We start from the raw sequence: 230,686 nt of genomic DNA, 5'->3' as shown, positions 1-230,686 counted from the left end.
TGTATCTTAAAGTAAGCATCATCAAGGTTTTTAGCTTGCGTTGCTATTTCAGATATTTTAAACAGAATTTGTTGGCGTTGAAGTGCGCGTTTGCGTTGTTCTATTTCAAGGTTTAACGCGTCGTTACTTTGAGTGAGTGCTCGGGTACGAATTTTAACTTCTGACTCAAGGAGCTCTCTTTTTTTTACACGCTCTATTGCAGTTGCTAAATAAAGCGACATAAACTCAAGTAATTGTATTTGTTGTGAGCTATAGCCCTGTTTTGTATCGTAACTTTGCGCTGCTAAAACACCGATAATATTGTGTTCTTGGTAAACTGGAACACCTACCCAATGCTCTGCTGGAGTGCCTAATGCTTTAAATAAGCCTTCTGCTGCGGCATTTTGCATTTGCTGCTTGGTAAAACATGTGGTTTTACCCTGTTTAAATACATAACCAGTGGCGCCTTCATCAAAGCTATTTGATTGGTTAAGGGCGACGGCAATACCATCTTTTTCATCTGAAAAGTAAGAAAGTTCTAGCGATTGACTGTATTGATTTGATAGCACCACATAAAAACTTTTACTCGGCACATATTTTTGTAAAATGTCGTGGATAGCGGGATAAAGTAGGGTTAGCTCGGCAACAGTACTTGCTTGCTCTGATAATTGTATCAGCGCATTTTGTAAGTGATGTGATTGTTTGTATTTATTGAGTAATGTTTTTAGACGTTTATTTTGATACGCCAATTTACTCGATACTGAGAGTTTATCTTCCAATGATCTAACCGGCTATTTTTATTGTATAGTTATTAGCCTTATACTTTCACTTTTAGCGCTTATCGTCAAGTTGATATTCGTACTATCATACTGGCTAGAAACACTATTTTAGGTATTAAAAAAGGCTTACCGAAGTAAACCTTTTTTGTGTATTTCAGCTGTATTTACTTAGATGTCATGAAGTCGATAGCAGCGCTTATCTCATCATCAGAACAATCCATACAGGTGCCTTTTGGAGGCATCGCATTAAAGCCATTTAGTGCATGCTCAAGTAAAGTGTCTTTACCTTTAGCTATACGTGGAGCCCAATCGTCAGGCGATTTAGGCGCGCCTAGTGCACCAGTACCGTGACATGCAAAACATGCACCTTGATAGACTTGCTCACCAGAACGAGGGCCTGTAGGCGCCGCTGCTACAGCAGCTTTATCGCCTTCAAGGTATACAGCACCAACCGGCGCGAGACGTGCTTTAATTGCATCTTCAGTCATAGAGTTATCATATGGCTGTGCGTATGCAGTGGTTGCTAGCATTAATAATGCTGCAGCTGTTAATTTTTTCATTTTGCCTTGCTCACTTCGATTTGAACGTGATCAATCACGATTAAAGATGACGGAAATTAAACCGATTATAACTCTCTGAGCCAATTTATAAAATGCTAAGAGGCGTTTTTATTAATAAAACTGACTACTTTTTGCGTTAACGCAATAAAATTTAATTATTTACTGTTTTTTGTTAAGCAATTTAATAAGCGCAAACAGTCATACAATTAACTTTTAGATCCTAATATCAATTTATTGATAATACGCTACTAACTAGTTTTTCGATCCCTGCATCGGCTTCAATAATCGATTGCGCAAGCATATAAGCTGGGGTTGTAACTAGCTTATTTGGCTGATCAATAACAACATCATCTACTGCACAATTTATATGTTTAGCGCCTAATGTGCTTAGCGCTTGTGCTGTCTCTGCATCGTTACCAATCGTAAGTACAGCGTTATCGTAAATAAATGGGATCAAAGCGGGTGCAATACACATATAACCAGCAGGCTTATTTTCTTTTGCAAATGATTTACAAGCATTAAGTACGTCTTCATTAATATTTGCTTTTGCGCCTTTAATTGCAAAGTCACATAAGTTTTTTGCAGCGCCAAAACCGCCAGGTACAATTAATGCGTCAAACTGAGTTACGTCTAATTCAAGCAGCGATTTAATGTCACCCCGTGCAATACGAGCCGCTTCTGTTAATACATTACGTTTATCAGGCATTACTTCGCCCGTTAAATGGTTAATGGTATGAAGTTGTTCAATATCCGGTGCAAAACACTGATACGTTGCGCCATTTTTGGCTATATGTAATAAAGTTAAAATTGCTTCATTAATTTCACTACCATCGTACACACCAGACCCTGCTAATATTACCGCTACGTTTTTCATGCTTTTGTGCCCCTAAAGTCTTTTTTATAAGTCGATCGGATGAAGTCTAACATGCTCAAAATTTCTCGCGAAAATAAATTTTTAGTACAAAAATCATTCTCTATGCAAGTTGTATTGCGGTTTATGCCATTTGCGATCACTTTGCCTTTAAAAAAATTATAAAGGATCGCTATGATCTTCGATCCATTGTGCTAGAATACTCCTCCGGTTATTTAAATGGACGCGAATAATCAAAGTGAATAACAACACAAGCAGTCGTTAGAAAACCTTTTTCCACATTGGTTTAAAATAATAAAAAAAGAACCTCGTATTATCTTTTTTAAATTAAAACATACAGTTAAAGTATTTTCTAAGCATTTTATAATGCTTTGGAAGAATAGCTCGTGGCTGTTATCTACACACTTATCCACAGCTTGCTATAGTTTTAATAACACGATAAGCAGTAATTCACTGTCGTTTTATTTACTACCTTATGGCATGCTTATAATTACCTTAATTTTTTGCATTTAGGATCCAAATTCACCATGGCTCAGATCCCCGAAAACCCACTTATTTTAGTTGATGGCTCGTCATATTTATTTCGTGCTTATCATTCTCCGCCGCATTTAACTAATTCTAAAGGTGAAGCTACGGGCGCTATTTATGGCGTGATCAATATGCTTAAAAGCTTGATCAGACAATACGATCCATCACATATGGTGGTTATATTTGATGCTAAAGGTAAAACGTTCCGTAACGATATGTATAGCGAGTATAAGGCAAATCGTCCGCCTATGCCGGATGACTTACGCACTCAAATAGCACCGATACACAGTATTATTAAAGCGATGGGCTTTCCGCTAATTAGTATTGAAGGCGTTGAAGCTGATGATGTTATTGGTACATTTGCACGTATAGCATCAGAGCAAAAACGACATGTACTCGTCTCTACTGGCGATAAAGACATGGCACAGCTTGTTAATGAACACGTTACGCTAATAAACACGATGACTGACAGTATTTCAGATCCCGTTACCGTGGTTGAAAAGTTTGGTGTAGGCCCTGAACTTATTATTGATTACTTAGCATTAATGGGTGATAAGGTCGATAATATTCCGGGTGTTGAAGGCTGTGGTCCTAAAACGGCAGTTAAATGGTTAGAAAAATATGGTTCTCTTCAAGGTGTAATGGATCACGCCAGTGAGATTAAAGGTAAAATAGGCGAAAAGTTAGCAATTGCTCTTGATCATCTGCCTTTAAGCTACGAACTTGCGACAATTAAGTGTGATGTTGAAGTTGAATCTGATCTTGATACATTCAAACTTCAAGAGCCTAACAAAGACGAATTAATTGCATTATATGGTGAGTGCGAATTCCGTCGTTGGTTAGCTGAATTACTTGATAATCCTAAAGATGCTGAAACACATTTAGCTGTACCTACCGAAGCTACTGAATTACCAAAAGTAGAAGATGCTCATTACGAAACTATTTTAACGCAAGTGCAATTTGATACGCTAATAGAGCAATTAAATAGTGCTGAGTTATTTGCATTTGATACTGAAACAACCAGCCTTGATTACATGAAAGCGCAATTGGTGGGTATGAGCTTTGCCGTAAAAGCGGGTGAAGCTGTGTATTTACCGGTAGCGCATGACTACCCAGGTGCGCCTGAGCAATTAAGCCTTGAATTTGTAATGCAAAAGCTAGGTCCAATTTTGGCAGATGAAAACAAAGCTAAAGTAGGGCAAAACCTTAAATATGACAAAAGTGTATTAGCGAATGCAGGTTTTGCGCTAAATGGTATTAAGTTTGACACCATGCTTGAGTCGTATGTATTTAATAGTGTAGGCACGCGTCACGATATGGACTCGCTAGCACTTAAATACCTAGGTCATAAAAATATTAGCTTTGAAGATATTGCTGGCAAAGGTAAAAAGCAACTTACCTTTAACCAAATTGAACTTGAAAAAGCAGCGCCTTACGCCGCAGAAGATGCCGATATTACTTTGCGTTTACACGAAGTGCTTTGGCCAAAAATAGCAGCTGATGAAAAGCTAAAATCGGTATTTGAAGATATAGAAATGCCACTTATTAGTGTGATTTCTGATATTGAACGCACCGGTGTTGCGATAGATAGCAATATGCTTGGAGCGCATAGTCAACGTTTAGGTGAGCGTTTAATTGAGCTTGAAAAAGAAGCGTTTGAAATAGCAGGCGAACCATTTAACTTAAGTTCTCCAAAACAGCTACAAGTACTGTTGTTTGAAAAGCTTGGGCTGCCTATTATTAAAAAAACGCCTAAAGGTGCACCTTCTACCGCAGAAGAAGTACTGCAAGAACTTGCTCATGATTATCCGCTACCTAAAGTAATTATAGAGCATCGTGGTTTATCAAAGCTTAAATCAACGTATACCGATAAATTACCATTAATGGTGAATGAGAAAACCCAGCGTGTACATACGTCTTATCATCAGGCAATTACAGCTACGGGGCGCTTGAGTTCAACTGATCCTAATTTACAAAATATTCCTATTCGTTCAGAAGAAGGACGTCGTATTCGTGAAGCGTTTATAGCCGCAGATGGTTATAAAATTGTTGCTGCCGATTATAGTCAAATTGAGCTACGTATTATGGCGCATCTTTCACAAGACAAAGGTCTATTAAATGCATTTGCTAACGGCTTAGATGTACATAGTGCAACTGCCGCTGAAGTATTTGGTGTAGAGCTTGATGATGTAACTACCGATATGCGCCGTAAGGCGAAAGCAGTAAACTTTGGCTTAATTTACGGTATGTCGGCATTTGGTTTAGCACGTCAACTAGATGTGCCACGCCACGAAGCGCAGCATTACATAGATAAATACTTTGAGCGTTTTCCAGGTGTATTAGAGTACATGGAAACAACACGCGAAAAAGCAGCTGAAAATGGCTACGTTGAAACAATATTTGGTCGTCGCCTACATTTACCAGAAATAAACGCACGTAATGGGGCGCGTAGAAAAGGAGCCGAACGTGCTGCTATAAACGCACCAATGCAAGGTACTGCCGCCGATATTATTAAAAAGGCAATGCTGAGCGTTAACCGCTGGGTACACGAACAAGCGCCAAATACAATTAAGCTGCTTATGCAAGTGCACGATGAATTAGTATTTGAAATCAAAACAGACTGCGCACCACAGTACACAAAACACATCTGTGAACTGATGTCGCAAGCTGCTGCGCTAGATGTACCACTTATAGTTGAAGCTGATGAAGGTGACAACTGGGAACAAGCTCATTAATGCAATTTGAGCATTTTAATTAAAGCGCCTTTTGGCGCTTTTTTTATGTTTAATAAAAATGGCGAATAACAGCGATTCAATCAGGTATATGCAAGCTTTAGTTAAAATAAGGTTAATTTAAGCAACTATTTGTATTAAATAGTTATATGTTCGTCAATTCGAGCTGTTTTACAGGAATATGATTGTATTTTAATGCGTGCTTTTGTTAAAGTCCCGCCTGTCCTATCCTGTAGGACATCCTGTTGATGATGCATCTGAAAGGGTGCAACAAATTGATAGCTTCTCCCCAGTTTGCTATACCGGCCTACCAACTTGTTTGGTGGGCCGTTTTTTGTTTTACGCCTGAAAATCCTATCTAATTAATTCTTTATTGCGCTATACCAATTGTATTATTCATTCGTCATTTCGAGGTGGTTTGGGTACATCGCAGGTGATACCATCGAAGTGATATTATTTTTATTCTTTTCATTTTATTACTAAGGAGTGCGTTATGTTTAAAGCATTAGCTATTGCAGGTTTTTCTTTATCAAGTTTAGTTATTTCTAATGTTGCTCAGGCCAATTGGCAGCTAGTGAATGATAAAAGCCAACTAAGCTTTGTTTCAATTAAAAAAGATTCGATTGCTGAAGCTCACCATTTTACTAACCTTGAAGGTATGCTTTCTGATAAAGGCGAGTTTAGCGTTAATGTTGATTTAACATCAGCTGAAACTCTAATTCCTATTCGTAATGAGCGTTTAACGACATTTTTATTCGAAGCGGCTAAATTTCCAAATGCTGTTTTAACTGCAAATTTAACTAAAGAACTGAGCAATATTAAAAAGCCTGGTCAATATGTATTAAAGGGTATTAAAGCTGAGCTTGATTTTCACGGTAATAAAAAGCCATTGGCAATTGATGTACTCGTTAACAGCACGCAAAGTGGTGATTTAACGGTATCATCATTAACACCTATTATTATTAATAGTGATGATTTTGGTGTAACCGAAGGCGTTAAAAAGCTGCAAGAGCTAGCGGGCTTACCTTCAATTGCAACAGCAGTGCCTGTTACATTCGCAATTACACTTAAAAAACAGTGATTTCTTTAAGTGAGCTTAGCAAGCAATTAAGCGAGCCAAGCAAACCTTTTGATAGTTGGCAGCCTAATCATTGTGGTGAACTGCCAATTGTCATTAATCATAAGGGGAAATGGTTTTACGATGGCAGCGAAATAACACGCCCAGCCATGGTGAAGCTGTTTGCTTCTGTTCTATGTAAAGAAGGTGAGCAATTTTATTTAAAAACACCTGTCGAAAAAATAACAATAACGGTTGATGATGCGCCGTTTATTATTGTTGATTGGCGTTTTGAAAATACAGTGCAAGGGCAGGTGTTGTGTTGTATTGATAATTTAGCTAGGCACTGGTTGGTGAGCGCTCAGCAGCCTTTAGTTATAAAAGACTATAAAGGGTCAAAAGTACCTTATCTAAAGCTACCTTATGGCTGTAGTGCGCGTGTTGCGCGAAGCGTATATTATCAGTGGGCTGAAAAAGCCGAGTCTGATAAACTCGGCTATTTTATTAAATCTGCAGGAAAGCAGTTTTATTTATCGTAATGCCAGCGTTTAAGCCTCTGGGTTAGTTTCGTCTGTGATTGTTTCATCGGTAGGTGGTACAGCAATAACAGGACCTAAAAACCATTCATCTAGTTTTTTAGCTACTTCTGGTAAACCCGTGCCTTTTAATGATGAAAATGCATGAACTGTAATATCCCCATCAAGCGTGCTTAATTCACGACGAACTTGCAGTACTTGTGATTTACGAGGGCCTTGCTTTAATTTATCGGCTTTAGTTAATAGTGCCAATACTGGAATTTCACTACCAATAGCCCAATTAATTAAATCGCGGTCTAAATCTTTTAATGGATGACGAATATCCATTAAAATAACAATACCTTTTAGGCTTTGACGCTTTTGTAGGTATTCGCCTAGCGATTTTTGCCATTTCTTTTTCATTTCGATTGGTACTTTAGCAAAACCATAGCCTGGTAAATCGATAAGGCGCATATCGTCAACATCAGCTAAATCGAATGTATTGATTAGCTGAGTACGTCCAGGTGTTTTACTTGTACGTGCTAGCTTCTGATCGGTTAATGCATTTAATGCACTCGACTTACCTGCGTTGGAGCGACCGGCAAACGCAACTTCAATTCCCGTATCAGCAGGTAATTTAGTAATGTCGGGAGCGCTTGTTACGAAAGACGCAGTATTATATTTGATACGAGATTTGAGCACAGGCTCTCCTAAAACTTAAATAAATAACGTTGAGTAAACCAAATTCACTCAGGGCGCGTATTTTATACTATAAAGGATGTATTAAAAAGCGTATTTAACCACCTAAAAACAGCACCTATGGTACATTTAAAACATGTTAAAGCTTAATCTAAGTCAAAACCCTGTAAATTATAAGCTTAATATGTGTAGAAAACGTGCCAGAGAATTTATTATCGTGTAGAATATATGTATTACAACATCACGATTGTAGATGATACAGGGTCGGAAACAGAGAATTCACCATGAAAAAAATAGCACTATCTTTAACAATATTGCTTGGTGCGTTGTCAGCAAGCAACGCAACAGCATTTGATGGCGATGTAAACGCAGGTAAAGAAAAATCAGCAACGTGTGCGGCTTGTCACGGCCCAGACGGTAATGCGCCGGTTAATATTTACCCTAAAATTGCAGGTCAACATCCAGATTATATCCTTAAGCAACTTCAGGATTTAAAATTAGGTATGACGTCAGGCGGCAAAGAAGGGCGTATGGATCCAGTAATGAGCGCTATGGCTATGCCACTTAGCGAGCAAGACATGAAAGATCTAGCTGCTTATTTTTCTTCAATGAACATGACTGAAGGTGCTACACCTAAAGATGTTGTTGAAGTTGGCGAGATGCTTTTTAAAGCAGGCGATGCAGAACGTGGAATTCCATCATGTGCAGCATGTCATGGCCCACGTGGTAATGGCTCGTCACTTGCTAAGTTTCCAAAAATTTCTTTTCAGCATCCAGGATATATCAAGGCTCAACTTGAAAAATTCCGTGATGGTACTCGTCATAATGACTTGAATGGCATGATGGGCGATATTGCAAAAAAATTAACAGATAAAGATATCGAAGTACTTTCTCAGTATTTAGGTGGCTTACACTAAAGTCGTATTTATTTAGCAGTTAATAATAAATAAACTACAATGTGTTAAAAAAAGCAGCCTAGGCTGCTTTTTTTGTGTCAAAAATTAACGATATCGTCCGTTTTAATGTAAGACATTGACCATGTCTGGTTGTAAGAAAAGTCTTCTTTTTATTTTTGATTATTGATTAACTTATTGTAATTTATGTTTATTTTTATATCTCAATGTAATAAAGATAATAAAAGTTATATAAACCAGTTGTAACAAAATCATTAACGAGTAAATTAACCACTGTCGCAAAACAACAATAACAAAACGGAAATAACTATCAAGGAAAGTAACGCGGCATGACTACATAGCATAAGATTAGTGCTACTAAAGGAAATAATAAAAAAGTGTCAGGATGACCGAAAATAATAAAAAACTCATGGAAGTTTAATAATAAAAACAAAATGGAATGTAACAAGGAACGTAAAAATAATAACAATACGGACTGATAATAATAAAAATAATAAAGACTAAAAAAAGTCGAAGGGAGAAGTGTCCAGATAATGGCGCTCAGATTAGCAGGCGGTAGAGATGTTTTCTCTACCGCCTTTTTATTTGTCCTGTTACAATACCCACCGTTTAAAATTAGCGATTAATTAGCTAAGGCGCTTTTAAATGAGAGACCCAACCTCTAAGCGCAAACTGAATTCTTCTGGCTAGGCCAGCACTGCGATGCCCATTAATTTGCGCTTCGCTCAAAACCTCTTAAGTGAGATGATCAAGATATGAGTAGAACTAAAAAGTCACGCAAAAGCCCAGCAAACGGACCTGTTCGTTTAAGCCAAGATAAGCTTAAAGAAATGCGCGCATTAAAAGAGCAGCGAGTTAAAAAAACCAAAGGTGCTAAGCCAGGTTCTCGTAACGCGCCAGATTTACTAGATAGCGAAAGCCATAATGCTGGTCACGCGCCGAAAGATAAGCGTGTAGGCAGTAAAAAGCCGGTACCATTAATTGCAACTGCGCCTGAGCCTAAAGTTGAAATGAAACGCAACTTAAAGCCAACTATTGAGCTGAAAAAGGTAATCGAGCCTGAATTTACACCTGAACAAGAGCTAGAAGCACTTGAGAATGACGAGCGTTTACTTAAACTAGTAGAGCGTCATGAAGAAGGTGAAATGCTAACTGGTAAAGATGCTAAGTACTTTAATAGCCGTATTGCTCGCCATCAGGCGTTATGTGAAATTCTTGGTATTGAAGACGAGGATGAAGACGAATTTGAAGATGACCTTGAAGATGATATTGAAAGCAAAGGCAATTCTGATTTCGATCAATACTTATCTGACGATTTAGCCAACGAATGGTTAGATGAAGACGACAAATAGTAAGGATAAATAATGAGTACCGCGGTAATTTTAGCCTTACTTTTAGGCGCTGCTATAATAGTTGGTCTGGCATTTTATGCGGGTCAGTTGCTGTATAAGTTAAATGCGCAAAAAAAGTTAATTGCTAAAACGCAGGCTGAACAAAAGCAAAAGCTTGAGAAGTCGCGTTTAAAGCGAAATGCCAAACTAGCCGATAGTATTCATTTAATTGCGCGTGCAATGAATGAAGAGCAGTGTGAGTTTTCTGAAGGCTGTTTACGTATTTGGGTACTTATGTCTCAATATGGCTTTGAGAGCGAGCGTGATTTAACGACACAATATCCTGGCATTTATAAAATGTACCGGGTAGTTAAAGAAATGCCGACACACGATGCACGTAAAAAATATGCTAAAAAAGAAATTTTTAAGCTAGATAAAGCTCGCTGGCAAGCTGAAGAAACACTTAAAGATGAAGTTAAAGCCGATTGCGCTAAAATTATCATCGAGTTTAAAGCCGCTCCTGGCAGCGATAAAGTGGTTTTTAACTAGCTTTAGTTTTTCGAGTACTCAAAAAAAGCAGACCTTGGTCTGCTTTTTTTATGCGTAAAAATTTTCATACTAATTGCATTAAATTAGTGATCTGCTAAATCACTCGCGAAAAACGCGTCGCATTTATTTGTTTTTGTAAATGAGCGTCAAAGCACATGCAAATAATACGAATGAATAAGTTGCCGCGTGGCGTTACGCTAATTTTATTATCATTTATAGTGACTAGTTCATCTTTTATAAGTGGCGTAAGCGCAATTAACGCATCCTCAAAGTAGTCATTAAATATAAGCGCATGCTTTTCGCTAAAGTCTTGTATATCTAATTCAAACTGGCAAATGAGCTGCTTAATTGCATCAGCACGAATTACATCATCATGCGTTAAGTGCATACCTTTATTAAGAGCACAGCCGATTTGTGTTTCGATGCTGTGGTAATAATGTTTTAATTCTTTTTGATTTTGTAAAATGGCACTGTCAATTTGCGAAATTGATGACACGCCTAAGCCTAATAAATCACAATTTCCATGGGTTGTATAACCTTGAAAATTACGATGTAACTTGCCTTCATTTTGCGCAATAGCTAGTTCGTTATCGGTTTTTGCAAAGTGGTCCATACCAATAAATTGATAGCCTGCTTGCGTCATCTGCTCCAGCGTGTTTTTAAACATAGTGAGTTTATTATGTGCACTGGGTAAATCTGCATCTTTAATCTTACGCTGTGCGGCAAAGCGCTCTGGTAAATGCGCGTAGTTAAACACCGATACTCGGTCAGGGCTTAACTCAATAAGTTGCTCTATAGTTTGCTTAAAGCTCTCTGGCGTTTGCAGAGGAAGCCCGTAAATCATATCTGCATTAATAGATTGAAATCCCAGCTCGCGAGCTTGTGTAATTAATTGCTTGACCGTATCTGCATTTTGCGGGCGATTAACAGCAAGTTGCACGTCGTCGTTAAAGTCTTGAATCCCAAATGAGACACGGTTAAAGCCAAGCATCCTTAAATCAACGAGCATATTATCGGCAAGTGAGCGTGGGTCTATTTCAATGCCGCGCTCTGTTGTGCTTGTAAAATTAAAGTGCTGCTCTAAAAGCTTAATTAGACGAGTCATTTGTTTTGCGGTTAAAAAGGTGGGAGTACCGCCACCTAAATGTAATTGCTCAACCGTGTAGCTTTTAAATAAAGGCGCTTGGGCAGTAATTTCTTTTGCTAAAAAGTCGAGATACGTATCTGCCTTAGATTGATGGCGGGTAATTATTTTATTACAGCCACAGTAGTAGCAAAGCTGACTACAAAACGGGATATGAATATATAGAGAAAGTGAACGGCTCGTTGATGATTCTACAGCGCTAAGTAGGTCTTGTTGTTGATATCCATCACGCAGTGATAGAGCTGTGGGATACGAGGTATAACGCGGGCCAGACACATTATATTTGTTTATTAGGGTTTGATCCCATTGTGGAAGTTTAATCATCACGCGCACCTAAGTATTTATTTAGGGGGTGATTATAAAAAAGTACGCAGTGAGGCGGTTTGATCTATAACAAAAAAGGTGCCGAAGCACCTTTTTTAATAAAATATCAATTAATGCGGTCTAATTAATACGTAACAGTATGGGCATCTTTGAGATATTGAAATAACTCTTTATAACCTTTACCCGGCTTTTCAGCTTTCGCTTCTTTTGCCGCATTACGAACCAATTGACGCATTTGCTGACGATCAAGAGACGGAAACTGTTCAATAGTCTCATTGATAAGGTCATCACCTTGTTCAATTAGGTCTGAACGTAATTGCTCAATTTTTTTGACCAATACTTCAGCTTGGTTATTTTTATTAAGCATTACATCGATAATCGCTCTAATAGCGTCAATGTTTTCTACAGTACGCAACGTTTTAGCGATGTAGTTTAAGTGACGGCGGTACGCGTCACTTTTATTACTTATTTTATCAGCAACAACCATTGCCGCTTTTAAATCGTCATTTAATGGCAGGCGTTCGCGCTGTTTTTTACCCATTTTGGCAATTTCAGTACCTAACTGATGAAACTCTTGCGCTTCGCGCTTAAGCTCCGTTCTTGATACATATTCAATTTCTTCTTCAATTTCAGCAGGCTTGCCTTTTTTCTTTGCCATGGGGTGCTCTTAAATAAAAATAACTTTTGCCATTATACATGAATATGATACTTAGGAATATTAGCTGATGTGATGCATTGAGTGTGTTAGCATTTAAATATAAGAAATGCGTGCATTATGCCTCTAAGGCTCAGGACTTAATTTATGAAAAGCCAACAAAACGATCCAATTTATTCTCAAATATCGCAAGTTAAAGATGCGGTAGCAGAAGTACTCGAACATGCCAAAAAATTAGGCGCAACAGCTGCAGAAGCGGCTATGTCTAGCACGTCTGGTTTATCGGTTAGTACACGAATGGGTGAAGTAGAAACCATTGAGTTTAACCAAGACGGCGGCTTAGGCATTAGTGTATATGTTGGTAATAATAAAGGCTCAGCATCGACAGCTGATTTAAATCCAAAAACATTGCGCATGGTAGTCGAAAAAGCGATTGATATAGCCAAATTTACATCGGATGACCCATTTAACGGCGTTGCTGATAAAGAATTGCTTGAATTTAATCCTAAAGATTTAGATTTATACCATCCTTGGGATGTAAGCCCTGAAGAAGGTATTGAGCTTTGTCATGCTGCTGAGCAAGCTGCATTAAACGCAGATGAGCGCATTGTTAACTCTGATGGTGCGAGTTTTTCATCTCACCAAGGATTACGTGTTTATGGTAACAGCCATGGTTTGATAACTGGCTTTCCACGCACTCGTCATAGCATTAGTACTATGGTAATTGGTCAAGATGGCGAGCAGATGCAACGCGACTCTGCTTATACTGTTGCCCGCGACCAAGCGGGTTTAAATGACGCAGCGGCAGTTGGGCTTGAAGCAGCAGCTGAAACATTGGCTAAATTAAATAGCCAAAAGTTAGGCACAATGAAAGTGCCTGTTATTTTTAGAGCCGATATTGCAAATTCATTATTTGGTCACTTAGTGTCGGCAATTGGTGGTGGTGCGCTTTATCGTAAATCAAGTTTTTTACTTGATAGCTTAGGCACACAAGTATTTAGTAATTGTGTGAATATTGCCGAGCGCCCACATATTTTAAAAGGGTTGGCGTCGTCACCGTTTGATAGCGAAGGCGTTAAAACATTCGATAGGGAAATTATTCAAGGCGGCGAGCTACAAACTTATTTATTAGCAAGTTATGCCGCGCGTAAAATGAATATGACCCCAACAGGGCATGCTGGCGGTATACATAACTGGCTTGTTGAGCAAACTCATAACGATTTAACTGCACTATTAAAAACGATGGGCACCGGCTTATTAGTTACAGAGCTAATGGGGCAGGGCGTAAATACCGTAACGGGTGATTACTCTCGTGGTGCTGCTGGTTTTTGGGTTGAAAATGGTGAAATCCAATATCCTGTAAGCGAAATTACCATTGCTGGTAATTTAAAAGATATGTTTAAAGGCATATCTGCTATTGGTGGTGACATCGAACGCCGTGGTGGTATTCAAACTGGCTCAGTATTAATAGAGCAAATGCAAATAGCCGGCGCGTAGTATTAATACGCAGTGTATACTTAGACCTAGAGTATTATCTCTGGGTCTAAGTGAGCTTTTACGAGGTGTAAAATGGCTAAAGATAGATATGCACCAAAACCGCTAACCGATATTATGGCGGGGTTAAATAATCGTTTATCAGCTTATGCAGGCAAAAGCCAAGCACTTGATACACAGCAAACCCTATTAAAAGATTTTTTGGGTCCTAAGTTGGGTGATAAATGCCGAGTCAGTAATTACCGAGACGGCACGCTAATGATAGAGGCTGTATCTGCACCTATCGCGCTTAGACTTAATTATTTGAAAATGGATATGCTTTCACATTTTAGAGCTGCCGGAATGGCAGAGCTCGGGCAAATAAAAATAACTGCAAATCCTCAAGCAACTCAGAGATTAAGTACAGCGAATAAGTCGGGCAGTCCTGCAGTTACCAACTCACGTAAAATGAGTGAGCAAACAGCGGATTACTTAAACGCGATAGCATCTTCTGCACCCCCTTCTTTAAAAGAAAAACTAGAGCGTTTAGCGCTTCACGGAAAAAATAAAAGTAAGTCTTAACTACCCACCATCTTGTTATTGGTGGGGCTAATTTGGCAGCTCACCGCATTCAAAATACTTTGTTACATATTCCATTTTATTGTTGGCTTAATGAGGTTTATGATGCTGCGTGGGCTTTATATTGATCGAAAGCTCTTTGATACCCATTCCATTAAGTAAAAGCGTGTAGGCAGTGCTATTTTTACTCCTGCTATATTCAAGAATTTAATGGAGTTGGTATGTGATACCAACCTGCATAAGTCTTTGATCAATTTAACGAATTAAATTGCACTATAACGTCGTTAAAAATTTTTTATTTAGAGCAACTAGATACAAAAACTTTTGCCTGGTTCTAGCGTAATTTTCTTAACGTTAAATAGACCCCATATATAAGCAGATTGGTATGATTCAATTCTAACTAACAAACGGAATAATTATGAATAAAGTAACAATGGCTGCTGCAAGTATCGCACTTGCGCTTGGCTTGGTAGGTTGTGGTGAAAAACAACAAGAAACTAAAGTAACCGACACTCCAGTAGTAACAGCACCCGCTGAAAAACCACTAGAGCTTGGTATTGAACTAGCTAATATGGATAGTTCAGTACGCGCACAAGACGATTTTTATTACCATGTAAATGGTCAGTGGTTAGCTAAAACTGAAATACCAGGTGATAAGTCTAACTACGGTTCTTTTTCGCAGTTATATGATGAGTCGCAAAAAGCGATGAAAATAGCCCTTGAAAGTGCAGCTGCAAACAAAGCCGCTAAAAAAGGCAGTGATGAGTATAAAATTGGTGCATTTTATAAAAGCTATATGAATAAAGATGCGCGTAATGAGCTAGGTATTACGCCATTACAACCGTCATTAGATACAATTGATAGCGTTAAATCTAAAGCTGATTTAGTGGGTTTAATGGCTAAAATTCAAAAACAAGGCGGTACTTTACCGTTTGGTTGGTTTGTAAATAACGATGCTAAAAACTCAAGTGAGTATGCATTGTATTTATCTCAGTCGGGTCTTGGTTTACCAGATCGTGACTATTACTTAAAAGATGACGAAAAATTCACTAAAATTCGCGCTTCTTACGAGCAATACATCACTGATGTTTTAGCTAAGTCAGGCGTTAAAAATGCAGCAGAAGCTGCTAAGAGCGTACTTGCATTTGAAAAAACACTAGCTGATGCTCAGTGGAGCCGTGTGCAAAGCCGTGATGCAACTAAATCTTATAACAAGATGACAGTAGCAGATGCAAGCAAGTTGATGGGTGACCTTGATTTAGCTGCATTCTTTAAAGATGCAGGCGTGAGTGCAAGTGACATTATTGTACGTCAACCAAGCTACTTAGAAGCACTTGCTACTATTTACAAAGACACTGATTTAGCGACGTGGAAAAACTACTTAAAATTTCATTTTGTAAGTGGTTATGCAGAGCTACTTAGTGAAGATTTAGTTAACCTTAACTTTGACTTTTACAGCACAACACTTCGTGGCGTAGAAGAACAAGCACCTCTTTGGAAGCAAGCGGTTGATGCATCTAACAGTGTACTTGGTGAAATATTAGGTAAGGTATACGTTAAAGATAACTTCCCGCCAGAAGCAAAAGCACGCATGGAAGAATTAGTTGATAACGTAATTAAAGGTTACGGTGTTGCTATTGAAAATCTTGAGTGGATGAGCCCTGAAACAAAGCTTGCAGCGAAAGAAAAACTAGACAAATTTACACCTAAAATTGGTTACCCAGACACGTGGAAAGATTACTCAGAGCTGGATATTAACTCAGATGAGCTAGTAGGTAACTACATTCGTTATAGCGAATGGGCATACGCAGACATGATTGCTAAATTGGGTAAACCAGTTGATCGCTCTGAGTGGCACATGACTCCGCAAACAGTAAATGCGTATTACAATCCAGTAAACAACGAAATTGTATTTCCAGCAGCTATTTTACAACCGCCATTCTTTAATTTAGAAGCGGATGATGCTGTAAACTACGGCGCAATTGGTGCAGTAATTGGGCATGAGCTTGGTCATGGTTTTGACGACCAAGGTGCTAAATACGACGGTGATGGCAACTTACGTAACTGGTGGAGTGAGACTGACCTTAAGCAATTTGAAGAGCGTACAGCGGCTTTAGTTGCACAGTATAACGAATATAAACCGTTTGAAGATGCAAGTGTTAATGGCGAGCTAACGCTTGGCGAAAACATTGGTGACTTAGGTGGCTTAACGGTTGCGCATAAAGCGTATATGCTGTCTTTAGGTGATAAAAAATCACCAGTGATTGATGGTTACACAGGCGATCAACGCTTCTTTATGGGTTGGTCACAAATTTGGCGTCGTAACTATCGCGATGAAGAGTTACGTAATCGTTTATTAACAGACCCTCATTCACCAAGTCACTACCGTGTAATCGGTATCTTGTCGAATATGCCTGAGTTTTACGAAGCGTTTGACGTAAAAGAAGGTGATAAAATGTATATCAAACCAGAAGATCGCGTAAAAATCTGGTAATTGCATATAAATAACAAAAAACCAGTAAGTTTTTAGCTTACTGGTTTTTTTGTATCTTGAATTTGTAAATAACCTGAACTATGGATAATAAATCTATCTCAAGCAGCTGTTTTCAGCGCTAACTGCGTTGAATTTACTTGCAATAGGCCAGCTATTGACGCGCAAATTCGCCTTGTTTTCACTAAAAATCTCTGGCTAGAGAAAATAAATTTAAATATCACCATGATTCAATACATTAATAAATCTCTTAACCAGAGTTCAGGTTAAATAAGCTTTAGCTCATTAAGCATTGGTGCATCCATTTTTCGTTACTGAGTATGTTTTTATAAAGCGCGAGTTGGTTTTGTGCTCGCTCTAAATTATGCTCTGCATGAGCCACTTTAAAGTACACATCGTTATTTAAGTAATCAGTTAAAAAGCGCACACTTAACATGAGCGGCATTATTTTAGCGCCTAACAGTAGGCTTTCTTGTTCTTTTGTACTCATGCTGCTTTTTAATGGCGTTACATAGCCTTTAACAATGGCTGAAAATATATCTTTTCGAATAATAACGTTGTGTAAGTTTGTTGAATCCTCGGCTTCGGGGGAGCAGAAAGTGCGTACCATGTCGCCAAAATCATAAAGCCTAAATCCCGCCATGCAGGTATCTAAATCAATCACTGCTTTTGCTTTGTGAGTTGTACTACAAAACAGCATATTATTTATTTTTGTATCGTTATGACACACTCTAAGTGGTATCTGCTTAGCTATACTACTAAGCTCGGTAATTAAATACTGCTGCGATAAGCAATATTCTATTTCGTCAGCGCAGTGCTTTACTCTATTTACAGAGTGATTTGTGATTGCGGTATTTAATTGCTCAAAGCGCATCGCTAAGTTGTGAAAATCAGGAATTACAGTATGTAGTTGTTGTGTATCAAAATCTTGTAATGCATGAGCAAATACGCCAAAGGCGTAAGCCGCTTGCTCGCTCTGTTGCGCATTTTTAACAACGTCTTCGCTGTAACTGTCACTAATATAGCTAAGGACGCGATAATGCGCGCTATCAATTTCTATTAAGTGTTCGTTGTTTTGTATGGCTATATGCTTAACTGTTTCAAGGGGGTAGTTGCTTTGTAGTTGTTTGGTATTTAAATGCTGCTCAATTAGTTTTGCATTACTTACTAACTGAGCAGGGTATTTAAATACCTCAGTATTAAGTTTTTGCACAATAAACTGTTTATCAATACACGTAAGTAGCCATGTACTATTTATATGGCCGCTACCAATCACACTAACTTGAGTTAACTCAGGATTTAATGCTAATTGTTCGCTTAGCTTATTTTGTATTGAGATGTTCATTGTGCTCACTTGTACCTAGTTTGTTATGCGTATCGGGCTACTATTTTCTCGATAATTTCAGCATTAGCTTCAGGAAAATCATAATTTTCTAATTCACTAATTGCTACCCATTCACTAGGTTGTCCTTCAGCGCCATGTGCTTCACCGCTAAAGTTACTCACTACGTGCACATCTAATTTAACGCACTTATCGCCGTAGTCATGTTCAATCACCATAAGTTGGCTAGAGCTGTGAATTGTTAATCCAACTTCTTCAATAAGCTCGCGTTTAAGTGCAACAAAAACACTTTCACCTGCTTCTACTTTGCCACCAGGAAATTCCCATAAACCGCCTTGATGTTTTTCATCTGCGCGTTTACAAATGAATATAGCGTTATTTTTCTTAATAACACCAACAGCTACATGTACAATTTCTATAGTCATTACTTTAAAACTCCATAAAAAAAAGCGACGCTAGCGCCGCTTTTTAATAAGCTAATAACAATACTGGGCTATTTTAATTTACCGCAACATTGTTTGAATTTTTGACCTGATTTACAAGGACAAGGGTCATTACGACCTACTTTTGGTTCTGTACGAGCCATTACAGTAGCTGTTTCTGGTGCTGGCGCTTCGCCACCTACTTGCTCAGCTTCTTCATGTTGGTATTCGCGAGGAGCATTTTCACTTTTACGGTGTTGCTCTTCTACTTTTTCAACATCTTCTTCTGCGCGTACTTGTACTTTACTTAGGATGCTTACAACATCTACTTTCAAGTTTTCAAGCATTTCAGAAAACAGCTCAAACGATTCACGCTTATACTCTTGCTTAGGATTCTTTTGCGCGTAACCACGTAAATGAATACCTTGACGTAAGTGATCCATAGCAGCAAGGTGATCTTTCCAATGCTGATCAAGACTTTGTAGCATAATCGCTTTTTCGAATTGACGTAAAACAGAATCGCCAACTTGCTCTTCTTTTTGCTTGTATGACTGCTCAACCGCCTGCTCAATACGCTCACGAAGTTTTTCTTCGTATAGTTTATTGTCATCTGCTAACCACTGAGTGATTGGCAACTCAAGTAAGAAGTCTTGTTTTAAACGCTCTTCAAGGCCAGGAATATCCCACATTTCAGCAAGGCTTTGTGGTGCAATGTATTGATCAATTACACTAGCAAGAACATCACCACGAATTGCTGTGATAGTCTCTGAAATATCGCCTTCTTCAAGTAGCTCATTACGTTGAGAGTAAACAACGCGACGTTGATCGTTTGCTACATCATCGTACTCAAGCAATTGCTTACGAACATCAAAGTTACGTGCTTCTACTTTACGCTGTGCATTTTCAATCGCACGGTTTACCCATGGATGTTCAATTGCTTCACCGCGTTGCATACCTAGTTTACGCATCATATTAGTCATGCGTTCACCAGCGAAGATACGCATTAGTGCATCGTCCATCGATAGGTAGAAACGACTAGAACCGGCGTCACCTTGACGACCAGAACGACCACGTAATTGGTTATCTATACGACGAGATTCGTGACGTTCAGTACCAATGATATGTAAACCGCCAGCATCAATTACCGCATCATGGCGAATTTTCCAAGCAGCTTTAATTTCAGCAATTTGCTCAGCAGTTGGGTTTTCAAGTTTTTCAACTTCACTGTTCCAGTTACCACCTAACACGATATCGGTACCACGACCGGCCATGTTGGTTGCAATTGTTACTGTACCTGGTAGGCCAGCATCTGAAACGATATCTGCTTCTTGCGCATGAAATTTGGCATTAAGTACGTTGTGCTTAATTTTTTCTTTGCGTAAAAACTGTGATAAATACTCAGAACTTTCAATTGAAATAGTACCTACAAGTACCGGTTGTCCGCGGTCTTGGCAGTCTTTAATGTCAATTAAAATTGCTTCGTATTTTTCTTCTTGCGTTAGGTAAACTAAGTCGGCGCGATCATCACGAACCATTGGCTTATTAGTTGGCATAACAACAGTATCTAGGCCGTAGATAGATTGAAACTCAAAAGCTTCAGTATCGGCAGTACCTGTCATACCTGCTAGTGTTTCGTATAAACGGAAGTAGTTTTGGAACGTAATAGATGCAAGTGTTTGGTTTTCGTTCTGAATATTTACACCTTCTTTAGCTTCAACAGCTTGGTGTAAACCTTCTGACCAACGACGACCTTCCATTGAACGACCAGTATGCTCATCGATAATGATTACTTCATTTTCTTTTACTACGTAATCAACATCTTTTTGGTATAGCTTGTGAGCACGAAGGGCCGCATAAACGTGACTTAGTAGCGTAATGCTTGCTGCTGAGTAAAGCGAATCGCCTTCTTCAATTAAGCCGCGTTCAGTAAGTAGCTCTTCTACTTTAATTTGACCACGTTCTGTTAAATGAACTTGCTTAGACTTTTCATCGATAGTGTAATCGCCGTCGCCTTCAACACCTTCTTCGTCTTCTTTTTCTTGAAGTTCAAGTAAAGGAACGATGGTATTTATTTCAGTGTATAGCTCAGAGCTGTCCTCAGCTGGGCCTGAAATAATAAGCGGAGTACGCGCTTCATCAATTAAGATTGAATCCACTTCATCGACTACGGCATAAAATAATGGACGCTGAACACGTTCATCAATGCTAAAAGCCATATTATCGCGAAGGTAGTCAAAACCAAATTCGTTATTTGTACCGTACGTAATGTCAGCAGTATAAGCTAGCTTCTTCTGCAGTGGCATCATACCCGGTACGTTACAGCCTACAGTAAGGCCTAAAAATTCAAATAACGCACGGTTGGTTTCAGCATCACGTTTAGCAAGGTAGTCATTCACAGTAATTACGTGAACACCTTTGCCTGTTAAGCCGTTTAAATAAGCGGGTAGGGTAGCTGTTAGTGTTTTACCTTCACCGGTACGCATTTCTGCAATGCGACCTTGATGTAAAACCATACCACCTAATAACTGCACGTCGAAATGACGCATGCCATTTACACGCTTTGACGCTTCACGTACCACAGCAAAAGCTTCAGGTAGGATATCGTCAAGGCCTTGTCCGTTATCGTAACGTTCTCTAAACTCAGCTGTTTTAGCTCTTAAATCTTCATCAGAAAGCGCTTCAAGTTGCGTTTCTAGCGCATTGATTAGCGCGACCGTCTTTCTTAAGTTTTTAATAGTGCGGTCATTGCGACTACCAAAAAGCTTGGTAAATAAATTAGATATCATGATAAAACCGTTACAATGTATTCTTTGTCAGCCGAGTATCGGCTAACCCATTTTTAACAATTGGTAATTAATATGTGCTTTTAAATAACACTTAGAACATATTAATTAGCAATATTGTATTAAACCGCTCAAAAAGCACTGTTTATTACGTGCGCTACTATACCAGACTCTGCCAAACAACAAACTATCTCAATAAAAAGATCTGTGTATAAAATCGAAAAATTTGATCTGGTTCGTAAAAATAACTTTGTATTACTCAATTACAGTAAAAATAGTAGCGAACTGTAAAGATATGGTGCTAAATAAATTAAAAACAAGGGTTATAGCTGCGCTTAAGTTTGACGCTTAAACACAGCTATTAAATGAGTGTTTTATAATTTAAATTGGTTAACCGTTTTGTTAAGTGCCGCAGCTAGATCACTTAAGTCACGAGCTTCGTCAGCGAGGGTATGTGCATGATCAGCGGTACTGTTCACTAAGTTATTAATTGCCGAAAGGCTCGTATTAATATCTTCAGCAACGACTGTTTGCTCCTCAGTTGACGTTGCTATTTGATGACTTTGGTCTTGTACTTTAGTGACCGACTGCGCAATATTGTGAAGTGAACTAAGTACTTCTTTAGTTTGCAGTACTGAGCCCTCGGTTTGATCTTGTCCTTGTTGCATCATCACTGAGGCCTGTTGAGCTATTTGCTGCAAGCGCGAAATCATATTACGAATATCGTCAGTTGATTCTTGTGTGCGACTTGCTAGTGAGCGTACTTCATCAGCAACAACGGCAAAGCCTCGACCGTGTTCACCGGCACGAGCTGCCTCTATAGCTGCATTAAGTGCAAGTAAGTTGGTTTGATCGGCTATTGAATTAATTACGTCGACTAGCGCACCAATATTATTACTTTCTTGCTCAAGGCCTGCTACCACTTTAGATGCTTCGCCAATATGTAGCGCAAGTTCAGTCATTACTTTTTGCGCCTGTGTAGAACGGCTTGCACCTTCAGCTGTAATTGCCTGAACTTCTTCAGCTGCATTATTTGTATGTTGTGCATTACGTGATATTTCAAGCACAGTAGTCGCCATTTCAGTTACCGCGGCGCTGACGCTATCAACTTGCTGCTTCTCTTGCTGAATTTCAGAATTAGTTTGCTCAGAAACATGTCTTAGCTGAGCTGCTGCATTACTTAGCTGTTCTGCTTGCGCTGCGGTTTCTAGCATCATGGCGCGTAATTTATCAATAAAAGTGTTCATATGATTGGCCAGCTGTCCCACTTCATCTTGGCTATTAATATCAATTTTTTGAGTAAGGTCGCCTTCACCCGATGCTATATCACGCATAATGTGCGTAAGTGTTGTGATGGGTTTTGAAATCATATGGGTAGCCCATAAAATCATGGCTAATATAATAATTAAGATAATAACTACTGCAGTTGTTGTTGCGGTTACTGCGGCATTTACGGGCTCTTCAATCATGCTAGTAGGAATAAGTAGACCTACATACCAATCTATATAAGGCTGATCTAGCTGTAAGCGATGGTAAACCACATAAAACTGCTCACCTTTAAAAGTAACCATTTGGCTGCCTTTAAGGTTATTTCGCATTTGTGTATTTAATTCTTTAAAGCCTGCTGTATCTGTAAATTGTTGCTCAAGCGCATCGAGTCCTTCTTTACCGTTTGCACCTTCATCTGTAATTGAAAGTTTGTGTCCAGTGGCTTTTGAAAAGTGAACTACTTTTTGATTTCCATCGAGTAAAAATCCATAACCTTGGCCGTTAAAGCGAATATTTTCGACCATGTCGTTAATTTTGTTTAGTTGTAAATCAACACCGCCCATACCAATGAGTTTACGCTGTGCGTTATAAACAGGTTGTTGTACTACTGCAGATGCTACGCCTGTGGTTAAATCAACAGAGATTGGACCTACATAAAGTTTGTTAACTTGCATGGCTTCTTGCCACCAACCACGCTTGTAGGCGTAATAAGGCTGGCCGTTGTAGTGACTTGTACGTTCATTTTCTTTAAAGTATTCACCGGTGGTTGCTGAGGCAAAAAAGGCCGATAAAATGTTTTCGTCGTTTGAGCTTAAACGCACAAAGTCTTGGTTTACTTCGTTGTAACCTGGCGCGCTTTCGAGTGCTTGATCGCGAGTATCCCAATTTTCAAAAAAGTTGATTAAATGTGGGTTATTAACAAAGGTTGATACCATTTTACCGTACATTGCAAAGTAACTTTGCATTGAAAGTTGCTCGGTCTGTAGATAACTTTGTGCTTCGTTTTCTATGTTTTCTCTAGAGAGGTTGGCAATGTGTTTAACAAAGAATGTTGAGGCGATAATTAGTAAAACGGTAATTGTTCCACCAATCAATAATAATATTTTCTTCCGTAATGATAAATTATTTAGCATGAGTGCGCATATTTTTATTATTTATGAAATTATATCTAATCATATCTTACTTAAAATCTCTATAAAGTTAGATAGAAAGAACTAATTATGCGTTTAAAATAAAGGCTTATACAAAAATGACAAATAAAAGTAATAAATTAGTAGTATTAGGTGCAGGTTGGTTAGGACATGCTTTATGCGTAAGTGCGCAAAAAGCTGATTGGCAAGTACAAGGAACGCATAGAACAGATATACACGAGTTTGATTTTGAGCGTCAGTTTACACTTGAAGATGGGCAATTAAGACATCAAGTTGATTTACAAAATGCTTATTGGGTATGTGCTATTCCACCACGTAGCAGGGACAGTGAAAGTAATTATCCTGAAACACTCACCGCAGCGCTTAAGCTCTCAAAGGAGTTAAACGCAAAGGGCTTTTTATTATGCTCATCAACCGGGGTATACGATCAAGAGCCTGGTGTATATAGCGAAAGTTGCGATATTTCATGCACAAACGAGCGCCAAATAAAGCTCTATGAGGCAGAAGAGCAAGTACTTGAGCAAGACGGGAAAGTGCTGCGTTTAGCTGGATTACTAGGGCCTAATAGAGAACCGGGTCGTTTTGTGGCAGGCAAAGAGCTTAATACATCAAGTGAGCAAGTAGTAAATATGGTGCATCAACAAGATGTAATTAATGCTGTTTTTGCGGTGATAGAGCACTGGCAAGTAGGGCAAAATATTTATAATGTTGTTAATCCTGCGCACCCAACAAAAGCTGAATACTACGCAGTGAAGTGTGCAGAACATGGTGGCGAGTTACCACGCTTTACCAGTGATGATAAAGCTGAGCGCAAAGTTATTGGCTCAGCTATTGAAGCGCTAGGCTTTACTTACCAATATGGTATTTAATATGCTGAAGGCAGGGGGCTGCTCTCTATGAAGTCGCATAGCTTACCTTCACTTAGTAATGTATTAGCAGCTTCGATATCGGGAGCAAAGTAGCGGTCTTTATCATAATAACTCACATGCTCGCGTAATAACGCTTTAGCGCTTTGCACTTTATGTGATGGTTCAAGCGGCTTTCTAAATTCTAGCCCTTGAACCGATGCTAACCATTCTATTGCCAAAACGCCTTGGGTATTATTGGCCATTTCATCTAAGCGCCTTGCTGCAAAGGTTGCCATAGATACATGATCTTCTTGATTTGCAGATGTAGGCAAGCTATCGACCGAAGCCGGATGTGCTAATGATTTGTTTTCTGACGCAAGCGCTGCAGCGGTAACTTGAGCAATCATAAAACCTGAATTTACCCCGCCGTTTTCAACTAAAAATGGCGGTAATTTGGATAGGTTTGAATCGATAAGTAATGCAATTCGCCTTTCTGCTAATGCACCAATTTCGGCAATTGCGATAGCTAAGTTATCGGCGGCCATTGCAACTGGCTCTGCATGAAAGTTACCTCCCGATATTATGTCGCCTACATCGGCAAAAACTAGCGGATTATCGGTTACACCGTTTGACTCACATAACAATACTTCTGCGGCTTGGCGTATCTGAGTTAGGCAAGCTCCTAGCACTTGAGGTTGGCAGCGAAGGCAGTATGGATCTTGTACTTTTTCACAATTTACGTGGGAATCACTAATTTGAGAGTGCGTATCGAGTAGCTCTCTAAATACTTGAGCGGTGTCTATTTGTCCGCGCTGACCACGAATATCATGAATACGTGCATCAAATGGCGCGCGACTACCCATTGCTGCTTCTATGCTTATCGAGCCGATAACGCAGCTTTGTGCATATAAGTTCTCGCTTCTAAATAGGCCTTGTAGTGCAAACGCAGTCGACGCTTGTGTGCCATTTAATAATGCTAAGCCTTCTTTAGCTGCAAGGGTAAGAGGTTCAAGCCCCGCTATTTTTAACCCTTGTGCTGCACTAATTATTTTTCCTTTATGTCGCATTTGACCTTCAGCTAATAAAGGTAGGCACATATGCGCAAGAGGGGCTAAATCCCCCGATGCCCCCACAGAGCCCTTTTTAGGCACGCACGGATATACTTCGCTACTAAGCAGCTGCATAAAAAATTGGATTATTTGCAGGCGAATACCCGAGTAGCCGCGCGAAAGCGAGTTTACTTTTAAGGTGATCATTAACCTTACTGTGCTGTCATCCATGTATTCGCCAATGCCCGCAGCGTGTGAAAGCACAATGGAGCGCTGTAATAATTCAAGTTCGTCGTCGGCTATTTTGGTATTAGCTAATAACCCAAACCCGGTATTAATCCCGTATACAGTGCGGTGCTCATTAATAACGTTTTGAACGGTTTGCGCGCTTGCTGCTATTTGCGATTCAGCATGCTTTGCAAGGCTTAACTTTACCGGTGAATTATTAATTTTTCTCAGTGTGTTTAAATTAAGTGAGCCTGGTGTGAGAGTAAGTTCGAACATGATCATTCCTCGTTTAGCATAGGTAGGTCTAAATTTTGTTCTTTGGCGCAGTTCTTTGCTATGTCGTACCCAGCATCAGCATGGCGCATTACACCTGTTGCAGGGTCGTTCCAAAGTACGCGAGCAATACGCTCTTTAGCTTCATTTGTACCATCGGCAACAATAACCACACCAGAGTGCTGACTAAACCCCATACCTACACCGCCACCATGATGAAGAGACACCCAAGTAGCGCCACTTGCCGTATTAAGCAGTGCATTGAGTAATGGCCAGTCCGATACCGCATCTGAGCCATCTTTCATACTTTCTGTTTCGCGGTTAGGGCTGGCAACTGAGCCCGAGTCGAGGTGGTCACGACCAATAACGATAGGGGCTTTAAGTTCGCCATTTTTAACCATTTCGTTAAAGGCCAATGCAAGGCGTGCTCTATCTTTTAAACCTACCCAACAAATACGTGCAGGTAGCCCTTGAAATTGAATGCGCTCACGCGCCATATCAAGCCAATTATGCAAATGTGCATCATCAGGAATAAGCTCTTTTACTTTTGCATCGGTTTTATAAATATCTTCTGGATCGCCCGATAAAGCAACCCATCTAAATGGGCCAATACCTTCACAAAATAAAGGGCGAATATAGGCGGGTACAAACCCAGGAAAATCAAACGCGTTGGTAACGCCTTCGTCAAACGCCATTTGGCGAATATTATTGCCATAGTCTGTTGTTGCTGCCCCCGCTTTTTGCAGCGCCAACATTGCTTTAACTTGAACTGCCATTGATTGTTTAGCCGCTTTTACTACAGCTGTTGGATCTTGCTCACGCATTTCTGCTGCGTGATCCATAGTCCAACCTTGTGGCAAGTATCCATTGAGAGGATCGTGAGCTGATGTTTGATCTGTAACTACATCTGGGGTAATACCTGTTTTAACGAGTGTGCTAAATACATCGGCAGCGTTACCAAGTAAACCCACTGAGAGGGCCTCACCTTTTATGCATGCATTGGTTATTAATTGCAATGCATGTTCAAGATCTGTTGCTTTTACATCAACGTAGCCTGTTTTTATACGAAAATCGATACGGCTTTCATCACATTCAACAACAAGTGCACTAAACCCTGCCATTGTAGCGGCAAGCGGTTGTGCGCCGCCCATACCACCAAGGCCACCTGTTAATACCCATTTGCCTTTAGCACTGCCCGAAAAGTGCTGTTTTGCCATAGCTATAAAGGTCTCGTAAGTGCCTTGTACTATGCCTTGCGAGCCAATATAAATCCAAGAGCCTGCCGTCATTTGGCCGTACATCATCAAGCCTTTTTTATCTAGCTCGTTAAAATGTTCCCAATTTGCCCAGTGTGGAACTAGGTTTGAGTTGGCAATAAGTACACGCGGTGCATTACTGTGAGTTTTAAATACACCTACTGGCTTTCCTGATTGTACAAGTAGGGTTTCGTCATTTTCGAGTCTGTCGAGGGTTTCTATAATTTTGTCATAACTTGGCCAATCGCGGGCTGCTCGGCCAATACCACCATATACAACAAGAGCATGAGGATGCTCTGCAACTTCAGGATCTAAATTATTCATTAGCATGCGCTTAGCGGCTTCAGTTTGCCAGCTTTTAGCGCTTATTTTATCGCCATGAGGTGCACGTATTACGCGACTTGTATCGAGTCGGTTGTTCATGTTTTGCTCCTGTTGTATATACAAGGTGATTTGTTATAAAAAAAGCGCAGTAAGCGCTATTGTTTGTTATTTTTTAAATGTTAAGTGACCACCTAAGCGATATTTACTGCCTGGTGATACTAGGCGGGCAAAGCTTACAATGCCATTAACAGACCATGTGCGTCGAATAACTTGCAAGCATGGCTCTTCGTTATATAAGTTTAGCCATTGGCACATTTCGCTGTTTGGCATTATGGCCTCTACGGTATGCCTTGCTTGAGTAAGTGGTGCAACACTAGATAAATACTCATGAGGTGTAAGCGTGCTAAAATCTTGTTGTAAGTAACCAGCGGCAAGCGCAGGGTTTACAAAACGCTCCTCTAACTGCAAGGGGCTGTCGTTTTCGTTATGAACGAGTACACTTCGATATACAACACTGTCAATCTCAACACCAAGCGCAATGGCAATAGGTGCGACTGCATTTATTGATTCAAGTATGAGTACACTACAGGTGTAGTTGCCGTTACGTTCTTTTACTTCATCAGCAATATTTTTTATTTCGAGTAACGATGACTGCGACTTAAATGTAGCTACAAATGTACCTAGCCCTTGGCTGCGGGTTAAAATACCTGCCTCAGTTAATTCACTGAGCGCACGACGGGCTGTCATCCTACTTACACTAAATTGGCTACTTAGCTCGTTTTCAGAGGGAACACGTTGGTTTTCTTGCCATGTACCACTGCGAATCTTATCAACAATGAATTGTTTTATTTGCGCAAATTTGGGTGTTGTCATTAAATTAACGGCTAAATATAAAAATAAACGATATAAATAAGATGACATAATTACCTTGTATATACAAGGTGTGTTGTTAGACTATATTTCAATCACTACACGGCGCAAAAGGGCTGCACATGCAAAGTAATATACAAAGTTATGAGTTAGAAGAAATCGATTTACTTTTAACCGACGCCAATATTGCCACTATGGATAGCAATATAAATGCCCCTTATGGTGCGATCGAAAATGCGGCTATAGCAATCAAAAATGGCAAAATTGCGTGGATTGGAGAGCAATCAACATTGCCAAGCTTTGATGTGTTTGCAACGCCGACATTAAGTGTAAAAGGACAATGGTTAACACCAGGTCTAATAGATTGTCATACGCACTTAGTATTTGCAGGCTCAAGATCTCAAGAGTTTGAGCAGCGCTTGCAGGGTGTAAGCTATGAGGAAATAGCAGCACAAGGCGGTGGCATAGCCAGTACCGTTAAAGCGACTAGAGCAGCCGACCGTGAACAATTGTTTGTTGATGCAAAAGACCGTTTAAATACTTTATTAAAAGAAGGTGTAACCACAGTAGAAATAAAGTCGGGCTATGGATTAGATACTGAAAACGAAGTGAAAATATTAGAAGTTGCTCGTTTATTAGGTGAACACCATCCTATTGATATCAAAACTACTTTTTTAGGGGCTCATGCATTGCCGGCTGAATACAAAGACCGTGCTGATGAATATATTGATTTAGTGTGTACTGACATGCTTGATCAAGTTGTGGCTAATAACCTAGCTGATGCAGTCGATGTATTTTGTGAAAATGTAGGGTTTAGTTATTCGCAAACCAAACGTGTTTTTGAAGCCGCTGCAAAACATAACCTCCCAGTAAAATGCCATGCTGAGCAGTTATCTAATCAACATGGTGCTGAGCTGGTGGCGCAGTTTAATGGCCTTTCGGCAGATCATATTGAGTATCTTGATGAGGACGGTGTAAAAGCGATGGCACAAGCAGGTACTGTTGCAGTGTTATTACCCGGTGCGTTTTACTTTTTACGAGAAACAAAGTTCCCACCTATTGAGTTACTTAAACAATATAAAGTATCTATAGCTATCGCGAGTGACTTTAATCCTGGTACTTCACCGCTGTGCTCAGTGCACTTGATGATGAACATGGCGTGCACATTATTTAGATTAACGCCTGAACAAGCATTAGCAGGTGTTACTGTTAATGCAGCTAAAGCTCTTGGGCTAGAAGATCGTGGTGTTTTAAAGCTCGGTGCAAGAGCCGATATTGCACATTGGCAAATAAGCCATCCATCACAATTAAGTTACCAATTTGGCGTAAATAAACTGTTAAATTTATGGATTTTGGGTAGAATTAATTAGTTTGTATTATTTTCACCCAAATATAACCTATTTTTAACTTTTTTAGCGAATACGGATGCCGTTAATTTGAACATACTAACCGACAGTAACTTCCCAATATTTTTTAGTGGTGCACTATTAATGGCAATGATTGCCACTTTATTTGCCGTTAAAAATGCCAGTATTAAATTTAGTTATTTATGCACCGCAGCTATTGGTTTAGCTATTTTAAGTAGCGGTGCAGCTTGGCTGGCCATTTTACTTGCCTTTGGCTTTTGTTTTCATTTATGGCAAGCATTTGAGCGAAATAATTGGAGTATGATAATTACTAGCTCCACGGCGGGGCTTTTATTTGTTGTGTTATTTTCAGCTCATTTATTATTAGAAGTTCCGTTATTTTGGGTTGTGTTGGCAATATTATTATTGGCTATTGTTGGCTTTTTAAATGACGAAAGCGCCGATGCACAAGTTGTTATAGAGGCAGAACCTGTAGATGACGCATTTATCGAAGAATCTCCGCTTTCGGTTTTTGCAGATAGAAAACAGTTACGCCAAGGTTACTACGCATGGTGCAATAACAAACAAGTAAGCGCCGCATTAGTCGTTATTCGTCTTGAAGGATTTGAGCAAGTTAACCAGCATATTGGACGCGACTTTGGCGATATACTTTTAGCGCAATCGGCTAACAGAATAAAAGAGCTGCTTTCAAGTGACGAAATAGTAACTTTAGTAGGGCAAGAAAAGCTAGCCCACTTAGAGGGTCTCAACTTTGCATTTATTTGTAGCTTTGCAAATCAAAAACACTTACATGAACTGGTTATAGAACAAATACTTGGCGCGACACTTAAGCCGTTTAATGTTGCTAATTGTACTGTAGAGGTTAAGGCTAGGGCGAGTTATGTTGATTGTAATGAGCAAGATAATAACTTTGATAATTTAATATCGTACGCATACTTAGCACTCGATAGCCATCCAGATCGTAGAGTTGTGCCTTACCATCAACAGATGATGATTGAACTGCGAGAGCAACAAGCGCGGTTAAAAGAGCTTGCTAACATTGATTTCTCGAGCGAATTAGAGCTTTATTTTCAACCTATTATCTGTAATGAAAACGGTCAAATTGAGTTTTTAGAATTACTGCTGCGTTGGCAACATCCTAAACAAGGGATTTTATCGGCTAATCGTTTTATTGATGATATTAGAATTGCAGGGCTTGGTTATCCGCTTGCTAAGTTTGTAATAGAGCGAGCTGCTGAGCTTGCAATGGCGCTTAGAGTAGAAGGTATTTCTATACCGCTTAGCATTAACGTATTTGGCCCTGAAATGCTAAATGAAGAGTTTGTAGAATTTGTCGATGTTGTTATAAGCGAGCACCATTTAGAAGCAGGCGACTTAATTGTTGAATGTCCTTTGCATATTTTTGCTGGTTTAGATGACAAAGGCAGAGGCATGATCGCAAGGCTTAATAATATTGGCTTGAAAGTGTGTGTTGATGGACTGGGCGATAATCCTGTATTGCTCTCTAAACTGCCTAGTTTAGCGGTTGAATATATTAAGGTTTCACCTTCACTTACGGCTGATTTTAGTAATCAAAATAATATACGTAGTTTAGTTGGTGGAATGGTCGAAATGCATAGCCAACAAAAAACAAAAGTGATTTTTGAAGGGGTAGAAACGCTTGAGCAACTTAAGTTTGTAAAAAGCTTAAAAGGTTATGCAGCCCAGGGTTATTATTTTGGTCACCCGCTAAGTAGCATTGGTTTGATGAGCTGGCTAAAAGAGTGGCGACAAGCGCAGCAGCGTTAGGTGTTTTCTTTGGCTTGTAGGTAACTATTTACAAGCGCACTGATTACTTGCCCTACATGCGTAATACCCGTTTCTACTCCATTAGGATGCTGGCTGGGAGCGGCTTCACACAAGTGTAAATACTTAGCGTGGCGGTTACTTGCAGCTAAATGTACAAAGTGCTCGGTATCGCTTACACTAAATCCACAGCATGTGTACGCACTAACAGGCATGTAAGTAATGCTGTCTAAATCAACTTCAATACCCAGTGGTAAATCGTTAAAATTATTCAGTGCGTTTTCAATTGCCTGCGTAAGCGTTACTTTTCGCTTAACGTGTATTGATTGATAGCTATCAAACTTAAAGTCAGCTTCACTCATTGCATCTATAATTGCTTGATTGTTTTTTAATTCATGCAAGCCAATAACATGGTAATTACTTAGATGTTGCTCGTTATATGCGTAGCGAAACCCATTACCACTATGACGACCTTCACATTCTCTAAAGTCTGCATGAGGGTCAAAGTTAATGGCATTTATAGGCGTGTTTTTTGACTTACTTAGCGCACGAATAATTCCCAAGCAATTATTATGACCCCCGCCAATAACTATTGGCTCAAGCCCAGCTTTAAAAATAAGGCTTAATACTGACTCTACGCGTTCATCAAGTTGTTGGCATAAATCTCGTAGTTGAGTTAACTGTTGGGCTTGTTGATTATCGAGTTGGCTACTTTGCGCCATTAAATCATCAGTATTTACTTCACCCAATAAAAGTACTTTTTGAGTGGCAATAAATTGATTATGAGGTTGGTTTAAAAAACGTTTTAAAAAAGCAGACCATGCTTCGTTTGCACCGCCATTTCCTAAATTTGCTTTTGGGCCAATATCTTCGCAAATACCAAGAAGTACGTAGCGAATGCCAAATTGAGCTGCGTCAATAAGTGCTTGTTGCAGGTTTACTTGAGTGTCTAGCAAGGCCATTGATTGCCATGCTTTTTTTTCATTTACGCGGCTAGAGCAAAGTGCTCTAACCGCGCTTTCATCATATACTTTTAAATAGGAGGTCACGTTATACTTCTACAACTTCCAATTCTAATTCTTCTGCAGATAAAACAATGCCAGTACTATCAGCATAAATAAAGTCATCATCAAAAAATGATACACCGGCAAAGTTAACGCCAATAGCATCCTCGCCAGCACCTTCACTGTCAGCTGCAACAGGAATGGAAGCAATTGCTTGAATGCCTAAATCAAGTTCTTCAAGCTCATCAACGTGGCGTACTGCGCCGTAAACAACAATACCATTCCAGTTGTTTTCAAGTGCAAGTTCGGCCAATTCAATATCAATAAGTGCACGGCGAGTTGAGCCACCACCGTCAATAAGAAGCACTAAGTCTGTACCGTCTTGAGAAAGTAATTCGCGGATCAGTTCATTATTTTCAAAACATTTAACCGTTTTAATGCGGCCACCAAAGCTGTGTCGACCACCAAAGTTGATGAACATTGGCTCTAGCACGTCAACCACATCAGCAAAGTGGTCACATAAATCAGAAGTGCTGTAATCCATTATTTTATCCTCAAAAGGTACATTAATTTATACCTCAGTATACCCTCCTTATAAGCAATAACAACGACTTAATCGCAGTAAATTTAGACAAAACAAGCGCTAAATCATTAATCGCAATAATAGTGTCTTAAAAGCGTCACTCAATTGTTATTTACAACACATAAGCTAAATCGGTGTTCATATATTATGCAATGAGGGGAAGTGATGTATAACAATAATATGTTTAAAAAGGCAGCTCTGCTAGATGAGCAATTATTTTTAACTCTGTTTAATTGCAACTCACCGAAGTGGTTTAAAACAATGGCGTTTGGATTATCAAAAAGCGGTGATGGTGGACTTTACATACTTGTGTGTTTAGCGGTGTGGTGGCTTAGTAATAATGAGCAGCAACAATTATTACCTGTAACGATATTAGTTGGTTTTGCTTTAGAAAGGCCCATTTACTTACTGGCCAAAAATAGATTTGCCCGCATCCGTCCATGCGACTGCTTAGTAACAAATGCTTACATAGTACCCAATGATAAATTTAGTTTGCCCTCGGGCCACAGCGCTGCAGCGTTCTTAGTTGCGATTATACTAAGTCACTTTTTCCCTGAATATATATGGCTACTACTTAGTTGGGCTGCTGGTGTGGCTATTTCTCGTGTTGTATTAGGCGTACATTTTCCTGCAGATATTATTTTAGGTGCAACTATTGGTAGTTGTTGTGGCCTATTTGCGTTAGCGCTCGTGGTGCCTGCATGAAAATACTGTACGGAGTACAAGGCACTGGTAATGGACATATAACGCGCGCTCGCGTTATGGCAAGTTGCTTTACTAAACTCGGTATTGAGGTTGATTATGTTTTTTCAGGGCGTGCAAATAAAGATTACTTTGATATGCACGAATTTTCAGATTATAAAGCGTTTCGTGGTTTATCGTTTAGTACTGAATGTGGGCAAGTCAAAAATTTAAAAATACTTAAAAATGTACGAGTTTGTAAGCTGGTGAGTGATATAAAATCGCTTGATGTAAAACAGTACGACTTTGTACTTAATGACTTTGAGCCCATTACTGCATGGGCTGCAAAAAGAGCCGACGTACCCGTTATTGGCATTAGTCATCAAGCTGCATTTTTGTCAGATAATGTACCTATGTTTGGTCGTGGTATATTCAGAAAATCGCTCATTAAACATTACGCACCAGCATCTACTTACTTAGGTGTACACTGGCAACCATTTGCAAATAACATAATACCGCCTTTTATTGCTCATCATAATCATGAAAACCCTGTTGCAGTAATGAATAAGGTATTGGTGTATTTACCTTTTGAAAACTTAGATAGCGTTGTTGATTATTTAAAAGACTTTCCCGAAAAAGAGTTTTATTGTTATCACCCACATGCCAGTAATAAATCTTTTGGGCATATACATTTGCGAACCCCCTCACGTTCTGACTTTTTAAATGACTTAGCAAATACCAGTGGTGTTATTGGTAATGCAGGATTTGAGCTTGCCAGTGAAGCGCTTAAGTTAGGTAAAAAGTTACTATTAAAGCCCTTGTATGGGCAGTTTGAGCAAGCAGCAAATGCACAAACTTTGTTTGCCATGGGTATGGCACATGTTATGAACTATTTGAACCCGCAAGCTCTTGATGACTGGAATAGTGCTCCGCAAAATAAGCAAATAAATTACCCAAGCGATCCTGCACCATTAATTAATTGGTTGGTTAAAAAGCAGTGGAGTAATACAGAGTTGTTACATAAAGGTTTGTGGGGGAGTGTAAATTTATAATGGCAAAGTAATGGTAATAAAAAGCACAGGTAATTAAAAAGGTTGAAAATAGTAAAAAAAAATTAAGTTTATAATTTAGCCATACTCAATAAGCTATAATGTAAATGCGTATTTAATAAAGGTATTTACGATGGATTTTTTACAAAACTTGACTATTAAACGACGTTTACAATTAAACGCCGTAGTTGTTGGTTTAGCGATGGTGGTTCTTTTATGTGTGATTATTTATGAGTCACGTACAACTCTTAGTTTAAATAAGACAATTCAATTAGCAGAAGAGCTTAATGTCCATGCACTAGCGCTGCGTAAGCACGAAAAAAACTTTTTGTTTTATAAACAAAAAGACGCATTAACCGAATTTGAAACAGATTTTGTACAACTAAGTAGTAAAGTTACTAAGCTAAAAAAATTAATGGTTCAACAAGGTATTTCTGCCGAACAGGTTCAACATTTTGAACAACTAATTAATAGTTATAACAATGACTTCAATTCTGTTGTTAAGCTGCAAAAAAAGATTGGATTACATCCTAAAGATGGCCTATACGGTAAGCTCAGAAGTGCAGTGCATGAAGTAGAAGAGTTATTAAAAGAGCAAGAAAGCTACAAACTTTTATCATCTATGTTGCAGCTTAGACGATCAGAAAAAGACTTCATGCTAAGATTTGATCGTAAGTATTTAGAGCGCTTCAATGAAGGTATAGATACGTTTAAGCAGCAGATTACTTCCGCTGAATTATTAAGTAGTTATAAAGCACAAATACTTCCTTTGATTAATACTTACCAAAATGAATTTAAAGCATTGATACAAGCGCAAACAGAATTAGGTTTAGACCTCAACTCTGGAGCGTTAGGTGTAATGAGGCAAAACGTAGATCAAAGCGATGCAATAGTTACTCAAATAGTTAAAGAAACAAAGCTACAAGTTGAAAAAAGTGTAGAGGAAGCACAATTTTTAGCCATTCTTATTTTTGTGATTGCTGGCATTATTGTTTTAATGTTGGTTTATTTCACGAGCCATTCGATTATTGTGCCTATAGAGCGGGTATATCATACCATTAACGATATTCGTCGTAATAATGATTTAAGCGTAATGATAGAGCAAACGGGTAAAGACGAAATCACTACGATGACGGTCGACTTTAATAGCTTAATAGGCGATTTTAAAAACTTAATTAACGAAGTTAACAGTGCTTTAAATACACTTAATGTAGCAACCGAACACTTATCAGAAAGTACCGCAGCAACAAGCTCTGGTATGCAAGAGCAATTACACGAGGCCGACATGGTTGCAACTGCAGCCACCGAAATGCAGGCGACGATTCAGGATATTTCACATAATACTGAAGCGGCTGCTAAAAAAGCTGAATCAACAAACTTAAGTGCTCAACAAGGGCGTAGCGAAGTAGACTCTACCGTTAAGCATATTAGGGCTTTGTCTGATTCGTTAGGGAATGCATCAAATGTAGTATCGCAACTTGAAAAAGATGGCGAAACAATTGGTTCAGTGCTTGATGTAATTCGGGGGATTGCAGATCAAACAAATTTACTTGCGCTCAATGCGGCAATAGAAGCTGCACGTGCTGGTGAGTATGGTCGTGGTTTTGCCGTAGTGGCAGATGAAGTACGTTCCCTTGCACAACGTACTCAAGAGTCTACTAGCGAGATTGAAGGTATTATAAGTACTTTGCAGCAGCGTACTCAAGAAGTGGTGAGTATTATGCACAAATGTCGTTCTCAAGGCGATGAAAGTGCCTCGCAAGCAATTAAAGCAGGTGAGTTATTAGGCGCAATTACTGAAGATGTACAAACAATAATGGAAATGAGCTCTCAAATAGCGGTTGCTATTGACGAGCAAAGCCAAGTGGCATCAGAGGTTAATAAAAATGTAGTAAGAATTCGCGACATTGCGCAAGATGCAACTGAACATGCTGCTAAAAACGCCCAAACTAGCGAAGAAGTATCTGAGCAAGCTAGAGTGTTATTTAGCGCTATTGATAAGTTTAAAGTGTAACTAACCTGAACTCTGGATAGTAAATATTTTAACCAGGGTTTAGGTTAACTAATCTAAAAATACCCACCTAAAGTTACCAATAAGGTTTAAGGAATAAACTTTATTGGTACACTGTTTTTGTTTTGTTCGTGCTCGGCTACGCGTGCCGAATATTCATCGCTCAACGTTTGTTGCTGCGCTTGTAGTTTTTCAAAGTAACTCCAACTGAACAGTCCGCTATTGTGACCATCATCGAAATCTAAACGCAGTGCATAATGCCCAACAGGTACTATGTTTTTTATACCTACAGATTGTTTATTTAAAACCAATTTCATAGGGCCAGAGCCATGGCCTTGCACTTCAGCAGAGGGAGAGTGAACGCGTAAAAATTCACAGCTAAAGACTGCTTGGCTATCGTCGTCAAAATAAACATCTAAATTTTTACTCACGCTGTGGTAATGCACTTTTGTAACGTGTTTCATTTTATATACCCCATTAAAAAGCCCCCAATCTGGAGGCTTTTAGTATAACGTTTATATTCGTTTTATAGAATGAAGCGGCTTAAGTCTTCATCTTCAACAAGTGCACCTAGATGTTTTTCAACGTAAGCGGCGTCAATAACAAGTGATGAACCTGCTTTTTCAGAAGCATCGTATGAAATTTCTTCCATCAATCTTTCCATCACAGTATGCAAGCGACGAGCACCGATGTTTTCGGTTTTTTCGTTAACTTGCCACGCAGCCTTAGCAATACGCTCAATAGCATCATCACTAAACTCAATCGTTACTTGCTCAGTTTTAAGGAGCTCTCGTTGTTGCTCAGTAAGCGATGCATGCGGCTCTGTCAGGATACGTTTAAAGTCATTTGCAGTTAGTGGCTCAAGTTCTACTCGAATCGGTAAGCGACCTTGTAGCTCAGGTATCATGTCTGATGGTTTAGACATTTGGAACGCACCTGAGGCAATAAACAACATATGGTCAGTTTTAACCATACCGTGTTTAGTGTTTACTGTTGAGCCTTCAATTAGCGGTAGTAAGTCGCGCTGAACACCTTCTCGGCTCACATCAGGGCCTGAAGAATCACCACGTTTACAAATTTTGTCTATTTCATCAATAAACACAATACCGTTTTGCTCTACTGCAAAAATAGCTTGTTCTTTTAGCTCTTCAGGGTTTACTAATTTAGCGGCTTCTTCTTCTGTTAATAGTTTGAAGGCTTCTTTAATTTTTAACTTACGTTTAGTGCGTTTATCGCCGCCCATGTTTTGAAACATGCTTTGTAACTGGTTGGTCATATCTTCCATACCAGGAGGCGCCATAATTTCTACGTTTGATTGAGCTTGCGCTAGTTCAATCTCGATTTCTTTATCATCTAATTGACCTTCACGTAATTTTTTACGAAATGTTTGGCGAGTAGATGAAGTATCGTCGCGTTGGCTTTCGCCATATTGATCTTTAGCAGGTGGTAAAAGGGCATCTAAAATACGCTCTTCTGCTGCTTCTTCGGCGCGATGTTTAAACTTTTTAGTTTGCTGTTCGCGAGTCATTTTAATTGAAACATCAACGAGGTCACGTATGATCGTATCTACTTCTTTACCAACATAACCAACTTCAGTGAATTTAGTCGCTTCTACTTTAATGAATGGTGCGTTAGCAAGTTTTGCTAAACGGCGGGCAATTTCTGTTTTACCTACGCCTGTTGGACCAATCATTAATATATTTTTTGGTGTTACTTCACTGCGTAAATCTTCATTTAATTGCATGCGGCGCCAGCGATTACGAAGCGCAATAGCGACTGCTTTTTTAGCTTTAGCCTGACCTATAATGTGCTGATCTAGCTCGTGAACAATTTCTCTTGGGGTCATATCAGACATAATAGTTCCTATTATAATTCTTCGATTGTTTGGAAGTTATTAGTAAATACGCAGATGTTGCCTGCAATAGTTAAGCTTTTCTCTACTATTTCACGAGCGCTTAAATCTGTATTTTCTAAAAGGGCGGTTGCAGCTGATTGCGCAAAGTTACCACCACTACCAATTGCAATTAAATCGTTTTCTGGCTGAACTACATCGCCATTACCGGTAATAATTAAAGAGGCTGTTTCGTCTGCTACAGCGAGCAGCGCTTCGAGTTTTCGAAGTGCACGGTCACTTCGCCAATCTTTAGCCATTTCTACTGCGGCTTTAGTTAGGTTACCTTGGTGCATTTCTAATTTGCTTTCAAAACGTTCGAAAAGAGTGAAGGCATCAGCAGTACCGCCGGCAAAACCAGCGATTACTTTGCCATTATAAAGACGTCGAACTTTGCGGGCGTTGCCCTTCATTACGGTGTTACCAAGTGAAACTTGGCCATCGCCGCCAATTACAACTTTGTCGCCGCGGCGAACACTTACGATAGTAGTCATGTTATTCCTCATCATCGAGCTGCAGAGGCAACTCGTAAAAAACGATTATGATGAGGTTATATGGGTGAATGGTTTATTTTCAAGTCCAGCCCCAAATTCCGCAGCCGACTATTTTTACACGTTTAAGTTTGTTTTTATCGCTTTCGGCTTGGCGTTTGGTTTTATAAGGGCCTAAACGTACTTTATACCAAGTGCCATTGCTGCCTTCAGCCTGTTTGATCTCAGAAATGAGCCCTGCAAATGCGATTTTAGCTTTTAATGATTCAGCTTGTGCATGAGTTCTGAACGAACCGCATTGCATAACATAAGGACCTTTTTGCTCAAGTTCTTTTACTTCAACTTGAATCTCGTGGTTTCTAATTTCTTTAATAAATTCCGGTGTACGTGGAATAACAACTTCTACTTTTGCGGGTGCAGTTGGGTTAGCTTGTTTTTCGACAAGCTTTGGATCGGCATTACTTTTTATAAACCATAGTGTGTAGGCAAAACCACCTACAAGTAAGATGGCTATAACGGCTAAAAGAATAGGAAATGGTTTTTTAGCGGGTGCGTTTTTTTTACTGTTTCTGCCTGCAGGCTTTTTATTAATATAATCGTGCTGTGCCATGGTGTTATTTTGGCCTTAACCTAAATCATGTCTATAGGGTCTACGTCTAAGCTCCAGCGTACTTTTTGTGCAAGTTTACTGGTACTTAAATAATCAACCATTTGCGCAAGGTACTGATGTAATATGCGACGATCTTGCGCTTGAATATGCAATTGAAAACGATACATACCTGCGACTCTTTCAAGTGGGGCAGGGATCGGACCGAGCAATTGTATACCAGATACCCCATTCACAGGAACCAAATCCGTCAAAAAATCGACGACTAGTTTAATACTATGTCCTTGTGCACGCACAATGGCCATATTTGTAATGGGCGGTAAGTCAGCATCATCGCGCTCACTAAGAGCAAAGCGGGCAAAGTCTTGGTAACCATTATTAACTAAGTCTTGCAAAAGAGGGTGTTCTGGAAAGTGTGTTTGTAATAACACTTGACCAGGCTCACCTGAACGTCCAGCACGCCCCGCTACTTGGGTGACTAATTGCGCTAAATGCTCTGTCGCTCTAAAGTCGCATGAGTATAAGCCGCTATCTACATCTAAAATTATAACAAGGCTTACATCTGCAAAGTGATGGCCTTTGGCAAGCATTTGTGTGCCCACTAAAATGCGTGCGCCGCCTAGGTTTATTTCATCAAGTGCTTTTTCAAGGCTACCTTTACGGCGAGTTGAATCGCGGTCTATACGAGTAACAGGTGTATCAGGGAATTCGGTCGATAAAAACTCTTCAATTTGCTCTGTGCCTTTACCGTTAGGAAATATTTGCGTACTTCCACAGTCAGGGCATTGGTGAGGGACAGGGTACTGGTCGCCACAGTGATGACAGATCATTTGCCCAATCGCTTTATGAAATGTAGCGCTGGTACTGCATCGTTTACACTCGCTCAACCAACCGCACTCATGGCAAATAAGGGTGGGTGAGAAACCTCGGCGATTTAAAAATACCATAACCTGTTTACCGCGATTTAAGTGCTGACGCATAGTAGCAAGACTTGCATGTGCAATACCTGCTTGGTCGGGCTGACCTTTCATATCGAGTAACTTAAACTGATTGTCAGTCGCTGTTTGCGCACGCTCCGTTAAACTTAATAGCTGGTATTTGTTATTAATTGCTTTGTGAAGTGTTTCAAGCGCGGGTGTGGCGCTGCCTAATATAAGCGGGATTTTATGCTGAAAAGCTCTGTAAGCGGCTAAATCACGAGCATGGTAACGAAGGGTATCTTGTTGTTTAAATGACGAGTCGTGTTCTTCATCAACAACAATCATACCGAGTTTTAAAAATGGCAGAAAAATACTCGAACGTGTGCCAATAACTATCGCACAACTGCCTTTTTCGCAAAAACGCCATGTTTGTAAACGTTCGTTGTCGGTAAGGGCTGAGTGCCAAAGCATAATGGGTGTATCAGGAAAGCGGCGGCGAAAACGGTTTACGGTTTGTGGTGTTAGGCCGATTTCGGGCACGAGTACGAGGGCTTGCTCGCCACGTTTGAGTACTTCTTCTAGGCACTGTAAATACACTTCGGTTTTACCGCTGCCCGTTACGCCTTCTAATAAGAAGCTGCTAAAGCCAGTACTTTGATTTATAGCTGTGCAAGCAACCGCTTGTTCTTTATTAAGTACTGGTTTACTACCGACGGTTGGAGCAACACTTTGCCATTGGTTATCGTGCTCAATAGTTTGTGTTATGAGTTCTTTATCTATTAAGCTATCTATTGTTTTTTTACTAAAGCCCAGTGCTTTTAACTCAGTTAATGATGACTTACCTGATTGCGATAACTGCTTTAATAGGTTGAGCTGTGTTTTAGCTTTTAATGACGGTACTTTTGCACCTTTTTCTGTCAGGGCAACCATATTAATACTGGTTTTATCAGGCGATTCACCTTGGCGAAGTGCACCAGGTAGCGCTATATGAATAGTTTCGCCTAATGGATAGCAATAATAGCGGGCAGTAAAGCTAAGGAGTTCTAAATGCTGGGCACTTAAAATAGGGGCGTCGTCTATTACCTCTATAATATTTTTAATTTTATTTAAAGGGACGTCGGTACTGCTTTTAATACCCAAAACAACCGCTACTTTTTTTTGATTACCAAAAGGTACCAAAACTCGCATGCCAGGTAGTAAGGGAATTGATAAGCCACTGAGCTGTTCTTCTATTTTATAATCAAAGGTGCGTGGAAGCGGGACTTTAATAGCAACTTCAACAAAACTCATAACAACTCAACCCGTAAAATTAATGCTGTAATGTACTAAAAATAACGCTAAAAACCTACTAGCAATAGTGCTTGAGAAAGAGATTGTTCACTTTTTTGGCAAAAATATAAATAAATACTTGTGTGGGGGGAGGTTGTTGGATAAAATCCGCCACCAACAAATTTGTTTTAACGACGTATGGTGCCAAACTCCGGGTTTGGAGAGCGATGCGGCCTTAACTAGAGGTTCCTATGAAAGAAGGTATTCACCCTAAGTACGAAGTAATTTCTGCAACATGTTCATGTGGAAATAAATTCGAAACTAGCTCAACTCTTTGTAAAGACATTCACTTAGACGTATGTTCTGCGTGTCACCCGTTTTACACTGGTAAGCAAAAAGTTTTAGACACTGGCGGACGTGTTGATCGCTTCAACAAGCGCTTTGGTGCACTTGCCAGCAAGAAGTAATTATTGCTGTTTAGTTAAAAAAAGCACCTTAGGGTGCTTTTTTTGTGCCTAAAATTTGTTATTTATTATCTTAAACTAACCTACATAAATCTTTGAGCAATTTAACGAATTAAATTGCACTATAACGTCGTTAAAAAATTTTTATTTAGAACAACTAGATACAAAAATTTTTGCCTAGTTCTAGCGTAATTTTCTTAACGTTAAATAGACCCCATATATAAGCAGATTGGTATTATTTCGTTGATTTTAACTATCCCCTCCTTTTGCATAACTATTTCCTATTCTTATTCTGAGTATGCATAATCCTTTACAGACAAATCGATAGATATTCTCTATATTTTAAATAGTACAATTTTTAACTAGGTTGATAAAAGTATCTAACGTGGGCTTATCTGTTTTTAAAGTAGGGTAGTAGGCTGTTATTCTAAGTTTATGCTGATACTTTAAGTATACATTTTATAAGATTTTGATAGGCATAAAAGCACCTTAAAACTTACTTTTTAGGTGAATTTTTATTTATTAAATGTTGATATAATCCTGCAAAGTTACTGAAAAACCTCTTAAAATTATAGGATATAGCATATAACAGGATAGACCTGATATTGCTTGGAATTTAAAAATAATAAGGGTATCGTACCCCAAGACTCCATCTCTCACTTTAACTTAAATTGCAGGATACCATCGCGTTATGTCTGACTTTCGTGAACAAGCACTACATTACCACTCACATCCCGTACCAGGTAAAATTAGCATTGAGCTTACAAAACCAGCTGAAACGGCTCATGATCTTGCACTTGCGTATAGCCCAGGTGTTGCCGAACCTGTACGTGAAATAGCTGCAGATCCTGCAAATGCTTATAAATATACTGGTAAAGGTAACATGGTTGCGGTTATTACTAATGGTACTGCAATTCTAGGCCTTGGTAATTTAGGTCCTTTAGCGTCTAAGCCTGTAATGGAAGGTAAAGCGTTATTGTTTAAACGTTTTGCAGGGCTTGATTCTATCGATATTGAAGTTAAGCACAAAACAACAGAAGACTTTATTAATACGGTTGCCAACATTGCCGACACATTCGGTGGTATTAACCTTGAAGATATTAAAGCACCAGAGTGTTTTGAAATAGAAAAAGCATTAATAGAGCGTTGTAGCATTCCTGTTTTTCATGATGATCAACACGGTACTGCCATTGTAACGGCTGCTGGTATGTTAAATGCGCTAGAAGTACAAGGTAAGTCAATTGAAGATGCAATTATTGTATGTTTAGGTGCAGGCGCTGCCGCTGTTGCGTGTATGGAGCTGTTAATTAAGTGTGGTGCACTGCGTGAACACATTTATATGCTTGACCGCAAAGGTGTTATTCATACCCGCCGCGATGACTTAAATGAATATAAACAGCTTTTTGCTAACAATACCGATAAGCGTACATTGCAAGATGTAATTGCAGATGCGGATGTATTTGTGGGTGTTTCTGGCCCTAACTTATTAGCGGCTGAAGATTTAAAGCTAATGGCTGCAAAACCAGTTGTGTTTGCATGTTCAAATCCAGATCCTGAGATTGATCCTGCACTTGCGCACGGCGCACGCAACGATTTAATCATGGCAACAGGGCGCTCTGATTACCCTAACCAAGTTAATAATGTTTTATGTTTCCCGTTTATTTTCCGTGGTGCGCTTGATGTACGTGCAAGCGCTATTAACGATGAAATGAAAATTGCTGCAGTAGATGCTATTCGAAGTATTGCCAAAGAGCCAGTACCTGCAGAAGTTTTAAAAGCCGCTGGTGTAGATAAACTAGAATTTGGTGCGCAGTATATTATTCCAAAACCAATGGATCCACGTTTACTGCCGCGTATAGCAAGAGCTGTTGCACTTGCTGCTATTGAGTCGGGTGTAGCACAAATTGATTTACCAGAAAATTATATGCGGTAATACCAATCCGCAATAATACTTAATCAATTTGAGGGATTAAATCTGACGTTAACTACGTTAAAAATTTCTGATATAGAACAACTAAATAACGAAATTTTTGCCTTGTTATCGACACGATTTTCTTCCCTCAAAATAGATCACTTCATTAAGCGAATTGGTATAAATCTATACAGTAGATCTATGCAATAAAATTTAGACATAAAAAAACCTCAGTAATTACTGAGGTTTTTTTTATCTTTGTAATATTTATTCTTCGTTTAAAACGGGTACTTCTAGACCCATTTCTTGCATTATTTTTTTAACTTCTTCTGGCACTTTTTCGGCGTTATCTTTACGTAAGTCATCGTCATTTGGTAAAGGTTGGCCAGTAAAAGCATGCAAAAATGCCTCACATAGCAATTCACTATTTGTAGCATGGCGAAGGTTATTGATTTGACGACGTGTACGTTCGTCAGTTAATACCTTTAATACATTTAGCGGGATCGAAACGGTGATCTTTTTAACTTGCTCTGATTTTTTACCGTGTTCTGCGTATGGGTGAATATACTCACCATTCCATTTAGCCATAAGATGTATCGTTGCCTCAGATTATTAATTTCTCACACGGTATAAAAAGCGTGTAAATATGCGTGAAATTCTATCGATTTAAAAAAGATAGTCAAATAATAGATACCGATCTATCTTAATAAGCCTATTGTAGGTGTAAAGATAAGCACACTTTTGTGAGCTAAAATGTGTTATTCGCAGAGGCCCCTTCTACTTTTAGCCATCTAGAGCTTTAAAATACTTTGACTTATCAAAACGGATAACTTACTCTTTTAGACGTCTAAACATCCAAATTAATCAGGTGACGAATATGAGCGAAAAAAACAAAGCAACCATTGCTGTACGTAACGGCGTTGATGCTGATAAACATCATGGTGCGGTGGTACCGCCAATTTATTTATCGACTACTTATTCGTTTGCCGACTTTGATACTAAGCGTGAGTATGATTATGGTCGTAGCGGTAATCCTAATCGTGATATTTTAGCTGAGACGCTTGCTAAGCTTGAAGGTGGCGCTCGTGGCATAATTACAGCTACAGGCATGGCTGCCGTGCATTTAGCTACTCAGCTACTTAATAGTGACGATACGTTAGTAATTCCACATGATTGTTATGGTGGCAGCTATCGTTTATTTACATCTTTACAAAAACGCGGACTACTAAAGCTCGAAATATTAGATTTAACAAAAGAAGAAAGCCTTCAACAAATTTTAGTAATTAAACCTAAGCTTATTTGGATAGAAACCCCAAGTAACCCAGTACTTCGTTTAACAGATATTAAAGCGGTTACCGATGTTGCAAAGCAATGCGGTGCATTGGTGGCTGCAGATAACACGTTTTTGTCGCCTGCTTTACAAAACCCTATTAAATTTGGTGTAGATATTGTGGTGCATTCAACCACTAAATACATTAACGGACACTCAGATGTAGTAGGCGGCTCAGTTATTACCGCAACACAAGAGCTTGGTGATGAGCTTGCTTGGTGGGCTAATAACATTGGTATTACGGGTGCGCCTTTTGATAGCTATTTAACGCTTCGTGGTTTACGTACTTTAAATGTGCGCCTAAGGCAGCATCAAGAAAATGCCCTGGCAATAGCTAAGTATCTTGAAAGCTCTGAATATGTAAGCCAAGTTTACTACCCAGGTCTTGAGTCACATCCTCAACATGAGCTGGCTAAAGCACAGCAACTTGGTTTTGGTGGCATGGTGAGTTTTGATATTAAAGGCGATATAAACGACGCTGCGGCATTTTTAACTAGCCTTAAAACGTTTAGTTTAGCTGAGTCACTAGGTGGCGTAGAGAGCTTAATTTGTCACCCTGCAACTATGACGCACGCAGGTATGGAGGCAACAGCACGTTTAGAAGCGGGCGTGGGCGATACGCTTATTCGTATTTCGGTAGGTATTGAAGATATACGCGATTTAGTCGCTGATTTTGAGCGAGTGTTTGAACTTGTAAAACCAGGGCAAAATAAAAATGTTGGCCGTGTAGGCAAAGGAGCAGGCACTTCTGGCGGTAACGTTAAATTAAGTGCAGCCCGTCCGGCGCTTTGGTAAGTAATACCAATCCGCAATAATACCTAATCAATTTGAGGGATTAAACCGCACGCTAACTTCGTTAAAAATTTCTCATATAGAACAACTAAACAACGAAATTTTTGCCTTGTTATCGACACGGTTTTCTTATCCTCAAAATAGACAACTTAATTAAGCGAATTGGTATAAATATGGTCAATTGTGTACATAAATTTGGTGGCTCGAGTTTAAGCTCAAGTGAGCGATATCAAAGCGTAGCTAAAATAATTATTGGGCGTACTCAGACGGGCGACTGTGTTGTGGTGTCTGCTGCAGGTAAAACTACAGATACACTTGTGTCGTTGTGGCAAAGCTATCAAAAACAAGATACTCAAGCAGTCGCTGATATTTTACTGCAGTTAAATAACCATCAAAGTGATTTAATAGAGCAGCTATTAGAAGCTGATTTAAAACGAAGTGCACTTAAAACACTAAGTATAGAACTTAGCTATATTGCAGAACTTGCTCAAGCTGAGCAGCTAAAAGAGGCTGCATTACTTGCACATGGCGAACTGTGGTCAGCACGTTTACTCGCTACTTATTTACAGCAGCTAAATATTGAGGCATGCGCTCAAGATGCACGTACTCTTTTTATCTTAAATGATGGCGAATTAATGCATGCGCAAAATGCGCAGCAATGTGGGCAGTTAATTTTGCCTAATAAAATAAATGTTGTTACTGGGTTTATTGCCGCAGATATCAAAGGCGAGACTGTAACACTTAGCCGAAATGGCAGTGACTACAGTGCAACACTACTTGCAAATTATTGCAATGCTAAGCAAGTATGTATTTGGACTGATACACAGGGAGTGTATAGCACTGATCCTCGAAAGGTACAAAAAGCGATTAAATACGGCAAAATTTGCCGTGGGCAGGCTAATTTATTAGCTCGTTTGGGTAACCCTGTATTACATGCAAAAACACTATCGCCACTTAAAAACACAGATATTAAGCTAGCTGTTCGCAGTAGTTTTGACGTACAAGCAAGTCCAACAGATATAGTCAAAGAAGGTTCAGCGAAGAAAAAGCGCTTTATAACCACGTTGCAAAATGTTGACCTATTAATGGTTGAAGGATTAAGTGAAGGTGAGGTTGCAAGTGTTAGTCAGCTTATTCAGCATAGCCTTCATCACTTTAACCATAATGGTGAAGTGTATTTAGTAGTACCTGCAGCACAAACTTATCTGGTTATTAATTATTTTGCGGGTAGGGCAAATATTAGCGAGTCAAATTTAAACGGTTGTGCAATTGTAGCGCCTGAGCAAGACGTTAATACATTAAGCTTACAAGCATTAGATTTATTAAAACTCCACAGCATAAAACCTCGTTTTGTCCATCAAGATACTGGCTATGCTTTATTGCTTACCGATCAATTTATAGATAGTGATATACAAAGTGACTTACACGATAAGCTAATTAATAAAGGCCAAGAAATCGCAATTATAGTTGCGGGGCTTGGTAACGTTGGCGACGTTTTCATTAAACAGTTATCGGTACAATTTGAGCGTTTATCGGATGACTTTAGTATTAAATTAGTCGGTCTAATTCGCTCTAAAAAAATGCTGTTTAATGCAAGTGGTATTAATACACAGCAATGGAAAACTCAATGGCAGCATGAGGCAAATAGCTATCAATCTGCAGATTTACTGAATGCTATAAATGAGCTCGATTACGAGCATAAAATTGTAATTGATATTACCGCAAGTGAACAATTTAGCTTGTTATATCCAGACTTTGTAGATAGAAACTGTCATTTAATTAGTGCTAATAAATACGCTGGAACAGCACCTACTACTTGGTATAAAGCACTTCGTAGTAATATTAAAGAACGTAATTTACATTGGCGATATAACACCAGTGTAGGCGCTGGCTTACCTATTAACTTTGCTTTGGCTGATTTGCAAAATAGTGGCGATAAAATAACACGTATAGAAGGTGTTTTCTCAGGCACACTTTCGTGGTTATGCAGTAAATATGATGGAACAAGGCCATTTTCTGAGTTGCTACTGGAAGCTCAGAAAATGGGATTCACAGAGCCAGACCCTCGCGAAGATTTATCTGGGCGAGATATGCAGCGTAAGCTACTTATTTTAGCTCGAGAGCTAGGTGTTGAGCTTGAACTTGACGATATTAGCTTATCGGCATTGATGCCAGATGAACTTGCGCTGGGAAGTTGGGATGACTTTTTAAATAAAAAAGCACAGCTAGACGCGTTCATCGAAGAGCATGCAGTGACAGCAAAGTCTAAAAATTTAGTACTTAGATATACGGGCTTGTTAGAAATCACACAAGGTGAAGTAATTGCTAAAGTGGGAATAGCGTATGTGCCTAATGGTGATGCATTAGCAAACCTTACACCTGGCGATAATATTTTTGTAATTAATAGCAAATGGTATAGCGATAACGCATTAGTGATTCAGGGGCCAGGAGCGGGTAGAGAAGTGACCGCCGCGGGTGTGCACTCTGATTTATATTGGCTTGTTCAAAACTTAAAATAAACCTTTGGTTTAAACAAAAACGGCAGCTTAAATAAGCTGCCGTTTTTGTATTACATACATATTATTAAAATAGCTCTTCTTCTGTTTTAGTGTCTTCTTCAAATATATCGTTAGGCTGAGATAGCACATACTTTGTAGGTGCAGTACCTTTTTCAAAATATTCAAATCGACTCGTGTAATCATTTTTATGGCTAAGTAAGCCGGTAGCTAAATCAATACGAATAGAAACAAGTCCCTCAGGCGGCTCAATTGGGGCTTCAGGCTTGCCTTCAAGTGCCGCTTTCATAAATTCAACCCATGCTGGCTGCGCGGTTTTAGCGCCAGATTCCGCACCTGATATTTGGCTGCTATCTAGGTTGTTGTTATATGTAGAGCGACCAAGAGCGTTGCCCGGATTATCAAAGCCAACCCAAACTGAGGTCATCACATTACTATTAAAACCGCTAAACCAGGTATCTACTGAGTCATTAGTTGTGCCTGTTTTACCTGAAATATCGCGACGATCTAGCGCTTGTGCTCGCCAACCGGTTCCACTCCAACCTGTTTTATGAGCCCAGCTACCACCCCCCCAAATTGCACTATTCATAGCATCAGCAATTAAAAATGCATTTTGCTTAGAAATAATTCTCGGCGCACATTTTTTAGTTTGCTCCATTTCATCATCACTATTATGCATCGAGAGAGCATTGTGTGTTGGCAAAGGCTCTTCGTCACAGGCAAGAGCAGGGTTTGCTTTAAACAATATATTGCCGTAAGCGTCTTGAATTTCTGAGATAAAGTAAGGTTCAATTAAATGACCGCCATTGGCAAATGTGCTCATGCCTCTTGCAAGTTCAAGCGGGGTAATAGAAGCACTACCAAGTGCTAATGATTCACTACGATTAATGTCAGCGTCTTTAAAACCAAATTTTAGTAAGTGATCAGCTGTACGTTGCAATCCAACACCACGTAGTAAGCGCACCGAAATAACGTTTTTAGACTGTGCTAAAGCACGGCGAATTCGAATAGGACCGTTGTAAACAGCAGGGCTGTTTTTAGGGCGCCATGCTACGCCTTGGCTCTTATCCCATTGGTTTATAGGTGCATCATTTAATATAGACGCAAGCGTGTAACCTTTTTCAAGTGCTGCTGAATATATAAAAGGTTTTATATTAGAACCCACTTGACGCTTAGCTTGTATCGCTCGGTTGTATTGACTTTGCTCAAAGCTGTAACCCCCTACAATAGCTTTTATTCTACCGTCTTGTGGATCGAGGGATACAATAGCGCTTGATGCTTCTGGTATTTGGCTTAATAAGTAGCTGTTATCTTCGTTTTGACGTACCCATATTTGCATACCTGGCGTTAAAATATCAGTAGCTGCTTTTGGAGCAAAGCTTTGGCGGTAGCGAGTAATATACTTACGCGCCCATTTTAAACTATCCCAACTGAGAGTTGTTTGCTCACCGTTTTTAAGTAGTACTGTAGCTGTTTTATTATTAACACTGAGTACTGCTGCAACTTTTAAAGTGCCTAACTCATTTACGCTCTGTAATTTATTGAGTATTTGTTGCTCAGTTAAAGCTGGTTGTGTTTCAGGATTCCATAAAACATCAGTTGGACCTCTAAAACCATGACGCATATCGTAACTGTGTAAGTTATTTACAAGTGCGTTTTGCGCTGCTTTTTGAACCTTTGACTCTACTGAGGTAAAAATTTTAAAACCAGAGTTGTAAGCTTTATCTACCCCATAGCGCGAAACCATTTCAGCGCGCACCATTTCAGAGATATACGGTGCGTATAAGTTTATTTCTGCACCGTGAAAATAAGCTGTAATAGGTTGGCTAGTTGCTTCGTTATATTGCTCTTGTGTTATATAGTCTTCGGTCAGTAAACGGCCTAAAACTACATTTCGGCGCGCTTTTGCACGCGTTGGGTTACGAATTGGGTTTAAAGCTGAAGGTGCTTTAGGTAAACCTGCAATCATCGCCATTTGCGCAAGTGTTAAATCTTTTAGCTCTTTACCGTAATAAACTTGCGCTGCTGCACCAATACCGAAAGCACGATTACCTAATTCTATTTTATTAAGGTAAAGCTCTAAAATTTCGTCTTTTGTTAACACTCCTTCAATATGAAGCGCTATAAATATTTCTTTAACTTTACGGATATACGCTTTTTCGCGTGTTAAAAAGAAATTACGAGCAAGCTGCATAGTAATAGTACTTGCACCTTGTTTTTTCTCGCCAGTAGATATAAGAACAACAGCCGAACGTACTATACCAATAGGGTCTATGCCTATATGATCGTAAAATCGATTATCTTCTGTCGCTAAAAATGCATTAATGAGTGTTTGAGGAATTTCATCAATAGTCACTGGAATACGACGTTTTTCACCAAATTGATTGATTAAAAGCCCATCTTTAGTGAATACTTGCATAGGAGTTTGTAATTGCACGTCTTTTAAAACTTGCACACTGGGGATATCAGGTTTAACGTAGTAATAAAGACTGATCAAAGTAATCAGACCAATTAACACACAAATGATAAAAAATTGTAAAGTTCGTTTTAATAAAATCACTTATATTTCCCTAAATGGACTCCCAATTGCGAGTTTTGACTGCTAGTATATATTGATTAAAAAATGAATAATATTTTTTCATATAAAAATTATAACTTGTTTATTATTAAAACAAAGGCCAAGTTGAAACATGCTAAGTCAACTATTTCAAAAACCGTCCCAAATGATGGTAGGAATTGATATTGGATCACACTCTATTAAGGCTGTGCTTTTACGTGAAATTGAAACTGGATTTCGACTCGAAGCACTTGCAATTGAGCCGATGCCAAAAGGCGCAATGAGTGAGCGCACAATTCAAGATATTGAAGCGATTGGTAACGTAATTACAAAATTAAGAAAAAAATTACCAAAGTCGTTAAAATCTGCAGCAGTGGCTGTTTCTGGCCAAACAGTCATTACAAAAGTGATCTTCATGGATGTATCGTTAACTGATGCTGAACTTGAGTCGCAAATTGAAATTGAAGCCGATAGTTTAATTCCATATCCTCTTGATGAAGTGAGCCTCGACTTTGAGAAGCTTTCGACGAATGAGGCCGATCCTAGTAAAATGAATGTTTTGCTTTCAGCTGCTCGTACTGAGAGTGTAGAAGCGCGTGTTGGCGCTTTAGAAGCTGCAAATTTAGAAGCTAAAATAGTTGATGTAGAAAGCTATGCATTAAGTCGTGCAATGGATGTGTATTACCAGCAATTACCTAGCGACGCATTTAATAAATGTGTGGCTGTGGTTGATATTGGTGCGGTTTTAATGCTCGTGAGCGTTGTTCAAGCTGGGGAAACAATTTATACACGAGACCAAGTTTTTGGTGGCGACCAATATACAAATAGTATTGTTGCTTATTATAATAAAGGATTTGATGAAGCTGAAATTGGTAAAACATCAGGTGATTTACCGCCAAACTACACCTTTGAAGTATTAGCCCCTTTTCAAACTTCGTTACTCCAACAAGTGCGACGCGCGGTGCAAATGTTTTTAACAACCAGTGGCAAAGAGCAAATCGACTATATTGTATTAACGGGTGGTACATCGATGATTAAAGGTATTGACCGATTACTCATTGAAGAACTAGGTATTCACTCTGTCGTTGCTGAGCCTTTTGAAAATATGGAAATTTCTCCAAAAGTAGATCGTAATGTAATGCAGCGTCACAAAACGCAGTTTGCAATTGCGACAGGGTTGGCATTAAGGAGCTTTTCAACATGCCACATATAAATCTACTTCCTTGGCGTGAATCGCAGCGCGAAGAATCGAAAAAGAAATTTGTAACTATACTTATTGGTGTCGTTATACTTTGTTTTGCGAGTATGTACTTATTAAGCTCTTTTTATAGTGCATTAAAAGACGGTCAAAACTTAAAGAATAACTATTTAAGCTCAGAAATTAGCATGCTAGATAAAAAAATAAGTGAAATTAGAAGTTTAGATAAAAGAAAAGAAAACTTACAACAGCGTATGAGGCTCATTGAAGAATTACAAAGCAGCCGTAATTTGGGTACGCAAATAATGGATGAAGTTGCCAAAATAGTGCCGGGTGGGGTTTACTTAACAAAACTCGAGCGCAGAGGCAGCCAAATACATGTATTGGGACGTAGTGAATCTAATAACCGTTTATCAACAATGCTGCGCCAAGTACAAAGCTCATATTTACTAGAGAATCCTTCAATGCAAGGCATTGTTGCAGGCGATCAATCTTCGCGTTTACTTAGTGATTTTAATATGGAATTTTATGTAAAACCATTTGATAAAATTGGTGAGGTTAGCGATGAGCCTTGATTTTAAAGCACTGAGTGAAATTGATTGGAATGAAATAGAGCTTGATAACATTGGCGATTGGCCTATTGCAGTTAAAGCAATTTGCTGTACGTTTGTTGCCGGACTTGTATTGTTTTTTAGTTATAGCCTATTAGTTTCTGATGAAATTGATAGTTACCACAGTGCAGTTGCGAAAGAGGTCGAGTTACGCACAACTTATCGCACTAAATACGCAGTCGCGAGTAAGCTTGAGATCTACCGTCAACAAATGATTGAAATGGAAGATAAGTTTTCACAATTATTAAAACGTTTACCTACCTCTAACGAAACCCCTGGTTTACTTGATGATTTGTCGTATGTTGGCACAACAAGTGGTCTGACTTTTTTAAAAATAGGTTGGTTACCAGAAGTCGAGAAAGAATTTTATACTGAATTACCGATTAAAATAGAAGTGATAGGGACCTACCATGAATTTGGTGAGTTTGTGGGTAAAGTAGCTCAGTTACCACGAATTGTAAGCTTACATGACTTTTCTATTTTATCATCGGGCGATAAACAGTTAACATTTAGTGTTGTTGCAAAAACATATCGCTATGAAGAAGGGGTTAAAAAATGAAGCTCCTTCGCGTAGTACCTGTAGTAATGGTGTTTGTTTTGAGTGGTTGTAATGATGATACGTCTGAGCAAAAAGAATTTATTGATCAAGTAAAAGCAAGCACAACACCAAAGGTTGAATCAATTCCTGAGCTGACAAAGTTTGAAATATTTGAGTACAGTGCTGGTCAGCTACGTAGCCCGTTTGTAGCGCCTCAGCCTGAGATAATCCAAAATAAATTAACGCAAGTAAAAAACTGTTTGCACCCAGATCAAGAGCGTCGCCGCGAACCGTTAGAAAAATACCCGCTAGATAACTTAGCAATGAAAGGCACAATTGGTTCTAGTGGACAAATATGGGCATTAATAACAGCAGCTGACGCTACTTTGCATCGTGTAACGGTAGGGAATTACCTTGGTAGTTATGATGGCAAAGTAAAAACAGTAAGTAACGACTATATAGAGTTAGTGGAATTAATCCCTGATGGGTCTGGCTGTTGGAAAGAGCGCTTGACTAAATTAGAAATGTTAGAGGCGGCAACAGATGGCGCAAATTAATAATAAAAAAGGTAAAAATAGCATGCATAAGGATGTACTTTGGCTTCATCGTATTTCACAAACATTACTGGCTGCTGTTGCTTTAGTCACTGTAAATTCAGCCGTTGCAGGGCCGTTACTTTATGATGTTCGTTATAATCCATTACTTAAAGGCGAAACTGAGTTACAGCTTGTTTTTGATGAAGAGTTAACGCTTGAGCCAAAAGTTCAGGTGTTTAATAGCCCAGCCCGAATCGAAATGTTTTTTGATACCGCAGAGTTAGAGGTTGGTTTAAATGATGTTGAAGTTAATCAAGCTGGAATTAGCAGTGTTACTAATGTTTTAACTAACAGTGGTTTAAAGGTAACGGTAAACTTAGATAGATTAAAAATTTATGAAACTGAAGTTCATAACAACTTAGTATCAATACGCGTGTCTGATAATCCTCTTACAGAATCTGAAAATGAAAATGAAGATGTAGCGATGGACTCAGGTGATGTAAGTGGAAATTACATCAACCGTATCCAATCAATTGATTTTAGACGTGGTGAAAAGGGCGAAGCGAAAGTACTCGTATTTTTACAAGACACTCAAGCTGCAATTGAAGTCCATGAAAGTGGCGGTAAAATTTACGCTGACTTTCATCACACCGATATTTTAGATGACCTACTTTATGAATTAGATGTATTAGATTTTGGTACTGTTGTAAGTAATATCGAGACTTTTAAAGAAGACGGATTAAGTCGTGTCGTTATTGAGCCAAACGCTCAGTTTACATTTACGTACCAGCAAATAGATAATATTTTAACGCTGACGGTAGAAAAAGATGAAACGCAAAACGCCTATTTAGATGGTGGCGTTGAGTATCAAGGTCGCCCTATGACCTTAAATTTTCAAGATATCTCTGTGCGAGCAGCACTACAAATTATTGCGGGTTATAACGATTTTAACTTAGTAACCAGTGATTCAGTGACAGGTAATATAACACTGCGCTTAGATGGCGTACCGTGGGATCAAGCGCTTGACGTAGTATTGCGTATTAAAGGGCTAGATAAGCGCATGGATGGCTCTATTTTAATGGTAGCACCTGCAGAAGAACTAGCTGCACGTGAAGCTAAAGATTTAAAAGCTAAACAGCAAGTTGAAGACTTAGAGCCTCTATACAGTGAATACATTCGATTAAACTATGCTAAAGCCGAAAATTTTGCTGATTTATTAAAAACAGATAGAAACAGCATTATAACAGCCCGTGGTAGTGTATCGGTTGATCAGCGTACAAATACCTTATTAGTAAAAGATACGGTAAAGAGTATAGAAAATATCCGCCGCATGATTGAAACACTCGATATTCCAGTACAGCAGGTTGTAATAGAATCTCGTATGGTAACTGTGCGTGATAACGTTACTGAGGACTTAGGCGTACGCTGGGGCTTTAGTGACCAAGGTAGTAGTGTTGGTATTTCAGGTTCACTTGAAGGCGCAGAAGGCATTTATAACGCGACATCAACTTCAAATGCGCCAAGTATTTCAGATCGATTAAATGTAAATTTACCTACATCAAACCCAGCAGCAAGTATTGGCTTACACATAGCAAAACTGGCTAATGGTACGTTAATTGATTTAGAGCTAAGTGCGCTTGAAAAAGAGAACAAAGGTGAGATTATTGCAAGCCCGCGCATTATTGCAGCAAACCAGCAAAAAGCGCGAATAGAGCAAGGTACTGAAATTCCTTACACTGAGTCAGCTTCAAGTGGTGCTACTACCGTAAGCTTTAAAAAAGCGGTACTGAGTTTAGAAGTAACGCCTCATATAACCCCGGATAATAAAGTAATACTAGACTTAGTGATTACTCAAGATACACGTGGTGATACCGTACAAACGGGTACAGGTGAAGCTGTGTCTATTGATACCCAAGAGATCCAAACACAAGTATTAGTTGAGAATGGACAAACCGTCGTACTCGGTGGTATTTTCCAGCAGCAAATCATTAATACTACAAGTAAAGTACCAATTTTAGGTGATATTCCTTATGTAGGAAGACTATTTAAAAGCACAAGTGAGTTTAATGAAAAGCGTGAATTGCTTATTTTCGTGACACCAAAAATACAAATTGATTAAAATACAGTGGTTTTATGTTAACCAACGGGTGATTATTTAGATTAATTGCTCGTTATATGGCTTTTTATCCTAATTGACTTGAAATACCCCTGCAATTACTGAGATAATCCCCTCCTTAATTTTGGGGCCAGGTCGTTAGGCGGGGTTTTATTTCAAATTTTAGAGTTTGTTTGTACTAAAAGATATGGCTGAGAAACGTAATATATTTCTAGTTGGCCCCATGGGGGCTGGCAAAAGCACGATTGGTCGTCACATCGCTGACCAATTACACCTTGAATTTGTTGATTCTGATCAAGAAATCGAACGCCGCACAGGTGCAGATATTGCATGGGTATTCGATCTTGAAGGTGAAGAAGGCTTTAGACTTCGAGAAGAGTCTGTTATTGGCGATTTAACCGAGATGCAAGGTATTGTACTTGCTACCGGTGGTGGTTCAGTAATGAGCAAAGAAGTTCGAAACAAGCTTTCGGCTCGAGGTATCGTTGTATACCTAGAGACACCTATAGAGAAGCAAGTTGCACGCACGCAACGCGACAAGCGTCGTCCATTACTGCAAACTGAAGAAGCACCTCGTAACGTACTAGAGCGCTTAGCAGAAGAACGCGAGCCACTATACAAAGAAGTTGCTGATTTTGTTGTACGTACCGATGAGCAAAGCGCTAAAGTTGTTGCTAACCAAATCATCGAGAAATTAGATTTTTAAAAACCAATAATAAAGGAATAGCCAAGCATGCTTAAATTAACTGTTAATTTGGACGAGCGAAGTTATCCTATTTATATTGGGCAATCTGCACTTCAAGATAATGGCCGCCTGGTTCACCACATTGGTGATTGTCGGCCTATCATCATTACTAATGACACAATAGCGCCTTTATATTTGCAAAGGTTACTTGATTCATTAGCTGATCTAAATCCGCTATCTTTTATTATTCCTGACGGTGAGCAATATAAATCACTTGAATGGTTTGAAAAAATATCAGCATTTTTACTACAAAATAACTGTGGCCGAGATACGTGTTTAATTGCGTTAGGTGGCGGTGTTGTAGGTGACCTAACTGGTTTTGTAGCGGCTTGTTATCAGCGCGGCGTACCGTTTATTCAAATACCAACGACAGTGCTTTCACAGGTTGATTCATCGGTAGGTGGAAAAACGGCAGTAAATCATCCGTTAGGTAAAAATATGATAGGGGCATTTTATCAGCCTCAAGCGGTTTTTATTGATACGCAAACATTACACACTCTACCTGCACGAGAGTTTGCAGCAGGTATGGCTGAGGTAATTAAGTATGGTCTGATTTACGATACCGAATTATTTGCCTATTTAGAGCGAAATGTGACTAATTTACAGCAATTAGATGAAGCATGCTTACAGCATATCATTTTTAGATGTTGTGAAATAAAAGCGCTTATAGTTGCTCAAGATGAAAAAGAACACGGCTTACGGGCTTTGTTAAACTTAGGCCATACATTTGCCCATGCAATTGAGGCACAGATGGGTTATGGCGTTTGGTTACACGGCGAAGCTGTTGCAACAGGAATGGTATTAGCAGCTAAACTTGCCAAGACACGCCAAGATTTAAGCGCAGATGAAGTTGATCGAATTATTAAGCTGCTTGAGCTATATAATTTACCAACAGAAATTCCAAAGCAAATGACTAGCGAGCAGTTTTTAACGCATATGCGTAAAGACAAAAAGAATAAAAAAGGCACTATCCGCTTTATTCTACCTACCCAATTTGGCCAGTGTGCATTAGTTGATAATGTATCTGATGATCAAGTTAGAGACTTAATCGAGCAGTAAATGCAGTCACAAATTTTACCAAGCCGTGCGGCTTTGGTGGATAGAATCGCACTGCAATTTGAGTACGGGCAAAATTTAATTGTTTTACTTGGCACTTCTGGGCTAGGTAAAAGTTACATGCTCGAAACCTTCATTACAGATAAATACAACGACTTTAATAAAGCCTTCGTGCAAGTAAGTGCGCAAATGACTGATGCTCAGCTAATGAGTGAGTTATTAGAGCAAAGCTTTAACTCTCCCCTGATTGATCATAACTTAAGTTTACCTGAAAACTATTACCAATTACTGCAGCAGCAACCATGCGGGCCATGTTTATGGGTACTTGATGGCGGTAGGCAATTATCTGATGAGATGTTAATTGAGCTTGAGTTACTTTCTAAAAACAGCCCAAATACGCTATATATTATAATAGCTTCACAGTCCAAACTGGCTTTAAATAACGCTGTTGAAATTTATCTGGAGCCGCTAACGCTTCGAGAAAGCAAGATGTTATTGCAGTGGTACTTTACAGACTTACCCTATGATGAAGACCCTGTATTTAGTACTTTTTTAGCTGAGGCTCATGGTAATCCAAGCTTATTGCTTGCTTGGCAACCTAGTGAGCACATAGCCGATATTATTGTTAAAGACAAAGTGTCTTGGCGATTACACTTATTGATTTTGATGTTGCTGATTATGCTTTTAATTATTGGTCTGCTTTATAAGTCGGATATGACGCAGTGGTGGCAACAGTATTATCAGCAAGAAGAAACACAAGTAGTAAATACAGCAATATCTATAGAGCAAGTAAGTGAGCCGGCTATAAAGAAAAATGACTCAATAATTAACTTAAATGAACTTGAAGTAGTTGAGCCAGATATTAAGCCAGAGCGTGTACACATTAATGATGTGCCTGCCATAATGCAAAGCCTTACCGAACCTGGCAACACTGTTAATGTATTAGACAATGATGTTGATGACAGTGCTAAAAACAAAAGCAGTATAGTAAGTGACGTTAAATCTGAAGCTCTAAAAGTAAATACAGCAGAGCAAACTCAGATCAGCCAAGATAATATATGGTACATGCAGCAAATAGATACAAATAGTGTTATTCAATTATTAGCCGTAACTCAGCAGGAAGTTAGCGATAATTTTATTGCTCAATTCAATCTACAGCAGCAAACTCATACTTACCAAACAAAGCGAAATAATAAAATATGGTGGGTTGTTACATTTGGCAGTTTTGAAAGTATAAACGAAGCAAAATCAGCAATGGATACTTTATCTGCTGAGGTTAGAAAAAATAAACCTTTCTATAAAAAAATTAGTAAAATAAAGCAAGAAATAGCACTCGTTGATCAGTAAAACACACTGCTTTAGTGTAAAATCGCGCAACACCAGATTGAAGTAAAGAGCCAATGCAGCAAAAGAGTAGAGCCTTCCTTAAATGGGCCGGCGGAAAATACAGCCTAGTTGAAAATATTAATGCGCGATTAAACCAAGCTAGCAAGCATGCTGATACGTTGGTTGAACCTTTTGTTGGTGCAGGCTCTGTGTTTTTAAATAGTGACTTTAAACACTATATTCTCAATGATATAAATGCAGACTTAATTAACTTATACAAAGAGCTAAAAAGCTCTCCAGATGAGCTGATTAGTGACGCTAAAAAGTTATTTGTAGATTTGAATAATCACGCAGATGCTTATTACGAATATCGTGTACAGTTTAATCAAAGTCGTGATGTATATGAACGTTCAATATTGTTTTTATACATGAACCGCCATGGTTACAACGGACTCTGTAGGTATAATTTAAAAGGTATTTTTAATGTGCCTTTTGGTAAATATAAAAAGCCTTACTTTCCTGAAAAAGAAATGTATTTTTTTGCTGAAAAAGCACAAAAAGCAACTTTCACCTGTTTAGACTACGATGACGTTTTTAAGTTAGTACCTAACAATGCTGTTATTTATTGCGACCCACCTTATGTACCATTAAGTAAAACGGCTTCGTTTACCTCTTACGCTAAGGGCGGGTTTAATTTAGATGATCAGGCTAATCTGGCTAATCTGGCTGAGAAGGCGGCGTTTGAAAACAACACGCCAGTGCTTATATCTAATCACGATACTGTATGGACTCGAAAAATTTATAGCCAAGCATCACTTGATCAAATACAAGTAAAGCGCACTATCAGCCCCAAAGGTGGCTCTAGAAATAAAGTAGACGAGTTAATGGCTATGTATTTAGCACCCAAGCAACCACTGCATAAATTGCGATAACAAAAGCAATAAATAGTGTAATCGCAATTAAAATAATAGACGTAGGAGAGTGTTGTTTAAAATCAGCTTGGCGTTTATTTTCAGATTGAACACCAAAAAATGCTGCTAGCACACTTTGCAACGCGCTAATAAATTGCAGCATTATTTAAAATAAGGGTTTTAAAGAAGGAGTATTTTTAGAATCATCAGAACTAGTAAGTAGTTCTAGCAAATCGAGGTAATGAAACTGAGCGCTACGGCTATCGCCAGTTAACCACGAAAACCACGATGACTCTTCTTCAGCTTTAATACACGTGATTGTAGTTAATGTGTTTTGAGCACTTACCACTTGTGTATTATGACAATTACCCACTGAGCTTAATTCTTGCTCAGAGCTTGAATCAAAGCTAAACGCCCCGATAAGCAGTAATGCCGACGCAATTAATATCCCAGTTTTAAAAGCACGCATGATGAAATCCAATAATTTGTTACTTTTTTAATCATAGCAAATATTGATTAAATATCAAACTTAAAGTTACCTGAAATAGGGGCTATTACGCCATATTACTTGGGTAACATCTTCAATTAAGTTACATTAACGCAATACACTATTTATTGATGGAGTTAATCATGTTTAACCCAGAGCAAAAATATTTAATTGCCCCTTCTATTTTGTCTGCTGACTTTGCAAAGTTAGGTGAAGATGTTGACAAAGTACTCGCTGCGGGTGCAGATGTGGTTCATTTTGATGTAATGGATAATCACTATGTACCTAATCTAACAATTGGCCCAATGGTGTGTAAAGCACTTAGAGATTACGGCGTAACAGCGCCTATCGACGTGCATTTAATGGTTAAGCCTGTTGATAGCCTTATTCCACTGTTTGCAGAGGCAGGTGCATCAATTATTACTTTTCATCCAGAAGCTAGCGAGCACGTTGATCGTACAATACAGCTGATTAAAGATCACGGCTGTAAAGCAGGCTTAGTGTTTAACCCTGCAACAAGTCTAAGTTATTTAGATCATGTTATTGATAAGCTCGATACCATTTTACTTATGTCGGTAAACCCAGGTTTTGGCGGGCAAAGTTTTATCCCTCATACGCTTGAAAAATTACGCCAAGCAAAACAGCGTATTATTGAATCAGGTCGAGATATTCGCTTAGAGGTTGATGGTGGTATTAAAGTCGATAACATTGCAGCAGCAGCTCAAGCGGGTGCAGATATGTTTGTTGCAGGTTCTGCTATTTTTAACCAACCAGATTACAAAGTTGTGATTGATCAAATGCGTGAGCAGCTTGGAAGTGTAAAATAATGAAGTACGATATCGCCTTATTTGATTTAGATGGTACCTTGGTTGATAGCGTTTACGATTTATATATAGCCATAAATCTCACATTAACTGACTTAGCATTTCCGATAGTAAGTCAGCGTTTGGTTGAAAGCTGGGTAGGTAATGGTGTTGAAGTGCTAGTTAAACGCGCCTTGAGTGGCGATATGCAAGTGAGTGAACATTTAGATGAATCACTCAGCAGCAAAGCTATTACGCAGTTTTATAAACATTATGAGCAACATGTGGGTGAATATAGTGTGTTGTACCAACATGTAGAAACTGGGCTTGCAGCACTTCGCGGTATGCCCAAAGCATTAGTCACTAATAAGTCTCGTGTGTTTACAGAGAAGTTGCTTGATAAACTAGCACTAGCGAGCCATTTTGATGTGATTGTATGTGGTGACGATATGGCAAAAAAACCATCTCCAGAGCCATTGCTATTTGCCTGTAAAAAGCTAAATGTTGAACCGAATAAAGCAATAATGATAGGTGATTCTAAAAGCGATATACTTGCAGCTAAAGCCGCTAACATAGACGTAATTGCACTTAATTACGGCTATAACCAAGGTGAAAACCTTGCAGATTATAATCCGCAGTACCTATGCGATAACTTCTTAGATATAATACCTGTTCTAACGCAGCGTTAAATATTATTAATTAAGCTAAATAAAGGAAAATCATGAGTAAACCAGTAGTATTAAGTGGCATGCAGCCAACCGGTGGTATGACAATAGGCAACTATGTTGGCGCTATTAACCAGTGGGTTAAGCTACAGGAAGAATGTGATAGCTACTTTATGCTTGCAGATTTGCATGCGATTACGGTACGCCAAGACCCTGAATTACTTCGCGCTCGCGTACTGGATGGAGTTGCGTTATATACAGCATGTGGTATCAATCCGGAAAAATCTGCATTATTTGTACAATCTCAAGTGCCTGAGCATGCTCAACTTGGTTGGGTTTTAAACTGTTATGCGCAAATGGGTGAGCTTAATCGTATGACGCAGTTTAAAGATAAGTCAGCAACGCACGCTAATAATATTAACGTGGGTTTATTTGCTTATCCAGCTCTGCAAGCGGCGGATATTTTATTGTATCAAGCAGATAAAGTACCTGTAGGAGATGATCAAAAGCAGCATTTAGAGCTGACTCGCGATATTGCTACGCGCTTTAATAATGTATATGGCGATATTTTTACGCTACCAGAACCGTATATTCCTGAATTTGGTGCTCGCGTAATGAGCCTACAAGATCCACTTAAAAAGATGTCAAAGTCAGATGAAAACCCAAATGGTTTTATCATGATGCTAGACGAGCCTAAAAAGATTGAGAAAAAACTTAAAAAAGCAGTAACAGACTCAGACGAACAAGCGCGTATCTACTTTGATCGCAAAGAAAAGCCGGGTGTATCAAACTTGCTTACTTTATTAAGCGTTGCAACTAAGCGCTCAATTGAAGACTTAGTGCCAGAATACGAAGATAAAATGTATGGCCATTTGAAGAAAGATACCGCTGATGCTGTTGTAAGCATGATTGAACCTATTCAAGCTCGCTTTAAAGAGATTAGAGAAGATCAATCGCTTCTTAATAACATCATGAAAAAGGGCGCTGAAAAAGCGAGTGCTCGAGCTGAGGTTACATTAAAAGCCGTTTATGATGCAGTTGGATTTATTCCACGCCCATAAGGATAGCTTTACCACTTATGTAAAAATGCCGCTTACTTCAAATAAGCGGCATTTTTTATATAATACTAATTAACATTAAAAAACCAAATATAAATAATAACGACATTGCTTGTTTGTCTGTCTTGTCCATTATTCAGCGTCTTTAGTTGTTATTTTAACGCTCTCTTCAACATCAACTAAAGAAACGCTATAGCCTTTGTTTTCAAGTAATGTGAGTAAACTATCTTGTCCTGCAAGGTGGGCAACTCCAACAAGTACAAACTCATTTTTGTCGTTGTTAAACATGGCTTCTACTTTTGGTAACCAATCATTATTTCTATCTGTAATGATTTGTTTATAGCTATTCGGATCATTTTGCTGCATATCTTCAAGTGCCACTTTATTCAGTGTGTCTGTATCACCTTTGCGCCAGGCAGCTAAAAGTCCTTTAAACATATCGCCATAGTTGTGAAGCTCGGCTAAGTTACGTTTAATGAAATCGTTTTCGTTGCCTTGACCCATTGTTTTAAAAAACTCTAACTGAAATTCGATTGTTTCTAAGTAATTTTTTGTTTTGTTATCTTCAGTCGCTTTTTTAGTAAAGTAAGCATCAACCCCTTCACCCATTAAATTTTGCTTTTGAAGCTCCATCGACATTAAGACAATACTAACCATAGCAGGGCGAAAACCATCTAACTTAGCTAGGTTAGCGCCAAACTCGCTAAGCTTATTTTCAAGTAAAGCCTTAATCTCGGGTTCTAGCTTTTGACTCAACGTTTCGTTATTTGTATACGATAGCGCACCTAACATTTGCATTTGTGCATTGGTGTCGGCTGGGTCAGGTAACGGTGCTTCTAAAATAATTGTATCTGCTTGTTCATAAGCATGGTTAAACTCAGCGGGTAGAGGCATTTCAGCTTTAGGTAGTATGTGAACTGTACCGCCAATAAATAGTGAGTCATTGCCATTACTTACTTGCCATACAGAGCTTTGAGCCTGTGCTGTATTTGCTAAAAGGCTACAACTAAGTAATACGCTAGCAGACACTAATTTTTTTGTGAATTTTTTCATGATCATTCCTTAATATAGCTTTTAATTTGATTTTTTTAGTTCGATAACACATTGCTGAAATATGCAGTTATTGACGATGTTACCTTTGAAAGATTTTTATCAATTTGCGAGTTTATTTTGCTCATTGAAGAGTCAAGCTCAGCTGATATTTTTTCATCTATTGAAGAAAGTAATGTCTGCTTATCAACATTACTTTTTAAAGACTCAGAAGCGTCTATTTTGTTTGTTTTTTGTAGTTTTTGATTAACAGGGTTAATTGCCTCTATGCTTTCACCAATCATACATTTCTCAAAAATATTTTGAATGGTGTCTTGTTTAGCGTCAGCTGCAATAACTGAAGTAGTATTAAAAGCCGTTGCTAGTAGTAAAGCTGGCAGTACTTTTTTCATTGTGTTGTTCATAATTAAACCTTTTATATTTTTGATTGCAGCCAATTTAGAATCACAAATGATTTTTACTAAGCTACTTGTTGATGACGGTTTAAAGAATATCGCTGAATTTATTAAGAGTCGCTTATCTAGTTATGAGCAATTAATAGATAAGGTTTTAAATATAAAAAATTGTTAAAATTTAGTGTGTTAGCTTTAAATCTTATAATGCTAATATAAGGTTTAGAATGCTTTTTCTATAAAATAAAGTGTAGATGTGATACGGTTTATAAAAATAAAAATAAAAATACGTAAAGACTATGAATTATCAAATCGGACCTTGGCAATTTATTAGTAATCGCTGTGTGATTACTTCAAACCATTTAGAAAGGGAATTAGATCCACTTTTAGTAAAGTTATTACTCCACTTTATAGATAAGCCTCAACAAATCGTTTCCCGCCAAGAGCTTATTGAGAGTGTGTGGCAACAGAGCTTTGTTGATGATAATGCGATTAACCGTGCAATCTCAGAGTTAAGAAAGCAGCTTGCCCACCCAATTGAAAAAGCGCCGCTTTTAAAAACGCATTACCGTAAAGGATATAGCCTAACAGTAATACCTGAGCGTTTAACGCAAGCAAACGTTTCGAAAGAGCCTGCAAATATTTTTCCTGACTCACCGGGTATTTCTGCCAAAAATGAAGAAATAGCTAGTGCAACTATTTCGAAACCAGTTCAAAAAAAGAATAGTAAAAAGTTTTTGATTTATTCTTTACTCGTCATTATTTTCCTGTGTTTTTTAGTATGGTTCGGGTTGTTTTTTATTAATGCACCTTCTAGTGAAAAGATTAAACAGATCACGGTTAATAAGGTAGCAAGCACGTGGAATATAGGCAGTGAGGTTCATCCTGAGATGTCCTCAGATAAACAATATTTAGCTTATACAAATGTTGAACCTGAAAATGACGTAATGCATGCATTTGTAAAGCGACTATCTGATCAAAGGGAAGTTGAAATTACCTATCCAGGCTTTCAAGTATCTATTTTATCGTGGCAGTTAAATCAGCGCTCTGTGTTGTTACAAGCTACCAACTTGAAGCAGCAAAAGTGTGAAATGGTACTCGTTGATTTAAGCCAGTTTCCTGTTATAGGAGAGGCTACTTTAATTAAAAAATGCGACCTTAGATACACAGGTTATGCGCAAGTAGACGAAAGTGGTGAGCATATTTATTACACTGAATATAAAAATGAGCATGAGGGTTCAGGTTTATATAAATATGATTTAGAACTTAAAAAAGAATTCATAGTGATCCCACCACCAGGGGTAATGTATGGCGTAATCATGCCGCGTTTATCTCATTCTGGTAGTAAAATAGCATATGTACTTAGTCAAAAAGGTAAGCCTTTTTCTGTATTTAGCTACAACTTTGAGACCCATGAAACCAAGCGGTTATTTAAAGCAAAGAAAAGCATAATTAGCTTCGCGTTTGATTGGCTTGCAGACGATAAAGGCGTGATTGTTTTTGAAGATTCAGACCTTTCAACCATTGTGCTTGATGAAAATAATATTATTAAACGCACACTAACGGTTACCCCAGCAATTTCACCTTATTATATTGCAGTTCAATCGGCTAATAGCCTTTTTTACTCAGCAAATAAAACACAAGCATTTTCGTTAATTAAAGCGACTAATCTTTTTAGTGATGCTCCTGAGTATGAAGCACTCTACAAAAGTGATGAAGACGACTACAACATTGTAGAAGTCATTAATGAGAAAGGGCCAGCGCATATTTTTGTATCCGAGCGCTCTGGCAGCAGTCAGTTGTGGTTATCTCAAAACGGGCTTACAAAGCAACTTAGTAACTTTACTTATGAAGGGAAATCTAACTTTGCTATTGGCGGACTAAGAGTATCGAGTAAGCAAGATCGTGTTTTATTAAGAATTAATAGTGATATTGCATTTTTTGACGTTATGTCGAACAAGCTCTATACCATAGCTGAGTTTAAAGGGCGAAAAATACTAAACTATGTATGGTCTAAAGATAATGAAAGTATAATTTATTTAGAGCGAAGTGGTTCAGAAAATCTATTTGCTCAATTTAATTTATTAACGCGAGACACAACTATATTAGAGGGTGTTAAAGCTAACAAATTAATTTCAGACGTTGACGGTACTAATTATGCAATTACTAATAATCAGTTAATTAAACTATCAGATAAACAGAATTGGGAATTGCCTAAAGACGCGCGACAAGCGCAACTTTTTGCCATTAATGGTAATTACCTTTACTACTCCGATGCTATTTCAAGAGTTGCTCGGCTTAATTTAGAAGATAAAACAGTACAAGATGTACATGTAGATTTTAAACCCATCGCATTTTTTATTAGTGATAACAATCAGATTTTCTTTACAGAATCAAAATATAAAGATATGCAAATAATACAGATAAGTTGGAACGACTAGGGCGTGTCTATCTTTCTAGATTAAGTTTGTAGCAGTGTGTTGTTTTTCTTTAATAACATTTTCGATTGTTATACCAATTCGCTTAATTAAGTGATCTATTTTGAGGATGGAAAAACGTGTTGATAGCTAGGCAAAAAATTCGCTATTTAGTTGTTCTCGGCAATTGCTCCTGCATTGCTCTACCTTCTGCATCCATGCAGTCGTAAATGAGAATTTTTTAACACAGGTAGCGACACGTTTAGCCCCGCAAAATGATTAAGTATTATTGCGGATTGGTATTATGTTGATAAAAGAAAAATTAGAGCAAAAAAATAGCGAGAAGTGAATCTTCTCACTATTTTTAATTAAGTGCAATCTAGACAGTTAAATAACCTTAATGCAGATTGATTTGTAACAACCAAACCTCTATTTACTTAATAGAGGTTTTAGGTAATGCCCAGTATGTGAACGCTCACATTCGGCTACTTCTTCTGGCGTGCCTGCAATGAGTATTTCACCACCGCCAGCACCGCCTTCAGGTCCTAAATCGATAACCCAATCTGCAGTTTTAATTACATCGAGGTTGTGCTCAATAACAACAATTGTATTGCCGTGATCGCGCAGACGATGAAGTACAACAAGCAGCTGTTCAATGTCAGCAAAGTGTAAGCCTGTTGTTGGCTCATCTAATATGTAGAGCGTTTTACCTGTATCACGCTTTGACAGCTCACGCGCTAGTTTTACACGTTGCGCCTCACCACCAGAGAGAGTAGTAGCGGCTTGACCTAAACGAACATACGACAAACCAACGTCCATCAGCGTTTTAAGCTTACGCGCAATAGCCGGTATTTTATCAAAGTAATCATGAGCGTCCTCAACAGTCATCTCAAGCACTTGGTGTATGTTTTTACCTTTGTATTGTACTTCGAGTGTTTCGCGGTTATAGCGTTTACTCTTACATACATCACACGGTACATACACATCAGGTAAAAAGTGCATTTCAACTTTAATTAAGCCGTCACCTTGGCAAGCTTCACAGCGTCCGCCTTTAACGTTAAAGCTAAAGCGACCTACTTTGTAGCCACGTGAGCGCGCTTCTTGTGTACCTGCAAATAACTCACGAATGCCGGTAAATATACCTGTGTACGTTGCCGGGTTTGAGCGCGGAGTACGACCAATTGGGCTTTGATCAATATCGATCACTTTATCAAAATGATCTAAACCACTAATTGATTTATACGGTGCCGCTTCGGCTGTTGTTGCGCCATTTAGCTCTGTATGAGCAAGTTTAAACAAAGTGTCGTTTATTAGCGTTGATTTACCTGAGCCCGATACACCTGTCACACAGGTCATTAAACCAAATGGGATTTTTAAATCCACATTTTTAAGATTATTACCTGTTGCGCCAAATAGCTCTAGCCATTTGTCGTTCGTTGGGTGACGTTCTTTTGGTATTTCTATTCTACGTACGCCTGATAAAAACTGGCCCGTAACAGACTCTTTGCTTGCTAAAATATCGTCGCGTGTTCCTTGAGCAATAATATGCCCACCATGAACACCCGCGCCTGGGCCAATATCAATAATATGGTCAGCGGCACGAATAGCATCTTCATCGTGCTCTACCACAATAACGGTGTTACCTAAGTCGCGTAAATGTACCAATGTTTGTAATAAACGGTCGTTATCGCGTTGATGCAGCCCAATAGATGGCTCATCTAGGACGTACATTACACCTACAAGGCCTGCACCAATTTGGCTCGCTAAGCGAATACGCTGAGCTTCACCACCTGATAGTGTGTCGGCGCTGCGCTCAAGTGATAAGTAATTTAGGCCAACGTTAATTAAAAACGATAAACGGTCGCGAATTTCTTTTAGTATTTTTTCAGCTATTTGGCCTTTTTGTCCGGTTAGCGTTAACCCTTCAAAAAACTCCATAGCTTCACCAATACTCATGCACGTGATTGCAGGTAAGTTGGTTTTTCCAATAAATACATTTCGAGATTCTTCGCGTAAACGCGAGCCATTACAGCTAGGACATGCTTGGCTTGTTTGGTATTTAGCAAGCTCTTCGCGTACTGAGTTTGACTCGGTCTCGCGGTAGCGGCGATTCATGTTATTTAAAACGCCTTCAAACTCATGATTACGCGTAATTAAATCGCCACGGTCGTTACGATAATTAAACGCAATTTTAGTGCTACCAGAGCCATCTAAAATAATTTTTTTCGAGTCGCTGTCTAAATCTTGATAAGGCACATCTAAATCAAAACTATAATGCTCAGCAACGGCTTGTAGCATTTGATAGTAATAAAAGCTGCGTTTATCCCAGCCTTTAATTGCACCGCCAGCAAGGCTTAACTCTGGGTTATGCACTACGCGATTAGGATCAAAATATTGACGTATACCTAAACCATCACAGGTTTGGCACGCACCAGCAGGGTTATTAAACGAAAACAAACGCGGTTCTAGCTCAGTCATTGCATAGCCACAAGTAGGGCAGGCAAAGTTTGCTGAGAAGAGAATTTCTTCAGCGCTGCTATCATCCATGTATGCTACATGTGCAACGCCATTAGACATTTCAAGTGCAGTTTCGAACGATTCCGCTAAGCGTTGCTGTAAGCCATCTTTTACTTTAAATCTGTCTACAACAACTTCTATTGTATGTTTTTTATGGAGCTCAAGTGTTGGTGGATCAGACAAGTCACATACTTCACCGTCTATACGGGCGCGAATATAACCTTGGCTTGATAGCTGCTCTAATAACTTAACATGCTCACCTTTACGCTCTTTTACTATAGGCGCAAGCAGCATTAATTTACTGCCTTCAGGCAGAGCCAAAACAGTATCTACCATTTGACTAACGGTTTGCGCAGCAAGTGGTAAATCATGTGTAGGGCATCGTGGTTCGCCAACGCGGGCAAACATAAGTCGTAAATAATCGTAAATTTCGGTAATAGTACCCACAGTTGATCGTGGATTATGAGACGTTGATTTTTGCTCAATAGAAATTGCAGGAGAGAGGCCTTCGATGTGATCTACATCAGGCTTTTCCATAAGCGATAAAAATTGTCTTGCATACGCAGAAAGTGATTCAACATACCGGCGTTGTCCTTCTGCATAAAGTGTATCAAATGCAAGTGATGACTTCCCCGAACCAGATAGACCAGTAATAACTATTAATTTATCACGTGGGATGGTTAGGCTGATGTCTTTTAAATTATGCGTACGGGCGCCTCGGACTTCAATGTTTTCCATGCTATCTCGTTTATTACCAAAATTATTTACTCAGTATCGCATAATACGAAGCAATATTAATCCTTGATCAATGAAAAATCCTTACTTATAGGCGATTAATTATTGCCAAGCTTATGGTAGAATCCCAACCTCAATTTTTCATAGAGTAAGATCACGCAGATAATGACCGCATCTTCACTTAATTCACGAGAAAAACGCGCCGCAGTATCGCTGGCGAGTGTGTTTGCATTTAGAATGCTCGGCTTGTTTATGCTGATGCCTGTATTGGCTATTTATGGACAATCGCTTGAAGGTTTTTCGCCTATTTGGATTGGTTTTGCCATTGGTGCGTATGGTTTAACGCAAGCCGTATTGCAAATACCTATGGGTCGATTATCCGATAAAATTGGTCGTAAAAAGGTTATTGTTGGTGGCTTAGTCGTATTTGCTATTGGCTCTGTAGTTGCTGCATTAGCTGACTCTATTCAAATGGTTACCGTAGGCCGCGCTCTACAAGGTATGGGCGCAATAGCCAGTGCACTACTCGCGTTTGCTTCAGATTTAAGCCGCGATGAGCAACGACCAAAGGTAATGGCCGTTATTGGTATGAGCATAGGAATGAGCTTTGCCTTTGCTATGCTACTTGGGCCAATTGTTGCAGCTTCGTGGGGTATTGCGGGTGTATTTTGGTTGACTGCTATTTTAGCTGTTTTTGGTATATTTATAGTGACTATGCTAGTGCCAAATGCGGTAAATAAAGCGCCCAAAGGCGATACATTAGCAAGCTTTAGCGACATTAAAAAACTAATTAAGCACCCTCAGTTAGCACGATTAAATGCAGGTGTATTGCTATTACACTTAACGCTAACCACAATATTTGTCGTACTGCCGAGTCAATTAATTAAAGATGGCTTAGTTGCCGACCATCACTGGTATTTATATATTCCAGTGCTATTTTTAGCATTTTTATTAATGGTACCAATAATGATTGTGGCCATTAAAAAAGAGAAAGAAAAACAAGCATTTATTGGCTCGGTAGCCTTGTTAACTATTAGTATGCTAGCAATGTCGGTATGGGTTAATAGTGTAGTAGGCATTGCTGTGTGTATGCTGCTTTATTTTGTGGCGTTTAACTTTTTAGAAGCCACTATGCCTGCGCTTGTATCGCGAATAGCACCTGCAAGCCAAAAAGGTTCAGCAATGGGTGGCTACTCATCTAGCCAGTTTTTAGGCGCCTTTTTAGGCGGTATGTTAGGTGGCTATGTAGCACAAACAACAACGACACAAGCTGTGTTTGCGGCAGCAGCACTTGTTGGGTTAATATGGCTTATTATTGCGTGGAAAATGCAAGTCCCACCCAAAAGTAAAGTTATTAGTTTAATGACCAAATTAGATTCTGAAGAGCATGCTCAAACACTTGCTTCTCAGTTAGTTGCTTTACCAGGCGTAATAGAAGCAACTGTGGTTCGCGATGAAAGTCGCAGCTATTTAAAGATTAATGATAAAGAATTTGACCTAGACCAAGCACGTAAAGTAGCTGGTTTAATCTAACATTTATAGGAGATGGTTCCATGGCACGCGGTGTGAACAAAGTAATTTTGGTTGGTAATTTAGGGCAAGATCCTGAAGTTCGTTATATGCCTAACGGCAATGGTGTAGCAAATATTACCTTAGCAACTTCGGATAGCTATAAAGATAAAAACACTGGCCAAATGGTTGATAAAACTGAGTGGCATCGTGTTGTGTTCTTTGGCAAATTAGCTGAAATTGTTGGTGAATATTGTCGTAAAGGTTCACAAATTTATGTTGAAGGTAAACTTCAAACACGTAAGTGGACCGATCAACAAGGCCAAGAAAAATACACTACAGAAATAGTTGTAGATGGCTTTACTGGTCAAATGCAAATGTTAGGCGCACGTGGTGGCGATCAGCAAAGTGGTGGTTACCAAGGTAATCAGCCGCAAGGTGGACAACAAGGTGGTGGTTACCAAGGTAATCAGCCGCAAGGTGGTCAACAAAGCGGTGGTTACGGTCAAAATAACCAAGGCCAAGCTGCACAGCAAAGTGGCTATAATCCGCAGCAACAAGCCGCACCAGCAGCACAACCAAAACCGGCTCCAGCACCACAGCAGCAAAGTAATCAATATCAGCCGCAAGGTGGTTATGCACCACAGCAAAAAAGTGCACCACAACAGCAAGGTGGTTTCGCTCCTAAACCACAAAGTGCTCCGCAAGGTGGCGCATCAAACCCAATGGAACCAACCATTGATTTTGACGACGATATCCCGTTCTAGTGTCCCAACCTTTACAGTGTAAAGATGTATTATAGAAAAGCCCCGTTCATACGGGGCTTTTTGTTTTTATGAGGCTTGTATTAGTTGATATATAAATGATTGCAATCTATCCTCTACAGACTTTTTTTGAACGAATCTATGAGAAATATGAAAACCTATTTAGCGACTGTATTTCTTTTTTTTCAGCTACTGAGCCTTAATGTACAAGCGCTTATATCGCAAACAAATATTTCAGATACAATTGCTTCAAAAAAAATAATTCAAAAAAAAATCTCTTCAAAAAATACAACCCAAGTTTTACTTATAAACTCTCTAAACCAAGATTCTCCATGGCAGCAAAGTGTCGAGAGGGGATTACGTTCTGAATTATTAGAGCGCAATGCCGGTTTTGATCTTTTTATTGAAAATATGGACGTTGGTCGATTCAATGAAATGCGACAAAAGCGATTGATGAAGGCTTATTTACAACAGAAATATTACGATAAAAGAATAGATATAATTATTAGTCGAGGCGTTCCTGCTGCCTCATTATTATCTGAATTTGACACCTTATTTACAGGGATTCCAATAATATACCTAACACCGGGTGGTAAGTTTAAAGTACCAAAAAATGAAAATGGAATTATTATTCGACCCAAACTAAATTATAAGCAAGGGGTGATAAACGCTGTTAACTTAACAAACCCTAAAAAGTTAATTGTTATCCTGGATAGAAAAAGTGGTATAGGGTCTAATTTTTACCAACATCTTATGCCGATTATTAATAGAGACTTTTCGCATTTAACGCTAGAAAAATGGTTTGATTTACCTGCCGATGAGTTAATAAATAAAGTAAATAATGCGCCTGCTGATTCAATAATACTATTTACGCCGATTTTTAGACGTTATAACGATACGGTACTTAGCCCATTTCAATTTGTGGAGCGACTAACAAGTAACAGCTCTGTTCCTATTTTTAGTTATTGGCATTCACTGTTAGGTTCGGGGATTGTTGGAGGATATTTGCTATCTGGTGAAAAAATAGGCGCTCGAGTTGCCGAATCAATAGTTTTTTTTGATAATAATAAATATTTAGAACCGGTAGATAGCGATCAGTTAAGTACTTACTATTATGATTTTAAAAAATTAAAAAAGTTTGAGATAGCCTCCCAAAATCTTCCTGAACATTCCATTATTATTAATAATCAACCTTCATATTTCGAACAAAATAAAATGCTTATTTATAGCGCAATTGCAGTAATCACAATATTGAGTGGTTTTTTAGCTTTTGTACTACTTTTAAATAGTAAGCGGGTTCAATTATTAAAGGAACTTGATAGCGAAAAACTTAAATTAGAATATAGAGTTGAGCAGCGAACGGAAGAGTTGTTAATTGCAAAAAATGAAGCTGAACATTCAGCGTCAATAAAATCAGACTTTTTAGCTAATATGAGCCATGAAATTAGAACTCCAATGAATGGTGTTATTGGACTTACTAATATTTTATTAGACAGCAATTTACCACCAGAACAAAAACAGTATTTAGATAAAATAAAATATTCTTCTGACCAGCTGCTCATTGTAATTAACGATATTTTAGACTTTTCAAAAATTGAGTCTGGAAATATTAACCTTGAGGAATTTCCTTTTTCTGTAAATTCGGTTGTTGACTACATAAAAGCAACTTTTGATGAGCTAGCTCAAAGCAAAGGGATTACATTTGATATTGTCATTGGTAAAGAGGTTAAACTTGATTTAATAGGTGATGTAGTTCGAATAAACCAAGTACTGCTAAATTTATGCTCTAACGCAATTAAATTTACTACACACGGCTTTGTATCTGTATTAATAGAATCAAAAAGATCGTTAGCTGATCCTAAGAGCGTTTGTTTGTATTTCATTGTTAAGGATTCCGGTATTGGGATTGCTGAGCAAAGCCTTACCGATTTATTTGAATCTTTTACTCAAGCTGACAGCTCTACAACCAGGAAGTTTGGCGGCACAGGTTTAGGTTTAACTATAAGTAAGCGTTTATGCCAATCGATGGGTGGGGATATAACGGTAAAAAGTACTCAAGGTGTAGGTAGTGAATTTATAGCTTCGATTAAGGTGAAATTGAATAACCAAGCGTTGATTGATAACACTCCCGACCTAACTTTTACTGATCCGTTTGAGGTATTAATTGTAGATGATAATGAAGATGATCTTAAGGTAATTGAAAATCAGCTAACGGCTATGGGGCTGGTATGTACGGCCTGTCAATCTGCTAAACAAGCTATTGATATTATTGAGCAGAATAAAGAAAAATTTAAAGCCATTATTGTTGACAGGGCAATGCCAGCGATGAGTTGCGAAACCTTTTTAATACGTATTCATAGTATTAGCCCCCAGCTTTATAGCAAGATTATCGTACTTACAATGAGTGATGAAAGTTTAATTAATGATGCAGGCAAGAAAGTCAGTATACAAACTATTTTGCATAAACCTGTATATACGAGTGTTTTGTATGAGGCGATTGAACGTAAAGTGGTGGGCTCTATAAATAAAGCACCTGTAGCCAATATCGTCAGTGAAAAGTCACTGGCGGGTATCAAAATATTAGTTGTGGAAGATAACTCGATCAACAGAATAATCGTTACAAATATACTTGAAAATGCTGGTGCCCAAATTCATTTGGTCGACAATGGATTGGAATGTATTCAAATAGTAAAATCGGAAGCGTTTGATATTATTTTGATGGATATTCATATGCCTATAATGGATGGTGTTGAGGCGAGTCAAATTATTCGTAGTGATAATGACGAAACTATCGCAAACATCCCAATAATCGCCTTAACAGCTAACGTTATGAAAGATGATATTACACGATACTTATCCATTGGCATGAATGCCCATGTTGCAAAACCAATTAAAGCGCAAAAATTACGTGAAACTATAATCCTCTGCTTGAGTAAATAGTTGAGCCATTAAAATTAACTATATCAAATATCTACCATAATACCTCCCATTGTCTTGAGCTAATTTTAAATAACTTAAAAGTAAATTTTATAAAATAGAGTTTGACTCATAGGTCTTTATGTGTGAAATTTCATATATACGTTTTTTCATATACTTGTTTTTACCAAAGGTTGAGTTATCAATGTCAGAAGTTAATGGGTTACCAAATACAAATAAAGCACACAGTGTTGTTCCACTCACATCAAATTTTAACGTTAGTTTTTCTGAGCATAAACCTAAAATTTTATTGTTATATGGCTCATTAAGAGCGCGTTCTTATAGCAAGTTAGTTATAGAGGAGAGCGCTCGTTTATTAACGCATTTTGGTGCTGAGGTTAAAGTTTTTAACCCTGAAGGTTTACCTCAAACCGATAGTGAAGATGAATCACACCCTAAAGTACAAGAGTTGCGAGATTTAATGCTTTGGTCAGAAGGGCAGGTATGGTGCTCACCAGAACGTCATGGCTCGATGACGAGTATATTCAAAAATCAAATTGATTGGATCCCTCTTAACCTAGGAGGTGTAAGGCCAACGCAAGGTAAAACATTAGCTGTGTTGCAAGTTAGTGGCGGTTCGCAATCATTCAATGTGGTGAACCAACTACGAGTATTAGGGCGTTGGATGCGCATGGTAACAATACCTAATCAGTCGTCAGTGCCACAAGCGCACTTAGAGTTTGAAGAAAATGGACGGATGAAACCCTCTGCGCTCTACAATCGGATTGTTGATGTTATGGAAGAGCTGATTAAATTCACTTTATTATTGCGAGATCAAAAAGATTACTTTGTAGATCGCTATTCTGAACGAGTGGAATCTGCAGAAGATCTTAGCCAACGCGTTAATCAACGCTCTATTTAGGGGAGATAAATGGGATTATTTGAGCGGTATCTTTCTGTTTGGGTAGCCTTAGCAATCGCTGTTGGTATTTTTACAGGCTCAATAATACCAGAGCTATTTATACTCATAGCAGGCTTTGAATATGCGTATGTAAATATAGTAATAGCGGTACTTATTTGGCTAATGATTTACCCAATGATGGTTCAAATTGATTTTTCATCTATTAAAGACGTAGGTAAAAAACCAAAAGGACTATTACTAACCGTTGTACTTAATTGGCTTATTAAACCATTTACAATGGCGTTTTTAGGTTGGCTATTTTTTAAGGGTATATTTGCAGACTGGGTCGACCCAAAAACTGCAACTGAATATATTGCAGGCATGATTTTACTGGGTGTTGCGCCATGTACGGCTATGGTTTTTATTTGGAGCCAACTGACTAAAGGCGACGCTAACTATACGCTAGTGCAGGTATCTATTAACGATATTATTATGATATTTGCATTTGCACCCATAGCAGGTTTATTGCTGGGTGTAACCGATATAACAGTACCATGGGATACGTTATTTTTATCTGTGGTGTTATATGTACTTATACCGTTAATTTTAGGGGCGGTTACGCGTAAAAAGCTAGATAAAGCCGGGGATCATTCTCGACTCAATCAGTTTTTGAGCATTATGAAGCCCTATTCTATTGTGGGTTTATTAGCGACAGTCGCTTTATTATTTGGTTTTCAGTCACAAACTATTTTAGCCAACCCCGAAGCGATTGTACTTATAGCTATTCCGCTACTGATTCAAACCTATGGTATTTTTGCTATTGCTTATTTTGCCGCAAAAAAAATGAAGCTAGAGCACAATATAGCTGCGCCAGCGTGCATGATCGCAACATCTAATTTTTTTGAGTTAGCAGTTGCAGTGGCTATTTCATTGTTTGGTTTACACTCTGGTGCTGCACTTGCAACCGTAGTAGGTGTGTTAGTTGAAGTCCCTGTAATGCTAAGCTTAGTGTATTTTGCTAACAAAACACGTCATTGGTTTAACTAGGGCTAGAGCATGATTGCTATGCTGGATGGTTTCAATTGCGAAACATCTAATATTAACTTAAGCCTGAGGAGTTAAATTTAATCTATTTATAAAAGAAAGGGCATAGTTGTTTGTTTTTGTAAGTTCTCGTTTATTTTGGGCTTTTTTGTTTAGTGCTATTAATAAACGTTTAAACTTAGTTTATAGCCTTGTACTTCTATAGATATTGAACAACACTTTAGTTAATAATTTAACGGGTGGCAGGCTATGCAAAAGAGTAAAATCTGGCTTTTCAAGTACTTCAAAGGTATCTCTTTTGTCTTATTTTTAATGATGCTTATTAGTTTTAATTTCGTTTTAAATGATGCATTACATCAAAAAGTTCATGCTTCTGGGCAGCAGTTCGTTAAACACGTTTACGAGCTGAATTTATCCCCTTCTATAAACAATGAAGTGTTGGCTGCATTAGCTAAAAGTGAAGGTTTTGTGTTGGAGGTGCCAAAGCCTGCAGAGCATGTTAGGCATTTAGTGAATATAGAGCGCGAAGTTTTTTCTTACAAAACATTAAGTTTGAGCCTCTATCACTATCCTGCTTGGGTAACACAAAGTTACTTATTTATATTGCTAAACTTGATCATATTAGGCGCCGCTGGCTGGTCTTATCGCTGGTGGGGGTTATTGAATGTAAGCCGTAAAATTACGCCCAAAAATACAATGATACAACCTACTAAAATTATTGAACAAAAACAAAATAAAATACGATTAATTAAACAAGTAAAAAAATGCGAATTAAGTTCTTTGTATGGGGTTAATAGAGCATCACATAGCTTATTTTTACTCATTGAATGTGACTTTGATAAGAAAACCGATAAAGAAGCTATTTTTAAAGTGTTAATCACTAGAAAATTGACTGAATTTAAAGATGTGTCGGTAAAAATACTAAATTCCAGTTACTTAGCCGTCACCTTGCCACATATACCTACTCCCGAGTTAGACAGCTACGTTGAAAAGCTTCATCAGTGCGTGTTTTTACTATGCCAAAATTATCAAAAAAGTATAACTCATAAAAACATTAAAATAGGTGCGTGCGACTATCGATTAGGCGCAGATAAAATTGCGGTTTATCAGTTAGCAAAATCAGCACTTATGCTATCGCAAAACAGCTCAGTACAGCACTTTCACCGCTTAGCGTTAAATTACTGTCAAGAAAAACCACTTTCTAGTAAGCAAGTTATCGAAAATATTAAAAAGAATAAATTTATATTATTCTTCCAGCCTTTATTTGAGCTCTCTAGCGGGGAAATTTTAGAACATGAAGCTCTTATCAGGGTTAGGCATAGCCAACTTGGTTTACTAGCTGCTCGTTATTTTATTAATCAGGTTTATAGTAATCAAGACGCTTTAATATTAGATAAAGCAGTAATAACACAAGTTAAAAAGCTAATGCTGAGTGAACCTTCGGCCTTAACAGTTAGTGTAAATCTACACCCTAAAAATTGGTTTAATACTGTATTTTGGGAGTGGTTAGCCAATCAAATGGCAGAGCTTAAGTTAAATACTAAATTACAATTTGAAATAAGTGAGGCAGAATTTTTTACTCATAGAGAATCGATAACTAATGCACTTAATGTAATTAAAAAAAGCCGTTCACAAGTTGTGATTGATAATGTAAAAAGTAGTGAGAAAGTAGCTGTATTAGCTAATTATAATCAAGTATGCGGACTTAAATTATCATACGAACTAATTCATTTATTAAATGAAAAAACTCAAAATCAAAGGCGAATAAAAAAGATAGTTGAAGCCGCAAACCTTTTAAATTTACCTGTGTATGCAGTTGGCGTAGAGACTCAAAAAGAGTTGTTTACGCTTGCCAAATTGGGAGTGGTGGGAGCTCAAGGGTTTTACTTTTCAGAGCCACTTCAAGAGTTTACGCAAGCGGTATTTAATTAAATTAATCCTCTATATTTAAGTCCATTTAGCCCCTGAAGCCCGCCAGTATGAACCGCAATAATTTTACTCCCAGATGGGAAATAATCTTGCTCAATAAGCTGCCATAATGCATACATCATTTTCCCGCTATAAATAGGCTCAAGTGGTAGATTATGTGTGCGGCTCATATCTTGGCAAAACTGCCATAACTCAGGTAAAAACTTACCATAGCCGCCACCATGAAACTCTGTGAGTAACTGCCAGTTGTTTTGATTATTAGCTTTAGCGCTCAGCTTTTTTATTTCTTCTTTTAAATAATTAGCTTGTTTTAATACTGCTACACCAATCACTTGTGTTGTTGAAGCACTGCCTTCTATTAATCCAGCAAGCGTGCCACCACTACCGGTAGGGCACACTAAGTAGTTATGCTCAGGTAAGCTTTGTACTAACTCTTTACACCCTAATAAGGCGTGCTCGTTTGTACCACCTTCAGGAATAATATAAGCATTTGGAAAGTGCTCTTGCAGAGCATTAAGGTAATCGGTGTCGTGGCGTTTTCGATACTCTATACGATTAACTACATGTAGGTTCATACCACAATGTTTTGCAAATTGGATTGTTGGATTGTTGTTATCCAGTTCAGGTCCGCGAATAATCGCGCGAGTTTTTATATTAAATTCTTTTCCGGCAGCTGCACAGGCGTGAATATGGTTTGAAAACGCACCACCAAAAGTCAGAAGTTCTGTTTTATTTATCTTTTGCATGTACGCTAAATTATATTTCAATTTACGCCATTTATTGCCACTTATTAGCGGATGGAGCAAATCATCACGTTTTATACCTAAATAAAGATTTCTCTTTTTTAGAAACGAGCTATCTATTTGTTGAATATAGTTATTTTCATCTATTTTGAATATTTCATGCATTTTGTTGGTTTTCAATTTGGCAAAGTAGTTAAAATGTACGACACTTATTTCATACACAATTAACAATAGTAGCTATATGAAAGAAAAGCTGTTTTCATGGTTAAATCGTAGTTTAGATCCAAATACAGCTATTGGTGTTGCAACTTACGCAGATACTGTTAACGCAGTATGTTTAAAAAAACAACGCGACCAATGGATGGTTCACAGTTCTCACAGTGTAAATGTGTCTGAGCAAACCGATTATACCGCTGCAATTGTTGCTTGTACAAATGAGGTTTCTACTGATATTTGTGCAGTTAATTTAGTCATACCGCACTACTTTTATCAAATAGTGCAAATGGATAAACCAAACCTTAGTGATGAAGAAATTATTCAGTCACTCCCTTGGACTACAAAAGATTTAGTTGATATAGCTTCTGAAAATATTGTGGCTGATTTTATCGATTATCCAATAACGTTACCGATGCAAAGCAGTAAAATGAATGTGTTTATTACGAATAAGCTGCAACTACTTCCGTTTATAGACAGTTTTGAACAAACTAAACCTGTTTTGCGTGCAATGACCTCTGAAGAAATGGTTTTAGTTACCTTGTTTGGCTCATACAAAGAGGCGCATATGCTGATTGTGCAACATGCTAATCATGAACCTCGAATCTTAATTATTCGTGATGGGCAATTAGTATTAGCTAGGCGATTAAATGGTTTTTTGGGTATTTCAGATAAGGATCAAAATCAAGAATTGGTAGAAGCGTTAGGATTAGAAATTCAGCGTTCTATGGACTTTTTTGAAAGCCAGCTCAAGCAACCACCAATTCGCAGCATTCAGTTACAGTGCGATGATTTATCCTCATTAACTCTTAGAGCCGGGCTTGCAGAGTTTTTACAAGTAAAAGTTGTAGATTTTGAGTCTAACTTAGAATTAGCGCAGCAATTAGAGCCAAATTTTTATTATGCGCTTGGGGCAGCCTATCAATTAACAGATCCTGAGTCTGTGCTATGAAAACCCGGATTAACTTTTATCAAAAAACCTTACGCGTACGGCGAGACCCCGTCCCTTTGTCTGGAATGATTACGTTGTGGTTAGGTGCGCTATTAATTATTGCAATCACGTGGGCTTTTTACAGTTATAAAACATATTCTAGTGAGCTTGATTTAGAACAAAATAGGCAATACCTCAAACAAGGAAAAGCTCAGTTAGAAGTTGTAAAACAGCAGTTAGCAGAGAAACAAAATAAAACACTCTTTATTAATGAGCTAAAAACACTTCAGCAAGAGGTTTTGCACAAGCAGCAAATATTTAGCTATTTAGAGGAAAGTTCAGATCAGTCTGCAACCGATTACGCTCAGGTAATGCACGATTTAGCGAAGTATCATGAACCTAATATTTGGCTGACCCACATTAAGTTTGTAGGGCAAAGTGTGACGCTTCAGGGTCAAACATCGCAATCAAAATTCTTACCAATTTGGTTTGATAATTTAAAACAGTCGCCATTTTTTATTGATAAAGAGTTTTCAGTTTTAGAGTTATCTACGCAAGCAGGTGTGAGTGAATTTAATGTAGCGACAGACCTTAGTGATGAGGGCGATAAACCATGAGCCAAACAATAAGTAGCCAGAATAATAAAAATAAAGGTTGGCCATTATGGGTCAAATACCAAGCTCAGTTTGCATCGCTGCAAAAACGTGAGAAGTATTCCACCTTATTTGTTGGTTTGTTTATAGTGATTTACCTCGGTCTCTGGTTCGTTATTTTTCCACAGCAAGATGAAGTTGCCAACATACGTTCAAAGCACAATACAACGCTGCAAGAGTTACAGCAGATAAATGCGCAACTCTCCATGTTAAACCAAGCACTAAACTACGACTACACTAAGGTTTTACGCGGTCAAATTGCACAAACCAGAGATGAATTAGCCGAAATAAATAATCAACTTAATAGTTTTAGCCAAGGCTTTGTAGCTGCTAAAAATGTACCTGCCGTTTTAAAAGATTTGCTCGTAGATAGTAGCGACGTAAAAGTGAGTAGCTTTAATGTAAAACCAGCACGGGCTATCGATGTAGAAAAACTAGGTGAACATGATACGCAAACATTATTTTTTGAGCATCAGATGGTAGTTACTTTGCAAGGTAGCTACTTTAGCTTACAAAAATATTTAGCCGCATTAAAAAATAATCAAGATAAGTTATTAATACAAGAGTTTAGTTATCAGGTACTAGAGTACCCTCAGGCTGAATTAACTTTACAAATTGCTACAGTGAGCGCTAATGAAAAATTTATCGCGTTATAGTATTTGTACTTTGGCTTTTTACATTATTGCGCCGAGTGCGCTTGCGCAACTTCGCGATCCGACTCAGCCAAATATGTTCGTGAGTAACAATAGTCCAGTTAAGCAAAGTACAGAACTTAAATTGCAATCTATTATTAAAAACAGTACAGCATTTAAGGCCATTATTTCAGGCCATATTTATCGAGTTGGTGATGCTGTAGATGATTTTCGGGTGCTAAGCATTAACTCAAAACAGGTTGTGTTAGCAAATGATGATAAACAAATAAAATTAGAATTATATGACTATGAAATTAAAAAATAATTTATCTCACCCGTGGCTTGTTCTTCTATTGTTACCTACATTTTTAACTGCGTGCCATAGCTTTAAACCAGGTAAAGAGGTTAAAAATCATATAGAGCAAGAGTTATCTGAAAGACCTACAGAGGCTAAAGTAATTGCGCCTTTACAAATGCCAAGCGAACTTACACAAAGCTTATTGTCATCTATAAATAATGAGCAAACTATAAGTGATGATTTATCTATAAAGCGTTTTGATGTCGCAGCAAATGATGTCGAAATAGGCGCTTTTTTTGCAGGCTTAACAGACGATACCCCTTTTAGTGTTGCTGTGCATCCTGAGGTAAATGGCACAATTAATTTAAATCTTAAAAGCGTTACGTTTAATGAAGTCATTAATGTTATTAAGCGTATGTATCCTTTAGATATTGTTAATGAAGGACGAATTGTACAAGTACTACCAGCCAAAATGCGCACAGAAACAATACCTGTAAATTATTTAATGATGCAACGCCATGGTCAGTCTACAGTGAGTGTTGTTGCTGGTGGGGTGAGTCAATTTGCACAAAGTGGCAGTGGTTCGAGTGGTTCAAGTTCAGGTAATAGTAACCAGCAAAATAGTGAATTTGGCGGCGATAATCAAAGCTTAGATTTGAATGGTTCTCGAATCCAAACAATTAATAAAAACGATTTTTGGAAGGAATTAGAAGTTGCCCTTAAGTCTTTAATTGGCGCAAGCGATGGGCGCTATGTTGTTGCAAGCCCACAAGCTAGTTTGGTAACCGTAAATGCATTACCAAGCGAAATTAGTCAGCTAAAAGAGTTTTTACGTCAAAGCCAAGAAAACCTACAACGCCAAGTTATTCTAGAAGCAAAAATAATAGAAGTAACCTTAAAAGATGAGTACCAACAAGGGGTCAACTGGGAGCGCATAGCCAGTGGTTTAGAAGGCGGTATTTCGTTTGCTACAACAGCGGGTTCTACAATTAGCAATAGTATTTCGGCTGCCATTGGCGGAGCGTCATCGCTGACAATTCAAAAGGGTGACTTTAATGGGGTTATTAATTTGCTAGAAACCCAAGGTGATGTGCAAATGTTATCTAACCCTCGCGTTACGGCTACAAACAACCAAAAAGCAGTTATAAAAGTAGGGCAAGACGAATACTTTGTTACTAATGTATCAAGTACGACGGTAACTGGTACTGCTACAACTACCTCGCCTGAGATTGATTTAACACCGTTCTTTTCTGGTATTGCGCTTGATGTAACGCCGCAAATTGACAAGTACGGCTCAGTCATCTTGCATGTTCACCCTTCAGTAACTGAAACAGAAGAGCAGCTAAAGGTAATTACTTTAGACGATCAACGTTTTGAATTACCTCTAGCGCAGAGCAACATTCGAGAATCAGATACCGTTATTCGCGCTCAAAGTGGCGAAATAGTGGTTATTGGTGGTTTGATGCAAACGTCAACACAGGATGAAGAATCAAAAACACCCGTGCTGGGTGATATCCCCATATTTGGCAACTTATTCAAAAGTATTCGTAAACGCCAAGAGAAAAAAGAACTAATTATTTTAATCAAACCAACCGTTGTTATGCCCGATACTTGGAAAAAACAACAAGGTGAAAGCCGTCAGCTTTTAAAAACATGGTATGAAAACTAACTATGTATTTAAGCTTTTTTAATTTAAGTGAAATGCCTTTCACGCTAACCCCTAACACACAATTTTTTTGTGCACTTGAACCGCACCACGAAGCGATGCAAGTGCTAACAACAGCCATTGAAATGGGTGAAGGGTTTATTAAAGTCACCGGTGAAGTTGGGACAGGTAAAACGTTGCTTTGTAGAAAGCTATTAAACCAACTTGAGCCAGATTACATTGTGGCTTATTTACCTAACTCTTATTTAAGTCCTGAAGAGCTTAGATGGGCGATTGCAATTGAACTGGGTATGGATGTAGATAAAGCATTGGACCAACAAGCACTAGGGCAGCTTATAAATCATCACTTACTCGACTTACAAGAAGATAATGAACGCGTAGTGCTTTTGATTGATGAGGCGCAATGCTTGAGTTGGGAGACTCTAGAGGCGTTGAGATTATTTACAAACTTAGAAACAGAAAGCGAAAAGTTGATTCAAGTTGTGTTATTTGGGCAACCTGAACTTGATGAAAAACTGGCAAACAATAAAGTAAGGCAGCTGCGCCAACGTATCAGTTTTTCGTATAAATTACGGGCGATGACTGGCGCTGAGGTTGTTTATTATATTAATCATCGCTTACAAGTTGCAGGGTTTAATAGGCCTCCTTTATTTAATAATAGTATGGGGCTTAAGATTGCCAGAGCAAGTCGTGGAATTCCTAGGTTAGTTAATATTTTATGCCACAAAGCACTATTACAAGCTTATGGGGAAGGGTTAAATACAATAACAAATCGCCATATTCAGCTTGCCATAAAAGATACCGAAGACTGCTCAAAATATCGAACCGGTCAATATTGGAGCTACAGCGCGTTAATGTTTAGTGTTTTAGCTATTGCTGCCATATGGGTATGGAGGCAGTGGTTATGAGCGTTATAAATAATATGCTTAAAAATATTGAGCAACGTGAAGCTAAACAAGTGAATATTCAAGAAGGTATAAGCGTAAAGCCAATATATGATGTAAAAAACATTGTATTTAAAGCCGCAATTTTACTTATTATGCTAAGTGTCATTTTTTTAGCATACCTGTATTTACCGACCGCCGACAAAAAAGAAACTCAACGTGAGTCTGTTTTACCACAGCAAAAAATGGTTGCGGTTTTGAGCTCTAATTTATCTGATTCTCAAGATGAAAAAAGCACTGTAGAGCCTTTAGTTGAGCAAGAAGTTGTGAAGAAGGCTGTGCAAGTTAAGCAAATAAAACCAGAAGTGAATGATTTAGCTGAATCCAAGTTGAGTGAAGCAACATCACTGGTTTCTCAACCAACGGCTGAGCCGGTTGTAATTGCCGAGGTTAAACAAAGCCCTGCACTAGCTAAAGATAATATGTTAGTGGCTAGCAAAGTTATTGTCAGCAAGCCAAAAACTACTTCAGTGACTAAAACTGAGCCACAAAATACTATGATCAAAAGCGCAGCAGAAACTAAGTCACTACAGGCTTTATTGGTCGAGCAATTAGCAGCAGCTAAACAGGCAATACAGTTTGGCTTATACAACGAAGCTATTAGTGATTTAAACATTATTTTAGCGCAATCGCCTTTACATGTTGAGGCTCGAAATTTACTGGCTGCAACTTACTTTAAACAACAAGATATAAATTCTGCACAGCAGGTTTTGCAATCAGGTATTCGCCAAAACCCTAACGTACTTGAATGGCGTGTAATGCTAAGCAAAATACTCATTATGCAACAACAGTATGAAGGAGTATTACTGCTTTTAAGTGATGAATTTGAATCCCAGGCGAATCTTGATTTTTGGGTGCTGCAAGGTACTGCTGCGCAAAGTGCGAGTAAGCACCACAAAGCACTTGAAAGCTTTAAACATCTTACACAGCTCCAGCCTAGTCAAGCCAAGTGGTGGCTTGCACTTGCAACCTCAAAAGATGCACTAGGAGAGTACCTCGATGCTAAACAGCTTTATAAAGTAGCTCTAGATTTAGGTGGGTTAAATACCGCTATGACCCAGCATGCATTACAGCGTTTAGTTGCACTAAAGGAGGCCGTATGAGACCTAGTTTAAAAATGCGCTTAGGCGATTTACTTGTCCACGAACACATGATCACCGAAGCGCAACTAAGTGAAGCATTAAATGTTCAAGCTGCAACGGGCCGTAAATTAGGTTCGACACTTATTACACTTGAGTTTATTAGTGAGCCACAATTATTACGCTTTTTAGCGCAGCAATTACAGGTACCTTTTTTAGATATATCACAGCGAAAAATATCACACGATGTATCTAAGCTTTTATCTGAGGTATATGCGCGTCGTTACAGAGCACTAGTAATCGAAGACAATGGTGACTCTGTTTTGGTCGGGATGAGCGATCCTGCTGATTTAAGGGGCCTTGATCAACTTGCGACTATGCTTGCTCCTAAACGAATAGATTTAGCTGTTGTACAAGAAAGCCAAATCATGGCTGCGTTTGACAACGTATATCGCCGCACAGATGAAATTACCAACTTTGCAGCACAACTCCATGAAGAATATCAAGACGTAGAAGAATTTGATTTAAACTCTTTAGGTGATGAGACATCCGATGCAACCGTTGTAAAGTTACTGCAATCAATATTTGAGGACGCTGTGCAAGTTCGCGCATCTGATATTCACATTGAGCCAGATGAAGGTTTGCTTCGCATTCGTCAACGTGTAGATGGAATATTACAAGAGCACACTCTTAACCAAGTAAAAATAGCATCGGCACTAGTGCTACGTTTAAAGCTTATGTCGGGATTAGATATATCTGAAAAACGCCTCCCTCAAGATGGCCGGTTTAATATAAAAGTGCGCAGCCATAGTATTGATGTGCGCCTATCTACCATGCCGGTTCAGCATGGTGAATCAGTTGTAATGCGTTTGCTTGATCAATCTGCAGGATTATTATCGTTAGATGAAACAGGCATGCCGGCACACATATTAAAACGTGTGCGCAGTATTATAAAACGCCCACATGGCATGGTTTTAGTTACTGGGCCAACAGGCTCGGGTAAAACAACCACACTTTATGGTGCATTAAGTGAGTTAAACCAACAAGAAAGTAAAATTATTACCGTAGAGGATCCCGTTGAGTATCGTATTGGACGTATTAACCAGGTACAAATAAATAATAAAATAGGGCTAAGTTTTGCCAGTATTTTACGGACCGCTCTAAGGCAAGATCCTGACATCATAATGGTTGGCGAAATGCGTGACCAAGAAACCGTAGATATTGGATTAAGGGCCGCTTTAACAGGCCACCTAGTACTATCAACGTTACATACCAATGATGCAATTACCAGCGCTATGCGCTTAATCGACATGGGTGCACCGGCTTACTTAGTCGCAAGTTCACTGCGAGCGATTATTGCTCAGCGATTAGTAAGGCGAGTATGTAATGACTGTAGAGTACCGTACTTGCCAGATCGCCAAGAAATAAGTTGGTTAAAATATTTAGGCGAAGAGATTACAGATGCTCAATTTTCTAAAGGGCAAGGTTGCACAGCATGTAATCACACTGGTTATAAAGGACGTGTAGGTATTTTTGAGTTGCTCGAAATGGATGATGCAATGATGGATGCATTGCGCGCTAACGATACACAAGGCTTTGCAAAGGCTGCTAAAAATAGTGCTAACTTTTCACCACTCTCGGCTATGGCATTAAATTACGCTAAGAAAGGTATTACCTCTTTAGATGAAGTATTTAAAGTGGCTGAATATATCCCAGAAATAGTAGGGGATATTGATGCAACTATATAGCTATAAAGCGAAAGACAGCAAAGGTGTATTGGTAAAAGGCCAATTAGAAGCGAGTAACCAAGCTGGCGTAGCTGATAGTTTAATGAAGCGTCAATTTATACCCATATCAATTTCTTTAGTTGAAACAAAAAATAATATTAAAATTTTTGATAATTTATTTGTCGAAAAAATAACGCTAGACGACATGATTATGTTTTCTAGACAAATGTATTCGCTACTAAAAGCGGGTATTCCAATTATACGAGCAATGATTGGATTGGCAGATACAACACAAAATAAAGAATTTAAAAATGTATTGATGGAAGTTACCAGGCAACTTGAGCAAGGCCGCGACTTATCCAGTGCAATGGCAATTCATAACGAGGTATTTAGCCGCTTAACCGTGTCAATGGTAATGGTTGGTGAAGGTTCTGGCCGATTAGAAGATGCATTTTATCAACTCGCTATTTACTTTGAAAAAGAACAGGAAACTCGCAAACGAATAAAAGCAGCTATGCGCTACCCTACTTTTGTTATTTTGGCTCTTGTAGCAGCTATGGTTATTTTAAATATTTTTGTAATTCCTACCTTTGCTAGCATGTTTGCCAAATTCGATGCCGAATTGCCGTTAATGACTCAAATATTAATTGGTACTAGCAGCTTTTTTGTTAATTACTGGTGGTTATTGTTGGTAATGGGTATTGGAGCGGTATTTGCGTGGAAGCGTTATTTAAATACAGATGCCGGGCGCTTCAAGTGGGATCAATATAAATTAAAAATTCCATTTATTGGAGATATTTTAAAACGCACATTGCTTGCGCGCTACAGCCAAAGTCTAGCTATGGTATTGCGCTCTGGCGTACCTATGACCACGGGGTTATCGCTAACAGCGCATGCCGTAGATAATAGCTATATGGAAAAAGCGATTATAACTATGCGCCAAGATATAGAAAAAGGCGATAGCTTACTTAGAGCCTCAAAAAGTTCTGAGCTGTTTTCTCAGCTTGTATTACAGATGGTCGCCGTAGGTGAAGAAACAGGCCGGGTTGATGAGTTACTTCAAGAAGCAGCTGATTATTATGAGCGTGAAGTTGATTACGACCTACGTAGTTTAACCGCCAAAATAGAACCTATTTTAACTGTGTTTGTTGCCATTATGGTGCTGATTTTAGCATTGGGTATTTTTATGCCGATGTGGAACATGATGTCGGCAATTAAAGGGAATTAAGGTGAACACAACCACAGCTTACTCAAAAGGTTTCTCATTATTTGAGTTAGTTATTGTTGTTATTTTACTGGCAGTAATTTTGAGCTTTGCTATACCTCAATATATAGGTATTAAAAATCAAGCGCATAATGCAAGCGTAGATGCTATTGCGGGTAGTTTTTCATCGGCTGTTGGGATGGTTAGAGGTCAATGGGAGTTAGAAGGGAGGCCAAATAGTAAGTCAAATAAAACATTTGTTAATTATGGAGGAGTAATAGTTGGTGTTGATGGATCGTTAGGTACACCAACGAGTGACGAAACAGAAAAAAAAGATACTCGTGCAGAGTCTATAAATGCTCATAAATGCCGCCAAGTATTAAATGTAATTTTACAAGATGCACCAAGTAGTACCTCAAGTAGTGAAATATCGATAATAAAAAGTGTAAGTTTTTTAGTTAGGTACAATGCAGAAAGTACGCAATGCGTCTATTATTTAACTCATACCATTGATATTAAAAGTATACCTACCAATACGGGTGAAATATCAGGTTTAACAGGTTTTTCATACTTTGCTAAAACAGGCAAAGTAAAAATATTTAAAAACTAAGTAATTAAAAAGAGGCTTATTTATGAAAACGCAATCGTTAAAAAGTTTACCAATGAATAAACAAGCAGGTTTTACACTTGTTGAATTGATCATCGTAATTGTTATTTTGGGCATTTTAGCTGTTACTGCAGCACCTCGTTTTTTAAACTTGCAAGGTGATGCAAATGCTTCAACACTCGAAGGCTTACAAGGGTCGATTCGCAGTGGTATGAATATTGTAAATGGTAAGTCTATTATTGCTAGTGATCACAAAAAGGCAACGGCTACAGTTACTGTAGATACTGGTGTACCAGTACCTACTGTTTATGGTTACCCAGCAGCAACACTTGCTGCATTTGAAGCATTTTTAGATGTTAGCTTTGCTCCATCTACAGCACCAGACACAGATGACTTTAATATTGATGCGACAACAACAGGAACAGTTATTATATACCCTAATAGTTACATTGCTGATGATGAGTGCAGAATTGAATACATACAAGCAACTGCAACTACAGGGCCTGTTGTAGTAACGGCTCCTACAATTAATATTTTTACTGATGAATGTTAATTAATATTAAATGATAAGCAGTAGTAAGCAACGATTGCGTGGCTTCACACTCATTGAGTTAATTATTACTCTAGTGATATTGGGAATACTGTCGGTAACGGCAGTTCCCAAATTTCTGGGCAGCTCAACAGAAGATGCATACTCATATCGAGACCGTACTTTAAATGCACTGAGAACAGTGCAGTTACGTGCAATGCAAAATACAGCGACAACAAGTTGCCATACGCTTTATATAACCTCCACACTTATTGCTCCCCCCACACCTGATACATGTATCGGTGGCGCAGATACCAACAACACCGTTCATTTAGTGGTACAAATAAACACGCAAAGAAGTGACATAACATTTAGCGCTTTAGATAGTAACGCGAATATTTTTACCCAAATTAGTTTTGATCCTTTAGGTAAATCAAATCAAACTTGTACTACGCAGTGTCGAATAGACGTTGGATTAGCTGGCGTATGCATAAGTGGTGAAGGGCTTATATATGCGTGCCCTTAAAGTAAAAGGTTTCACTTTAATTGAGCTTATTATTGGCATAGTCATGTTTGCTATTGCATTAAGCATTATTACCGCGCTCATTGCCCCGCAAGCAAAAAAAAGTGCAGAGCCAATTATTGCTTTAAGAGCCTCTGAATTTGGTCAATCACTAATGAACGAAATTCAAAGTAAATCGTTTGATGAGCACAGCGATAGAAGCGCTCCTTTTAGGCGTTGCGGCGAAACAACTTTGGGTGCAGAGCCCTGTACAGCAGCAGGCGATTTAGGCACCGACTCAGAATCTCGAACTAGTTATAACGATGTAGATGACTATATTGTACTTTCTAACCAACCTATTACTAATAGCTTAGGTGAGGTGTTAAGCGAATACAGTGACTTTAACTTAGTTATTACAGTCCAGTACGATAGCGACTTTAACGAATTGACCATCAACGATGGCACAACCTTTAAGCGTATTACTATTGAAGTAACATCACCCTTAGGCGAAGTTTACGGATTTAGTGCATATAAAGGGAATTACTAATGCAAAGAGCTAAATACCAAAATGCATTTACCCTTATAGAGCTATTACTTGTCATGGTTATTATTGGTGTTTTAGCCGTAAGTGCATTTTCGTTTATTGGTGCTGGGGTCAGCATTTACTCACAAGGTATTGAACGCCAAGAAGCAGTAGCTCAGGCCCGCTTTTTAATAACGCGACTTAGTAAAGAGCTTCGCCACGCTACGCCAAACTCATTAAGGCTCTCTTGCGATAACAGCACTAGCGGAGCATGTAGTGCTCAGCAGTGCTTAGAATTTACGCCGTTTTTATCAGCGACTCACTATACAAATTACCTACCTACCGTAGCGCCTTTTAATGTTAGCGCTGTTGATTTTGAACTTAATAATTTAACGCAGCCGCAAGCTGGAGATTGGGCAACTATTTACCCATTAAGCAGTGCTGATATATATGATGAAAATAATAGTAAGCGCTTGCAAGTATCAGCATTTAATAGTTCAGCGAGCGAAATTGATGAGTGGCAATTTAGTAAAGCATTTGCCCAAGAGTCGCCGAGTAAACGCCTTTATTTACTTTCAGAACCGGTAAGTTTTTGCGTTGAAGGGCAGTATTTATATAGATATACCAATTACGGTTTTACTATTAATCAATTAGATGCCGTGAGCTTACAAATAAGCAGTGGTGTTAAACGTGATTTATTAGGTATTTACATTGCCAATAATTTAGCGAGCGATTTATTTTTTACTCTTGATGCGCTCTCCTTACAAAGAAACGCTGTGCTTAATGTGAATGCGCAAATGCAATTTAACGATACTGAAGTAATGAACTTTAATCATGAGGTACATATTCCTAATGTACCTTAAAAAAAATCCTCACGGAAAAGCCTTAGCCAGTAAACAAAAAGGGAACTTAATAATTGTTTCTTTGGTAATTATTGTTGCTTTATTAGCACTAGGATTAGCATTAGTTAAAGTGCTTTCTGGTGCATCTCAACAAAATACAATTGAGTACTATGGGGCTCGCGCTTTTATGGCAGCACAAAGCGGCCTAGAAAGTGGTTTAACGCAACTATTTCCAATAAATAGCTCAGTTCAAAGCTGTACATCAGTTACTACTGATTTAACCTTCCAAGCTGCATATTTAGCTAACTGTAAGGTCGAAGTGAATTGTAGCGAATATATAGGCTTACCCGATAGCAGTACGGCGAATGGACTTGTGAATATATATTATCTACAAAGCAGTGCAACGTGCGCCGCAATTGATTGCCCTGCAGGGAGTAGCTGCAGAAAAGATTATTGGCAAACACAAAGAACGCTCAGTGTGGAGGCTAAAACTTTACCATGATGAAAAATGCATTAGTCATTATATTTTTTAGCTGCGTGTTGCTTTGTAATTACGCAAACGCGGTACCGCCTAAAATTGAAGGGCGCTATATTGAGCTGCAAGACACATACACATCACCTATTTGGACAAAAATAAATTTTCAACAGCAATACATAACACCTCCTGCTGTTTTTATGCTCTCAACAAACCAAGGCGGAAACCCCGCAATAATAAGAATACGTAATATAACCACAACCAGCTTTGAGGCACTACCTCTTGAGCCTTCGGGTGAGGATGGTGAGCACGTTACGATGGGAGCTCATTATTTGGCTGTTGAATATGGCGTACATGAGTTTCCTGATGGAACAATCATGGAAGTAGGAAGTACCGATTTATTATTAGAGCTACAGTATGGTCCTAAGTCAGGCTTCTCCCCATTTACGCCAAAAGGTTATAAACAGTTAATCTTTGCTGAGCCATTTTCACAAAGGCCGAACTTTTTCCATTCATTACAAACGCTCAACAGCATAGATAGTAATCCACCTACTCAAGCATTAGTGCCTTTTTTGACCGTTGCAGTAGAAAGTAATTCTTTATCTGCTAGCGGCGTTAATATTGCTTTAGAAGCATCTGAAACAGCACTTGGGCTTATAAAAACCGAAACTGTTGCCTATATGGCCGTAGAGCCTGGAAGTAACCGCACATTTTCTGATGATAATGGCGTTGAGGTATCGTGGGAAACTTTTTTCACAGGCTTTGAAGTTGACGGCTGGAGCAATGGCTGTAATTACTTTAGTTTTATTAATAACTTTAGTGTGGCTCCGTTAGTTGTAGCAAGTAAAAACTCACGCCAAGAAGACGATGGCGGGTGGCTACGCAGCTGTAACCTAAGGACCGACAGGTTAGGGCTAGTTGTTGACGAAGATCGTGATGGCGATAACGAGCGCCGCCACGTAAACGAGGAAGCATCAATACTCGCCATGACCAGTACCTTTGTATTTAATGGTGATATTTTAGATTGTGATACGTTATTCCCAGGCGCTATTTCTACTTATAACAATGGTGAAGTGCAGCTGGTGCAGGGAGTAGAAATAACCGATGGTAATGCGCAGTTTGTCACCACCACAAGTTTAATTTCTACAGCGCTGACAAGCCCTCCTTTGTGTAATGGTCAGGCGTGTGTTGCTGGTGGTTATAACTCTTTAGAACCGAATCAAGCGGCGCAGGTGCCAACGGTTACAAATGATGGTAGCTCAACAGGGCCCGTACCTACTTCTTTAGCTGGCGACTATTATTACGATGAGTTGCAGTTAAGTATGCTGGAAACAGAGTACAGAGTAACAGCGCCTACACGTATTTTTTTAAAAGACACAACCTCACTTCTATCAACTTCATTTTTGAATATAGGTAAAACAAATATAGTAGTAGAAACTGGCGCGTACTTGGCTATTTATGTGGATGGTGCGGTTGCTATTGCAGCCGATGCAAATATTGCGGGCTATATTGTTGCAACTGGTGAGGTAAGAATCGCTCAAAATGTAACGTATCAGGGATCAATTACATCGGCTACTCAAATTATTACCGAAGGGAGCTCAACGTTTGACGCCCTACCAGTACCCGAAAGTATCCCTGGTTTTTGTGGTATTTATACACCAGAAACACTGGATCATTATCGTTTAACAATAAGCGATAACAAAGGTCTGACGTGTGAAGCTAAAGAAATGACACTAACAGCCTGCGCTAATGATGCCTGCGACTTATTATTTGCGGAACCCTCTAGTTTAAACCTTTCTCCAGATAATAGTGGTCAGCAAAGTTGGGTTACAGGGGAGAATATTAATTTTACAGGCTCAACAACTGTTGAGTTTGCTAAACGTACAACTGGTAGCGTTACATTTGGATATAACACCGCTGATCCTTCTGCACCTCTTCGTTGTTATATCGGTGGTAATAATGTTGGTTTGAGTGGCTGTAAAGTTACGTTTTCTGATGCTGGATTTATTTTTAATAATGATACAGATGGAAATACTACAATTCCTACTCAGTTATCAGCAAAGCCTTCAAATACTGGATTTAATGCAAAAGCGCTATCTATTCAAGCGGTAAAAACAAATACCACTACGGGCGTATGCGAAGCTGCATTTCCCGCTGGTGGCGATGTAAGCTTAGATTTATCGTATACATGCAGTGCTGGTGCAAGTTGCTCTGATACGGTTTCACTTAGTAACAACAATAATACCTTTGCGGTCGAGCAAGCAGCTAAATCGTTCACGCTAAACTTTGATAGTGAGTCTAAAGCCCCGATTGTTATAAATTATCCCGATGCAGGAAAGTTGAGTTTAAATGTAAAAACCAACTTAATTTTAGACCCACTAACTAACTTATCAGTAAATTTAACGGGTAGTTCAAATGAATATGTCGTAAAACCATTTGGATTAGCCATGGAGGTAGCAAGTGATGGTTATGCAGCAGATGCCAATGGGAGCTTATTTAGATTAACGGGCGAAGCATTTGATTTAAAAATGAATGCGGTGCAGTGGCAAACAGGGCAAGACACTAACAACGATGGTTTCCCAGACAACTACAGCAATATTACAAATAACACCATTGCCAAGCATTTTATTACAGAGCAACTAATTGTAGAGGCATTACTTAAAGCGCCTACGCCAGGCATTCAAGGTACGCTTGAAGCGATGAGTACTGTTGCCTTTAATGACACAGGTAGTTTGAGTGAATCTATATCGCAATATAATTACGACCAAGTTGGCATAATTGATTTAACAGCAGGCCTTCAAGATGCCGATTATTTTGGTGCGGGAGATGTAAAAGGTGAGCTATATAACGTTGGTCGTTTTGCACCTTCGCAGTTTCAGGTAGTGGGGGTTCAAGCCGCCGCGCAATGCACGCAATACGGCAGTAATTTAACTTATCTTGATCAACCTTTTGAACTTGGCTTTACAGTACAAGCACAAAATCAAAATGGTGAGCTAATGGCTAATTATAAAGAGGGCTTTGATAAATCGAGTGTAGACGTTAATGCCGAAAATAATGAAGTAGGTAACTATGTACCTGCAACTAATTTTACTAGCCGCTTAGTAAACCTAGGAAATAACAACTGGGGAGATATAAGCGACGGCCAATGGCAAATGAGCCAACTCAACACGACACTTAAAAGATTAGGTGTAGGGCAAGCAGACGGACCGTTCGCTATGGTGAGCTTAATGGCAACGCTTTCTGACATAGAAGGAGCAACACTTATTGATGCAAATGATAAACCTAATACACAAACAGCATGCTCGGGTGGTTGTAATAGCGTACGACTAAATGCATTGCCAATAGAGTTTAGGTTTGGACGTTTAGTCCTTGGCAATAACGCAGGCTCCGATCTCGACCCTTTACTTATTCCTATGCAGGCTCAGTATTACAACGGCAGTGGATTTGTAAATAACGCTGAAGATAACTGTAGTGTATTTGATCATACCCAAATTACTCAAATATCACCTAGCAGCCCACAATTAACCTATAAATATGGGACTGGTGTATCTGGCCAGCTAGAAGCGGGAGTATATCCGCCAGATAACGGTATTTATGCACAGCCAAATGGTTTGGGTGAATTTACCTTAGAATATAATACTTATGATTGGTTAAAGTGGGATTGGCAGGGCGATGGAACACAGCTTGATCCTCGTACTATTTTACAATTTGGACGCTTTAGAGGAAATGATCGGGTTATTTACTGGCGTGAAACACGCGAATAGTTGTAAACTAATATAATAATTGAACAAAGCTTGTGTTTTGTGCTGCAAGTACATAGCATAAGGCTTTAATTATAAAAAATAATAACGACCAAATAATTGCCGCTTTTTGGGACTGGAATATATGCGAATTACTCCTTTATCTCTGTTAATTTCAGCTAGTTTGTTAGCTAGTAGTGCATTTGCACAAGACACAGCTACAGTGACTGGAATTGACTCAGAGATTAGTGTTAAACAGACAGAATACGATAACTCGACAAGAATACTTGAAAAACATCTTAAAGAAGAAAGTCAGTTACAAAATCAATTAGAGCTACTTCGTTCTCGTTCTACAGAGCTAGATAAAGAAAAAAACCAAGCGCTCGATGCGATGAACGAAATGTACCGTCGTTTAATTGACGATCCCACTATTAATATTAGTGCGGCTCAATCACGCTATCAAAAAGCGGTGATTGATCATAAGCAAAATAAAGATGACATTTCTATGCAGTTGGCGGCAATTGCATCCCACCGTAAAGATATAGAACAAATTCGTGTTGCTAAGCATACGCTTTTAAATACATTAGAAAGTTTAAAAGAGCAGTTAACTACAGCCCGCGTAGAGCGTTTACGTAACGAGTTTACACGTGAAGGTACGCTTGAGGTTAACCACACTATTAACTGTAAGCGAACAGAAACGCTAGCAGCATGTGAGCAACGCGGTCAGCAAATGGGTCTACAAAAAGCAACTAAACGCTTTGTTGATCAAATTTTTGCAAATCTAACAGAAGAGCGCATTGTTGAGCCAAAACGTAATTTGGCGGGCGCTCAAGTACAAATATTAAGTAGCCATGTAGTTAACAGTGCATTTAGCGGCCAAGGTAATTACAACGTTAACTTAAGCGTAACTATGCGCGGCGAAGTTAATAGCAGCCGTTTATGTAGCTTATTAAGCATAGATAACCGCTATTGTTCTGAGTACGGCACGCCACTTACGGCTGCTTATCAACCAGCGTATAACAATACATTTACCGATAGTCAGTTAACATTCAGTAATAGCGCGGATAATAGCAACACGGTGTCGGTTTCTCGTTTAAATGAGCAGCCAGTACGTGATTATTCAGTTAAACCTGCATCGGTGAAAAAAGATTACCCTTCTATCCTTAATAAGAAGAAGGATCAATCAGTAGAGCTAACATTACGATCAAACGTATACGACGATGAAGTGTTTATCGATGGTGTAAGCTTTGGCTCAACACGCTTGATTACACGTTTACCGCCGGGCATTCATAACATTGAAATACGTAAACTTGGTTATAAACCTTATCAAGCACGTGTTGATTTGAATAAAGCGCAAACAATTAATGCAAATTTAGTAAAAAAGCCTAAGTCGATTGCTGCACCGACCTATACTCGAGAGCAACCAGAAGTAACAACACGCCAGGTTAGTGAAAACGTTAATGTATTAAATGCAAACGTTGAAACGCCGGTTGTCGTTATTCCTGCAGGCAAATTTAAAATGGGCGATATTAACGGCAATGGTTTAGCTAATGAACGTCCAGTAATTGAAAAAGTAATAGCAAATTCTTTCGCTATGCAAAGTAAAGAAGTAACTGTGGGTGCCTACGAAAAGTTTGTAGCAAATACAGGTTATAAAACTCAAGCGGAAAAAAATAAAGGGTGTGCGTATTATTTAAATGGCGAACCAGTATGGGAAGCAAATTTAAATTGGCGTAATCCTGGTTTTGAGCAAGGCAGTGACTTTCCTGCTGTATGTTTAACTTATAACGATGCAAAAGCTTATGCTGAGTGGTTATCTGGTCAAACAGGACAGCAATTTCGTTTACCTAACGAAGTTGAGTGGGAATACGCAGCACGCGCAGGAACTGAAACAGAATACCCTTGGGGTAACGAAATTGGTAAAAACCTAGCTAACTGTGGTTGGTGTGGTAGTGAATGGTCAAACAGACGTGCATCACCAGTAGGTTCTTTTTCTCCAAATGCATTTGGATTATACGATACCGTAGGCAATGTATGGGAATGGACCGATAAAGAATCAGGTGAGTCTGATGTAGCAGTAAGAGGCGGAGCGTGGAACTTTGCACCAAGCCTTGCTCGTGCATCTACGCGTTTAATTTTAGCGCCTGATTTTAGATCTAACTACATTGGTTTTCGCTTAGTTCGCGAACGATAAAACTCAATTAAGGAAGCTTTGCTTCCTTTTTTCACAAATTCACAAAGGCGCTGCGCTTTATATTGCTCATATAGTTGAGCATGTTAAAGTGAGGCAGCTAATATAAGAACGTATTTCAAAGGTCATCCAGCCTCATGTTTAAAAAACTCCGTGGTATTTTTTCTAACGATCTATCGATCGACTTGGGTACAGCCAATACCCTAATTTATGTAAAAGACGAAGGCATTGTATTAAATGAACCTTCTGTTGTTGCTATCCGCCAAGAGCGTGCTGGTGGACCTAAAAGTGTTGCATCTGTAGGTACAGAAGCAAAGCTTATGTTAGGTCGTACACCGGGTAATATAAAAGCGATTCGTCCAATGAAAGACGGTGTTATTGCTGACTTTTTTGTAACAGAAAAAATGTTACAACACTTCATTAAACAAGTGCATAACAATAACTTTATGCGTCCAAGTCCGCGTGTACTAATTTGTGTACCGTGTGGTGCTACTCAAGTAGAAAAACGTGCAATACGTGAATCTGCAATGGGTGCAGGTGCTCGTGAAGTTTACTTAATTGAAGAACCAATGGCAGCAGCTATTGGCGCAGGCTTACCAGTATCAGAAGCAACAGGTTCTATGGTTGTTGATATTGGTGGTGGTACAACTGAAGTTGCTATTATTTCACTTAACGGCGTTGTTTACTCATCATCTGTTCGTATTGGTGGTGATAAGTTTGACGAAGCTATCATTAATTATGTACGCCGTAACTTTGGTAGCTTAATTGGTGAAGCGACAGCTGAAAATATTAAGCATCAAATTGGCTCTGCGTTTAAAACTGATGAGCCAATCGAAATTGAAGTGCGCGGTCGTAACCTTGCTGAAGGTGTTCCGCGTTCATTCACACTTAACTCGCACGAAATCCTAGAAGCTCTACAAGAGCCATTAATGGGTATTGTGAGTGCAGTAATGGTTGCGCTTGAGCAATCACCACCAGAGCTGGCATCAGATATTTCTGCACACGGTATGGTACTTACTGGCGGTGGTGCATTGTTAAAAGATTTAGACCGTTTATTAATGGAAGAAACGGGTATTCCGGTTGTTGTTGCTGATGATCCACTTACATGTGTTGCACGTGGTGGTGGTAAAGCATTGGAAATGATTGATGTTCATGGTGGTGACGTTTTTAGTTACGACTAATGAAATTAATGTTTGGACGCACAGTCTCTTTGCAACTGCGACTTTTTGTCGCAGTGCTTTTGAGTATCGCACTCATTGTTGGAGACAGATATACGCAAGGTGGTACCGTTGTTCGTACCAGCCTCAATACCTTAGTTAGCCCACTAATTTATGTTGCTAATTTACCCTACGAATTATTTAGCTTAAGTGCTAAAAGCCTGCATACGCGAGAGCAACTTCTTACTGAAAACGAAGCGCTGAAAAAAAAGCAAATGCTACAAAGCGAGCAACTTCAGCAGTATCAATTTCTAGCCAGAGAAAATCAAAAACTACGCGCCTTATTAGGCTCATCTGCAAAACAATCAAATCGTAAAATTATTGCTCAAGTACTTTCTGTGCATTCAAATCCGTATAGCCATCAAGTTGTTATAAATCGTGGTACCACCGATGGACTTAGTGAAAGCCAAGCCGTAATTGATGAGATGGGTGTAGTAGGGCAATTAACTAAAGTAGGGTCAACTACGTCACGCGTATTACTCATGACCGACACTACGCATGCCACACCTGTGCGTATACTGCGTAACGATGTACGAACGGTTGTTGAGGGCATAGGTAAAATTAACGTCGTTAAGCTCTCTCACGTTCCGCACAGCTTAGATGTGCGAATTGGCGATGTACTTGTTACATCAGGATTAGGTGGCACATTCCCTGAGGGGTATCCGGTAGCTGTAGTAACCGAAATAAACCGTGATGAAGGCCGTCCGTTTGCACAAGTTTTTGCAGAGCCTATTGCGCAATTAGATCGCATTCGTTTGCTTGTTATTTTATGGCGTAATCAACAGGAGCAAATCAGCGATGATTAATCGTTATTCATTGTTAATTGCGCTAAGCATCTTTTTTGCGTTAATAATGGCATTAATGCCACTCCCATTTTCGTTTGAACCATTTAGGCCTGACTGGGTTTTACTTGTACTTATGTATTGGTCACTTGCAGTACCTCATCGTTTAAATATTGGTACAGCTTGGGTTGTTGGCTTATTAATAGATTTAGCATCTGGCTCACCGCTAGGTGTGAATTCGCTTACATTTTCAATATGTATATTTGTAACTGCGAGTAATTTTCAAAAAATTCGTAACTTTTCGCTTTGGCAGCAAAGCTTATTAATTGGTTTATTTTTAACGCTTTATCATTTAATGCAGTTTTGGCTAAATCACTTTTTGTTAGGTGTTTACTTTAATCCACAGTACTTATGGCCAGTAGCAACCGGAATGGTTAGCTGGTTTTGGGTCTTTTTATTACTTCGTAAATATCGCAGACATTTTAGGATCAGGTAATGACTACCGCAGTATATTTGGCATCAGCCTCTCCCCGTCGTAAAGAGTTATTAAGTCAATTAGGTGTCGAATTTACACAGTTTAGTGTTGATGCAGATGAAAGTGTACTTCCAAACGAACAACCTAGAGCACTTGTTGAGCGTTTAGCGCGCTTAAAAGCTCAAAGTGGTGTAGAGCTTGGATATACTGATCGCCCTGTACTTGGTAGTGATACAGTGGTTGTTATCGATAACGAATCACTGGGTAAACCACGCGATAAAAACGATTTTACAAATACATTAAAACGCCTGTCAGGTAACACACATCAAGTACTTACCGCTGTAGCATTTGCGACGCAAAATGATGTAATTAGCTGCGTTGTAAGTACTGACGTTACTTTTAAAACCTTAACAGATGAAGAAATTAATGCCTACTGGGAGACAGGTGAGCCACAAGATAAAGCCGGCGGATATGGTATCCAAGGTTTAGGTGGTCGCTTTGTAACTCATATTGCGGGTAGCTATTTCTCCGTTGTAGGCTTACCTTTATATGAAACCGAACAATTATTAAAAACATTCTTAAGAAGGTAACATGAGTACAGAATTACTGATCAATGTCACACCGAGCGAAAGCCGTGTTGCCCTAATAGAAAACGGTGTACTGCAAGAAATACAGCTAGAGCGAATTGGTAATCTAGGTATTGTAGGCAATATTTACCTAGGAAAAATAAGTCGTGTACTTCCGGGTATGCAGGCTGCTTTTGTTGATATCGGCCTTGAAAAAGCCGCATTTTTGCATGCATCCGATATTGTAAATAGTGCCTCTATTGTTGAAGGCGTAGACGACGTACCAATAAAAAAAGTACAAGACATTAGAGAGTTAGTTCGTCAAGGCCAATACATTATGGTGCAAGTGGTAAAAGATCCGCTAGGCACTAAAGGCGCAAGACTCACCACAGATATAACGATACCTTCTCGCTATTTAGTGTTTATGCCAGATGCGACCCATGTAGGGGTTAGTCAGCGTATTGAAACTGAAGAAGAGCGCTCACGCCTTAAAAAAATAGTCGCAGAATATGGCGATGAAAATGGCAGCTTTATTGTACGTACAGCAGCCGAAGGCGCTAGCGAAGCAGAATTACGACACGATGCCGGTTTTTTAAGAAAACTGTGGGAAAAAATTACAGCTCGTCGCAAAAAAACCAGTAAGGCCAGCATCCTTCACGAAGATTTAACGCTTGCCTTTAGAACCCTACGTGACTATGTAGGCGAAGATATGGAACGCATTCGCGTTGACTCTAAACTTACTCATGAAGAGCTAAAGTTATTTACTGAAGAGTTTGTTCCACAACTGTCTCAAGTACTCGAATACTATCCAGGTGAGCGACCTATATTTGATTTGTTTGACGTTGAAAACGAAATTCAAAAAGCACTACATCGTAAAGTCACGCTAAAATCTGGTGGTTATATAATTATTGACCAAACAGAAGCAATGACGACTGTTGATGTTAATACTGGTGCATTTGTAGGACATCGTAATTTAGAAGAAACAATTTTTAATACCAACGTAGAAGCAACCTCTGCAATTGCTCGCCAGCTTAGGCTGCGTAATTTAGGCGGTATTATCATTATCGACTTTATAGATATGGTAAGTGAGGATCATAAGCGCCGAGTATTACATTCACTTGAATCAGCACTCGCAAAAGATCGCACTAAAACAAATATCAATGGGCTTTCAGCACTTGGGCTTGTTGAAATGACGCGTAAACGTACACGCGAAAGCTTAGAACATATTTTATGTGATGTATGCCCGGCGTGTTCTGGTCGTGGATCGCAAAAAACAGTTGAAACAGTGTGCTACGAAATACTGCGTGAAATAGTACGCGTTAATCGAGCATACGCTGCCGATAAGTTTATGGTATATGCAGCGCCAGCTGTAAGTGAAGCCTTACTAAACGACGAGTATCATAACCTTGCCGAGCTTGAACTATTTATTGGTAAGCAAGTCAATATTCAAACAGAGAGCTTATACAGCCAAGAACAGTTTGATGTGGTAATGATGTAATGAAAGCAAAAGCGGTCTGTTTTTTTTGTTTTAGAAAATTATGGCAGACCTGCGCCATAATTTTGGTATTACTGGCCGTTATTGTTTCAATTTTAAAATATACCCTTCCGTATGCAAACGAATACAAAGGGAATATAGAAAGCTATTTACACGAAAAGTTTGAAATAAGCTTATCTATAGGTGAAATATCAGCTAGTTGGCAGGGCAGTGGTCCTGCATTAGTATTAGAGAATTTATCGTTTAAAGATAACGAAACTGCACCAATATCACTCACCATTGCTAAAACCAGCTTAGAGCTAAACTTATGGGAAAGCTTAAAAGCGCTGCAACTTAGATCTAATTATTTTGTTATTAATGGTTTTCATACCAGTGTAAATATTACCAACTTATTTAAAACCGGTGACAACGACGAAGTCTCTTTTGAGCAAAAAGAGCTAATTGAAGAACTGTTTTTGGGTAAAACGGGTCATTTTGCAATAGAAAATTCCAGTATTAACTTTGTTCTAGAAGACGGTAAAGAGCGTAAGTTACTCCTCAAAAATATTGTTTGGCAAAATGAAGATGAGCAGCATCTTGGTAGTGGGAGCTTAGCATTGCCGGGTATTTCGGTCGGTGATTTTGATGCGCGCATAGCACTTACTGGCGATACCCTAGAGCAAGTTGCGGGCGACATTTATGTGCAGGCTAACAAAGTCGATGTATCTAACTGGTTAGCGCAATATATAAATACGCAAAAGCAACAACTGCATAGCGATATTAATTTACAAGCGTGGCTAAAACTAGATAAAGGTTTTGTAAGCGATATAAAAATGCAGTGGCTACCAAGCTTTGTGCGTTGGCAGCGAGAAGAGCAAAGCCAACAAGTTAGTTTGAGTGAAGGTGGCTTTCACTTATACCCAGATCAAAATAGCTGGCACTTAAAAAGCACAGGTTTAACATTTAATAGTAATGATAAAGCATGGCCAAGTTTAGAGTTTGAAGCTCAACTAGGGGCGAAAAATGAAGTGTGGCTCCATCAAGTTGATTTTGAATTACTGAGTAACCTAGCAGGGCTAAGTAATTTTAATGCACTTGAACCATTTTTAGAGCGCCAACCTAGTGGGCAAATAGATCAAGCTTATTTAAATTTCTCTAATGCACAGCAATGGCAATTATGGTTTGAGGCTGACAATATTGGCTGGCAAGAATTAAGGTCGGTACCTGCAGCACAAGGACTTAGAGTAAATGGTTTACTTAATCAAAGTAGTGGTCGAATAAATTTATTTGGCGAAAATGGCACATTAGTTACAGGCGAAAGCTTTAGCAACGACATAAATTATAATCAGCTAAATGTAGAGCTAGATTTAGCTAAGCGAGATGATGGCTGGCATATAAGTAGTGACAATATATGGTTTGATAATAATGAAGTTACTGTTGCTGCAGAATTACAAATTAGTCTAACAGATGATCCTCGATTAGATCTTTACGCTGAAGCCTTCGCCCCAGATGCCAAAATTGCAGGTCATTACTTCCCATTAAAAGCTATGAGCCCTGAGCTCGTTAGCTATTTAAATGGTGCAATTAAAGGCGGAGAAGTATCTAAAGCACAAGTCTTATTTGCAGGACCTTTATCTGGTTTTCCATTCACCGATGGTAGTGGCCAGTTTGGTGTATTAGCGCAAATAGATAACGCAACCTATGAGTTTGATCCTGATTGGCCTTTGGTCACCAATGCCGACGTACAGCTACATTTTGATAATGAGCGTATGGACATATATAGCCAGCAAGGTAAGTTGGTTAATTTAGATATTGGTAATAGTGTACAGGTAAGCATTGCAGATTTAATGCATGCTGATGAACTTATTGTGCAAATTGATAAAAAAGCACAAATGGAAAAGTTACATGACTTTTTTGCAGCGACACCTATTGCCAAACCTCTTGCTGAAATTTTTAAAGTTGTGCAGGGCAAAGGCGAAGCCGATGCCAGTATTGAGCTTTTAGTAGGCTCAAAGTTTAAAGGCGGGGCCAGTGTTAGCGGCAAGGTTAATTTAAATGACTTGCCAGTATTTATAGCAACGCCAGGGATTGAGCTTAAAAACTTAACTGGCGAGCTTAATTTTAAAAACGACAATATCACACTTAAAAATGCGACTGCGAAATGGTTGGGCATGCCGCTAACTATTAATTACAGCAGTAAAAGTGATGAAAAAAATTACCAAGCAAACATAGATATAAACGCCAAAATTGACGCCGATACACTAATAGATAGTGGGAAAGGTATATTAAAAAATTATTTAAGCGGGCAAAGTGATGTTGATATTGGCTTAGTACTTAATTTTACCGAGCAAGGCTTTAATTACCGTGCACAGGTAAACTCAGAACTACTTGGCTTAACGAGTAACTTACCCGCACCTTATAATAAAAATAGCGAACAAATGTGGGCGCTTGATGCGGTAGTACAAGGTGATGATATTTCTAATCTCATTACAGCAAACGCTAATCAACTGTTTTACTTTAATGCTATTTTAGAAAATGGAAAATCACAGTTTAGTAATGTCCATTTTGTGCTCGGAAAACAAGATTTAGGATTAAACCAAAAAGACTTAAGCGTAAATATAAATCTTGAACAGAGTGAACTAGTGCCTTGGTTTGATCTGATTGATCAAATAATTAATGCTGGTAAAGCAAACCCAGATCAAGAATCAAAAGGGATTATGCCACCGCTTAATGAGGTTGTCGCAAATATAGGTTTACTTGATGCGAGTAACATCATTTTTAATGATTTTGAAATGCGTTTAGCACCATCAAAAGACGATTTATACCTAAAGCTAAATGCTAAAGAACTTAGAGCTGGGGTTTTTATCCCTACATCACAGCCTAGCCAGCCCATACGAATTAATGCCGATTACTTAAGGCTTAATTTTGCACCGCACAATGAGCAAGCACTTGAAATAACAGATGTACTTCCTGAGAAAGACTTGAGCTGGCTTACTAAAATACCTGCTATTGAGTTTGAATGTAGTGATTGCAAAATTGACCGCTACCAACTTGATAAAGTGAGTGCGTCATTATTAGGTGATGGAGAGCGTTTATCAATATCAGAACTTGTAGTCGATAAAGGCGATCATGTGCTGCGCACTAAAGGGCAGTGGCAAAATGGATTAACAACGCTAAGTGGCGAGCTTAAAAGTGATGACATAGGCGCATTGTTTGGTGAGTTTGATATAACCTCCGCGATTAAAGACTCAAAAGCCGATCTAAATTATGATCTTACTTGGCAAGCAGCCCCTTATAATTTTGATGTGAAAAGTTTAAGTGGCGAGATAGCTTGGGATTTAGGAGAAGGTCACTTAACTGAAGTTAGCGATGGCGGGGCACGCGTATTTTCGTTACTGAGCCTTGATTCATTAGTACGCAAGCTGAAACTTGATTTTAGAGATGTATTTTCAAAGGGCTTTTTTTATAACAGCATGCAAGGCACTATGCAGTTAGAAAATGGTATCGCTTACACTAAAGATACCAAAATGGACGGCGTACCTGCCGATTTAACCATTAAAGGTTATGCAAATTTAAACACGCTTGATATAGATTATGACCTTGCTGTTGCGCCGCAGGTAACCTCGAGTATTCCGGTTATAGTTGCATGGATGGTAAACCCAGTAACAGGGCTTGCTGCCTTAGCAATTGATAAAGTTATTCATTCTGCGCGCGTCATCTCAGAGATCAACTTTAAAGTAACGGGTAAAATGAACGATCCTATTGTTCAAGAACTCGACAGAAAAAGTCGTGAAGTTACGCTTCCTCAAGCTGCGCAAAATCAGCCACAAGCATCAGTCGATTTAAAACTTAAAGATGCACAAGTAACAGTAACGCAATGAACAAAACTGAAATACTAAGCACTCCCACAATAGTTGCCCTGCAAATGTGTTCAGGGCTAAACCCTGATGACAACATAGCAAGCTTAAAGCGTGCACTTAAAACACTCCCCGCAACAAGACCATTACTTGTTTGTTTGCCTGAGGCTTTTTTAGTGTTTAGTAAAAGTGGTAACGATACGTTACGTGTTGCTAAGCAAGTTGAGCGATACAAACTACAACTTAGTGAATTGTGCCAACACCATAATATTTGGTTAAATGCAGGGACAATGCCTGAGCCATTTAACGAACATAAATATTATGCAGCATCGCACTTATATAATAATCAAGGCGAGCTGGTTGCAACGTATAACAAAATACATTTATTTGATGTAAACGTAGATGACAAAACCGGTAGCTACCGAGAGTCAGATTTTACCCAAGCAGGTAGCGATGTGGTTGTTGTTGATTCTCCCTTTGGTAAAATAGGCTTAACAGTATGTTATGATCTGCGCTTTAGTGGCTTATTCAACGAACTAGTACGCCAAGGCGCCGATATTATTTTAGTACCAAGTGCATTTACAGTCGTCACAGGACAAGCGCATTGGCAGCCATTATTAGCAGCTCGCGCAATAGAAACACAATGTTATGTAGTTGCAGCAGCTCAGTACGGTACACATGAAAATGGCCGACAAACATATGGCCACAGTATTATTATTTCGCCTTGGGGAAGTATCCTGAGTGAATTGCCAACAGGCACCGGTTTTATAAGCTGCAACGCAGATTTAGACCAGTTACAAAAAATTAGACGAGATATGCCCGTGCAGTCTCATCAACGATTTAGAGAGCATTTATTATGAATTCGGTTGAACAGCATTTACTACACGACAGCCAGCTAAATAGAGAAGAGCTCGAAAAAACGCTCGCTTACATACATCAGCATAAAGTGGATTACGCCGATTTATATTTTCAATCAAGCCACCACGAATCATGGGTGCTTGAAGACGGCTTAGTTAAAGAAGGCTCTTATAACGTTGAACGTGGCGTTGGTGTACGTGCTGTAAGCGGCGAAAAAACAGGATTTTCTTACTCTGATGCAATAAATCTTGAAGCGCTAAATAAAGCGGCTACAGCGGCTCGTAGCATTGCAGATGCTGGCGAAGATAGAGCGATTAAAGTATTTAGTGATGTTAAAGCTAAAGAGCAGTTTGCACCACATCAACCAATTTCGAGTATGAGCGATACCGACAAGGTGAGTTTATTACGCGAACTTGAAAACTATATTCGTGAACTAGCACCCGATGCAGAGCAAGTAATTAGTTCAATGTCGGCTGTATACGAAGAAGTATTAATCGCAGCAAGTGATGGTACGTTTGCCACCGATATTCGCCCGCTTATTCGTTTAAACTGCTCAGTACTGCTTGAAAAAAATGGTCGCCGTGAACGCGGTGGCGCAGGTGGTGGTGCACGTTTAGATTATGGTTACTTTAAAGAACTTGTTGACGGTAAACCGCGTTGGATGGAATTTGCAGAGGAAGCAGTACGCCAAGCTAAAGTGAATCTTGAGGCTATTGATGCCCCTGCAGGTACTATGGAAGTAGTACTTGGTAACGGTTGGCCAGGTGTACTTTTACACGAAGCGGTAGGGCATGGGCTTGAAGGCGACTTTAACCGCAAAGGCGCGTCTGCGTTTAGCGGTAAGGTTGGCCAAAAAGTAGCGTCTGAGCTATGTACTGTTGTTGATGATGGCACAATGGCCGATCGCCGTGGTTCACTAAATGTGGATGATGAAGGTACGCCAGCCGCTTACAACGTACTCATCGAAAACGGTATTTTAAAAGGCTATATGCAAGATAAGCTAAACGCGCGTTTAATGGGGGTAAGTCCTACTGGTAACGCACGTCGTGAGTCTTATGCACACTTACCAATGCCTCGCATGACTAACACCTACATGTTAGGCGGAGAGCACAGCCAAGCCGATATTATCAGTAGTGTTAAAAAAGGGGTATTCGCGCCTAACTTTGGCGGCGGACAAGTTGATATTACCTCAGGTAAGTTTGTATTTAGTGCATCAGAAGCGTACTTAATTGAAAATGGTAAAATTACTCAACCAATTAAAGGCGCAACGCTTATTGGTAACGGCCCAGAAGTAATGCAGCAAATATCTATGGTTGGAAACGACCTTGCCCTTGATAAAGGTGTGGGTGTTTGTGGTAAAGATGGTCAAAGCGTACCAGTAGGCGTAGGCCAACCAAGCCTTAAAATTGATCAGTTAACGGTCGGTGGTACAGCTTAAATATTACTCAAGCGCGAAGTGAATTCGCACCTACGTGCTTGATGTTTATTGTAGGTGAGGTTTTACACCTCGCTTTTTACTTTTAAGCAGGGCTCTATGCGCGAAGTAAATTCGCACCTACGATTTGCATTCTTACTTTGGGTAGGTGAGGTTTTACACCTCGCTTTTTAAATACAGACTTAGAAATAGAGCGCGAAATAAATTCGCACCTACGATTTGTATTTTTACTTTGTGTAGGCAAGGTTTAGGCTTCTCCTTCGTCCTCTTTATTTTTTTCAGCCTCTTTATACCATAACGCAAAAAAGCACTCTGTTAATTTGTGCTCTATCTCAAGCGCTTTTTCTGTTGGGCAAAACAAGGTAAAGCTTGCTTTAAATTCACCTAAATCGGTTGTACCAAAGTGAATTACTGGTTCTGGGCCAGATATTTTTGCATCAAGTTTACGCTCAATCATCGAATTATAACGGCTTGCTACTTCTTGAAACTCTTCGCAATACAGCTTAGCTTGCTCAGTTAATGTGTCGTGAATAGGGTACGGGTTAAAGCTCTCTCTTCGGACAATAATAAAATGATGTGTAACAAAGCGTTTTACAAAGTTTAAGTTTTTAATAGAGCTGGTAATCAGCTTATTATTTGGTATGTATATGGTTTTTCTAGAAAATTGATAAGTATGTATATCAATTTCATGCATGGTTGTTTTTATCCAATCCGTTTCAGCTACTTCACCAAAGTAATCACCTACTTGTATCCAATCACCCACTCTAAACGGGCGAGTTGTTACGAGGTAAAAAAAGCCTATTACACACTGAATAAACTCACGCGTTGCAAGTACAATCGCCACGGCAAAAGCAGCAATAGAAAGTGCAAAGTTTTGAATTTCAGTAGACCATACAAATAGCAGCGATATCATCATTACAAAATTAATAAAGTGCTTAATATTGTGTGCGATGTAACGAATATCTTTTTCTTTTTTTTCTGCGCGATTTTTAGCCAGCTTATCAACAAGTACTTTTAGTACAAATGCAATTGTGATCATTACAATTGAAAGAAGAAACGGATGCAGCAATATATCTTTAGTCATAATATCCAATTAAACGCGAGTTGATAAAAACAGGCTCAGTATATTGATTTATTAAACCAATTAGCAAATTTAGTGCAAAAAAAGTAACCAATAAAAATGGAGAAACGCTATTGAGTTACTTCATCAGTGCAATGTTTGTGATTTTTAGCCATTCTTTTTCGGCATATGAGTACAAGCTCAATGGCTGAAATAAAAATCAAAGTATAGCCAAGCGTTTCTATACCTTCTTCAACAATGTTTTTTACCGCACGTACATAGTCATCACCCATTACTGAATGCCAAAATGCGCCTTTGCCCATCATTCGCGAAAATGCGAGTAAAGTAACCATGCCTGATAAGCAAATTCCATAACTAGGAGTGAAGCTATAGGCTTTTAAAGCGTTAAAAATACTTCCTTTGTTTGTTATTAAATAAACAAACACGCCAGCTAAAATTGAATAGACGATACTTTGCCAAGCGCCATCAAAAAAGTATAAGTCGAGGTAGGTATCAAACTCTCTCACAAACATCATTGCCGATAACGCAGCTAGTAATACAGCTGGTATTTTGAGTTGAAAGTTAATTCGCGAAGCATAAAAAAATAAAATACAACTTAAAAAAGTTAAAACATCTTGCATATGTTCGGTAAGAGTTTCTTCACTGTAAAGTGCATACTGTTTTAATTCAAACCCTTCAAGTTGAATTAAATGAGCAACACCCGCTAGGCATAATAAATAAATAAAAGATCGCAGTAAAAACATAAATAACCAAGAGAAACTATAAATGCGCGAGATTCTAATTGTAAAAATGCCTTAAAGCCAAAACAAAATTTAAACTTTTAATATTTTTATCGGTCTAAAATTTTTGCTGTTAAAATAATGGCTTAGATATTTATTTAATGTTGAATGGATGTTTTTAATGTGACGTTTTAAGTGGTTTGTTGTGCAAAATATAACAAGCATTAAAAAGCCCTTACTAATTACTTAGTAAGGGCTTTTTATAATTGAGCGCTTAGAGCTTAGAGCTTAGAGCTTAGAGCTTAGAGCTTAGAGCTTAGAGCTTAGCGCATCGTTACAAATTCTTCCGAGCCTGTCGGATGAATCGCAACAACGGCATCAAAATCAGCTTTAGTAGCGCCCATTTTCATGGCAACGGCAAAACCTTGAATCATTTCATCAACCGCAAAACCAATACCATGTAGGCCAACTACTTTTTCGTCAGGGCCGGCACATACAAGTTTCATTTTACAAGGCTGGCGATGTTTAGTTACCGCTGTGTACATAGCCGTAAAACCAGATTGATAAATTTTAACGTTTTCTTCGCCGTACTGAGAAATAGCTTCTTGCTCAGTTAAACCAATAGTACCAATAGGTGGATGACTAAATACAACAGTAGGAACTAAGCTGTAATCCATTTTTAAATCATCAGGTAGTTCTTTATTAAATAAACGCTCAGATAAAGTACGCCCTGCTTTTACTGCTACCGGTGTAAGTTCAATACCATTTTCGATGATATCGCCAACCGCGTATACATTTTTAGCTGTGGTATTTTGATACTCATCAACTTTTACAAAACCATCGCTGTTAACTTCTACGCCGGCAGCAGCGACATTAATTGCGTCTGTTGTTGGCTGGCGGCCAATGGCCCAAATTACTTGGTCAACATTATGAGTTTTGCCGTTATCTAAATGCAGTGTTACAGAGCCATCATCTTCTTTAACCAATTTATTTGGTACAGAGTGAGTATGTAAAGTAGGGCCTTCGGCAGCCATTACTTCAACAAGCGTATCTACAATATATGGGTCAAAACTACGAAGTGGGGCATGCTTACGTACAAATAAATGTGTTTCAGTACCTAAACCATGTAATACACCAGCAAGCTCAACGGCTATGTAGCCTGCGCCAATAACGGCAACGCGCTTAGGTTGCTCTTTAAGCTCAAAAAAGCCATTTGAATCAATGCCGTGCTCAGCACCTTCAATATGCGGAATGCTTGGGCGGCCGCCTACTGCAATTAATATATGGTCGGCTGTGTAGTGCTCGCCGTTTACTTCAACTGTTTTATTATCTACAAATTTAGCAAAGCCTTTAATTACAGTAACGCCATTGCTAGCAAGGCCACTGTCGTAACCTTTATGAATTCGGCCTATGTAGGCTTCACGGCTTTCTACTAGTTTGCTCCAATCAAAGCCTTTTACTTCAACATTAAAGCCGTAATCTGGGGCATATAAATTAATTGCTTCAGCAACCTGAGCACCGTGCCACATTACTTTTTTAGGTACGCAGCCTACGTTTACACACGTGCCGCCCATGTGTTTTGCTTCTATAAGTGCTACTTTAGCGCCACGCATTGCCGCTCTATTTGCAGAGGCAATACCACCACTGCCACCACCGATTGCAATATAATCAAAGTGTTGTGTCATTTTATGTCCTTAGGCGTTGAGTTTTATGCGCATTAGCATAACATTAAGTTTTAAAAATAAAGAGTGTTTAGGTGACCTATGTTTAGTAAAAAAACATTCGAATTTCTTGCTCAGCTTGATAAAAACAATAATAGAGACTGGTTTAACGACCATAAATCACAGTATGAGGAATACGTAAGAGAGCCCGCTTTAGATTTCATTAGGCAAATGCAAGCACCACTTGCTGAGGTTTCTAGCCATTTTGTCGCATCAGATAAAAAAGTGGGCGGTAGTTTAATGAGAATCTATAAAGACGCGCGTTTTAGTAAAGATAAAACCCCGTATAAAATTAATGTAGGGATTCAATTTCGCCATTTTATGGGAAAAGACGTACACGCCCCGGGTTTTTACTTTCACTTAGCAAATGACGAATGTTTTGTAGGTGCTGGTATTTGGCGACCAGAATCAAAGGCGCTTAACGCAATTAGAACCTGCATAGATGAAAACCCAAATAGCTATAAAAAAGCAATTTATGATGAGCAATTTAAATCTATATTTGAAATGTCAGGAGAATCGCTAAAACGCCCGCCAAGAGGTTTTGAAAAAGAGCACCCCTTAATAGATGAGCTCAAACGAAAAGACTTTATAGCCATTAGCCCACTTACTCAAAAGCAAATATGCAGTAATAACCTAGTTGATACGGTGTTAGAACGTTATAAAGTGGCCGACTCATTAATGGGTTATTTGTGTTTTGCTCTGGAGCAACCTTATTAAAATTAAACAACTTAAAAGCGGCTGAGTTGTTTTTTTACTTTTAGACCCAATTTAAAACGTAATGCATTAACGCAAAGAGAGTATTTATGAGCAACCCATTAATTGGCCTTGAAGGCTTACCACCATTTTCAAAAATAAAGCCTGAGTACGTAGTACCAGCACTAAAAGACGGTATCGAGCTTTGTCGTAAAGCCATTGATGACGTGTTAGCTAAAGGCTCGTATACGTGGGATGACTTAGTATTACCCCTTGAAGAAGCTGACGATAAATTATCGCGCATGTTCTCCCCTGTATCGCATTTAAATTCAGTAATGAATAACGACGAATTACGTGAAGCTTACGAGCAGTGCTTACCGTTAATATCTGAATATTCAACATTTGTAGGTCAGCATCAAGGTTTATACAACGCGTATAATACGCTTTATAACAGTGACGAATTTAAAACGCTGACGATAGCACAACAAAAAACAATTACTAATGCGCTACGTGATTTTAAATTATCGGGTATTGCTCTGGTGGCAGAACAGCAAACACGTTACGGCGAAATTAGCGCGCGTTTATCAGAACTTGCCTCAAAATTTGGTAACAACGTAATGGATGCCACACTAGCTTGGCACAAGCATATTACTGATGAGAGTGACTTAGCAGGCTTGCCAGAATCTGCTTTAGCACTTGCAGCTGACACAGCAAAAAGTAAAGAATTAGAGGGTTGGTTATTTACACTCGATTTTCCATCATACTTACCAATAATGGCTTACGCAGATAACCGCGAATTACGCAGAGAAACCTATACTGCGTTTTCTACGCGCGCATCAGATCAAGGCCCTAACGCCGGTGAGTTTGATAACTCAGCAATTATGAGTGAGGAGCTTGCGCTTCGCCATGAACTTGCACAGTTACTTGGGTTTAACAGCTACGCTGAAAAGTCACTAGCGACTAAAATGGCCGAAACACCAGAACAAGTATTCTCATTTTTAGAAGACCTAGCAGCTAAATCAAAACCACAAGCTGAGCAAGAAGTCGCAGAGCTAAAAGCCTATGCTGAGCAAAAGCACGGTATTTCTGAATTAGAAGCATGGGATTTTGGTTACTACAGCGAAAAGCTTAAGCAAGAAAAGTACGCTATTTCAGATGAAGTATTACGTCCTTACTTCCCAGCAAATAAAGTACTAAGCGGCTTATTCGAAACCGTTAATCGCTTATTTGGTATTAGCGTAAAAGAAGTTACCGATTTTGATACTTATCACAAAGATGTACGCTTTTTTGAAATTGTAGATAGCAGTGGCACGTTACGTGGTCGCTTTTATCTTGATTTATATGCACGCGACCACAAACGCGGTGGTGCGTGGATGGACGACTGTATGGGGCGTAAAGTCCGTGCTAACGGCGAGCTACAAACCCCAGTGGCTTATTTAGTATGTAACTTTAATAAAGCAGTTGGCGACAAACCTGCGCTGTTTACTCATGATGAAGTAACTACGTTATTTCATGAGTTTGGTCATGGTATTCACCACATGCTTACCCAAGTTGATGCCGCGCCAGTGGCAGGCATTAATGGTGTAGCGTGGGATGCGGTAGAGCTTCCTAGTCAGTTTTTAGAAAACTGGTGTTATGACGAAGAAGCCCTGAGCTTTATTTCGGGTCACTATGAAACGGGTGAGCCATTACCTAAAGAGTTACTTGATAAGTTACTTGCCGCTAAAAATTACAATTCAGGCGTACAAATGCTGCGTCAAATTGAGTTTTCGCTATTTGATTTTAAAATCCATAACGATTACAAAGTGGGTGAGCAATGCCAAATTCAAGCAGTACTAAACGATGTACGTAGCCGCACATCAATCGTTAAACCGCCTGAGTTTAACCGTTTTCAAAATGGTTTTAGCCATATTTTTGCCGGTGGTTATAGTGCAGGTTACTACTCGTATAAATGGGCTGAAGTACTTTCTGCTGATGCATTTTCTAAATTTGAAGAAGAAGGTATTTTTAACGCTGAAACAGGGCAAGCCTTCATGCAAAATATTTTAGAAAAAGGCGGTAGCGAAGAGCCAATGGAATTATTTAAAAAGTTCCGTGGTCGTGAGCCAAATGTCGACGCGTTACTACGCCATAGCGGTATTGCTGTTTAAAAATTAATATTTAGCACAAACCAAATTAAAGCGCCTATATGGCGCTTTTTTATTATTTTAAAATTATTATCTAATAATTTTTAGTAATTTCATCCTACCGTACTATGCTTTTAGCACACCTAATAAAATGGACTAAGGCATGGCAAAGTTGGTATTGGCAATTGATGACGACAAGTATGTTCATCATATAATTGAAGAGTCTTTAGCAGGGTTTTGTAAAATAATTCATGCAAAAGATGGCGATGAAGGATTAAGGCTAACCAATAAATACAACCCAGATATTATTTTACTCGATATTGAAATGCCAGGTATGTCAGGTTATGACGTATGTAAAACAATAAAGCAAAGTCAAAATACTCAGGATATTCCCGTTATGTTTCTCTCATCTAAAATAGAGCTAAGCGATCGGGTAAAAGGTTATAGCGTCGGCGCATCTGATTACATTACAAAACCTTTTAATGCAGAAGAGTTAATAGCGCGAATAAAGGTACTTTACGAATATAGGCAAAAATGCGCAAAACTAAAATTGGATATAGTAAAAGCGAATAAAACAGCTGAAATAGCAATGACAGAGTCAGGCGATATGGGGCGTATAATGCGCTACGTTGGACAAAGTTATCACGCTAATAACTTTCAATCGTTAAGTGAATATTTTTTAGCATTTTTTGCTCCATTAAATTTAGATGTTGTGGTTGTGTTTTGGTATCAAAGCAAAGGTATGTTTTATAGTCAGCAAAGTGGTGTTTGCCCATTAGAACAAGAGTTGCTTGAGCAACATAGACATGCCAAACGATTTGTTGATATTGGTAGTAGTACTATTATTAATTATCCCAAAGTGTCCCTTTTGATAAAAAATATGCCCGTTGATAACGATGTTTTATATGGGCGCTACAAAGATCTGTTTCCGCATATATTAGAAGCGACCAACGAAAAGGTTGTGACTATGGAAAGAAGCGAGAGCAGTTATGAGCAAGCAGCTCAAATAAGTACAGCCCTTCAAGATATTGTTAAGCAGTTAACTACTCAAAATGTAGAGCAAAACAAAAGTACTAAAGTGTTTATAGAGCAGCTACATGAACTTGACTGCGCTATTAAGCTACAACAAACACAAGCAAACCCTGCGGATCTCACTTTATATATATCTCAATTGGATCAAACAATGCAGTTATTTGTATCGGCTAATAGTGATTTAGCCTTTATCAAATATCAGCTTAAACAAGTTGCCGAAAGCCGCAATGAACTTATATCCAATTTACGTACTAAAGCGGAAGCCGCAAAGGTCAATGCGAATCATCATAGTGATATAGAGCTATTTTAGTGCTTTAAAGTAAAGCGGTTGATATACTACAGGCGTATTTTATCGTCGGAGTTTATTGTGGTTATTCAGTGTGCTTTTAAAGAGTTACGCCCTTATTTAAATGAATTAGAAACACGCTTTGGTTTAGCCCAATGGGCGCAAAATTGCAGTGGCTTTAGCTTACATTACGATGATAAAGGGTTAAGTCTATTTAAAACCGACGAGCCTAAACTAGGTGCAATTAACGTTGATTTTGTAACCGGTGCTGCCGCCCATAGGCGTAAGTTTGGCGGTGGTAAAGGGCAAGCAATTGCCAAAGCGGTGGGTTTAAATAAAGGCGCAACGCCTGTTGTACTTGATGCTACCGCTGGTTTAGGGCGAGATGGTTTTGTACTTGCCTCGCTAGGGTGCAAAGTTATATTACATGAACGTCACCCGGTTGTAGCTGCACTTTTATACGATGGTTTAAAGCGAGCCTATAGCGATATTGAAATTGGTTTGTGGATGAAAGAAAACATGAGCCTAATATTTGGCTCAAGCCATACTTTGCTCTCTCAATGCGAAAGCATGCCTGATGTTGTTTATTTAGATCCTATGTTCCCGCATCGCGAAAAATCAGCATTAGTCAAAAAAGAAATGCGCGTGTTTCAAGAGCTTGTTGGTGCAGACAACGACGCTGACGACCTACTTAATTTTGCCTATCCACTTGCCAGTAAGCGTGTCGTTGTAAAGCGCCCCGATTACGCTCCATTCTTAAACGAAAAAACCCCAAGTATGCAGATCAAAACCAAAAAGAACCGTTTTGATGTCTATGTAAAGGCGGCAATGGTTTAAGCATCAAAACAAATCGGCGTTATATCCCTAGAATTTACCCATGTAAGAATTGTTATATTGGGTTTGATCATAGGATCTAGCCTTTTGAATCTAGGATCTTATTACATTTTCATGTTAGAATTTGCGCAATTTTTTGGCATAGCAAAGTAGCACAGTAATGATCTTAGATGATATTCGCATTGTTTTAGTTAACACGTCACATTCGGGCAATATTGGTTCGGCGGCTCGCGCCATGAAAACCATGGGTTTATCAAAACTTTATTTAGTTGATCCTGCTTGCGAAATAGACAGCCAAGCAAGTGCATTAGCTGCAGGCGCAACTGATGTTTTAGGCAATGCAGTTATTGTAGGTACCGTTGAAGAAGCTATCGCTGACTGTACTTTAACGATTGGCACAAGTGCGCGTTCTCGTACGCTTTCGTGGCCAATGGTTGAACCACGTGAATGTGGTGAAAAGCTCGTTGCTGAAGCCGTAAATGGTCCTGTAGCGCTAGTATTTGGTCGTGAAAACAGTGGTTTAACTAATGAAGAATTACAGCTTTGTAATTACCATGTATGTATTCCTGCTAATCCAGAGTACAGCTCGCTTAATTTAGCTATGGCCGTACAAACACTTAGCTACGAAACTCGCATGGCATTTTTAAATCAACAACCTAAAAAGGTTGAAGAAGACGATGCAGTTTACCCGAGCTCAAAGCAAACTGAGCTGTTTTATGATCACCTTGAAGACACGTTGTTTAAAACAGGCTTTATCATCAAGCAACACCCTGGTTTAGTTATGACTAAATTGCGCCGTTTGTTCAACCGAGCTCACCCTGAAGATGCTGAAATGAATATTTTACGCGGTATTCTCACCTCAATTAATAAGGCTATCCCTAAGTAACTTAGGTATAGCTATTAGTTATAAAAGACCTAGACTAATTAACGCGCTAATACTTGACTAAATTACTCAGGTAATTACAATGGCTGTAATACTTGACCAAAGAGGTCAAGTATTGAAAATTTGTTAACTCTACAATTTAAAAGTAAGAGTTTCTAAATCAAATTTTTATCAAGTGATAATACTTGACTAATTTACTCTGGTAATTAAAATTTGCACTCTTTTGTGCAGGGGGCGTTATGAAGTTAACATCAAAAGGCAGATATGCCGTTACAGCTATGCTGGATGTTGCACTACACACAGGTGTAGGTCCTGTAGCCCTTGCTGATATTTCACAAAGACAAGAAATTTCTTTGTCTTACCTTGAACAATTATTTGCTCGTTTACGTAAAAATGGCCTAGTAAGTTCTGTTCGTGGACCTGGTGGTGGTTATTTACTAGGGCGTGAAGCGAGCGTTATCTCTGTTGGCGATATTATTAGCGCCGTAGACGAATCGGTCGATGCAACACGTTGCCAAGGTGCCGATACCGGCTGTCAGAGTGGTATGCGTTGTTTAACACATAATTTGTGGTCAGACTTAAGCGCACGCATAGAAGAATTTTTGAATAATATTACCCTTGCTGAATTGGTGGAAAAATCAGATGTGAAAGAAATAGCATCGCGCCAAGATAACAGTATTAATAATGCAATTAAGCAGTTGGAAAACATTCAAGTAAGCTGTCAACTTTAAGGTTGACCTGCAGCGGAGAAAGAAATGAAGTTACCGATTTATTTAGATTACGCAGCGACCACGCCTGTTGACGAACGTGTTGCTAAAGAAATGATGCAATGCCTGACAATGGACGGTAAGTTTGGTAATCCTGCGTCACGCTCACACCGTTTTGGTTGGCAAGCAGAAGAAGCTGTTGACAAAGCACGTACAGATATTGCTGATTTAATTAATGCAGACCCACGTGAAATTGTTTTCACATCGGGTGCAACAGAATCAAATAACCTTGCTATCAAAGGTGCAGCACAGTTTTACAAGAAAAAAGGTAAGCACGTTATTACCGCTAAAACTGAGCACAAAGCTGTAATCGACACATGTCGTGAACTTGAGCGCCAAGGTTTTGAAGTAACTTACATGGACGTTGAAGAAAACGGCCTACTTGATTTACAAAAACTTGCCGACACAATGCGTGACGACACAGTACTTGTAAGCATTATGCACGTTAATAACGAGCTAGGTGTAATTCAAGATATCGCGACTATTGGCGAAATGTGTCGCGAACGTAAAATTATGTTCCACGTAGATGCAGCGCAAAGCGCGGGTAAAGTACTAATCGACGTGCAACAGCTTAAAGTTGATTTTATGTCGTTCTCTGCACATAAAGTGTATGGCCCTAAAGGTGTTGGTGCACTTTACGTTCGTCGTAAACCACGTGCTCGCCTTGAAGCGCAAATGCACGGTGGCGGACATGAACGCGGTATGCGCTCTGGTACGCTAGCTACTCACCAATTAGTGGGTATGGGTACAGCGTTTAAAATTGCTAAGCAAGATTTCGAAAAAGATCACGCACACATCAGCGCCTTACGTAATCGTTTAATCGACGGCATTATGGCTGATATGGACGAAGTATACTTTAACGGCACGCAAGACCAATCAGTACCTGGCATTGTAAACATCAGCTTTAACTTTGTTGAAGGTGAGTCGTTACTTATGGCAGTAAAAGACATTGCAGTATCGTCAGGTTCAGCCTGTACATCTGCAAGCTTAGAGCCTTCTTATGTATTACGTGCACTTGGCCGTAACGACGAATTAGCACATAGCTCAATTCGTTTTAGTATTGGTCGCTTTACTACCGAAGAAGAGATTGATTACACCGTCGAATTAATGAAAAACTCTATCGGTCGCCTACGTGAGATGTCTCCACTTTGGGAGATGCATCAAGAAGGTATTGATTTAGATTCAGTTGAATGGGCTCACCACTAATAGTGTGAGCACATACCCTAGCAGGTAATGAGGATAGAATAATGGCTTATAGTGATAAAGTAATCGACCACGTAGAAAACCCACGTAACGTAGGTACTCTAGATAAGAATGATCCGTCAGTGGCAACGGGTATGGTAGGCGCACCAGCATGTGGTGACGTAATGAAATTGCAAATTAAAGTATCTGCCGAAGGCGTTATTGAAGATGCAAAATTCAAAACCTACGGTTGTGGTAGCGCAATTGCTTCATCTTCACTTGTAACAGAGTGGGTTAAAGGCAAAACGCTAGACGAAGCAGCGACAATTAAAAACACTGATATCAGTGCAGAGCTTGAATTACCACCAGTGAAAATTCACTGTTCAATTTTAGCCGAAGACGCAATTCAAGCAGCAATTGCAGACTACAAAAGCAAACAAGCGAAGTAAGAAGAGAAACTCATGGCAGTGACATTGACAGATGCGGCAGCAAACCGCGTACAATCATTTTTAGCAAACCGCGGTAAAGGTTTAGGCCTGCGCGTTGGCATTAAAACGACGGGCTGTTCAGGTCTTGCTTATGTACTTGAGTTTGTTGACGATTTAAACGAAGACGATGAAACTTTTGCGGCTAAAGGTGTAACATTAATTGTTGACGCTAAAAGCTTAGTTTACATCGATGGCACAGAGCTCGACTACACTAAAGAAGGCTTAAATGAAGGGTTTAAATTTAGAAACCCTAATCAAGCTGATGAGTGTGGTTGTGGCGAAAGCTTTACCGTTTAAGCTTAAAATATCTTTGTAGTATAAATAAGCCCTGCCAGTTAATGTAGGGCTTTGTTATTTCTGAATATTATTGGTTTAAGTTATGCGTTACTTTGAATTATTTGCAGTTCCCGTTGATTACAATATTGATTTAGCAACGGTTAACAAGCACTACTTGGAATTACAGCGTACTGTACATCCAGATCGCCACGCGAATGCGAGCAGCCGCGATAAGTTAATGGCTGTGCAAAGCGCCGCCGAAATTAACGATGCGCTACAAACATTAAAGCACCCAGTAAAGCGTGCTGAATATATGTTAAGTGAGCTAGGCGTTGATATTCGTGCCGAGCAGCAAACCTTGCAAGATCCAATGTTCTTAATGCAACAAATGGAACTTCGCGAAGAGCTTGAAGAGTTAACATCGTCGAGCGATCCTGATGCTGCGATTGCAAATTTTGAAAAACAAATTAAGCAACTAAACGCGCAGTACAGTGAACAACTTGCAGAACAACTAGCAAGTAACGATGAGCAGCAATATCAACTTGCCGCAGACAATATTCGTAAACTGAAATTTGTTTATAAGTTACGTGACGAACTAGAGCGCATTGAAGACAGTTTATTTGACGATTAATTACTTGCTGCAAAGCGAGCAACACGAGTTTAAAGAGCATTATGGCATTATTGCAAATTGCTGAGCCGGGGCAGAGCGCGGCACCACACGAACATAAACTAGCTATTGGTATTGACCTTGGTACAACTAATTCATTGGTTGCAACAGTACAAAGCGGCGAAGCTCGCACGTTAACTGATGATCTCGGCGCGGCTATGTTACCGTCGGTTGTTCGTTATCAAGCAGGCGGTATTACTGTTGGCGCAGAGGCTGCACAAGCTGCAACGCAAGACCCTGCTAATACACTTATTTCGGTTAAGCGTTTTTTAGGTAAAACTCAGGCTGAAATAGAGCAAAGTTATGGCCAACTACCTTATGACTTCTGTGAGCACAATGGTGCGCTAGCAATAGAAACTGCGGCAGGTAAAATCAGTCCAATTAAAGCATCAAGCCATATTTTAGCTGCATTAAAAGCACGAGCTGAGCAAAGTTTTGGCAATCAAGAAATTTTAGGGGCTGTAATCACAGTACCAGCGTACTTTGATGACGCACAGCGCCAAAGTACTAAAGATGCCGCAGAACTTGCTGGTATTAACGTACTACGTTTATTAAATGAGCCAACAGCAGCAGCCGTTGCTTATGGTTTAGATTCTGGGCAAGAAGGTATTATTGCTGTTTACGATTTAGGCGGTGGTACATTTGATATCTCAGTACTTAGATTACACCAAGGTGTGTTTGAAGTTATGGCAACGGGTGGCGACTCAAGCCTAGGTGGCGATGACTTTGACTCACTACTTGTTGATTACTTTAAGCAGCAAACAGGTGTGTCAGCATTATCACCTTCAGTTTTACGTTTATTCATCAATAAAGCAAAAGCGTGTAAAGAAGCATTAAGCCAATACGCTAAAGTAAACGTGGGTCTTGAGTTTGACGATCAAAAATACACCGTAGAAGTAACACGCGAAACGTTTGACGAAATGGCTATGCCCCTCGTTAAAAAAACGCTGCGCTCGTGTCGTCGTGCTGTAAAAGATGCTGGCATAGAAAACGACGAAGTACTGCAAGTTATTATGGTTGGCGGTTCAACCCGTATGCCACTGGTACGCAGCCAAGTACAAAGCTTTTTTGATAAAGAACCACTAACTTCAATCGACCCCGATCGTGTTGTAGCTCTAGGTGCCGCGCTTCAAGCTGACGTGTTAATTGGCAATAAGCCAGATTCTGACATGTTATTACTAGATGTATTACCGTTATCGCTAGGCCTTGAAACTATGGGTGGTTTGGTTGAAAAAATCATTCCGCGCAATACAACGATTCCGGTAGCACGCGCACAAGAATTTACGACGTTTAAAGACGGCCAAACAGCCATGTCATTACATGTGCTGCAAGGCGAGCGTGAGCTTGTTGATGATTGTCGGTCGCTTGCTAAGTTTAGCTTAAAAGGTATTCCACCAATGGCGGCAGGCGCTGCGCATATTCGTGTAACCTTTAAAGTTGATGCTGATGGCCTATTAAGTGTTTCAGCTATGGAAAAATCAACAGGCGTACAAGCTGAGATTCAAGTGAAGCCTTCGTTTGGTTTATCTGATGACCAAGTAGCTAACATGCTAAAAGAGTCAATGAGCAACGCGAAAGGCGATATGCAAGCACGTATGCTTAAAGAGCAACAAGTAGAAGCACTTCGAGTTATAGAGGCGCTGAACGCTTCACTTGCAACCGATGCTGCATTACTTGATGAAATGCAGTTAGCTAATTTAAGAGCAGAAATTGCAGAGCTTGTAAAAGTACGCGAAAATGCTCAAGAGCCAAACGAAATAAAAGCAGCTATCGAAAAAGTCGATAATGCGAGTAGCGACTTTGCATCGCGCAGAATGGATGCATCAATAAAAAAGGCCCTTACAGGGCAGTCAGTAGACAACATTTAAGAGAGATTAGAATGCCACAAATTGTTTTTCTTCCACATCCTGAATTATGTCCTGACGGCGCTGCAATTGAAGCACCAACAGGCCAAACGGTACTCGACGCTGCGCTTAAAAATGGTATTAGCATTGCGCATGCCTGCGAAAAGTCGTGTGCGTGTACTACGTGTCACTTAGTGATTCGTGAAGGATTTGATTCACTACAAGAGAGTGATGAGCTAGAAGATGACATGCTAGATAAAGCATGGGGTTTAGAGCCAGAGTCACGCCTTGGTTGCCAAGCAATTATAAGAGATGAAGACTTGGTGGTTGAAATACCTAAGTACAATCTCAATATCGTTAATGAAGAGCACTAGTTTTTAACGATGTATATATTAAAAGCCGCTGTTTGATACAGCGGCTTTTTTGTTTCAAAAAACCATTCATAAACACGTAGCAGCGACTTTATGTCGCGTTTTAAATCTCAAACGTTTTAAGTTAAATTTTTCTAATCTCAAACTTGAACATCAAAATGATCTCGTATTTTTCAGATTATATAAACGCGGGGTAAACCCGCTGCTACGAGTTCAACCCAATCCCTAAAATCTATTTCGGAGGTTTATTTTGAGTAATCTTATTTTCTCAGACTCATTTATTAACGGCGAATTTTATAAGACTGATACGCACTTTAGCGTTAACGATCCCGCGACCGAAAAAAGTATTGTTGATGTAAGCGATATTGACGAGCAGGGTGTAAATAGCGCAATAGCTGCAGCTCAAGGGGCTTTTGTTAAATTAAAAGCGACGAATGCCACCGAGCGAAGCGAAACGTTGATGCGCTGGTATGAGCTAGTTATAAAACACAAACAAACACTTGCAGAGCTTATGACCAAAGAGCAAGGTAAGCCACTTAAAGAATCCCTTGGTGAAATTGATTACGGTGCAGGTTTTATCAAATGGTTTGCTGAGGAAGCCAAGCGTAGTTACGGTGACGTGATTCCGCCAACTGATGACTCACATCGTTTAACTAGCTTTAAGCAGCCTATCGGTGTTGTAGCTGGTATAACGCCTTGGAACTTCCCTGTTGCTATGGTTACTCGTAAAGTAGCTCCAGCTTACGCTGCGGGCTGTAGCTTTATACTTAAACCTTCTGAACATACGCCACTATGTGCTATCGCACTTGCTTATTTGGCCGATCAAGCTGGTTTTGTTAAAGGTGCATTTAATGTACTGGTTTCACAAGATGCCAAAACAGTAGGTAAAATGCTGACTGATTCAGAAGTCGTGCGTAAGTTTACATTTACCGGCTCTACCGGTGTAGGTAAGCAGTTGCTATCTCAATGTGCAGACACAATTAAACGCACCTCGATGGAGCTTGGCGGCAATGCGCCTTTTATCATTTTTGATAATGCAGATTTAGATGAAGCTGTAGAAGGGCTAATGGCGGCTAAATTTAGAAATAGTGGGCAGGCATGTGTTGCTGCAAACCGTATCTTTATACAGCGTAATATTCTCGACAAAGTACTGTCAAAAATCACGCCTAAGGTTGCAGCGTTAAAAGTGGCAAATGGTTTTGAAGACGATGTTGATATTGGCCCACTCATTTACCCTAAAGCCAAAGAGAAAGTACAACAGTTAGTACAAGACGCACTCGATAAAGGTGCTACGTTGATTGGCGATAATAGTGACTTAGGTGGCAGCTTTCAAAACCCATTAATAGTAAACAACGTAACTACTGACATGGATATTTACCACGAAGAAGTATTTGGTCCAGTATTAACGGTTATTCCTTTTGATGAAGAAAGTGAAGTGCTTGCACTTGCTAACGATGTACCATTTGGTCTAGCAGCCTATTTTTATAGCCAAAATATTAAGCAAATTTACCGAATTAGTGAAGGGCTTGAATTTGGTATGGTAGGTGTAAATGAAGGTGTTATATCAAACCCAGTAGCGCCTTTCGGTGGCGTTAAACAATCTGGTTTGGGCCGAGAAGGTGGGCATCAAGGGCTGGATGAGTACCTAGAAGAAAAATACGTGTGTATTAAAATATAACGGCAGTTAAGTATACGAGCGCGAATTTACTTCGCGCTTTTTTATGACGTTAATATGGCAGATATATGAACTTTACCTTTTACTGTTGCTACCCAAAGCGCTAAATGCTACCTTTGGGAACATATTTTTTGTTAATAAAACAACATAAAAAAACAAATAAAAAGTAAAAGGATTTCTATAAGTAGAAATAACCCCGTGTGTAAATGCCACCGTAAGGTGGCATTTTTTTGTTTGGATAGGTATAGGCTGTAATAAGCGTATTTTGAATAAAGGCATGGCTTTATAGGTGCTAACTTATAGGTGTGTAACCGGGTAAGTTATCAAAATCTACCTCATCTAGCTGCTCTGGGTTAGCATATTCATTGATATAATTTTTATAGACTTGCGACTCAATAAAAATAGCAAAAATGTCAGCATCAAGATGGTTTTTAGCAACCATTGACCCTAAAATAAATAAACACTCACTGACCGGTTTTGCTTTTTTGTAGGGCCTGTCTACTGCAGATAGCGCTTCAAAAATATCCGTAATAGCCATTAACCTTGCAGGCACCGACATTTGCTCTTTGGTTAAACCTCTTGGGTAACCAGTACCGTCAAGTTTTTCATGATGACCTAAAGCATATTCAGTCACATTGCTTAAGTGTTTAGGGAACGGCAGGGCATCTAAAATATTTTTAGTTACATCCATATGACGTTTCATTACTTCACGTTCGGCTTCGGTTAACGTGCCTCTTCGTATTGTTAAGTTTTCAACTTCATCAGCTGAGAGCAATGGTGTATTAATATCATTTATAACGAGTTGGTATTTGTTTGCAATGCGTTCAATGTGCTCAAGTTCTGCATCACCTAAAAACTCGCCCCCTACATTCACACGCTGTAATAATGCACGGTCTAATGCCAACTGTTTAAGCTCGGTATCAAGTAGGCGTTCAAATTGTTGAACCTCGATAGGTTTTTGCAGCTTCATCGCACAGATGATTTTTTGCTGATACGCTATTTTTAAATCTCGGCTAATTATTTCAAATTTAGCATCTACATATTTTATTCGATCAAAAATAGTTTCTAGTTTTGTCGACTTTTCCATAATGTGATCGGGAGTCGCGATTTTCCCACAGTCATGTAACCAGCCTGCTATATCAAGTTCATGCCGGTCGGCCTCACTCATCGAAAATGAAGCCAAAGGGCCTTTATTTATATCATGTACGGCATCAGCTAGCATTAACGTGAGTGCTGGCACTCGTTTACAATGGCCACCGGTATGAGGAGACTTTTCATCTATTGCCATCGCAATTGTTTCAGCAAAGGTTGAAAAAAGATCTTCCATTCCCTTAATTAGTGTTGAGTTAGTTAGTGAAATAGCGCCTAAAGAGGCAAAAGATCGAATTAGAGTGACAAGCTCTTCACTAAAAGGAATGTTTTTATTTTGCGCATCTTTTACATTTATAAGCTGGATTACACCAATAATGTCATCTTCATGATCTTTTAAAGGAATTGTTAGCATGGACTCAGAGCGATAACCCGTGCGTGCGTCTATTTTGCGAGCTGCGCTCATATCAAAGGGCAGGGCATCATACACGTCAGGAATGTTAATCACTTCGCCAGAATTTGCAGAGTGGGCAACAATAGCTGTTTCGTTTGGTTTGCCATCAATAAAAAGATCTATATTAGGAAAATCTACAGGGCTCCCTAAAGTGCCACCTAAATAAAGATTTAATGACTTATTTATTACCGTTTCAAACTTGAGTTGTTTATTTGGGGTAATAGAGTAAATGCTGCCAGCATCAGAATTTGCTATCGACATCACAACTTGCAGTATTTCATCAAGTAACTTAGACGAGTTTTTTTCTGTTGTTAGCCTAATACTAATATCGATAAAATGCTGAAGGTTTGTTTTGTCTTTAATGTGCTGTCGCATATGTTTACTACTTTTTAGTATGTTTGAAGGCACCATTCCAATCCTTAGCTAGTGTTTGCAAATCAGTGCCCTTAATACGTTCGATAAAAATGGTATAAACGTCAGAGCTAAATACGGTCGTGCTGTGTAGTTCTTTAAATAAGCTAAGCGCTTGTGGCCAGTTTTTATTATAAAAAAGCGTCATGGCCTGCTGTGATTTTTTAACTTCATTTAACTGTTCTTCATCGAGCTTATCTGTAAAATTTATAGGCTCAAACAACTGTATAGCCGTTGTTTTTCCGACAACTTGTACTTTATCTATTAAACGAAATGAAATATGAGGGCATTCGTTCATCGTTTCTTCTGTAACAAGAATAGCTACGCCATAAAATTTGGTCAAGCTTTCTACTCTAGCACCTAAATTAACAGTATCACCAAGAACTGTATAGGCTTTACGGTAAACCGAACCCATATCACCTACATTCATATCGCCAGTACTTAAACCGATACCAATTTTTATTGCAGGCTGATTGTTTTCTGCAAATAACTGATTTACTTGCGTTAACCCGTTAATCATACCCATAGCGGCTTCAACACCATGGCGAGCGTGGTTTTCATCTATTAGTGGAGCATTCCAAAATGCCATCACCATATCGCCTACGTACTTATCAATAGTTCCGTTATGATCAAATATGATTTTGGTAATAGCCGTAAGATATTCGTTTAAGTATTCACTTAACTGATGGGGCGACATACTTTCTGATACTGAAGTGAAACTACGAATGTCGGCAAACAACACCGTCATATTTTTTCGCTCACTTTTTTGAGATAAACTTTTACCCTGTAATATCATCTGATTTATACGCTCAGGAGGCATATATTGGTCAAACATAGATTTTATTTTTCGGCTATGTTTCATTTCAGCGATAGAACCAACAATGATGTAATAACCCGCTAATATAATGATGAGTAAAAGAGGCATTAATAAAGGTAAACTAATTTTTTGCACTGACCATAAATAAACGTTTAAAAATATAACGACACTTGTGACTGTAAGAGACAAAACAATAATAAAACGTGCGCTCTTACCGTGGCTAAAAAACGACAGTACGCTACCCGTTAATGTAATGATGAGTAAGCTTGCTCCCAGTGACCAATTAGGTTTAGATGGCAGTAGCTCTGGGTGCATTAATCCTTCAAATATATTGGCATGAACCTCCACACCAGGGTATTGCAAACCAACAGGTGTTGATCTTAAATCAGCGAGTCCAATTGCCGATGTGCCAATAAAGGCTACTGTGCCTTCTAATTCCTCTAAACCAATTTTTTTGGTCAAAATATCGGTAGCCGAATAATAAGGGAAGCTATGCGCACGCCCTTTGTAAGGAATTAATATTTGCCCATACTCATCAGTTTGAATCCACTTATCTTGAAATTTTATACCTTCGAATAAGGTTATACCATCTAACCTATTGGAACGGGTTTCTATGTTTTCAGCAAGGGTATAAAGTCGAGCAACTTCAAGTGCTAAAGAAGGATAAAGCTTATTGCCAACTCGATTTATAAGAGCTGCTTTACGTATAAAACCATCTTCATCGCTATGTGCATTGATAAAACCGGTACCCGTTGTAGCATTTTGTAACTGTGGAATATTTACAATAGCACCAGGAAACTGGTTTATTTGTGAATTAGTATGATCCGCATTTGCCCATATAACACTGCTTTTAGCTGGCAAGTTTTGATTAGTGAGTTGTTCATCAATTAATAAAAAACCAAGAACAGTATCATTTTTAGATAATGCGCTTGCTAGTTTTGTGTCTGCATCGACTTGTTTAGTAATTTCAGCAAAGGGGATGGTGTACTTTTTTGATAAATCAGGAATTTCAGACATAATTTTTGTAACAGGGTTTTCTTCCTGTTCAGAAAAAAATATATCGAATGCAATAACAATAACACCTGCATCAGTAAGCTTTGTAACAAGGTCGGCTACTTTTGATCGACTCCAAGGAAAGCGTCCTTGTTCTTGCATGCTCTTTTCATCGATATCAATTATTACAACGGTTTCATCAATACGCCTAGGCGTCTCTGAAAGCGTTAGTAATAAACGAGAGTCGTATATTATACCTTCTACGCGGTTCACTAACTTTGCAAGCGACCCAGTTGAAAATAGCTCTATTGATGCAATTAATAATGTAATAACAGCGCCAATGAAAAAGTGCTTTGAAGTAATTGGTTTTAAGGAGCTAATGAGTAACGCTCCTTGATAGACTAAAAATCAAAAACTCGTCCTTCTCGGCCGCATTCTATTTTTACCTGTTGAGCGTACTGCGTGTGTAAATATTTTTCTATAGCCAATAACTGTTCATCGGTTCTTGATGGATCGTGGCTAATAATAACCACATTTTTAATACTCGCTTTTATAGCAAGCTCAGCCACCTGATCTATGGTGCTATGCCCCCAACCATGTTTAAGAGGCAAGTCTGCATCTATAAATTGAGCATCATGAATTAGTAAATCAGCGCCTTCAATAAAGTTGACCCATTCGCTAATATTTGTGTTTGCTTTTTCTGGCGGATTTAGCTCATTGTCGGTAACGTAAGCCACCTTTTTTTCATCTGCTTTAATACAATAAGCAGTACCACCACCAGGGTGATTTAGTGGAGCAGTCGAAACCAAAAAATCATTAAGTGTAAATTGCTTTTGAGACGATAAATCAGTATTAAGCGTAATGCTGGCAGGTAAATCTTGATAACACACCGGAAAGTACGAACCACTCATTTGCTTTAATATGGCATCTTGGCTTTTTTTATCATCAACGTTACCCACAGTAATAGTTATATCGCGGTTGGGTTGGTAAATAGGTTTAAAAAAAGGAAACCCTTGAATATGGTCCCAATGGTTATGCGTTAGCAAAATATTGATAGGACTTTGTGTTTCTAGTAAACGTGTACCGAGCTCTACAATACCGGTACCAGAGTCTAAAATGAGATCTTTGCCATTATTTTGTTCGATGTACACACATGAGGTATTTCCTCCAAAAATGTGTGTATTACTTCCTGCTGAAGCCATTGAGCCTCTAACACCAAAAAATTCAACTTTCATAATTTAAGGCTAAGCTCCATCTTCTACAAAATTGAATTTAGAAATACTAACATTGTTAGAGTTAGTGTCATTACAGGTGCTGCTTACAACAACTTGGGTGTCATTTTGTAAGATGATTGAAGTAAATACATGTGTACTGGTACATTGGCTTGCTTCATAAAATCCGGCACCACTGGCTCCAAACGTATTATCTAAAGTACCGTCAGTTAAAATACGCGCTAACATTCCTTTATTGTTAGCCATGCCGGCTAAAATAAGTTGATTGCTACTATCGAGCGCTGCACCACTTAGCTCAGTGTTACCGCTTGACGCCAAAGTATATTCACCGACACCATTTACGGCAAAGCTAGTATCAAGCGCACCCGTAACGAGCAACCTAATAACATTGGCTTTATTTGACGAATCAATAAGGTTTGCTATTAAATATAACTTACCCGTTGTGTCAGTTAAAATCTGCGCTATTTTATTGTTGGTATCTGTGGTTTCTTCACCTACATATTTAAAGACTTCAGTACCATTTGAGCTTAACTTCAATGCGATTAGCTTTGAAGTGCCACTTAATACTGCCTTACCGCCAATGAAAATATCCGCATTGTCGGTATGTACACGGTTATAGTACTCAAAAGCTGAGCCTATGATACTTCCGCCAGTGCCAAAGTTAGGCTCAAGGGTGCCTTCTGGAGTCAACATTATAACGATTGGGCTAGGAGTACCACTTGTTACGATTGACCCGACAGTAATAATGTTACCGCTGTTATCAAGTGCAATATCTGTCAGATTTACCAATTCTGCGCCACTGACAGAGGTTGTGTATACACCGTCTGTTGCAAATGAAGTGTCTAAATTACCAGACTGATCAACTTTAGCTACAAAACCCGCTTCACCATTCTCACCATTTTTAGAGCCTGTAATAACTAAATTGCCGTCGCTTTGCTCGGTTAGAGCAACACGCGATTTACTCAAATCTATGGTAATTTCTTTATGGCCACTTTCGCTAAAGCTAGTATCGATATCACCCGTACTCGTAAAGCGTGTTAGTACTAACTTAGTAATTGAGTCTGATTTAGCCGTTGATGCAAGAATATACTTACCGGCATGAGGGTCATTGCTAAGTTGTAAAACGTGCATTGATTCGTCGTTTGTCGCATCTACTAAATTATTAAGGGTAAAGTAACCATTCGTTTCAAAGTTACTAAATAATGTGGCTTGACTGTCTATTGCTGCAATAAACGGTTTTGTATTTGAATCATCATTAACACCAGCTACCCAAAGAGTGTCATTAGAGTCGATAGCTAAAGTGTTGGCAAATTGCTTACCACTTATACCATCAATTATATTAATGCCGGAGGTGCCATAGGCACTATCTAAAGTACCTTCATTATTAATCCGTGCTGAAAATAATTTTTCTGAGGCTGATACGCCAGTCGTCCCCGACAAACTAATGCCATTGTTACTAGGCTCGTGTTTAATACCTGTAATTTTAGCGCCGCCATTACCATTTCCACCATTACCATCAATATCATAAATTGCTATACCAGCATTACCAAAGGTGGTGATTAGTTCCCCATTTTTATTAATAGCTAATATTACAGTTTCTTTTTCACCGCTGTTTCTTGTTACATATCCACCTGCAAAGGCAGTAAATTCAGAATCAACAACTCCGCCTACAGCAAAAAGTTCGTCGTCTTTATCATTATCAGATATATCAATTGTTAGTGCTGCGCCACCATTAAAGTTATTGTCATTATCGCCATCAGATTTTAAATAACGAAGTAGAGAGTCTTTTGTTCCCTCTGCATTGGTAACACTCCCAACCACTAAGTAATCTGAATCATCAAAGTTCTTAACTGCAAAGCCTTCATCATCTCGATTAGCGCCGCTAACATCGACAATAGCTGGAGTAGAGTTCTCAAAATCTAGATCTGATTTTTTATAATGTATCCATAGACTATCGTTTTGAGTGCCATCAAAGCGTTTACCTACAGCCAGTATTTTATCATCATCAATTTCAAGGTCATTAATAACAAGAGTACTCGCTTGTGAAGTACAGCGAACTCCTGAATCATTCTCACCAGAGTCAGTACTTACAACGCCAGCAGTATTCATTTCCAATAAGCAGGCTTCAGTATTTGTGCCGTCAAAACTAGAATAAGCAATAAAGAGATCTGTACCGTCAGAAATAATAGCTGTGGCTTCTTCATCATCATCTAAATCTAATATTTTTATTCCATTACTATTAAAAGCATTATTTGTTATGCCAGCGTTGGTGTAAGACACAACAATAATATCTTTATCGTCGCCATCAACAAAACCAACAAAATAAAGGTTGCCATTAAGCTCAATACTGTCTTTAAACTCACCTCCAGAAAAAATGTTTGAAAGATCAAACTCACCTGTAATCGGGCGGCCAAATGTCACATCTTCAGTTGGAATAAGAAGCTCAATTTCATCAGTAATATTAACGGTTATATTAACGTTTGAACTTTCATTAGGTGTGCCATCGTCAGTTATAGTGACATTTAGGATATATTGATTAGTTGTTTCATAATCAAATGGGCTTTCACCTGCGGTTGATAAAACACCAGAGCTACTATTAATTTCAAATAAAGCAGTGTCACCGCCAGTTAAACTATAAGTTAAGGTCTGGTTCTCAATATCTGACGCGCTAACAGTCCCTATGATGTCGCCATCTGTAGCATTTTCACTAATACTAAAACTTTGAACCGATGCTACAGGTGCATCGTTAACAGCAGTTACGGTAATGACCACGGTGGCTGTATTGGTTCCGCCATTATTATCACTAATCGTATAAGTTATCGTGGCAAGTCCATTGGTATTGGCTTCAGGCGTATATTGAATTTGATTGCCAACCACTGAGACCGAGCCAATATCAGCTGAGGCTGAAGAGATCACCAAGCTGTCTCCATCAGAGTCAGTATCATTTGCTAATACGTTTATCAGTATTGGTGCTGCATCTTCAGCCATGGTCGCGGTATCGTTATTGGCAACAGGTGCATCATTCACGGCAGTTATCGTAATAGCGAGCGTGGCAGTATTCGTTCCACCATTATTATCACTAACAGTATAGGTAACTGTTGCTAAGCCGTTGCTATCGGCTGCTGGTGTGTATTGAATTTGATTGCCAACTACTGAGACTGAGCCAATATCAGCTGATGCTGCACTGATCGCCAGGCTGTCGCCATCTACATCTGAGTCATTTTCTAATACGTTTATCAGTATTGGCGCTGCATTTTCAGCCATAGTAGCGGTATCGTTATTGGCAACAGGTACATCATTCACGGCAGTTATCGTAATAGCGACCGTGGCAGTATTTGTTCCACCATTATTATCACTAACGGTATAAGTAACTGTTGCTAAGCCATTGCTATCAGCTGCCGGTGTGTATTGAATTTGATTACCAACTACTGAGGCTGAGCCAATATCAGCTGAGACTGCACTGATCACCAGGCTGTCGCCGTCTTCATCTGAGTCATTGGCTAATACGTTTATCAGTATTGGCGCTGCATCTTCAGCCATAGTAGCAGTATCGTTATTGGCAACAGGTGTATCGTTCACTGCAGTTATAGTAATAGTGACCGTGGTATTACCTGTTCCGCCATTATTATCACTAACGGTATAAGTAACTATTGCTAAGCCATTGCTGTCGGCCTCCGGTGTATATTGAATTTGATTGCCAACTACTGAGACCGAGCCAATATCAGCTGAGGTTGCACTAATTGTGAGGCTGTCGCCATCTATATCTGAGTCATTGGCTAATACGTTTATTAGTATTGGCGCTGCATCTTCAGCCATGGTAGCTGAATCGGCGTTTGCTATTGGAGCATCGTTTACGGAGGTAATAGTGATAGTTAACGTTGTTGTACTGGCACCACCGCTGCTATCGCTTACAGTATAAGTAACTGTTGCTACGCCGTTGTCGTTGGCTGCCGGTGTATATTGAATTTGATTGCCAACCACTGCGACTGAACCAGTATTTGCCGAGGCAGCACTGATAGTGAGGCTATCACCATCCACGTCAGAGTCATTTGCCAATACGTTTATTAGTATTGGCGCTGCATCTTCATCTACTGTCGCTGAGTCTGCGTTTGCAATTGGAGTATCGTTTACAGGAGTAATAATTATTGATAAGTTTGTAGTTGCAGTACCACCATTACCATCACTTATTGTGTAGCTAATAATTGCTGTTCCATTTGTATTAGCAGCAGGCGTGTATTGGATTTTATTATCAACAACAGATGCAGAACCTATATCTGCAGTAGCAGCTGTTATTGTAAGAGTATCGCCATCAATGTCGGAGTCGTTAGCTAGTACGTTAACTAATAACGCAGGAGCATCTTCGTTCATCGTTGCTGAATCAGCATTTGCAGTAGGGGCATCATTAACGGGTGTCACGGTAATCGTCACACTTGCTGTTCTGTCGTTTATGCCTTCATTACCAGTGCTATAACCATCCGTAATGGTGTAAGTTAGTACTATCTCACCTGAAAAGTTTGCTGGTGGAGTAAACTGTATTTTTCCGGCGACAATAGTCGCTTCTCCAGCAATATTTTCTATGTTCGAAATACTAATCGTATCGCCATCTGCATCAGTGTCGTTAGCTAGCACGTCTAATAAAGATGCAGAGCTGTCTTCGTCTAACGTAAATTGATCGTTATTGGCTTCTGGAAAAGTATTAACGCCGCTTTCACTTAATGTTACTTGAGCTGTTGCAGTTAAGCCTTGCTCATTTGAAATTGAATAAGTAAAGCTATCTACACCAATAAAACCTAAGTCTGGCTGGTAGGTAAATGAGCCATCAACTTTTAATGTAAGCTCGCCATTTTGAGTTGCATTGATTGCCGTGGTGTTAACTGATAAATCGCCAGCCTCAATATTAAAATCGTTAATTAATAAGCCATTTTGTACTGTTACTTCAAATAGTTTATTTTTACTAAATTGATAGGCATCATTTTGTGCGACAGGGCTATCGGGTTCGCTGTTTATTACTAAAGTTACTGTGGCTGTAGAGGTTGCACCTAATGAGTCTATAGCTTGATATCGAAATTGATCAACACCATTAAAATTAGCATCCGGCACATAACTAAAGCTGCCATCAATTGCTAATAATAGTTGGCCATGTGTTGGTGCCACAATAAATGTTTCATCAACTGAAAAACTGTCATTATTTGGGTCAGTATCGTTACTAAGCACACCATTGGCTGCTGTAACCACAAGTGTTTCATCTTCGCTTAAACTATAGCTATCATTTTTTGTTACAGGGGCTACGTTAGTGTTTGAGCTTACAATAGTTACATTTGCAATAGCCTGAGCACCTTGTGCATCAACAACTCTATACTGAAAGCTGTCTTGGCCTTGCATGTTCTGCTCGCCTTGGTATTCAAAGCTACCATTATCAAAAAGGGTTAATTGTCCTCTTGTCGGTTCGCTAACAGGCGTTGTATCAACAGTTAAGTTATCTAAATCAATATCGCTATCGTTAATAAGTAAGCCAGGCGATAGGACAACTAAGGTTCCATTGTTTGTAATGTTATAAGTATTATCAAGCGCAATAGGGGCGTCGTTAACAGCTAAAATGGTTATCTCTACAACTGCGGTATCTGTCATACCTAGCTCGTTAGCAACTTGATAGCTAAAGGCATCTTCACCATTAAAGTTTGCAATAGGGATATAAGTAAAATCCCCATTTTCATTTATATCAATGGTGCCATGCTGCGGTAGAATTAATGCATCTGCATTTACACGTAAATCGCCACTGTATTGATTCGTATCATTTGTTAGAACGTTGCCTTGCAGAGTTTGATCTTCATTTATCTGAAACTGATCGGCATTAGCTTCTGGTGCAAATGCAAGCTCTCCACCCACTGGTGCTATGTTTATTATATTAGCAAAGCCACTTTCACCACTGCCATCAATACCGGTAATAAGTACTTGATAACTTTTATCTGTAAGTGACTCGGTAATGCTTAATGCAGTATCTTGAATACTTAAAAATTGTTGCCCGTTTTCTAATTCATTAATATTAGTAGATGAAACTCCAGCTTGAGTTGCAATATAAACGTTATAACGATTAAGTTCGGGGTTTGCTTGCCACGAAAGATTAATATTATCTTCGTCTCGCTGAGCTGTAACACCTTCAATTTGATATGGTTGCCAGTTAAAAGTAATTGCATCAGCAAGGACTTGATTATTTAAAGAGTCAGTTATCCATATTTCTAGGCGTATCTCTCCTGGAGTTACGCCATAAAGTGCAGGGCTGAGGCCTATAATTGATTTTTCGTAGTCAAAACCACAATCAGAAGAACACAGTGATATGCTTTTATTAACACTAGGGAGCACTAAATTAACTTCAGCAATGCCATCAGTATCCGAAGCTTCAAGTAAAAAAGAAACGTTGCCTTGCACAGTTTCGTTTGTTTGTGAAAAAACAATATTAGCGCGTGTATTAGCTATGCTTGATCCAACTACTCCTCTACTTGAAGTGACAGCACCTAAAACTTTTGTATTCTTGGTTTGATTGCTCGCTATAACACCAGCCAAATTTATATAGCTAGTCACCGTTGGCGGTACTACTTCAGCCGTAGGTGATTGTATTGTCTCTTGAGCAGGGCTTTCTTCTGAGCCTCCACAGGCACTTAACAAAAACACCATAGAACCAAGCAAAAATATATTTTTTGCTGTCATTTTAAATACTCCATAATAAAAGCTTTGTATCCAATGTGTTTATGGTTCTAATTTAAAAGAACCGCTAGCATTTACATCAGGATTATTTATTTCGTTAAGATTAAAGTTGCCAGTAATGTTGTCTAAGTCATTCAAAAATATTGCATCAACATCGCCCTCGGCTTTGTTGTTGCCGTGGGATGCAAATGTAACGGCTAAGTCAAGTTCGCTTAAATTTATTAAACCGCTGTAAGCCGCATACCAATTTCCGCCCGCGTCATTAAAACTAATTTCGCCATCAGGTACCGTGCCATTATCAAAATCAACAGCCATAGTCATAGCAAAGTCAGTAACAGCACCCACACTCGAATTTACATTAAAGCTTGATGCTTCATAGTTAAATACACCTTGGCGCTGAGCTATTTGATCGACTAAAGATGCGCTGCTAACTGTTTGAAATTGTTGTTCAGAATATATATCCATAGTATCTGTATCTGCTTCAAAAGCATTTACTTCAACTTCAGTTACAGATGCTTGTTCAGTCTCTTCTTCGTTGTCATCTTTAGGGTCGATCGTTACTATATTTTGATCAAACACACGTGCCGCACGCGTCGTTTTTAATACTTCACCAGAGGCTGTAATTTGTGCAAACGAAAATGCCTCGTTATCACCCAAAGAAACCACACTATTATTTTCGAGTGTTAGATCTATTGCGCCATCCCATACAGCTAAAAACACATTGCCTTCAACGAGCTGAACTTCAAAATGTGTTCCACGTATACCAATAGAGCCAACGGGGGTTTTTACACTATAAGAGCCGCCATTTTTTTTAATCACACCCGAAATAGAGCGTAAGCCACCTTTAAGTAACTCAATAGAAGCAGAACCTTGTTGGGTATTATCATCAAATTCGTAGTTAGCAATATTTAATTCTGAATTTTCTTTTAAAGCGATTAAACCACCATCCGACATTGAAAATTGCGCTTTGCTTTTCTCTCCAGTCGTAATGCGATCTACACCAAAAACGGTATCTCTGCGCTGCAACTGCCGTTGTTGTTCAGAGCTTCCATCAACCGCTAGTACAGAGCCTCGCGCTAAAATAGTTTTACCAGCAGGATCATTTGCTTGTGTATAAAAACTTACACAAAGTAAAGTGGTAATTACAGGGAGTAAATGTTTCATAAATACCTTAAATTAAAATGAGTAAGAAGCGCTTAAATTGATATCTAAACGGTCATATTCGAATAAAGAAATATTACTGGATTTATCTTGATAGTTGGCAGCCAACTGTATTGCTAAATCACGATTAACTAAGTAGCGAACAGAAGTTGAGAACATAAAGAGGTTATCGGCACGTTCTTGTAAAAATAAAGGGTGATCATCTTTATAATTAATCCATTGGTATCCAGCAAGAGATAACAACTGCCAATGTTGAGCTAGTTGAGTGTTCACTTGGTAGTAAAAACTCGTAATATTACGGCTATTAAATTCACCTTCAGTAATATCGGCTTCTTCATTTTTAGCGTTAATGCTTAAGCTTTGAAACCAATTTCGAGTTGCGTAGCTAGCACCCGCATTTATCGCATAAAATGAGTTATCGAGCTTTTCATCAAATCTATTGTTTAAAACACCCGCAGTCGCAGAGCTAAATAAATTAACTTGTTTATTCAGCTTATAACTAGCTCCGGCCGTTAAAGCTGATTCAGTACGATAAAGATCGCCATCAAGCATTAATGGAGTCGTCGATACTTGTGCAAACCAACTTATGTCATTTTGTTTATATTGATAGGCAGCATTAATATGCGCATTTATACGATCGTATTGGCTGAGTTCTGCAAACTTGTACCACCCGGTATTAACACTCAAAGTTATTAAACTTTTTTGATCTATAGGGTGAGAGTACTTTCCTCTGTAATTTAGTCGCGCATAGTTGTCTTGCGTACTTTTACTTTCTGGCGATAACAAAAACTCACCAATATTAGGAATTATAATCGTATTTTCTGCCGTACCCGCATTTACGTTGCCATCAACGCCAAGGGCAAGCTCAATATTTTGCTTATAAGAACGCCCCGCTTCTTGTTTTTTAAGTGTGGTTGCATCAAGTAACGACTGTGCTGAAGACTTTATGTTATTAGGTGTATTAGGTGAGTTAATCAGTATTAAAGCTTGAGTATCGGCAGCAGGTAAATTATTAACGGTTAAATAAGCACGAACTAAGTACAAGCGAGCTTCATACCATCTAGGGTTGTTTTCAACCACGCGTTCAAAGGCAAATACAGCTGGCGCCGCATTTCCTGTTTTAAGCGCAGAGACCCCTAGTAAAAAATCGTATACGGGTTCACCCAGGTACTGGTATTCACTATTACTTTTTTGATAAGCCTGAGTATATTTTTTTTCAGAAACTAATTTTTGAAGTTCAATCAGTAGCTTATTATATTCATCATTGCTTTGAGCCAATGAGTTAAAGCTCATTACAGCTAAACAACTACACAGTAAATTTCTTAAAACCTGTTTAATCATGCTTAATTTTATATCCCAGTAGAAGTTTGATGTTTTGTATAAAAAGAGATGTATGTACTAGAAATTTAGCACTTTTTGTACTTAAGTACAGCCAATGTAATCACATTGGTTAAATAAATGTTATTTAATTTAGGTTAAACAATTGTTTAATAAATCTTCAAATTAAACTTATTAAAACAGAAGAGGTTGCTGATAAACTGCTTTAGCTTAAAATAGTAATTAATTTGGATAACAAAGGTTAAATATGCTGTATAGGATATAAAAAGATAATTTAGGGAGATTATTGAAATATAAATAAAGGGTATTACTAGGAGAAAAAGTGGGGCGATTGACGGGGCTTGAACCCGCGACAACCGGAATCACAATCCGGGGCTCTACCAACTGAGCTACAACCGCCACTACACACACCTTGTTTGGTGTGGCGCGCATAATACATAAAATAATAAATGTTGTGAAGCCTAAAAGTGAAATAAATTAAAATAATTTATTTCAGGCAAATATAATTAGTATTTGGTCGTTAATAACTTTCCAAAGTAGGCTTCATTTTATCGCATAATTGCCTCTAAAAAATCGAATGTACTTACATTTAATAGTATTAATTCATTATTTCATGAGAATAAATTGTAAATTAATGTATAATAATGCTCGGAAAACGCTTAATAAAAAACATTTGGAGTAAATATGGATTCAGTACTTAATTGGCTTAACGATAACTCAGGCCTAATCTTACACTACGGTATACAAGCTGTTGTTGCGCTTGTTATCTTTTTACTTGGTAGTCGTATCGCTAAGTTTTGTTCTAACTTAACTGAAAAAGGTTTTGCTAAAAAGAAAGTAGATAAAGCTGTCGGGTCGTTTGTTTCAAGCATTGTGTACACACTTGTATTTGCTGTTACTATTTTAATGGCACTTTCGCAAATTGGTATTGAAACAACTTCGTTCATTGCTATTTTAGGTGCTGCAGGCTTAGCTGTTGGCTTAGCATTACAAGGTTCACTATCTAATTTTGCATCAGGCGTGCTAATTATTTTACTTCGTCCGTTTAAATCTGGTGACTTTGTTGAAGCAGGTAATAAAATGGGTACTGTTAAGAAAATCGAAATATTTTCAACTGAACTTCGTACACCAGATAATAAAGTAATCATCGTACCAAACTCTCAAATAATGTCAGGCGCTATTACTAACTTCTCGCGTGAGTCTACTCGCCGTATCGATTTAGTTATTGGTGTTAGTTACGATGCTGATTTACGTCAAGCAAAAGAAGTATTAAAATCTGTGTTAGATGCAGAAACACGCATACTTAAAGACCCAGCTTATACAGTAGCTGTATCTGAGCTAGGTGATTCTAGCGTAAACTTTGTTGTTCGCCCTTGGGTTAACGCTGCTGATTACTGGCCTACTTACTGGTCATTAATGGAAAATATTAAAATTGCATTAGATGATGCAAATATTGCAATCCCATTTCCACAAATGGATGTTCATTTACACAAGCAAGACTAATTTTAAATAGTTATTTAATTAAAGTTATCTTTAATTGTTGTAGTGATAAAGCGGCTATTAGAAATAAAATTTCATGCAGTATTTGCTGCATGAAATTTTTTACATTATTACTTAGCTGTTTTGCTTGCTCTAACAAGTAACGCTTTAATAAAATAGATATACATTTATACAAAGGTTATTTTTTAATGAAATTAAAGCTTTTATCAGTTTTAGTTGCAGCATCTGCTGCAACAAATGCATTCGCTGCAGACGCAGATCAAAAAACGTGGGAAGTTACCAGTGAACTTGGTGCTATTATCACAAGTGGTAATACAGAAACGACCACACTCAAAGGTGGTATTAAAGTACAGCACAACCTTGAAAACTGGAACAACGAATACAAACTAGACGGCATCTATAAAGAAGATGAAGTTGAAGATGCTAATGGCGACAAAAATAAGCAGCGCACTAATGAAAAGTACTCGATTTCAGCGCAAGGTAATTACAAATTAAATGAAGATCATTCTCATCTATTCATTTATGGTTCACACGTTTCAGATTATTTTGGAGCATATAGAAGTGAGTCAGTAATTTCTGCAGGTTACGGTTTACGTTTATTAAACGAAAAAACAATGTGGTTAAGTGCCGAAGTTGGTCCTGGTTATAAATATTTTGAATACCCAGATGACAGCTCTGAAATTGATGATAACGGTAACTCTCTTGCTGGCGAGTTTGAAGGCGAAGTAATTGCCTTAGGTAAATTAGATTACAACTGGCAAATTTCTGAGAGTGCACGTTTTACTCAATTAGTTGCTGTAGAGTATGGTGATACAAACACTAAAACTCGTTCAGAAACTGCATTGCTTGCAAAAATAAACGGCTCATTACAAATGAAAGTCGCTTTTAATGTCACTAACAACTCAGATGTTGCTGACGACAAAGAAAGCACTGACACAGAAACATCATTCACACTGGTTTACAGTTTTTAACCAATGTAACTAAGTTAATGACACTAAAGTGACAAAAGGGACGAAAGTCCCTTTTTTATTTGCTCAAAATTAATGTATTATAGCCACCAATTTTGGTTGTAGACCTAGGGATATACCTACTCGTGAAAGTTTTTACACAATTTATTAGTGCTTTTATTCTACTTTGTAGTTTTAGTGCTTTGGCTTTTACGCCAACAGCATCTCAAATTGAGCAATTTAAAAAGCTGCCAAAAGCTCAGCAAGAAGCCCTAGCAAAACAGTATGGTGTTGATGTTTCAACGATCACCGGTACAAACCAATCTAATAATCAAAATAATACTGAGCAACAAAACAGTATTGGTGAGCGCGCAGAGCCAGAAAAAGAAAAGCTAACAGATGAAGAACGCTTCAAACCAAAAGCAGACGAATTAAAACCATATGGTTATGAGTTGTTTGCAGGTGAACCCACTACATTTATGCCAAGCGAAAATGCCGCAGTATCAGATACGTACATTGTAGGCCCTGGCGATCAGTTAAAAATTAACTTTTACGGAAAAGAAAGCGAAAGTTTTGAAGTCATAGTTGACCGTGAAGGACGTATTAGTATTCCTGATCTGAGCCCTGTAGAAGTGGCTGGTTTAACCTTCGCTGAAATTAAAGAACTAATAAAAGTAAAAGTAGAGCAGGAAGTTATTGGTGTAAAAGCCTTTATATCGCTTGGCCAACTTCGTAGCATGCGTATTTTAGTGCTAGGAGAAGCGTATAAGCCGGGTAGCTACAGTGTTTCTTCATTAACAACCGTTTCGCACGCATTATTCGTAAGCGGTGGCGTGTCTGACATTGCCTCTCTTCGTAATATTCAAGTTAAACGCGCAGGCAACGTAGTTGCAAATTTTGACCTTTACGACTTACTTATTAATGGTGATAGCAGTAACGATATCGTATTAAAGCCGGGCGATGCTGTATTTATTCCATCAGTTGGCGCTCAAGTAAGAGTTGAAGGTGCGGTTAAACGCCCAGCTATCTTTGAACTTAAAAAAGGTGAATCTGCTAAGCAGTTATTAGCAATGGCTGGAGGCCTTAAGCCAAATGCATATGCCAAAAGCGCAATTGTAGAGCGCTTTAACTTCGATCGTAAAGAAGTGCTATCGGTAGATTTTTCAAAATCGCAAATTAACTATATTCCACAAGATGGCGACCGTATTCGCTTTAATTCAGTTAGCTCGCAATATCAAAACTCAGTTAGCTTAATTGGTGCTGTAGCGCGCCCAGGCAATTATCAGTGGCATCAAGGCAAGCGCATTTCAGATGTACTTAAATCAGTACGTGGTGATTTATTACCGCAAGCCGATTTAAGCTATGGACTCGTAATCCGCGAAATAAATATAAACGGCGATATAGAAGCACACCAATTCGACGTTGCTCAAGCGATTATTAAAAACCCTGAAAATAACTTACAACTTCAAGCTAATGACAAGATAGTTGTATTTAGTCGCTTTGAAGAAAAAGAATTAGAGCAATCAACTCTAGCAAATATGGCTCTTAGTCAAGAGCAACAAGAGCAGCAACAAAAAGCAGAGCAATGGCATAAGTTTGAACAAAAAGAGTTCGAAAAATACATTGGCGTTAATCAAGAAGACGAAGAACTTGTTCTTGAAGACAATAAAATACTCACTATTGCTGAAATTTCTAAGCGCAAAGCAAAAAAAGAAGAAGACCAAGAACTCAAACCTGAAGATTACGCGTTATTTAGCCGCCATAATTTATTAGCGCCAATTATTGCTAAATTTAAGCAGCAAGCATCAGTGCAGCAAGCTATGCAATTAGTTGAGATTAGCGGAAACGTTACTTATCCTGGTATTTATCCACTAATGATTGGTGGTGAGGTAAGTGATTTAATAACAGCAGCCGGTGGTTTGCTGGAGTCTGCCTACGTAAAACAAGCTGAAATTACGCGAATAGTAGCGAGTGATGGTTCTAAAATAGAACACTTACGATTTGACCTTGAAAGCGCCATGAAGGGCGATCTTCAAAGTAACATTACGCTACAAAGTAAAGACAGCATAAACGTTTTTGCAATTCCAAATTGGCAAGAAAATGTAAAAGTAGAATTAAAAGGCGAGCTTAAATTTCCGGGCACTTACACCATACGCCGAGGAGAAACGCTTACTGAATTGCTAGAACGTGCGGGTGGCTTTTCAAAATTTGCAGAGCAAAAAGCAGCTGTATTTACCCGTACGTCGATTAAAGAGCAAGAGGAAAAGCAGTTAGCACGTTTATCTACAGAGCTTCGCCGTGATATAGCTTCTAAGAGCTTCCAAAACTCTGTAAGCAGTAGCACACTTTCATATGAAGAAATGAACAAGCTGTTAAACGACCTCGCGAGTGTTGAAGCCGTAGGACGTTTAGTAATTGATTTACCTTTAATTGTAAATAACCAACAAAACTTAGTATTACAAGATGGTGATACACTTTATGTACCAAGCAAGCGTGATTCAATTAGCATAATTGGTGAAGTTAACTACTCTACATCACATCTATATAAAACAGGGGTTAGTGTTGATGATTATATTGCGCTAAGTGGTGGCCTTAAAGAGCGTGCAGCTGAAGACAGGATTTACATTATTAAAGCCAATGGTTCAGTGAAAATACCAAACACAGGTGGCTGGTTTGCAGCAAATAATGCTGATCAGTTAGAGCCAGGTGATACAATAGTGATACCAATGGATGCAGGACATATGGATAAGCTAACGCTTTGGAGTACTGCAACGCAGATTCTTTATCAGCTTGGTGTAGCAGTTGCAGCGATTGGTAGTCTTTAGTGGAATTCAGGCTTCCATTTATTAGATAAACTTTAAGAATAAATAGTTTGAGCTGTTTTTAGAATTATGATCAGCGAATAGCTAATTTTATGAGATTGATATGGAAAATGACTTAAATAATTATATGCAGAAAAATGAGCGAGGACACGCTTATCAAAATGCTGATGAACAGATTGATTTACGAGAGCTATTCAGTGCGATCTGGCAAGGGAAGTGGATTATTATTATTATCACTTTCCTATTTACTGTCGTATCGGTATTTTATGCAATCAATCAACCAAATATTTATAAATCTGAAGCTCTACTGGCTCCTGCAGAGCAAGAGAAAAATGGCGGTTTAGGTGGGCTGGCTGGTCAATTTGGTGGATTAGCTAGCTTAGCTGGAGTTAATTTAGGTGGCATATCAAGTAATAAAAGTGAACTGGCTATCGAAATATTAAAATCTCGTCAGTTTACTAGTGAATTTATTAAAAAACATAATTTATTGCCTTATTTACTCGCTGTAGATTCATGGGAGTTAGAAAGTAATACGTTAAATTTTAATACTGAAATTTATAACCCTGATACGAATACATGGGTACGTGATGTAAAAGCACCAAAAAAACCAGAGCCCTCAATGCAAGAAGCTTATAAAGAGTTTAGGGAAATCATCACATTAAATACAGATAAAGAGACAGGTATGCTAAGACTCTCAATACAGCATAAGTCACCGGTCATTGCTCAGCAATGGGTAAATTGGTTAATAAATGATATTAATTCGGAGATGAAAAAGCGTGATGTTGCTGAGGCAAATAAAAGCACTGAATTTTTAACGAAACAATTAGAAAAAACAAAAATAGTCGATATACGTGCAATGTTATTTAAACTAATTGAAGAGCAAACGAAAACTATTATGTTTGCAAATGTTCGTGACGAATATGTATTTAAAACTATAGATCCAGCATTAGTGCCAGAAGAAAAGTCAGGGCCTAAACGAGCCTTAATTTGTATCTTAGGCATGTTTTTGGGTGGCATACTGTCTATAGTATTTACACTATTAATGTACTTTTCTAGAAGAAAGTTAACATAGTGCCTCTGAATTTATACATGTAATTAATTGCATGTCTGAAAAGTAAATTTTAAATAACATACATGTTATTGATTAGATTAATTGGAATTTATGTTGTTAACGAAAAGTTTTAAATCAAAAAAAGAAGCGTTGAAACAAAATATAATCTATGTATTTTGTCCAGATGAATGTGTTAGTAATATTACTGAAATAATTAATGAGCATTCATTTGATTTAGTAATTAATGACTACTCTATAATTGATTTTACTGAAAAAGTAATTTGTCATTATAGAGGAGCACATTTGACAAAAGAGCAACGTGAATATTTAGTAAATGCGACAGAGTGTGGTGCCTGGGTAGAACCATTAGTGAGCTATTTGGATGATAGACTAAAGTATACTGAAGTACGATTATTACATAGTAGTTACTTCTTGCACCAAAAGGCATTTTCCATTTTATCGAATAAACGTACACAAATAACAAAGCGTACTATCGATATAATGAGTGCTATATTGCTACTAATAATAACGTTACCACTTTCTGTTGTAGCAGCCTTATTTATAAAGTTAGAAAGTCCTGGAGATATTTTATATAGGCAAAAGCGAACAGGTCAATACAACAAAGAATTTAAAGTTTATAAATTTAGATCAATGCGTAATGATGCTGAAAAAAATGGCGCTCAGTGGGCTAGTGAAAATGATGCACGCGTGACAAAGGTTGGAAAGTTCATTCGCAAAACAAGAATAGATGAAATACCACAACTTATAAATGTGCTGCAAGGGACTATGTCTATAGTTGGGCCAAGACCAGAGCGTGAAGTATTTATAAAAGATTTAGAGAAAGCAATACCTTACTACCGTTTTCGCCATGCAGTTAAGCCCGGTGTTACAGGGCTTGCACAAGTAAGTTATCCGTATGGTGCATCGGTTGAAGATGCAATTTGGAAACACAAGTACGACATACATTATATTAAGCATCATTCCAGTATGTTAGATATAAAAATCTTATTGTTGACAATTAAGACCGTGATGTTTGGGATGGGTCGTTAAGTTTTAACGGAAAAAAGTAGGTAGTATGAAAATTTTAGTAACAGGCGGAGCTGGCTTTATTGGCTCAGCGGTAATTCGCCACATTATAAACAATACGCAAGATGAAGTTATTAACATCGATAAATTGACTTACGCAGGCAACTTAGAGTCACTTGAGTCCGTAAAAGATAGCAAGCGTAATATTTTTGAACAAGTTGATATATGTGACCGTGTAGAGCTAGATCGAATTTTTAAAATGTATAAGCCAAATGTTGTGATGCATTTAGCGGCCGAAAGCCATGTGGATCGCTCTATAACTGGTCCAGCTGAGTTCGTCCAAACAAATATCGTAGGTACTTATAATTTATTAGAAGCCGCGCGTAATTACTGGAATAATTTAGAAATTGATGCGAAAGAAGTATTTAGATTCCACCATATTTCAACGGATGAAGTTTATGGAGATTTGCCTCATCCAGATGAGCAGGAAGGAGAGCTGCCATTATTTACCGAGCAAACGGCTTATTCACCAAGTAGCCCGTATTCAGCGAGTAAAGCATCTAGCGACCACTTAGTGCGTGCTTGGCTTCGCACCTATGGCTTTCCTACTATAATTACAAATTGCTCAAATAACTACGGCCCCTTTCATTTTCCTGAGAAGCTAATACCTTTAGTTATTTTAAATGCTCTTGAAGGTAAAAAATTGCCTATATATGGTAAAGGTGATCAAATTCGTGATTGGTTATATGTAGAAGATCATGCACGGGCTCTTTATAAAGTAGTAACCGAAGGTAAAATAGGCGAAACCTATAACATTGGCGGGCATAATGAAAAACAAAATATTGAGGTAGTACAAACTATTTGTAGTATTTTAGATAATCTAGTACCTAAGAAAACAAAATACGCAGAACAAATTACTTTTGTAGGTGACCGCCCTGGCCACGATAGGCGTTATGCAATCGACTCATCAAAAATGCAAAATGAATTAGCTTGGACGCCAGAAGAAACCTTTGAAACTGGTTTACGTAAAACGGTCCAATGGTATTTAGATAATAGTTCGTGGTGTGAAAATGTGCAAGATGGTTCATACCAGCGCCAACGCCTTGGTACAATAGAATAATTAGGAGACACACATGAAAGGAATTATCTTAGCTGGGGGTTCTGGTACACGCCTTTATCCATTAACGCGTGGCGTTTCAAAACAGCTATTACCAGTCTATGACAAGCCTATGGTTTACTACCCAATATCAACATTAATGTTAGCAGGCATTCGCGATATATTAATAATTACCACGCCGGAAGATAATGAAAGCTTCAAGCGCTTATTAGGTGACGGTAGTGATTATGGTATAAATCTAAGTTACGCAGTACAGGCGTCACCAGACGGATTAGCTCAAGCATTTTTAATTGGTAAAGAGTTTATCGGTGACGATAGCGTATGTTTAGTACTTGGCGATAATATTTTCTATGGTCAATCTTTTAGTAAAACGCTTAAAAACGCTGCAAGTCGAGATACAGGGGCAACTGTATTTGGCTACCAAGTAAAAGACCCTGAACGCTTTGGTGTAGTTGAATTTGACGAAAATATGAAAGCTATTTCTATAGAAGAAAAGCCTGAAAAGCCAAAGTCTAACTATGCCGTTACAGGCCTATACTTTTACGATAATCGTGTAGTTGAATTAGCAAAGCAAGTGAAACCTTCTCACCGTGGTGAGCTTGAAATAACAACACTAAACGAAATGTATTTAAATGATGGGACGCTCAATGTTGAATTATTAGGGCGTGGTTTTGCGTGGCTAGATACTGGCACACATGAGAGCCTTCATGAAGCCTCTTCATTCGTACAAACTATCGAAAATGTACAAGGCTTAAAAGTTGCATGCCTTGAAGAAATTGCATGGCGCAATAACTGGTTAAGTACAGAGCAGTTACTTAAAATAGCTAAACCAATGTTGAAAAATGAGTATGGGCAATACCTAAATCGTTTGGCCAAAGAGAAAAAGTAATGAAAGTACTTATTACTGGTAAAAATGGCCAGGTGGGGAGTAGTTTGATTGCACAACTAACCGCTATGCCTGCAATGGACTTTTTAGCATTAGGCCGTAAAGAGTTAGATATAACTAATTCTGAAGAGGTTAATCGGATTGTAACTGAGTTTAGACCAAATGTTATTATTAATGCTGCGGCCTATACAGCAGTAGATAAAGCTGAGTCTGAGCAAAGTATAGCTCATGCGATCAACTGCCAAGGGCCTAAAAACCTAGCTGTAATTGCTAAAGAGATTAATGCTGTAATTATTCATATTTCAACTGATTACGTTTTTTCCGGTGATAAAGAAGGTTTATATACTGAGAGTGATACAGTAAAACCGCAATGCGTTTATGGGCAAACTAAACTTGCAGGAGAGCAAGCAGTAGCAGAAGCCTGCGATGAGCACATTATATTACGTACTGCATGGGTTTTTAGTGAGTACGGCAGTAACTTTGTGAAAACAATGCTTCGTTTAACTCAAACGCGTTTAACATTAGGTGTAGTTGGTGACCAGTTTGGCGGGCCAACTTATGCAGGTGATATAGCTGCTGCAATTATTAATATCGCCGAGCAACTACAAAAGGGTAGTCATCATTACGGGGTATATAATTACACAGGGTATCCATATGTTAGCTGGCAAGAGTTTGCAGTGCAGATATTCGAGAGTGCTTTAGCTAATAAGATGATTAATTCTCCTATCGCAGTAAACGCGATTACAACTGCAGAGTACCCAACACCAGCCAAACGTCCTGCCAACTCAAAACTTGATTGTTCTAAAATAGCCTCTGACTTTAGTATTATTCAAAGCGATTGGCATGCAGCATTGAAAGCACTCAAAAAATATCAATAGATAGGTTTTTTATGAAAGTAATAGATACAGAAATAGCGGATGTAAAAATTATTGAACCAACGAAGTTTGGAGATGATCGCGGTTTTTTTATGGAAACTTGGAATCAAAAGCAATTTGAAAGTCTAGTGACAAAAAAACCGACACAATTTGTGCAAGATAATCACTCTAAATCAAAACAAGGCATACTTAGAGGTCTACATTTTCAAAGAAAGAACACACAAGGTAAATTAGTACGTGTGATCTCAGGGGAAGTTTTTGATGTTGCAGTAGATATACGTAAAGACTCTGCGACATTCGGGAAATGGGTTGGTATTTATTTAAGCGCTGAAAATAATCGCCAGCTTTGGGTTCCAGAAGGGTTTGCTCATGGTTTTTATGTTACGAGTGAAGAAGCTGAATTTGTATACAAGTGCACAAATTATTATCACCCGGAGTCAGAGGTATCAATTGCTTGGAATGATAAAGTTCTAGATATTAAGTGGCCAATATCGGGGACTCCATTACTATCAGAAAAAGATAGTAATGGGATAGAAATAAATTCTCTGTAATTAAATAATTGTTTTTATTAGTAAGTATAAGTAAAGAACAGACTTATATGATTAGGATATAAAGGACCCAAATGAAAATTCTTGACTGTACATTAAGAGATGGTGGATATTACAATAATTGGGATTTTGAGCCAGAGTTAGTTCAAAGCTACTTAGAGGCAGTCGCATTAAGCGGAATCTCATATGTCGAACTTGGCTTGCGTAACTTCCCAAAAAATGAATTTTTAGGTCCATTTGCATATAGCTCTGAAAATTACTTAAAGACTTTAGAATTACCTGATGGGGTAACTTATGGAGTAATGGTTGACGCAAAAACTATTTTATCTAGTCAATTGAGTATAGAAGCTGCTGTAAATGAACTATTTTGCGAAGAGAAAAATAGCTGCGTTAGTCTTGTGCGAATAGCTGCTCACTTTCATGAAGTCGAAGAATCTAAAGAAATAGCAAACCAACTAAAAAGTAAAGGCTATATCGTTGGTTACAACCTTATGCAAGCGGGTGGAAAGCCTGATTTAGAAATAGAAGAAAAAGCTAAAGAAATTAGCCAATGGGGAAGTGTGGATGCTCTTTATTTTGCTGATTCACTAGGGAATATGGATGCCAACGAAGTTCAACGAATCGTTAGGCTAATCCAAAAGCATTGGCTTGGTGAAATGGGAATACATACTCATGATAACATGGGGCGTGGTCTTGCAAATAGCTTAACCGCACTTGAAGCTGGAGTTGAATGGCTTGACTCTACTGTTACAGGTATGGGACGAGGTGCAGGTAATACTCAAACAGAAAATTTAATGGCCGTATTAGCTGAAAAATATGTAGAACTGAAGCCAAATAAGATCTATGAGTTAGTCATTCGTTATTTTGAGTCAATGCAAAAACAATATGGCTGGGGAACTAACTTATTATATTTTTTAGGTGCACAGCAGAGTGTTCACCCCACCTATATACAAAACCTGTTATCAAACACACATATAGGGAAAGATGAAGTTGTTGGTGCTTTACAATACTTACTCCAACTAAACGGCACTAGTAAGTATGACGGTTCTGTATTAGAAGCTGCGTTGAGTCTTAACAAGAATACTTCAGAAGTTACAGGAGATGATGTCAGTGGCTTACTTGATGGTAGAGAAGTTCTATTAATCACTAATGCGAATTCTGTAGCTAAGCATAAAAAAGCTCTTGAGTTGTACATTAAAAATAATAAACCAATTGTGATCTCATTGAACATAAACAAAGTGCTAGATGATAGTTTTGTAGATTATATTGCAATCACACATAACCTTAAATTTTTAACTGAAAAAGAGAATTACTCTAATTTAAGTAAGCCAATTATTTATCCTGCTCATCGTTTTCCAGCCCAAGATGTTGAGCTTTTAGCCGATAATGGAAACATCAATTACGGTGTTGATATCGCTGATAATACCTTTAAAGTTGAAAAAACATCTTGCCTAATCCCGTCTGAACTAACAATAGCTTATGGCTTAGCATTTTCGATAGCCGCAGGTGCTAATAAAGTTACCTTTGCTGGAGTTGATGGTTATAATTCAAATGATTCAAGACACTTAGAGATGATTGAGTTCTTCGATACTATTGAAAATGATCTACAAGATCACCTTGGGTTTATATCAATAACTCCAACAACTTACCCTATTAAAAAGGGAAGCGTATATGCTTATATTTGAGCCATACGATCTAATTATATTTGACTGTGATGGTGTTCTTCTTGATTCTAATAATATGAAAGTGGCTGCTATGAGAGCGGCCTTGTCTCTTTCAAATTACTTTTCAGACACACAAGTGGAAGCATTAACGTCACAATTCAAAGAGAACTTTGGCATGAGTCGTTACCATCATGTTGCTAGTTTTACAGAAACATTAGATATTGATGGCGCCGAAAAACAAAAGTTAGAAGAGATGCTTTTATTAGCGTATGCAGAGCAAGTTGATAAATTCTATTTAGAAGTACCTGAAGCTTTAGGAATAAAAAGTACACTTTCCTCGCTAAAAGGTAAGCTTATGTACGTGGCTTCAGGGTCGGAACAGGAGCAGCTAAGAACAGTGTTAGAAAAAAGGAATTTTTCTAATTATTTTATTGAAGTTCTAGGCAGTCCAGTATCAAAGTCTCAGAATATTAAAAATATTTTAAATAGTGTGAGCCATATTAGTGCTGTGATGGTCGGTGATGCTCTTGCTGACTATGAAGCGGCTAAGAAAAACAATATAGATTTTATCTTCTATGCACCATTATCAAATGTTAAACAAAGTATGCTTGAATTAAGTCAAAAACATGACTTTAAAGTTATACATAGTTTTAAGGGTTAACATGTCACTTAGTTACGCAATCGTTATTCCAGCTCGCTACGAGTCTAGCCGCTTCCCGGGTAAACCATTAACTATTATTGATGGCAAACCGATGATACAACATGTATGGGAGCGCTGTTGTCGTGCTGTTGACAAAGAATTAGTGTACATAGCTACTGATAATATTAAAATTGCCAATGCAGTAACAGAGTTTGGAGGCAAGTTTATCATGACTTCCTCACAGTGTTTAACGGGCACAGATCGACTTGCAGAGGCTAATGAAGTACTAAATTGTGATTTCATAATTAATGTACAAGGAGACGAGCCTTTAATCGATCCTAAAGACATAGTAACAGTAATAAATGAATACACCAGACTGCCAAATAGAGTCATTAATGCTATGTCATTAATTGAGGATGAGGATGAATTTAGATCACCTAACATCCCTAAAGTAGTTGTGAGTAGCTCAAATAGATTAATGTATATGAGTCGCTCACCAGTACCTATAACAAAGACAGGTGGGTTTGCTTTTGGCTATAAACAGGTGTGTATTTATGCTTTTTCTAAAGAGCACTTAAGGTTTTTTATGGCTCATGCTGAAAAGTCTAAAGTAGAGGAAGTAGAGGATATTGAAATACTAAGGTTTATAGAGAGTGATATAAGCGTACAAATGGTTGAAGTAGCCAGTTCAAGTATTGCTGTAGATATCCCAGAAGATGTAAATAAAGTCATTTCCAAAATTAAAGCCAATAAAAAACTAGGCTAATTTACAGAGATGAAAAATACAAAATATCTTATGCTACAAGATGCTTTAAAAAAAGTATTAACTATTGTCTTGTTTATTTTCTTAGTGAGAAACTTTTCAGAAGAGGAGTTCGGTACTTACCAACAAGTATTATTGGTTGTTAGTTTAGCTTCTATTTTATTTAGTGCAGGTGTACCAGTATCATTAACTTACTTTTATGGGCAATATGCTAAGTACTCGCAGCGACAGCAAATATTTAAACGTTTTTTTATTTTCCAACTCCTTTTGCTCTGCTTGGGCGCTATTTTATTAGCTTTATTTGCAAAACCTTTAGCTGAACTTATTAATAATCCTTTGATTGAAAAATTCATCGTCATTATATTAGTACTTTTTGTGACTACAGCGACATTTGAATATTTTAAAAATTTGAGTGTAATAACAGGAGGTTTAAAAGGGTATTTATATTTAACAACATCAATACAGCTAATTACCGTACTTATAAATATATTTATTGTTATATTCTTAGATAATTTAGCTTATGTACTATTTTTTTCGGCTTTTAGTAATCTACTTTTATTTTTATTTTTACTATATGTAAATAAAAATAGTTTTTTATTGAGGGTTAACAGGGGGTTCGTTTCTTCTGTTGAGATTAAATATATAATAGCGATGGGATCCGTCTCTCTAGTTGCTGTTTTAAATGGTTATATTGACCAACTAATGGTGTCTTTTTTGATGGACGCGAGTAGCTTTGCTACTTTAAAAGTAGGAGCTTTTCAAATCCCATTTATTAGTATTATTACAGGCTCATTATTGACTGCGATGATACCTGTTATTTCTAAATTAATACGCTCAAATGACACTAACGGCGTTATTGCTGTGTGGAAGGAGTCGATAGAAAAAGCGACAGTATTGCTGGTGCCCATCGTTATATTTTGTTTAATTTACAGTAATGAAATAATTTTAACTTTATTTGGCGAAAAGTACGAAAACTCAGTTATTGTTTTTCAGGTCTATATGTTTCAATGGTTGAGGGCTGTTGTTATTTTTGGTGGTGTAATGGGAGCTATAGGGTTAGAAAAAGCACTGTTTAAAAATACGCTAGTAACAACTACATTAAATGTGGTATTGAATTATTTTTTAATTTCAAAATATGGCGTTATTGGGGCCGCTTTCGCGACAACATTTCTAAACTTTTTTGGTGCTTACTTACTTATAAAACCAATAAATAAAAGGCTTAAGGTTAAATTTTCCTCTTATTTCCCAACCAAAATATATATAACTTCAACTTTATTGTCTGTTGGATTGGCATTCTTATTAAAATCTTATAATTTACTTTTTGAAGTTAATATATTTTCTCTAGGTATTATCGCGATTGTTTTTTATATATTAATGATTATTATCCAAATGAAAGTTTTTTATAAAAAAGTGTCATTACTTCAGTTAAAGGAAATGATTTGAAGAAGCTATTTGATAAGTATAAAACAGTGAAAAAACAATTGGCCTATGACCATAAAGGTTATCCAATTGAGAATATAGTATCACTTGAATTGATTTCTTTGATTTATAAAAGAGAAAAGTTCAATATTCGTCGAAGTTTGGTTTATTTTTTTGCGGTTCGTAAAATTAAAATACCGACGGAGAAAGAAACACTTTTTTCAATAGGTGATTATAATCGCAAAGATTATTATGAGCTTTTAAGGCATGTTATGACAAGCTACCAAAATGAAAGTGAGCTTGTTGATTTATCGAATTCTAAACGAAGTCTTACATTCTCGCTGTCTAATATATTTACAGCATTTAGGATTGTCTTTTTCAGAAAGCTTGAGTTAAATTTTTTATCGAAAATAACCTTGGCAGCTTCAATAACGCATAACCTTAATAATATTGATTTTTTAGAAAAACAAACACCGACTAACATTAAGCTTTTTTGTGCATTTTGCAGTAACCTTAATGAAGAAGCTGTACTCAATTACTTTTTCCAAAAAAACAATATACCTACCTATTCTTTACAGCATGGGTTGTGGTTTATTTACGATATCCCGCCGATAGACGCTATTGCTTATGAGAATGTTGTTGCTGATAAGTTACTTTGTTGGGGAGAGTATACCCGTGATGAATTCATAAAATATGGTATGGACGAGCGCAGGCTTGTAGTTGCAGGTTACCCTAAAAAAACAACTCCATTGATTTTACCTAAAAAAAGCCAAAAAAAATTAAGAGTGCTCGTGTTGCTGGCTAGGAGTCAATTTGATGAAAATAATCTCAACTTAATCTCCTTGCTTTCTCAGTCGACCTTGAATATAGAGTTTGAATTTAAGCTTCATCCAGCATTGATAGTAGAGAAGTATTCAGATCAACTTAAGTCTGAAAGCTTTAATTTTGCGCCTACAGGTACAGTACAAGAGTTATTAAATTTAAACCGCTATGACTGTTCTATTTCTTATAATTCTACAGCTTACTATGATAGTTACATAAATAACTGTATCTGCTTAAGGTATCGAGATGCTGATGCAGATAATGCTATTAGCGTGCTTGATGATAGCTTTACTTCAGTCTCTGAATTTGAAAGTAAAATTAACTTAGTGCTTACTGCACAAAGTGACGAAAAGGTTTGGACGGAAATTGAAAAAAACCTTACATATATATTAGGCTATAGGATCAACAATTATGAAAGTTTTTCTTAAATTTAAAAAGTTGTTATTGTTGCCTGTGTCTCTTAAAAAGAGTTATATAGCGCATTTGTGGCTATTGGCCAAAGGTGCGTTAATTTATCGCTTTATATTTAGTCATTATGGTAAAGGAAGTATTGTATACAAACCTTTGTTTATAAGCTATGAGGCAGTAAAACTTGGTGAAAACGTATCAATAGGAGAGCATGCCCGAATAGAAGCAATAGATAGCTGGCTCGAAAGAAAATATACTCCTTCTATTTTAATTGAAAGCGGTGTACGCATTGAGCAGCGCTGTCATATTACCGCTGCAGGCCAGCTAGTTATTGGCAAAAACTCGTTAATATCATTCGATGTTATGATTCAAGATACCGATCATGAGTATCAAAATATTGAACTCCCGGTTAGTCAGCAGACTCTGATAGTGAACAAAACTATAATTGGTGAGAGTTGTTTTATTGGCAGTGGTGCGAAAATAAGTGCAGGGACTACACTTGGAAAACATTGTGTTGTGGGTGCTAATGCGGTGGTTCGTGGTGATTTCCCTGACTATTGCGTTATTGTTGGAATACCTGCAAAGATTGTAAAAAGATATAATTTAGCTACGCAAGCGTGGCAAAAAACAAACTCTTTAGGGGACTTTGTTTAGGTCCTCGGTTGAAACAAAATACTTAAAGGTAAATGGTGGTGTGGTGTTAAATTATACAGTTATTGGTGGGCGTGGCTTTATTGGTAATGAAGTCTCAAAAAAGTTACTTGAAAATAACCATTCTATATATATTCCAGAAAGAAACGATATTGATTTGTTTTCTAAGCCATTAGGCACTGTAATTTTTTGTGCAGGGGCTGGTGATTGTAAAAATGCACCCTTGCAGGTTTTTAAGTCAAATTCATTATTGTTAGCTGAAATATTAGAGAAAGCGTCATTCGATAAACTGATTTATATTTCATCTACTCGCCTTTATATGGGGCAGGATAATACCCAAGAAAATGCAAATTTAGTTGTTTCTCATGGAGATGAAAGGCGTTTATTTAATTTATCTAAGTTAATTTCTGAAGAGCTCTGTTTGTTAAGCTCTAAAAAGGTTGTTATTATTCGTCCCTCAAATGTTTATGGCTTGGCATTAAATAGCCCTCTTTTCTTACCTGCAATTACTCGTAACGCAATAAATAATAAACATGTTGATATGTACGTTACACCAGAATATGCAAAAGATTATATTTCTATCACTGATCTTGTTGATGCTATTTATCAACTTGCTGAAAAAGATAATCTAAGTGAAACAGTTTATAATATTGCGTCGGGTATAAATACAAAAGCTAAAGATATAGCTAACGTTCTGGAAAGTGAAACTGGTTGCAATATCAATTGGATAAATGGCTGTGTAGATGAGTATTTTCCAGTTAATGATATCTCTCGCCTAAAAAAAGAAATAACATTTAATCCTCGAAATGTATTAGATGATATGAAAATTATGATTGATGATTTTAAAGATAAATTAATTTAGGTATTTCGAAGGTATTAAAATGGATTTTCAAGGTCGCAAAATATTATTTATAGGTATTGGCTTTTATGATTATGACAAATTAATTGTTGAAAAATTAAAGAACAAAGGAGCGGTAGTTAATTATATCTGCCAATCTCATCGTAATAGAGTAATGAACCAATTTGCTAAGTTTAAATCTGCGAGCCATATAGAAAAAAAACACTCAGAAAAGCATCTATTTCTTCAGCTAGATAATCAAACAAACTATGATTATATCTTCGTAATTAAAGGGGATAGGCTTTGCTCCCAACATATTGATATGTTGAAAAAAAACAACCCAAGTGCTACTTTTATCTTATATCATTGGGATAGTATCAGAAGGGTTGAAGGGGGGGCAAAAATTGCGAGCTTATTTGATAGAGTATGTAGCTTTGATCGTTTGGACTGCAATAAATATTCATTTGATTTTATACCCCTTTTCTATAGAAATAGAATTGAACGGAAAGCTACTTATAAATATGACATTTCTTTTGTGGGCTGGTTGCACTTTAACCGTTTAGACTTGCTAAAAGATATTGCATTAAAAATGGATGTTGTAAACAAGAGCTATAAGTTTTACTTGTTTACGAATCCAATAAACTGGTTTAGGTTAAATATTCTAAAAAGAATAACATTTATCCACAGGAAAACATTAGCTTATAGTGAATATTCGGAAATTGTGAGTAATTCTAATGCGATTTTAGATTTCCATCATCCAAAGCAAGATGGACTTACAATGCGAACAATTGAAGCATTAGGTGCAAATAGAAAAATTATTACGACGAATTCAGATATCAGGCATTACGATTTTTATGAATTTAAAAATGTATTTATTTTAGATGATGATGTAGAAATACAGAGCCTTATTAACTTTATTAATGAGGATTTCTCGCCTGTTCCTGAGTCTATTTTATATCAATACTCGATGGATGCATGGCTTGATAAAATATTTTCCTTTTAGCACGTCGCTGTTGGATCTAATGTTGTAGGGTGGGCTCTGTCGCTGAGAGCCATGCCATACAAAAGGTGGGTTTTAAAAAATTCATCTTTTTTCTATTAAAATAATTTATAAGTAGCTACCAGTGATAAATTCTTTCCTTTTTGTAATCATCACCTTTGTCGTCACTAGAAATCTACCTTTTTCTACCCTTGCACCTATCGCTAACTTTTGCGTCTTGTGCCTTGTCATAATTGGCTTTCTTCATTGGTTCAAAAAAAGAGACAAATATATCGGTTTAGCTTTTTTACTGATTACATTTCTCGCTTCATATAGCTTATTTTTTTTAGAAAATGATCCGTTACTTATTATGCGGTTTTATATAATTTTACTGTCTTTACTATGTGTACATTTCATTCCATTTAATAGCTTAAAATCATTAAATATCGTGATTGGACTGCATATTCTTCAAGGTATTGTTATTATGGCTATATCTTTGTACCTTTATTCGACTTGGGAAGTATCAAGTTATTTACCAATTAGGCATTGGTTTTTAAATAACGGTTTTGGTGATGTGTATACATATGGAAACGGCTTCTTCCGAGTTCAAATTAAAGGGAATGCTCTTATTCCTTTTTTTGCCATGGTATCTAATTTTTTATATTTGAAAACACAACAAAAAAAGTATCGATTTAGTGAAGCCTTCCTATTGCTTGCAACACTCTTTGCTGGCAACTTTATGTACCTAATTGGTTGCGGCTTTTATTACATTTGTACTTTCTTGATGCAAACTAACTATTTAAGTAAGGTTAGGGGGTTGAAGAATATAACGTTATTGTTTGCATCTATTTTAATTATACCGATAGCGGTTACCTCTGCTGTGAATGTGATTGAAAAAAAGTCCACAGGACAAGTCTCATCTATAGGCACTCGTATAGATCAGGCTGAAGTATTGCTTTCTGATATGAGCGATGATGTATTTACTGTACTAGCTGGTAAGGGGCTGGGCAACACGCTCGATGTTACGACAAGTGCGAGAGATTATACTGGTAATATTTATTTTGAACTACAAGGCGTCTATTTTTTAAATCAATTAGGCTTTATCTTTTTAGCATTATATATATTAGCTTTGTTTTATCTCTATAGTAAATTTATATATTTTAACCATTTAGGTTTAATTTATTTATCCTATGTTGGTTATGCTATATCAAATCCGTACATTTTGGATACTAATCATATAATTGTAATTATAACACTCTGTTTATTAAGTAGGTTAATCAGAGCCAATATGTTAGTGACTGGAAAATTCAGTAGGAATGTATATTAAGTAGTTTTAGTGTTTATAAATAGAAAAAATTAAAGTGGGAAATTAACTGGTTTTTTCTTAGATGTTTACTAAGGCAAGTGTTTATTTATATAAATGTGATTGAGTTATAATTATGAATGAAAAAGTTTTTTCTGTATTAGTCTTATATAATGCAACCCAAACTGAAGCTGAAGTCGCTGTTAATAGATTGGTTGAGTTGGGTACACAAGTGGTTGTCTGTAATAATTCAAAATATGATGTTGAAATAAATATAAGCGATTGTGTAAAAGTATTTAATTTTAGGGAAAATTTAGGAATTGCAAAAGCTCAGTCATTAGGAATGGATTGGGCTTTTAATAATGGTGCTGACTTTGTATTGCAGATGGATCAAGACAGTGAGCCTGATAGAAATCTACCTAGTAAATTACTAGAGTGCTATCATGAATTAACACAAAATAATTATTCTGTAGGTTTAGTCGGTTGTCAGGATTATGATAAAGATACGTTAGAAGTTAATGAGGCCAAGGTTTCTAAAGGGCAAAGTGTTTATTGTTCAGAGTATATCTCCGTGTCTAGTGTTTTAAGCTCAGGTAGCCTAATACCAAAAGAAGTATATTTGCAGGTTGGAGGGATGGATGACGATTTATTTATCGATGCAGTTGATTTTGAATACTGCTGGAGAATCAAAGCTGCCGGCTATTTAGTTATAAAAAATAACAAAGCAAAGCTTGCTCATAAATTAGGCGATGGAAATAAGAAAATACTGCTTTTTATTAATGTAGGTGTTTGTAGTCCTATTCGACATTATTACCAATTTAGAAATACTCTACTTTTGATGAAACGTGGTTACGTACCTATCTATTGGAAAATATCTAGTTTAGCAAAGCTACTTTTTAAACTATTTATTTATCCATTTACATTACCAAACGGGTATGTACGTTTTAAATACATGTTAAAGGGGATTAAAGATAGTTTGATGGGGCGAGTAGGTATAGTTACATGAATTTTTCTGTACTAATGTCAGTATATTGCAAAGAAAGTGCACTATTCTTGGATGAAGCGCTAAGAAGTATTTACAATCAAACTATAAAACCTACTGAGGTTGTACTCGTTCAAGACGGACCTCTCTCCAGAGAGCTATATGCTGTTATTGAGAGCTGGAAATCTAAATTAAACATAGTCGATGTTTTAATGAAAGATAATGTTGGTTTGGGGGCGGCTCTAAATGAAGGTTTGAAATATTGTCGTTACGATTTTGTAGCCAGAATGGATACGGACGATATTGCCCTTGAAGAACGCTTTGAGCAGCAGCTTTCTATTTTGACATCTTTAAACGTTGATGTTTGTGGCTCGTGGATCAGCGAATTTGACGATGATCCAAGTATCATCTTATCAATAAGAGAGGTTCCCGAAAAACATTGCGATATAGTTAAATTCTCTAAGTCAAAAAATCCAATCAATCATCCATCAGTTATGTTCAAAAAAAGGGTGGTAGAGCAAAGTGGTGGCTATCAGAATGTGTTGTATTTTGAAGATTATTTCTTATGGTTGAATTTAATTAAAGCGGGGTTTGTTTTTTACAATATACCTGCAGCGTTAGTGCATATGAGAGCTGGTTTTAATCAATTATCTAGGCGAAGTGGTTATTTATACTTCAAGCGAGAGCTGTATTTTTATAAGTGTTGCTATAAAAATAAATTATTACCTGCAGGTCATATACTAAAAAGCTTAGCATTAAGAATGCCTATAAGGCTTCTACCTAAGGTTATTATCGCGAAAATTTATACATTGATTAGAAATAGAAAAACCTAGGAGTAATCCCTTTTTTAAGTAAGCTTTGTAGCATATTGAGTTTTGTCGAGGCTTCTATGTTAGTTTAATTACTGTGTTACAGGAAAAGTAAGTAATTAAAAATAGAATAAACTTCAGCTTATTACTCACGCTCGTTGAGCTCATCAGCTTAGGTAGAAGAATTGAATTGCCCTTAATTAAAGAATCTAAGGGCATTAAATGCTTTGTATTTGTCCGTTTGTTACATCATTGTTAGAAATCGTTTAGCCTCGAAGTTGAATGTTCTGTTGTATCCTAACTTGGGAAAATAAATATATTCTAGTTTGTATTCTATAGACTAAGCTGTGATAAATACGGCATTAACTTTTTTATTTATAAGTATTATTTCCGATTTCTATAAATGTTTTTTCGTCTAAAACCTTCTTGTACCTTACTGCTAACGCACCTTTTGCATCATCATCCCCATGTACAATTTTTATCAGGCTTGGCTTTTTATGCATACCTGTAACAAACTTAATTAATCCGTTTTGATCGGCATGGGCGCTGTACCCGCTAATTGTATGTACTTTTGCGTTTATAGTAATGCGAGCATCATTTATAAAAACATACCCATTACGTGGTCCATATGTTTGAATTTCACGGCCTAAAGTTTTATTACCTTGGTAACCTACAAATAATATATCGGTGGTTTTATCATTTAAAAATCGCTCAAGATAATTAACTATTCGGCCACCAGTACACATACCGCTTGCCGCTAATATTATGGCTGGTGTTTGCCGCGAACTTAAATAGTTAATAATAGCCATGTGCTCTTTGTGTGAATCAACCGTAGTTAGATTTTTAAAATCGAGCGGGTGTCTGCCATTTGCAACTTTACGTTTGGCTTCGCTATCCCATAGGTGTTTAAACTTTTTGTATTGCTCAGTAAAATTGGCTGCCATGGGGGAGTCGAGTATTACGTTAATGTCTCGCCACTTAGACTTTTTAGATGAGCTATGTATGAGTTGCTCTAGCTCGTATAGCAGCTCTTGTGTGCGGCCAATACTAAAAGCAGGTACTAAAACAACGCCATTGTCGGCTACGGCGCGTTCAATAATGTTTTTTAGCGTTTTAGTACGCTCTTTACGGCCTTGGTGATTTTTATCACCGTAGGTTGATTCAATAACTAGGGTGTCGGCTTTATAGGGCGGCTTAGGCGAAGGGAGTAGCGGGGTGTATGGCGCACCCAAATCTCCTGAAAATACAACACGGTGTTTGTTGTTATCACCATTTGTAATATCAATTTCAACGTAGGCAGAACCCAATATATGCCCAGCACGCTGAAATCTCGCTTTAGCTTTATTGAGCCCTTTGCAAGGTAGTTCAAACCACGTTTTATAATCAACAGCTACTATGCGCTTATTTAATAAGCTTAAGCAGGCAGCTATAATTTTAGGGTCGCGGGTTACACCTACTTTTAAAGCATCTTCAATTACCAAAGGTAATAAACTGGCCGATGCAATACTTGTAAAAATAGGGCCCTTAAAACCGGCTGCTAATAAGTAAGGAATTCGGCCAACATGGTCAATATGGCAATGGGTAACAATAAGGGCAGTAACATGGGTAATATTAAACTCAATTGAAAGATCGACTTTAGAGTCTTCGCCTTGAAATAACCCGCAATCAATAAGCACACTTGTTTGCTCATTAACTACCAGCTCGTGGCACGAACCAGTAACGCCGTTAACCGCTCCGTGGTGAAGTATTTGCATTGTGCTTCCTTGTCATCAATTTGTTACATTGAATTTTAAGGTAGAAGTAAAGCCATAATTATTCAAGGTTCTAACGCTTGAGCTAAATTAATAACCTCACCTTCAATATATTATCTGTAGGTGCAAATTCACTTCGCGCTTATGTTTTAACTCCTAAAAAAGCGAGGTATAAAACCTCACCTACAAATATGTACCAACCTGTAGGTGCGAATTTATTTCGCGCTCATGTTTTAACACCTAAAAAGCGAGGTATAAAACCTCACCTACAAAATGTACCAACCGGTAGGTGCGAATTTACTTCGCGCTCATACTTTAACTCCTAAAAAGCGAGGTATAAAACCTCACCTACAAATATATACCAACCGATAGGTGTGAATTTATTTCGCGCTCATGTTTTAACACCTAAAAAGCGAGGTATAAAACCTCACCTACAAACATGTACCAACCGGTAGGTGCGAATTTACTTCGCGCTCATGTTTTAAATCCTAAAAAAGCGAGGTATAAAACCTCACCTACAAACATGCACCAACCTGTAGGTGCGAATTTACTTCGCGATCATGTTTTAAATCCTAAAAAAGCGAGGTATAAAACCTCACCTACAAATATGTACCAACCTGTAGGTGCGAATTTACTTCGCGCTCTTACTTTAACTCCTAACAGCAAGCGAGTTATAAAACCTCACCTAAGAACATGTACCAACCTGTATGTGCGAATTTACTTCGCGCTCATGTTTTAACACCTAAAAAGCGAGGTATAAAACCTCACCTACAAACATGTACCAACCGGTAGGTGCGAATTTTCTTCGCGCTCGTGTATTAACACCTAAAAAAGCGAGGTATAAAACCTCACCTACAAACATGCACCAACTTGTGCGAATTTACTTCGCGCTCTTACTTGTATATTTATTAAAAAAATATTCATTAAATTTTTTAATAAATTTTCGCAGCTAAACTTTTGTTTAGCCCAATCTAAACATAGCTTTATAGGTACTAAACTAGCGTTAAAGCCTTTACTCCCTTTAAACTCAATAACAATATTTATTAAAGTGAGTGGCTATTAACCACTAAGGCGTATTTACATAGGCACTCTATGTTGGCTATAATGTCGCCGCTGTTTAGTTTGGAATTGTATTTTTTGCAATTTAGTTATGTATTAAGGGCTACTATGGAATGTTGGTATTTAGTCGTATGCAAACCAAAGCAAGAAGAACGAGCCAAAACTAACTTGCAAAATCAAGGGATTGAAGCGTTTTACCCCAAATTAACTACCGAAAGGTTGGTTAAAGGTCGGCGTACCGTCAAACACACTGCTTTATTCCCTAATTATTTATTTGTATGCCTTGAATCAAAAAATGGTAATTTTTCTGCTGTAAAAAACACCCGTGGAATAGGCGGTTTTGTTTCTTATGGAGCAAATTATCAGTTGGTTTCTAAGCACATAATTGACCAGCTAAAAAATGAACGTTCACACAGTACTGAATCACAAATACCAAAAACAGGTGATGTGGTAAGTGTGAATAACGATTCATTCAGTAATATACAAGCAATATACAAAGAGCCCGATGGCGACTTGCGCAGTATTTTACTAATTAACTTACTTAATCAAAAAATTGAAGTAAGTGTAGATAATAAAGATATTAAGCAACAATAACTAAAAACGTAGCAGCGGCTTTATGCCGCGTAAAATAGCTTTATATCAGTAAGTAGGAACTGTAACCTAAGGGCGGAAGCGTGCCTAAAGCACTTAAAGCTACATGGTTAAGTTCACTTGTAGACGCGCAGCTTGCTGGCGTGACGAGCAAAGCTCGTAATAAGGGTTATTCACAAAAGGGTTAAGGGCACACTGCGCTTTAGAGAAGTAAACAGCCTAAAGCACTTGTTTAAATGGCTTCTCATTTACTCCTCATTTGCTTCTCTTTGTGCAATTATATTTTAAGTGATTTATTCATAAAGAAGTTAAGAGCGCGCTGCACTTTTAAGTGAAAGCCCAGCGGCAAAGTTTAACACCGTGGTTAAGTTCACTTGTAGGCGCACAGCTTGCTGGCGTGACGAGCAAAGCTCGTAATAGGGTTTATTCACAAAAGGGTTAAGAGCACACTGCGCTTTAGAGAAGTAAACAGCCATAAAGTACTTGTTTAAATGGCTTCTCATTTACTCCTCATTTGCTTCTCTTTGTGCAATAAAGCTTTAAGTGGTTAATCTACGAAGAGATTAAGAGCACACTGAGCTTTAGAGAAGTAAACAGCCTAAAGTACTTGTTTAAATGGCTTCTCATTCGCTCCTCTTTGTGCGATGAAGCTTTAAGTGGTTAATCTGAAGAGGTCGAGCACACTGAGCTTTAGAGAAGTAAGCAGCCATAAAGTACTTGTTTAAATGGCTTCTCATTTACTCATCATTCGCTTCTCTTTGTGCAATTGGTGATTAATGCGTTAAGTGTTTTACTGAAAACGGCTATCAATTAAATTTATTCATAAAGACCTTATGAAAATACTGATATAATTTCAGTGCTAATTAAAAACTTAGTTACAAAGCTTTTACAAAGCAAAGACTATTGCTTCACAATAGTGCACATGCTTTAATTAGTCGGCTAAAATACAAGTGCTCACCAAGGTTGGTGAGTAAGTGCAATATTAAAATAATTTTGGGATTCTACAATGGCGTTAAGCTGTAAATCACTCGCATCAATACTCGCAATACTAAGCATGACCGGCTGTACAATAGTACCAGGCAGCCACTTTGAAGGTATAGACTCAGGCGAGCAAACACAAAACCTCGAACAAGATCTCGAAAAAGTAAACATTCAAATAATCGACTCGCTACTAATAAATAAACAAAATCAAGCGCGTATAGCAGCTAAACCAATTTCAAGCACCGATGGTTTAAACGTAAGTAACTACGAATACAAACTAGGTGTTGGCGACGTACTAACAATAGGCGTATGGGATCACCCAGAGCTAACAATACCTGCAGCAGTACAACGTACCGCAGAATTTGACGGCTTTAGAGTACAACGAGACGGCACCATTACTTACGCCTACGCACCAAATATACCCGCTGCAGGTAAAACAATAAGCCAAGTACGCAATGAGCTTGTTAAACGCCTAAGCCGAGTAATAGAAGACCCTCAAGTAGACGTAAAAGTAGTTGGCTTTAGAAGCCAAAAAACCTACGTTACCGGCGAAGTAAACAAGCCTGGTGTATACCCAGTAACCGAAATTCCATTGACCCTAATTGATGCTTTAAACCAAGCAGGCGGCTTAACTGATGCAGCCGATTGGCGCACAGTAACATTTACCCGTGGCGATAAAACAGAAGTTATTAAACTTGATGACTTTTATGCCCATGGTGACATTTCGCAAAACCGTTTATTACAACATGGCGACATAGTGCATGTAAATCGTAACGATGCACAAAAAATATTTGTATTAGGTGATGTTAAAAAAGCAGGTTCAGTAACGCTTAACCGTTATGGTTTAAACTTAGCCGAAGCGCTAAGCGACTCGGGCGGCTTAAACGAAGCAACAGCAGACGCTAACGGCGTATTTGTACTGCGTAAAAGTGACCTGGAGCAAACCGGCGTTATTGCAAACGTATACCAGTTACACGCTAAAAATATAGCAGCAATGGTATTAGCTGAGCAGTTTGAGCTACAACCGCGCGACATTGTATATGTAACATCGGCACCACTTGCCCGTTGGAACCGTGTAATTAGCTTATTATTACCGTCGGTAGCATCGGTTGATAGCCTAGACGATATTTCATCAAACTAAGGGTTTTTAAAAATGTTTGATTCAGTTTTAGTGGTGTGTGCAGGTAATATTTGCCGCAGCCCAACAGGTGAGTATGTTTTAAAGCAAAAGCTTGAAGGCAAAAATATTAAAGTATCGTCTGCTGGGTTAACAGCACTTGAAGGCAAACCAGCAGATGCGAAAGCAAAACAAATAGCGCTCGCACATGGCGTTAATATGGATTCTCACCAAGGCCAGCAGCTTACATCAAGCTTAGTTGCGCAAAATAGCGTAATACTCGTAATGGAAGAACGACATTTAAGCGACGTACATGCACGCTACCCAGAGGCGCGCGGTAAAACGTTTTTACTCGGTAAGTGGATTAATAACGCTGAAATTCCAGACCCATATCGCCAAAGCCAAGAGGCTTTTGAACATGTTTATACATTAATCGACAGCGCGTGTAGCGCTTGGCAAAAGTATTTATAAGGAATGGCTAATTTAATGAATACCCAGCCGAATAACAGCTCAAGTAGCGCTAATAATAAAAGCACTAACAACACACAACCAACGCAAGAAATTGATTTAATGGCGCTACTAGGCGCATTGCTAGATCGCAAATATTTCATAGTAGCCGTAACCGCACTGTTTATGTTTGTCGGTGTTACTTATGCTGTATTAAGTACCCCAGTTTACGAAGCAACAGCGATGATACAAGTTGAAGACGGCAGCGCATCAGTCCCTGGTTTTGACGATATGGCAGGCATGTTCGAAAGTACATCGGCTGCGGTAACCGAAATAGAGCTACTAAAGTCGCGCAGTATAATAGGAGAGGCAGTAGACACTTTAAAGCTTGATATTATAGCAGAGCCAAAACTATTCCCATTTATAGGTAGCCGCGCTTATCGTAAATTTACTCCAATGGAAAATGGTGACTTAGCAGAGCCAAGCTTTGGTGCTAAAAGCTACGCGTGGGGTGGTGAGAGCATAAACGTATTTAGGTTTGATGTACCACGCTTTGCAATTAATCAAGGGTTTACCTTGGTAGCACAGGCTAATAGTAGCCTTGTACTTTTAAATGGTGACGGCGAGAAAATATTATCGGGTAAAGTGGGCGAGGAGCTTACAAGCGGTAAATTTAACTTAACTATTCGTACTTTAAATGCACGCCCTGGTACAGAGTTTATAATTACCCGTAAAGATCGCTTAAATACTATTCTGGATTTACAAACAGCTATTGGCGCAAGCGAAAAAGGTAAAGACTCTGGCATAATTAACTTAAGCTTACAAAGCACTAAACCAAGCTACGCTGAAAAAGTGCTTGATAAAGTAGCGGCTATTTATGTACGCCGCAATGTAGAGCGCAATAGTGCCGAAGCACAAAAGTCGCTTGAATTTTTAGAGGTACAATTACCTGAAATTAAAAAACAGCTTGAATACGCAGAGAAACGCTTTAACGACTACCAAATTAAACGCCAGTCAATAAACATAACGCTTGAGACCCAAGGCGTGCTTGAACAAGTTGTAAAGCTTGAAACTAAATTACAAGAGCTAAACCTAAAACGCTTAGATATTGGCCGAAAGTTTAAAAAAGATCATCCTTCATACCAAGGTATACTTGAGCAAATAGATGCTGTTGAAAGCCAAAAACAAGAGTTTGTTGGTGAGGTAGGTAACCTGCCAGAAACTCAACAAGAGCTACTACGCTTAAAACGCGATGTTGAGGTAAGTAACCAAATTTACACATTACTGCTTAGTAAAACACAAGAGCTTGATATAGTCCGCGCAGGCACTGTAGGTAACGTACGTATTATTGACTATGCTGAGGTAAATACCAGCAAGCCAGTCAAGCCTAAAAAAGCATTAATCGTGGTAATGGCTACTATGCTGGGTGGAATGTTAGCCGTGGCTATTGTGCTTATACAAAAAGCAATGCACAAAGGCGTTGAAGACCCAAGCGAAATTGAAGCGCTAGGCCTACCGGTATACGCAAGTGTACCGCACTCAGATTATCAAGATAAACTAAGTGGCTTTGCTGAACGAGCCCGTAAAAACAAAACGAATAAGCCTAAAAGTATACTCGCGCTCGATAACCCAGCTGACCTAGCAATAGAAGCACTACGTAGCCTGCGTACCAGTTTGCACTTTGCGATGATGGAAGCTAAAAACAATATTATTGCTATATCGGGCCCAAGCCCAAGCGTAGGTAAATCATTTATATCGGTTAACTTAGCAAGTGTGCTTGCGCAAAGCGGTAAAAAAGTACTTATTATTGATGCCGATATGCGTAAAGGCTACTTACAAACGCAGTTTGGTTTAAAATGGGACGATGGATTAAGTGATTACTTGTCGGGCCGTTTAAATCTAGAGCAAGTTACTAAACCAACCAAAGTTGAAGGCTTAAGTGTTATTACGCGTGGGCAAATACCGCCAAACCCGTCTGAATTATTAATGCATAGCAACTTTAGCAAATTAGTTGGAGAAGTAAGCGCCGCTTACGACATTATAATTATCGACACCCCTCCAATACTTGCAGTAACCGACCCGGCAATTGTAAGTGCACATACAGGCACTACATTACTTGTAACACGTTTTGGACAAAACCATGTGCGTGAAATAGAGTTAACCCGTAATCGTTTTGAACAAAACGGTATCGATGTAAAAGGCGTGGTATTTAACGGCGTAGTTAAAAAAGCCAGTAATGCATACGGCTATTACGGGTATTACAACTACGAATACAAAAGTGATAAATGATTTATTAACATGGGCCTATTGGGCACTTTTTAATAAAAGTACAAAAGCAAAGTATTACAATGAGATAGTCTAAATTGACTATCTCAATTTAGAAAAAAGTGTCTCCGTGATTAATTAAAAGGCTGAGATACTATATAGTAGAAACGCAATTTTTTGGTGAGATGATGTTCACTTTTAAGCTGGCTTTAGAGTGTGCCTATTAGAGTTGATTGTAAGTAATTCTTCCTTAAACACCACAATTTAATAGCGCAGATGCGTAGACGTATTGTTTGATTTTCAGACTGATTTTAATATTTAATTTTACAAAGCAAACGCTTTATAACAAAACAAAGTGAGTATATATGCACGATTCATTAACGGACTTAAAAATTGGCATCATAGGCTTGGGTTACGTAGGCCTTCCATTAGCAGTTGAGTTCGGTAAAAAATACCCAGTATTAGGCTTCGACATAAACCAAAAACGTGTTGATGCATTAGATGCCGGTCATGATGCAACATTAGAAGTTAGTGATATTGAACTCGCTGACGTGAAAAACTTAACCTTCTCTTGTAATAAGCAAGAGTTGGCTGATTGTAACGTGTATATTGTAACTGTACCAACTCCTATTGATGATAGTAACGCGCCAGATTTAACGCCGCTTCGTAAAGCATCTGAACTACTTGGTGAGTTTGTAAAAAAGGGCGACGTCGTTATTTATGAATCAACAGTCTACCCAGGTGCTACAGAAGAAGTATGTCTACCAATCATTGAAAAAGTATCAGGACTCGTGTTCAATCGAGACTTCTTTGCTGGCTATTCACCAGAGCGGATTAACCCGGGTGATAAAGTAAATACTTTAACAAAAATAATGAAAATTACCTCAGGTTCTACACCTGAAGCAGGTCAATTTGTAGATGATTTATATAGCTCAATTATTACTGCTGGAACTCACTTAGCTGGCTCATTAAAAGTGGCCGAAGCTGCAAAAGTGATAGAGAACACGCAGCGTGATTTAAATATTGCAATCATTAATGAGTTTGCAAAAATATTTAACCGCCTTGGTATTGATACTGAAGAGGTACTTAATGCTGCTGGTACCAAATGGAACTTTTTGAAGTTTAAGCCAGGTTTAGTTGGCGGACATTGTATTAGTGTTGACCCTTATTACCTAACTCACAAAGCACAAGAAGTTGGTTACCGCCCTGAAGTAATCTTAGCTGGACGCCGTATTAATGATGGGATGGGTGAGTATGTTGCAACTCAATTAGTTAAAAAACTATCAAGCCAAAAAATTCATATCGATGAAGCAAAAGTATTAGTACTTGGCTTTACCTTTAAAGGCGATTGCCCTGATGTTCGCAATACCAAGATTGTTGATATAGTTAAAGAGTTAAAAGATTTTAACATGAGCGTTGATGTATATGATGACTGGGCAAACCCTGCAGAAGTAGAGCATGAATATGGTTTATCGTTGATTGATTCATTGAAAGAAAATCACTACGACGGCATCATTTTAGCGGTTGACCACAGTGAATTTAAAGAAATGGGAGTTGATGCTATTCGTAAGTTAGGTAAAGCAAAGCACGTACTTTACGATGTAAAGCATGTTTTTGGCCCTAAAGACTCAGACATTAGATTGTAATAAAGGATTTTAAAATGAAAAATTTCGCCCTTATTGGTGCCTCTGGTTATATTGCTCCACGCCACTTAAAAGCAATTAAAGAAACAGGCCATAATCTGCTAGTTGCCATGGATATTAATGATTCAGTTGGCATTATGGATAGCCATTTTCCTGACGCTGAATTTTTTACCGAGTTTGAAGACTTTACCGCATTTGTTGAAGATTACGCAATGAAAGGACAAAAGCTTGATTATATCGCTATTTGTAGCCCTAATTACTTACACGCTCCACACATGAAGTACGCCCTTAAAAATGGCATAGACGTAATCTGTGAAAAACCACTAGTACTGCATTCAGAAGATATGGATATTCTTAAAGCGTATGAAGTTAAGTATGACGCAAGCGTAAATTCTATACTGCAATTAAGGCTACACCCTTCAATTATCGCGTTGAAAGAAAAAGTGGCTGCTGCACCTGCCGATAAAGTTTTCGATGTTGATCTTACATATATGACGTCACGCGGTAAATGGTACATGAAATCGTGGAAGGGATTTGATCATAAATCAGGCGGTATAGCGACCAATATTGGGGTTCATTTTTACGACATGCTGCACTTTATTTTTGGTGACCTTAAGCATAACGAAGTTCACTTTAGAGATGAAAAAACTTCTAGTGGCTACCTAGAATATGATCGTGCCCGCGTTAAGTGGTTCTTGTCTATAGATTCGAGTAACCTGCCTGAAAATGCTGTTAAGGGTGAGAAGCTTACCTACCGCAGCATTACTATTAATGACGGGTCTAATACTGAAGAACTTGAGTTTTCGGGTGGTTTTACTGATTTGCATACACAAAGTTATCAAAATATTTTAGCCGGTAATGGTTTTGGTATTGACGAAAACCGTGTAGCGATTGAAACAGTAGAAAAAATTCGTGAAATGCCAATTGCAAAAGCAGGCGTAAAAGCGCACCCATTACTTTCAAAGGTACTATAACTATGAACTACCATGTGCATGAAAGCGCCATTGTTGATGCTGGCGCGAAAATAGGCACTGATACACGTGTTTGGCATTTTGTGCACGTGTGTAGTGGTGCTCAAATTGGTGACAAGTGTTCGCTAGGTCAAAATGTATTTATTGGTAATAAAGTGACTATCGGTAATAACGTTAAAATACAAAATAATGTATCTGTTTACGATAATGTTCATATTGAAGATGATGTGTTTTGTGGTCCAAGCATGGTATTTACCAATGTGTATAACCCTCGCTCATTTATTGAGCGAAAAACAGAGTACCGCGATACATTAATAAAAAAAGGTGCAACGCTTGGCGCAAATTGTACCATTGTGTGTGGTGTAACAATTGGAGAGTATTCTTTGGTTGGTGCCGGTGCAGTTATTAATAAAAACGTAGCAGCATTTGCATTGATGGTTGGGGTCCCGGCCAAGCAAATTGGTTGGATAAGCAAATATGGTGAGCAACTGGATTTACCTTTGAGTGGTAATGCACGTACTTTGTGTGAGCATACCGGCGAAGAGTATATTTTAGAAGGTGATGTGTTATTTATAAAATAATATTCACTTTCATTTAAACATCGCAAGTTATTAATAAGTTGGGCTTTAGTCCTCAAAGCCATTAGGTCCTTAGGATTTGGTGGCTACTATTTAATAAACATATACAAATCGGATATACTCCCACTAATTTAAAGAATTTAAAATGACGATACAATTCATAGATTTAGCCGCGCAATACCAACATTTAAAAACAAAAATAGACGCTCGCATTAAAACAGTGTTAGACCACGGTCACTATATAATGGGGCCAGAAGTGCAAGAACTTGAAGAAGAACTTGCAAAATACGTGGGTGTTAAACATGCCATTACCTGTGGAAATGGGACTGATGCACTTACACTTGCAATGATGGTACTTGACGTTAAAGCGGGTGACGCTGTTTTTTGCCCCACCTTTACGTTTTTTGCAACTGCAGAAGTAATTGCGTTTGAGGGGGCAACACCTGTATTTGTGGATTCAGATGAAGCTACATTTAATATTTGCCCAATCGACCTAGAAAAACGTATCCAAGCAACTATTGCTGAAGGTAAACTAATCCCTAAAGCAATTATTGCTGTTGATTTATTTGGCTTACCTGCTAACTATCCTGAAATTCAAACTATAGCGGCTAAATATAACCTTAAGCTTGTGGAAGATGCGGCGCAAGGGTTTGGTGGCAGCATTGATGGAAAGCGCGCTGGTAGTTTCGGTGATATAGCCACAACCAGTTTTTTCCCAGCTAAACCACTGGGTTGTTATGGTGATGGTGGGGCAATATTTACAAATAACGATGAATATGCAGAGTTGTTAAAGTCGTATCGTGTGCACGGTAAAGGTAAAGACAAATACGATAATGTGCGTATCGGTATGAATTCTCGTTTGGATACTATTCAAGCCGCCATATTACTTGAAAAGTTAGCTGAGTTTCCGACAGAGCTTGTTAACCGAAATAAAGTAGCTGCTAATTACGAGAAGACATTGGTAGATAAATATCAAACACCACTAGTCCCTACTGGTTATGTAAGTTCATGGGCACAATACACGCTAGTATCAACAAACCGTGATGCAGAAATGGCCGCTTATAAAGAGCAAGGTATACCCACCATGATTTATTATGGAACATGTATGCATGAACAGACTGCATTTAGCAATTTGAGTTATCAAGCTGGTGACTTCCCGATTGCCGAAAAGCTGGCAAAATCTGTATTTAGCTTGCCAATGCACCCATATATGGTTGAAGACAAGTCTAAACCATAATGTTAACGATAAAAAATGCATACTATCGCAAGATCGCAGTGCTTTTTTCAGGCACGGGTCTGGCTCAGCTGATTAATTTAGTTGGGCTTCCTTTTTTAACTCGTTTGTATTCACCAGAGCATTTTGCTTGGTTTTCGTTTTATTCCGCATGTGTTGCAATATTGACATTAGTTGCAACCTTGAAGTTTGAAAACCACATATTGTTATCAAAGTCGCAGTCTGGTGTTACTCATAGTGTTAGTTTAGTTAAAATAATATCTTTATTTGTTTCATCCTTTGTGGCTTTATCTGCACTTGTTCTATCTTTTTTTATTAAACTGAATTTAGAGTTAGTACTTTTTATTTCGCTAGGTAGTGGATTTGCTGCTTGGAATTTGGCAAATTATTATTTACTGAATCGATTAGGTGAATATTCTGCTATGGCGCGGAGTCGTGTCTTAGGTGCTGTTGTATTTTTAATAAGTGCAATTAGTCTTACTAACTTTATTTATGGATTACTTTGGGCTTCACTTGCTGGAGTATTGTCATCAGTCGTTTTTACTAGCATTAATGGGGGGGCACGTAGGGTTAATATTAATAAGTCTTTAAGGTTATTAAAATCAGAAACTAGCTATTATCGCATCGTACTCCCATCAAGCTTTTTAGATGTTTTATCAAGCCAAATCCCATTAATATTCAGTAAAGGCAATTTCTCATTAGATAAAGTTGGTAACTATGGGTTATACAATAAGTGTGTTTCATTGCCATCAGCTATTTTAGGGAAAGCTGTTGCGGATGTATTTAAGAAAGAGGCATTTAAGTTATTGAATGAAAATCAATCGGCTAAAGCTATCTATTTAGATACAGCGAAAAAAATGCTTTATATAGGACTACTTCCATATATATTGCTTCAATTTTATGGTGGCTATTTATTTATGTTTGCATTTGGAGCTGAGTGGTATTTTGCAGGTGAAATTGCTCAAATTATGGCTATTCGTTTTTATATGGGCTTTGTGATAAGTCCTTTGAGTACTATTATTTATTTTGGAAATTATAAGAAATTGGACTTTATTATTCAATTTTTAATGGCTCTCTCCATAGGTGCATGTTTGATTGTAAGCTACCTATTCAATGATTTTCTGCTGATGATAAAAGGGCTGACTATTATTTATGTCGTTAAATATATCTTACAATTTTGGGTCGGTTACAGGATCGCTTGCAGTAAGGTAGTTTATTAATATGAGCTGTTTCTTATTGTGGGTTAGTGCAATAACACAATTATTTTTATTAGTAATTTATTTTAGCTTGAATCTATCTACTGAACCTGGGGTAATGGGCATTCTTTGCTTACTACTTTCTGTCTTTTTTTGCATTATAACGCTTGTTTTTTTATCTGAAAAGGCAGTACTGCTTAAGTTGACATATAGCATGAGCAGTCTAGTTGTTTTTATTTTATACTTTTTAATGAATTTCCTCTGGGATAGTCAGTCTATATCAGATTTTAAAGAAGTTACTATAGGTACTTCTGGTGGAGTTATATTTGCAATAATAGCAGGCTGCACATCTTCACTTTCTCTCGGCTCATTAAGTAAATGCTTTAGCAAGGACTTTTTTTATATACAGTTAACCAAAGTCTCATTTCTTGTAATAATGATCGTATCTTTATTGCTAGCTGTAAATGTTTTTTTATCTACTATAGGTAATATCCGAAGTGATATATTTCTAATTGAAGATCAGATGGGATTGTACCAGCGACCAGGGAAAATAATGTTAATGCTCTATATATTGCTAGCTACTTTATTTGCTTTTATGCAGCAGTATATAAGAAAAGATTTTTTTTGGAATGTAAGTGCATTATGCCTTTTGATAATATTGGCAGTTATTTTAATTGCTCATTCACAACTTATAGGCAGTAATTCAGGCTCTGTGACCGTTGCTATCATAATGTTCGCAGTCTGGTCTTATTGGTTTATTATTGGCACTAGAAAATTTGTAATACTTAAAAAGCCATTACAACTAAGGAAAATAATTTTTAGTTGGATAACAAGAAAGTTGATTTTATATTTTAGCTTGCTATTATTTTTATTTTTTATATCCCTATTTTTATTTATTGACTTTGACATAAGTCAATTAAGGATATTTGGATTTGGTTCAGGAGCTAATAGCTCAGTAGATTCGAGGATTGATATATTAAAAGAAAATTTTTTAGTCCAATTATCTTATAATCCCATATTTGGTAATACTATTGTTGATGATTTAACTACTGGTAGTGGTACGTACACTCATTCTTTAATTTCACTATTAACTCATCTTGGCATCGTTGGTACTGGCTTGTTTTTGATTATGATATTCTTAATTTACCATGATATTTATACCCCTCAATCTAAATGTGATAACTACTATCATACCAACAGCTATGCATTATTTAGACTGTTTATTTTAACTAGTGTGATAATTTTTACCTTGTTTACAGCATTTTTTACTTGGATGCCTCTCTGGTTCTCTATAGGACTGTTAGGCGTATCATTTAATTTAAAAGGATCTTATTAATTTTTGATTGCCTATTTGGAATAAAGTGCTCTGCAGTAGGCTTAACTCTAGCTTAGTTCTTTGCAATTACGGAGTACTCTAGAATAATTTTTGGGTCTATGATTGTACAAATAAATAATTAATGGAAGTAAAAAAAATGAATAATATTCATATTAATATTAATGAATTTACCAATGCAAGTAGGGTTTTAAAGCAAACAAACTCTTTGATTAAAGGTGGTGTATTTGAACACATCTCTATCATTGCCCTTGGAGCAAAGGGTTTACCTGAATTTGAAAAACTTTCTGATGGAGTAAGTCTTTACAGGATAAAGCTCCTTTCCAGAAAACTTCCAAAGAATTTATTTTTTCAAGCTTTAAAATATATTGAGTTTTTATTCAGGGTAGTTTTTTTAATCTCTAAAATGCAAGCTAAAGTTGTAAACGTTCACTCCTTAAGTCTTTTACCTATTGGACTCATATCGAAAATCTTTCTTAAGAGCTCTTTAATCTATGATACACATGAGCTGGAAACTGAGCGTAATGGCCTGTTTGGGCTCAGAAAAAGAATAAGTAAATTTACTGAAAGAAAAATAATAAAATACGTCGACATGACTATAGTTGTGAGTGAGAGTATCGCTGACTGGTATAAAGATGAATATAATATTCAACGTCCACCTGTCGTTTTGAATGCACCAAATCATCGAGAATTAAAAGTTAACAACCACTTTCGTGAGCAATTAGGTATTAGAGCCGATCAAATCATTTTATTATATCAAGGCGGTTTAGCTTCTGGTCGTGGAGTTGACTTGATTTTAGATGCATTTAAAACACGTACCAATGATGATTTAATCGTTATCTTTATGGGGTACGGAAAGTTAGAAAAAACTATCAAGATAGCTTCAGAGCAATATGATAATATTTACTTTTTTCCGGCAGTTCCACCTGAAGTTGTTTTAGAGTATACGGCCTCGGCAGATGTTGGGATTTCATTAATCGAAAACACTTGCCTTTCTTACTATTACTGTATGCCTAATAAGTTGTTTGAGTATGCTATGGCGGGGTTGCCTGTATTGGTTTCTGATATGAAAGATATGTCTGAGCTAGTAACTAGGCAACAGATGGGTGCTGTAATCAGTGCTCCTTCGGCTATAGATATAAACAAAGCTGTAGATAATTTATTACGAAGTGATTTAACTCAAATGAAAGAAAACGCTTACCGTGTAGCAAATGAAAACGCTTGGGGAATTCAAGAGATAAAAATGTTGAATGCTTATAAAGAAATGTTTAAAAGAGATGGGGAATAATGGTGGGGAAAGTAGTACATCTTACATCTGCGCATCCTAGATTTGATACGCGAATTTTCGTTAAAATGTGTTCATCATTAGCTAGTATGGGGTTTGAAACTTCTCTTATTGTCGCAGATGGTTTGGGAAATTGTCGAAAAAATAATGTTTTGATCATAGATGTAGGAGCGAAGCAAGGCGGCCGTATATCTCGTATGACTAAGACAGTTTATAAGGTATATAAAGCAGCTGTTGCTGAAGATGCTGATGTTTATCATCTTCATGATCCAGAGCTGCTTAGTATTGCTTTGCTCTTGAAATATAAAGGTAAAAAGGTGATTTTTGATGCACACGAAGATCTGCCTGTTCAAATTATTAGCAAGCCTTACTTATCGCCAAGAGTAGCCAAAGTAATATCAAAAATAGCAGAAATTTATGAGAGTTTTTTATGTAAACGTATTGATGCTGTTGTTGCTGCTACCCCCTTTATTCGAGATAAGTTTCTGAAGATAAATTCTACTACAGTTGATATTAACAATTTTCCTAAGGTTGAAGAATTTATTAACATTGATACAGCTAATTTTTCTCAACGTGAGTCTTGTTGTTATATAGGTGGAATTACCAAGGTTAGAGGGATCTATGAAATAGTTGCTGCTATGGAGTTGAGCAAAGCTAACGGTAATTTATTATTAGCTGGTAACTTTTTAGAAAAACAGGTAAAAAATGACGTCGTAAAACTTGATGGCTGGAACAACGTTGATGATCTTGGTTGGTTAAATCGTGAAGAAATAGCTGACGTTTTAGGTAGCTCTTTCGCTGGATTAGTTACTTTGCATCCAATAGAAAATTATAAAGATGCGCTCCCTGTTAAAATGTTTGAATACATGGCTTCAGGAATACCAGTAATAGCTTCAAATATTCCATTATGGAAAGAAATAGTTGAAACTGATAATTGCGGAATCTGTGTTGATCCTTACTCTAGTAATGAAATATCTGATGCAATGAACTTTCTTGCTCATAACCTTGAGATTGCAAAACAGATGGGGGCTAGAGGTCGAAATGCTGTACTTGAAAAATATAATTGGCGGATTGAGGAGGCAAAATTACTCCAACTTTATTCAACATTAATCTAAGATATTAACTTATATACCTTTGTTTCTAAAAATAAAATCTTTAAATCTATCAATTATATGATTAATATGAAAAAAAATGTATGGTACATTTCAAAATATGCAAATATAGATACTTACGGTGCTGATACTAGGCAAGCCAGCTTTTGCAAAGAGTTTGCAAAAGCTGGTCATACTGTACGGCTTATAACTTCAAATTCATCCCACCTTTATAATTCTTTGCCTGAATTTGAGTCTCGGTATAAAAATATGAGCTATGATGGCTATGAAGTAACGTGGGTGAATACTCTAAAGTACACTAAAGCAACGAGTATTAACCGCATTTTAAGCTGGGTTTGGTTTGAATTTTTTGTGTTGATGATGGCGTATCGCACACAATATGAAAAACCAGATGTAGTTATAGCTTCTTCACTTTCAATTCTTTCTGTACTCTCTGGTTGTTTTTATAAACGTTTTTACAAAGCTAAATTTATTTTTGAAGTGCGCGATATTTGGCCTCAAACACTTATTGATCTTAAAGGTTTTAGTCATAAACATCCATTAATCTGGTGTCTGTCAAAAGTTGAAAAGTTAGGTTACAAATATTCTGACTCAATAGTAGGCACAATGCCTGGCCTAAAAGATCATGTTGAAAATGAAGTTGGATTAGGTTGTAAAGTTGTATCAATTCCACAAGGTATTAATTTAGATTTTTATACAGATAACCAAAAAGAATTATCGTCTGATTTTATCGAAAACTATATACCTAAAAATAAATTTATAGTTACTTATACCGGTACTATGGGCGATGCAAATGCACTTGAATATATAGTCAGTGCTGCAAAAGTATTGCACCTTGAGCAAGTCACTAATGTGCATTTTTTACTGGTAGGCAATGGGTACTTAAAAGATCAATTAATTGAACAAGCAAAGGGGATTAATAATATAACCTTTGCTCCAGTAATTAAAAAAGAACAGGTTCAGCATGTTTTAGAATTATCTAATATTTTAGTTGCCTCAGTAAAAAATGAAAAAATATATAAATATGGAATTTCATTAAATAAATTTATTGATTATATGTACGCTAAAAAGCCAGTTATTTGTATGTTTTCAGGCTATCCATCCATGATTAATGAAGCTAATAGTGGTGAGTTTACTCCTGCAGAAGATGTGGAGTCATTTGTTGACGCTATTAAAAAACACCAAAAAATGAGTGCCGCTGAGCTTAATGAACTTGGTGAAAACGGGTATCGGTTTTTAGTCGAACAGCGTGTTTTTTCTACATTAGGGAGTAAGTTTATGGAGTTATTTAAATGAAACGTATTTTTGATTTTTTGGTTGCTTTTAGTGTATTAGTTGCTTTATTACCAGTAATAATTGTAGTTACTATTTTAATCCGTTTTAAATTAGGCTCACCTATTTTATTTACACAAAACCGCCCAGGCTTGAATGGTAAAGTATTTAAAATGATGAAGTTTAGAACCATGCTTGATGGTAAAGATAAACACGGTAACTTGCTACCTGATGATGAGCGTATGACTAAGTTTGGTGCTTTTTTACGCTCGACTAGTTTGGATGAACTCCCAGGTTTATTTAATGTATTAAAAGGTGATATGAGCCTAGTAGGGCCAAGGCCATTATTAGTGCAGTATTTACCGTTATATAGTAGCGAGCAAGCACGCCGACATAATGTGCGCCCAGGTATAACTGGCTGGGCTCAAGTAAATGGGCGCAACGCTATTAGTTGGGAGCAAAAATTTAAACTTGATGTTTGGTATGTTGATAACCAAAGTTTTTTACTCGATATTAAAATTTTATTACTTACCGTAAAAAAAGTATTTGTACGTGAGGGCATAAGCGCTGACGGGCACGTAACTATTGAGCCATTTAAAGGCTCTAATAATGACTAATAAGCTAGCTATAGTTGGCGCCAGTGGCCATGGTAAAGTAATTGCCGATATTGCCGAACAGCTTGGTTTTATTGTTAACTTTTATGATGATGCCTACCCAAGTAAAACACATATTGAACACTGGCCCATACACGGTACTTGCGCCGACTTAATAGCGTTAAACAATATAAGTACTGCACCTAATGACGTTGTTGTTGCTATTGGTAATAACAATATTCGCCAACAAAAAATACTGTTGTTACAACAAAATGGTTTTAACCTTATTACCTTAATTGCCCCAACGGCAGTAATAAGCCAATACGCTACAATAGCGCAGGGAAGTGTCGTTTTTGCTGGTGCTATTATTAATGCGTTTGCCAATATAGGCATTGGCTGCATAGTTAACACCTCAGCTATTATTGAGCATGACTGTGCTATTGGTGACTTTACCCATATTTGCCCTAATACTGCTTTGGCGGGCGGGGTTATTATTGGTAGTAAAAGTTGGGTTGGTATTGGTAGCCAAATTAAACAATTAATAGTAATTGGTGAAAATTGTATGATTGGTGCGGGTAGTACTGTTATAAAAAACATACCGGATAACGTTACTGCATTTGGCTCTCCTGCAGTACCGAACAAATAAGACCTCATTTCTATATAAATTAATAGGAACATCATGTTAAATACCCCATTTTCTCCTTGGCCTAGTTTTACTCAGCAAGAGGCCGATGCCGTTAGTCGTGTGATTTTATCGAATAAAGTTAATTATTGGACTGGCACAGAAGGCCGTGAGTTTGAAAAAGAGTTTGCTACTTGGGCTGATAGTGAATATGCCATAGCGCTTGGTAATGGCACTTTAGCACTTGATTTAGCGCTTAAAGCTTTAAATGTAGGCGCTGGCGATGAAGTAATAACGACGCCTCGTACATTTTTAGCATCTGCGTCAAGCATTGTTACCGCAGGTGCTGCCCCTGTTTTTGCTGATGTTGATTTAAATAGCCAAGCAATTACAGCCGCTAGTATTAAAGCAGTACTTACACCGAAAACAAAAGCGGTTATTGTTGTACATTTAGCAGGTATGCCTGCTGAAATGGACGACATAATGTCATTGAGTAAAGAGCATGGTTTTTATGTGATAGAAGACTGTGCCCAAGCTCATGGTGCTAAATATAAAGGTAAGTCTGTTGGCAGTATTGGGCATGTTGGAGCATGGAGTTTTTGCCAAGATAAAATAATGACCACTGGCGGCGAAGGCGGCATGGTAACCACTAATTCAAAAGAATTATGGTCAGCTATGTGGAGCTACAAAGATCACGGAAAAAGCTTTGATGCTATTTATAACCGCGAACACCCACCAGGATTTAGATGGTTACACGAAAGCTTTGGTACCAACTGGCGCATGACCGAAATGCAAGCTGTACTTGGCCGTATTCAACTAACGCGCATGAGCAATTGGACAACTAAGCGCCAAGCTTATGGTGCTGAGCTAGATAAAGCTGCCAGTGAATTTAACAGTATTCGTTTAGTAACAGTGCCAAGCTATATTGAGCACGCAGAGTATAAACACTACATGTTTGTTAAGCCTGAGCAACTAGCCGAAGGTTGGGATCGTGACCGAATAGTGAATGAAATAGTTGAACGCGGTGTACCGTGTTTTCAGGGGAGCTGCTCTGAGGTGTATCTTGAAAAAGCATTTGATAATACCCCATGGCGTCCAGAAAAGCGTTTACCAAATGCAGTTGAGTTAGGTGAAACGTCAATAATGTTTTTAGTACACCCAACACTTACTGAAGCTGAAATAGCTAAAACAACACAAGTGATGAAAGAAGTATTCGCGTTGGCGTCTAAACCTTAAAGGGTCGATAAACTCTCAGCTTATAATTGTGAGTTAAGAATGATTATAAGCTGTTTAGGGTTTAAGTATGAATATTTGCTCATGAGTTGTGGATTTATATAAGCGGGTTGCTGAGTTAATTACTTTGTATAAAAAACTTTGTAACCAGTGAGCACAGAACCCCAATCGTATATTATATTGGGGAGGTTTTTTCGATTTTTTAACTCACTAATCTAAAAAAAGTTATTTTAAAATGTGTCTCAGGATGAGATATTTCTGAGACACATTTCACCATCATTTATTACAACAATAGTGACATATCTGAAATTCTCAACCGTCCCTATTGGGCTTTAATATTGTAATTTATTACTATTTACTGAACAATAAACTACATTAAACGCTAATTACATTAGCCTATTTTTTGCTATAGTTACCATATTGTTAATTTAAAATGTGATACTGGGTTGATCCTGTATTTGCATCACAAAGGAACGTGTCTTGGATAGTTTCATTCGCTCTATTTTAAACGCATCGCGTGCCAAAAAACGCATCATTACATTGTGCATTGATTCGTTATTTATTATGTTGGCTTTTTGGTTAGCGCTTATTGTAAGGCTTGATAGCTTTGAGTCGCTGCAGCGTTTAGATAATTGGCTTTTATTAGCAGTATTAATACCGGTTAGCTTATATACATTTATAAGTTTAGGCTTGTATCGCGCTGTACTTAGATACATGAACTCACAAGCTATTTGGGCAATTGTACTAGGCACTGTAATAACAACGATCAGTTTGGTTTTAATCGCCTTTTTTATAGGTATAGATATACCGCGAACGATGCCATTTATATTTGCTTGGTTGTGTTTATTAACTGTGGGTGGTTCTCGCGTATTGGTTCGCGCGATGATTGGTAGAATGACGACAAGCAAAAAAGAACCTGTAATTATTTATGGAGCGGGTTCTGCCGGACGCCAATTAGCGACGGCATTAGGTGCTGGCCCAGAATATTTTGTTAGAGCGTTCATTGATGATGATGTAACTAAGCACGGTTCAATTATTCAGGGTATACCCGTTTTATGTTTTAAAGGTATTTACGAGCTAATAAATAAACGCAAAGTAAGTAAAGTTTTATTAGCACTCCCAAGCGCAACTCGCGCACGCCGTAAAGAAATACTCGCCCAATTAGAACCTTTAACAATTAACGTACTCTCAATACCAGGTATGGCTGATGTAGTAGAGGGCAAAGCAAAGCTTGCTGAAATAGCCGAAGTTGGCGTTGAAGACTTACTCGGTCGTGATCCTGTAGAACCAAATACTGATTTAATGACCGCTAACATTGCTAATAAAGTGGTTATGGTAACAGGAGCCGGTGGCTCTATCGGCTCTGAACTGTGTAGACAAATAGTTAAACAAAAACCAATAAAGCTTGTTTTATTTGAGCTTAGTGAGTTTGGTTTATATTCAATAGAAAAGGAGCTTAGTGAGTACATTACTAATAATAACCTTGATATTGAGCTGGTACCTATAATGGGCTCAGTGCAACGTATTAACCGAATTGAAACTGTAATGACAGTATTTGGTGTGCAAACTGTTTACCACGCTGCAGCTTATAAACATGTACCGTTAGTTGAGCATAATGTAGTAGAAGGTGTGCGCAATAATGTGTTTGGTACTTATTATGCTGCAAAAGCCGCGGTAAATGCAAAGGTAGAAACCTTTGTGCTTATATCAACAGATAAAGCGGTACGCCCTACCAATGTAATGGGTGCTACTAAGCGTATGGCTGAGCTATCGCTGCAAGGCTTAGCACAAGAGCAAGGTGTTAAACATAAAACGCGTTTTTGTATGGTGCGTTTTGGTAATGTACTGGGATCGAGTGGCTCTGTAGTGCCGCTATTTCGCAGGCAAATAAAAGAAGGTGGCCCAATAACGCTAACACATCCTGATATAACACGCTTTTTTATGACGATTCCTGAAGCGGCGCAATTAGTTATACAAGCAGGGGCTATGGGTAAAGGTGGCGACGTATTTGTGCTCGATATGGGCGATCCAGTTAAAATTAAAGATCTTGCGACTAAAATGGTTCGTCTTTCTGGTTTTGAAGTTAAAAGCGATACTAATCCACATGGCGATATCGAAATTAAGTGTACGGGCTTACGCCCAGGTGAAAAGCTCTACGAAGAACTATTAATTGGTAATAACGTGGGTGAAACAACACACGAGCGCATAATGACTGCCAATGAGGTAATGTTGCCTTTGGCCGAGCTTAATGTGTTTATAGAAGCGCTAGATATTGCGTGTCATAATTTTGAGCATGAAACAATTCGTCAATTATTATTAGATGCACCAACAGGCTTTAACCCAACTGATGGTATATGTGATTTGGTGTGGAATGCAAAAAAGGAGCTGACAAAGGGAAATAAGCAGAAGGTTGTAAATATTAATTAAGTTATTATTTTACACTCTAAGTTGAGAGACACTGTATTTTAAAATAATAAATAACGATCAGGCTGAGTAAGGTTGTTGATAATAATTTATTCAATACTCTGACAAATTAAAGCTATGTATTTAGCTTTTATATTTAATGAAATTTAAAGCGTGAGTTTAACTCGCGCTTTTTGCTTTTTGTAATAAAGCTCTGTTTTTATGATAATCGAGCTAACAAATATTAATTATATGTGCACTGCGCATTTAACATTTATAAAGGAATAATTATGCCACGTAAGTATTTTGGTACAGATGGAGTAAGGGGCAAGGTAGGGACTTTTCCTATTACGCCTGATTTTGCAATGAAATTAGGCTGGGCCGCGGGTACTGTTTTAGCCTCTAGTGGTACAAAAGAGATTCTAATAGGTAAAGATACACGTAACAGTGGTTATATGTTTGAGTCAGCCATAGAAGCAGGCCTTTCAGCTGCAGGCGTTAATGTGGCATTTGTCGGCCCTATGCCAACGCCTGCTGTTGCTTATTTGGCATCAACCTTTAGAGCGGATGCGGGTGTTGTTATTAGTGCATCGCATAATCCATATTACGATAATGGTATTAAGTTTTTTAATAATTCTGGTACGAAGTTAAACGATGAGCAAGAGCTTGAAATTGAAGCTTTACTTGAGCAAGCATTAAATAACAACGCAATGCAGTGTGTAAGCTCTGAGCGCTTGGGTAAAGCAAGACGCATAAACGATGCTGCTGGACGATACATTGAATTTTGCAAAGGCATATTCGCTAAAGATTTAACGCTTGAAGGTTTAAAAATTGTTGTCGATAGTGCTAACGGGGCTGCATATCACATAGCGCCTAATGTTTATGCAGAACTAGGTGCTGACGTTATTAGCATTAACGATAAACCAAATGGTTTAAATATTAATGAGCAATGTGGTGCTACACATCTAGATAGCCTTCAAGCAGCTGTACTTGAACATAAAGCAGACTTAGGTATTGCGCTTGATGGTGATGCTGACAGATTAATGCTTGTTGATGATAGTGGCGCTGTGATTGACGGTGACCAAATACTTTATATTTTAGCTAAAGCAGCAAAGCTGCAAGGCAAAATGCAGGGTGGTGTTGTTGGTACACTAATGTCTAACCTCGGGTTAGAGCTAGCGCTTAAGGAAATGGATATACCATTCAAGCGCGCTAAAGTAGGTGATCGCTATGTTGTTGAGCAGCTTAAAAATACTGGTTGGAAACTTGGTGGTGAAGGTTCAGGCCATATTCTACACTTAGATTATGCAACCACAGGTGATGGAATTGTAGCCTCTTTATTGGTGTTAACAGCGCTTATTCAGCAAAAGCAATCATTAAAGAACTACGTAGCAGGTATGCAAAAATTACCTCAGGTGCTTCTTAATGTGCGTTTAACAAAAAATAATGCGAATGAAATTCTAAATACTGATTCGGTAAAACAAGCAGTAGCAGAAGCTGAAATAGTATTGGCAGATACTGGTCGTGTTTTACTTCGTAAATCAGGCACTGAGCCATTGATCCGTGTCATGGTCGAGTCAACTGATTCTGTAGCATCACAAGAGCAAGCTGAGCATATAGCTAGTTCAATAAAAGCGTTATTGTAGAAGTATGTTTTTTGTCGGGGATGAATCACATTAGCGCGAAGTAAATTCGCACCGATAGGGTGCATATATTGTAGGTGAGGTTTTACACCTCGCTTTTGGTAACGTTAGGTTAGATGAGCGCGAAGTAAATTCGCACCTACAAGGTGCATATATCGTAGGTGAGGTTTTACACCTCGCTTTTGATAAAGTTAAGTTAGATGAGCGCGAAGTAAATTTGCATCGATAGGGTGTATATATTATAGGTGAGGTTTTACACCTCGCTTTTGTCAGATTAAGTTAGATGAGGGCGAAGTAAATTCGCACCGATAGGGTGTGTATGTTGTAGGTGAGGTTTTATACCTCGCTTTTCATTTTATATAAATACAATCCCAGTAAGGGTATGAAGCAATTTTATCGACAATTTTAGCCCGCAAAGGATTAGCAATAATATATCTAGCATTGTTCAGTAAATCATTTTCATTTCTAATCATGTGATCATAGTAGTTACGTTGCCATAATTTATACATACCTAAGTCGTCACGGGTTACTTTAGAACAACGGCCTTTAAATAACTTAATTACATCGAACAGCGCTTTCTTAGTTCCTAATTGAATTAGCCAATGTATATGATTTGGCATAATTACAAATGCTATTGTTCTGGCTGTTTCTTGCGTTTCTATCTTTTTCATTTCTGTGATTATTAATCGATTAATATCCATAGAAATAAATATGTTTTCTCTTTTGTGCGCCACTAGTGTGATTGAGTAAAATCGATTTGTTAATGATACTCTGCCTTTTCGCAATAAATCTGAACGATACATTTTACAGGCCTTCAGTACTTTTTATTAAAGGTAGCAGAGGTTTTTAAAATAAGAGAGCGCGAAGTAAATTCGCACCTACAGGGTGTGTGTATGTTGTAGGTGAGGTTTTATACCTCGCTTTGGTAACGTTAAATTAGATGAGCGCGAAGTAAATTCGCACCTACAGGGTGTTAAAAATTGGCAAATACACCTAATCTAGCAAACGTTTCCCCGTATACATCCTTTCCTTGATACAGCTCAGCTCCCCAACTTTTAGCACCCATTATTGGTTTACTCAACTTGCGTGTATACGCTGTTTGCAGTTCGTAACTTGTTTCATAGTCTTCGGTTTTATTTTTAAGCATACGAATAGTGGTATTTAAGCTTTCTATTTTACTTAATTGCCAATGCCAATTTACGCTCATTGATTTAGCCGGAGTGTAGTCCGTGTAGTCGTGTTCATCACCCGCCCAGTGGCCAATTACATTGCCAGAATTACGGTTACCATCTTGATATAAGCTATTTGCGTACCAACCTTTTTGCCAGTTACTGTGCTCGAAGCGTAAACTGTGGTTGTTAGCAATAAAAGGTAAATATAGCCCAAAGCTATATGCATTATTGCGAGAGCCACCTAATGTGTCTTCAAGTGCTACTTCACCATATAACTCATAAGGAAGCGCGTATATACTGTTATTATATGCAAATGTTATAGAGCCTAGTTGATCCCCAAGCTCAAAGTCTGCATCAACTTCATCCGCATCTGAGCGAGTTATATTATCTTTGCTCCCTGGAGTAAAAAAACCTTCAGCAAAGTCTTTTAAAGTAACTGTTCGAGGGCCGCCACCAAACTGCATTAAGCGGCTTAAGCCTATTGTTAAATTATCGGTTGCAGCAAAACTAGTGTGCAAGCCAAATAAATATGGCTTACCTGGTTTGTACTCACGAATAACACCTGTCTGCTTAGTGCTTTCAAGAATCCCACGTTGCTCTGTCATTTTACTAATAAACATATCGTAACGAATATTAAAGCTGGTTATTGGCTCTACATTACTAAGCGTTATAGAGGGCGTTGTTTTAGCTTGTGTGCTTAATAGCATGGCACTGTCGTTAAAAGGTGAGTACCAATGCTCTCGGTAGCCTACATCTAACTGCGCGTATTTATTACCAAGGTAAAAAAAGCTTTGTGTAGGTAATATTTCGTCTTCGTTGGCAATGCCTGCAACACTTACACCAAAGTAACGTCCGAAGTTAGCGTAAGCACCACCTTCAATAATTAAGTTGGTTTTAGTGGTTTGGCCGCGTTGGTTAGGCAATGTTTTATCTTTTGTGCCAGCAGCAAGTGTTACTTTTGCAAATGTACCCGCATCACTTTGAATATAAGGGCTAAGTTGGTACGAAAGTGTTTGATATAGTTCTGGGTAAGTATGCCTTACTGTTTGCAGCACTCTATAAATGTCGTGCGCTTTATAAGGCTTGCTCATAATATGTGTATTTTTACTTACAGCTAAAAGTCGTTGTACTTGGTGCTCAAGTTCTGGGGCTTGATTTAAAGGTAAATAAGGTGACACGCCACCTTTAGCAACAGCATTTGCACTGATTGCCATCCCGATAAACAGTGATATTTTTTTGAGCATAATTATTCCGTTAGCAAAAATTTGTTTAAGTAAAAACGTTAACGCGAGGTTAGCAATAAACGCCTAAGTAAGGAAGAAAAAAGCGATATATTAGTGGTTGGTAATTGGCGTATATAAGTTGTAGGTGAGGTTTTATACCTCGCTTTTGGTAAAGTTAAGTTAGATGAGCGCGAAGTAAATTCGCATCGATAGGGTGTGTGTATGTTGTAGGCAAAGTTTTACATCTCACTTTTAAAGTCCTGATAAATAAAAACCCCGATGGTACATAGTATCATCGGGGTTTTTTAATCATTTTAGTAAAGCTAAACTTTAAATTCGTCTACCGACAAGCGTAGTTCTTCGGCAAGTTTTGCTACTTCTGAACTTGAAATGTTGGTTTGGTTTGCGCCTTCGGCTGTTTGCTCTGCGATGGCTACAATCGACTCAAGACGTTCGCTAATTTCTTGTGCTACTTGTTGTTGCTCAAGTGCGGCAGTCGAAATCTCTTCACTTACGTCGTGAGCTTGCGAAACCGCAAATGTAATTGAATCAAGAGCGCTACTTGCTAGGTCTGTTTGCTCAACACACGATACCGCACGTTGCTTACCTTTACTCATAGCTGTTACTGCAGCTTCTGCGCCTGTTTGAAGAGACTCAATCATTGATTGTATCTCTTGGGTAGACTCTTGAGTTTTACTCGCTAGAGAGCGTACTTCGTCTGCTACAACAGCAAAGCCTCGGCCATATTCACCAGCACGTGCAGCTTCAATTGCGGCATTTAGTGCAAGTAGGTTGGTTTGGTCAGCTATGCCGCGTATTACATCTAAAATGCTGCCAATTGATGCGCTATCTTGATGTAGTTTATTAATTACTTGTGAGGCGTCGTCTACTTCACGTGCTAACTGTTCAATCGTGGCTTTATTGTTATTCGAAATACCTTTAACACGCTCAGCTTCTTTATCAGCATTTTTAATTTCGCTAAGTGCTTGTTGAGCGCTGTTGCTAACCGTTTGTGATGTACTGCTCATTTCGGTCGTTGCAGTGGCTGCTTGTTCAACTTGTGCTTGTTGGTTACGAATTGCTTGGCTTGATTCGGCGGTAATGGCCGATGTTTGCTCTGATGCTGCAGCTAGCTGAGTAGAGCGCGAAATAATGCCTTTAATTAGGCTGCGTAAGTTATCAATTAAGGTGTTACAACTTTTAGATAGTTCGCCAAATTCGTCTTTAGCGCTGTCGTCTAAACGTTGTGTCATGTCGCCACTGGCAACAATATCTAAAATTCGGTTAACTTCAGCAAGGGGTTTAGTAATACGGCTAACAGTAATAATAGCAATCGCTACAGCTAAAAGAGTGGCTATAATCATACCAACCCACGTCCATAAGTTTGCTGAGTCTACGTCGCTGCGTACGCCTTGCTGTAATTTAAAGGCAACGTCACTTGCTTGATTAACTAACTCATCAATTTGGTTAAGTGCCATTTTGGTGGCTTGCTCTGACTGGGCAAGCTCTGACTCTGTTAGGGTAATCGAATCAATTAATCGTTTTTTGTTTGCGGCTAAACCACTACTACCTTTTATATTGTTTTCTAAAGTATCAACATTTTCTTTTAAGCTTGAGTATAAATCGCTGTGAGTTTGCTCAATAGCCGGTTTAATTAAGGCAATGGTACGTGTAACTTCTTCTAGGTAATAGGTTTGCTCGTTTTTAACAATATCGAGAGTATTAAGCGTTTTAACGGTTAGCATATCAGTGCTGTTACTTACCACTGACATAAAGTTATTTTCTAAATTGTTTGCAGCTTGATAAGCACGAGGGTGGTTTTGCTCAAAGCCATCAATGTCAATAATATCGAGTACAACAGAATTGGCATCTTCTGCACTTAGCTCTATATTTTCTAATTGTGCTTTTAATGTTTTGTTTAATGCTAGCTGTTTGCTTTTATCTTCTAACAAGCTTTCAACTGTGCTTAAAAAGCTTAAGTAGGTTTTTTCTACATTTTGGCTACTTTGATTAAGCGTTGCATCATTTTTAACTACGTCTTGAAGTTCGCGATGAAGGGTATTGAATAATTGCTTTTGCTCAAGAACTTGTTTTTTAATGGGGGCTAGTTCATTTGCAGAAGTAGTGTAAAAACTCGCCTGAGCGGCTTTACTCATTAAAATAAATTCGGCTTGTAGTTCTGAGCTTTTATTTAGTGCTGGAAGTGATAGTTGGTTCACTTTTTGAGTGGAGCGGTCAATATTTGCAATTTTTATTAAGGAGTTACCACCAATTATTAATAATAATAGTGTGATAAATATAAAACCACCCCAAATACGTTGGCTTACTGTCAGGTTCATAAGATTTCCACTCAAAAGTACTTCAATTAAGACTTATCGGCGTTTGTACCAATAAGTTAAGTAATTAAAATCAATTACTTTAACTAATTTTAACTATTAATTGATAAATCTAACAGATGTACTGTTTTTTTTCAGTTTATTTAGACGAAAGGTGGGATTTTTCGATAATTACTTTTTTAGTACTTAGCTCCATTAGGGTCATGGTGTTACCCCATACACAGCCTGTATCTAAGGCGTGAACCCGCGGATTACCTGTCCTACCTTCAAGTGCGGCCCAGTGTCCAAAAATAATATCGTGTTTAGTTTTAGCTATATTAGGATAGTTAAACCAGGGGGTTAATGTTTGGCTATCGGTTATTGCACCCTTTGCATTAAGCTCGAGTTTGTTATCACTTGTTAAAAAGCGCATGCGGGTAAAATAATTAACTATGTATCTAAATTTTGCAAAGTCATCAAGATTGCTTGACCACTCAATAGGATGAGGCTGATACATGTGTTCAAAAAATGCTTTAGCATTGTGTGATTGATAACAGCTTTGTGCAAATTGTGCTTGTTTTAGCGCATAGTCAATAGACCAATCTGGGTTTAAACCTGCATGAGATATAAAGCAGTTATGTTTTATAAGCTCTAAGGCCAATGGTTGGGTTTGTAAAAAAGCGATGTAATGCGCTAATTTTGGGCTTTCAAATATTGGGTTTAGTTTATCTTTTGGATTGGTAGGTTTGTTAAGGAAGTAGCAGGCAACCATGTGAAGGTCGTGATTGCCTAAAGTGATGGTCATGCTATTTTGATTTTGGTAAATATAGTCTAAGCAGGCTAGGGAGTCTGGCCCGCGGGCAACTATGTCGCCAACTAAATAAAGGTGATCTTTGCTTGGGTTAAAATCAACACGTTGTAAAAGGGTGTTAAATTCACTAAAACACCCTTGTAAATCACCTATCGCATAATCTGCCATTTAAGTGCTTAATGCAAAATGTTAGGGCAAGCCAAACGAAACACATTAATAGGCGCCTGAAACTCAGAGCCAAATTCGTTGCGTAACGTGTAATGGCCTTGCATAGTGCCTACAGGTGTATCTAAAATTGCACCGCTGGTGTATTTATAGCTTTCGCCTGGGCCAATGTCTGGCATTTCGCCAACAACGCCTTCACCTTCTACTACTACTTCTTTGCCATTTGCATCGGTAATTAACCAATAGCGGCTCAGTAATTTTGCACTACATAAACTATGGTTTTTAATCGTTACTGAGTAAGCAAATACGTATTTTTCAAGCTCAGGTTGAGATTGGCCTTCTACGTAAAATGTTTCTACAGACACCTTTACAGGCGATCCAATATTACTGCTTGTTGTCATAAATCCAGTTAGCTATATCAATAAATTGTTGTAAAGATAAGCGCTCAGCACGCAGCGTTATATCAATGCCAATGCTAGTAAGCTCTTCTGCAGTTAGTAAATTACCTAAACTGTTACGCAGTGTTTTACGGCGTTGATTAAAGGCTTCTAAACACACTGTGTTTAATATTTTAACGCTTTTTGCTGTACGTTGCTCTGGCTTTTTAGGTATTAAACGTATAACCGCAGAGTCAACTTTTGGCGCTGGTTTAAAGCACTCAGGTGGTACTTCAACAACCGGCATTGCATTACAGTAGTATTGAGTCATTACGCTTAAGCGGCCAAATGTTTTACTACCTGGGCCTGCTACCATGCGTTTTACTACTTCTTTTTGAAGCATAAAGTGCATGTGCTCAATATGATCTGAAAATTCAAAAAGATGAAACAATAACGGTGTCGAAATGTTGTAAGGTAGATTACCAAACACTTTTAATTTTTTGTCATCGCGAACCAAGCTTGCAAAGTCAAACGTCATTGCATCGCCTTGGTTAACGGTTAATTTAGGACCCAAAAATGGGTGTTCAATTAATCGTTGCGCTAAATCTTTATCTAATTCAACAACCGTTAAATGGCCGCTTAATTCGGCTACTGGCTCAGTAATTGCGCCAAGGCCGGGGCCAATTTCTACTAGGTTGTCTTCTGGTTTAGGATCGATCGCAGAGACTATTTTATCGATAATAGATTCATCAAATAAAAAGTTTTGCCCAAAACGCTTACGAGCGCGGTGTCCTAAATGTACTTTATCGGTCATTGATTTTGTGCTTTTTCTTGGGCGAGCTTAATTGCTTCGCGGATCGCTAATTCAAAACTGCCAACGTCAGCTGTACCAGTCCCTGCTAAATCGAGTGCAGTACCGTGGTCAACTGATGTGCGGATAAATGGTAAGCCAAGGGTAATATTTACCGATTTACCAAATCCTTTGTATTTTAGCACAGGTAATCCCTGATCGTGATACATAGCAAGCACTGCATCTGCTTCAGATAGGTATTTATCTTGAAATAAGGTATCGGCCGGTAGTGGGCCAATTAAATTCATACCTTCGCTTCTAAGTATCTCAAGCGTTGGTGTGATTGTTTCTATTTCTTCTCGACCTAAATGGCCATCTTCACCGGCATGCGGATTTAAGCCACACACTAAAATACGTGGTTTTTCTATACCAAACTTAGTTTGTAAGTCGTGATTTAAAATACCCGCTACTTTAGTTAAACGCTCAGGTGTAATGGCACGCGATACATATGCCAGTGGAATATGAGTGGTTACAAGTGCAACGCGTAAGCCCTCTGTTGCAAGCATCATAACTACATCAGCAGTATTTGATTGCTGCGCAAAATACTCAGTGTGCCCACTAAACGAAATACCTGCTTTGTTAATTATGCCTTTGTGAACCGGGCCTGTAACAACTGCATCGAAGGTGCCATCCATGTTTTTTTCGCTTGCTATACGCAAGGTATCTAACACGTATTGTCCGTTACCGTCGTTTAGTACGCCAAGTTCTACATCAACCCCTAAATCAACCTGATGAATATACAAGCTGCCAGCAGGTGCTGCGATGGCGGGGGCATTATCATCAAATTTAATTAAGTTTATTGTTAAGCCTAAATGTTTTGCACGCTCTTTTAATAGTTTGCCATCGGCAATCGCTATAAGCTGAACATCCCACGCTTGCTGAGCAAGCGTGAGTAGCAAATCTGGGCCAATACCGGCGGGTTCACCCGGTGTAATAGCAATTCTTAGGGTCATATCTATTGGTCTGCTGTGAAAATTTCAACGTGAGCTTGCTCGCGCATTTCTTGCTGCCAGTTAAAACTTTCTTCCTTAAATTTACGGTTAAACAACATACCGTGAGCACGGTTACGTTTGGCTAGCTCAGTTTTATCAGCTACACGTTTACCAAGTAACTGCACAATGTGCCAACCAAACTGTGTTCTAAACGGTTCGCTTATTTCGTCTTGCTTAAGAGAAAGCAATGTATCTTTAAACGCAGGTACGTAGGTAGTTGGATCTGTCCAATCGTACTCGCCACCTTTAAGTGCAGAGCCAGGATCTTCTGAGTACTCTTTAGCTAACTTTCCAAAGTCGGCAGTTCCTGCGCGTAAGTCTTTTGCAAAGCCAGCAAGCATTGAGCGTGCTTTTTCTTCACTTAAAATAATTGAAGGTTTAATTAGTATATGGCGTGAGCGCACTTCTGTTGTTTCTACAACTTGTAGACCACGAACATCTTGTACTTTAATGATATGAAAACCAGCACCAGAGCGAAGAGGGCCAACAATAGCGCCTTTCTTTTGGCCTTTTACTGCTTCAGCAAAAAGTGATGGCATTTCGTTAATGCCCATGTAACCAAGCTGTCCGCCTTCAAGTGCTTTAGAGCCGCTTGATGATGAAATAGCAATACGCTTAAATTCTTGGCCATCGTTTAATAGCTCAATAACTTTATCTGCGCGTGTTTTTGCGCCAGCAATTTCGTCAGCGTTCGCATCGTTAGGGATATCTATTAAAATATGACCAATGTCGTACTCTTCAGCACTTTGACCTTGGGTTTCCATAATTTTTAAAAGGTTATCAACCTCTTGTTCGCTAATATAAATACGGCGATCGACACTTGCACGTGTTACTTGCTGCGTTGTAATTTCTTTACGAATTTCTTCACGGTAAGCTTGAAAGCTTTCGCCCGAACCTTCAATAGTACGGCGTAAATCGGCAATTGTACCGCCTTGCTCTTGTGCCATGCTTGCAAGAGTTTGATCGAGTTGGCTGTCTGAGATTTGTAACCCCATACGTTCAGCCATTTGTATCATAAGGGCTTGATTTACTAAACGCTCAACAGCTTGTACACGAAGAGTTTCATCTTTTGGTAATTGCTGGTTTTGTTCTTCGGCTTGCTTTTTAACACGATTAATAATGGTGTCTACTTCGCTTTTTAAAATTACGCCTTGGTTTACAACGCCAATAACTTTATCTATTTCTACTGGTGCGGCCATTGCACTTTGACAAAGGCTGGCACTTAAAACTGCTGATGTTAATAATTTTTTTAAATTCATATTCTTTTTACTACTCTTGCTGATAGTACTCTAGTTACTAAGAAAATACGGTCTACGATAGCCAAAAATACCTTGTTGTAATAATTTTTGTGCATCATAACGGCTTTTACTGCCAAGTCCTTTTAATACAAAATTCAAACTAATACCTGAATCAAAAGTTGCTTGTTCTTGGCCTATTGATTGATTTAAATCTGTTTCAATTTGGCGGTGCCCAGTAATTTGGATAGCCCAACAGCATGATTCATACTGTAATCCGCTCAATACTTCGATACTTCTGTTGTTTTCAAGATCTCGATGATAGCTTGCAATAAATTGCCATTCGTCGCTAATAGGAATACTTGTAAATACACCTGCTTGCTCGATTGTATTTCCTGAGACATCATTTGCATAGCGATGGTTCAATTGTACTAGCTGATTATTATCACCTTTATAATCAAGTGTTACATTTGACTGTACCATTTGCTTGCCATCTGTATCGTATTGAATACCTCCAGCGAGGTACCAACGGCGGTGCCAATGTAACATGGTTTGAGCTGCAAATAGTGCATTATAATTAGTGTCTGAGTTCAAGCCTTGCTCTGTTGGCTTGGCGTCATCACTTAAATAAAATATTTGGCCGGCACTAAAATTAAATACTTCTTCTTGTTTTTTATCAAATAGGCGCGTTGTAGCACCTAAAGTAAACTGATTCGCTGCTGCTATGCGGTCAACACCTGAAAAGCGCACGTCTCTAAATAAACCATAATAATCGTCTTGTAGCTTGGTTGTATCAAACAAGCCAATGTCTGACTGGTCTTTATTAGGTGTATATAAATATTGAATTTGCGGCTCTAGTGTTTGTATAGCATCTTCAAAAAAGTAAGATGCGTCACGCTCAAAATTAAGCTGAGAATACAAACGTACTTTAGGAATAGTACGCGATACGGTATCGCTGTATTGCGTGCCTGTTAAGTTTCCGCTTTGCTTATAATTAGTTTGTAACAAGCTCACTTCAGATAAAAATGACCACGCATGCGTTGCGTAGTTGTAGCGGGCTTTTGGCTCTACGTGTACACGAGTTGCGTTGTCTATGGCCACTTCTGATGAATCATTAGTAAAATGGCTAATCTCCCCAGACACACTAAAATCAAAATTATCAAAACGCCAAGGGGCAGTTTGCGTAAAATTAACTTGCGGTATAGCAGTGTATGACTCTAAGTGATCGCCCAGTACTTCAAAGTTTTGTACTTTAATATCGGTGCGCCATGTTTCACCCAAATGAGTAAGTGAGCCAGTACGATATAACTGAGTATCGGTTTTACTGGCGTAATTTGAGCTTAAATCGGTGATGTAGTTATCATCGCTTACATTGGTTACATCAACGTTTGCACGCCAGTTTTCACCCAGATAGCTTTGCTGTTGCCAATGAAACATGTAGCGTTCATTTAAGTCTGGCTCTGAATCATCACTATCTAAATATTCAATCCCTACTAAGCCTTCATGTTGCTCTGTTAGGTATCTAAATTCGGTTTGTAATTGCAGCCCTTTGTTAGACATATAACGAGGCGTAATAGTGGCATCAAAATTAGGTGCAATATTTAAATAGTACGGCGTAATTGTTTCAAGACCGTATTTATCAGAGCTTGAAATAGTCGGGGTAAGTAACCCCGATTTACGGCGCTCATCCAGCGGAAATGTAAAATAAGGTAGATATAAAACCGGTGTATCGAGAATGCGTAATACGGCGTTATATGTTTCGCCCCAGCCTTCTTCGCGTGAAAGGTTTATTTCGTCAGCTTCAATTTCCCATACTGGGGTGTCACTTGGGCAAGTAGTAAAGCTTGCATTCATGAGTAATAGGCCAGACTGATTAACAGTGAGCTTTTCAGCGCCGCCTTTACCTTGTTGTTCGGTTAGGCTGTAGTCGGCGCCTAACAAACTGACTTCTGAATTATTTAAATCGGCATTTAATCCGGTGCTGTTTACTTTACTTACGTAATCTTGATAAGTAATTGGCCCCGTTGCATTTAATAAACCGCGCTGTTTGTCTATCAACGCAGTTTGTGCGGACAAACTCATCTTAAGGGTGTTAATATCAACATTGCCGGTAAATTCAGCGCTTTGAGTGCCAAGTAGCTCAACATCATCAGCTTGAATATCAACTTCACCAAGGTTAAGGCCTTCAAGTGGTTGCCAAGCTCTGGTTTGCATTGAAATGCCACAAAGGTTGTGTGCCAGTTCAGTTTCGGCAAGCGATGGTGCGCTAACTACGCTTAGCATCAATATGCCCCAGGTTTTGCTCATTTATCGACCTTAATACTGTGTGTTTAATATAATATACACATAATAAAGGAAAATAATGGCAATTACAGTAATTGACCTAATTAACTTAGTGAAAAATAGATATCTTATAAAATGACACGCTTTGAGAATTTACAACAATTTATAAACTCACACCTTAATGCTAAGTCGCATACTTTAAACGCGATCACGGGTGATGCGAGTTTTCGCCGTTATTACCGTTTAAATCACGATAATAAGCATTTAATAGTGATGGACTCAGATCCAAAAAAAGTGAATAACGACCCTTATATTTCGCTAAATAAGGTATTTACTGAACAAGGTTTTTTACTTCCTACTATTATTGCAAGTGATGAAAAACAAGGGTTTTTTATTCTCAGCGATTTAGGCTGTACACACCTAGCCGACATGCTCGATGATGCAAACCGCACCGAGCACTATCAAGCATTAATTAGTTTAAGTGCTCAGTGGGCAAAAACGCCGCCAGCTTTTGCTATGCAAGCGTATAACGAAGACTTTATAAAGCTAGAACTTGATATATTTAACCAGTGGTTAGTGAATGATTTTATTAATGAGTCACTCAGCGCAGAGCAAAACGTAATGTGGCAAACAAGTTCAGCGCTATTAATAAAGGCCATGCTTGAGCAACCCACTGTTACCGTTCATCGCGATTACCATAGCCGTAATATTATGAATAGTAACGGCCAGTGGGCAATTATCGATTATCAAGATGCTGTACGCGGGCCGCTTTGCTACGATTTAGTATCGCTACTACGCGATTGCTACTTTAAACTGCCTCAAAAAGAGTTAACAAGCTTGCTTGATTTTGCTTATCAAGAATTTACAGCTCAAAACTTAATGGTTAACACTTCATTTGATGAATTTAAATATTGGTTTGATTTAACAGGCTTACAGCGCCATTTAAAAGCGGCAGGAATATTTTGTCGATTATATTTACGTGATGATAAAACAGGTTATTTAGACAATATTTTACCGACGCTTGATTATATTATTGAAGTAGCGGCAAACTATCCAGAGCTTAAAGCATTAAGTGAGTGGACTAAAAATACCATAGTGCCAAAAGTGACTGAAAAGTTAGCAAAGGAGCGCTCATGAAAGCGATGATTTTAGCTGCAGGGCGCGGACAACGTATGATGCCGCTAACGCAAAATATGCCAAAGCCAATGTTAAAAGTGGCAGAAAAACCACTTATTGAGCACCATATAAATAACCTCAAAGCTGCCGGAATTACCGATATTGTAATAAACCTTGCGTGGCAAGGTGATAAAATAAAAGACTACTTTAACGATGGCAGCCAATTTGGCGTAAACATACTTTATAGCCAAGAAGTTGAAGGTGGCCTTGAAACGGCTGGCGGTATAATTGAAGCGTTACCGCTGTTGGGTGACTCGTTCATTGTAGTAAATGGCGATGTATACACCGACTATGATGTAAGTGCGCTAATGCAACTTCATTTACAACCCGGTGAGGCGCATATAGTGCTGATAGAAAACCCGCCACACAATCTAGATGGCGACTTTGCATTGAGTCATTTATCGGCCGAGAGTCAAAAATATACCTTTTCGGGGATTGGCCGGTATCAGGCTGATTTTTTTAAAGGATTAACGCAAGGTATTCGCCCTTTAGGGCCTATTTTACGTGAAAAGCTAAATGAACATTTAGTCTCAACTGAGCTCTATATAGGGCAGTGGGATGATATTGGTACACCAGAGCGTTTAAACCAATTAAACAAGCGCCTTGAGGCGTAATAACTCAATTTTTAAGAAGGCAGTATTATAGATGTGGGGAAAAATTCTCGGTTTTTGTTTTGGCTTTATGTTTGGCAAAATATTTGGTGCCATTTTAGGTTTATACCTAGGTCATTTATTTGATAAAAGCTTAAAAAATAACTTTGATAAAGCAGGCGGCTTTTCTAGTTTATTTAGTGGTGACGATGTTCACGAGCGCCAAGCTTTATTCTTTTCAAGCTGCTTTGCTGTCATGGGGCACATTGCTAAATCGAATGGTCGAGTTAGCGAAGTACATATAAAAGCGGCTAACTTGTTTATGGATGAAATGGGCTTAAAAGGCGAAGAACGCCGTGAAGCACAGCATGCATTTCAATCAGGTAAAGAGAGTGACTTTTCACTTAAAGAAACAGTACACGATTTTAAAGAACGCTTTGCTAAACGAAATGATTTAATACAGTTATTTTTAGAAATACAAATTCAGATGGCATTTTCTGATGGCGTGCTAGCCGAGCAAGAAAAGCAACTATTAGCAGAAGTAAGTAAACAGCTAGGCATTTCTAAAACACACTTTGCATTTGTATTAAAGCGTTATCAAGCTGAGTTTAACTTTAGAAAGCAACAACAGCGCTTTAATCAGCAGCAACAAAACCAAGGTCAAAGTAGTAGTTACCGTGAAGGTTCTGGCCACCATGTACCGCCAAATAATAATATGAACCGTGCGCAAGCATTGGCGTTATTAGGCTTAAGTAGCGATGCAACGCAGCGTGATATAAAAGTAGCGTACCGTAAACTTATGTCGCAACATCATCCAGATAAATTAGTATCGCAAGGTTTACCAAAACACATGATGGAATTAGCTGTTAAAAAGAGCCAAGATATTCAAGCTGCTTATGAGTATTTAAAAAAGTCGGCGTAAAAAACCGTCTATTTCTTTTGTTAGGCGTGCGTGTTGATCGGGCTGATCGCGCAGGCCAAATAACTGACGTTGGCGGTAGTCAAACTTTGCATTTCGGTTAACCCAGCGCTGACGGTTTTTAAGACTCATTAAAATGTCTGTGCTGTCATTTGCATAGTAAATATCAAGCAAGGCGGGTGTAACAAGTGATGTTGTTTGATTTAAACCTTTATTGCGCTTAGTGTTTGGTAAGTAACTACTTAAACTAATAAACGCATTTACTCTCTCATCTGGAAAATCTGCATAGTGTTCTAACAGCACACCAGCGCTAGTGCCTTGTGCAATAACAACTATATTACTCGAATCTTCGATTGCAGTTTGATACAGCGCATTAAAGCGAGAGATTAGATTTATTTTGTAGTTATCGAGCACGTCATCAGATACTTTTTCTATTGCATTAACGTAATGAGGCTCATCTTTTATTTTTTCAGGCTGCGGTTGCGCGTCTGTTGTGGTGTCGGGTGATGCAGGTTCTTCGGTTTTGCTAGGCGCAACTTCAGCCTCATTTGGCATTGTTTTTGCCATTTTACTAGCTTGCCAATCAATGTCGGGCACTGTCATTGCGTAGGTGCTGTAACCTAAGTTATTAAGCTCTTTACGTAAGTAACTCATACCTGAGTTGTTTGTTGGGGTAGAGTGCCAATCAGGAATAAGTAATACAACCCCTCTGAAGTCGCTGCTCATATACTCGCTGTAAAGGCTTAAAAATTCTGTTTCGCCAGCTAATATTGGTTTGATTTCATCGCTTGGAAGTAGTCGCTCAATGTCGCTATTTTCAATACTTGAAAAAGTTGGAGGGTTAATATGTTCTGCCGCGCTGATAGGGTTAGCCAAAAGTAACGCACAGCTGAGCTGTATATAAAAAGCCCCTTTTAAAAACCGTGGAAATAGCATAACGCACCTAACTAATGACAATTAGTTAGGTATCGGCAAGGTTATCTAAAAGTTTAATAGATAGAGCTAATTAGCTAGTAAATTTAAACCTGTTAAAACTCTAATTCGGCTTCAAAAGTAAGTACTTGCTCAGTTACGGGGTGCTTTAATTGCAGCATTTGTGCATGTAATTGTAAGCGAGGAGCAGCAGCAAGTGCCTCTTTATGGGCGTAAAGCCTGTCACCTAAAATAGGATGACCAAGGCTTAGCATATGTACACGTAACTGATGCGAACGACCAGTGATAGGCGTTAGCTCTACACGGGTTGCATTGTCTTCACGCTCAAGTATTTTAAAATGCGTAAGCGAAGGTTTACCTCTGTCGTGATCAACCATTTGTTTAGGGCGATTAGGCCAATCACAAATAAGGGGTAAATCTACCGACCCTGTTTCAGCTTCAAGTTGCCCGTATACACGTGCAATATAACGCTTAGCTGTTTCGCGCTCTTGAAACTGCATACTTAAATGCCTGTGCGCGGCTTTATTCATGGCAAGGCACAGTATGCCAGAAGTCGCCATATCTAAGCGGTGCACTATTCTTGCGGTAGGAAAAACACGATTAACGCGATTAATTAAGCTGTCGGCATGTTTAGGATCTTTACCTGGGACAGTTAATAACTCACTTGGCTTATTAACTATCAGTAAGTCGTCATCCTGAAAAAGTATTGTTAAATACGGACTCATAGGGGGATTGTAGTTAACTAACACGGCCGACCTTAATAATTTTGAAGGGCGCTATTTTAGTAGCGCAAGCTAAAAGGCTCAAGTAAAAGTTTGGCTATATTGGTTTAACTAATAATCCAAACTTAGGCTCCTTTAAAGCACTTTTATAGCTTAATTTCTTGCGCTGTTAATAGTCGATATTCACCACTGGCCAAGTTTTCATCTAGAGTAATTCCCGCAATCTGCTCGCGATGCAGCTCAACTACTTTGTTATCTACAGCGTAAAGCATACGCTTAACTTGATGATACTTTCCTTCACTTATTGATAAACGTAGGCCGTAATTAGCAAGCTTCTCTGCTATAGCTGGGCGGGTTAAATCTTTTTCGTTATGCAGCATGACGCCTGTTCGTAATTGCTCAAGGGCTTCATCGGTAATAGGCTCTTGGGTTTCGACGAGGTAGGTTTTAAATTTATTGCTTTTAGGTGCCGTAATTTTATGTGACCAATCGCCATCATTAGTAATAATAACTAACCCGGTGGTATCTATATCAAGGCGACCTGCCACATGAAAGTCGCTCATATTTGGCTCATCAAGTAAGTCAAAAACAGTTTTATGTAGCTCGTCACTGTTAGCACATACATAGCCAACAGGTTTATTTAGCATGTAATAGCGCTTACCTAAAAATACCAAAGGTGTACCTTGGTACAGTACTTCATCTTGCTGAGCTAGCTGAAAATTATGTGATGTGATTACTTCGCCATTAACGCTTACTTCTTTTCGCTTAATACTCGCGCGAGCTTGGGTACGCGGTATTTCAGCTAAGTGGCTAATAAATTTATCTAAGCGGCAAGGGAATTTCATTTTGGTTCACATTTTTAGTCGGCTACAATGGGCGCGATTATAGCCGATAGTGAAATACCATGACAGTGCACAGCACACAAATTTTAAGCCTTTACCAAGCAAAAATAGACACAGGTGAACTGTGTTTTGATGCTGCGCAGCAAAATGCAGTGGAAGCTTTAAATACGCTAAGCGAGCAACTTCAAGCTCACACATCGTGGTGGCAAAAAGCGACTTTAATAAAAGGTGTTTATTTATACGGACCCGTAGGGCGTGGTAAATCCATGTTAATGAATTTGTTTTATAAAAACCTACCTATTGAGCAAAAGCAGCGGCTGCATTTTCATCATTTTATAGCACAAGTGCATGCCCAGCTTTCGCAGCTACAAGGTCAAAAAAATCCACTAATCCTAATTGCAAAACAGTGGGCTAAAAATATTCGAGTACTATGTTTTGACGAGTTTTTTGTAAGCGACATTGGCGATGCCATGATTATGGCCAGATTGTTTAATGCGTTGTTTGAACAAGGTGTTGTGCTGGTGGCCACATCGAACGCAAAGCCAGAGCAGCTTTATTACAACGGCCTGCAACGGGCGCGATTTTTACCTACTATCGATTTAATTAATAACTATTGCCATATAATTAACGTGGCAGGGGAGGACGATCACCGTTTTAGATATGGTAAAAACAGTCGTCACTATTTTATTAATTTATCAAATCACGATTTTGAAAGTAAGTTTTTAGCTTCGTATCCGGCTGTAACATGCAGCAACACAGTTAGTGTGCATGGGCGCAATTTACCTTATTTATTAAGAGCCGATAATGCCTTGATGATTGATTTTATGGCGCTATGTTCAGGCCCACGCAGTGCTAACGACTATATGTTTTTAGCAACGCAATTCGATGTGTTATATGTATCGAACGTGCCGCAAATGGGTGCTAAAGCAACGGGTAAAGTTATTGTGCATGGCATTGAAGATAGCTACCAACGCGAAAAACAAATGCTTGATGAGCATACTTTTGACGACGAAGCACGGCGCTTTATTGCCTTAGTAGATGAGTTTTACGATTGCCATAAATTGCTAGTGATAAATGCGCAAACCGACATTGAACATTTGTATAAAGGTAAAAAGTTGAGCTTTGAATATGCGCGCACGCAATCACGCATAGTCGAAATGCAAAATTGGTAACGCTTTGGTTTGATATATATTACAGACGAGCTTGCTCATGAGAGAAGCATGAGCTTTTAATTATTAAGCCATTTTAAAAACTACGTTTTTACACGCCAGCCAGCTACCTGATTACAAGTTAACCACAGAGCGACACCGTGGCGGTAAACGCCTGGCTTGCTCGCGTAAAACTTATAAATTTACCCTTCTTGACGCACTATATTCTCAAGGGCGCGAATATTAGCAATTAAGTCCTGGCGTTGTGGGTTAGCTTGTAATGCTTTTCTAAGATGCTTTAGCGCGCTCGGGTAGTCTTTAGAATCAATCGCTATTTGCGATAATCCAAGCCACGCCGATAGTTGGTAATCAGGTAGGGCTTGTGCACGAACGTACATAAGTTTTGCTTGGGTAAGTTGGCTTTTACTGCGATATATACTCGCTAAACTAAGTAGGGCATCACCTAAATTCGGGTTTATTTTAAGTGCGTTATTTAAGCTTTTAAGAGCACGTTTAGTATTACCTTGCTGCATAGCAAGTTGTGCACTGTATACAGAAAACTGCGCTTGTTCGTCACGGGGTAGCTGTTTAGTTAATCTTTTTGCACTGCCTATTAGCTCTTTAGCTAAATCCCATTTTTGTTGAGATACAAGCCAGCCTAAAGTTTGCATTGTGGTATTAATAACGTCAGCTTGCTGCTGTTTAGTGGCGTGTTTTAAACCTTGCTTTAATAAGCTAACTGCACGTTTACTACTGCCTTCGCTTAAATGTAATTGCGCAGCAAGCAGCTGGTTACTGGTATCTTTAGGGTTGAGTTTTAAGGCCACTTCAATAGCAGCAAGCGCTTGCTTTTTTTGATCTAGCTGTAGTGCTATTTGCGCACGTTGCAACCAAAGTTCAGCTTTATCGGGGGTTTTATTAAGTAACTCTTTAAGTAATGCATTTGCCTGACTTAAATCACCCGATTCAATTAACGCAAACAATAGCCCTTGTTGGTATTGGCTTGTTTCTGGCGCTAGCATAAGTGCTTGGCGGTACGCCGCTACAGCGCTCCAAGGTTGGTTGTGCTGTACGTGTATATAAGCAAGTTGCGCATAACTTTGTGCATCAGCTTGGCCAAGTTCAATACTGTGAACTAGGTGTGTTTGCGCTTTGTGATACTTTGCTTGTTGCATGTATAAAAGGCTCAAACCTTGATGTGCTTTTACTAAATCAGGTGAGGCTTTTAAACACGCTAAGTAAGCCAGTTCAGCGTTATTAAAGTCCTTTTTTGAAAGCAAAACTTGTGCACGTAACAAGTTTAAAGCAGTGCTATCTTGGCTTATATCACGACCTTTAAATAGCGCAGCGACTTCACTGTAATTACCTGCTTGTAACAGTGGTTGCACTTGGCGAGCAAAACCGCGCTCGGTCGGCTCAATAAGGACCTCTGTAGGACCCAGTAATTTATTATTTATAGCCAACTGCCATGTTGGATCGCTAGGCGATAACGTTACTTTTAGTGGCGCATTAGCATCACTAGCAGCGCTTGCATGTACGCTACTTGCACTTACTAAAGGTAATGAACACATTACAGTCGTCAACAGTGCGGAAGTTAATGGTTTTAGCGTTTTAAATATATTCATATTTTTCATTTTAATAGGCTTAAGGTTTAAATTCGATTGGCCAAATAAAGCGAGCGCGTACGGTTTCACCTTCTTTTTTAGGTGCACTAAAGCGGCTTTGTTTAATAATTTTGTCGATAGCTGGTTTAAGTTCAGGATATGGATTTTGCACTACCTCAATTAAACTTACCTTGCCACTTTCATCAATAAATACATCGAGTTTTACAGTAAATACATCAACACCTCGGCGGGTTAAGCTTTTTGGTAAAACGGCCTTGACGGGAGTAAGCAAAGTGGGGAGACCATCGAGTTGATTTAAGCTAAATGCATCCCAATTTATACTCATTGATTGCCATTGTGGCGCGCTTACTTTTACGCTAGGTGTATCGGGTTTTACAATACTTAAATTGCTGTTGATCTTAATTTTTACGGCTTGAATAGACGCGCCTGCACCTTCTACCGCTAAGCTTTGCATTGGCTCACTTGTTTGCTGTTGCGATATTGATGGCGGAGGAGGAGGTGGCAGTGCCACCATGGCAATCTCACGTACAACCACTTTGTCTTGTATATGATGCTCTGCAAGTTGTCCAAGCCATAAAAGTAGTAATGCAGCACTAAGTACAATGAGGCTAAGGCCAAATGCAAAAAGTGGATGGCGATTGTTTTTTGTTTTTTGAGGCGAGTCAATCGTGTGCATATTATTGCTTCGTAGCTAAGTTAACTTGCGCCGCGCCTGCCAGCTTTGCTTCGTCAATTACTTGAACAAGTAACTCTGTAGGTACTGTTTTATCAGCTTGAATAACCACAGGGCGTTGTTGCTGTTTGAGCATTTGCTCGATACTACTACGTACACCAGCGACACCAATTTGGCTACCATCAAAAAATACTTGTTGAGAGTCGGTTATTGCTAAAAATATAACTTGCTGCTCAAGGCGACTGGCCGATACGGCTTGTGGTTTATCAACTTCAACGCCGCTTTCGCGTACAAATACGGTTGTAACAATAAAAAATATTAGCAATATAAATACCACATCAAGTAGTGGCGACATATCGATATGTTGCCCCGCTTCTTGATCTAGTTTGTGCTTTAATCGTGATTGCATAGTGTTACCCTAACTGTTTACTTAACGTATGTAATTTAGGATTACGCTGCGAATACGCTAAGTAAGCTTGCATTAACCATGCAGGAATAGCGCACACAAGGCCCAATTGAGTTGTTAGTAATGCATCACCAATGGCGTCACTCATTAACTCGTTATGGCCCAGCGCCATTACTTTAAATGTATCAAGCAAACCAACAATGGTACCTAATAAACCAAGTAGCGGAAGAGCAGCCGTTAAAATAGAGCTAACCTCTTGCCAGTAGCCTTTGCGCTGCGCTTGGTATTGTTTAAGGTGCAGTAAGTCATGAAAAATCAGTTGGTATACAAATAAAGCGAGTAAAAGAATACACCAGCAAATAGGGTTACTAACGATTTTTTCAAACATTGGTTTCTCCTTTTTCTAGTTGGCTTAGCTGTAATGCAAAGCCTTCTAGTTGGCTGTAATACGCTTTTGCTTTACGCGATAACAGTGCATTTAATACCAGAGCTGGTATGGCAACGACTAAACCTAATTCAGTTGTTATAAGTGCTTGTGCAATACCGCCCGATACAACTTCTGGGTCGCCTGAGCCAAACAAGGTCATCATTTTAAATGTTTCAATCATGCCGCTAACAGTACCTAACAAGCCAAGTAGTGGTGCTACTGCAGCCGTAACGGCAATAGCGCCAATAAAGTTGTCGAGTTTATGCTTATCATGGATTAACTGATTAAATAATTGATCGTCTCGTACTTGGCCTTTTTCGCTTTGCAGCGTTAAGTTAAATAACTGCTGCTGCATGCCTGCAAATTCATTGCTATTTTCAGCTTTAAAAAATTGCTGTAATTGCATTTGAGAGTGCATTTTAATTTTACTTAAACGCAGTAATTGCGCGGCTTTTAATAGCGCAATGGTTAGTGCAAAGCAGGCAAATAAAATAATAGGGATAGCCCATAAACCGCCTTTTTCTAAGTGTTCAAGCGGACTTTCTTGTTGGGCTTGGCTAGTCACTAAGTGCGTTAAACTAGGATCAAAAGTAAGTAATGTAGAGCCTACACCGTTTTGCTTTAAAGTATTATCGAGTGGGTTATCGTCACTTGTTGATTGTACTAACGCTACCTTTAATGCATTAGATTCATCATCCAAATTTAATAAACCCATAAGTTTAGGTGTTTGCGTACTAAACCATGCAACAGGCCCTACTTGAAGGGTACTAGCTTGGCTTAATTCGCCATTACTTAGCACAACCGATTGTTTTTTAAACTGTGGATAAAGTGCCTGTTCTTGATTATTAATTTGCGATATAACGCGGCTTAATAACTCGTTTTGGTTATTAGTCGACTCGTTACTGCTAGCACTATTGCTGGTATTTTGGCGCACAAAACGGCTAAGTAAGTTTAATTGATATTGCTGTTGTTGTTGCCAAGTGTCTAATCGGGTTTGTAACTGATCAAGGCTTAATGTGTTTTCGTCAGCTAGGCGGCGATTAACGGCTGCTTGTTCGCGCAATTTACTGAGCGATTGCTGCTTGGTAAAAATTTGCTTTGCAAGAGTAGCTTGCTCTTTTGAAATACTATTTTGAGTTTTATTTAGAGTGCGTTGCGCTGTTTTAATATCACTTAAAATACTTTGTTTAGCATCATCACTGCTGGCTGCAAAAGAAATGTTTGCGCTAAAAAGTAAAACCGTGGCGCTAAATACTGCAATTATGCTGTTAGTAGCCATTATTTAGCCCCTTGCTGGTTTTTATTTACATAACTTAATATTGGGAGTGTTACCCAATCAGCAGCGCGCTTTTTTTGCTGTACAGCAATACCCAGTGCAACTTGTTCAGCATTAATGCTTGGGTCAAATTCCCACTGCCAACCTAAGTCACTTGGAAAACCAATACCTACATAACTTAAATCTTCGCTTACAAACCATGCTTGAGCTGCACCTAAGTAAAGCTGCTTTACCCATACTTCTTGCCCATCAGGATGCTTAATAGCCATTTCGTGAATAGAAATACGTTGTTGAAAATCATTAAGTAGAGTCAGCATTTTTAGCGCTGTTTGTAATTTGTCAGTTGTACTGAGCTGTGAGTCGCTTAAATCACCGGTGTTTTTCCAACTACTTAAAAGTGGCGGGGGGAGTTGCACTTGTAATGAAAGTAATTGCTGAGAAATACGCGCTAGTTGATCATTTAATTGCTGTTGATCATTTTCAAGCTCTGATTGCTTGGTAACAAGCTGTTCGCGTTTTTGGGCAAGCTCACTGGTGTTTTTTTTTCTACGCTGATTAAGCTCGCTAAGTTGCTGCTGCTCAGCATTTAGAAGCGTTAAGGTTTGCTCCATGCTGCTTTTTTGTTCAAGCCAATGAGTATTTAATTCTGTGTTTTGATTTTCTATTTGTAGCCATTTATTAACGAGTTGTTCTAGCTCACTAACAGTGTCGGCTTTTACTGCCATAGTGCTACAAAGCGCGATAACTACGCTAATTGGTTTAATTAAGCTTCGCATTACTTAACAACAATCCTGAAAGTTACTACAAGCAATTACAAGGACGTAATTACTGTTAATTTTTGAGTGTGTATACAATATAGGAATTTACATAACAATGCAATTGATAACAGTTATCGTTTACATTGCGTTGTTTGAGTGGTAGGATTTCGCCGAAATTAAATATGTTCCTTAAATTAACAATAGTTAAGTGCTTAATAAAAACTACGGAGTAACCATGAGTAAGCCATCGAATAAAGGAAATGCCTACATAAAGCCAATTGCAGCGGTTGTTACGGCAACGCTTTCAACTTGGGCAAGTGCACAGGATGTTCAAGAACTATCGGTAACTAAAGCAGAAACTAAAACTGAGTCTAGCTATGTTGTTGAAAAATCAACGTCTCATAAATACACTCAACCGCTACTCGATACAGCTAAAACTGTAACGGTAATTAACCAAGCGGTAATGAAAGATAGAAACGTAGATAGCTTACGTGATGCTTTACGCAATGTGTCTGGTATTTCTTTAGCTGCAGGTGAGGGTGGCTCACCTACTGGCGATAGCATGTCGATTCGTGGTTTTAGTGCAACAAATGATATTTTTGTAGATGGTATTCGTGATGTTGCAGGTTACACACGTGATATTTACAACATTGAAGCCGTTGAAGTTGCAAAAGGCCCAGGCTCAGCAGTTTCTGGTCGTGGCGCAACAGGTGGTAGTGTTAATTTAGAAAGTAAAAAGGCGAAGTTAGACAGCTTTAACGACGTTTCGCTACGTTTAGGCACAGAAAACGATTACCGTGGTCGTTTTGATACTAACATTCAGGTAAACGACACAAGCGCACTACGTATAAACCTTCTTACTGATAAAGGTGATGTTGCAGGTCGTGACCATATTGAAAACGAAACAAATGCTGTTGCGTTTGCATTTGCAACAGGGCTTGGTACAAACAGCCGTTTTGATTTAAACCTAGAGTATCAACGCCAAGATAATTTACCAGATTACGGCATTCCGTGGGTTTACAGCGATACGCCTGTAGCTGAACTTGCAGATAGCGCGCGCTCACCTTCTCCTGTCGACTTTGATAACTTTTACGGTAATATTTACCGTGATTACGAAGATATTGAAGCTTACTCAACAACAGCTCGTTATGAGTATGATTTTTCTCAAAATACTACGTTACGTGTGCAAGGTCGTTTAGGTAAAGTTAAGCGTGAATCAGTAACAACTGCACCGCGTTATTTCTCGGTTACAACAGACACTGACATTACCTTTGCGGATGAAAAAACACGTGATACAGAAAATTCACTTGCTGCACTTCAAGTTGATTTAATTGGTAACTATGAATTTGCTGGCTTTACTCACGACGTAGTAGTGGGTGTTGAACTTGCAAATGAAACGTTTACACGCCATAACTTTGTTGCAACTACGCCTGATAACCTAATTGAAGATGGAATACGTAACGACTTATACAACCCTGATGCAACAATTGCATTTACGGGTGTGTACGGCCGTGACGGTACAAGCATTGAAGCTAAAGCTAAAAACCAAGCTATTTATGCATTTGATACAGTGACGCTTAACAAGCAATGGGAAGTTACAGGTGGAATTCGCTTTGATAGCTTCACTACGGATTATCACAACGATTACAATGATCCAAGCGCTTTAATTTCTACAAGTGACGATTTATTTAGCTGGAATGCAGCTGTAGTTTATAAACCTACAGAAAATGGCAGTGTATATTTTGGCGCAGGTAATTCATTCAATCCATCAGCGGAAAGCCTAACGGTATCTACGCGTTCAAATGCAGCTGATTTAGACGCAGAAGAAAGTCGCAGTTATGAATTAGGAACTAAATGGAGCCTAATGGATGGCCGCCTGCAAACTAATGCTGCACTTTTCCGTACTGAAAAAACCAATGCCCGTACTGATGACCCATTTGCAGATAGCTCAAGTGACGAAATACTCGGTGGTGAGCAGCGCGTTCAAGGTTTAGAGCTTTCAGCAACGGGCCTAATTACTAAAGAGTGGACTGTAATTGCTTCATACACTTACCAAGATAGCGAAGTAACTGAAGCATTAGGCGACGACGTAACTCAAATTGGTAACGAGCTTGCACGTACGCCTAAAAATAGCGCGAGTGTTTGGACTACGTACGATATGTCGGATAAATTATCGTTTGGTTTAGGTGCGCAATATGTAGGTGAGCGTTACAACGGAACTACGTCAACACGCTCTCGTGCGCCAGGTTATACTATTTTTGACCTGATGGTTGCGTATGACATATCAAAAGATTTGAGTCTGCAGTTTAATGGTGAAAACCTAGGTGATAAAGATTACGTTGATCAGTTAGGTGGTGGACACTTTGTACCAGGTGATGGTCGTAAGTTTAGCTTAACAGCGAGCTACTCTTTCTAAGAGTAAAATAAGTACGGCATAAAAGGGCAGAGTTAACTCTGCCCTTAATTATTTGATGAAAATGTGAGAGGGCGCACATGCTAGTTAAAATTCCAGAGCTACTAACGAAAGAAGAAGTGGCGTATTGTCATGAGGTTTTGCTTAAAGCGCAGTGGGCCGATGGCAGTATTACCGCAGGGCATCAATCAACCAAAGCAAAAAATAACTTACAGCTACCTGAAAATAGCCCTGAATGCCAAGAGCTTGGCGACATTATTATGGCAGCACTTGCGCGTAGTAATTTGTTTATGTCGGCAGCGCTCCCCGCAAAAATTTTTCCTCCGCTTTTTAACTGTTATCAAGGTGGGCAATCGTTTGGTGTGCATGTAGATAATGCGATTAGACAAGTGCCGGGTACGCCAGTAAAAATTCGTACAGATGTATCAATGACGTTATTTATTAATGACCCCGAAGACTATGAGGGCGGTGAACTTGTTATTGAAGACACTTATGGCTCACATAGCGTAAAGCTGCCAGCAGGCAGTATGGTGTTGTACCCTTCAACGAGCTTACATCGTGTAATGCCAGTAACGAGTGGGCGCAGATTAGCCTCATTCTTTTGGTTACAGAGCATGGTAAACAGCGACGAAAAACGTGGTTTATTGTTTGATTTAGATATGTCGATTCAAAGTTTGCGCAGCAAAGTAGAAGACAGCCCTGAGATTATTCAGTTAACGGGTGTTTATCATAATTTGCTAAGACAGTGGGCGCAGACATAACGAAGAAATTTGTTAGATGTTAGATGTTAGTAATTAAAAGCTGCGCTTTTCGCGAGAGCAAGCTCTTCGCCTACAACACAGCTATAAAATTGAACTCGGTATTTAAAGTACTCTGTAGGCGCGGTTTTATACCGCGCACTTACTTTAAGTTTGAAGCTTGCTTTACTTAACCCTTATAACCGTTAGGGTTATTTGACTGCCAACGCCATGTATCTTGCATCATTTCATCAATACCGCGCACTGCTTCCCAGCCAAGTTCATTAAGTGCTTTTTCTGGCGCTGCATAACATGCTGCAATATCACCAGGGCGACGAGGTGAAACCTGATAGGGTACAGCTTGATCGCTTGCTTTAATAAATGCATTAACCATTTGTAGTACAGAGTAACCATTACCAGTACCTAGGTTATAAACTAATGCACCCGTGCTGCTGGCAATTTTATCAAGCGCTTTTAAATGACCCATTGCTAAATCGACTACATGTATATAATCGCGCACACCAGTACCATCAACAGTGTCGTAATCATCACCAAATACAGCGAGTTGCTTTAATTTACCTACCGCTACTTGTGCGATAAACGGTAAAAGGTTGTTCGGGATACCGTTAGGATCTTCACCAATCAAGCCCGATTCATGTGCACCTACTGGGTTAAAGTAACGCAAAATAGCAAACGCAAAGCGCTCATCTGATTTAGCGATATCTTGTAGCATCATTTCAACCATTAGTTTAGATGTGCCGTACGGGTTAGTAGTACCGCCTACAGGGAAGTCTTCTTTAATTGGTAAGCTTGCAGGGTCGCCGTATACCGTGGCTGACGAGCTAAATACTAATTTAAATACACCTGCGTCGCGCATTGCATCAACAAGCGTAAGCGTACCTTGTACATTGTTTTGATAGTACTCAATGGGCTTTGCAACCGACTCGCCCACTGATTTTAAGCCCGCAAAATGTATAACACTATCAACCGTGTGTTTCGCAAATACTGAATCTAAAAAGAATTTATCGAGAATATCGCCTTGGTAAAAAGTGGCCTCTTTGCCTGTAATATTCTTTACGCGCGCAAGTGATTCTTGAGAAGAATTACTTAAGTTATCAATAACAACAACATCGTTACCTTGCTGTAAAAGTTCTAAAACAGTGTGCGAGCCAATATAGCCAGCGCCACCGGTTACTAAAATAGTCATGAAAGCTCCGTGGGTACCTTTTATCAATTAAGTTAATTTCACCATAAATAGAGGTGATTTACATGCTTTATCTGTAATTTCTATAGTTTAAATAACATCTTTTTTTAATAACGGTAAATTAAGTACTTTTGATTACATTTTACTCAGTACAAGTAACACTTTATACGTAAGATTAAGTTATAGTTAATAAACAAGTGCTAAAATGAGTCTAGTAATAGCTAATGCTAGGTTTACTCCAATCTACACTTTTGTGATTGGTCTACCTCTTTGGAGAAAGATATGAATTTAGTTAAAAAAATAGCAACAACAATGTGTATCGCATTACCTGCGCTTGCCCATGCTGGTGAGTCTGTTGTTAAATGGCATGACTTTAATGATTATCGTGATGTGCGAGCGTCAAACCAAACAAAGAGCTCATATCACAAAAGTGTGGCAGCAAGTTTCGAAAAGCATATGGCTAAACTAGCCGAGCAATTGCCAAAAGATTATAAATTAAACGTAGAGTTTACAGATTTAGATTTAGCAGGTGATGTGCGTTATGGCGGTATGGACGAAATTCGTGTAGTAAAACCAATTTATTTTCCACGCATTAAGCTAAATTATTCGTTAACCGATAACGACGGTACAGTGCTAAGTAAAGATACTGATGTGGAGCTTAAAGATATGGGCTTTATGGATAAAATTAAAATGGGCCGCGACGAATCATTTTATTACGAAAAACGCTTACTAACAGAGTGGTTTGGTGAACAAATATTACCAAGTTTAGATTAACTGAAAATAAAAATGCCGCTAAATAGCGGCATTTTTATTTTTAAGCTTTACTTAAAAGTAGCTAACAACGTGAGTATTTGTTGTAACTTAATAACGGTTGTTTTCAGTTTTTCTTCTTCAAAACCATCGTTAGATAAGCTTTCAACATCAGCAGCTACGTCAAGTACGTAAGGCTTAAAACGTTTAGCTTCAAAGCTAAAGCCTGAATCGGCAGTAAATAAGGCTTTAAACTTACCGTGACCTTGCTGTTGAAGCTCGTCGAGTTTTTTGTCAGCATCAAGTGCCTGACGGTAAACAATTTTTAAGTTGGCATTGAGTTGTTCAATAATAGAATCCATGGTTTTCCTAAAGCTTTGCACTGCATTGCCGACATAATACTTGGATTACATTTAAAAGTCAGGTTTGTTATATGAATATATCAGGCACAAGTTTACCCGCTGTTTCTGGCTCAGGCCAAGGCAGTGAGCTTTACAGCGCTGCTTTATCTAAAAAGCAGCAGTTAGCAGATGGCGCGGCGGCTCTTGCACTTATTGAAGGTGCTGCACAATCGTCAAGTGCGCAAACACTGGCTAAATCGGTAACAGCATCATTGGGTAACAACGTAAATATATACGTTTAAATGCTGTTTTAAATTAGCTTAAGATCGATAGGTGTTTTGCTTTTTTGACCACCGATTTCTCTTACTAATTTAGGCACTAAAAATCCAGGCAGAGCTTTTAATAGCTCTGCCATTATTTCAATTGCTTGCGCTTCATTAATATCAAAGTGGCTCGCCCCTTCAACTTTATCTAGCAAATACAAATAATACGGCAATACGTCTGCGTCAAATAACGCTTCGCTTAAATTTATTTGCGCATCGAGCGTATCGTTCACATCTTTTAAAATTACAGCTTGGTTTAAAAGCGTTACGTTTGCTTGTTTAAGCTTTTGCATAGCTGCTTTAAAATCAGCGTCTATTTCGTTGGCGTGGTTTATGTGATTAATAAAAATAATTTTTAATGGCGATTTTGCTAATCGTTCACATAACTCATCGGTAACTCGCGCCGGTATAACTACTGGCAAGCGGCTATGAATTCGCATTCGTTTTATTTGTGGTAATTGCTCAAGCTCATCCAAAAACCAGCTTATTGCATCGTCTTTGGCCATCAGTGGATCGCCACCACTTAAAATCACTTCGTTTATATTGCTATCTGATTTTATATAGCTCAGTGTTTCTAGCAGACTTTTTTTATTGAGTTGGTTTTCTTGATACGGAAAATGCCTTCTAAAGCAGTAACGACAATTTACAGCACAGCCGGTTTTAAACATCACCAAAACACGCGATTTGTACTTATGTAAAAGGCCTGGTTGGTCGTTATCTTGCTCAAGTAGGGGATCTTTATTAAAACCCGATTTAGTCAAAAATTCTTGATGGCGTGGCATAACTTGTAGCAAAAGAGGATCGTTTGGATCGCCTTTGCGTATTTTTTTTATAAAAGGGATAGGCACGCGTACCGGAAATAAACTACGGGCTTTTAGGTCGTTTTCATGGACTTGGCTCGATAAACCGACCATTTCAAGCAAGGTTTTTGGGCAGGTAACTACATTTGCTAATTCTTTTTGCCAGTTTTTATGCAAATTTGCTTCATTTCTTTGTATCATTGGCATGTAGATTACTCGAAAAAATATAAATAGAGGAAACGATGGCGAATTATAGCACCAACGAGTTCAAGGGCGGCCTAAAAATTATGATGGACGGCGAGCCTTGCAGTATCTTAGAAAATGAAATGGTAAAACCTGGTAAAGGTCAGGCGTTTAACCGTGTTCGTATCCGTAAACTTATCTCTGGTAAGGTGCTTGAAAAAACCTTTAAATCGGGTGAATCAGTTGAAGGTGCTGATGTAATGGATACTGATTTAGCGTATCTATACACAGACGGCGAATTTTGGCATTTCATGAACAATGAAACATTTGAGCAAATTGCTGCTGACGAAAAAGCACTAGGCGATTCAGTAAAATGGTTAGTTGAAAATGATTTATGCACAATTACATTATGGAACGGCAGCCCTATTGCTGTTACACCACCTAACTTTGTTGAGCTTGAGATCACTGAAACAGATCCAGGCCTTAAAGGCGATACAGCGGGTACTGGTGGTAAACCAGCAACGCTTAGCACAGGCGCTGTGGTACGAGTTCCATTATTCGTACAAATTGGCGAAGTAATTAAAGTAGACACTCGTAACGGTGAATACGTAAGCCGTGTTAAGTAAGCTTTAACATTGTTTATAAAATCCCAGCTTACGCTGGGATTTTTTTTGGAGAAAATATGTCAGCAGATCTTTGGGCCCCAAGCGCAAGCATTGAAACACTAAAACAACGCGCATCGATATTACGTCGCATCCGTGAATTTTTTTATGTACGTGATGTTTTAGAAGTAGAAACGCCAAGCTTAAGTGCTGCCAGTGTAACCGATGTGCACTTAGCTAGTTTTAATACCAAATTTGTAGGTCCAGGGCATGCTGGTGGGCTTCCTCTGTTTTTACAAACATCTCCAGAGTTTGCCATGAAACGCTTGTTAGCAGCAGGCTCAGGCGCTATTTTTCAGCTTTGTAAAGCATTTAGAAATGAAGAAGCGGGTAGCCATCATAATCCTGAATTTACTATGCTGGAATGGTATCGCCCAGGCTTTGATGAATTTACACTTATGGATGAAATGGATGAGTTAATGCAACTTGTTTTAGGTGTCGAGCCTGCAACTAGACTTACTTATCAGCAAGCGTTTGAACAAGTACTCGGCCTCGATCCTTTAACAGCAAGCATAGAGCAATTAAAGCAACTAGCGTGTAAGCAGGGGTTTGCTGATATAGCCAAAAATGAAACGCATAAAGATACTTTACTGCAATTATTATTTTGTATGAAAGTGGAGCCAACAATAGGACAAGAAAAACCGTGTTTTGTTTATCATTTTCCAGCTTCTCAAGCGGCCCTTGCACAAATTTGTGAACATGATGCACGCGTAGCAGGGCGCTTTGAGCTTTATTACAAAAATATGGAATTGGCTAACGGCTTTAACGAATTAACAAATGCTAGTGAGCAAGCTAAACGATTTAATGATGATAACACATACCGCGCTAACAACGGTTTAAAGCAAGTACCAATGGACACGCGTTTAATTAAAGCGCTGGAGCATGGATTACCACAATGCGCAGGGGTTGCTTTGGGGATTGATAGGTTGGTAATGCTCGCAACAAATAAAGAGAAAATTAAAGACGTAATAGCGTTTGATGTTCAAAGAGCGTGATGCTTAGCCTGTAGGCGTAGGTAGAATATTTGTAGGTGCGAATTTATTTCGCGCTCGTGTAATTTAACTTTATAAAAAAGCGAGGTATAAAACCTCACCTACAATAAACATCAAACCCAACAACATACGCTAAACCTGTAGGTGCGAATTTATTTCGCGCTCGTGTAATTTAACTTTATAAATAAGCGAGGTATAAAACCTCACCTACAATAAACATCAAACCCAACAATATACGCTAAATCTGTATGTGCGAATTTATTTCGCGCTCGTATAATTTAACTTTATAAAAAGCGAGGTATAAAACCTCACCTACAAATAAAAACACCGCGTTTAATTTAAACGCGGTGTTTTTATTTGCTTGCTGTAGCTTTCATTTGAAAGCCAACGGCTGTGCTTTACAGATTAAGCGTAAACGTAACACCTGCTACACGAGGCTCACCTAATTGTGTATAGGTATGCGTTGCGTAACCATCTTGTGGGTCATTACCAAACTCAAAACCACGTGTAGGGACTGTTTCGTCAAACACATTACGAGCCCATGCGCGAACTGCCCACATGTCAGCTTCGTAGCCAAAGCTTAAGTTAACTAAGTTGCTGCTTGGTGCCTGTGAGTTATGACTATCTGAGAAGTAGTAGTCGTCCTTACCTTCAACACCAATCATACCGTAAAGCTCACTTGTAAAGTTATAGCGAGCAGTAAACGCATACTGGTATTTAGGTGACTGTGCTTGCTCACGACCGTCTTGGTTTAAGCCAGACTGCGTTACAAAGTCATCTATTTCAGTGTTTAAGTAACCAGCACTACCCGTTAAAAATAGATTATCAGTTAGTTGGTAACTACCTTCAACTTCTAATCCGTAGTTGCTACCAGAACTTGCGTTATCAACATAACCGGTAAATTGCTGACCTTCTACTTGCCATGCTTTTAACTGAATATCGTCGCGGTGCATGTAAAATGCAGCTAAGCGAAGCGTAAATTTGTCATCAAGCGATGAGCCTTTAACACCAAATTCGCCACTCCATAAATATTCAGGGTCGAAACTGGTGTGTTGCTGGAAAAAATCAGCGCTTAGGTTTAAGCCTTCATCTTTGGCTTTAGCAAGCGCTTCTGAGTTAATACCGCCAGCTTTGTAGCCACGCGTAATGCTGGTGTAGATCATAGTGCGATCAATCACTTGATATTCAAGTGCTATTTTACCGCCAACCATTACGTTGTCAGTGTCTTGTATAAAGCCATTACTATCGGTGTAGTCGCCTTGGTATTGCTCTACACGTAAACCTGTAATTAATGTTGTTTTAGGGCCAATTGGAGTCGCTACTTGACCATATACTGCAACGTTACTCGTTTCGTAAGTTGAAGAAAACGGGCTTGCTAACCATGTGTATTGGCGCTCTAAATCAACGTCACGGTTTTGGTAATAAATACCCGCAACCCAGTTACCTGTTTTAGAATTAAACTGTAAATCTACAGATTGATCATCGCGATCGCGGCTATAGAGATCGGTTGAGCTGTATCCATCTGGATGTAAGCCCGCAGCACATAGCTGTGGCTCGCTTGAGTCATTACAACCCCAGTCTTCATCAAAACTATAAAGCAGCTCGGTATCAATAGCCGATAGGTTTAGATTTACATCAAAAGCGTCAAAACCCGTGTAAGTATTATTAATACCTATAGCGTAGCTTTCTTGAGTATCTTGGCCTGGTTCATCGGCAACACTATTGCGGCTGTTATCAAGCGTAAACGCATCGTAACCATTGTTTATATCAATATAGTGAAGATTTAACTCAGTATTTAAATGCTTTGTAAGCTGACTGTTTATTTTAAAGCGGGCTACTTGTTCGTCTTGATTTTGAGTTTCGTCATTTAAGTACAAGTTATCTACGTAACCGTCTGACTTTCTGCGAAAGTAGCTAACGCGTGCGCTAGTGTCATCTGTTAAGCCTGTGCTTGCTGCAATACCAGCTTCGCGGGTGTTGTAAGTACCAGCACCTACTTGTAATTTTAAACTTGGATCGCTCGTGGCTTTAGCTGAACCCATTTGGATCATACCGGCCATACCGTCTGCGCCAAAGCGTGTACCTTGTGGGCCACGATAAATTTCTACTTGGTCTATATCAAATAATAATGAGCTGCCACCAAGACCAGAATAGTTAATACCATCAATAACTAAGCCTACAGATGGATTAATAGGGTCTACAAATTGTGAGCGAAGTCCCACGCCACGAATTTGGATGTAACGACCACGCGACGCACCAGATGCAAAATTTACATTGGCGGTACTGCCTAACATTTCGTCTAAGTAACTTGCACCACGTTGATTAATTTCATCTTCGCTGAATAAGCTCGCACTCGCGCTTAAAGTTTGAATGCTTTCGCGCTGAAAATCGCCGGTTACAACAATTCTTTCTAGGTCGCTATCATCAGCGTTAGCTGCAATTGGTGCACCAAGCAGCGGTAAAAGTGCGGCAGTAATTAAAGACAAACGTAAGTTCATTGGGTTACTTAACTCCATTTTAGGGACTCGTATGGTAGCAATTATTTAAACACATGTGCTATAAACGCGGCAATTATACGTTAAATAATCAGGATTACTAATATGACCTTTAAAGTTGACTTCAAAGTACGTGATTACGAATGTGACTTACAAGGCATCGTAAATAACAGTGTTTATTTTAATTATTTAGAGCATGCTCGCCATGAATTCTTGTACGTACACGGTATTGATTTTGCTCAATTAGCGAAAGATAAAATTAACCTAGTCGTGATGCGCAGCGAAATGGACTATAAACATTCACTACTACCAGGTGATGAATTTTATGTGGCTGTGGAACCGCAGCGTATTAGTCGTTTAAAATTTGCGTTTAAGCAAACGGTTATACGTAAAAGCGATGAAAAAGTAATGCTCAATGCAATGGTTATAGGAACGTCTGTTAATGAAAAAGGTAGACCGTTTTTACCAGAGCAAATAGATAACGTATTTAAAACTACAACTTAGTACTTAATCGCATAACTTTTGAACTATCATAGAACAAAAATTTACATTTAAAACATGCATTTTTAACGGATAAAGGGCATAAATATTGTTACAATTACATTAATTAGACAATTAGTTAGTAGTAGCATGAAATTAGCAGCAATACCGATGCTTATAGTCGGTTTATGTGTTGGTTGCGCATCAACAGGGACGGTTACCAGTGAGCAGCTTAAATACACCCAATGGCAATTATCACGTGTTGATGGTTTAGCAATTCCACCTTCGTTTAATGCATCAATGAGCTTTATTGAAGCACTGCAAGTAAACGGTTTTGCTGGCTGTAACAAATTTTTTGGTGAAGGCTCGCTTGAAGAAAGTAACCTTACCGTAAGTAAATTAGGAATGACGCGCAAGTCGTGCGGCGAAGACCTTGATGAGTTTGAGCAGCAGTTATTACAAGCCTTAAAGCAAGGTGCTGAGCTTAAAATGCAAGACCAGCAATTAGTCATGCAAGGCGAGCAAACATTTGTGTTTATCCCTAAATAATTTTAAGTTTTTGAAAAACAGCCCCTTGCGGGCTGTTTTTAACTGACGTACACTCAGCGCAGATTTGATGGATAACACCTTCAAATTAACGAACAGAATTTATATATCAATACTTGTCGGAGTGCCAAAGCTAAGTAATTAGTTTTTGGCTGAGATCGCGAAAGCGGGATCCGTGAACCTGATCAGGTTAATACCTGCGTAGGGAACAAGCTGCCTAAAATGGGACGCTTGTGCGTCTTTTTTTATGCGCACAATAAAGTGATTTTGTTTATTTTAGGCTGCAAAGTAGCATGTACGCTACTTTACGATCTTTCTCTATTCCTCGGAATATCTGACAAGACAACCCTTAAGCAATGAGGCAAGTCATGTCAAATACTACAAATAAAGCGTCACGCCGAGAAACTCGTGCTGCCGCGTCTGAATATATTTATAACTTAACGGGTCAACCGTTTCCAAATTCTCATAAAGTATACGTTGAAGGCACTCAACCTGGTGTGCGCGTTGGTATGCGTGAAATCACATTAAGTGATACGTTTATTGGCGGTACAGATGAAAACCCTGTTTATGAGTCAAACGATCCGCTTCGTGTTTACGATACGTCGGGCCCGTATACCGATCCTAATTTTGAACTTGATGTACGCAAAGGCTTACCAAAATTTCGTGAACAATGGATTGAAAGCCGTGGCGACACCGAGGTTTTAGAATCAGTGACGTCGCAGTTCTCGCAGCAACGCATGGCAGATGAAGGGTTAGATCATATTCGCTTTGATCACCTTCCAAAAATTCGCCGTGGTGTCGCTGGTAAAAACGTAACGCAAATGCACTACGCACGCCAAGGGATTATTACTCCTGAAATGGAATACGTAGCCGTTCGCGAAAATATGGGACGTGCAGAAATTCGTAAAAAATTATTAGCAGCGCAGCATAAAGGCGAGTCGTTTGGCGCGAGTATTCCTGAATTTATTACCCCAGAATTTGTACGCGATGAAATAGCCCGTGGTCGCGCTATTTTACCAAATAATATAAACCATCCAGAAACAGAACCTATGATTGTAGGCCGTAACTTTTTAGTAAAAGTTAACGCCAACATTGGTAACTCATCAGTAAGCTCATCGATTGAAGAAGAAGTAGAAAAAATGGTGTGGTCTACCCGCTGGGGCGCAGACACCGTGATGGACTTATCAACGGGACGTTACATTCACGAAACGCGTGAATGGGTTGTACGTAACTCGCCTGTACCTATTGGCACAGTACCGATTTATCAAGCGCTTGAAAAAGTAAATGGTGTGGCTGAGGATTTAACGTGGGAGATTTTCCGCGATACGCTTATTGAACAAGCCGAGCAGGGTGTTGATTACTTTACTATTCATGCCGGTGTACTGCTTCGTTACGTACCAATGACGGCTAAACGTGTAACCGGTATTGTGTCGCGCGGTGGCTCAATTATGGCTAAGTGGTGTTTAGCGCATCATAAAGAAAACTTTTTATACACGCACTTTGAAGACATTTGTGAAATTTTAAAACAATACGATGTGTGTTTTTCACTCGGTGATGGCCTTCGCCCAGGCTCGATTGCTGATGCCAACGATGAAGCGCAGTTTAGTGAGCTGCGCACATTAGGTGAACTGACTAAAATTGCGTGGAAGCACGACGTACAAGTATTTATTGAAGGCCCAGGGCATGTGCCAATGCACATGATTAAAGCCAATATGGATGAGCAATTAAAGCATTGCGACGAAGCGCCTTTTTATACATTAGGCCCGTTAACGACCGATATTGCACCAGGGTACGACCATATCACCTCAGGTATTGGGGCGGCCCAAATAGCATGGTACGGCTGTGCAATGCTTTGTTATGTAACACCTAAAGAGCATTTAGGTCTGCCAAATAAAGAAGATGTTAAAGAAGGCTTAATTACCTACAAAATAGCTGCACATGCCGCCGATTTAGCAAAAGGTCACCCAGGCGCGCAAGAGCGTGATAATGCCTTATCAAAAGCACGTTTTGAGTTTAGATGGCATGATCAATTTAATATTGGTTTAGATCCAGAGCGTGCTCGCGAGTATCACGACGAAACCCTGCCGCAAGAGTCAGGCAAAGTGGCTCACTTTTGCTCTATGTGTGGTCCTAAATTTTGCTCTATGAAAATTAGCCAAGAAGTACGCGATTACGCTAAAGATTTAGAAACACGTGGTATTGATCCTAATAACGCTGGCGACGCTATTGAAATAAAAATGGTTGATGTAGAAGCCGAAATGAAAGCTAAGTCAGCTGAGTTTAAGCAAACAGGCTCAGAGATTTACCACAAAGCGGTATAGCAAGAATTTAGATGCAGATGTAGGTGAGGTTTTATACCTCGCTTCTTTAAATATTGGAGAAGTGCGAGTGAATTTGCACCTACTAATAACTGCTTTGGAGGTTTTATGTTTTATAACATTGCTGTGGTGGGTTTTGGTTTAGCAGGGCGCTTAGCTGCCCTTGAGTTAAGTAAGTTGCATCATGTAACGGTGTTTGAAGCAGACGATGAGCAAACCCCAAATAGCGCAGGTAAAGTGGCTGCAGCAATGCTGGCACCGCTGGCTGAGTCGGTGTTATGCGAGGCTGATTTAGCTTTAATGGGGCTTGATTCAATGAAGCGCTGGCCCAGCATTATTGCAGAACTTGAAAGTGAGGTTTTTTTTCAGCAGCAAGGCACTTTGGTCATTGCGCACCAGCAGGACAAAGGCGATTTACAAAGCTTTGCACAGCGTATAAAACCGCTAGCTGATCACACTGCCGAGCATATAAATGCTCAACAAATTACAATGCTTGAACCTGAACTTGCAGGGCGTTTTAACCAAGGTCTATTTTTACCCTGCGAGGGGCAAATAGATAACCAAGCATTTTATAAAGCCAGCTTTGCACAGCTCAACAAACGCAAAGTAAAGTTTGTATTTAATCAGCGCGTAACCATTGGCGACAACAAAATAAACAATCGACCCTTCGATTACATTATTGATTGCCGTGGGCTTGGTGCTAAAAATACTCAAGATGATAAACCGCTTAGAGGTGTGCGCGGCGAAGTAGCAAGGTTATACGCACCAGAGGTAAGTTTAATCAGGCCTGTGCGTTTAATGCACCCGCGTTACCCAATTTATATAGCGCCTAAACCTAACAGTGAATATGTAATTGGTGCGACTGAAATAGAGTCACAAGACAATGGTGCCGCAACCGTACGCTCAACTCTTGAATTACTTTCAGCGGCTTATACCGTACACAGCGGGTTTGCCGAAGCACGACTACTTAGTATTCAAACCGGATTACGCCCTGCATTTAGCGATAACCGCCCAGAAGTATCACAAGTTGGTAATGTAATTAGCATTAACGGTTTGTATCGACATGGTTATATGTTGGCGCCGGCATTAGTGGCGCAAGCAGTTTCACGAATAGAGTGAGAGTAGAATGAATATTACAATTAATGGCGAGCTACTTAATGTTAATAGTAAAGCACTCGTTGAGGTACTTCAAAGTTTTGGTGCAGTCGCGCCTTTTGCTGTGGCTGTTAATGGCGAATTTATTCCACAAAGTCGGCACAGTAACTATGTACTTAATGAAGGCGACAGTGTTGAGTTGCTGTCACCCATTCAAGGCGGATAAAGCTCATGCAAACTAAAGACTGTTTAACTATTTATGGAGAGCAAATAAAGAGTCGTTTATTAATAGGCTCTGCACTTTATCCGTCGCCCGACATTATGACCCAATCGATAGTCGCCTCTGGCGCTGAAATTGTAACCGTGTCGCTTAGGCGCCAACAAAGTGCAGCGGCAGGTGATGATTTTTGGCAGTTAATAAAAAATACCGGTTTAAAAATACTCCCTAATACTGCAGGGTGCCACAGTGTTAAAGAAGCGATAACGCTTGCAAAAATGTGCCGAGAGGTATTTGCCACCGACTGGATTAAGCTAGAGCTGATTGGCGATGATTACAATTTACAGCCTGACCCTTTTGCGCTACTTGAAGCCACAAAAATATTAATTAATGATGGCTTTAAAGTATTGCCTTATTGCACCGATGACTTAGTACTTTGCCAGCGCTTAAATGAGCTAGGGTGTGAGGTGCTTATGCCGTGGGGGGCGCCAATAGGCACCGGTAAAGGCTTGTTAAATAGCTATAATTTAAAAACTATTCGAGAGCGCTTACCCGATACCACATTAATAGTAGATGCCGGTTTAGGTTTGCCATCGCATGCCTGCCAAGCACTCGAAATGGGGTATGATGCGGTATTATTAAATTCAGCCATTGCAGGGGCGGGTTGCCCAATTACTATGAGCCGCGCATTTAAAGCCGCAGTTGAAGCAGGGCGCTTTGCATATCAAGCAAAAGCAATGCCTGAAAAAGACGTTGCAGCCCCATCAACCCCAACAATGGGTATGCCATTTTGGCATCAGCAGTAAGGAAAGAATATGAATAACGTAGTATGGACAATTGCCGGTTCTGATTCTGGCGGCGGTGCAGGTATTCAAGCAGATATAAAAGCAATGCAAAGTTTTGGTGTACATGGCTGCACGGCAATTACGGCGCTTACTGCACAAAATAGTTTAGGCGTAGAGGCTATTAATGCAGTGTCTACCGATATTATTGAATCGCAGTTACTAGCGCTTGAAAAAGATATGAAAGCCAAAGTGATAAAAATTGGCATGTTAGCCAATGTGCAGCAAATTCAGTTGATCAGCGAACATATAAGTCATTATAAAACTAAGTGGCCTGTGCCTCCCGTTATTGTATATGACCCTGTCGCTATTGCCTCAAGCGGTGACTTACTAACAGAAGAAGACACGGTAAGCGCAATAAAAGAATGTTTACTGCCGCTGGTGGATGTAATAACCCCAAACACCCACGAAACACAGTTATTAACCGGTGTGTATTTAATTGGCCCGGCTGCAATAAAAGAAGCGGCTAATAAGCTATTAAGCTGGGGCGCAAAAGCCGTTGTTATTAAAGGCGGACATTGGGATTACCCAAGTGGCTACTGCATTGATTATTGTATTGATAGTAATACGCAAAGTGGTGAAGAATATTGGTTAGGCAATCAAAAAATACAAACACCGCATAACCACGGCACCGGGTGTAGCATGGCTTCGGTAATTGCTGCGTGTTTAGCTAAAGACTACCCATTAAAAGATGCCTTTATTTTAGCTAAGGCATATATAAACCAAGGGCTAAAGCAGTCGGTACGCTACGGTGAGGGGATTGGGCCGGTTGCTCATACATCGTTCCCTACTAATTTAGCTGACTACCCACAAGTTATTGAGCCTGGTAGTTGGCTGGGTGATGAACTAGATTTTGATGTACCGCTTGATTTTAATATGGCGGCTGATTTTGCACCTTGTGAAAGTAAATCGCTGGGCTTATATGCGGTTGTTGATAGCACCGATTGGTTAGAAAAGTGCTTACAACAAGGCATTAAAACAGCGCAGTTACGCGTTAAAAATAAAACGCAAGACGAGCTTGATGCGCTCATTAAGCAAGCTGTTGAGCTGGGCAAGCAATACAACGCACAGGTATTTATAAACGATTACTGGCAGCTAGCTATTAAGCATGGTGCGTATGGTGTGCATTTAGGGCAAGAGGATTTAGAGATTGCTAATTTAGCGGCAATTAAAGACGCTGGGTTAAGGCTTGGGCTTTCTACTCATGGTTTTTATGAAATGCTGCGTGCGCATAATTATCGCCCTAGTTATATGGCATTTGGTGCTATTTACCCAACCACAACAAAAGACATGACAGGGCAAATACAAGGTCTTGAAAAGCTGATCAAATTTGTACCGCTTATGCAAAGCTATCCAACGGTAGCAATAGGCGGTATTGATTTAAGCCGTGCAAAGCAGGTAGCGAAAACTGGCGTGGGTAGTGTTGCCGTAGTGCGTGCGATTACCGAGGCTGATAATTACGTAGAGGCTATAAGTGCTCTGCAAGTAGCCATAAGTACTGCACATTAATACTAACAAGGTCAGTGAAAGTGAATGAGCTAAGCGATAAAGAAACCCTACGTTACAGTCGCCATTTATTGCTTGAAGAAGTTGGGCTTGAAGGGCAGTTAGCACTTAAATCCTCAACGGTTGCAGTTGTGGGTGCTGGCGGGCTAGGTAGCCCCGCGCTTTTATATTTAGCTGCGGCGGGCATTGGAACGCTTATTTTAATTGACGATGACGAAGTTGAGCTTTCAAACTTACAGCGCCAAGTGCTTTATAAAATAAACCACTTAGGGCAAAACAAGGTCGCTGCAGCGGGTAAAGTATTAGCGAGTCTTAATAATCAAATAGACATAGTAACGCATTGCCAAAAGTTAGATGAGAATAATGCAGCTAACATTTTAAAAGGTGCCGACATCGTACTTGATTGCTCTGATAACTTTAGCACTCGCTATTGCGTTAATCGTTATTGTATTGCTAATAAAACACCGTTAATTTCTGGTGCTGCATTGGCAACTAAAGGGCAGTTAATGGGCTTTGATTTTAGGCAAAGTGATAGCCCATGTTATGGCTGTGTTTTTCCACAAAGCGAAGCTACACCGGTTATAAATTGCAGTAACGCAGGAGTGATTAGCCCGCTACTTGGTGTAATAGGCTCTATGCAGGCGCAACTTACGCTCAACTTATTAATGGGGCATGCAGAGGGATGTGTATTTATAACGTTTGATGCGCTTACTTTAAAGCAGCAGCACTTTAAAGTGATTAAAGATTCAGAGTGTAAAGAGTGTGGTAAATAGGTTTTTGAGGGGCTTGTGCCTGTTATTACATGTGGCGTTAAAGAATTAAAAGCTGCGCTTTTCGCGTGAGCAAGCTTCACGCCTACAGTACATCAAAATTCTTACACCAAACTTGTAGATGCACAGCTTGCTGGCGTGACGAGCAAAGCTCGTAATTTCTATGCCAGATGTCTTCTCATTTACGGAGTTTTTCAAGTTAGTTGTCGCATCAAATTAAATTTTATGCCGCCCGCATTGCTTCTTTTTTCTCTGGATTTAA

At 38.6% G+C, this 230,686-nt stretch carries 193 protein-coding genes, 1 tRNA gene and 1 riboswitch (1 of these 195 cut by a window edge); of the genes, 132 read left to right on the top strand and 62 right to left on the bottom strand.

Annotation, left to right across the window (positions count from 1 at the left end; genetic code table 11):
• The 3 genes from I6F54_RS07125 to elbB form a co-directional block, all read right to left on the bottom strand.
• Positions 1-758, bottom strand: the start of a protein-coding gene (locus I6F54_RS07125) for a sensor domain-containing diguanylate cyclase (protein ID WP_165728092.1). Its footprint begins 1,807 nt before the window's first position; the window shows 758 of its 2,565 coding nt (coding positions 1-758); the start codon lies at positions 756-758; its stop codon lies off the left edge, out of view.
• 164 nt (positions 759-922) lie between these two features.
• On the bottom strand, positions 923-1,318 hold the full coding sequence (locus I6F54_RS07120; RefSeq protein WP_007582093.1) for a c-type cytochrome: 396 nt from the start codon (positions 1,316-1,318) through the stop codon (positions 923-925).
• Positions 1,319-1,544: 226 nt separating this feature from the next.
• On the bottom strand, positions 1,545-2,192 hold the full coding sequence (elbB, locus tag I6F54_RS07115; protein ID WP_007582090.1) for an isoprenoid biosynthesis glyoxalase ElbB: 648 nt from the start codon (positions 2,190-2,192) through the stop codon (positions 1,545-1,547).
• Between the two features lie 524 nt (positions 2,193-2,716).
• Between elbB and polA the strand changes: the two genes are divergently transcribed.
• From polA to I6F54_RS07100, 3 genes are all read left to right on the top strand, one after another.
• Positions 2,717-5,452, top strand: a complete 2,736-nt coding sequence (polA, locus tag I6F54_RS07110; RefSeq protein ID WP_165728094.1) for a DNA polymerase I — start codon at positions 2,717-2,719, stop codon at positions 5,450-5,452.
• Between the two features lie 490 nt (positions 5,453-5,942).
• Positions 5,943-6,530 carry a YceI family protein gene (locus I6F54_RS07105; protein ID WP_007582084.1) on the top strand — a complete coding sequence of 196 codons (588 nt, stop codon included), beginning with the start codon at positions 5,943-5,945 and terminating at the stop codon, positions 6,528-6,530.
• The gene (locus tag I6F54_RS07100; protein WP_165728095.1) at positions 6,527-7,045 is read left to right on the top strand and encodes a DUF1285 domain-containing protein; all 519 of its coding nucleotides are present in this window, start codon (positions 6,527-6,529) and stop codon (positions 7,043-7,045) included. The genes I6F54_RS07105 and I6F54_RS07100 overlap by 4 nt, the downstream gene beginning before the upstream one ends.
• 9 nt (positions 7,046-7,054) lie before the next feature.
• Here I6F54_RS07100 and yihA read toward each other — a convergent pair whose 3' ends face one another.
• The gene (gene yihA, locus I6F54_RS07095) at positions 7,055-7,723 is read right to left on the bottom strand and encodes a ribosome biogenesis GTP-binding protein YihA/YsxC (RefSeq protein WP_007377272.1); all 669 of its coding nucleotides are present in this window, start codon (positions 7,721-7,723) and stop codon (positions 7,055-7,057) included.
• Positions 7,724-8,004: 281 nt separating this feature from the next.
• On the opposite strand from yihA, the gene I6F54_RS07090 reads away from it, so the two are divergent.
• The 3 genes from I6F54_RS07090 (at position 8,005) to I6F54_RS07080 (ending at position 10,514) form a co-directional block, all read left to right on the top strand.
• The gene (locus I6F54_RS07090) at positions 8,005-8,637 is read left to right on the top strand and encodes a c-type cytochrome (RefSeq protein ID WP_007582080.1); all 633 of its coding nucleotides are present in this window, start codon (positions 8,005-8,007) and stop codon (positions 8,635-8,637) included.
• Positions 8,638-9,389: 752 nt separating this feature from the next.
• Complete coding sequence (yihI, locus tag I6F54_RS07085) at positions 9,390-9,986, top strand: Der GTPase-activating protein YihI (protein ID WP_007582074.1); 597 nt, start codon at positions 9,390-9,392, stop codon at positions 9,984-9,986.
• A gap of 12 nt (positions 9,987-9,998) precedes the next feature.
• Positions 9,999-10,514, top strand: coding sequence for a DUF2489 domain-containing protein (locus I6F54_RS07080; protein WP_197140513.1), 516 nt, complete (start codon positions 9,999-10,001; stop codon positions 10,512-10,514).
• A 94-nt stretch (positions 10,515-10,608) separates the two neighbouring features.
• Here the strand turns inward: I6F54_RS07080 and hemN are convergent, their stop codons facing one another.
• Both hemN and yjgA read right to left on the bottom strand, forming a co-directional pair.
• Complete coding sequence (gene hemN, locus I6F54_RS07075) at positions 10,609-11,982, bottom strand: oxygen-independent coproporphyrinogen III oxidase (RefSeq protein WP_165728096.1); 1,374 nt, start codon at positions 11,980-11,982, stop codon at positions 10,609-10,611.
• A 124-nt stretch (positions 11,983-12,106) separates the two neighbouring features.
• On the bottom strand, positions 12,107-12,640 hold the full coding sequence (gene yjgA / locus I6F54_RS07070) for a ribosome biogenesis factor YjgA (RefSeq protein ID WP_007582068.1): 534 nt from the start codon (positions 12,638-12,640) through the stop codon (positions 12,107-12,109).
• Between the two features lie 144 nt (positions 12,641-12,784).
• On the opposite strand from yjgA, the gene pmbA reads away from it, so the two are divergent.
• The 3 genes from pmbA (at position 12,785) to I6F54_RS07055 (ending at position 17,183) form a co-directional block, all read left to right on the top strand.
• Complete coding sequence (pmbA, locus tag I6F54_RS07065; RefSeq protein ID WP_007582066.1) at positions 12,785-14,134, top strand: metalloprotease PmbA; 1,350 nt, start codon at positions 12,785-12,787, stop codon at positions 14,132-14,134.
• A 72-nt stretch (positions 14,135-14,206) separates the two neighbouring features.
• Entirely contained in the window at positions 14,207-14,692 is a 486-nt protein-coding gene (locus I6F54_RS07060) for a DUF721 domain-containing protein (RefSeq protein WP_024589904.1), read from the top strand.
• 415 nt (positions 14,693-15,107) lie between these two features.
• Complete coding sequence (locus I6F54_RS07055; RefSeq protein WP_010553817.1) at positions 15,108-17,183, top strand: M13 family metallopeptidase; 2,076 nt, start codon at positions 15,108-15,110, stop codon at positions 17,181-17,183.
• 274 nt (positions 17,184-17,457) lie between these two features.
• On the opposite strand, the gene I6F54_RS07050 is transcribed toward I6F54_RS07055, so the two are convergent.
• From I6F54_RS07050 to I6F54_RS07035, 4 genes are all read right to left on the bottom strand, one after another.
• Positions 17,458-18,525 carry a phosphotransferase enzyme family protein gene (locus I6F54_RS07050; protein ID WP_197140511.1) on the bottom strand — a complete coding sequence of 356 codons (1,068 nt, stop codon included), beginning with the start codon at positions 18,523-18,525 and terminating at the stop codon, positions 17,458-17,460.
• Positions 18,526-18,548: 23 nt separating this feature from the next.
• Positions 18,549-18,947, bottom strand: coding sequence for an 8-oxo-dGTP diphosphatase MutT (mutT, locus tag I6F54_RS07045; protein ID WP_197140508.1), 399 nt, complete (start codon positions 18,945-18,947; stop codon positions 18,549-18,551).
• Positions 18,948-19,015: 68 nt separating this feature from the next.
• Positions 19,016-21,730, bottom strand: a complete 2,715-nt coding sequence (gene secA, locus I6F54_RS07040) for a preprotein translocase subunit SecA (RefSeq protein ID WP_197140506.1) — start codon at positions 21,728-21,730, stop codon at positions 19,016-19,018.
• A gap of 371 nt (positions 21,731-22,101) precedes the next feature.
• A complete protein-coding gene (locus I6F54_RS07035; protein WP_165728099.1) occupies positions 22,102-24,129 on the bottom strand; it encodes a methyl-accepting chemotaxis protein in 2,028 nt (675 codons plus the stop codon).
• A 116-nt stretch (positions 24,130-24,245) separates the two neighbouring features.
• Between I6F54_RS07035 and I6F54_RS07030 the strand changes: the two genes are divergently transcribed.
• Positions 24,246-25,016: an NADP-binding protein gene (locus I6F54_RS07030; RefSeq protein WP_165728100.1), complete on the top strand. Its 771-nt coding sequence runs from the start codon at positions 24,246-24,248 to the stop codon at positions 25,014-25,016.
• Here the strand turns inward: I6F54_RS07030 and hutH are convergent.
• From hutH to hutC, 3 genes are all read right to left on the bottom strand, one after another.
• A complete protein-coding gene (gene hutH / locus I6F54_RS07025; protein WP_165739477.1) occupies positions 25,013-26,548 on the bottom strand; it encodes a histidine ammonia-lyase in 1,536 nt (511 codons plus the stop codon). The genes I6F54_RS07030 and hutH overlap by 4 nt on opposite strands.
• A 2-nt stretch (positions 26,549-26,550) precedes the next feature.
• Complete coding sequence (hutU, locus tag I6F54_RS07020; RefSeq protein WP_197140504.1) at positions 26,551-28,224, bottom strand: urocanate hydratase; 1,674 nt, start codon at positions 28,222-28,224, stop codon at positions 26,551-26,553.
• Between the two features lie 66 nt (positions 28,225-28,290).
• Entirely contained in the window at positions 28,291-28,998 is a 708-nt protein-coding gene (gene hutC / locus I6F54_RS07015) for a histidine utilization repressor (RefSeq protein WP_024600420.1), read from the bottom strand.
• Positions 28,999-29,117: 119 nt separating this feature from the next.
• Between hutC and hutI the strand changes: the two genes are divergently transcribed.
• Positions 29,118-30,365, top strand: a complete 1,248-nt coding sequence (gene hutI, locus I6F54_RS07010; protein ID WP_197140502.1) for an imidazolonepropionase — start codon at positions 29,118-29,120, stop codon at positions 30,363-30,365.
• A 120-nt stretch (positions 30,366-30,485) separates the two neighbouring features.
• Positions 30,486-32,150 (top strand): EAL domain-containing protein, encoded by a 1,665-nt coding sequence (locus tag I6F54_RS07005; RefSeq protein ID WP_197140541.1) that lies wholly within the window; start codon positions 30,486-30,488, stop codon positions 32,148-32,150.
• Here the strand turns inward: I6F54_RS07005 and I6F54_RS07000 are convergent.
• Together I6F54_RS07000 and rraA are read right to left on the bottom strand one after the other, a co-directional pair.
• Positions 32,147-33,196, bottom strand: coding sequence for a formimidoylglutamase (locus tag I6F54_RS07000; RefSeq protein WP_197140500.1), 1,050 nt, complete (start codon positions 33,194-33,196; stop codon positions 32,147-32,149). The genes I6F54_RS07005 and I6F54_RS07000 overlap by 4 nt on opposite strands.
• A gap of 1 nt (position 33,197) precedes the next feature.
• The gene (gene rraA, locus I6F54_RS06995) at positions 33,198-33,695 is read right to left on the bottom strand and encodes a ribonuclease E activity regulator RraA (protein WP_002959955.1); all 498 of its coding nucleotides are present in this window, start codon (positions 33,693-33,695) and stop codon (positions 33,198-33,200) included.
• A gap of 204 nt (positions 33,696-33,899) precedes the next feature.
• On the opposite strand from rraA, the gene I6F54_RS06990 reads away from it, so the two are divergent.
• From I6F54_RS06990 to I6F54_RS06980, 3 genes are all read left to right on the top strand, one after another.
• Positions 33,900-34,439, top strand: coding sequence for a phosphatase PAP2 family protein (locus tag I6F54_RS06990; protein WP_197140498.1), 540 nt, complete (start codon positions 33,900-33,902; stop codon positions 34,437-34,439).
• Positions 34,436-35,467 (top strand): MJ1255/VC2487 family glycosyltransferase, encoded by a 1,032-nt coding sequence (locus I6F54_RS06985; RefSeq protein WP_197140496.1) that lies wholly within the window; start codon positions 34,436-34,438, stop codon positions 35,465-35,467. The genes I6F54_RS06990 and I6F54_RS06985 overlap by 4 nt, the downstream gene beginning before the upstream one ends.
• Before the next feature lie 130 nt (positions 35,468-35,597).
• A complete protein-coding gene (locus tag I6F54_RS06980) occupies positions 35,598-37,478 on the top strand; it encodes a methyl-accepting chemotaxis protein (protein ID WP_197140494.1) in 1,881 nt (626 codons plus the stop codon).
• A gap of 86 nt (positions 37,479-37,564) precedes the next feature.
• Here the strand turns inward: I6F54_RS06980 and I6F54_RS06975 are convergent, their stop codons facing one another.
• From I6F54_RS06975 to priA, 5 genes are all read right to left on the bottom strand, one after another.
• Positions 37,565-37,939, bottom strand: coding sequence for a gamma-butyrobetaine hydroxylase-like domain-containing protein (locus tag I6F54_RS06975; protein WP_010553804.1), 375 nt, complete (start codon positions 37,937-37,939; stop codon positions 37,565-37,567).
• Between the two features lie 62 nt (positions 37,940-38,001).
• Positions 38,002-39,330, bottom strand: a complete 1,329-nt coding sequence (gene hslU / locus I6F54_RS06970; protein WP_197140492.1) for an HslU--HslV peptidase ATPase subunit — start codon at positions 39,328-39,330, stop codon at positions 38,002-38,004.
• Between the two features lie 11 nt (positions 39,331-39,341).
• The gene (gene hslV, locus I6F54_RS06965) at positions 39,342-39,860 is read right to left on the bottom strand and encodes an ATP-dependent protease subunit HslV (RefSeq protein WP_002958366.1); all 519 of its coding nucleotides are present in this window, start codon (positions 39,858-39,860) and stop codon (positions 39,342-39,344) included.
• A 79-nt stretch (positions 39,861-39,939) separates the two neighbouring features.
• Positions 39,940-40,467: an SPOR domain-containing protein gene (locus I6F54_RS06960; RefSeq protein ID WP_007582031.1), complete on the bottom strand. Its 528-nt coding sequence runs from the start codon at positions 40,465-40,467 to the stop codon at positions 39,940-39,942.
• A gap of 20 nt (positions 40,468-40,487) precedes the next feature.
• The gene (priA, locus tag I6F54_RS06955) at positions 40,488-42,674 is read right to left on the bottom strand and encodes a primosomal protein N' (RefSeq protein ID WP_007582030.1); all 2,187 of its coding nucleotides are present in this window, start codon (positions 42,672-42,674) and stop codon (positions 40,488-40,490) included.
• A gap of 230 nt (positions 42,675-42,904) precedes the next feature.
• Here priA and rpmE point away from each other — a divergent pair, with 230 nt between their 5' ends.
• Together rpmE and I6F54_RS06945 are read left to right on the top strand one after the other, a co-directional pair.
• Entirely contained in the window at positions 42,905-43,120 is a 216-nt protein-coding gene (gene rpmE, locus I6F54_RS06950; RefSeq protein WP_007582029.1) for a 50S ribosomal protein L31, read from the top strand.
• A gap of 688 nt (positions 43,121-43,808) precedes the next feature.
• The gene (locus I6F54_RS06945; protein WP_197140490.1) at positions 43,809-45,050 is read left to right on the top strand and encodes a malic enzyme-like NAD(P)-binding protein; all 1,242 of its coding nucleotides are present in this window, start codon (positions 43,809-43,811) and stop codon (positions 45,048-45,050) included.
• Between the two features lie 246 nt (positions 45,051-45,296).
• On the opposite strand, the gene metJ is transcribed toward I6F54_RS06945, so the two are convergent.
• Complete coding sequence (gene metJ / locus I6F54_RS06940) at positions 45,297-45,617, bottom strand: met regulon transcriptional regulator MetJ (protein WP_007586263.1); 321 nt, start codon at positions 45,615-45,617, stop codon at positions 45,297-45,299.
• Between the two features lie 289 nt (positions 45,618-45,906).
• Here metJ and metB point away from each other — a divergent pair, with 289 nt between their 5' ends.
• Positions 45,907-47,154: a cystathionine gamma-synthase gene (gene metB, locus I6F54_RS06935; RefSeq protein ID WP_197140488.1), complete on the top strand. Its 1,248-nt coding sequence runs from the start codon at positions 45,907-45,909 to the stop codon at positions 47,152-47,154.
• 170 nt (positions 47,155-47,324) lie between these two features.
• On the top strand, positions 47,325-49,670 hold the full coding sequence (gene metL, locus I6F54_RS06930) for a bifunctional aspartate kinase/homoserine dehydrogenase II (RefSeq protein ID WP_197140486.1): 2,346 nt from the start codon (positions 47,325-47,327) through the stop codon (positions 49,668-49,670).
• 64 nt (positions 49,671-49,734) lie between these two features.
• Here metL and I6F54_RS06925 read toward each other — a convergent pair whose 3' ends face one another.
• A complete protein-coding gene (locus I6F54_RS06925) occupies positions 49,735-52,227 on the bottom strand; it encodes a penicillin-binding protein 1A (protein WP_197119283.1) in 2,493 nt (830 codons plus the stop codon).
• Positions 52,228-52,357: 130 nt separating this feature from the next.
• Here I6F54_RS06925 and I6F54_RS06920 point away from each other — a divergent pair, with 130 nt between their 5' ends.
• The 9 genes from I6F54_RS06920 (at position 52,358) to I6F54_RS06880 (ending at position 61,282) form a co-directional block, all read left to right on the top strand.
• Positions 52,358-53,437 carry a pilus assembly protein PilM gene (locus I6F54_RS06920; protein WP_024589891.1) on the top strand — a complete coding sequence of 360 codons (1,080 nt, stop codon included), beginning with the start codon at positions 52,358-52,360 and terminating at the stop codon, positions 53,435-53,437.
• Entirely contained in the window at positions 53,425-53,997 is a 573-nt protein-coding gene (locus I6F54_RS06915) for a PilN domain-containing protein (protein ID WP_007586268.1), read from the top strand. Before I6F54_RS06920 ends, I6F54_RS06915 begins: the two co-directional genes overlap by 13 nt.
• The gene (locus I6F54_RS06910; RefSeq protein WP_007586270.1) at positions 53,987-54,592 is read left to right on the top strand and encodes a type 4a pilus biogenesis protein PilO; all 606 of its coding nucleotides are present in this window, start codon (positions 53,987-53,989) and stop codon (positions 54,590-54,592) included. The genes I6F54_RS06915 and I6F54_RS06910 overlap by 11 nt, the downstream gene beginning before the upstream one ends.
• Entirely contained in the window at positions 54,589-55,128 is a 540-nt protein-coding gene (locus tag I6F54_RS06905; protein WP_007586272.1) for a pilus assembly protein PilP, read from the top strand. The genes I6F54_RS06910 and I6F54_RS06905 overlap by 4 nt, the downstream gene beginning before the upstream one ends.
• Positions 55,115-57,226 carry a type IV pilus secretin PilQ gene (locus I6F54_RS06900; RefSeq protein ID WP_197140484.1) on the top strand — a complete coding sequence of 704 codons (2,112 nt, stop codon included), beginning with the start codon at positions 55,115-55,117 and terminating at the stop codon, positions 57,224-57,226. The genes I6F54_RS06905 and I6F54_RS06900 overlap by 14 nt, the downstream gene beginning before the upstream one ends.
• A gap of 184 nt (positions 57,227-57,410) precedes the next feature.
• Positions 57,411-57,929 (top strand): shikimate kinase AroK, encoded by a 519-nt coding sequence (gene aroK, locus I6F54_RS06895; RefSeq protein WP_004589350.1) that lies wholly within the window; start codon positions 57,411-57,413, stop codon positions 57,927-57,929.
• A 27-nt stretch (positions 57,930-57,956) separates the two neighbouring features.
• Positions 57,957-59,027 (top strand): 3-dehydroquinate synthase, encoded by a 1,071-nt coding sequence (gene aroB / locus I6F54_RS06890; protein WP_010553793.1) that lies wholly within the window; start codon positions 57,957-57,959, stop codon positions 59,025-59,027.
• A complete protein-coding gene (locus I6F54_RS06885) occupies positions 59,028-60,371 on the top strand; it encodes an AAA family ATPase (RefSeq protein WP_197140482.1) in 1,344 nt (447 codons plus the stop codon).
• A 53-nt stretch (positions 60,372-60,424) separates the two neighbouring features.
• Positions 60,425-61,282 carry a Dam family site-specific DNA-(adenine-N6)-methyltransferase gene (locus I6F54_RS06880; RefSeq protein ID WP_165740603.1) on the top strand — a complete coding sequence of 286 codons (858 nt, stop codon included), beginning with the start codon at positions 60,425-60,427 and terminating at the stop codon, positions 61,280-61,282.
• On the opposite strand, the gene I6F54_RS06875 is transcribed toward I6F54_RS06880, so the two are convergent.
• Together I6F54_RS06875 and I6F54_RS06870 are read right to left on the bottom strand one after the other, a co-directional pair.
• Positions 61,239-61,424, bottom strand: a complete 186-nt coding sequence (locus I6F54_RS06875) for a DUF2970 domain-containing protein (RefSeq protein WP_165740604.1) — start codon at positions 61,422-61,424, stop codon at positions 61,239-61,241. The two genes, I6F54_RS06880 and I6F54_RS06875, sit on opposite strands and share 44 nt — an antisense overlap.
• 3 nt (positions 61,425-61,427) lie before the next feature.
• Positions 61,428-61,730, bottom strand: coding sequence for a hypothetical protein (locus I6F54_RS06870; protein WP_007586287.1), 303 nt, complete (start codon positions 61,728-61,730; stop codon positions 61,428-61,430).
• 161 nt (positions 61,731-61,891) lie between these two features.
• Here I6F54_RS06870 and rpe point away from each other — a divergent pair, with 161 nt between their 5' ends.
• Genes rpe through trpS form a run of 3 tightly spaced genes read left to right on the top strand, consistent with a single transcriptional unit; the run spans position 61,892 to position 64,277 of the window.
• Positions 61,892-62,575, top strand: a complete 684-nt coding sequence (gene rpe, locus I6F54_RS06865) for a ribulose-phosphate 3-epimerase (RefSeq protein ID WP_197140480.1) — start codon at positions 61,892-61,894, stop codon at positions 62,573-62,575.
• On the top strand, positions 62,575-63,240 hold the full coding sequence (locus I6F54_RS06860) for a phosphoglycolate phosphatase (RefSeq protein WP_197140478.1): 666 nt from the start codon (positions 62,575-62,577) through the stop codon (positions 63,238-63,240). Before rpe ends, I6F54_RS06860 begins: the two co-directional genes overlap by 1 nt.
• A gap of 32 nt (positions 63,241-63,272) precedes the next feature.
• Positions 63,273-64,277 carry a tryptophan--tRNA ligase gene (gene trpS / locus I6F54_RS06855; protein WP_165740607.1) on the top strand — a complete coding sequence of 335 codons (1,005 nt, stop codon included), beginning with the start codon at positions 63,273-63,275 and terminating at the stop codon, positions 64,275-64,277.
• A 129-nt stretch (positions 64,278-64,406) separates the two neighbouring features.
• Here the strand turns inward: trpS and I6F54_RS06850 are convergent, their stop codons facing one another.
• Together I6F54_RS06850 and I6F54_RS06845 are read right to left on the bottom strand one after the other, a co-directional pair.
• On the bottom strand, positions 64,407-65,327 hold the full coding sequence (locus I6F54_RS06850) for a TraB/GumN family protein (protein WP_197140476.1): 921 nt from the start codon (positions 65,325-65,327) through the stop codon (positions 64,407-64,409).
• Between the two features lie 35 nt (positions 65,328-65,362).
• Positions 65,363-65,728 (bottom strand): hypothetical protein, encoded by a 366-nt coding sequence (locus I6F54_RS06845; RefSeq protein WP_197140474.1) that lies wholly within the window; start codon positions 65,726-65,728, stop codon positions 65,363-65,365.
• Positions 65,729-66,015: 287 nt separating this feature from the next.
• Here I6F54_RS06845 and I6F54_RS06840 point away from each other — a divergent pair, with 287 nt between their 5' ends.
• Positions 66,016-68,157, top strand: a complete 2,142-nt coding sequence (locus tag I6F54_RS06840) for a winged helix-turn-helix domain-containing protein (protein WP_197140472.1) — start codon at positions 66,016-66,018, stop codon at positions 68,155-68,157.
• Between the two features lie 405 nt (positions 68,158-68,562).
• Here I6F54_RS06840 and uvrA read toward each other — a convergent pair whose 3' ends face one another.
• A complete protein-coding gene (gene uvrA, locus I6F54_RS06835) occupies positions 68,563-71,388 on the bottom strand; it encodes an excinuclease ABC subunit UvrA (protein ID WP_121954967.1) in 2,826 nt (941 codons plus the stop codon).
• 162 nt (positions 71,389-71,550) lie between these two features.
• On the opposite strand from uvrA, the gene I6F54_RS06830 reads away from it, so the two are divergent.
• The 6 genes from I6F54_RS06830 to I6F54_RS06805 all read left to right on the top strand — a co-directional run bounded on the left by I6F54_RS06830 (position 71,551) and on the right by I6F54_RS06805 (position 80,451).
• On the top strand, positions 71,551-72,918 hold the full coding sequence (locus I6F54_RS06830) for an MFS transporter (RefSeq protein ID WP_010553785.1): 1,368 nt from the start codon (positions 71,551-71,553) through the stop codon (positions 72,916-72,918).
• 20 nt (positions 72,919-72,938) lie between these two features.
• Positions 72,939-73,661, top strand: a complete 723-nt coding sequence (gene ssb / locus I6F54_RS06825) for a single-stranded DNA-binding protein (protein WP_007586300.1) — start codon at positions 72,939-72,941, stop codon at positions 73,659-73,661.
• A gap of 147 nt (positions 73,662-73,808) precedes the next feature.
• Positions 73,809-76,598, top strand: coding sequence for a response regulator (locus I6F54_RS20280; protein WP_231616999.1), 2,790 nt, complete (start codon positions 73,809-73,811; stop codon positions 76,596-76,598).
• A gap of 181 nt (positions 76,599-76,779) precedes the next feature.
• Complete coding sequence (gene arsH, locus I6F54_RS06815; RefSeq protein ID WP_197140470.1) at positions 76,780-77,496, top strand: arsenical resistance protein ArsH; 717 nt, start codon at positions 76,780-76,782, stop codon at positions 77,494-77,496.
• A gap of 9 nt (positions 77,497-77,505) precedes the next feature.
• Complete coding sequence (arsB, locus tag I6F54_RS06810; RefSeq protein WP_197140460.1) at positions 77,506-78,522, top strand: ACR3 family arsenite efflux transporter; 1,017 nt, start codon at positions 77,506-77,508, stop codon at positions 78,520-78,522.
• Positions 78,523-78,768: 246 nt separating this feature from the next.
• The gene (locus I6F54_RS06805) at positions 78,769-80,451 is read left to right on the top strand and encodes an EAL domain-containing protein (protein WP_231609591.1); all 1,683 of its coding nucleotides are present in this window, start codon (positions 78,769-78,771) and stop codon (positions 80,449-80,451) included.
• Here the strand turns inward: I6F54_RS06805 and I6F54_RS06800 are convergent.
• Positions 80,448-81,356, bottom strand: a complete 909-nt coding sequence (locus I6F54_RS06800) for a 1-aminocyclopropane-1-carboxylate deaminase/D-cysteine desulfhydrase (RefSeq protein ID WP_165739277.1) — start codon at positions 81,354-81,356, stop codon at positions 80,448-80,450. The genes I6F54_RS06805 and I6F54_RS06800 overlap by 4 nt on opposite strands.
• A gap of 76 nt (positions 81,357-81,432) precedes the next feature.
• Here I6F54_RS06800 and I6F54_RS06795 point away from each other — a divergent pair, with 76 nt between their 5' ends.
• The 25 genes from I6F54_RS06795 to tldD all read left to right on the top strand — a co-directional run bounded on the left by I6F54_RS06795 (position 81,433) and on the right by tldD (position 110,614).
• Entirely contained in the window at positions 81,433-82,356 is a 924-nt protein-coding gene (locus I6F54_RS06795; protein WP_197140458.1) for an MSHA biogenesis protein MshI, read from the top strand.
• Positions 82,353-82,952 carry a PilN domain-containing protein gene (locus I6F54_RS06790; RefSeq protein WP_148263741.1) on the top strand — a complete coding sequence of 200 codons (600 nt, stop codon included), beginning with the start codon at positions 82,353-82,355 and terminating at the stop codon, positions 82,950-82,952. Before I6F54_RS06795 ends, I6F54_RS06790 begins: the two co-directional genes overlap by 4 nt.
• On the top strand, positions 82,949-83,644 hold the full coding sequence (locus I6F54_RS06785; RefSeq protein ID WP_007586316.1) for a hypothetical protein: 696 nt from the start codon (positions 82,949-82,951) through the stop codon (positions 83,642-83,644). Before I6F54_RS06790 ends, I6F54_RS06785 begins: the two co-directional genes overlap by 4 nt.
• On the top strand, positions 83,622-83,945 hold the full coding sequence (locus I6F54_RS06780; RefSeq protein WP_007586318.1) for a hypothetical protein: 324 nt from the start codon (positions 83,622-83,624) through the stop codon (positions 83,943-83,945). Before I6F54_RS06785 ends, I6F54_RS06780 begins: the two co-directional genes overlap by 23 nt.
• Complete coding sequence (gene mshL, locus I6F54_RS06775; protein ID WP_197119307.1) at positions 83,929-85,587, top strand: pilus (MSHA type) biogenesis protein MshL; 1,659 nt, start codon at positions 83,929-83,931, stop codon at positions 85,585-85,587. Before I6F54_RS06780 ends, mshL begins: the two co-directional genes overlap by 17 nt.
• A 2-nt stretch (positions 85,588-85,589) precedes the next feature.
• Positions 85,590-86,492: an ExeA family protein gene (locus I6F54_RS06770; RefSeq protein WP_197140456.1), complete on the top strand. Its 903-nt coding sequence runs from the start codon at positions 85,590-85,592 to the stop codon at positions 86,490-86,492.
• Entirely contained in the window at positions 86,489-87,631 is a 1,143-nt protein-coding gene (locus tag I6F54_RS06765; protein WP_197140454.1) for a tetratricopeptide repeat protein, read from the top strand. The genes I6F54_RS06770 and I6F54_RS06765 overlap by 4 nt, the downstream gene beginning before the upstream one ends.
• Entirely contained in the window at positions 87,628-89,355 is a 1,728-nt protein-coding gene (locus I6F54_RS06760) for a GspE/PulE family protein (RefSeq protein ID WP_024594461.1), read from the top strand. The genes I6F54_RS06765 and I6F54_RS06760 overlap by 4 nt, the downstream gene beginning before the upstream one ends.
• Positions 89,342-90,562 (top strand): type II secretion system F family protein, encoded by a 1,221-nt coding sequence (locus tag I6F54_RS06755; RefSeq protein WP_010553774.1) that lies wholly within the window; start codon positions 89,342-89,344, stop codon positions 90,560-90,562. Before I6F54_RS06760 ends, I6F54_RS06755 begins: the two co-directional genes overlap by 14 nt.
• Position 90,563: 1 nt before the next feature.
• Positions 90,564-91,148 carry a pilus assembly FimT family protein gene (locus I6F54_RS06750; RefSeq protein WP_165728125.1) on the top strand — a complete coding sequence of 195 codons (585 nt, stop codon included), beginning with the start codon at positions 90,564-90,566 and terminating at the stop codon, positions 91,146-91,148.
• 22 nt (positions 91,149-91,170) lie between these two features.
• Positions 91,171-91,698, top strand: coding sequence for a prepilin-type N-terminal cleavage/methylation domain-containing protein (locus I6F54_RS06745; RefSeq protein ID WP_010553772.1), 528 nt, complete (start codon positions 91,171-91,173; stop codon positions 91,696-91,698).
• Positions 91,699-91,708: 10 nt separating this feature from the next.
• Positions 91,709-92,200 (top strand): type II secretion system protein, encoded by a 492-nt coding sequence (locus I6F54_RS06740; protein WP_197119278.1) that lies wholly within the window; start codon positions 91,709-91,711, stop codon positions 92,198-92,200.
• Positions 92,187-92,723 carry a type II secretion system protein gene (locus I6F54_RS06735; RefSeq protein WP_165728127.1) on the top strand — a complete coding sequence of 179 codons (537 nt, stop codon included), beginning with the start codon at positions 92,187-92,189 and terminating at the stop codon, positions 92,721-92,723. Before I6F54_RS06740 ends, I6F54_RS06735 begins: the two co-directional genes overlap by 14 nt.
• Positions 92,723-93,562 (top strand): PulJ/GspJ family protein, encoded by an 840-nt coding sequence (locus I6F54_RS06730; protein WP_165728128.1) that lies wholly within the window; start codon positions 92,723-92,725, stop codon positions 93,560-93,562. Before I6F54_RS06735 ends, I6F54_RS06730 begins: the two co-directional genes overlap by 1 nt.
• Positions 93,552-94,043, top strand: coding sequence for an agglutinin biogenesis protein MshP (locus I6F54_RS06725; protein WP_165728129.1), 492 nt, complete (start codon positions 93,552-93,554; stop codon positions 94,041-94,043). The genes I6F54_RS06730 and I6F54_RS06725 overlap by 11 nt, the downstream gene beginning before the upstream one ends.
• Positions 94,040-97,780, top strand: coding sequence for an H-type lectin domain-containing protein (locus I6F54_RS06720; RefSeq protein ID WP_197140452.1), 3,741 nt, complete (start codon positions 94,040-94,042; stop codon positions 97,778-97,780). The genes I6F54_RS06725 and I6F54_RS06720 overlap by 4 nt, the downstream gene beginning before the upstream one ends.
• 121 nt (positions 97,781-97,901) lie before the next feature.
• Positions 97,902-99,950 carry an SUMF1/EgtB/PvdO family nonheme iron enzyme gene (locus I6F54_RS06715; RefSeq protein ID WP_007586336.1) on the top strand — a complete coding sequence of 683 codons (2,049 nt, stop codon included), beginning with the start codon at positions 97,902-97,904 and terminating at the stop codon, positions 99,948-99,950.
• 134 nt (positions 99,951-100,084) lie between these two features.
• Positions 100,085-101,128, top strand: coding sequence for a rod shape-determining protein (locus tag I6F54_RS06710; RefSeq protein ID WP_007586338.1), 1,044 nt, complete (start codon positions 100,085-100,087; stop codon positions 101,126-101,128).
• Positions 101,128-101,970 carry a rod shape-determining protein MreC gene (gene mreC, locus I6F54_RS06705; RefSeq protein WP_193371825.1) on the top strand — a complete coding sequence of 281 codons (843 nt, stop codon included), beginning with the start codon at positions 101,128-101,130 and terminating at the stop codon, positions 101,968-101,970. Before I6F54_RS06710 ends, mreC begins: the two co-directional genes overlap by 1 nt.
• On the top strand, positions 101,963-102,442 hold the full coding sequence (gene mreD / locus I6F54_RS06700; protein WP_007586341.1) for a rod shape-determining protein MreD: 480 nt from the start codon (positions 101,963-101,965) through the stop codon (positions 102,440-102,442). Before mreC ends, mreD begins: the two co-directional genes overlap by 8 nt.
• A complete protein-coding gene (locus I6F54_RS06695; RefSeq protein WP_165728131.1) occupies positions 102,442-103,011 on the top strand; it encodes a Maf family protein in 570 nt (189 codons plus the stop codon). The genes mreD and I6F54_RS06695 overlap by 1 nt, the downstream gene beginning before the upstream one ends.
• Position 103,012: 1 nt before the next feature.
• The gene (gene rng / locus I6F54_RS06690; RefSeq protein ID WP_007586345.1) at positions 103,013-104,485 is read left to right on the top strand and encodes a ribonuclease G; all 1,473 of its coding nucleotides are present in this window, start codon (positions 103,013-103,015) and stop codon (positions 104,483-104,485) included.
• Positions 104,485-108,342, top strand: coding sequence for a YhdP family protein (locus I6F54_RS06685; protein WP_165739306.1), 3,858 nt, complete (start codon positions 104,485-104,487; stop codon positions 108,340-108,342). The genes rng and I6F54_RS06685 overlap by 1 nt, the downstream gene beginning before the upstream one ends.
• Positions 108,339-109,178: a carbon-nitrogen hydrolase family protein gene (locus tag I6F54_RS06680; protein WP_165739309.1), complete on the top strand. Its 840-nt coding sequence runs from the start codon at positions 108,339-108,341 to the stop codon at positions 109,176-109,178. The genes I6F54_RS06685 and I6F54_RS06680 overlap by 4 nt, the downstream gene beginning before the upstream one ends.
• Positions 109,175-110,614, top strand: coding sequence for a metalloprotease TldD (gene tldD, locus I6F54_RS06675; RefSeq protein WP_007586351.1), 1,440 nt, complete (start codon positions 109,175-109,177; stop codon positions 110,612-110,614). The genes I6F54_RS06680 and tldD overlap by 4 nt, the downstream gene beginning before the upstream one ends.
• A 244-nt stretch (positions 110,615-110,858) precedes the next feature.
• Here tldD and I6F54_RS06670 read toward each other — a convergent pair whose 3' ends face one another.
• The 3 genes from I6F54_RS06670 to gorA all read right to left on the bottom strand — a co-directional run bounded on the left by I6F54_RS06670 (position 110,859) and on the right by gorA (position 114,096).
• Positions 110,859-111,695, bottom strand: coding sequence for a mechanosensitive ion channel family protein (locus I6F54_RS06670; RefSeq protein WP_024594472.1), 837 nt, complete (start codon positions 111,693-111,695; stop codon positions 110,859-110,861).
• A 107-nt stretch (positions 111,696-111,802) separates the two neighbouring features.
• Positions 111,803-112,435, bottom strand: coding sequence for a hypothetical protein (locus I6F54_RS06665; protein ID WP_024594473.1), 633 nt, complete (start codon positions 112,433-112,435; stop codon positions 111,803-111,805).
• 299 nt (positions 112,436-112,734) lie between these two features.
• Positions 112,735-114,096 (bottom strand): glutathione-disulfide reductase, encoded by a 1,362-nt coding sequence (gene gorA, locus I6F54_RS06660; RefSeq protein ID WP_024594474.1) that lies wholly within the window; start codon positions 114,094-114,096, stop codon positions 112,735-112,737.
• 78 nt (positions 114,097-114,174) lie between these two features.
• On the opposite strand from gorA, the gene I6F54_RS06655 reads away from it, so the two are divergent.
• The 13 genes from I6F54_RS06655 (at position 114,175) to I6F54_RS06595 (ending at position 127,259) form a co-directional block, all read left to right on the top strand.
• Positions 114,175-114,849 (top strand): DUF2461 domain-containing protein, encoded by a 675-nt coding sequence (locus I6F54_RS06655; RefSeq protein WP_197140450.1) that lies wholly within the window; start codon positions 114,175-114,177, stop codon positions 114,847-114,849.
• 86 nt (positions 114,850-114,935) lie between these two features.
• A complete protein-coding gene (prlC, locus tag I6F54_RS06650; protein ID WP_197140448.1) occupies positions 114,936-116,975 on the top strand; it encodes an oligopeptidase A in 2,040 nt (679 codons plus the stop codon).
• 139 nt (positions 116,976-117,114) lie between these two features.
• Positions 117,115-118,293 carry a response regulator transcription factor gene (locus I6F54_RS06645; protein ID WP_197140446.1) on the top strand — a complete coding sequence of 393 codons (1,179 nt, stop codon included), beginning with the start codon at positions 117,115-117,117 and terminating at the stop codon, positions 118,291-118,293.
• 57 nt (positions 118,294-118,350) lie between these two features.
• Positions 118,351-119,106: a class I SAM-dependent methyltransferase gene (locus tag I6F54_RS06640; protein ID WP_024589847.1), complete on the top strand. Its 756-nt coding sequence runs from the start codon at positions 118,351-118,353 to the stop codon at positions 119,104-119,106.
• Between the two features lie 157 nt (positions 119,107-119,263).
• Positions 119,264-119,989: a tRNA (cytosine(32)/uridine(32)-2'-O)-methyltransferase TrmJ gene (gene trmJ / locus I6F54_RS06635; RefSeq protein ID WP_024589846.1), complete on the top strand. Its 726-nt coding sequence runs from the start codon at positions 119,264-119,266 to the stop codon at positions 119,987-119,989.
• A gap of 236 nt (positions 119,990-120,225) precedes the next feature.
• Positions 120,226-120,717: a Fe-S cluster assembly transcriptional regulator IscR gene (gene iscR, locus I6F54_RS06630; RefSeq protein ID WP_007586371.1), complete on the top strand. Its 492-nt coding sequence runs from the start codon at positions 120,226-120,228 to the stop codon at positions 120,715-120,717.
• Between the two features lie 24 nt (positions 120,718-120,741).
• Entirely contained in the window at positions 120,742-121,959 is a 1,218-nt protein-coding gene (locus I6F54_RS06625) for an IscS subfamily cysteine desulfurase (protein ID WP_197140445.1), read from the top strand.
• A gap of 41 nt (positions 121,960-122,000) precedes the next feature.
• Positions 122,001-122,384, top strand: coding sequence for a Fe-S cluster assembly scaffold IscU (gene iscU, locus I6F54_RS06620; protein WP_007377675.1), 384 nt, complete (start codon positions 122,001-122,003; stop codon positions 122,382-122,384).
• Between the two features lie 12 nt (positions 122,385-122,396).
• Positions 122,397-122,720, top strand: a complete 324-nt coding sequence (gene iscA / locus I6F54_RS06615) for an iron-sulfur cluster assembly protein IscA (protein ID WP_007377674.1) — start codon at positions 122,397-122,399, stop codon at positions 122,718-122,720.
• Positions 122,721-122,802: 82 nt separating this feature from the next.
• On the top strand, positions 122,803-123,330 hold the full coding sequence (gene hscB / locus I6F54_RS06610; RefSeq protein ID WP_197140443.1) for a co-chaperone HscB: 528 nt from the start codon (positions 122,803-122,805) through the stop codon (positions 123,328-123,330).
• A gap of 41 nt (positions 123,331-123,371) precedes the next feature.
• Positions 123,372-125,234: a Fe-S protein assembly chaperone HscA gene (hscA, locus tag I6F54_RS06605; protein WP_197140441.1), complete on the top strand. Its 1,863-nt coding sequence runs from the start codon at positions 123,372-123,374 to the stop codon at positions 125,232-125,234.
• Between the two features lie 11 nt (positions 125,235-125,245).
• Complete coding sequence (gene fdx, locus I6F54_RS06600) at positions 125,246-125,584, top strand: ISC system 2Fe-2S type ferredoxin (RefSeq protein ID WP_007586379.1); 339 nt, start codon at positions 125,246-125,248, stop codon at positions 125,582-125,584.
• 247 nt (positions 125,585-125,831) lie between these two features.
• Complete coding sequence (locus I6F54_RS06595; protein WP_197140439.1) at positions 125,832-127,259, top strand: NAD-dependent succinate-semialdehyde dehydrogenase; 1,428 nt, start codon at positions 125,832-125,834, stop codon at positions 127,257-127,259.
• Between the two features lie 289 nt (positions 127,260-127,548).
• Here the strand turns inward: I6F54_RS06595 and I6F54_RS06590 are convergent, their stop codons facing one another.
• The 7 genes from I6F54_RS06590 to I6F54_RS06560 all read right to left on the bottom strand — a co-directional run bounded on the left by I6F54_RS06590 (position 127,549) and on the right by I6F54_RS06560 (position 141,852).
• Positions 127,549-129,210, bottom strand: coding sequence for an HD family phosphohydrolase (locus I6F54_RS06590; protein WP_197140437.1), 1,662 nt, complete (start codon positions 129,208-129,210; stop codon positions 127,549-127,551).
• Positions 129,182-131,293, bottom strand: a complete 2,112-nt coding sequence (locus tag I6F54_RS20450; RefSeq protein WP_331458714.1) for a CHASE2 domain-containing protein — start codon at positions 131,291-131,293, stop codon at positions 129,182-129,184. The genes I6F54_RS06590 and I6F54_RS20450 overlap by 29 nt, the downstream gene beginning before the upstream one ends.
• 128 nt (positions 131,294-131,421) lie before the next feature.
• Positions 131,422-132,255, bottom strand: a complete 834-nt coding sequence (locus I6F54_RS06580) for an MBL fold metallo-hydrolase (RefSeq protein ID WP_197140435.1) — start codon at positions 132,253-132,255, stop codon at positions 131,422-131,424.
• A 9-nt stretch (positions 132,256-132,264) separates the two neighbouring features.
• Positions 132,265-138,957 (bottom strand): beta strand repeat-containing protein, encoded by a 6,693-nt coding sequence (locus tag I6F54_RS06575; protein ID WP_197140433.1) that lies wholly within the window; start codon positions 138,955-138,957, stop codon positions 132,265-132,267.
• Between the two features lie 39 nt (positions 138,958-138,996).
• Complete coding sequence (locus I6F54_RS06570; protein ID WP_165728148.1) at positions 138,997-140,118, bottom strand: FecR family protein; 1,122 nt, start codon at positions 140,116-140,118, stop codon at positions 138,997-138,999.
• Positions 140,119-140,130: 12 nt separating this feature from the next.
• Positions 140,131-141,456 (bottom strand): surface lipoprotein assembly modifier, encoded by a 1,326-nt coding sequence (locus I6F54_RS06565; RefSeq protein ID WP_197140432.1) that lies wholly within the window; start codon positions 141,454-141,456, stop codon positions 140,131-140,133.
• A gap of 320 nt (positions 141,457-141,776) precedes the next feature.
• Positions 141,777-141,852: transfer RNA gene (locus I6F54_RS06560), tRNA-His, on the bottom strand.
• Between the two features lie 285 nt (positions 141,853-142,137).
• Between I6F54_RS06560 and I6F54_RS06555 the strand changes: the two genes are divergently transcribed.
• The 20 genes from I6F54_RS06555 (at position 142,138) to I6F54_RS06460 (ending at position 163,527) form a co-directional block, all read left to right on the top strand.
• Positions 142,138-142,956 carry a mechanosensitive ion channel family protein gene (locus I6F54_RS06555; protein ID WP_007582322.1) on the top strand — a complete coding sequence of 273 codons (819 nt, stop codon included), beginning with the start codon at positions 142,138-142,140 and terminating at the stop codon, positions 142,954-142,956.
• A 185-nt stretch (positions 142,957-143,141) separates the two neighbouring features.
• Positions 143,142-143,924: a DUF481 domain-containing protein gene (locus tag I6F54_RS06550; RefSeq protein ID WP_024593750.1), complete on the top strand. Its 783-nt coding sequence runs from the start codon at positions 143,142-143,144 to the stop codon at positions 143,922-143,924.
• A gap of 122 nt (positions 143,925-144,046) precedes the next feature.
• On the top strand, positions 144,047-146,725 hold the full coding sequence (locus tag I6F54_RS06545) for an SLBB domain-containing protein (protein ID WP_197140430.1): 2,679 nt from the start codon (positions 144,047-144,049) through the stop codon (positions 146,723-146,725).
• Between the two features lie 100 nt (positions 146,726-146,825).
• The gene (locus tag I6F54_RS06540) at positions 146,826-147,794 is read left to right on the top strand and encodes a Wzz/FepE/Etk N-terminal domain-containing protein (protein WP_197140428.1); all 969 of its coding nucleotides are present in this window, start codon (positions 146,826-146,828) and stop codon (positions 147,792-147,794) included.
• Between the two features lie 90 nt (positions 147,795-147,884).
• Complete coding sequence (locus I6F54_RS06535; protein ID WP_165728151.1) at positions 147,885-148,823, top strand: exopolysaccharide biosynthesis polyprenyl glycosylphosphotransferase; 939 nt, start codon at positions 147,885-147,887, stop codon at positions 148,821-148,823.
• A gap of 25 nt (positions 148,824-148,848) precedes the next feature.
• The gene (gene rfbB, locus I6F54_RS06530; RefSeq protein ID WP_096792414.1) at positions 148,849-149,919 is read left to right on the top strand and encodes a dTDP-glucose 4,6-dehydratase; all 1,071 of its coding nucleotides are present in this window, start codon (positions 148,849-148,851) and stop codon (positions 149,917-149,919) included.
• Positions 149,920-149,932: 13 nt separating this feature from the next.
• Positions 149,933-150,805: a glucose-1-phosphate thymidylyltransferase RfbA gene (gene rfbA, locus I6F54_RS06525; protein WP_165728152.1), complete on the top strand. Its 873-nt coding sequence runs from the start codon at positions 149,933-149,935 to the stop codon at positions 150,803-150,805.
• The gene (gene rfbD, locus I6F54_RS06520) at positions 150,805-151,680 is read left to right on the top strand and encodes a dTDP-4-dehydrorhamnose reductase (protein WP_165728153.1); all 876 of its coding nucleotides are present in this window, start codon (positions 150,805-150,807) and stop codon (positions 151,678-151,680) included. The genes rfbA and rfbD overlap by 1 nt, the downstream gene beginning before the upstream one ends.
• Positions 151,681-151,691: 11 nt before the next feature.
• A complete protein-coding gene (rfbC, locus tag I6F54_RS06515; RefSeq protein WP_096792417.1) occupies positions 151,692-152,228 on the top strand; it encodes a dTDP-4-dehydrorhamnose 3,5-epimerase in 537 nt (178 codons plus the stop codon).
• Between the two features lie 71 nt (positions 152,229-152,299).
• A complete protein-coding gene (locus tag I6F54_RS06510; RefSeq protein ID WP_197140426.1) occupies positions 152,300-153,910 on the top strand; it encodes an aldolase catalytic domain-containing protein in 1,611 nt (536 codons plus the stop codon).
• Positions 153,897-154,550 carry an HAD family hydrolase gene (locus tag I6F54_RS06505; protein WP_096792419.1) on the top strand — a complete coding sequence of 218 codons (654 nt, stop codon included), beginning with the start codon at positions 153,897-153,899 and terminating at the stop codon, positions 154,548-154,550. The genes I6F54_RS06510 and I6F54_RS06505 overlap by 14 nt, the downstream gene beginning before the upstream one ends.
• A gap of 1 nt (position 154,551) precedes the next feature.
• Positions 154,552-155,295, top strand: coding sequence for a 3-deoxy-manno-octulosonate cytidylyltransferase (gene kdsB / locus I6F54_RS06500; RefSeq protein WP_165728155.1), 744 nt, complete (start codon positions 154,552-154,554; stop codon positions 155,293-155,295).
• Between the two features lie 9 nt (positions 155,296-155,304).
• Entirely contained in the window at positions 155,305-156,735 is a 1,431-nt protein-coding gene (locus I6F54_RS06495) for an oligosaccharide flippase family protein (protein ID WP_096792421.1), read from the top strand.
• Positions 156,732-157,961: a hypothetical protein gene (locus I6F54_RS06490; RefSeq protein WP_165728156.1), complete on the top strand. Its 1,230-nt coding sequence runs from the start codon at positions 156,732-156,734 to the stop codon at positions 157,959-157,961. The genes I6F54_RS06495 and I6F54_RS06490 overlap by 4 nt, the downstream gene beginning before the upstream one ends.
• On the top strand, positions 157,945-158,595 hold the full coding sequence (locus I6F54_RS06485) for an acyltransferase (RefSeq protein WP_197140424.1): 651 nt from the start codon (positions 157,945-157,947) through the stop codon (positions 158,593-158,595). The genes I6F54_RS06490 and I6F54_RS06485 overlap by 17 nt, the downstream gene beginning before the upstream one ends.
• A gap of 43 nt (positions 158,596-158,638) precedes the next feature.
• The gene (locus I6F54_RS06480) at positions 158,639-159,454 is read left to right on the top strand and encodes an NAD-dependent epimerase/dehydratase family protein (RefSeq protein ID WP_165728158.1); all 816 of its coding nucleotides are present in this window, start codon (positions 158,639-158,641) and stop codon (positions 159,452-159,454) included.
• A gap of 19 nt (positions 159,455-159,473) precedes the next feature.
• Positions 159,474-160,433 (top strand): hypothetical protein, encoded by a 960-nt coding sequence (locus I6F54_RS06475; protein ID WP_165728159.1) that lies wholly within the window; start codon positions 159,474-159,476, stop codon positions 160,431-160,433.
• Between the two features lie 460 nt (positions 160,434-160,893).
• On the top strand, positions 160,894-161,736 hold the full coding sequence (locus tag I6F54_RS06470) for a hypothetical protein (RefSeq protein WP_169061002.1): 843 nt from the start codon (positions 160,894-160,896) through the stop codon (positions 161,734-161,736).
• 112 nt (positions 161,737-161,848) lie between these two features.
• Positions 161,849-162,718, top strand: a complete 870-nt coding sequence (locus tag I6F54_RS06465) for a glycosyltransferase family 2 protein (protein WP_165728161.1) — start codon at positions 161,849-161,851, stop codon at positions 162,716-162,718.
• Positions 162,715-163,527 carry a glycosyltransferase gene (locus I6F54_RS06460; protein WP_165728162.1) on the top strand — a complete coding sequence of 271 codons (813 nt, stop codon included), beginning with the start codon at positions 162,715-162,717 and terminating at the stop codon, positions 163,525-163,527. Before I6F54_RS06465 ends, I6F54_RS06460 begins: the two co-directional genes overlap by 4 nt.
• Before the next feature lie 347 nt (positions 163,528-163,874).
• Here the strand turns inward: I6F54_RS06460 and I6F54_RS06455 are convergent, their stop codons facing one another.
• Positions 163,875-165,257: an MBL fold metallo-hydrolase RNA specificity domain-containing protein gene (locus I6F54_RS06455; RefSeq protein WP_197140422.1), complete on the bottom strand. Its 1,383-nt coding sequence runs from the start codon at positions 165,255-165,257 to the stop codon at positions 163,875-163,877.
• Between the two features lie 1,164 nt (positions 165,258-166,421).
• On the opposite strand from I6F54_RS06455, the gene rfaH reads away from it, so the two are divergent.
• On the top strand, positions 166,422-166,907 hold the full coding sequence (rfaH, locus tag I6F54_RS06450; protein ID WP_197140420.1) for a transcription/translation regulatory transformer protein RfaH: 486 nt from the start codon (positions 166,422-166,424) through the stop codon (positions 166,905-166,907).
• Positions 166,908-167,212: 305 nt separating this feature from the next.
• Here the strand turns inward: rfaH and I6F54_RS06445 are convergent, their stop codons facing one another.
• Positions 167,213-167,407, bottom strand: a complete 195-nt coding sequence (locus I6F54_RS06445; RefSeq protein WP_197140418.1) for a hypothetical protein — start codon at positions 167,405-167,407, stop codon at positions 167,213-167,215.
• A 503-nt stretch (positions 167,408-167,910) separates the two neighbouring features.
• Here I6F54_RS06445 and I6F54_RS06440 point away from each other — a divergent pair.
• The 17 genes from I6F54_RS06440 (at position 167,911) to glmM (ending at position 188,835) form a co-directional block, all read left to right on the top strand.
• Positions 167,911-169,026: a polysaccharide export protein gene (locus tag I6F54_RS06440; RefSeq protein WP_197140416.1), complete on the top strand. Its 1,116-nt coding sequence runs from the start codon at positions 167,911-167,913 to the stop codon at positions 169,024-169,026.
• A gap of 12 nt (positions 169,027-169,038) precedes the next feature.
• On the top strand, positions 169,039-169,473 hold the full coding sequence (locus tag I6F54_RS06435; RefSeq protein WP_197140414.1) for a low molecular weight protein-tyrosine-phosphatase: 435 nt from the start codon (positions 169,039-169,041) through the stop codon (positions 169,471-169,473).
• A gap of 15 nt (positions 169,474-169,488) precedes the next feature.
• Positions 169,489-171,738, top strand: a complete 2,250-nt coding sequence (locus tag I6F54_RS06430) for a polysaccharide biosynthesis tyrosine autokinase (protein ID WP_197140412.1) — start codon at positions 169,489-169,491, stop codon at positions 171,736-171,738.
• Between the two features lie 341 nt (positions 171,739-172,079).
• Positions 172,080-173,360 carry a Vi polysaccharide biosynthesis UDP-N-acetylglucosamine C-6 dehydrogenase TviB gene (gene tviB / locus I6F54_RS06425; RefSeq protein WP_197140410.1) on the top strand — a complete coding sequence of 427 codons (1,281 nt, stop codon included), beginning with the start codon at positions 172,080-172,082 and terminating at the stop codon, positions 173,358-173,360.
• Between the two features lie 14 nt (positions 173,361-173,374).
• Positions 173,375-174,331, top strand: a complete 957-nt coding sequence (locus I6F54_RS06420) for a Gfo/Idh/MocA family oxidoreductase (RefSeq protein WP_197140408.1) — start codon at positions 173,375-173,377, stop codon at positions 174,329-174,331.
• A gap of 2 nt (positions 174,332-174,333) precedes the next feature.
• Positions 174,334-174,909, top strand: coding sequence for an acyltransferase (locus I6F54_RS06415; RefSeq protein ID WP_197140406.1), 576 nt, complete (start codon positions 174,334-174,336; stop codon positions 174,907-174,909).
• A gap of 148 nt (positions 174,910-175,057) precedes the next feature.
• Positions 175,058-176,143 (top strand): DegT/DnrJ/EryC1/StrS family aminotransferase, encoded by a 1,086-nt coding sequence (locus tag I6F54_RS06410; RefSeq protein ID WP_197140535.1) that lies wholly within the window; start codon positions 175,058-175,060, stop codon positions 176,141-176,143.
• Complete coding sequence (locus I6F54_RS06405) at positions 176,143-177,360, top strand: lipopolysaccharide biosynthesis protein (RefSeq protein WP_197140403.1); 1,218 nt, start codon at positions 176,143-176,145, stop codon at positions 177,358-177,360. The genes I6F54_RS06410 and I6F54_RS06405 overlap by 1 nt, the downstream gene beginning before the upstream one ends.
• A gap of 1 nt (position 177,361) precedes the next feature.
• Complete coding sequence (locus I6F54_RS06400; RefSeq protein WP_197140394.1) at positions 177,362-178,672, top strand: hypothetical protein; 1,311 nt, start codon at positions 177,362-177,364, stop codon at positions 178,670-178,672.
• A gap of 136 nt (positions 178,673-178,808) precedes the next feature.
• On the top strand, positions 178,809-179,957 hold the full coding sequence (locus I6F54_RS06395) for a glycosyltransferase (protein ID WP_169044978.1): 1,149 nt from the start codon (positions 178,809-178,811) through the stop codon (positions 179,955-179,957).
• Positions 179,957-181,069, top strand: coding sequence for a glycosyltransferase family 4 protein (locus tag I6F54_RS06390; RefSeq protein ID WP_197140392.1), 1,113 nt, complete (start codon positions 179,957-179,959; stop codon positions 181,067-181,069). Before I6F54_RS06395 ends, I6F54_RS06390 begins: the two co-directional genes overlap by 1 nt.
• A gap of 66 nt (positions 181,070-181,135) precedes the next feature.
• Positions 181,136-182,362, top strand: a complete 1,227-nt coding sequence (locus tag I6F54_RS06385) for a glycosyltransferase family 4 protein (protein WP_197140390.1) — start codon at positions 181,136-181,138, stop codon at positions 182,360-182,362.
• A complete protein-coding gene (locus I6F54_RS06380) occupies positions 182,359-182,955 on the top strand; it encodes a sugar transferase (protein ID WP_197140388.1) in 597 nt (198 codons plus the stop codon). The genes I6F54_RS06385 and I6F54_RS06380 overlap by 4 nt, the downstream gene beginning before the upstream one ends.
• Complete coding sequence (locus I6F54_RS06375; RefSeq protein WP_197140386.1) at positions 182,948-183,577, top strand: acetyltransferase; 630 nt, start codon at positions 182,948-182,950, stop codon at positions 183,575-183,577. Before I6F54_RS06380 ends, I6F54_RS06375 begins: the two co-directional genes overlap by 8 nt.
• Positions 183,578-183,610: 33 nt before the next feature.
• Positions 183,611-184,789, top strand: a complete 1,179-nt coding sequence (locus I6F54_RS06370) for a DegT/DnrJ/EryC1/StrS family aminotransferase (protein ID WP_197140384.1) — start codon at positions 183,611-183,613, stop codon at positions 184,787-184,789.
• A 477-nt stretch (positions 184,790-185,266) separates the two neighbouring features.
• Positions 185,267-187,213, top strand: a complete 1,947-nt coding sequence (locus I6F54_RS06365; RefSeq protein ID WP_197140382.1) for a polysaccharide biosynthesis protein — start codon at positions 185,267-185,269, stop codon at positions 187,211-187,213.
• 266 nt (positions 187,214-187,479) lie between these two features.
• Positions 187,480-188,835, top strand: coding sequence for a phosphoglucosamine mutase (gene glmM / locus I6F54_RS06360; protein ID WP_024589807.1), 1,356 nt, complete (start codon positions 187,480-187,482; stop codon positions 188,833-188,835).
• A 347-nt stretch (positions 188,836-189,182) separates the two neighbouring features.
• On the opposite strand, the gene I6F54_RS06355 is transcribed toward glmM, so the two are convergent.
• The 9 genes from I6F54_RS06355 to lptD all read right to left on the bottom strand — a co-directional run bounded on the left by I6F54_RS06355 (position 189,183) and on the right by lptD (position 200,279).
• Positions 189,183-189,635 (bottom strand): REP-associated tyrosine transposase, encoded by a 453-nt coding sequence (locus I6F54_RS06355; RefSeq protein WP_197140380.1) that lies wholly within the window; start codon positions 189,633-189,635, stop codon positions 189,183-189,185.
• Between the two features lie 170 nt (positions 189,636-189,805).
• Complete coding sequence (locus I6F54_RS06350; RefSeq protein WP_197140378.1) at positions 189,806-191,248, bottom strand: capsule assembly Wzi family protein; 1,443 nt, start codon at positions 191,246-191,248, stop codon at positions 189,806-189,808.
• Between the two features lie 302 nt (positions 191,249-191,550).
• Positions 191,551-193,566 (bottom strand): methyl-accepting chemotaxis protein, encoded by a 2,016-nt coding sequence (locus I6F54_RS06345; protein ID WP_101163650.1) that lies wholly within the window; start codon positions 193,564-193,566, stop codon positions 191,551-191,553.
• Between the two features lie 136 nt (positions 193,567-193,702).
• Positions 193,703-194,521 carry a symmetrical bis(5'-nucleosyl)-tetraphosphatase gene (locus I6F54_RS06340; protein WP_197140376.1) on the bottom strand — a complete coding sequence of 273 codons (819 nt, stop codon included), beginning with the start codon at positions 194,519-194,521 and terminating at the stop codon, positions 193,703-193,705.
• 8 nt (positions 194,522-194,529) lie between these two features.
• The gene (gene apaG / locus I6F54_RS06335) at positions 194,530-194,919 is read right to left on the bottom strand and encodes a Co2+/Mg2+ efflux protein ApaG (RefSeq protein WP_007585091.1); all 390 of its coding nucleotides are present in this window, start codon (positions 194,917-194,919) and stop codon (positions 194,530-194,532) included.
• Positions 194,903-195,709 (bottom strand): 16S rRNA (adenine(1518)-N(6)/adenine(1519)-N(6))-dimethyltransferase RsmA, encoded by an 807-nt coding sequence (gene rsmA, locus I6F54_RS06330; RefSeq protein ID WP_007585090.1) that lies wholly within the window; start codon positions 195,707-195,709, stop codon positions 194,903-194,905. The genes apaG and rsmA overlap by 17 nt, the downstream gene beginning before the upstream one ends.
• Positions 195,706-196,698, bottom strand: a complete 993-nt coding sequence (pdxA, locus tag I6F54_RS06325) for a 4-hydroxythreonine-4-phosphate dehydrogenase PdxA (protein WP_007585088.1) — start codon at positions 196,696-196,698, stop codon at positions 195,706-195,708. Before pdxA ends, rsmA begins: the two co-directional genes overlap by 4 nt.
• Positions 196,699-196,700: 2 nt before the next feature.
• Positions 196,701-197,996, bottom strand: a complete 1,296-nt coding sequence (surA, locus tag I6F54_RS06320; RefSeq protein WP_007585086.1) for a peptidylprolyl isomerase SurA — start codon at positions 197,994-197,996, stop codon at positions 196,701-196,703.
• Positions 197,997-198,026: 30 nt separating this feature from the next.
• Positions 198,027-200,279 (bottom strand): LPS assembly protein LptD, encoded by a 2,253-nt coding sequence (gene lptD / locus I6F54_RS06315; RefSeq protein WP_007585085.1) that lies wholly within the window; start codon positions 200,277-200,279, stop codon positions 198,027-198,029.
• 111 nt (positions 200,280-200,390) lie between these two features.
• Here lptD and I6F54_RS06310 point away from each other — a divergent pair, with 111 nt between their 5' ends.
• Genes I6F54_RS06310 through djlA form a run of 3 tightly spaced genes read left to right on the top strand, consistent with a single transcriptional unit; the run spans position 200,391 to position 202,943 of the window.
• Entirely contained in the window at positions 200,391-201,392 is a 1,002-nt protein-coding gene (locus I6F54_RS06310; RefSeq protein ID WP_197120187.1) for an aminoglycoside phosphotransferase family protein, read from the top strand.
• Complete coding sequence (gene murU / locus I6F54_RS06305) at positions 201,389-202,045, top strand: N-acetylmuramate alpha-1-phosphate uridylyltransferase MurU (protein WP_197140374.1); 657 nt, start codon at positions 201,389-201,391, stop codon at positions 202,043-202,045. The genes I6F54_RS06310 and murU overlap by 4 nt, the downstream gene beginning before the upstream one ends.
• A gap of 31 nt (positions 202,046-202,076) precedes the next feature.
• Positions 202,077-202,943: a co-chaperone DjlA gene (gene djlA, locus I6F54_RS06300; protein ID WP_007585079.1), complete on the top strand. Its 867-nt coding sequence runs from the start codon at positions 202,077-202,079 to the stop codon at positions 202,941-202,943.
• On the opposite strand, the gene I6F54_RS06295 is transcribed toward djlA, so the two are convergent.
• The 3 genes from I6F54_RS06295 to rsuA form a co-directional block, all read right to left on the bottom strand.
• Positions 202,926-203,876 carry a DUF3530 family protein gene (locus tag I6F54_RS06295; protein WP_197140372.1) on the bottom strand — a complete coding sequence of 317 codons (951 nt, stop codon included), beginning with the start codon at positions 203,874-203,876 and terminating at the stop codon, positions 202,926-202,928. The genes djlA and I6F54_RS06295 overlap by 18 nt on opposite strands.
• A 92-nt stretch (positions 203,877-203,968) precedes the next feature.
• Positions 203,969-204,622, bottom strand: coding sequence for a bifunctional tRNA pseudouridine(32) synthase/23S rRNA pseudouridine(746) synthase RluA (gene rluA, locus I6F54_RS06290; protein WP_197140370.1), 654 nt, complete (start codon positions 204,620-204,622; stop codon positions 203,969-203,971).
• A gap of 119 nt (positions 204,623-204,741) precedes the next feature.
• Positions 204,742-205,440: a 16S rRNA pseudouridine(516) synthase RsuA gene (gene rsuA, locus I6F54_RS06285; RefSeq protein WP_197140368.1), complete on the bottom strand. Its 699-nt coding sequence runs from the start codon at positions 205,438-205,440 to the stop codon at positions 204,742-204,744.
• 59 nt (positions 205,441-205,499) lie between these two features.
• Between rsuA and zapE the strand changes: the two genes are divergently transcribed.
• The gene (zapE, locus tag I6F54_RS06280) at positions 205,500-206,609 is read left to right on the top strand and encodes a cell division protein ZapE (RefSeq protein ID WP_197140366.1); all 1,110 of its coding nucleotides are present in this window, start codon (positions 205,500-205,502) and stop codon (positions 206,607-206,609) included.
• A 179-nt stretch (positions 206,610-206,788) separates the two neighbouring features.
• Here zapE and I6F54_RS06275 read toward each other — a convergent pair whose 3' ends face one another.
• The 6 genes from I6F54_RS06275 to I6F54_RS06250 are packed head-to-tail and all read right to left on the bottom strand — an operon-like array spanning position 206,789 to position 211,768.
• Positions 206,789-208,210: a tetratricopeptide repeat protein gene (locus I6F54_RS06275; RefSeq protein ID WP_197140364.1), complete on the bottom strand. Its 1,422-nt coding sequence runs from the start codon at positions 208,208-208,210 to the stop codon at positions 206,789-206,791.
• Positions 208,211-208,229: 19 nt separating this feature from the next.
• Positions 208,230-208,886 (bottom strand): energy transducer TonB, encoded by a 657-nt coding sequence (locus I6F54_RS06270; protein ID WP_197140362.1) that lies wholly within the window; start codon positions 208,884-208,886, stop codon positions 208,230-208,232.
• 1 nt (position 208,887) lies between these two features.
• Positions 208,888-209,292: an ExbD/TolR family protein gene (locus tag I6F54_RS06265; RefSeq protein ID WP_197118533.1), complete on the bottom strand. Its 405-nt coding sequence runs from the start codon at positions 209,290-209,292 to the stop codon at positions 208,888-208,890.
• Positions 209,293-209,296: 4 nt separating this feature from the next.
• A complete protein-coding gene (locus I6F54_RS06260; RefSeq protein ID WP_002960812.1) occupies positions 209,297-209,677 on the bottom strand; it encodes a MotA/TolQ/ExbB proton channel family protein in 381 nt (126 codons plus the stop codon).
• A complete protein-coding gene (locus I6F54_RS06255; RefSeq protein WP_165729237.1) occupies positions 209,670-210,995 on the bottom strand; it encodes a MotA/TolQ/ExbB proton channel family protein in 1,326 nt (441 codons plus the stop codon). Before I6F54_RS06255 ends, I6F54_RS06260 begins: the two co-directional genes overlap by 8 nt.
• Positions 210,995-211,768, bottom strand: coding sequence for a DUF3450 family protein (locus tag I6F54_RS06250; RefSeq protein ID WP_197140360.1), 774 nt, complete (start codon positions 211,766-211,768; stop codon positions 210,995-210,997). Before I6F54_RS06250 ends, I6F54_RS06255 begins: the two co-directional genes overlap by 1 nt.
• Before the next feature lie 217 nt (positions 211,769-211,985).
• Here I6F54_RS06250 and I6F54_RS06245 point away from each other — a divergent pair, with 217 nt between their 5' ends.
• Positions 211,986-214,166, top strand: coding sequence for a TonB-dependent receptor (locus I6F54_RS06245; RefSeq protein ID WP_197140358.1), 2,181 nt, complete (start codon positions 211,986-211,988; stop codon positions 214,164-214,166).
• 77 nt (positions 214,167-214,243) lie between these two features.
• Positions 214,244-214,924 carry a Fe2+-dependent dioxygenase gene (locus tag I6F54_RS06240; RefSeq protein ID WP_007585050.1) on the top strand — a complete coding sequence of 227 codons (681 nt, stop codon included), beginning with the start codon at positions 214,244-214,246 and terminating at the stop codon, positions 214,922-214,924.
• A gap of 166 nt (positions 214,925-215,090) precedes the next feature.
• Here I6F54_RS06240 and galE read toward each other — a convergent pair whose 3' ends face one another.
• Complete coding sequence (gene galE, locus I6F54_RS06235) at positions 215,091-216,107, bottom strand: UDP-glucose 4-epimerase GalE (RefSeq protein WP_165740872.1); 1,017 nt, start codon at positions 216,105-216,107, stop codon at positions 215,091-215,093.
• A 279-nt stretch (positions 216,108-216,386) separates the two neighbouring features.
• Between galE and I6F54_RS06230 the strand changes: the two genes are divergently transcribed.
• Positions 216,387-216,878 carry a DUF3016 domain-containing protein gene (locus I6F54_RS06230; RefSeq protein ID WP_010555263.1) on the top strand — a complete coding sequence of 164 codons (492 nt, stop codon included), beginning with the start codon at positions 216,387-216,389 and terminating at the stop codon, positions 216,876-216,878.
• Between the two features lie 47 nt (positions 216,879-216,925).
• Here I6F54_RS06230 and I6F54_RS06225 read toward each other — a convergent pair whose 3' ends face one another.
• Complete coding sequence (locus I6F54_RS06225) at positions 216,926-217,216, bottom strand: hypothetical protein (RefSeq protein WP_007585044.1); 291 nt, start codon at positions 217,214-217,216, stop codon at positions 216,926-216,928.
• Positions 217,217-217,287: 71 nt separating this feature from the next.
• Between I6F54_RS06225 and I6F54_RS06220 the strand changes: the two genes are divergently transcribed.
• The gene (locus I6F54_RS06220) at positions 217,288-217,497 is read left to right on the top strand and encodes a hypothetical protein (RefSeq protein ID WP_197140356.1); all 210 of its coding nucleotides are present in this window, start codon (positions 217,288-217,290) and stop codon (positions 217,495-217,497) included.
• Between the two features lie 8 nt (positions 217,498-217,505).
• Here the strand turns inward: I6F54_RS06220 and epmB are convergent, their stop codons facing one another.
• On the bottom strand, positions 217,506-218,519 hold the full coding sequence (gene epmB / locus I6F54_RS06215; protein WP_033010032.1) for an EF-P beta-lysylation protein EpmB: 1,014 nt from the start codon (positions 218,517-218,519) through the stop codon (positions 217,506-217,508).
• A gap of 41 nt (positions 218,520-218,560) precedes the next feature.
• Between epmB and efp the strand changes: the two genes are divergently transcribed.
• Positions 218,561-219,127: an elongation factor P gene (efp, locus tag I6F54_RS06210; protein WP_010555265.1), complete on the top strand. Its 567-nt coding sequence runs from the start codon at positions 218,561-218,563 to the stop codon at positions 219,125-219,127.
• A 56-nt stretch (positions 219,128-219,183) separates the two neighbouring features.
• Positions 219,184-220,158 carry an elongation factor P--(R)-beta-lysine ligase gene (gene epmA, locus I6F54_RS06205; protein WP_197140353.1) on the top strand — a complete coding sequence of 325 codons (975 nt, stop codon included), beginning with the start codon at positions 219,184-219,186 and terminating at the stop codon, positions 220,156-220,158.
• A 395-nt stretch (positions 220,159-220,553) separates the two neighbouring features.
• Here epmA and I6F54_RS06200 read toward each other — a convergent pair whose 3' ends face one another.
• On the bottom strand, positions 220,554-222,671 hold the full coding sequence (locus I6F54_RS06200) for a TonB-dependent receptor (RefSeq protein WP_197140351.1): 2,118 nt from the start codon (positions 222,669-222,671) through the stop codon (positions 220,554-220,556).
• A gap of 84 nt (positions 222,672-222,755) precedes the next feature.
• On the opposite strand from I6F54_RS06200, the gene I6F54_RS06195 reads away from it, so the two are divergent.
• From I6F54_RS06195 to I6F54_RS06160, 8 genes are all read left to right on the top strand, one after another.
• Positions 222,756-223,154: an acyl-CoA thioesterase gene (locus I6F54_RS06195; RefSeq protein WP_197140349.1), complete on the top strand. Its 399-nt coding sequence runs from the start codon at positions 222,756-222,758 to the stop codon at positions 223,152-223,154.
• A gap of 126 nt (positions 223,155-223,280) precedes the next feature.
• Entirely contained in the window at positions 223,281-223,679 is a 399-nt protein-coding gene (locus I6F54_RS06190; protein WP_010555269.1) for an META domain-containing protein, read from the top strand.
• A gap of 107 nt (positions 223,680-223,786) precedes the next feature.
• A riboswitch (TPP riboswitch) is annotated at positions 223,787-223,901 on the top strand.
• Positions 223,902-224,044: 143 nt separating this feature from the next.
• A complete protein-coding gene (thiC, locus tag I6F54_RS06185; protein WP_231616997.1) occupies positions 224,045-225,997 on the top strand; it encodes a phosphomethylpyrimidine synthase ThiC in 1,953 nt (650 codons plus the stop codon).
• Between the two features lie 105 nt (positions 225,998-226,102).
• Positions 226,103-227,113, top strand: coding sequence for an FAD-dependent oxidoreductase (locus I6F54_RS06180; protein ID WP_165740920.1), 1,011 nt, complete (start codon positions 226,103-226,105; stop codon positions 227,111-227,113).
• 7 nt (positions 227,114-227,120) lie between these two features.
• Positions 227,121-227,315, top strand: coding sequence for a sulfur carrier protein ThiS (gene thiS, locus I6F54_RS06175; RefSeq protein WP_002960781.1), 195 nt, complete (start codon positions 227,121-227,123; stop codon positions 227,313-227,315).
• A gap of 5 nt (positions 227,316-227,320) precedes the next feature.
• Entirely contained in the window at positions 227,321-228,112 is a 792-nt protein-coding gene (locus I6F54_RS06170; RefSeq protein WP_024592345.1) for a thiazole synthase, read from the top strand.
• 9 nt (positions 228,113-228,121) lie between these two features.
• Positions 228,122-229,657, top strand: coding sequence for a thiamine phosphate synthase (gene thiE / locus I6F54_RS06165; RefSeq protein WP_197140347.1), 1,536 nt, complete (start codon positions 228,122-228,124; stop codon positions 229,655-229,657).
• Positions 229,658-229,677: 20 nt separating this feature from the next.
• Positions 229,678-230,427, top strand: coding sequence for a HesA/MoeB/ThiF family protein (locus I6F54_RS06160; protein WP_197140345.1), 750 nt, complete (start codon positions 229,678-229,680; stop codon positions 230,425-230,427).
• The last annotated feature ends 259 nt before the right edge of the window (positions 230,428-230,686 follow it).

Source organism: Pseudoalteromonas sp. SWXJZ10B, from assembly GCF_015864475.1.
GTDB lineage: Bacteria > Pseudomonadota > Gammaproteobacteria > Enterobacterales > Alteromonadaceae > Pseudoalteromonas > Pseudoalteromonas arctica.
This window is presented reverse-complemented; position numbering and strand designations above follow the sequence as displayed.

Bases quoted from the DNA above. Each gene is read 5' to 3' on its own strand.
- I6F54_RS06960 (WP_007582031.1), bottom strand. From the start codon at position 40,467: ATGGCACAGCACGATTATATTAATAAAAAGCCTGCAGGCAGAAACAGT.
- I6F54_RS07035 (WP_165728099.1), bottom strand. From the start codon at position 24,129: ATGCTAAATAATTTATCATTACGGAAGAAAATATTATTATTGATTGGT.
- I6F54_RS06180 (WP_165740920.1), top strand. From the start codon at position 226,103: ATGTTTTATAACATTGCTGTGGTGGGTTTTGGTTTAGCAGGGCGCTTA.
- I6F54_RS06985 (WP_197140496.1), top strand. From the start codon at position 34,436: ATGAAAATACTGTACGGAGTACAAGGCACTGGTAATGGACATATAACG.
- I6F54_RS06295 (WP_197140372.1), bottom strand. From the start codon at position 203,876: ATGCTATTTCCACGGTTTTTAAAAGGGGCTTTTTATATACAGCTCAGC.
- I6F54_RS06195 (WP_197140349.1), top strand. From the start codon at position 222,756: ATGACCTTTAAAGTTGACTTCAAAGTACGTGATTACGAATGTGACTTA.
- I6F54_RS06570 (WP_165728148.1), bottom strand. From the start codon at position 140,118: ATGAAACATTTACTCCCTGTAATTACCACTTTACTTTGTGTAAGTTTT.
- I6F54_RS06580 (WP_197140435.1), bottom strand. From the start codon at position 132,255: ATGAAAGTTGAATTTTTTGGTGTTAGAGGCTCAATGGCTTCAGCAGGA.
- I6F54_RS06800 (WP_165739277.1), bottom strand. From the start codon at position 81,356: ATGCATGAAATATTCAAAATAGATGAAAATAACTATATTCAACAAATA.
- I6F54_RS06765 (WP_197140454.1), top strand. From the start codon at position 86,489: ATGAGCGTTATAAATAATATGCTTAAAAATATTGAGCAACGTGAAGCT.
- I6F54_RS06340 (WP_197140376.1), bottom strand. From the start codon at position 194,521: ATGGCAGATTATGCGATAGGTGATTTACAAGGGTGTTTTAGTGAATTT.
- I6F54_RS06550 (WP_024593750.1), top strand. From the start codon at position 143,142: ATGAAATTAAAGCTTTTATCAGTTTTAGTTGCAGCATCTGCTGCAACA.
- I6F54_RS06785 (WP_007586316.1), top strand. From the start codon at position 82,949: ATGAGCCAAACAATAAGTAGCCAGAATAATAAAAATAAAGGTTGGCCA.
- I6F54_RS06670 (WP_024594472.1), bottom strand. From the start codon at position 111,695: ATGACTAAAGATATATTGCTGCATCCGTTTCTTCTTTCAATTGTAATG.
- I6F54_RS06395 (WP_169044978.1), top strand. From the start codon at position 178,809: ATGAATAATATTCATATTAATATTAATGAATTTACCAATGCAAGTAGG.
- I6F54_RS06590 (WP_197140437.1), bottom strand. From the start codon at position 129,210: ATGGTGCCTTCAAACATACTAAAAAGTAGTAAACATATGCGACAGCAC.
- iscR (WP_007586371.1), top strand. From the start codon at position 120,226: ATGAAGTTAACATCAAAAGGCAGATATGCCGTTACAGCTATGCTGGAT.
- thiC (WP_231616997.1), top strand. From the start codon at position 224,045: ATGTCAAATACTACAAATAAAGCGTCACGCCGAGAAACTCGTGCTGCC.
- trmJ (WP_024589846.1), top strand. From the start codon at position 119,264: ATGATCTTAGATGATATTCGCATTGTTTTAGTTAACACGTCACATTCG.
- I6F54_RS07050 (WP_197140511.1), bottom strand. From the start codon at position 18,525: ATGAACATCTCAATACAAAATAAGCTAAGCGAACAATTAGCATTAAAT.
- I6F54_RS06370 (WP_197140384.1), top strand. From the start codon at position 183,611: ATGTTAAATACCCCATTTTCTCCTTGGCCTAGTTTTACTCAGCAAGAG.
- I6F54_RS06860 (WP_197140478.1), top strand. From the start codon at position 62,575: ATGAAGTACGATATCGCCTTATTTGATTTAGATGGTACCTTGGTTGAT.
- I6F54_RS06730 (WP_165728128.1), top strand. From the start codon at position 92,723: ATGCAAAGAGCTAAATACCAAAATGCATTTACCCTTATAGAGCTATTA.
- I6F54_RS07060 (WP_024589904.1), top strand. From the start codon at position 14,207: ATGGCTAAAGATAGATATGCACCAAAACCGCTAACCGATATTATGGCG.
- galE (WP_165740872.1), bottom strand. From the start codon at position 216,107: ATGACTATTTTAGTAACCGGTGGCGCTGGCTATATTGGCTCGCACACT.
- rraA (WP_002959955.1), bottom strand. From the start codon at position 33,695: ATGGATTACAGCACTTCTGATTTATGTGACCACTTTGCTGATGTGGTT.
- tviB (WP_197140410.1), top strand. From the start codon at position 172,080: ATGCACGATTCATTAACGGACTTAAAAATTGGCATCATAGGCTTGGGT.
- I6F54_RS06740 (WP_197119278.1), top strand. From the start codon at position 91,709: ATGATAAGCAGTAGTAAGCAACGATTGCGTGGCTTCACACTCATTGAG.
- rsmA (WP_007585090.1), bottom strand. From the start codon at position 195,709: ATGACCGATAAAGTACATTTAGGACACCGCGCTCGTAAGCGTTTTGGG.
- mreD (WP_007586341.1), top strand. From the start codon at position 101,963: ATGATTAATCGTTATTCATTGTTAATTGCGCTAAGCATCTTTTTTGCG.
- I6F54_RS07120 (WP_007582093.1), bottom strand. From the start codon at position 1,318: ATGAAAAAATTAACAGCTGCAGCATTATTAATGCTAGCAACCACTGCA.
- I6F54_RS06725 (WP_165728129.1), top strand. From the start codon at position 93,552: ATGTACCTTAAAAAAAATCCTCACGGAAAAGCCTTAGCCAGTAAACAA.
- secA (WP_197140506.1), bottom strand. From the start codon at position 21,730: ATGATATCTAATTTATTTACCAAGCTTTTTGGTAGTCGCAATGACCGC.
- apaG (WP_007585091.1), bottom strand. From the start codon at position 194,919: ATGACAACAAGCAGTAATATTGGATCGCCTGTAAAGGTGTCTGTAGAA.
- I6F54_RS06575 (WP_197140433.1), bottom strand. From the start codon at position 138,957: ATGACAGCAAAAAATATATTTTTGCTTGGTTCTATGGTGTTTTTGTTA.
- priA (WP_007582030.1), bottom strand. From the start codon at position 42,674: ATGAGTTTTGTTGAAGTTGCTATTAAAGTCCCGCTTCCACGCACCTTT.
- I6F54_RS06355 (WP_197140380.1), bottom strand. From the start codon at position 189,635: ATGTATCGTTCAGATTTATTGCGAAAAGGCAGAGTATCATTAACAAAT.
- hutI (WP_197140502.1), top strand. From the start codon at position 29,118: ATGCAAAGTAATATACAAAGTTATGAGTTAGAAGAAATCGATTTACTT.
- I6F54_RS06435 (WP_197140414.1), top strand. From the start codon at position 169,039: ATGTTTGATTCAGTTTTAGTGGTGTGTGCAGGTAATATTTGCCGCAGC.
- I6F54_RS06720 (WP_197140452.1), top strand. From the start codon at position 94,040: ATGATGAAAAATGCATTAGTCATTATATTTTTTAGCTGCGTGTTGCTT.
- I6F54_RS06900 (WP_197140484.1), top strand. From the start codon at position 55,115: ATGGCGCAAATTAATAATAAAAAAGGTAAAAATAGCATGCATAAGGAT.
- I6F54_RS06565 (WP_197140432.1), bottom strand. From the start codon at position 141,456: ATGATTAAACAGGTTTTAAGAAATTTACTGTGTAGTTGTTTAGCTGTA.
- efp (WP_010555265.1), top strand. From the start codon at position 218,561: ATGGCGAATTATAGCACCAACGAGTTCAAGGGCGGCCTAAAAATTATG.
- aroB (WP_010553793.1), top strand. From the start codon at position 57,957: ATGCTTAAATTAACTGTTAATTTGGACGAGCGAAGTTATCCTATTTAT.
- trpS (WP_165740607.1), top strand. From the start codon at position 63,273: ATGAGTAAACCAGTAGTATTAAGTGGCATGCAGCCAACCGGTGGTATG.
- I6F54_RS06840 (WP_197140472.1), top strand. From the start codon at position 66,016: ATGAATTATCAAATCGGACCTTGGCAATTTATTAGTAATCGCTGTGTG.
- I6F54_RS06510 (WP_197140426.1), top strand. From the start codon at position 152,300: ATGAAAATTCTTGACTGTACATTAAGAGATGGTGGATATTACAATAAT.
- I6F54_RS06710 (WP_007586338.1), top strand. From the start codon at position 100,085: ATGTTTAAAAAACTCCGTGGTATTTTTTCTAACGATCTATCGATCGAC.
- I6F54_RS06910 (WP_007586270.1), top strand. From the start codon at position 53,987: ATGAGCCTTGATTTTAAAGCACTGAGTGAAATTGATTGGAATGAAATA.
- mutT (WP_197140508.1), bottom strand. From the start codon at position 18,947: ATGACTATAGAAATTGTACATGTAGCTGTTGGTGTTATTAAGAAAAAT.
- tldD (WP_007586351.1), top strand. From the start codon at position 109,175: ATGAATTCGGTTGAACAGCATTTACTACACGACAGCCAGCTAAATAGA.
- I6F54_RS06350 (WP_197140378.1), bottom strand. From the start codon at position 191,248: ATGCTCAAAAAAATATCACTGTTTATCGGGATGGCAATCAGTGCAAAT.
- I6F54_RS06745 (WP_010553772.1), top strand. From the start codon at position 91,171: ATGAAAACGCAATCGTTAAAAAGTTTACCAATGAATAAACAAGCAGGT.
- hslU (WP_197140492.1), bottom strand. From the start codon at position 39,330: ATGTCTGATATGACCCCAAGAGAAATTGTTCACGAGCTAGATCAGCAC.
- rsuA (WP_197140368.1), bottom strand. From the start codon at position 205,440: ATGAAATTCCCTTGCCGCTTAGATAAATTTATTAGCCACTTAGCTGAA.
- I6F54_RS06415 (WP_197140406.1), top strand. From the start codon at position 174,334: ATGAACTACCATGTGCATGAAAGCGCCATTGTTGATGCTGGCGCGAAA.
- I6F54_RS06240 (WP_007585050.1), top strand. From the start codon at position 214,244: ATGCTAGTTAAAATTCCAGAGCTACTAACGAAAGAAGAAGTGGCGTAT.
- I6F54_RS06400 (WP_197140394.1), top strand. From the start codon at position 177,362: ATGAGCTGTTTCTTATTGTGGGTTAGTGCAATAACACAATTATTTTTA.
- I6F54_RS07055 (WP_010553817.1), top strand. From the start codon at position 15,108: ATGAATAAAGTAACAATGGCTGCTGCAAGTATCGCACTTGCGCTTGGC.
- I6F54_RS06455 (WP_197140422.1), bottom strand. From the start codon at position 165,257: ATGCAAATACTTCACCACGGAGCGGTTAACGGCGTTACTGGTTCGTGC.
- I6F54_RS06250 (WP_197140360.1), bottom strand. From the start codon at position 211,768: ATGCGAAGCTTAATTAAACCAATTAGCGTAGTTATCGCGCTTTGTAGC.
- epmA (WP_197140353.1), top strand. From the start codon at position 219,184: ATGTCAGCAGATCTTTGGGCCCCAAGCGCAAGCATTGAAACACTAAAA.
- rfbA (WP_165728152.1), top strand. From the start codon at position 149,933: ATGAAAGGAATTATCTTAGCTGGGGGTTCTGGTACACGCCTTTATCCA.
- prlC (WP_197140448.1), top strand. From the start codon at position 114,936: ATGAGCAACCCATTAATTGGCCTTGAAGGCTTACCACCATTTTCAAAA.
- elbB (WP_007582090.1), bottom strand. From the start codon at position 2,192: ATGAAAAACGTAGCGGTAATATTAGCAGGGTCTGGTGTGTACGATGGT.
- I6F54_RS06555 (WP_007582322.1), top strand. From the start codon at position 142,138: ATGGATTCAGTACTTAATTGGCTTAACGATAACTCAGGCCTAATCTTA.
- I6F54_RS07030 (WP_165728100.1), top strand. From the start codon at position 24,246: ATGACAAATAAAAGTAATAAATTAGTAGTATTAGGTGCAGGTTGGTTA.
- mshL (WP_197119307.1), top strand. From the start codon at position 83,929: ATGAAATTAAAAAATAATTTATCTCACCCGTGGCTTGTTCTTCTATTG.
- I6F54_RS06390 (WP_197140392.1), top strand. From the start codon at position 179,957: ATGGTGGGGAAAGTAGTACATCTTACATCTGCGCATCCTAGATTTGAT.
- murU (WP_197140374.1), top strand. From the start codon at position 201,389: ATGAAAGCGATGATTTTAGCTGCAGGGCGCGGACAACGTATGATGCCG.
- pmbA (WP_007582066.1), top strand. From the start codon at position 12,785: ATGAAAAGCCAACAAAACGATCCAATTTATTCTCAAATATCGCAAGTT.
- I6F54_RS06990 (WP_197140498.1), top strand. From the start codon at position 33,900: ATGTATAACAATAATATGTTTAAAAAGGCAGCTCTGCTAGATGAGCAA.
- I6F54_RS07105 (WP_007582084.1), top strand. From the start codon at position 5,943: ATGTTTAAAGCATTAGCTATTGCAGGTTTTTCTTTATCAAGTTTAGTT.
- I6F54_RS06780 (WP_007586318.1), top strand. From the start codon at position 83,622: ATGAAAAATTTATCGCGTTATAGTATTTGTACTTTGGCTTTTTACATT.
- rfbB (WP_096792414.1), top strand. From the start codon at position 148,849: ATGAAAATTTTAGTAACAGGCGGAGCTGGCTTTATTGGCTCAGCGGTA.
- I6F54_RS06170 (WP_024592345.1), top strand. From the start codon at position 227,321: ATGCAAACTAAAGACTGTTTAACTATTTATGGAGAGCAAATAAAGAGT.
- I6F54_RS06420 (WP_197140408.1), top strand. From the start codon at position 173,375: ATGAAAAATTTCGCCCTTATTGGTGCCTCTGGTTATATTGCTCCACGC.
- gorA (WP_024594474.1), bottom strand. From the start codon at position 114,096: ATGACACAACACTTTGATTATATTGCAATCGGTGGTGGCAGTGGTGGT.
- thiS (WP_002960781.1), top strand. From the start codon at position 227,121: ATGAATATTACAATTAATGGCGAGCTACTTAATGTTAATAGTAAAGCA.
- I6F54_RS06225 (WP_007585044.1), bottom strand. From the start codon at position 217,216: ATGGATTCTATTATTGAACAACTCAATGCCAACTTAAAAATTGTTTAC.
- hutC (WP_024600420.1), bottom strand. From the start codon at position 28,998: ATGACAACACCCAAATTTGCGCAAATAAAACAATTCATTGTTGATAAG.
- fdx (WP_007586379.1), top strand. From the start codon at position 125,246: ATGCCACAAATTGTTTTTCTTCCACATCCTGAATTATGTCCTGACGGC.
- hutH (WP_165739477.1), bottom strand. From the start codon at position 26,548: ATGTTCGAACTTACTCTCACACCAGGCTCACTTAATTTAAACACACTG.
- I6F54_RS06655 (WP_197140450.1), top strand. From the start codon at position 114,175: ATGTTTAGTAAAAAAACATTCGAATTTCTTGCTCAGCTTGATAAAAAC.
- I6F54_RS06850 (WP_197140476.1), bottom strand. From the start codon at position 65,327: ATGAAAAAATTCACAAAAAAATTAGTGTCTGCTAGCGTATTACTTAGT.
- I6F54_RS06245 (WP_197140358.1), top strand. From the start codon at position 211,986: ATGAGTAAGCCATCGAATAAAGGAAATGCCTACATAAAGCCAATTGCA.
- I6F54_RS06685 (WP_165739306.1), top strand. From the start codon at position 104,485: ATGAAAGCAAAAGCGGTCTGTTTTTTTTGTTTTAGAAAATTATGGCAG.
- I6F54_RS06975 (WP_010553804.1), bottom strand. From the start codon at position 37,939: ATGAAACACGTTACAAAAGTGCATTACCACAGCGTGAGTAAAAATTTA.
- I6F54_RS06380 (WP_197140388.1), top strand. From the start codon at position 182,359: ATGAAACGTATTTTTGATTTTTTGGTTGCTTTTAGTGTATTAGTTGCT.
- rpe (WP_197140480.1), top strand. From the start codon at position 61,892: ATGTTTAACCCAGAGCAAAAATATTTAATTGCCCCTTCTATTTTGTCT.
- I6F54_RS06540 (WP_197140428.1), top strand. From the start codon at position 146,826: ATGGAAAATGACTTAAATAATTATATGCAGAAAAATGAGCGAGGACAC.
- rpmE (WP_007582029.1), top strand. From the start codon at position 42,905: ATGAAAGAAGGTATTCACCCTAAGTACGAAGTAATTTCTGCAACATGT.
- I6F54_RS06220 (WP_197140356.1), top strand. From the start codon at position 217,288: ATGAATATATCAGGCACAAGTTTACCCGCTGTTTCTGGCTCAGGCCAA.
- I6F54_RS06375 (WP_197140386.1), top strand. From the start codon at position 182,948: ATGACTAATAAGCTAGCTATAGTTGGCGCCAGTGGCCATGGTAAAGTA.
- I6F54_RS06275 (WP_197140364.1), bottom strand. From the start codon at position 208,210: ATGAATATATTTAAAACGCTAAAACCATTAACTTCCGCACTGTTGACG.
- I6F54_RS06440 (WP_197140416.1), top strand. From the start codon at position 167,911: ATGGCGTTAAGCTGTAAATCACTCGCATCAATACTCGCAATACTAAGC.
- I6F54_RS07005 (WP_197140541.1), top strand. From the start codon at position 30,486: ATGGCAATGATTGCCACTTTATTTGCCGTTAAAAATGCCAGTATTAAA.
- iscA (WP_007377674.1), top strand. From the start codon at position 122,397: ATGGCAGTGACATTGACAGATGCGGCAGCAAACCGCGTACAATCATTT.
- hscA (WP_197140441.1), top strand. From the start codon at position 123,372: ATGGCATTATTGCAAATTGCTGAGCCGGGGCAGAGCGCGGCACCACAC.
- glmM (WP_024589807.1), top strand. From the start codon at position 187,480: ATGCCACGTAAGTATTTTGGTACAGATGGAGTAAGGGGCAAGGTAGGG.
- I6F54_RS06465 (WP_165728161.1), top strand. From the start codon at position 161,849: ATGAATGAAAAAGTTTTTTCTGTATTAGTCTTATATAATGCAACCCAA.
- arsB (WP_197140460.1), top strand. From the start codon at position 77,506: ATGGGATTATTTGAGCGGTATCTTTCTGTTTGGGTAGCCTTAGCAATC.
- I6F54_RS06230 (WP_010555263.1), top strand. From the start codon at position 216,387: ATGAATTTAGTTAAAAAAATAGCAACAACAATGTGTATCGCATTACCT.
- mreC (WP_193371825.1), top strand. From the start codon at position 101,128: ATGAAATTAATGTTTGGACGCACAGTCTCTTTGCAACTGCGACTTTTT.
- hslV (WP_002958366.1), bottom strand. From the start codon at position 39,860: ATGACTACTATCGTAAGTGTTCGCCGCGGCGACAAAGTTGTAATTGGC.
- I6F54_RS06310 (WP_197120187.1), top strand. From the start codon at position 200,391: ATGACACGCTTTGAGAATTTACAACAATTTATAAACTCACACCTTAAT.
- I6F54_RS06430 (WP_197140412.1), top strand. From the start codon at position 169,489: ATGAATACCCAGCCGAATAACAGCTCAAGTAGCGCTAATAATAAAAGC.
- ssb (WP_007586300.1), top strand. From the start codon at position 72,939: ATGGCACGCGGTGTGAACAAAGTAATTTTGGTTGGTAATTTAGGGCAA.
- I6F54_RS06535 (WP_165728151.1), top strand. From the start codon at position 147,885: ATGTTGTTAACGAAAAGTTTTAAATCAAAAAAAGAAGCGTTGAAACAA.
- I6F54_RS07090 (WP_007582080.1), top strand. From the start codon at position 8,005: ATGAAAAAAATAGCACTATCTTTAACAATATTGCTTGGTGCGTTGTCA.
- arsH (WP_197140470.1), top strand. From the start codon at position 76,780: ATGTCAGAAGTTAATGGGTTACCAAATACAAATAAAGCACACAGTGTT.
- epmB (WP_033010032.1), bottom strand. From the start codon at position 218,519: ATGATACAAAGAAATGAAGCAAATTTGCATAAAAACTGGCAAAAAGAA.
- hscB (WP_197140443.1), top strand. From the start codon at position 122,803: ATGCGTTACTTTGAATTATTTGCAGTTCCCGTTGATTACAATATTGAT.
- I6F54_RS06680 (WP_165739309.1), top strand. From the start codon at position 108,339: ATGAACAAAACTGAAATACTAAGCACTCCCACAATAGTTGCCCTGCAA.
- hemN (WP_165728096.1), bottom strand. From the start codon at position 11,982: ATGATTAAACTTCCACAATGGGATCAAACCCTAATAAACAAATATAAT.
- rng (WP_007586345.1), top strand. From the start codon at position 103,013: ATGAGTACAGAATTACTGATCAATGTCACACCGAGCGAAAGCCGTGTT.
- rfbD (WP_165728153.1), top strand. From the start codon at position 150,805: ATGAAAGTACTTATTACTGGTAAAAATGGCCAGGTGGGGAGTAGTTTG.
- I6F54_RS06625 (WP_197140445.1), top strand. From the start codon at position 120,742: ATGAAGTTACCGATTTATTTAGATTACGCAGCGACCACGCCTGTTGAC.
- yjgA (WP_007582068.1), bottom strand. From the start codon at position 12,640: ATGGCAAAGAAAAAAGGCAAGCCTGCTGAAATTGAAGAAGAAATTGAA.
- I6F54_RS06980 (WP_197140494.1), top strand. From the start codon at position 35,598: ATGGATTTTTTACAAAACTTGACTATTAAACGACGTTTACAATTAAAC.
- thiE (WP_197140347.1), top strand. From the start codon at position 228,122: ATGAATAACGTAGTATGGACAATTGCCGGTTCTGATTCTGGCGGCGGT.
- I6F54_RS06760 (WP_024594461.1), top strand. From the start codon at position 87,628: ATGAGACCTAGTTTAAAAATGCGCTTAGGCGATTTACTTGTCCACGAA.
- iscU (WP_007377675.1), top strand. From the start codon at position 122,001: ATGGCTTATAGTGATAAAGTAATCGACCACGTAGAAAACCCACGTAAC.
- I6F54_RS06200 (WP_197140351.1), bottom strand. From the start codon at position 222,671: ATGGAGTTAAGTAACCCAATGAACTTACGTTTGTCTTTAATTACTGCC.
- I6F54_RS06830 (WP_010553785.1), top strand. From the start codon at position 71,551: ATGACCGCATCTTCACTTAATTCACGAGAAAAACGCGCCGCAGTATCG.
- I6F54_RS07080 (WP_197140513.1), top strand. From the start codon at position 9,999: ATGAGTACCGCGGTAATTTTAGCCTTACTTTTAGGCGCTGCTATAATA.
- I6F54_RS06345 (WP_101163650.1), bottom strand. From the start codon at position 193,566: ATGAACCTGACAGTAAGCCAACGTATTTGGGGTGGTTTTATATTTATC.
- polA (WP_165728094.1), top strand. From the start codon at position 2,717: ATGGCTCAGATCCCCGAAAACCCACTTATTTTAGTTGATGGCTCGTCA.
- I6F54_RS06645 (WP_197140446.1), top strand. From the start codon at position 117,115: ATGGCAAAGTTGGTATTGGCAATTGATGACGACAAGTATGTTCATCAT.
- pdxA (WP_007585088.1), bottom strand. From the start codon at position 196,698: ATGACCCTAAGAATTGCTATTACACCGGGTGAACCCGCCGGTATTGGC.
- I6F54_RS06270 (WP_197140362.1), bottom strand. From the start codon at position 208,886: ATGCACACGATTGACTCGCCTCAAAAAACAAAAAACAATCGCCATCCA.
- metJ (WP_007586263.1), bottom strand. From the start codon at position 45,617: ATGGCTAAATGGAATGGTGAGTATATTCACCCATACGCAGAACACGGT.
- I6F54_RS06905 (WP_007586272.1), top strand. From the start codon at position 54,589: ATGAAGCTCCTTCGCGTAGTACCTGTAGTAATGGTGTTTGTTTTGAGT.
- I6F54_RS06875 (WP_165740604.1), bottom strand. From the start codon at position 61,424: ATGCTGCAATTTATTAGCGCGTTGCAAAGTGTGCTAGCAGCATTTTTT.
- I6F54_RS06265 (WP_197118533.1), bottom strand. From the start codon at position 209,292: ATGCAATCACGATTAAAGCACAAACTAGATCAAGAAGCGGGGCAACAT.
- I6F54_RS06920 (WP_024589891.1), top strand. From the start codon at position 52,358: ATGCTAAGTCAACTATTTCAAAAACCGTCCCAAATGATGGTAGGAATT.
- surA (WP_007585086.1), bottom strand. From the start codon at position 197,996: ATGAATTTAAAAAAATTATTAACATCAGCAGTTTTAAGTGCCAGCCTT.
- I6F54_RS06805 (WP_231609591.1), top strand. From the start codon at position 78,769: ATGCAAAAGAGTAAAATCTGGCTTTTCAAGTACTTCAAAGGTATCTCT.
- I6F54_RS06790 (WP_148263741.1), top strand. From the start codon at position 82,353: ATGAAAACCCGGATTAACTTTTATCAAAAAACCTTACGCGTACGGCGA.
- zapE (WP_197140366.1), top strand. From the start codon at position 205,500: ATGACAGTGCACAGCACACAAATTTTAAGCCTTTACCAAGCAAAAATA.
- I6F54_RS06880 (WP_165740603.1), top strand. From the start codon at position 60,425: ATGCAGCAAAAGAGTAGAGCCTTCCTTAAATGGGCCGGCGGAAAATAC.
- I6F54_RS06755 (WP_010553774.1), top strand. From the start codon at position 89,342: ATGCAACTATATAGCTATAAAGCGAAAGACAGCAAAGGTGTATTGGTA.
- I6F54_RS06665 (WP_024594473.1), bottom strand. From the start codon at position 112,435: ATGTTTTTACTGCGATCTTTTATTTATTTATTATGCCTAGCGGGTGTT.
- I6F54_RS06505 (WP_096792419.1), top strand. From the start codon at position 153,897: ATGCTTATATTTGAGCCATACGATCTAATTATATTTGACTGTGATGGT.
- metL (WP_197140486.1), top strand. From the start codon at position 47,325: ATGGTCAATTGTGTACATAAATTTGGTGGCTCGAGTTTAAGCTCAAGT.
- I6F54_RS06735 (WP_165728127.1), top strand. From the start codon at position 92,187: ATGCGTGCCCTTAAAGTAAAAGGTTTCACTTTAATTGAGCTTATTATT.
- I6F54_RS06770 (WP_197140456.1), top strand. From the start codon at position 85,590: ATGTATTTAAGCTTTTTTAATTTAAGTGAAATGCCTTTCACGCTAACC.
- I6F54_RS06460 (WP_165728162.1), top strand. From the start codon at position 162,715: ATGAATTTTTCTGTACTAATGTCAGTATATTGCAAAGAAAGTGCACTA.
- rfbC (WP_096792417.1), top strand. From the start codon at position 151,692: ATGAAAGTAATAGATACAGAAATAGCGGATGTAAAAATTATTGAACCA.
- I6F54_RS06485 (WP_197140424.1), top strand. From the start codon at position 157,945: ATGAAAGTTTTTCTTAAATTTAAAAAGTTGTTATTGTTGCCTGTGTCT.
- rfaH (WP_197140420.1), top strand. From the start codon at position 166,422: ATGGAATGTTGGTATTTAGTCGTATGCAAACCAAAGCAAGAAGAACGA.
- I6F54_RS06385 (WP_197140390.1), top strand. From the start codon at position 181,136: ATGAAAAAAAATGTATGGTACATTTCAAAATATGCAAATATAGATACT.
- I6F54_RS06870 (WP_007586287.1), bottom strand. From the start codon at position 61,730: ATGCGTGCTTTTAAAACTGGGATATTAATTGCGTCGGCATTACTGCTT.
- I6F54_RS06795 (WP_197140458.1), top strand. From the start codon at position 81,433: ATGAAAGAAAAGCTGTTTTCATGGTTAAATCGTAGTTTAGATCCAAAT.
- aroK (WP_004589350.1), top strand. From the start codon at position 57,411: ATGGCTGAGAAACGTAATATATTTCTAGTTGGCCCCATGGGGGCTGGC.
- I6F54_RS06945 (WP_197140490.1), top strand. From the start codon at position 43,809: ATGTCTGACTTTCGTGAACAAGCACTACATTACCACTCACATCCCGTA.
- uvrA (WP_121954967.1), bottom strand. From the start codon at position 71,388: ATGGAAAACATTGAAGTCCGAGGCGCCCGTACGCATAATTTAAAAGAC.
- I6F54_RS06445 (WP_197140418.1), bottom strand. From the start codon at position 167,407: ATGAGAAGCCATTTAAACAAGTACTTTATGGCTGTTTACTTCTCTAAA.
- I6F54_RS06695 (WP_165728131.1), top strand. From the start codon at position 102,442: ATGACTACCGCAGTATATTTGGCATCAGCCTCTCCCCGTCGTAAAGAG.
- hutU (WP_197140504.1), bottom strand. From the start codon at position 28,224: ATGAACAACCGACTCGATACAAGTCGCGTAATACGTGCACCTCATGGC.
- I6F54_RS06470 (WP_169061002.1), top strand. From the start codon at position 160,894: ATGGCTATATCTTTGTACCTTTATTCGACTTGGGAAGTATCAAGTTAT.
- lptD (WP_007585085.1), bottom strand. From the start codon at position 200,279: ATGAGCAAAACCTGGGGCATATTGATGCTAAGCGTAGTTAGCGCACCA.
- I6F54_RS06475 (WP_165728159.1), top strand. From the start codon at position 159,474: ATGGATTTTCAAGGTCGCAAAATATTATTTATAGGTATTGGCTTTTAT.
- I6F54_RS06255 (WP_165729237.1), bottom strand. From the start codon at position 210,995: ATGGCTACTAACAGCATAATTGCAGTATTTAGCGCCACGGTTTTACTT.
- metB (WP_197140488.1), top strand. From the start codon at position 45,907: ATGAGCGAAAAAAACAAAGCAACCATTGCTGTACGTAACGGCGTTGAT.
- I6F54_RS06190 (WP_010555269.1), top strand. From the start codon at position 223,281: ATGAAATTAGCAGCAATACCGATGCTTATAGTCGGTTTATGTGTTGGT.
- I6F54_RS06915 (WP_007586268.1), top strand. From the start codon at position 53,425: ATGCCACATATAAATCTACTTCCTTGGCGTGAATCGCAGCGCGAAGAA.
- I6F54_RS20280 (WP_231616999.1), top strand. From the start codon at position 73,809: ATGAAAACCTATTTAGCGACTGTATTTCTTTTTTTTCAGCTACTGAGC.
- I6F54_RS06885 (WP_197140482.1), top strand. From the start codon at position 59,028: ATGCAGTCACAAATTTTACCAAGCCGTGCGGCTTTGGTGGATAGAATC.
- yihI (WP_007582074.1), top strand. From the start codon at position 9,390: ATGAGTAGAACTAAAAAGTCACGCAAAAGCCCAGCAAACGGACCTGTT.
- djlA (WP_007585079.1), top strand. From the start codon at position 202,077: ATGTGGGGAAAAATTCTCGGTTTTTGTTTTGGCTTTATGTTTGGCAAA.
- I6F54_RS06405 (WP_197140403.1), top strand. From the start codon at position 176,143: ATGTTAACGATAAAAAATGCATACTATCGCAAGATCGCAGTGCTTTTT.
- I6F54_RS06495 (WP_096792421.1), top strand. From the start codon at position 155,305: ATGAAAAATACAAAATATCTTATGCTACAAGATGCTTTAAAAAAAGTA.
- I6F54_RS06715 (WP_007586336.1), top strand. From the start codon at position 97,902: ATGCGAATTACTCCTTTATCTCTGTTAATTTCAGCTAGTTTGTTAGCT.
- kdsB (WP_165728155.1), top strand. From the start codon at position 154,552: ATGTCACTTAGTTACGCAATCGTTATTCCAGCTCGCTACGAGTCTAGC.
- I6F54_RS06845 (WP_197140474.1), bottom strand. From the start codon at position 65,728: ATGAACAACACAATGAAAAAAGTACTGCCAGCTTTACTACTAGCAACG.
- I6F54_RS06260 (WP_002960812.1), bottom strand. From the start codon at position 209,677: ATGTTTGAAAAAATCGTTAGTAACCCTATTTGCTGGTGTATTCTTTTA.